The sequence below is a fragment of the Herpetosiphon giganteus genome (genome assembly GCF_016907925.1).
GTDB lineage: Bacteria > Chloroflexota > Chloroflexia > Chloroflexales > Herpetosiphonaceae > Herpetosiphon > Herpetosiphon giganteus.
Genome location: NZ_JAFBCZ010000010.1, coordinates 1 through 169,964, shown reverse-complemented (window position 1 = coordinate 169,964; position 169,964 = coordinate 1). Strand labels below are relative to the sequence as shown.

163 protein-coding genes and 5 tRNA genes are annotated in these 169,964 nt (G+C 51.2%); 100 read left to right on the top strand and 68 right to left on the bottom strand.

What is annotated here, in order from left to right:
- Positions 1-328: 328 nt before the first annotated feature.
- On the bottom strand, positions 329-1,315 hold the full coding sequence (locus tag JOD20_RS11545; protein WP_204755406.1) for a hypothetical protein: 987 nt from the start codon (positions 1,313-1,315) through the stop codon (positions 329-331).
- A gap of 113 nt (positions 1,316-1,428) precedes the next feature.
- On the opposite strand from JOD20_RS11545, the gene JOD20_RS11540 reads away from it, so the two are divergent.
- The 5 genes from JOD20_RS11540 to JOD20_RS11520 all read left to right on the top strand — a co-directional run bounded on the left by JOD20_RS11540 (position 1,429) and on the right by JOD20_RS11520 (position 6,856).
- Positions 1,429-3,690, top strand: coding sequence for a S8 family serine peptidase (locus JOD20_RS11540; RefSeq protein WP_204755405.1), 2,262 nt, complete (start codon positions 1,429-1,431; stop codon positions 3,688-3,690).
- 83 nt (positions 3,691-3,773) lie between these two features.
- On the top strand, positions 3,774-5,684 hold the full coding sequence (locus tag JOD20_RS11535) for a hypothetical protein (RefSeq protein ID WP_204755404.1): 1,911 nt from the start codon (positions 3,774-3,776) through the stop codon (positions 5,682-5,684).
- A gap of 241 nt (positions 5,685-5,925) precedes the next feature.
- Entirely contained in the window at positions 5,926-6,204 is a 279-nt protein-coding gene (locus JOD20_RS11530) for an Lrp/AsnC family transcriptional regulator (RefSeq protein ID WP_012190730.1), read from the top strand.
- Positions 6,205-6,216: 12 nt separating this feature from the next.
- Entirely contained in the window at positions 6,217-6,372 is a 156-nt protein-coding gene (locus JOD20_RS11525) for a hypothetical protein (RefSeq protein WP_204755403.1), read from the top strand.
- 4 nt (positions 6,373-6,376) lie between these two features.
- Positions 6,377-6,856 carry a CinA family protein gene (locus JOD20_RS11520; RefSeq protein WP_204755402.1) on the top strand — a complete coding sequence of 160 codons (480 nt, stop codon included), beginning with the start codon at positions 6,377-6,379 and terminating at the stop codon, positions 6,854-6,856.
- On the opposite strand, the gene JOD20_RS11515 is transcribed toward JOD20_RS11520, so the two are convergent.
- Positions 6,853-7,239 carry a thiol-disulfide oxidoreductase DCC family protein gene (locus JOD20_RS11515; RefSeq protein ID WP_204755401.1) on the bottom strand — a complete coding sequence of 129 codons (387 nt, stop codon included), beginning with the start codon at positions 7,237-7,239 and terminating at the stop codon, positions 6,853-6,855. The genes JOD20_RS11520 and JOD20_RS11515 overlap by 4 nt on opposite strands.
- Before the next feature lie 12 nt (positions 7,240-7,251).
- On the opposite strand from JOD20_RS11515, the gene JOD20_RS11510 reads away from it, so the two are divergent.
- Both JOD20_RS11510 and JOD20_RS11505 read left to right on the top strand, forming a co-directional pair.
- On the top strand, positions 7,252-8,028 hold the full coding sequence (locus JOD20_RS11510; protein WP_204755400.1) for a hypothetical protein: 777 nt from the start codon (positions 7,252-7,254) through the stop codon (positions 8,026-8,028).
- Between the two features lie 109 nt (positions 8,029-8,137).
- Positions 8,138-8,725 carry a VanZ family protein gene (locus JOD20_RS11505; protein ID WP_204755399.1) on the top strand — a complete coding sequence of 196 codons (588 nt, stop codon included), beginning with the start codon at positions 8,138-8,140 and terminating at the stop codon, positions 8,723-8,725.
- A 131-nt stretch (positions 8,726-8,856) separates the two neighbouring features.
- Here the strand turns inward: JOD20_RS11505 and lepA are convergent, their stop codons facing one another.
- The 3 genes from lepA to JOD20_RS11490 all read right to left on the bottom strand — a co-directional run bounded on the left by lepA (position 8,857) and on the right by JOD20_RS11490 (position 12,995).
- Positions 8,857-10,659: a translation elongation factor 4 gene (gene lepA, locus JOD20_RS11500; RefSeq protein WP_204755398.1), complete on the bottom strand. Its 1,803-nt coding sequence runs from the start codon at positions 10,657-10,659 to the stop codon at positions 8,857-8,859.
- A gap of 392 nt (positions 10,660-11,051) precedes the next feature.
- The gene (locus JOD20_RS11495; RefSeq protein WP_204755397.1) at positions 11,052-11,948 is read right to left on the bottom strand and encodes an HpcH/HpaI aldolase/citrate lyase family protein; all 897 of its coding nucleotides are present in this window, start codon (positions 11,946-11,948) and stop codon (positions 11,052-11,054) included.
- A gap of 90 nt (positions 11,949-12,038) precedes the next feature.
- Positions 12,039-12,995, bottom strand: coding sequence for an ROK family protein (locus JOD20_RS11490; protein ID WP_204755396.1), 957 nt, complete (start codon positions 12,993-12,995; stop codon positions 12,039-12,041).
- A 227-nt stretch (positions 12,996-13,222) separates the two neighbouring features.
- On the opposite strand from JOD20_RS11490, the gene JOD20_RS11485 reads away from it, so the two are divergent.
- On the top strand, positions 13,223-14,470 hold the full coding sequence (locus JOD20_RS11485) for a Stp1/IreP family PP2C-type Ser/Thr phosphatase (RefSeq protein ID WP_204755395.1): 1,248 nt from the start codon (positions 13,223-13,225) through the stop codon (positions 14,468-14,470).
- A gap of 97 nt (positions 14,471-14,567) precedes the next feature.
- Here the strand turns inward: JOD20_RS11485 and JOD20_RS11480 are convergent, their stop codons facing one another.
- The 9 genes from JOD20_RS11480 to JOD20_RS11440 all read right to left on the bottom strand — a co-directional run bounded on the left by JOD20_RS11480 (position 14,568) and on the right by JOD20_RS11440 (position 25,708).
- Complete coding sequence (locus JOD20_RS11480; protein WP_204755394.1) at positions 14,568-15,671, bottom strand: ABC transporter permease; 1,104 nt, start codon at positions 15,669-15,671, stop codon at positions 14,568-14,570.
- Positions 15,668-16,621, bottom strand: coding sequence for an ABC transporter ATP-binding protein (locus tag JOD20_RS11475; protein WP_204755393.1), 954 nt, complete (start codon positions 16,619-16,621; stop codon positions 15,668-15,670). The genes JOD20_RS11480 and JOD20_RS11475 overlap by 4 nt, the downstream gene beginning before the upstream one ends.
- Positions 16,618-18,930: a hypothetical protein gene (locus JOD20_RS11470; RefSeq protein WP_204755392.1), complete on the bottom strand. Its 2,313-nt coding sequence runs from the start codon at positions 18,928-18,930 to the stop codon at positions 16,618-16,620. Before JOD20_RS11470 ends, JOD20_RS11475 begins: the two co-directional genes overlap by 4 nt.
- Positions 18,931-19,065: 135 nt before the next feature.
- Positions 19,066-19,794 carry a hypothetical protein gene (locus JOD20_RS11465; RefSeq protein ID WP_204755391.1) on the bottom strand — a complete coding sequence of 243 codons (729 nt, stop codon included), beginning with the start codon at positions 19,792-19,794 and terminating at the stop codon, positions 19,066-19,068.
- Between the two features lie 36 nt (positions 19,795-19,830).
- Positions 19,831-20,322 (bottom strand): hypothetical protein, encoded by a 492-nt coding sequence (locus JOD20_RS11460; RefSeq protein ID WP_204755390.1) that lies wholly within the window; start codon positions 20,320-20,322, stop codon positions 19,831-19,833.
- Positions 20,323-20,341: 19 nt separating this feature from the next.
- Complete coding sequence (locus JOD20_RS11455; protein WP_204755389.1) at positions 20,342-20,824, bottom strand: hypothetical protein; 483 nt, start codon at positions 20,822-20,824, stop codon at positions 20,342-20,344.
- 22 nt (positions 20,825-20,846) lie between these two features.
- Positions 20,847-21,329, bottom strand: a complete 483-nt coding sequence (locus JOD20_RS11450; protein WP_204755388.1) for a hypothetical protein — start codon at positions 21,327-21,329, stop codon at positions 20,847-20,849.
- A gap of 21 nt (positions 21,330-21,350) precedes the next feature.
- The gene (locus tag JOD20_RS11445; RefSeq protein ID WP_204755387.1) at positions 21,351-22,421 is read right to left on the bottom strand and encodes a PQQ-dependent sugar dehydrogenase; all 1,071 of its coding nucleotides are present in this window, start codon (positions 22,419-22,421) and stop codon (positions 21,351-21,353) included.
- Positions 22,422-22,603: 182 nt separating this feature from the next.
- Positions 22,604-25,708: an ExeM/NucH family extracellular endonuclease gene (locus JOD20_RS11440; protein WP_204755386.1), complete on the bottom strand. Its 3,105-nt coding sequence runs from the start codon at positions 25,706-25,708 to the stop codon at positions 22,604-22,606.
- Between the two features lie 293 nt (positions 25,709-26,001).
- Here JOD20_RS11440 and JOD20_RS11435 point away from each other — a divergent pair, with 293 nt between their 5' ends.
- The 5 genes from JOD20_RS11435 (at position 26,002) to JOD20_RS11415 (ending at position 28,539) form a co-directional block, all read left to right on the top strand.
- The gene (locus tag JOD20_RS11435) at positions 26,002-27,642 is read left to right on the top strand and encodes a right-handed parallel beta-helix repeat-containing protein (protein WP_204755385.1); all 1,641 of its coding nucleotides are present in this window, start codon (positions 26,002-26,004) and stop codon (positions 27,640-27,642) included.
- Positions 27,643-27,708: 66 nt separating this feature from the next.
- Positions 27,709-28,134, top strand: coding sequence for a GNAT family N-acetyltransferase (locus tag JOD20_RS11430; protein WP_204755384.1), 426 nt, complete (start codon positions 27,709-27,711; stop codon positions 28,132-28,134).
- A gap of 145 nt (positions 28,135-28,279) precedes the next feature.
- Positions 28,280-28,366: transfer RNA gene (locus JOD20_RS11425), tRNA-Leu, on the top strand.
- A gap of 19 nt (positions 28,367-28,385) precedes the next feature.
- Positions 28,386-28,461: transfer RNA gene (locus JOD20_RS11420), tRNA-Val, on the top strand.
- 2 nt (positions 28,462-28,463) lie between these two features.
- Positions 28,464-28,539: transfer RNA gene (locus JOD20_RS11415), tRNA-Phe, on the top strand.
- Positions 28,540-28,580: 41 nt separating this feature from the next.
- Here the strand turns inward: JOD20_RS11415 and JOD20_RS11410 are convergent.
- The gene (locus JOD20_RS11410; RefSeq protein WP_204755383.1) at positions 28,581-29,993 is read right to left on the bottom strand and encodes a hypothetical protein; all 1,413 of its coding nucleotides are present in this window, start codon (positions 29,991-29,993) and stop codon (positions 28,581-28,583) included.
- 136 nt (positions 29,994-30,129) lie between these two features.
- Here JOD20_RS11410 and JOD20_RS11405 point away from each other — a divergent pair, with 136 nt between their 5' ends.
- From JOD20_RS11405 to JOD20_RS11350, 12 genes are all read left to right on the top strand, one after another.
- Positions 30,130-30,525 carry a hypothetical protein gene (locus JOD20_RS11405; RefSeq protein WP_204755382.1) on the top strand — a complete coding sequence of 132 codons (396 nt, stop codon included), beginning with the start codon at positions 30,130-30,132 and terminating at the stop codon, positions 30,523-30,525.
- Between the two features lie 232 nt (positions 30,526-30,757).
- The gene (locus tag JOD20_RS11400) at positions 30,758-31,420 is read left to right on the top strand and encodes a helix-turn-helix transcriptional regulator (protein ID WP_204755381.1); all 663 of its coding nucleotides are present in this window, start codon (positions 30,758-30,760) and stop codon (positions 31,418-31,420) included.
- A gap of 72 nt (positions 31,421-31,492) precedes the next feature.
- Complete coding sequence (gene sufC, locus JOD20_RS11395; protein ID WP_054537202.1) at positions 31,493-32,284, top strand: Fe-S cluster assembly ATPase SufC; 792 nt, start codon at positions 31,493-31,495, stop codon at positions 32,282-32,284.
- Complete coding sequence (gene sufD, locus JOD20_RS11390) at positions 32,274-33,464, top strand: Fe-S cluster assembly protein SufD (RefSeq protein WP_204755380.1); 1,191 nt, start codon at positions 32,274-32,276, stop codon at positions 33,462-33,464. The genes sufC and sufD overlap by 11 nt, the downstream gene beginning before the upstream one ends.
- A 163-nt stretch (positions 33,465-33,627) precedes the next feature.
- Positions 33,628-34,017, top strand: a complete 390-nt coding sequence (locus JOD20_RS11385) for a GxxExxY protein (RefSeq protein WP_204755379.1) — start codon at positions 33,628-33,630, stop codon at positions 34,015-34,017.
- A gap of 73 nt (positions 34,018-34,090) precedes the next feature.
- On the top strand, positions 34,091-35,329 hold the full coding sequence (locus JOD20_RS11380) for a cysteine desulfurase (protein WP_204755378.1): 1,239 nt from the start codon (positions 34,091-34,093) through the stop codon (positions 35,327-35,329).
- Positions 35,330-35,335: 6 nt separating this feature from the next.
- Positions 35,336-35,731: a Fe-S cluster assembly sulfur transfer protein SufU gene (sufU, locus tag JOD20_RS11375; RefSeq protein ID WP_110513240.1), complete on the top strand. Its 396-nt coding sequence runs from the start codon at positions 35,336-35,338 to the stop codon at positions 35,729-35,731.
- Positions 35,728-35,976: a hypothetical protein gene (locus tag JOD20_RS11370; RefSeq protein WP_204755377.1), complete on the top strand. Its 249-nt coding sequence runs from the start codon at positions 35,728-35,730 to the stop codon at positions 35,974-35,976. Before sufU ends, JOD20_RS11370 begins: the two co-directional genes overlap by 4 nt.
- Positions 35,973-36,461: a PIN domain-containing protein gene (locus JOD20_RS11365; RefSeq protein WP_204755376.1), complete on the top strand. Its 489-nt coding sequence runs from the start codon at positions 35,973-35,975 to the stop codon at positions 36,459-36,461. The genes JOD20_RS11370 and JOD20_RS11365 overlap by 4 nt, the downstream gene beginning before the upstream one ends.
- Before the next feature lie 45 nt (positions 36,462-36,506).
- Positions 36,507-37,925 carry a Fe-S cluster assembly protein SufB gene (gene sufB / locus JOD20_RS11360; RefSeq protein ID WP_054537198.1) on the top strand — a complete coding sequence of 473 codons (1,419 nt, stop codon included), beginning with the start codon at positions 36,507-36,509 and terminating at the stop codon, positions 37,923-37,925.
- A 100-nt stretch (positions 37,926-38,025) separates the two neighbouring features.
- Positions 38,026-38,337, top strand: a complete 312-nt coding sequence (locus JOD20_RS11355) for a Rieske (2Fe-2S) protein (RefSeq protein WP_204755375.1) — start codon at positions 38,026-38,028, stop codon at positions 38,335-38,337.
- 27 nt (positions 38,338-38,364) lie between these two features.
- On the top strand, positions 38,365-39,255 hold the full coding sequence (locus tag JOD20_RS11350; RefSeq protein WP_204755374.1) for a sulfurtransferase: 891 nt from the start codon (positions 38,365-38,367) through the stop codon (positions 39,253-39,255).
- A gap of 247 nt (positions 39,256-39,502) precedes the next feature.
- Here the strand turns inward: JOD20_RS11350 and JOD20_RS11345 are convergent, their stop codons facing one another.
- A complete protein-coding gene (locus JOD20_RS11345) occupies positions 39,503-40,387 on the bottom strand; it encodes an NmrA family NAD(P)-binding protein (RefSeq protein WP_204755373.1) in 885 nt (294 codons plus the stop codon).
- Positions 40,388-40,528: 141 nt separating this feature from the next.
- Between JOD20_RS11345 and JOD20_RS11340 the strand changes: the two genes are divergently transcribed.
- The 3 genes from JOD20_RS11340 (at position 40,529) to secA (ending at position 45,216) form a co-directional block, all read left to right on the top strand.
- Positions 40,529-41,116, top strand: coding sequence for a TetR/AcrR family transcriptional regulator (locus JOD20_RS11340; RefSeq protein WP_204755372.1), 588 nt, complete (start codon positions 40,529-40,531; stop codon positions 41,114-41,116).
- A gap of 321 nt (positions 41,117-41,437) precedes the next feature.
- Positions 41,438-42,013: an NUDIX hydrolase gene (locus tag JOD20_RS11335; protein ID WP_204755371.1), complete on the top strand. Its 576-nt coding sequence runs from the start codon at positions 41,438-41,440 to the stop codon at positions 42,011-42,013.
- 104 nt (positions 42,014-42,117) lie between these two features.
- On the top strand, positions 42,118-45,216 hold the full coding sequence (gene secA, locus JOD20_RS11330; protein WP_204755370.1) for a preprotein translocase subunit SecA: 3,099 nt from the start codon (positions 42,118-42,120) through the stop codon (positions 45,214-45,216).
- 123 nt (positions 45,217-45,339) lie between these two features.
- On the opposite strand, the gene JOD20_RS11325 is transcribed toward secA, so the two are convergent.
- Entirely contained in the window at positions 45,340-45,747 is a 408-nt protein-coding gene (locus JOD20_RS11325; protein ID WP_204755369.1) for a GxxExxY protein, read from the bottom strand.
- Between the two features lie 181 nt (positions 45,748-45,928).
- On the opposite strand from JOD20_RS11325, the gene proB reads away from it, so the two are divergent.
- The 3 genes from proB (at position 45,929) to JOD20_RS11310 (ending at position 49,267) form a co-directional block, all read left to right on the top strand.
- Positions 45,929-47,038 (top strand): glutamate 5-kinase, encoded by a 1,110-nt coding sequence (gene proB, locus JOD20_RS11320; RefSeq protein WP_204755368.1) that lies wholly within the window; start codon positions 45,929-45,931, stop codon positions 47,036-47,038.
- Positions 47,039-47,283: 245 nt separating this feature from the next.
- The gene (locus JOD20_RS11315; RefSeq protein WP_204755367.1) at positions 47,284-47,979 is read left to right on the top strand and encodes a histidine phosphatase family protein; all 696 of its coding nucleotides are present in this window, start codon (positions 47,284-47,286) and stop codon (positions 47,977-47,979) included.
- Between the two features lie 25 nt (positions 47,980-48,004).
- Positions 48,005-49,267 (top strand): glutamate-5-semialdehyde dehydrogenase, encoded by a 1,263-nt coding sequence (locus JOD20_RS11310; RefSeq protein ID WP_204755366.1) that lies wholly within the window; start codon positions 48,005-48,007, stop codon positions 49,265-49,267.
- A 5-nt stretch (positions 49,268-49,272) separates the two neighbouring features.
- Here JOD20_RS11310 and JOD20_RS11305 read toward each other — a convergent pair whose 3' ends face one another.
- Both JOD20_RS11305 and JOD20_RS11300 read right to left on the bottom strand, forming a co-directional pair.
- Positions 49,273-49,668 carry a hypothetical protein gene (locus tag JOD20_RS11305; RefSeq protein WP_204755365.1) on the bottom strand — a complete coding sequence of 132 codons (396 nt, stop codon included), beginning with the start codon at positions 49,666-49,668 and terminating at the stop codon, positions 49,273-49,275.
- Entirely contained in the window at positions 49,661-50,071 is a 411-nt protein-coding gene (locus JOD20_RS11300; RefSeq protein WP_204755364.1) for a heavy metal-responsive transcriptional regulator, read from the bottom strand. The genes JOD20_RS11305 and JOD20_RS11300 overlap by 8 nt, the downstream gene beginning before the upstream one ends.
- A 534-nt stretch (positions 50,072-50,605) precedes the next feature.
- Here JOD20_RS11300 and JOD20_RS11295 point away from each other — a divergent pair.
- Positions 50,606-51,283: a hypothetical protein gene (locus JOD20_RS11295; RefSeq protein WP_204755363.1), complete on the top strand. Its 678-nt coding sequence runs from the start codon at positions 50,606-50,608 to the stop codon at positions 51,281-51,283.
- Positions 51,284-51,316: 33 nt separating this feature from the next.
- Here JOD20_RS11295 and JOD20_RS11290 read toward each other — a convergent pair whose 3' ends face one another.
- Positions 51,317-51,808 (bottom strand): NUDIX hydrolase, encoded by a 492-nt coding sequence (locus JOD20_RS11290; RefSeq protein ID WP_204755362.1) that lies wholly within the window; start codon positions 51,806-51,808, stop codon positions 51,317-51,319.
- An 86-nt stretch (positions 51,809-51,894) separates the two neighbouring features.
- Between JOD20_RS11290 and JOD20_RS11285 the strand changes: the two genes are divergently transcribed.
- Together JOD20_RS11285 and JOD20_RS11280 are read left to right on the top strand one after the other, a co-directional pair.
- Positions 51,895-52,944 carry a WD40 repeat domain-containing protein gene (locus tag JOD20_RS11285; protein WP_204755361.1) on the top strand — a complete coding sequence of 350 codons (1,050 nt, stop codon included), beginning with the start codon at positions 51,895-51,897 and terminating at the stop codon, positions 52,942-52,944.
- A gap of 157 nt (positions 52,945-53,101) precedes the next feature.
- Positions 53,102-54,343 (top strand): hypothetical protein, encoded by a 1,242-nt coding sequence (locus JOD20_RS11280; protein WP_204755360.1) that lies wholly within the window; start codon positions 53,102-53,104, stop codon positions 54,341-54,343.
- Between the two features lie 149 nt (positions 54,344-54,492).
- Here the strand turns inward: JOD20_RS11280 and JOD20_RS11275 are convergent, their stop codons facing one another.
- The 3 genes from JOD20_RS11275 to JOD20_RS11265 all read right to left on the bottom strand — a co-directional run bounded on the left by JOD20_RS11275 (position 54,493) and on the right by JOD20_RS11265 (position 55,804).
- A complete protein-coding gene (locus JOD20_RS11275; RefSeq protein ID WP_204755359.1) occupies positions 54,493-55,410 on the bottom strand; it encodes a DMT family transporter in 918 nt (305 codons plus the stop codon).
- Positions 55,411-55,632: 222 nt separating this feature from the next.
- A tRNA-Asn gene (locus tag JOD20_RS11270) sits at positions 55,633-55,708 on the bottom strand.
- 20 nt (positions 55,709-55,728) lie between these two features.
- Positions 55,729-55,804: transfer RNA gene (locus JOD20_RS11265), tRNA-Asn, on the bottom strand.
- Positions 55,805-55,948: 144 nt separating this feature from the next.
- Between JOD20_RS11265 and zigA the strand changes: the two genes are divergently transcribed.
- The 7 genes from zigA (at position 55,949) to JOD20_RS11230 (ending at position 64,346) form a co-directional block, all read left to right on the top strand.
- On the top strand, positions 55,949-57,157 hold the full coding sequence (gene zigA, locus JOD20_RS11260; RefSeq protein WP_204755358.1) for a zinc metallochaperone GTPase ZigA: 1,209 nt from the start codon (positions 55,949-55,951) through the stop codon (positions 57,155-57,157).
- A gap of 492 nt (positions 57,158-57,649) precedes the next feature.
- Positions 57,650-58,156, top strand: a complete 507-nt coding sequence (nuoI, locus tag JOD20_RS11255; RefSeq protein WP_204755357.1) for an NADH-quinone oxidoreductase subunit NuoI — start codon at positions 57,650-57,652, stop codon at positions 58,154-58,156.
- A gap of 178 nt (positions 58,157-58,334) precedes the next feature.
- Positions 58,335-58,859, top strand: coding sequence for an NADH-quinone oxidoreductase subunit J family protein (locus JOD20_RS11250; protein WP_054537139.1), 525 nt, complete (start codon positions 58,335-58,337; stop codon positions 58,857-58,859).
- Positions 58,856-59,158 carry an NADH-quinone oxidoreductase subunit NuoK gene (gene nuoK, locus JOD20_RS11245; RefSeq protein WP_054537138.1) on the top strand — a complete coding sequence of 101 codons (303 nt, stop codon included), beginning with the start codon at positions 58,856-58,858 and terminating at the stop codon, positions 59,156-59,158. The genes JOD20_RS11250 and nuoK overlap by 4 nt, the downstream gene beginning before the upstream one ends.
- A gap of 42 nt (positions 59,159-59,200) precedes the next feature.
- Positions 59,201-61,252 carry an NADH-quinone oxidoreductase subunit L gene (nuoL, locus tag JOD20_RS11240; protein ID WP_204755356.1) on the top strand — a complete coding sequence of 684 codons (2,052 nt, stop codon included), beginning with the start codon at positions 59,201-59,203 and terminating at the stop codon, positions 61,250-61,252.
- A gap of 46 nt (positions 61,253-61,298) precedes the next feature.
- Complete coding sequence (locus JOD20_RS11235; protein WP_204755355.1) at positions 61,299-62,852, top strand: complex I subunit 4 family protein; 1,554 nt, start codon at positions 61,299-61,301, stop codon at positions 62,850-62,852.
- Between the two features lie 18 nt (positions 62,853-62,870).
- A complete protein-coding gene (locus tag JOD20_RS11230; protein ID WP_204755354.1) occupies positions 62,871-64,346 on the top strand; it encodes an NADH-quinone oxidoreductase subunit N in 1,476 nt (491 codons plus the stop codon).
- 658 nt (positions 64,347-65,004) lie between these two features.
- On the opposite strand, the gene lon is transcribed toward JOD20_RS11230, so the two are convergent.
- From lon to JOD20_RS11210, 4 genes are all read right to left on the bottom strand, one after another.
- The gene (gene lon, locus JOD20_RS11225) at positions 65,005-67,437 is read right to left on the bottom strand and encodes an endopeptidase La (protein ID WP_204755353.1); all 2,433 of its coding nucleotides are present in this window, start codon (positions 67,435-67,437) and stop codon (positions 65,005-65,007) included.
- 139 nt (positions 67,438-67,576) lie between these two features.
- Positions 67,577-69,373 (bottom strand): ABC transporter ATP-binding protein, encoded by a 1,797-nt coding sequence (locus JOD20_RS11220; RefSeq protein ID WP_204755352.1) that lies wholly within the window; start codon positions 69,371-69,373, stop codon positions 67,577-67,579.
- Positions 69,374-69,539: 166 nt separating this feature from the next.
- The gene (locus JOD20_RS11215; protein ID WP_204755351.1) at positions 69,540-71,054 is read right to left on the bottom strand and encodes a YifB family Mg chelatase-like AAA ATPase; all 1,515 of its coding nucleotides are present in this window, start codon (positions 71,052-71,054) and stop codon (positions 69,540-69,542) included.
- A 96-nt stretch (positions 71,055-71,150) separates the two neighbouring features.
- A complete protein-coding gene (locus tag JOD20_RS11210; RefSeq protein WP_204755350.1) occupies positions 71,151-71,459 on the bottom strand; it encodes a hypothetical protein in 309 nt (102 codons plus the stop codon).
- A 365-nt stretch (positions 71,460-71,824) separates the two neighbouring features.
- Here JOD20_RS11210 and JOD20_RS11205 point away from each other — a divergent pair, with 365 nt between their 5' ends.
- Positions 71,825-72,553 carry an SIR2 family NAD-dependent protein deacylase gene (locus JOD20_RS11205; RefSeq protein WP_204755349.1) on the top strand — a complete coding sequence of 243 codons (729 nt, stop codon included), beginning with the start codon at positions 71,825-71,827 and terminating at the stop codon, positions 72,551-72,553.
- Between the two features lie 627 nt (positions 72,554-73,180).
- Here the strand turns inward: JOD20_RS11205 and JOD20_RS11200 are convergent.
- A complete protein-coding gene (locus JOD20_RS11200; protein ID WP_204755348.1) occupies positions 73,181-73,957 on the bottom strand; it encodes a lysophospholipid acyltransferase family protein in 777 nt (258 codons plus the stop codon).
- A gap of 61 nt (positions 73,958-74,018) precedes the next feature.
- Between JOD20_RS11200 and JOD20_RS11195 the strand changes: the two genes are divergently transcribed.
- The 7 genes from JOD20_RS11195 to JOD20_RS11165 all read left to right on the top strand — a co-directional run bounded on the left by JOD20_RS11195 (position 74,019) and on the right by JOD20_RS11165 (position 82,307).
- Positions 74,019-75,368, top strand: a complete 1,350-nt coding sequence (locus JOD20_RS11195; protein WP_204755347.1) for a CoA-disulfide reductase — start codon at positions 74,019-74,021, stop codon at positions 75,366-75,368.
- A gap of 17 nt (positions 75,369-75,385) precedes the next feature.
- Entirely contained in the window at positions 75,386-76,111 is a 726-nt protein-coding gene (locus tag JOD20_RS11190) for a cyclic di-GMP-binding domain-containing protein, MshE-related (RefSeq protein ID WP_204755346.1), read from the top strand.
- A gap of 155 nt (positions 76,112-76,266) precedes the next feature.
- Positions 76,267-78,006, top strand: a complete 1,740-nt coding sequence (locus JOD20_RS11185; RefSeq protein WP_204755345.1) for a vWA domain-containing protein — start codon at positions 76,267-76,269, stop codon at positions 78,004-78,006.
- A 23-nt stretch (positions 78,007-78,029) separates the two neighbouring features.
- Positions 78,030-78,791 (top strand): class I SAM-dependent methyltransferase, encoded by a 762-nt coding sequence (locus tag JOD20_RS11180; RefSeq protein ID WP_204755344.1) that lies wholly within the window; start codon positions 78,030-78,032, stop codon positions 78,789-78,791.
- 104 nt (positions 78,792-78,895) lie between these two features.
- A complete protein-coding gene (locus JOD20_RS11175) occupies positions 78,896-80,467 on the top strand; it encodes a protein kinase domain-containing protein (protein ID WP_204755343.1) in 1,572 nt (523 codons plus the stop codon).
- A 2-nt stretch (positions 80,468-80,469) separates the two neighbouring features.
- The gene (locus JOD20_RS11170; protein WP_204755342.1) at positions 80,470-81,354 is read left to right on the top strand and encodes an alpha/beta hydrolase; all 885 of its coding nucleotides are present in this window, start codon (positions 80,470-80,472) and stop codon (positions 81,352-81,354) included.
- 167 nt (positions 81,355-81,521) lie between these two features.
- Entirely contained in the window at positions 81,522-82,307 is a 786-nt protein-coding gene (locus JOD20_RS11165) for a PhzF family phenazine biosynthesis protein (RefSeq protein ID WP_204755341.1), read from the top strand.
- Positions 82,308-82,408: 101 nt separating this feature from the next.
- Here JOD20_RS11165 and JOD20_RS11160 read toward each other — a convergent pair whose 3' ends face one another.
- Positions 82,409-84,934 (bottom strand): U32 family peptidase, encoded by a 2,526-nt coding sequence (locus tag JOD20_RS11160; RefSeq protein ID WP_204755340.1) that lies wholly within the window; start codon positions 84,932-84,934, stop codon positions 82,409-82,411.
- A 773-nt stretch (positions 84,935-85,707) separates the two neighbouring features.
- On the opposite strand from JOD20_RS11160, the gene JOD20_RS11155 reads away from it, so the two are divergent.
- The 3 genes from JOD20_RS11155 (at position 85,708) to JOD20_RS11145 (ending at position 87,493) form a co-directional block, all read left to right on the top strand.
- Positions 85,708-86,310: a superoxide dismutase gene (locus JOD20_RS11155; RefSeq protein WP_204755339.1), complete on the top strand. Its 603-nt coding sequence runs from the start codon at positions 85,708-85,710 to the stop codon at positions 86,308-86,310.
- A gap of 71 nt (positions 86,311-86,381) precedes the next feature.
- Positions 86,382-86,789, top strand: coding sequence for an EVE domain-containing protein (locus JOD20_RS11150; RefSeq protein WP_204755338.1), 408 nt, complete (start codon positions 86,382-86,384; stop codon positions 86,787-86,789).
- 110 nt (positions 86,790-86,899) lie between these two features.
- Positions 86,900-87,493: a DUF333 domain-containing protein gene (locus JOD20_RS11145; protein WP_204755337.1), complete on the top strand. Its 594-nt coding sequence runs from the start codon at positions 86,900-86,902 to the stop codon at positions 87,491-87,493.
- A gap of 36 nt (positions 87,494-87,529) precedes the next feature.
- Here the strand turns inward: JOD20_RS11145 and JOD20_RS11140 are convergent, their stop codons facing one another.
- The 8 genes from JOD20_RS11140 to JOD20_RS11105 all read right to left on the bottom strand — a co-directional run bounded on the left by JOD20_RS11140 (position 87,530) and on the right by JOD20_RS11105 (position 95,211).
- Positions 87,530-88,222, bottom strand: coding sequence for a zinc ribbon domain-containing protein (locus JOD20_RS11140; RefSeq protein ID WP_204755336.1), 693 nt, complete (start codon positions 88,220-88,222; stop codon positions 87,530-87,532).
- Positions 88,223-88,259: 37 nt separating this feature from the next.
- On the bottom strand, positions 88,260-89,168 hold the full coding sequence (locus JOD20_RS11135; RefSeq protein WP_204755335.1) for an undecaprenyl-diphosphate phosphatase: 909 nt from the start codon (positions 89,166-89,168) through the stop codon (positions 88,260-88,262).
- Positions 89,169-89,337: 169 nt separating this feature from the next.
- The gene (locus tag JOD20_RS11130; RefSeq protein ID WP_204755334.1) at positions 89,338-90,444 is read right to left on the bottom strand and encodes a DegT/DnrJ/EryC1/StrS family aminotransferase; all 1,107 of its coding nucleotides are present in this window, start codon (positions 90,442-90,444) and stop codon (positions 89,338-89,340) included.
- Positions 90,445-90,532: 88 nt separating this feature from the next.
- Entirely contained in the window at positions 90,533-91,246 is a 714-nt protein-coding gene (locus tag JOD20_RS11125; protein WP_054537053.1) for a response regulator, read from the bottom strand.
- 22 nt (positions 91,247-91,268) lie between these two features.
- Positions 91,269-92,282: a histidine kinase gene (locus JOD20_RS11120; RefSeq protein WP_204755333.1), complete on the bottom strand. Its 1,014-nt coding sequence runs from the start codon at positions 92,280-92,282 to the stop codon at positions 91,269-91,271.
- 385 nt (positions 92,283-92,667) lie between these two features.
- Positions 92,668-93,669 carry an NADP-dependent oxidoreductase gene (locus JOD20_RS11115; RefSeq protein WP_420828949.1) on the bottom strand — a complete coding sequence of 334 codons (1,002 nt, stop codon included), beginning with the start codon at positions 93,667-93,669 and terminating at the stop codon, positions 92,668-92,670.
- 88 nt (positions 93,670-93,757) lie between these two features.
- On the bottom strand, positions 93,758-94,567 hold the full coding sequence (locus JOD20_RS11110) for an SDR family NAD(P)-dependent oxidoreductase (protein ID WP_204755331.1): 810 nt from the start codon (positions 94,565-94,567) through the stop codon (positions 93,758-93,760).
- A gap of 62 nt (positions 94,568-94,629) precedes the next feature.
- Positions 94,630-95,211, bottom strand: coding sequence for a TetR/AcrR family transcriptional regulator (locus JOD20_RS11105; protein WP_239583820.1), 582 nt, complete (start codon positions 95,209-95,211; stop codon positions 94,630-94,632).
- Positions 95,212-95,545: 334 nt separating this feature from the next.
- On the opposite strand from JOD20_RS11105, the gene JOD20_RS11100 reads away from it, so the two are divergent.
- From JOD20_RS11100 to JOD20_RS11025, 16 genes are all read left to right on the top strand, one after another.
- Entirely contained in the window at positions 95,546-98,131 is a 2,586-nt protein-coding gene (locus JOD20_RS11100; RefSeq protein ID WP_204755329.1) for an SUMF1/EgtB/PvdO family nonheme iron enzyme, read from the top strand.
- A gap of 20 nt (positions 98,132-98,151) precedes the next feature.
- The gene (locus JOD20_RS11095) at positions 98,152-100,032 is read left to right on the top strand and encodes an ABC-F family ATP-binding cassette domain-containing protein (RefSeq protein WP_204755328.1); all 1,881 of its coding nucleotides are present in this window, start codon (positions 98,152-98,154) and stop codon (positions 100,030-100,032) included.
- A gap of 24 nt (positions 100,033-100,056) precedes the next feature.
- On the top strand, positions 100,057-101,652 hold the full coding sequence (locus JOD20_RS11090; RefSeq protein WP_204755327.1) for a hybrid sensor histidine kinase/response regulator: 1,596 nt from the start codon (positions 100,057-100,059) through the stop codon (positions 101,650-101,652).
- A 6-nt stretch (positions 101,653-101,658) separates the two neighbouring features.
- Positions 101,659-102,369, top strand: coding sequence for a response regulator transcription factor (locus JOD20_RS11085; protein WP_054537046.1), 711 nt, complete (start codon positions 101,659-101,661; stop codon positions 102,367-102,369).
- Between the two features lie 76 nt (positions 102,370-102,445).
- Entirely contained in the window at positions 102,446-102,763 is a 318-nt protein-coding gene (locus JOD20_RS11080; RefSeq protein WP_204755326.1) for a PleD family two-component system response regulator, read from the top strand.
- A gap of 491 nt (positions 102,764-103,254) precedes the next feature.
- Positions 103,255-103,689, top strand: coding sequence for a chemotaxis protein CheW (locus JOD20_RS11075; protein ID WP_204755325.1), 435 nt, complete (start codon positions 103,255-103,257; stop codon positions 103,687-103,689).
- On the top strand, positions 103,682-104,101 hold the full coding sequence (locus tag JOD20_RS11070; RefSeq protein ID WP_204755324.1) for a chemotaxis protein CheW: 420 nt from the start codon (positions 103,682-103,684) through the stop codon (positions 104,099-104,101). The genes JOD20_RS11075 and JOD20_RS11070 overlap by 8 nt, the downstream gene beginning before the upstream one ends.
- Positions 104,102-104,123: 22 nt before the next feature.
- Positions 104,124-105,626 (top strand): methyl-accepting chemotaxis protein, encoded by a 1,503-nt coding sequence (locus JOD20_RS11065; RefSeq protein WP_204755323.1) that lies wholly within the window; start codon positions 104,124-104,126, stop codon positions 105,624-105,626.
- 15 nt (positions 105,627-105,641) lie between these two features.
- A complete protein-coding gene (locus tag JOD20_RS11060) occupies positions 105,642-107,948 on the top strand; it encodes a hybrid sensor histidine kinase/response regulator (protein WP_204755322.1) in 2,307 nt (768 codons plus the stop codon).
- Positions 107,949-107,998: 50 nt separating this feature from the next.
- Positions 107,999-108,358 (top strand): response regulator transcription factor, encoded by a 360-nt coding sequence (locus JOD20_RS11055; RefSeq protein ID WP_012188282.1) that lies wholly within the window; start codon positions 107,999-108,001, stop codon positions 108,356-108,358.
- On the top strand, positions 108,358-109,440 hold the full coding sequence (cheB, locus tag JOD20_RS11050) for a chemotaxis-specific protein-glutamate methyltransferase CheB (protein WP_204755321.1): 1,083 nt from the start codon (positions 108,358-108,360) through the stop codon (positions 109,438-109,440). Before JOD20_RS11055 ends, cheB begins: the two co-directional genes overlap by 1 nt.
- On the top strand, positions 109,437-110,894 hold the full coding sequence (locus JOD20_RS11045) for a CheR family methyltransferase (protein ID WP_204755320.1): 1,458 nt from the start codon (positions 109,437-109,439) through the stop codon (positions 110,892-110,894). The genes cheB and JOD20_RS11045 overlap by 4 nt, the downstream gene beginning before the upstream one ends.
- A 4-nt stretch (positions 110,895-110,898) precedes the next feature.
- On the top strand, positions 110,899-111,996 hold the full coding sequence (locus JOD20_RS11040) for a PP2C family protein-serine/threonine phosphatase (protein WP_204755319.1): 1,098 nt from the start codon (positions 110,899-110,901) through the stop codon (positions 111,994-111,996).
- Positions 111,997-112,006: 10 nt separating this feature from the next.
- Positions 112,007-113,563, top strand: coding sequence for a tetratricopeptide repeat protein (locus JOD20_RS11035; RefSeq protein WP_110520274.1), 1,557 nt, complete (start codon positions 112,007-112,009; stop codon positions 113,561-113,563).
- Complete coding sequence (locus tag JOD20_RS11030) at positions 113,560-113,976, top strand: ATP-binding protein (RefSeq protein WP_204755318.1); 417 nt, start codon at positions 113,560-113,562, stop codon at positions 113,974-113,976. The genes JOD20_RS11035 and JOD20_RS11030 overlap by 4 nt, the downstream gene beginning before the upstream one ends.
- A 283-nt stretch (positions 113,977-114,259) precedes the next feature.
- Positions 114,260-114,625 carry an STAS domain-containing protein gene (locus tag JOD20_RS11025; protein ID WP_204755317.1) on the top strand — a complete coding sequence of 122 codons (366 nt, stop codon included), beginning with the start codon at positions 114,260-114,262 and terminating at the stop codon, positions 114,623-114,625.
- Positions 114,626-114,721: 96 nt separating this feature from the next.
- Here the strand turns inward: JOD20_RS11025 and JOD20_RS11020 are convergent, their stop codons facing one another.
- The 3 genes from JOD20_RS11020 to JOD20_RS11010 form a co-directional block, all read right to left on the bottom strand.
- A complete protein-coding gene (locus JOD20_RS11020) occupies positions 114,722-115,741 on the bottom strand; it encodes a ferritin family protein (RefSeq protein WP_204755316.1) in 1,020 nt (339 codons plus the stop codon).
- Between the two features lie 66 nt (positions 115,742-115,807).
- The gene (locus JOD20_RS11015) at positions 115,808-116,344 is read right to left on the bottom strand and encodes an HAAS signaling domain-containing protein (RefSeq protein WP_204755315.1); all 537 of its coding nucleotides are present in this window, start codon (positions 116,342-116,344) and stop codon (positions 115,808-115,810) included.
- Entirely contained in the window at positions 116,328-116,663 is a 336-nt protein-coding gene (locus JOD20_RS11010) for a PadR family transcriptional regulator (RefSeq protein WP_110514653.1), read from the bottom strand. Before JOD20_RS11010 ends, JOD20_RS11015 begins: the two co-directional genes overlap by 17 nt.
- Before the next feature lie 182 nt (positions 116,664-116,845).
- On the opposite strand from JOD20_RS11010, the gene JOD20_RS11005 reads away from it, so the two are divergent.
- The 19 genes from JOD20_RS11005 (at position 116,846) to tatC (ending at position 129,727) form a co-directional block, all read left to right on the top strand.
- Positions 116,846-117,202 carry a hypothetical protein gene (locus JOD20_RS11005; RefSeq protein WP_204755314.1) on the top strand — a complete coding sequence of 119 codons (357 nt, stop codon included), beginning with the start codon at positions 116,846-116,848 and terminating at the stop codon, positions 117,200-117,202.
- Positions 117,202-118,242, top strand: coding sequence for a Gfo/Idh/MocA family protein (locus JOD20_RS11000; RefSeq protein WP_204755313.1), 1,041 nt, complete (start codon positions 117,202-117,204; stop codon positions 118,240-118,242). Before JOD20_RS11005 ends, JOD20_RS11000 begins: the two co-directional genes overlap by 1 nt.
- A 23-nt stretch (positions 118,243-118,265) precedes the next feature.
- Positions 118,266-118,613, top strand: coding sequence for a hypothetical protein (locus tag JOD20_RS10995; RefSeq protein ID WP_054537029.1), 348 nt, complete (start codon positions 118,266-118,268; stop codon positions 118,611-118,613).
- Positions 118,614-118,779: 166 nt separating this feature from the next.
- Complete coding sequence (rsmD, locus tag JOD20_RS10990; RefSeq protein WP_054537028.1) at positions 118,780-119,355, top strand: 16S rRNA (guanine(966)-N(2))-methyltransferase RsmD; 576 nt, start codon at positions 118,780-118,782, stop codon at positions 119,353-119,355.
- Between the two features lie 6 nt (positions 119,356-119,361).
- Positions 119,362-119,859 carry a pantetheine-phosphate adenylyltransferase gene (gene coaD, locus JOD20_RS10985; RefSeq protein WP_204755312.1) on the top strand — a complete coding sequence of 166 codons (498 nt, stop codon included), beginning with the start codon at positions 119,362-119,364 and terminating at the stop codon, positions 119,857-119,859.
- The gene (locus tag JOD20_RS10980; RefSeq protein ID WP_204755311.1) at positions 119,856-120,368 is read left to right on the top strand and encodes a hypothetical protein; all 513 of its coding nucleotides are present in this window, start codon (positions 119,856-119,858) and stop codon (positions 120,366-120,368) included. Before coaD ends, JOD20_RS10980 begins: the two co-directional genes overlap by 4 nt.
- A 67-nt stretch (positions 120,369-120,435) precedes the next feature.
- Positions 120,436-120,972 carry a YceD family protein gene (locus JOD20_RS10975; protein WP_204755310.1) on the top strand — a complete coding sequence of 179 codons (537 nt, stop codon included), beginning with the start codon at positions 120,436-120,438 and terminating at the stop codon, positions 120,970-120,972.
- Positions 120,973-120,978: 6 nt separating this feature from the next.
- Entirely contained in the window at positions 120,979-121,170 is a 192-nt protein-coding gene (gene rpmF / locus JOD20_RS10970; protein ID WP_012188299.1) for a 50S ribosomal protein L32, read from the top strand.
- Positions 121,171-121,289: 119 nt separating this feature from the next.
- Complete coding sequence (locus JOD20_RS10965; protein ID WP_204755309.1) at positions 121,290-122,276, top strand: beta-ketoacyl-ACP synthase III; 987 nt, start codon at positions 121,290-121,292, stop codon at positions 122,274-122,276.
- A 371-nt stretch (positions 122,277-122,647) separates the two neighbouring features.
- On the top strand, positions 122,648-123,580 hold the full coding sequence (gene fabD, locus JOD20_RS10960) for an ACP S-malonyltransferase (RefSeq protein ID WP_204755308.1): 933 nt from the start codon (positions 122,648-122,650) through the stop codon (positions 123,578-123,580).
- A gap of 23 nt (positions 123,581-123,603) precedes the next feature.
- Positions 123,604-124,353 carry a 3-oxoacyl-ACP reductase family protein gene (locus tag JOD20_RS10955; RefSeq protein WP_110514725.1) on the top strand — a complete coding sequence of 250 codons (750 nt, stop codon included), beginning with the start codon at positions 123,604-123,606 and terminating at the stop codon, positions 124,351-124,353.
- 9 nt (positions 124,354-124,362) lie between these two features.
- Entirely contained in the window at positions 124,363-125,106 is a 744-nt protein-coding gene (locus JOD20_RS10950) for an SDR family oxidoreductase (RefSeq protein ID WP_054537022.1), read from the top strand.
- 16 nt (positions 125,107-125,122) lie between these two features.
- Positions 125,123-125,878, top strand: a complete 756-nt coding sequence (gene fabG / locus JOD20_RS10945; RefSeq protein ID WP_204755307.1) for a 3-oxoacyl-[acyl-carrier-protein] reductase — start codon at positions 125,123-125,125, stop codon at positions 125,876-125,878.
- A gap of 48 nt (positions 125,879-125,926) precedes the next feature.
- Positions 125,927-127,294 carry an acetyl-CoA carboxylase biotin carboxylase subunit gene (gene accC, locus JOD20_RS10940; protein WP_204755306.1) on the top strand — a complete coding sequence of 456 codons (1,368 nt, stop codon included), beginning with the start codon at positions 125,927-125,929 and terminating at the stop codon, positions 127,292-127,294.
- 19 nt (positions 127,295-127,313) lie between these two features.
- On the top strand, positions 127,314-127,664 hold the full coding sequence (locus tag JOD20_RS10935) for an Asp23/Gls24 family envelope stress response protein (protein ID WP_204755305.1): 351 nt from the start codon (positions 127,314-127,316) through the stop codon (positions 127,662-127,664).
- Positions 127,642-128,082, top strand: a complete 441-nt coding sequence (nusB, locus tag JOD20_RS10930) for a transcription antitermination factor NusB (protein WP_204755304.1) — start codon at positions 127,642-127,644, stop codon at positions 128,080-128,082. Before JOD20_RS10935 ends, nusB begins: the two co-directional genes overlap by 23 nt.
- 55 nt (positions 128,083-128,137) lie before the next feature.
- Positions 128,138-128,377, top strand: a complete 240-nt coding sequence (locus JOD20_RS10925) for an acyl carrier protein (protein WP_054537017.1) — start codon at positions 128,138-128,140, stop codon at positions 128,375-128,377.
- Positions 128,378-128,511: 134 nt separating this feature from the next.
- The gene (gene tatB / locus JOD20_RS10920; protein WP_204755303.1) at positions 128,512-128,982 is read left to right on the top strand and encodes a Sec-independent protein translocase protein TatB; all 471 of its coding nucleotides are present in this window, start codon (positions 128,512-128,514) and stop codon (positions 128,980-128,982) included.
- Complete coding sequence (gene tatC / locus JOD20_RS10915) at positions 128,975-129,727, top strand: twin-arginine translocase subunit TatC (RefSeq protein WP_204755302.1); 753 nt, start codon at positions 128,975-128,977, stop codon at positions 129,725-129,727. The genes tatB and tatC overlap by 8 nt, the downstream gene beginning before the upstream one ends.
- Before the next feature lie 192 nt (positions 129,728-129,919).
- On the opposite strand, the gene JOD20_RS10910 is transcribed toward tatC, so the two are convergent.
- The 4 genes from JOD20_RS10910 to JOD20_RS10895 form a co-directional block, all read right to left on the bottom strand.
- Positions 129,920-130,996 carry a hypothetical protein gene (locus tag JOD20_RS10910; RefSeq protein ID WP_204755301.1) on the bottom strand — a complete coding sequence of 359 codons (1,077 nt, stop codon included), beginning with the start codon at positions 130,994-130,996 and terminating at the stop codon, positions 129,920-129,922.
- Positions 130,997-131,066: 70 nt separating this feature from the next.
- Positions 131,067-131,321, bottom strand: coding sequence for a hypothetical protein (locus JOD20_RS10905; protein ID WP_204755300.1), 255 nt, complete (start codon positions 131,319-131,321; stop codon positions 131,067-131,069).
- 24 nt (positions 131,322-131,345) lie between these two features.
- Positions 131,346-132,833: a glutamate--tRNA ligase gene (gltX, locus tag JOD20_RS10900; RefSeq protein ID WP_204755299.1), complete on the bottom strand. Its 1,488-nt coding sequence runs from the start codon at positions 132,831-132,833 to the stop codon at positions 131,346-131,348.
- A gap of 142 nt (positions 132,834-132,975) precedes the next feature.
- On the bottom strand, positions 132,976-133,263 hold the full coding sequence (locus JOD20_RS10895; protein WP_054537011.1) for a hypothetical protein: 288 nt from the start codon (positions 133,261-133,263) through the stop codon (positions 132,976-132,978).
- Positions 133,264-133,619: 356 nt separating this feature from the next.
- On the opposite strand from JOD20_RS10895, the gene JOD20_RS10890 reads away from it, so the two are divergent.
- Positions 133,620-134,483, top strand: a complete 864-nt coding sequence (locus tag JOD20_RS10890) for a plastocyanin/azurin family copper-binding protein (protein WP_204755298.1) — start codon at positions 133,620-133,622, stop codon at positions 134,481-134,483.
- Between the two features lie 40 nt (positions 134,484-134,523).
- Here the strand turns inward: JOD20_RS10890 and JOD20_RS10885 are convergent, their stop codons facing one another.
- From JOD20_RS10885 to rpmH, 8 genes are all read right to left on the bottom strand, one after another.
- The gene (locus JOD20_RS10885; protein WP_204755297.1) at positions 134,524-135,765 is read right to left on the bottom strand and encodes an MATE family efflux transporter; all 1,242 of its coding nucleotides are present in this window, start codon (positions 135,763-135,765) and stop codon (positions 134,524-134,526) included.
- A 288-nt stretch (positions 135,766-136,053) separates the two neighbouring features.
- Positions 136,054-136,875 carry a dolichyl-phosphate beta-glucosyltransferase gene (locus tag JOD20_RS10880; protein WP_204755296.1) on the bottom strand — a complete coding sequence of 274 codons (822 nt, stop codon included), beginning with the start codon at positions 136,873-136,875 and terminating at the stop codon, positions 136,054-136,056.
- A 247-nt stretch (positions 136,876-137,122) separates the two neighbouring features.
- The gene (locus JOD20_RS10875; protein ID WP_204755409.1) at positions 137,123-138,106 is read right to left on the bottom strand and encodes a hydroxymethylglutaryl-CoA lyase; all 984 of its coding nucleotides are present in this window, start codon (positions 138,104-138,106) and stop codon (positions 137,123-137,125) included.
- A gap of 74 nt (positions 138,107-138,180) precedes the next feature.
- The gene (gene jag / locus JOD20_RS10870) at positions 138,181-138,903 is read right to left on the bottom strand and encodes an RNA-binding cell elongation regulator Jag/EloR (RefSeq protein WP_152976748.1); all 723 of its coding nucleotides are present in this window, start codon (positions 138,901-138,903) and stop codon (positions 138,181-138,183) included.
- Between the two features lie 33 nt (positions 138,904-138,936).
- Complete coding sequence (locus JOD20_RS10865; RefSeq protein WP_204755295.1) at positions 138,937-139,878, bottom strand: YidC/Oxa1 family membrane protein insertase; 942 nt, start codon at positions 139,876-139,878, stop codon at positions 138,937-138,939.
- Between the two features lie 45 nt (positions 139,879-139,923).
- Complete coding sequence (gene yidD, locus JOD20_RS10860; RefSeq protein WP_012188321.1) at positions 139,924-140,130, bottom strand: membrane protein insertion efficiency factor YidD; 207 nt, start codon at positions 140,128-140,130, stop codon at positions 139,924-139,926.
- Positions 140,123-140,494, bottom strand: a complete 372-nt coding sequence (gene rnpA / locus JOD20_RS10855) for a ribonuclease P protein component (protein ID WP_054537005.1) — start codon at positions 140,492-140,494, stop codon at positions 140,123-140,125. The genes yidD and rnpA overlap by 8 nt, the downstream gene beginning before the upstream one ends.
- Before the next feature lie 3 nt (positions 140,495-140,497).
- Complete coding sequence (gene rpmH, locus JOD20_RS10850; RefSeq protein ID WP_012188323.1) at positions 140,498-140,674, bottom strand: 50S ribosomal protein L34; 177 nt, start codon at positions 140,672-140,674, stop codon at positions 140,498-140,500.
- Between the two features lie 246 nt (positions 140,675-140,920).
- On the opposite strand from rpmH, the gene JOD20_RS10845 reads away from it, so the two are divergent.
- Entirely contained in the window at positions 140,921-141,844 is a 924-nt protein-coding gene (locus JOD20_RS10845) for an MBL fold metallo-hydrolase (RefSeq protein ID WP_204755294.1), read from the top strand.
- 42 nt (positions 141,845-141,886) lie between these two features.
- Here JOD20_RS10845 and JOD20_RS10840 read toward each other — a convergent pair whose 3' ends face one another.
- Positions 141,887-143,179 (bottom strand): 1-acyl-sn-glycerol-3-phosphate acyltransferase, encoded by a 1,293-nt coding sequence (locus JOD20_RS10840; RefSeq protein WP_204755293.1) that lies wholly within the window; start codon positions 143,177-143,179, stop codon positions 141,887-141,889.
- 48 nt (positions 143,180-143,227) lie between these two features.
- Between JOD20_RS10840 and JOD20_RS10835 the strand changes: the two genes are divergently transcribed.
- The 3 genes from JOD20_RS10835 to JOD20_RS10825 all read left to right on the top strand — a co-directional run bounded on the left by JOD20_RS10835 (position 143,228) and on the right by JOD20_RS10825 (position 145,682).
- Positions 143,228-143,848 (top strand): hypothetical protein, encoded by a 621-nt coding sequence (locus tag JOD20_RS10835; RefSeq protein ID WP_204755292.1) that lies wholly within the window; start codon positions 143,228-143,230, stop codon positions 143,846-143,848.
- Positions 143,849-144,013: 165 nt separating this feature from the next.
- Positions 144,014-144,226: a Nif11 family protein gene (locus JOD20_RS10830; protein ID WP_204755291.1), complete on the top strand. Its 213-nt coding sequence runs from the start codon at positions 144,014-144,016 to the stop codon at positions 144,224-144,226.
- Positions 144,227-144,734: 508 nt separating this feature from the next.
- Positions 144,735-145,682, top strand: a complete 948-nt coding sequence (locus JOD20_RS10825; protein WP_204755290.1) for a PP2C family protein-serine/threonine phosphatase — start codon at positions 144,735-144,737, stop codon at positions 145,680-145,682.
- Here JOD20_RS10825 and JOD20_RS10820 read toward each other — a convergent pair.
- The gene (locus JOD20_RS10820; RefSeq protein ID WP_204755289.1) at positions 145,618-146,985 is read right to left on the bottom strand and encodes a protein O-mannosyl-transferase family; all 1,368 of its coding nucleotides are present in this window, start codon (positions 146,983-146,985) and stop codon (positions 145,618-145,620) included. The two genes, JOD20_RS10825 and JOD20_RS10820, sit on opposite strands and share 65 nt — an antisense overlap.
- A 6-nt stretch (positions 146,986-146,991) precedes the next feature.
- On the opposite strand from JOD20_RS10820, the gene JOD20_RS10815 reads away from it, so the two are divergent.
- Positions 146,992-148,149: a glycosyltransferase gene (locus tag JOD20_RS10815; RefSeq protein ID WP_204755288.1), complete on the top strand. Its 1,158-nt coding sequence runs from the start codon at positions 146,992-146,994 to the stop codon at positions 148,147-148,149.
- Here JOD20_RS10815 and JOD20_RS10810 read toward each other — a convergent pair whose 3' ends face one another.
- The 5 genes from JOD20_RS10810 to JOD20_RS10790 all read right to left on the bottom strand — a co-directional run bounded on the left by JOD20_RS10810 (position 148,150) and on the right by JOD20_RS10790 (position 152,547).
- Positions 148,150-149,187, bottom strand: a complete 1,038-nt coding sequence (locus tag JOD20_RS10810; protein ID WP_204755287.1) for a glycosyltransferase family 4 protein — start codon at positions 149,185-149,187, stop codon at positions 148,150-148,152.
- A gap of 31 nt (positions 149,188-149,218) precedes the next feature.
- Positions 149,219-149,872: an NUDIX hydrolase gene (locus JOD20_RS10805; protein WP_204755286.1), complete on the bottom strand. Its 654-nt coding sequence runs from the start codon at positions 149,870-149,872 to the stop codon at positions 149,219-149,221.
- Between the two features lie 78 nt (positions 149,873-149,950).
- Positions 149,951-150,364 carry a hypothetical protein gene (locus JOD20_RS10800; RefSeq protein WP_204755285.1) on the bottom strand — a complete coding sequence of 138 codons (414 nt, stop codon included), beginning with the start codon at positions 150,362-150,364 and terminating at the stop codon, positions 149,951-149,953.
- A 166-nt stretch (positions 150,365-150,530) separates the two neighbouring features.
- The gene (locus JOD20_RS10795) at positions 150,531-151,634 is read right to left on the bottom strand and encodes an ABC transporter ATP-binding protein (RefSeq protein ID WP_204755284.1); all 1,104 of its coding nucleotides are present in this window, start codon (positions 151,632-151,634) and stop codon (positions 150,531-150,533) included.
- Positions 151,615-152,547 carry a LacI family DNA-binding transcriptional regulator gene (locus JOD20_RS10790; protein ID WP_204755283.1) on the bottom strand — a complete coding sequence of 311 codons (933 nt, stop codon included), beginning with the start codon at positions 152,545-152,547 and terminating at the stop codon, positions 151,615-151,617. The genes JOD20_RS10795 and JOD20_RS10790 overlap by 20 nt, the downstream gene beginning before the upstream one ends.
- Before the next feature lie 84 nt (positions 152,548-152,631).
- On the opposite strand from JOD20_RS10790, the gene JOD20_RS10785 reads away from it, so the two are divergent.
- The 3 genes from JOD20_RS10785 to JOD20_RS10775 all read left to right on the top strand — a co-directional run bounded on the left by JOD20_RS10785 (position 152,632) and on the right by JOD20_RS10775 (position 155,607).
- Entirely contained in the window at positions 152,632-153,573 is a 942-nt protein-coding gene (locus tag JOD20_RS10785) for a PAS domain-containing protein (RefSeq protein WP_204755282.1), read from the top strand.
- Between the two features lie 323 nt (positions 153,574-153,896).
- Complete coding sequence (locus JOD20_RS10780; RefSeq protein WP_204755281.1) at positions 153,897-154,694, top strand: alpha/beta hydrolase; 798 nt, start codon at positions 153,897-153,899, stop codon at positions 154,692-154,694.
- Positions 154,695-154,824: 130 nt separating this feature from the next.
- Complete coding sequence (locus JOD20_RS10775) at positions 154,825-155,607, top strand: GNAT family N-acetyltransferase (RefSeq protein WP_204755280.1); 783 nt, start codon at positions 154,825-154,827, stop codon at positions 155,605-155,607.
- Here the strand turns inward: JOD20_RS10775 and JOD20_RS10770 are convergent.
- The 7 genes from JOD20_RS10770 to JOD20_RS26875 all read right to left on the bottom strand — a co-directional run bounded on the left by JOD20_RS10770 (position 155,604) and on the right by JOD20_RS26875 (position 163,570).
- Positions 155,604-156,146: a redoxin domain-containing protein gene (locus JOD20_RS10770; protein ID WP_204755279.1), complete on the bottom strand. Its 543-nt coding sequence runs from the start codon at positions 156,144-156,146 to the stop codon at positions 155,604-155,606. The genes JOD20_RS10775 and JOD20_RS10770 overlap by 4 nt on opposite strands.
- A 73-nt stretch (positions 156,147-156,219) precedes the next feature.
- The gene (locus tag JOD20_RS10765; protein WP_204755278.1) at positions 156,220-156,774 is read right to left on the bottom strand and encodes an AhpC/TSA family protein; all 555 of its coding nucleotides are present in this window, start codon (positions 156,772-156,774) and stop codon (positions 156,220-156,222) included.
- 76 nt (positions 156,775-156,850) lie between these two features.
- On the bottom strand, positions 156,851-157,135 hold the full coding sequence (locus tag JOD20_RS10760; RefSeq protein ID WP_204755277.1) for a hypothetical protein: 285 nt from the start codon (positions 157,133-157,135) through the stop codon (positions 156,851-156,853).
- A 14-nt stretch (positions 157,136-157,149) separates the two neighbouring features.
- Positions 157,150-158,664 carry a hypothetical protein gene (locus JOD20_RS10755; protein WP_204755276.1) on the bottom strand — a complete coding sequence of 505 codons (1,515 nt, stop codon included), beginning with the start codon at positions 158,662-158,664 and terminating at the stop codon, positions 157,150-157,152.
- Between the two features lie 154 nt (positions 158,665-158,818).
- Positions 158,819-159,076 (bottom strand): hypothetical protein, encoded by a 258-nt coding sequence (locus JOD20_RS10750; RefSeq protein WP_110514699.1) that lies wholly within the window; start codon positions 159,074-159,076, stop codon positions 158,819-158,821.
- Positions 159,063-161,366, bottom strand: a complete 2,304-nt coding sequence (locus JOD20_RS10745) for a pseudouridine synthase (protein WP_204755275.1) — start codon at positions 161,364-161,366, stop codon at positions 159,063-159,065. The genes JOD20_RS10750 and JOD20_RS10745 overlap by 14 nt, the downstream gene beginning before the upstream one ends.
- A 266-nt stretch (positions 161,367-161,632) precedes the next feature.
- Positions 161,633-163,570 (bottom strand): LVIVD repeat-containing protein, encoded by a 1,938-nt coding sequence (locus JOD20_RS26875; RefSeq protein ID WP_204755274.1) that lies wholly within the window; start codon positions 163,568-163,570, stop codon positions 161,633-161,635.
- Positions 163,571-164,025: 455 nt separating this feature from the next.
- Between JOD20_RS26875 and JOD20_RS10735 the strand changes: the two genes are divergently transcribed.
- Entirely contained in the window at positions 164,026-165,102 is a 1,077-nt protein-coding gene (locus JOD20_RS10735) for a GNAT family N-acetyltransferase (RefSeq protein ID WP_204755273.1), read from the top strand.
- A gap of 3 nt (positions 165,103-165,105) precedes the next feature.
- Positions 165,106-166,140 carry a TolB family protein gene (locus tag JOD20_RS10730; protein ID WP_204755272.1) on the top strand — a complete coding sequence of 345 codons (1,035 nt, stop codon included), beginning with the start codon at positions 165,106-165,108 and terminating at the stop codon, positions 166,138-166,140.
- 404 nt (positions 166,141-166,544) lie between these two features.
- On the opposite strand, the gene holB is transcribed toward JOD20_RS10730, so the two are convergent.
- On the bottom strand, positions 166,545-167,615 hold the full coding sequence (holB, locus tag JOD20_RS10725) for a DNA polymerase III subunit delta' (RefSeq protein ID WP_239583818.1): 1,071 nt from the start codon (positions 167,613-167,615) through the stop codon (positions 166,545-166,547).
- A 50-nt stretch (positions 167,616-167,665) separates the two neighbouring features.
- On the opposite strand from holB, the gene JOD20_RS10720 reads away from it, so the two are divergent.
- Positions 167,666-168,550 carry a GNAT family N-acetyltransferase gene (locus tag JOD20_RS10720; RefSeq protein WP_204755271.1) on the top strand — a complete coding sequence of 295 codons (885 nt, stop codon included), beginning with the start codon at positions 167,666-167,668 and terminating at the stop codon, positions 168,548-168,550.
- Between the two features lie 259 nt (positions 168,551-168,809).
- The gene (locus JOD20_RS10715) at positions 168,810-169,340 is read left to right on the top strand and encodes a hypothetical protein (protein ID WP_204755270.1); all 531 of its coding nucleotides are present in this window, start codon (positions 168,810-168,812) and stop codon (positions 169,338-169,340) included.
- A gap of 189 nt (positions 169,341-169,529) precedes the next feature.
- Here JOD20_RS10715 and JOD20_RS26995 read toward each other — a convergent pair whose 3' ends face one another.
- Entirely contained in the window at positions 169,530-169,826 is a 297-nt protein-coding gene (locus JOD20_RS26995) for an RNA-binding domain-containing protein (RefSeq protein WP_420828948.1), read from the bottom strand.
- Between the last annotated feature and the right edge of the window lie 138 nt (positions 169,827-169,964).

Here is a 169,964-nt window from a genome sequence, read left to right as displayed (position 1 = left end):
CGGTTTTGCTCTGGGTTTGGTTTCGTCACCATCCAGTATACCAAACCGAGGTCGTGCTGTATCCCCTGGTTGAGCGTCCCTGTCCGCCCTTAAACTTTCAAGGGGAGGTAGTTAAGATCCCCTCACCCCAACCCCTCGCCCGTGGCGCGGGCGAGGGGCTTTAACGCCGTGGTTCTTGCAAAAATCCTTGGTAAAAACGGGTGTTCCCCCTCGCCCGCGTTTTCGTGGGCTGGGGGGTGAGGGAATATTTAACCACCACGCTTTTTTAACAACCGACCCTTGAAAGAGGTTGGGGGTGAGGAAACTAAAATTGGCTCAAAAAAAACCATTATTGCGCGAGCACTTGATGGCAAACATTGCAAACAAGTTGATTTTTGTGTTGCACTAAGCTTGCTTGCCGGCCACAGGCTTGGCAATGGGGCAATTGAATCATTGGCTCAAATAAGGGCGAGATCGCGATTAATTGGGCTTGTTGTTTGCTGCCAATGTGCAAAACTGGCACGTGGAGGGTCGCGACGCTCACCGTTTCGGCGGCCAGCGAAAGCGCGTAGCGATATTCTTGCTCATCAAGCAAGCGTTTGCGTTCTTCTTCGAGGGCGTATTGTTTGTTCGATTCGCCCTCTTTGGCCCCCAACGCTAAGCCTGAATCTTCCTCTAGTGCATCGTAGAAGGCGTTGATGCGCGCTTTTTCGACCGCCAGCAATTGGGCAAGTTGGGCTTCGTGCAGGGCTTTTTGCGGGTAGAGCAAGCGTTCGAGCCAGCGCCGAGCATGGTGCAAGGCGACATTCACGTGCTCCTCGGTTAGGCCGGTTGTGGGCAAGGGCGTTAATTGCTCACGCAAATTGGTGATGTCGGTAACCGTTGGCCAAACTTGGCCAGTTTCATAATCGACACAACAAGCTACCATTTTTTCTTCGATCACCTCGCGTTCAAAGCGAATGCGGAAGGTAATCCGCAGCACGATATGCTGTTGCAAGGCGCTAATCTGCAAGGCTGGGCCTTGAATCAGCTGTGCTTGCTGCACATCGGCCAACAAGCTAGCCTGATCAGGATACCATTCCAAGCGCGCGCGGTGGGTTGGCCGCCCACGCGAACGCAACTGCTCGGCGAGGCGCAAGGTTAACGATGAATTGGGCGAAAGCAATTGTAGATCAGGGTCGAGCGCCGCAACTTGTTTATCAGTTGTGACCAAGACTGTTTCTTTGCCAAAAACCCGAGCCAAGCTGCCAGGAATAGTTAATGTCCACGTGGTTGGGCTGGTTTGTTCAACCCCAATATGTAAATCCGCCGCTGCTCGGCGCAAAAAATCTTCCATAATCGTCCATTTCAAGCATGTCGCAATCTATCAGCATCATGCTATTTTACCATGCCCAAAAGTTTGCTATACTTGCAGCTAAGTTAATATCTTTTACCTGTTGTGGGGAGCCTATGCGTCTGTTCAAACCATTCATTCTCCTGATGGTGTTAGCGGGCTTTTGTCTGCCAAGCGCCGCCGCCAACACACCCGATCGCTTGGCCAACAAGGCCGATTCAGCCCTACTGGCCAAGCTGAATGCAGGTCAACAAGTGCCAACCTTGGTATTGTTGCAAAACCAAGTCGACACCAACTTCGCTGATCGCTTAGCAAGCAAAGAAGCCAAAGGTGCTGCCGTTGTCGCCGCCTTGCGCCAACAAGCCCAACGCGATCAAACCCCGCTCCTAAACGAACTCAGCAACCGTGGAATTCAATCAGAAGGCTTTCTTTCGGTCAACGCCGTGTATGCGACGCTTGATTTAGCCAGCGCTCAATGGTTGGCCGAACAAGCCAGCGTCAAGCAATTAATCGAAGATACGATTGTGGTCAAGGTTGAAAAGCCTGTTGCTGAAACTAGCCCAGCACCACAAGCAGTCAATACCACGACCTGGGGTGTTGATTATGTGAAAGCTCCTCAAGTTTGGGCCAAGGGTATTAATGGCCAAGGCATCGTGATTGCTGGCGAAGATACTGGCGTTCGCTGGACCCACGCTGCGATCAAGAACAAATATCGCGGCTGGGATGGGACAACTGCCAGCCACGATTACAACTGGTACGACGGCATTCGTACCTCGTTAGGTGGTGGCACCAACCCCTGTGGGATTGCGATTAACGCACCATGTGACGATAACTCACACGGGACGCACACCGTTGGGACGGTGGTTGGTGATAATGGCACCGGCGAACAAATTGGGGTTGCGCCTGGTGCGAAGTGGATTGCCTGCCGCAACATGGATGCTGGTGCTGGGACACCTGCAACCTACATTCGCTGTATCGACTGGATGCTTGCTCCATTCCCAAGCGCTGGCACCAGCGCTCAAGGCGACCCAAGCAAAGCCCCACACGTCATCAACAACTCATGGGGTTGTCCACCAGAAGAAGGCTGTAACAATACGCCTGCTGATGGTATTCAGACCTCAGTTCAAAACGTGACCAATGCTGGGATTATGTTTGTAGCTTCGGCTGGTAACGATGGCAGCAGCTGTGCCACAATTACCACGCCAGTAGCAATCTACCCAGAAAGCTTTACGGTTGGTTCACACACTTCAACTGGCGCGATCTCAAGTTTCAGCAGCCGTGGCCCTGCCACCAACAACGGTGTCAGCCGACTCGGCCCTGATATTTCAGCCCCAGGCTCGTCGGTTCGTTCAGCGACCAATGGCAGCGATACGAGCTATGGCTCAAGCTCAGGCACGAGTATGGCTAGCCCGCACGTGGTTGGCGTGGTTGCCTTGTTGTGGTCGGCTCGCCCAGAATTGCAAGGCCAAGTTGATCTGACTCGCGCAATCTTGCAAGAAACCGCAACCGCTGCGCCTTCAACCCAAACCTGTGGTGGCGTGCCTGGCTCAAGCATTCCAAACAACACCTTTGGCCATGGCTATGTCAATGCCTTGACTGCAATTGCCCCAACCTTGCAAGGCAGCATCACGGTTAATGGCACTGCCGCAACCTCAGCTACCGTACGCTTGGAAAACAGCGTTGGCGTGGTTGAATTTGGCAAAACCACTGGTGTCTATAGCACCAGCTTGCCATCAGGCGTGTATGCCGCCACCGTAACTGTGCCAGGCCAAGATCCAATTACCCGCCAAGTGACGATTGTCAAAGGCCAAGTTGCTACCGAAGATTTTGCGTTTGGTGGTGGCCCAACCGGTACGGCAACCGGCACAGTGACCCTCAACGGCACTGGCCGCGCTGGCGCGGTAATTACCGCTAACCCAGGCAACGTGACGACCGAAACCAATGCTCAAGGGGTCTATAGCTTGACCTTAGCGACAGGCACCTACACCATCGCGAGCGATTTGATGGCCTTGGAAACTCAAGTGGCAACAGTCACGGTTGCACTCAATCAGAGCGTAACTCAAAACTTTGCCTACACCGCAACCCAAACCGTCAACATTCAAAACTTCCGCTTTAGCCCAACGCCAATTACGGTTACCTTGGGCACGAGTGTGCTCTGGCGCAACCTTGATAGCGCTCCTCACAACACAACCCGCAGCCAAACTCCATTCACGTGGGGGTCGGGCAACCTGAGCCAAAACCAAGATTATGCAGTAACTTTTGATGAGGTTGGTAGCTTCAGCTATGTCTGTACGTTGCACAGCAATATGCAAGGTACGGTTATCGTGACCGCTCCAGCAGTTAGCTATAAAGTCTATCTGCCTTGGACGACCAAATAAACTGAACGTCATTCAATGGTACTATGGCACAGTCTGTAACAACAGGCTGTGTCATTGTTTTAGCACGCTTTTTGGATACCGCAATGCAGCAACAATTTCGCTTAAAGCTTGGTTTGGCGTGGCTGGGCCTCGTACTTCTCTATAGCCTAACGCTTACGCAAATTCATACCTTCGATGCCTATTCGTATGCCACGGCGGTGCAAGCCAAGCCTTGGCGCGAATCGTTTCATCCCCATCATTTGTTGTATGGGCCGCTTGGCGAAATTGTGTATGGATTCAGTCAGGTTGTAGGCTATCAGGGCATGGCATTTGGGCCGTTGCAAGTGCTCAACGTGTTGGCTGGCGCAAGCGGCGTAATCATTTGGTGGAGTTTGCTTTATCGCCTGACGAAGCGCACATGGTTGGCCACCATTGGCAGCGTGTTGGTTGGCGGCGCATACGCTTGGTGGTATTACGCGGTTGAGGTCGAAGTTTATACCTTGGCTGGTTTATTTTTGATTATGGCCACTGGTTTGTTGCTGCGCTTAGTGGAAACGCCCCAAAACGTGAAGCTATGGCGCTGGCTTGGCTTGGCGCATAGTGGCGCGATTCTCTTTCATCAAACCAATGTGTTGTGGTTGCTGCCAGTGCTGGCGGTTTGGCTGAGTGCCAATTGGCAATCCACGCCATGGGGCCAACGCTGGCGGGCATTCATCCACTATGCTTTGGTTGGCTTGTTGGTGGTTGGTGGCAGCTATGCGCTTGTGATGTTTGGCTTGAGCGGCTTTCGCAGCTGGCAGCAAATTCAACAATGGCTGTTTGAATATGCCAATACTGGTTTGTGGGGCGCTACGCCAAGCGCGACGAGCGTTGGCAATTTGCTCAGCGGTTGGCAGCATACGATTCACGGCTGGCTTGGTGGCGTGGTCTTGCTGGCCAGCCTTGGCCTGATTGGCTGGCGTTGGCGGCCCATGTGGCGGCAATCGCGCGCGCTGGTTTTGCTGGCCACAACGTGGTTGGTCAGCTACAGCCTCTTTTTTGGCTGGTGGGAGCCAGATAATATTGAGTTTTGGATTGCCTGCTTGCCGCCGTGGGCCTTGTTGATTACGCTGGCGCTGCATACGATCAGCTTGCAGCGTTGGCCTTGGTGGCAGCCAGCCCTCAGTGCAGCCTTAGTTGGCATGGCCTTAAGCAATGGCTGGCAGATTAAAGCCAACGGCGATGCTGCCAACGATCAAGATCGCATGATCATTACTGAATTGGCCCAAATTGGCAGCAGCAATGATTTTTATCTCGTGCCAAATGGCTTGCAAGCCTTGTATGCAGAATATGAATTTGCTCGCCCAAATAGTCTGCCACTCAGTGTTAGTCCTGGCGATTGGCAGCATGGCTGCTTGGAAATTAGCGCCAAAATTGTCGATACCACTAGCTCTGGCTATCCGGTTTGGCTCGATCAGCAGGCAGTTGCGCCTAGCCCAATTTTGCTCGAACGCTATGGCTTAGAGCCGCAGGCAGTGGCTGAATGCTTTGCGCCATTTTTGCACCAAGCGCAGCCAATTACCCTGACCCATGCCAGCTACTTCAAGCTCGATCCCATTCCTCAAGGTGCGCCCGATTGGCATTGGCAAGATTGGAGTTTGGGTTGGCGCGAGAATTTTATCGCTGGAACGACGTGGGTTGATGCTTGGCAATTTGTGCCCGAGCAAGACCCGCATTTGCTTAGCCCACGCATCACGCTTGATAGCGCTCAATGGCGCAAACTGGAAATCACTATGGCTACCAGCTTGCCCAATCAACACGGCCAACTGTATTGGATGGCTCCAGGCGAAGGCGCAACCGAAGATCATTCAGTTGCGTGGGATGTGATTGGTGATGGCGCGCTGCATACCTATACCCTCGATCTGAGCCAAATTCCAACTTGGCAAGGCCAAATTGGCATGCTGCGGCTTGATCCGGTGGTGGCGGGCGCTGAGCAACAAACAGTGACATTGCAACGCCTGCGCTTGTTACCCTAAGCTGCCCTCACCCCCCCAAGCCCCCTCGCCCACTGAACGCGGCGAGGGGGATCTAGATTATGAAAGACCATGTTTCCATGATAATTCATGGCAAAATCTAGGCAACGAAAAGCCCCTCGCCCGCGCCACGGGAGAGGGCTTGGGGGTGAGGAGATTGTATAATTAACCCTTGTACGCTTGGCGCATGGCAAATATGTTAAAATAAGCTGAATTTTTTGCATGCTATGGCGAGGAACCAGCGATGATCACCGCATTTGTGCATATTCAAACAGAACCAAGTGCCGCCAATGGGGTAGCAGCTGGTTTGACCGCGATTGAAGGTGTGGCCGAGGTTTACTCGGTTACAGGAGAATGGGATATTATCGCAATTGTGCGCTTGGCCGATTATGATCAACTGGCCAAAACCGTGCCCGACCAAATTGGCAGCCTGAAGGGGATTGTGCGCACCTCGACGGTTTTAGCCTTCCGTTCATTCACCAAAGAAGAAATCGCCGCCACGTGGGATATTGGCTTATCATAGAAGGAATCGATAATGAGTCGTAAACTTGTGCAAATTATTGTGGTCATTCTGGCCTTGTTGTTTGTTGGAATGCTGTTTAAGGGCCTAATCAAGCTCTTAATTATTGGTGCTATTATTTATTTGGGCTTTACGGCATTTCAATTACTTGGCAAACAGCGGGCGGGATAAAACGATGTCGCACGCCTTAGCCCAAGCAGTCATCACGGCCTTGGCCCAACGCCAATGGACGCTCGCCACCGCCGAATCGTGTACTGGCGGTTTGCTAGGCGATTGGCTGACCAACATTGCTGGCAGCTCTGTGGTCTATTTGGGCGGCATCATCGCCTATGCCAACAGTGCCAAACAGCAGCTTTTGCATGTGCCAGCTTCAACCCTTGCAACGGTTGGCGCGGTGAGTGCAGAAACGGCCTTAGCCATGGCGCAAGGCACAGCCCAAGCACTTGGCGCGACGGTTGGGCTAAGCACGACTGGCATTGCTGGGCCTGGTGGCGGCAGCACTGAAAAGCCAGTCGGCTTAGTGTATTTAGGCTTGGCTTTGCCGAATCAAGCCTTGGTCGAGCAGCAGATTTGGCCCTACGATCGGCTGGGAAATAAGCAGGCTTCGGCGCAGCGAGCACTCGAATGGCTGCTCGAACAGCTGAACGCTGCTTAGCGCGCGCAATCAGCCGGAAACTGTTGGCAATGCGGGGTATCGCCTGGAATCCGATGGCGATATTTGACAACCAGTTTGTAGACACTATCTTGAATCTGGCGGATACCCCAAAGTTGGTACAAGCTCAAGGGCAAACGCTTGCCAGTTGCAATGCTCAGCGCAGCATTAACCGACCCAGCTCCGCGCCATAATGTGCCATCACTGGTTTGCAGCCATGCTGCTTGCTCGCATTGAGCATAGGTTAAGCCAACCGATTCGGGAATGCCGGCTTTTTGAAACGGCTCAATCCGGATTTGTTGCTGGCGATCGAGTTTTTTGATCCAACGGGCGGCACGGGTGCAAAAATCGCAGGTTCCATCAAAAATCAATAATGCTTGCGACATAGGAGTCTCCTAATGACCTTTCGCTCGTTTTGGGGGCGGCGCTGGCATGCTTGGACACCCAATAATGCTGAGATTCAGCAGCTTGCTGCTGGAGTGCGCTTAGCCCTTACCAAGCATGATCGCATAGTTTATAGCGATGCGCAATTGGATGATTATGTTAATGCTGATTTACGTTGGCATGCGCCAGTTCGCTTGCAACTCGAAGCCCAGTTTTGTGGTGATCCTGAGCATTTTGTGGGGACAGCAGGCTTTGGTTGGTGGAATGATCCTGCTGGTACTGGCTTGCGGCGTTTGCGCTTGCCCCAAGCGTTGTGGTTTTTCTATGCAAGCGCGGCCAGCAAACTTGAATTAACTGCCAATGGTGCGAGCAATGGCTGGCTCGCGATGAGTTTTGTGCCGCGTTTGGCATTGTGTTTGGCTTTGTTGCCACTTGCTCCCTTGGCCGTTTTGCTCAGCCAAAATAGCTGGCTGCGCCAACGCTGTTGCTTGCCCTTGCTGCAATTGGCTTTGGGCGTGCGTAGCCAGCCGATTCAGCTCAAATGGAATACTTGGCAACACTATCAAATCGATTGGTATGCCGATCGGGTCGAATTTTGGCTTGATCAGCAATTGGTGCTCAAAACGCGCAATCTGCCAACCAGCAAATTAGGCTTGATTCTCTGGCTCGATAACCAATATGCTCAGGTTTCATCCCGCGGAATTGTGCGTGGCGGCGTGCTGGCGCACCAAGCCCAAGCCTTAGAAATTCGCAATTTAAGCATCAGCGAGCTTGCAACTGCCGCAATTTAGCCTTCTTCTCCCCATTCCTGCACGCATAGATTGCTCAACTCTACCCAGCCTCAATGATCTTGCACATAGTTATGAACTCGACTGTTTTAGCATGGATGATTGATACGGTATGCTACGCGAAACATTAGCATTTCTTGGCTATTCGCTGATTATCATTATTCCATTAGCATTATGGATGCTGAAAAACGATAAACCTAAATATAAAATAATCCTATATTGTCTTTTCATAGTCTATATCTTTGGCGTAATTGCCCAAATCTGTTTACCAATAAATTATCATGGCATAACGTTCTGGGATACTATCAAAAATTATCCTTATCGCGAAGCTATTTATCTGATTCCCTTTAAGCAACAATATTTTGCGATTGATGAACATGATGAAGTCTTGAGATTACTCAAATCGTATCTACTCAACATCATTCTTACCATTCCATTTGGGATATTTTTGCGCTTATTCAAAAAGCTCCGCATCCAAAGCGTGTTCGCTATTGCGCTGCTGGTTGGTTTCAGTACAGAAACAATTCAGTTAGTGACTGGTTTAATCTTTGGCTATCAATTTCGAATTACCCACATTGATGATGTGTTAATGAATGCAATTGGTGTTGTGCTTGGCTATGGGCTGATTAATTTTGCAATAGGTAAATACAAGCGCTTTGTAGCTCATACCGAATTACGCAGCGTAGTGATCGATGAATAGCGCTAGGCTCGCGCTAATCTGCGCCGTTAAGCTCAGCTGCAATCGCGTTCAACATGCCAAAGTATCACAGGCACAAAAAAACTCCACACTTATCAAAAAGTGTGGAGTTGCCGTAAAAGCGAGGTTTTGGTCTAGCTGTCGAGCTTCAAGACCGCCATAAAGGCATCTTGGGGAATTTCGACGTTGCCGACCATCTTCATGCGCTTCTTGCCTTCTTTTTGCTTTTCCAAGAGCTTGCGCTTACGGCTGATGTCGCCACCATAACATTTCGACAACACGTCTTTGCGCATTGCGCGAATGGTTTCGCGGGCGATGACCCGTGAGCCAACTGCTGCTTGAATTGGCACTTCAAACATTTGGCGTGGAATCAGCTTTTGCAGCTTTTCGACCAATTGGCGGCCTTGGCGATAGGCATTATCGCGGTGAGTAATCATCGAAAGCGCATCGACTGGCGTGCCATTGACCAATACGTCGAGCTTAACCAAATCTGAAGTGCGATAGCTGCTCAGATGATAATCCAGCGAGGCATAGCCTTGGGTGCGCGATTTGAGCGAATCGTAGAAATCGACCACAATTTCAGAAAGTGGAATTTCGTACTTCAGCACTACCCGCTCTTTATCGAGATAATCCATGCTTTGGAACACGCCACGCTTGCCAGTGACCAATTCCATCACCACGCCAATATAGCGGGTTGGCACGATAATGCTGATCGCCATCATTGGCTCTTCGATTTGATCAATCATGCCAACATCGGGCAATTCCGACGGATTATCGATGATCAAAATCTCGCCAGCATGGGTCAATACTTGATATTCCACGCTTGGCGCGGTAATCAACAAGTCGATGTTGTATTCGCGTTCCAAGCGTTCTTGGACAATTTCCATGTGCAGCAAGCCCAAGAAGCCAGCCCGAAAACCAAAGCCCAACGCGGCTGAGGTTTCTGGCTCGAAGGAAAGTGCTGCATCATTCAGGCGCAATTTATCGAGCGCATCGCGCAGCAAGGTGTAATCGCCTGAATCGACGGGATACAAGCCAGCAAACACCATTGGTTTGGCTGGTTCGTAGGGAGCCAAGGTTTCCGTTGCAGGGTTATCAATCAGGGTGATCGTATCGCCAACTTGGCAATCGCGCACCGACTTCAAGCCCGTCGCGATGTAGCCGACTTCGCCAGCGCTGAGTGATTGACCAGCAACCATGCCGGGCCGGAAGAAGCCAATTTCCATCGCTTCGGTCAGCACGTCAGTACCCATCAGGCGCAATTTATCGCCAGTGCGAATCGTGCCATCGACCACCCGAATATAGGCAATTACCCCTTTGTAGGCGTTATATTGCGAATCGAAGATCAGAGCGCGAGCTGGCGCTTCGTTTTTCCCTCTTGGTGGTGGAATGCGCGCGACAATCGCTTCGAGAATTTCGGGCACGCCGGTGCCTTCCTTGCCTGAAGCCAAAATAATCTCTTCGCGCGGCAAGCCCAGCACATGCTCGACTTCCTCGGAAACGCGCTCGACCTCGGCCCCAGGCAAATCGATTTTATTCAAGATTGGAATAATTTCGAGATTGTTTTCGAGAGCCAAGTAGACGTTGGCCAAGGTTTGGGCTTCGATGCCTTGCGAAGCATCAACGATCAACAATGCGCCTTCACAGGCTTGCAACGAGCGTGAAACTTCGTAGCTAAAGTCAACGTGACCAGGGCAGTCGATCATATGCAAGGCATATTGTTGACCATCCTTGGCAGTATATTCTAGCCGGACGGGGTGCATCTTGATTGTGATGCCCTTTTCGCGTTCCAAATCCATGGCATCAAGGGTTTGGGCACGCATCTCGCGTGATGAAAGGGTTTGGGTCACTTCCAACAGGCGATCCGAGAGGGTAGTTTTGCCATGATCGACGTGGGCGATAATGCTAAAGTTGCGAATGTGCGTCTGTTCAGCCATTGTGTTTTTTATGTCCTATGTGTGAGGGCTTGCAATGTCAGTCTGCTCACAGTATATCATGAGGCACGAAATTGATTGAGTTATGGCTAGTGAGATCCGTTCCCCTCACCCCAACCCCTCGCCCGTTGAATGGGCGAGGGGCTTTAATCCCGTAGTTTTGGCGCAATTTTTCGTTGGTATACAATGGTCGGCTCCTCCTCGCCCGCGTTCAGTGGGAGAGGGGGCTGACTTTCAAAGGTCGGTTGTTAAGATCCCCTCACCCCAACCCCTCTCCCGTTCAACGGGCGAGGGGCTTTTGATGGTGTGGTTCTTGGACAATTCGTTGGTATACAATGGTCGGCTCCTCCTCGCCCGCGTTCAGTGGGAGAGGGGGCTTCACCAGCATTCATCAACTATTCTAATAAGCCTGCGCGTTGGGCGAGCGCTAATTTTTTGGCATGCACCCGCAAGCTTGCCGCATCGATCATCTGATCATCAATTGCAATTGCGCCCAATCCTGCATCTTGATCGGCGGCGGCGTAGGCGTTGATTAAGCGTTGGGCCTCGGCGATTTCGGCGGCAGTTGGCAAAAAGGCTTGGTTGATGATTGGCACTTGGGCTGGATGAATTGCCCATTTGCCATCGAAACCCATCGCAGCGGCCAGCTCAGCATCGCGTTGGCAAGCTTCAGGGTCGCGGAAGGCAAACGTTACATTATCAATCGCCGCCAGCCCAGCCGCTTTGGCGGCAACCAGCATTTTGTGCTTGGGATAGGCAAATATGCCCCATTGATCGTCAGCGGAACGTGCGCCCAAATCACCTGCATAATCGGCCAAGCCGAAAATGAGGCTCTCCAACCGTGGCGAGGCGTTAGCAATCTGCTCAACTGCTTGCAACGCCCGCGTCCCTTCAATTAATACTTCAAGCTTAATCGAACCAACAGCGAGGCCAATGTTGGCTTCGATTTGGCTCAGCAAACGATCAACAAAGCGCACATCATCGCCAGTTTCGATTTTCGGAATCACCAGCACATCGATTTTGGCTCCAGCAGCCTCGACAATTTCGACCACATCGCGATAGTGATAATGAGTTTGGACAGCGTTTGGCCTCACCGCCACCAGCTTTTGGCCAAAATCAAGCGTTTGCAAGGCCTGAATAACCGTAGCGCGGGCAGCAATTTTTTGTGAAACTGCACACGCATCTTCCAAATCGATAATCACTTCATCGGCCTCAGAAACAGCTGCTTTGCTGATCATGGCGAGGCTATGCGCGGGGCAGGTCATTTCACTGCGGCGAATCCTAAGCGACATGCTGACATCCTTTGTGCTAAAAACGCCAAGCCGCCAAGACCCAAAGACGCGTTGGCGGGATACTTTGGAACCGAGCGGCTTGTCAGAGAACTAGGCGAATTCGACTGAGCTAAATGCATAGGCAGCTGCGCCGAGCACGCCAAGGTTATCGCCCATTTTGGTTTGATGAATTGGCACATTGCGATAGCCAGGCAAGGCGCGTTTGCTAATTTCGGCCCGCGCTGGGTTGAGCAGGCGATCGCCTAAGTTGGAGACCCCGCCACCCACGAAAATTGCCTCAGGGCTGAACATATGCAAGAGATTGACAAAGGCGATGCCCGACCAAAAACCAGCGTTTTCGATCAAGCGAATTGCCAACTCGTCGCCTTGTTGGGCCGCGAGATCCAAATGATGGGTCGTCACTGCATCGGGGGTTGTTAATTGATTAAGCACTGTTTCCGTGCCAGCGCGCATCGCTTCGGCGGCGTGGTAGGCCAAAAACGTGCCCGATGCCAAGGCTTCCCACGAGCCTGCTGGCGTAGGCGTAGCTGGAGCAAAGCCGTGAGGGTCGAGCACCATGTGGCCAACTTCGGCAGCAAAGCCATTGTAGCCAAGCAACAAACGGCCATCGCAAATAACGCCGCCGCCAACGCCAGTGCTAATTGTGACATAGATCATATTTTGCATGCCCCGCCCGCCACCGAACAACCATTCGCCAACTGCTGCAAGGTTGGCATCGTTGCCCAGCACAACGGGGAAGGGCACTTGAGCGGCGATTCGTTCGCGGATCGGAAAGTTCTCCCAGCCTGGCAAATTGGGCATAGTAATGACCGTGCCCGTAAAAGGGTTAAGCGGGCCTGGGGCGGCGATGCCAACGCCGACAATTGTTTCACCATTCGCCGCAGCGATCATGGCGTTAATTAATTGCGTAATCCGACCAACTACTGCTTCGGCACCTTCGTGGGCTTCGGTCCGAATCCGTTCATGGGCAAGAATTTCACCTTCTCGGTCTACTAAGGCAGCCCGTAAATGGGTACCACCGAGATCAATCCCGATTGCAAATGCCATACAAAAAACCAATACCTTTCATGCGGATCTTTAATTGCGCAATTATAGCACAGGGCTTTTTGGGCTTTCTGCCTATAGACATTCACCCAGATGATCAATACAATAACAAAAATAGCTCAAAATGTATTTTACGCCGTGAATCAATTGTTGCCGCATAGTACGGCCTATGCTATACTCGCGCCGATACACTCACGATGTAAATCGTCCCGGGATTGACAGGAGTATCGATGAAGCTACGCCACAGCGCACAAACCGACATTGGGCGTTCACGCGAAGTTAACCAAGATGCCTATGGCGTGGGCGACCCGCTACCAAACGGAATCCAACTTTTTGTTGTTTGCGATGGCATGGGCGGTCATTTAGCTGGCGAAGTCGCCAGTCAAACGGCTGTGCAAACCATGTTGGCAACATTTCCGAACGTTGTTCAAACCGATATTCCCAAGGCCCTCACTACGTCTATCGTGAGTGCGAATCAGGCTGTGTTTGACCGTGGCCGTGGCAATATGGGAACCACCTCGGTGGCCTTGCTGGTTTTCAAAAATGTAGCGTTTCTGGCCAATGTTGGCGATAGTCGAGCCTATTTAATTCGCAATAACTCGATGCGCCAAGTTACGGTTGATCACTCATTTGTTGAAGAGCAAGTTCGCGCAGGCTTAATGACCCGCGAACAAGCGTCACAATCGAAGATCAAAAACATCATTACCCGCGCCGTTGGGCATCAACGCGAGGTTCAAGTTGATGTGTTTCGCGAGCCTGTTCAGGTTGGCGATCGCTTTTTGATCTCGTCTGACGGCTTGCATGGCTTCGTTGATGAGGCAACCATTTTACGTACGATCAATACATTGCCATTCGATCAGATTGTGCCAAAGCTGATCGATCTGGCCAATGGGGTTGGTGGCTACGATAATATCACTGCCTTGTTGGTCGAAGTCGACGAGCTTGATGAGCTTGAAGCTAATGATCCATTATTGGAAACATTATTAAACCAGCCATTGACTACGCCAGCCCGCAGTGCCGACCCGATCACCGAGGAATTTGAGTTGCCTGCTGGACCAACTGGCACCAAGCCTATGGCGGTAGTTGGTATGCACGATGATGAAACCCTACAGCACGTGCCGCTGACTGCTTCAGGTCGTTTGACTCCAGCGATGGCCGAGGCTCATGCCCGCCCTGCTGCGTCTGCGCCTCGCGCTGCTGCCAAGGCCGAAGGCGGTGGTTTATCGGGGTGGGGCATTTTAGGTTCGTTGGTTGTGTTGGCGGCGCTCTTAGGGGTATTGTATTTCTTCAAGTTGCCCCCAATGAGCTTGCTGTTTCCTGATACGACGGCAACGCCAAGCCAAAATGTGGTGGCCGTGCCATCGTTGATGCCAACAACCCAGCCAACTACAACCTTAGCTCCATTAACTGCTGCGCCGTTGGCAACTGCAACCACGGGCATTACGCCAACCTTGCAACAACCAACCGCAACTCCCTAACCTGGTCTTTTCTTCCAATGCATCAACCCCGTGCCAATTGGCGCGGGGTTGATGTTTAATCGTGTATTTGAGCTATGGATTGGCGCTTGAACCTAGTCTAACGGAACCACCAGCCAATCCAAAAGCCTAAACCAAGCAAGCTGAGCGAGGTGACTGAGAGCATTGCTGCGTCGCCCCAGGTTGGCCACCAGCGGCGGCGTGGTTTGACGGCATGCAGCGCCATCCAAAAGAAGCCCAGACATGCCATAATCAAAATGATGATGGTAATGCGCCAAACCGAACGTGGCTCAGCAATAATTGGCATGCCATCAGGCCCAAATTGATCGGTTGCTGGGTAAATGCCAATCGAAAACGTTCGCCAACCAGGAAAATTGAGGCCCGTATTGCTGAAGGGGTTGCTGCCTGGCCACCAACCAGGCCCACCGCCAGCCGCCATTGGAATTGCTTCGAATGCGCGCATGGTGGTTATGCCGCCGCCGCTACCTGGCCCTGATAAGGTACCAAGGCTCGAAGCCAAGGCGCTAATCGGGTTGGGCGCTAATAACCCAGTTGGCACTGGATCGGTGGTGCGATTGGTCCAGATTTCGGCTCCAAACAAGAAGCCGCCAAGCACCAAGCCAATAATCACATAGCTGACGACCGCTGCCCGCCCGGTTTTGCCGGTCATGGCCGAGGCCCAAATGCCAAGCATGGCACTGGTGATTGCACTCAGCACAATAATGACTGCTGCTTGGATGACATGGCTCAACGTGATCCCACCAAAGAGAAAGACAATGCTGCCAAGCGGAATTGCCGCCAAAAGCAAGAGCGCAATGTACGATAGCGCTGAGATCAATTTGCCCCATAACAAGCGATGCGATGGCAAATTGGTGGCGATCAACATTTCGTAGGTAAGGCGTTCGCGCTCGCTGCTAATCGCGCCAACCGTTACTGCTGGCGCAATTAAAATCACCAAAAACAGCAACATAAAGGCTAAGCCTGCAAACAGGGTTTGGCCAACTTGGGCGCTAAAAATTGGTGCGCCGTTGTTTTGGCCGCTGGTGGCCCGCAGAAACAAGCCATAGCCAACCAAGCCCAAGCCCAGCAAAAAGCCAGTGAGCAAGATAAAGGCTCGACCACCGCGCATGCGCGAACGTAGCTCTTTGACCACAATTGGGTTTGGTTGCAAGCTCCAACGCCTGCTCGCCGCACGATTGCTCATAGCTGTTCCTCCGTAACATGGTCATTGACAAGCTGCAAAAAGAGCCGTTCGAGCGAATCGTCTTCGCGATGGAAATCGGCAATTGGCAACTCGGCGCGCGCTAAATTAAGCAGCAACTGTGATGCTTGCTGCTCATTGCCATCAAATTCGACTTCGATCAGGTTGGGCGTTTCTTCTGCTGGTTCAAGTACCCGCAACACGCCTGATTGAGCGCCAATCAAGCGCATCGCCCGCTCTAAATCATCAAGCACTTTGATTTGCAGGGCTGGGCGGCTGCGTTGGCGCAAGGTTTCAAGTGAGCCTTGGGCCAGTAATTGGCCACGCGCCATAATCCCGAAATTGGTACAAATATCTTCTAGCTCATTCAAAATATGCGAGCTAAGAATAATCGTTTTGCCCATATCGCGTAGGGTGCGCAGCAACTCGCGTAATTCGACTCGTGCTTGGGGGTCGAGGCCGCTTGCTGGTTCATCGAGCAACAAAATTTTGGGGTCGTGCACAAGCGCATGAGCCAAGCACAAGCGCTGTTGCATCCCACGGCTCAGGTGTTGCACAAAGGCATTGCGCTTGTCGCTCAGATCAACCAAATCAAGCAAGCCATCGACAGTGCTTTTGCGCTTGGCTGGCTCAATTCCATGGCAACGCGCATAGAAATCGAGATATTCCCAAACCCGCAGATCGTCGTAAACCCCAAAGAAATCGGGCATATAGCCAACGATGGCTGCCGCCGTGCTGGTTTTTTGAATCAGTTGGCCATGCAAAAAGACTTGGCCGCTGCTTGGCTCAAGCAAGCCTGCCAGCATGCGCAAGGTTGTGGTTTTGCCAGCGCCGTTTGGGCCGAGAAAGCCAAAAATACTGCCAGTCGCGATGGTTAAGTTAAGCTTATTGACAGCAGTATATTTGCCATAGCGGCGCAGTAAATCAACAGTTTGAATCGCTAATTCGCTCATTTGACCACTCCCGTAAGCACCGGCCCAACCGAGAAACAGCCCCACAACCCAGCAGTAGTGTCGATCGATGGATCGATGGTGTAGCGCATGCGCAAACTGCCTTGTTGTAAATAATCGCTTGGGTTGGTGGTGAGGTCAAGCGCGCCATTTTTGAAGCTTAGCCCATCCCATTGCCCAGTAACCCAATTATAAAGTTCGTAGGTAACTTTGTTGGGTGCGACCATGCCGCCATCGATCGTTGGCAAAAAGCGCAGCGATTGGGCTTCGATTGAACTAAGCGTTGCTGGTAAGTTAAGTTGGATGATGCCAGTTTTTTGCGAAATGCTTGTGCCTGAGCCTCGGGCACTGGTGGTACACGCCGAACCCATGCCCATATTGGGATCTTCTTCCATGGTATAGCTGAACCAGTTGTTGTTGAGTTCAACCACATTTTGGCTATAGCTTAATTGTGGATATTGCACTAACAAGCTGCGTTGGGTTGCTGCAAAGCGTTTTTCGGGCAAATCAACCACCGATTGATTGAAATCGACGAAGGCTACAAACACGGCGTTGCGGTCAATTGCGCTATAGGTGTTGGGCAGCGCAATATCAAGCGCTTGGGTTTTGGCCAACAGGTCACGCGGTGGGCCTGATGGCGTTTGATAGCCAGCATCAAGCTCTTTTTGAAACAGCAAATAGCTTGCGCCCGACATCGAAGGATTATTGTTAATTTGTAATTCAATCGATTTTTCAGCGCCTGGCTCGATTGTGCCAAACTTTTGGGCGTTACCTAACATAATAAATGCAGCTTCGTTGAGTTTATATTTGCTGGGATTGCGCACGGTGCCAATGATTTTCTTTTCTTGCATGCTGATTTCGATTTGCACATGTGGCGCATCGCTGATGCTTTGTTCATAAGCAAACATTTCCATCGACCATTGATTGATCGTCAAGTTGCGAATATCGCCTGGTTGATGGCTATAAAGTGCCCGCGTTGCATTGACCCCGCCATTATTGCCGCCCATATTCGGGTTGACCAACAGTGGCCGTGGGTAGGCCCCGTTTTTGATCGTTACTTGATATTCATCACGCACAGGCGAGAAAATCCCTGCATAGCCAAGCACGGTCGCATTGGCATCAGAATCGGGGTAGATTAAGGCCACATCATGAACCAAAATATCAGTTCCCCGTTGTTTTGAGCCAATTCCATAGGCCAGCACGGCAAAAATCAAGGTTAATGCGGGAATTGTCAGCCATGCGAGGGCCATGCGATCAAGCCGCCGCAACACGAGGTAGGTCACTGGCCCAGCCAACACAATATAAATCCCTAACAGAATTAACAAGGTTTTGAGTGGTGGCAGGTCAAGCGCTGGTAAATTGTTGAGCAAGGCTGGTGCATTGCTATCACGAATTGAGTTTTCGCTGCTGCCCATTCCCATCCAGCCAGTATTTTGCTGTTGCGGCAAGAGCGAAACCAGCATATTTTCGTAGCCACGCCAAGCGACAATTTCCTGTTGATCGAGATTAAACGCGATCGCGATGACAAAGCCTTTGCCAACTGGGCGTTTAACAAAAATCGGCGTTTGATCTTGCTTCAGGCTCGCAGCCGATTGATTATTTGGCTGAAGCAGGGCAATATTCAAGCTTGCTTCATTAAACGGCTGGAGAAATACTTGGCTCAAGGTTGTGGTAGCAATCGCTTGCTCGCCTGCAACTTGGGCTGGTTGGAGGTCGGCTGGCAAATCTTCAAGCAGATTTGGCTCGACCAACAACATCCCGCCATTATTGACCCATTGCTTGATTGCTTGGTGTTGTTCTGGCGATAGCTCGCCCCACGCCCGCTGATTGAGCGCAATGCCATTGAGCATATCGAGGCCAATCGCCGAATTCGGCAATTGCTTGCTATCAGTCGCAACCAGCACCACCTTGGTCAGTTGGGGCAACGGTTGCTCCAACAAGGTTGCCACCATCGGGCGATCGGTTGAGCGCAACTGAAGCGTGGCGGTTTCGCGTTTTTCGCCATTTAAATACAGCGCCATTGGCACGCGAAACGCTTGATCAAACTGACCATACATCAAAGTTTCTTTTTGGCTGCCGCCAGGTACATCAAGCTCAACATTGTAGTTGCCAACGTGAATTTCAACCGTGCGATCAACGCCAGTATTGCTCACCTTGACCCGCAAGGCCATCCACTCGCCAGGGCGATAGGTGGTGCCAAATACTGGCTCAACTTGCCAAACTAGCCCATTATTTGATTGCTCTTGGCCCGATGCTGCACTGATCGGTAGGGCTATCAGCAACAGCAGCCAACACCAGCGTATCCAGCGCATACCCAATACTCCACACACTAAAATCGTTTCGGCTGTCTTATCATAACGGATACGAGGCCAATTGTGTTCCCTTTTTCAAGTAACTCTCAGCATTTTCAGCAACATATCAGTTTTTGTCCGCAAACTGCCCCTACTTTAGGCTTTGAGAATCTTAACCAGCTGGCCAAAAATCAGCAGGTAAGGCTGATGCTGCTGGACGATAAGCGCTGGCCATTCCTGAATTCGCTGCTGGTGGTCAGTCCAGTAAGCAGTAATCGTCAGGCCTTCGCCGAGCTGCGGACTTGCAGTTGGCTCAAGCAGCAGTTGCTGATCAAGCATTGCTTGCAGCAGCTGTTTAATCGAAGGCTGATGGGTTGGCGCTTCTGCAAGAATTGCCTGCTGAAGCGCGTTGATATAGGTTTTTAGCCCCGTCATGGCTGGTGGAGCTTGCTTAAATTGGCTTGTCAGCAACCAAAGCAATTGCAGATCAGCATTTGTTGCCAGAGGAATGCTTGTCACGCTGCGAACATTAAATCCCGCTGCTTGCCAAACCGCATCCCAGCTGTGTTGGGGAATTAGCAACCCTTGCCCAAACTGGGCGTGATACACCCAAAAATCGTCAAGCTCTGTAGTGTGATCGATCAGCGGCACAAAAACAAGCCATTCGGTAAACCGCCTGAGGCGATAGGGTAGGATCAGCTTGCTATTACCAAAATTGAAATCTGCGCAACGTTCAGTTTGATCGTCATTAAATAGGCCACTGTGAGAGATTGAGCCGCTATAGAGCATGATTTGCTGCTGTGGTGTTTGATAGCGCAGGCTAAGCCAAGGGTCGTACTCATCTGGTTCAATTGAGGCTACAAGTGCATTATTCAGTAGAGTCATAATCAACACCCTTTTGGATCCGTGCGAACAATGGCATTAGCTCGTGAAGCTCAGCATTACCTGAATAACCAGAAAGAGCATAAGATTGGTTCCGAATCCAAGCACGATCGGTTGATACCAATGGCTTTGGGCTGGCTCAACCTGAAGTTGCTGATTTGGATCAACTCCGATGGTTTGGGCATAGCTTTGTTTGAGCCAATAGTTCACGATCAGCGTATCGTGAATACAGATTGCCCCAAGCAACACCAGTTGATAGGTGGGGATAAATCCAAGTCGATTGCTGAACATGGATGGGGCAAGAAAATAGATGCCGCTTAACACAAGCATGCTCACACTCGTCCCCGACATAAAAAGCAAAAAACTTTTAAGCATGGGCGCACGCCGCTGAATCCATTGGTTGCGCGGGAAAACCCACGCTTTCACTACAATAACAAGTGCTATCGTTAGCCAAAAACCAATAAACCAATAGAGCCAGCCAAATGATTGGGGCCATCCACCATAGCCACAAGCAAGGATTACTTGTTGCATTGCTGTTCCTCGTTATAAACTAATTGACTATCCAAACCAATAAGCCAATTAAGCCAAGGATTAATGTATTTGATAGGAGTGAAACAAGCCATGGCGATAGATAAGTACGCTGTGCTGGCGCAACCTGTAATTGTTGACTGTCGTCTAGCCTTATCGCTTGAAATTTGGTTTGAATTGACCAACGTTTGATAAAAAACGTATCGACGATGCAAAATAGTGCCCAAATAATGATTTGATAGGAAAATAAAAATCCAATTTCCGTCATAAATACAACATTCGGTAAAAGTGTCGCAGATAGAATAACCAAGCCGATTACAAAGCCTTCAATAAAAGTCAAACTCAAACTATCGATCATTAATGAACGACGTTTTGAACGATGTGTTTTTGCAAGTAAGAAATATTTAATTGTCATATTACTGATAAATAGCAGCATTGCTGCTCCAAAGATTAGAATAATTGGGGCCAATGGATTTATCCCACAAGCAAGGATAAGTTGTTGCATCGGTTCTCCATCTTCTCAATCATTAACGAGCAAAGAACGACATGAAAAATAATAAAAGGAATGTTCCAATTATTGCCGCAATCAGCGCAAACAGATTAATCATGATCACTATTTTGCTGAGCGCTTGATAGAGCATGGGCTGGTGCTCAACGACCTTAAGCTGGCCTAGCAAATCGTGATTAATTGCTTTGGCCTTGCGTTGGTGGATAAGCCACTTCAAGTTGGCATAATCCACGCCGACGAGGCTAACGACGCTGCTATAAATTGCGGTCGACGAGCGAAAAATAGTAAAGTTTAACCCAAGTACGAGCAGGCTTCCAACCATTAATCGTAAGCTATCGCGCCATGCCGAGCGATCGGCAAACCAATCGTAGTAGATTAATCCCATCGCTTTGGCCCAAACGGTTGTCGCGACGATCGTTCCGCTCCATAACCAAATAGTAGTTGGCTGGATCGCGAAGGCCCACGGGGTAACGCCACATTCAATGCTGATAAATTGAGGCATATTCGGCAACTTTCTCTGTGTTTAGGGTTTGGCTGCAATCATAACGATCATGCCACGGTCATAATCTGCCACTAGCAACTCGCCTTGTGGGCTAATAACCAAGCCAACTGGGCGCGCAAAGCCACTGGCAAATGGCACAATGCGCTGGTCTTCTGCATTCAGGCGCACAATGCTATGGCCGCGCAATTCTTGGCTATACCACGAACCCGATAAACCAATAAATCCATCACCGTGATAGCTGGCAGGAAACGTTGTGCCTTGATAGAAGACAATTCCGGTTACGCCGCTATGAGCTGGCAACAAGGCCACTGGCTCGCTGGTGGTTGCACAAACTGCTTGATCGCCGCCGCCATCGGCATCTGGTTTGCGCTGGCCCCAACATGCTGGCCAACCATAATTGGCTCCCGCCTCAATCCGATTAACCTCATCTGGCGGCAGATCATCGCCTAAGCCTTCGCGTCCGTTGTCGGTTGCATACAACTGCTGTTGGGCATTGAACGCCAAGCCAAACGGCATGCGCAAGCCAGTTGCATAAACGCTGGCTTCGCTGCCATCGGCTCGAAAACGTCGAATATAGCCCTCTTGAATTCCAGCGGTTGCAGCGTGATCTGCCTGAGTGCCAACCCCAAGGTAGAGCCAGCCTTGGGCATCGGAGACAAGGGTTGCTGCTTCAATCTGATCAGGCAGATCGCTTAATAAAATCGTTTGCTGATCGACTATTCCATCGCCATTGTTATCGCTCAAGCGCTGAATTTGGCCTTGCTCAACCACATATAAAGCTTGCTCAAACCAGTGCAAACTTAGCGGTTTATTGAAGCCTGTCGCATACTCACGCGGCGGATTAGCGCCCTCTTTGATCAGGACGCTGCCTGAGCGTTGCGCAATATACAAACGCCCTTGGGGATCAAAGGCTAGTCCAGTTGGCTGATCGAGGCCAGTAATCAGTGGGCTAATCGTAAAGCCTGCTTCGATTTGTAATTCGGCTGGTGGGCTGGTCGGTGGATTATCCGAGGAATAATTGCCAGGAATGGCGCATGCCGCCAAAGCCAAGCTTAAACAGACGATCAAACTCACACGTTTGAGGTGTTGCATCTCTCGCTCCAAATTGAGTAGCTGTGGTGCTGCTAGCTTACAACCTGCAATGCGCACATTCAAGCTCCAATTTGGCTTATTGATCGTTAGGCTATGGGAAATTAAGCTAGTAGCTTTGGGCTGATTAACCAAAAAAGCGCCCAGCACCGCAATTGGTGCTGGGCGCTTGGTCTCAGGCCAAATTAGTTTTTGTTTACGAATGGCAAGTAGACCGTAAAGCTTGGGTTTGAGGTCGCGGTAATCGTCACATCATCGGCAGTCAAATCAATATCGCTATTGAGCACAGCGGTGTTGCTGACCGTTCCAACGAAATTACCAACACTGCGCACTGCAATCGTGTAGGTTTTGATTGAGTTTGGTGCAAGGCTGCTGTTGGTGCTGACGGTTTGGCCACTGGTGGTCAAGCCAGCGCTGACGCTCACAATTTGCAAATTGCTATTGATCACGTCGCTCAAGCTGAAGCTGCCTTCAGCTGCGCCACTATTGCGAATCGTCAAGGTGTAGGTGAAGACTTCGCCTTGTTCAACGCTGGTGTCGCTGACCGTCTTGGTTGAGGTGCCGAAGTTGGCAGTTGGAGCTGCACCCAAGTTCAAGCCAACCACGATTGGGTCGTGGTCTGACGCACGGTAGGCGTTGTTGCTATACAAGCTGACGACTTGGCCAGGGCTCTTGAAATTGGTGTTGTAATCCAAGGCAATTGGTTCGTCGGCGTTGATGTGCAACTCTTGCACATCGGCAACTTGGCCGAACAACGAATTGCTTGCCAAGGCATGGTCGAGCGAGCCAGTTTGGCCGTCGAAAATGTATGAGTAAGCTTCGTCGCCAAGCAAGGCTTTTGGTACGTTGACATAGCCAGCGTTACGGATAACGGTGATTGGATCTTCCATGGCGTATGAATTCAAGTCGCCAATGATCAAATAATCGCTATCATCAACATTGGTTGGGTCGGTATTCAACCAGTTAACCAACTCTTGCGCGGCGGTTTTGCGGGTCAAGTTACAGTTGCCTTGGCCATCGCCCAAATCTGGGTCGCTTGGTACTGGGCTAATGTTATCGGCACACGCACTACCCTTCGACTTCAAGTGGTTGACCACAACGGTGAAGGTTTCACCGCTGCTGGTTTCGGTGAACGATTGAGTCAACGCTGGGCGGTTACGGCCAGTTGGGCCGCTGCCGGTGTTGAATTCACCGAATGCGCCAGTGTTGAGCACGGCGGTCGTGCCGGTCAAGCTTACTTTGGCTGGTTTGTAGAGCAACGCAACCTTGATTGCATCGGTGCCCAATGGATTGGTTTGGCCAGTCCGAGCATCGACATTAACCAATGCGTAGGTGCCTGGAGCGGTTGCAGCATTCAAGCCATTAACCAAATCTTGGATGGCGCTGTTGCTGCCAAAGCCGTCGTTTTCAATTTCCATCAAGCCAATCACATCGGCTTGGGTCATGATGATTGCGGCAATGGTTTTGTCTCGTTGGCGTGTGAATTCAGCGGCGTTTTCTGCCCCACGGCAATCGGTAGCAGCACCACCAACCCCGCCGGTACAAGCGTTCGTGCCAAAGGTGTTGAAGTAGTTCAACACGTTGACCCCAGCCACGCGCAATGAACCATCAAGCTCAAGCGAGGTTGGGCGTGGGTTTTCGGCCACGAAGTTTGGTGATTGGCTGACCCGTACGCGGTAGCTGTTGGGGCTTGCAGTTGCGCCACCCCACGTATAGGTCATTACGCCTTGCAAACCGGTGATGCTATCGCCAGCGCGCAAGGTGTTGGCGGCGCTCAAGCCGTTGCCACCACGACCGAACAGAATCGGATCAGCATTTTGGTTGTTGAATGGATCATCAAGGATGATTTTGTGCAAGTTGTTTTCAGCTTGCAAGGCCAACGCTGGCGCACCTGGCGAAACCACGTTGGTTGGTTGCATCAAGCGTTCGTTGAGCGACAAGGTAACTTGGCCGAAGCGAGCCAACAAGTAGTGCTCTGAAACAACCAATTTTTGGTTGAACTGCACAAGCATGCCTTCGTAGCGCTCGGCTTCGGTCGCTGAGGCGAATGGCAAGGTCACTTGAGCTGGGGTAACAACGTTAGTTGTGCCACAAAGCTCAACCGTCAAGCTGCCGCTCAACTGGGTTTGGCCTTGGTTTTCACCAGCAGTACCCGTGACACGCACGACTTGACCCAAGGCAACTTGGTCAGCGCCACCGTTGAACACGAAAATCCCATCCGAGGTGGCTGGGTTGCTATCGCCAGCATCTTGCAGGTAGAAACCGCGCAAGGCTGGTTGAGCACCTTCATAATCGGCAACCACGGTACCTTGAACAGTTACAACCGTACCATTCGCAGGGGTGGTTTCGCCTGTGCCTTGCACTTGGCCGATTGGCGTAACCGTGCCACCGACACAAGCAACACCGCTGGCAGTGTTGAAGCTGAAACTATAGTCTTGGGCCAGTTGATCTGGCGTGCCATCGCGATCGGTTACTTGGCTAGCAACAACCGTCACCGTACAAGCCTCGTTGGCAGCAAAATCGCTGCTTGGGTCAAGCACATAGCTGGTTGGGCCACCAGTAACGGTCGCAGTGCGGGTGCCACTGGTACAGCTGATGGTGTACCACGTGCCAGTTGTGGTAACTGGTTCGCTGAAGGTGATCGTCACGTTGGCGTTCAAAGCAACATTGTTAGTAGCATTAGCTGGCACAGTGCTGGCAACGGTTGGTGCGTTATCAACAGGTGAGCCACCACAGGTTGCGACTGGGCTGCTGCTATTGCGTGGTGCTGAAGGAGTTAACAAGCTGAAGTCAGCAGCGTTGTTATCGGTATCAGCACAGCTTGAATTGTTGCGTTGATAGCTGCTATTAGCCGCAGGAGCACCAGTAGCTGTGCCTTCAACAAAGGCATTCGTCGCATTCCCAAAGCCAACTGAATCAATTTTGGTAGTGCCATTAAAAATGGCAATTCCGCCGCCAGCGGCAGCTAAACCACTAGTAAATGAGCGATCAGCGGGAGCAATATCATCATAGCCGCTGTTTGTTAAGAGATAAAACCCACCAGCAGGAATCACAACCGAGGTTGACCAGTTGGTGATTGCAGTATCGGTCGTTCCCGATGTTGAACGATATACTACGCGATAACCATTCAGATCGATTGGGTTTGCACTAACATTATGCAGTTCGATGAATTCATCGCTAGCACTAACGCCAGCAGTTTGGAATTGACTAATAACCAGAGACGTAGAAACAGCACTGGTAGGCTTGGTGTAGGTCGCGGACAACGAAGTACCAATCAACGTGAACAGCATCGTTAACGCTGTTAGGAGTCGTAAACCCTTAAATTGCACAGAATCCTCCACGATTCATGTAGAAAGGCCGTTCACACCAACTGTGACGGCTAAACCAAAGCGGAACCTTCAGTTCTGGAATGTCATGCTGCATAAAGAAGATAAACCGCATGTCAATGCTGCTTTAACTGATGGTTAAATCTCGTAGAGACTGACTATACCATAGACATAATCAATGGGCAACTAAGTATAATTTCTTAACCAATCTTCATTGCACGATGGCTCAGGCTGTGCTACCATGGCGCACTATGGAGATGCAAAACCTGCCACCAAGTGGCCCACCAACTCAACGAGCGAAGTTGCTCAGCGCCCTGCGTTCAAGTCGTGCGATGCAAAAAATCCGCCAGTATCAGACAATTCTTATGGCTGGTACGTTTTTTGTGTTGGCTGCAATCTTTGGGCTTAATTCGCAATCGCCAATTGAAGCGCCTGCAACTGGGTCTAGCCCAACGACGTTGGCCCAAGCAACGCTGGCCCCTGCCGATGGCTCAATTACGCCAACGCTGATTAGCAGCACGGAAGTAGCCAGCGATCGCCCAACTGCAACTGATGTGGCAGGCGGCGGGCCTGTCGGGCCTCCAGCGCCAAATCGGGCAACCCCAACAATTGAAGGGGCCTATCCGCCGCCAATGGGCGATGGGCCAACCCCAACAATTGATCCTTTTCCAACCTTGCCAGTTGGTGGTACGTCAATGCCGCTCTTTCCAACCAGTAGCACGGGCAATCGGAGCACAACTGCCCCAACCCAAGGCTCTGGCAGCAATTATCCTACTCCCGATACCAAGAGCACTCCAGCCCCAACCAATATTCCTGTTCCAACCGATTCAATTCCGTTGCCAACCGATCAATTGCCTTTCCCAACTGAGGAAGACGATGACCCAAGGGCAACCGAAGATCCCTTGGAAACTCCCAGCAGCACTGAGGAGCCATTCGAAACGCCAACCGCTACTGCAACCGAAGGCCCAACCGCAACACCAACCAATACGCCAACTCCAACGCCATTGCCCTACGACCTGATTCGTGGCAATACTCGTTGGTCCATTGCTCAAAGTCCGGTCAAAGTTCGCCGCGATACCATTATTGCTAAAGGCGCAACCCTGACGATTGACGATGGCGTTGAAGTGCTGATGGATGCCAATACCTCGTTGGTCGTCGATGGCAGCTTGAATGCCAATGGCGCACGTTTCCGCAAAAGCGGCCAAAGCTTGTGGAAATCGATTGTGGTTAATAATGGTGGCCAAGCCAATTTGAACGGGGTCGATGTACGTGGTGGAGGGGCCGAAGGCGTACTAGTTTCAGCGCTCGGCGGCAATACGATCATTCAAGATAGCGTCTTTGAAGAAAACCAAGGCCGCATGTATATCAGCGGCGGCAACTTCGATATGCAACGTAGCCGCGTGGTTGGCTATGCGCCGATTAGCGCCGAGGTGCGCGGCGGCAAGAGCTTACGCCTATTCAGCAACGTGATTAACAACACAGCCAGCGATGGCGCAACTGGCGTGAGCCTCAGCGCAACCGCCGATGATGTTGAAATTGTGCTCGAGAAGAATAGCTTCCGTGGCAACAGCGGTACGAATGTTCGTGCTCAATTCAATCAATCGTTGAATGCAGTCTTCCAGTGCAATAGCTTCAGCGGCGGCGCATATGGCCTGCAAATCAAATCAACCGACCCAACCTTAGATGGCTCGCGCATTTTGATTAGTGCCAATAGTTTCCAAAGCCACAAAAATTATGGCTTAACTGGCGATGTAGGCTTTGATGCCCGCAACAACTGGTGGGGCGATGCCTCAGGCCCATATCACCCTGAGCAAAATGGCGCTGGCACTGGCGATGCAGTCGGTGTAAATTTGACCTTCAGTCCATGGCTGAATGCCAAACCAGGCTGCACCCCGTAGATCTTCGTTTTTGCAACAGCCTCAGTTCATGCAACTGGGGCTGTTGTTTTTTGTGGAGCACTGTTTATGCAATGGCAACGTGGCGACTATACAATCAGCACCGATCCTGCGCTGCTCGATTATGCAGCGATTGTTGCTGGGCTGCATCAGACCTATTGGGCCGCCGAACGTGATCCAGCAATCATTATTCGCTCGGTCGAGCATTCGTTGTGTTTCGGGGTCTATCACGGCCAGCAGCAAATTGGCTTGGCGCGAGTCATTACCGATTATGCAGTTTTTGCCTATATTGATGATGTCTATATTTTGGCTGAATATCGCGGCCAGGGGCTTGGCAAGTGGTTGGTGCAAAGCATGCTCGCGCACCCGGAGTTACAAGGCTTGCGACGTTGGCTGTTGGCTACCAGAAACGCCCAAGGCTTGTATGCCCAAGTTGGTTTTGGCCCACTCGCATCAGCCGAACCATGGATGGAAATCTTCAATCAGCAAAGCTAGAATTTAGCCCGTAAAACTGGCTCAATTCTGGCATTTTGGCGCAGCAAGCTAAAATTTGACAAGAATGCTAAAGCTGATTATAATACCACGGCACTAAACAATTGAATAACGAAATGCAACACAAACCAAATGTTGCAAACCACCTGCCCAGGTGGCGGAATTGGCAGACGCGCTACTTTGAGGGGGTAGTGGGAGCAATCTCGTGTGGGTTCAAGTCCCACTCTGGGCACCAATTCGTTCTTCATACATATGGGTGATTAGCTCAGTTGGTAGAGCGTCTCGTTTACACCGAGTAGGTCGGGGGTTCGAGTCCCTCATCACCCACCAATGCCACTTTAGCTCAGTTGGTAGAGCATACGACTGAAAATTGTAGGGTCTCCGGTTCGAGCCCGGAAGGTGGCACCAAATCAAACCACTGGTCATTCGACCAGTGGTTTTTTGTTGTTTTAGTTCATCTGAACCAATGGGCTGAATATTTCATGCATAACCGGGCTTAACCAGCGTTCAATCGCTGGGCGATCGCGCTCACGGCTGAAGATGGCAATGAATGGTTGAAAACAACGGGCCTCAGCACAGCCATTCAAGCTCGCGCCAGTCACACTCCAGCCAAGGTTGGTTGGGCCGAATACTTGGGTATCAAGTTGGCCAACCCATTGCTGTTGATTCGGTGTTGTGTTGCTGCTTTGGACGTTGTAATAGGCCCAGCCTGGGGGCGGCGCATTAAAATCATCAAAAATACTGCTCGAAAGCGTGGGATATTGCTCGGTGCTGCTATGGTAAAAACTCACCGCCACATCATCGCGGCCATTCACCGCAGCACTCGGCAGCGAAAAGCCATTTTGGGCATTGAAAATAAATGGTCGCGCTAAACTAAATGGCAATAAGCTCAGGTCACGCTCATAGACTCGCACTGCATCAATGTAGGGAAAGGTAATCGTATTGCTGGAAACAGCATTCCACATAAACCCGACCGTGCCTTTGGCGACCCAGCCAGCGCGAATTCGGCCATCATCATCGGCGCACCAATTCAATTGATCAGGTGTTGGGCAAATTCGCGCGCCTGCTGTCCACTCTGCTACCGTTATGTCGCTGCTTGTTGGAACAGGCTGGTTTTCATCCCAAGCGTAAATGCGCAACGTTGTTTGATTGATGTGAGTTGCAAAATACATCATGTCTTTTGCTCCCCGCACCAAGTGCCATGCCCGCTCCGTTGCTGATGAATAGCTGCGCATAAAGACCAGCTCATCTTCAAGCGTATCAGTTTGAATCTGACTGACCCAAGTGCTTTCGATTGCCCCGCCGATCGCTTGGCGATCCATTGCTAGCCAAATTTGGTTGGCGCTTAGCTCAAGCTGTGGCTCCACCCAAGTGTAGCCTTGGGCCGCTGGCACGTCATACCATTCCCATTCGTGTTCGGCCAAACCTGCGCTATCAGTGTAGGCAATGCGCACTAAGCCGCGTTGAGTATCAGGCGCATACTGCAACAACCAAATAAACAGATCACGGCCATAATCGTACGCAAAGGCTTGTTGGCAACATAAGCCACCAGCCGCTGCCGGAAACAGCGCTTGCGGATCAAGCTGTTGCCAGTGATTGCCTGCGTCGAGCGTCAAAAAGGTGTTTTGGCCAACCCCAACCAACCAACTATCACCACTGGCGACCCCACGCACAGCATCGCCAAAATTCATTGTTGTGGGAATAGAATGCAGCCGTAGCACCTGAAATGCGCCTGCTGGATCTCCCTCACCTTCGCCAAAAATTCGTTCTGTAGAGTCTGGGTTCGCAGCTTGGGTTTGCGGGATACTTCCCAGCAACACTGCTAGCATCAGCCCAACCAGGGCCACCCTCAACCAAACCATGTCTATCTTCCTTTCAACAGCAAGCCTTCAATAGAGCGCAACTATACCCCTGAATCGAAATTGTGACAAAACATTGTGACAGTTGTTGTCACAACGTGCTGCTATGCTCAAACCAACATTGTTTAGGAGGTCTGCAATGCATCCAGTAACGGGAATCGAAGCAGTATTGCAATGGTTTGCTGAACACTATTCCTCAAGCGAGGCCGACCAAATTCGCAGTGCGGTCAACGCTAATACCCGTTTGCTCAAAGCATGGCGGCATAATCCAGCCAATTTGCGCCCTTTGGCCAGCGATAAACATTTGTGGTGCTTAATTGGCGCGATGTATGGTAATCCTGTGCTTGTTCAAGCCCAAGCAGTCTATCGGCAGGCCACCGCTCACTATCAACGCTGGCTCAATCGGCGGCGCAATTTGCAAACGGTCGAGGTGCGTTTGCAAGGCGATCTTGCCCGTTTTGGCGAGCAACACCCGCGTACCCAACGCACAATTGCCCAACTTCAACGCTTGCACCAAGAATTATTGGCTGCTTAATCAACTTCTCATCAATATTTTTGCAGCCGCCTAGGCTGCCTTGAGCACTCATTGGTATGGTTATTGCCCCAAATCTGCCCTAGAATGGGCTTGTTTTGGTTTAAAACAGGCTGAAACTACGAATAAACACAGTTTTTTCCGATTTTATTGACAGAAAATGATTCTCGATTTATAATCATTCTCAATAACGAACCATGCAACGGTATGGTCAAAGGCAAAATGCGAGGTATCTATGACCGTGTTTGGTATCAGAGAAGGAACGCCCGCCGGCGATATTGTGAGCTACATTCAGCGTAAAGGTTCAGCGACTGTCAAGGAATTGGAAGATGCGCTGGCTGTGAGCACAACTGCGGTGCGCGAACAACTAACTCATCTCACCAACCAAGGCCTCATTAGTCCCAGCAAAATTCGCCAAGGACCAGGCCGTCCTTCCTATCGCTACACCCTGACTGCGAAGGCGCAATCGCTGTTTCCCAAGGGCTACGATGTGTTGCTCAATGTGTTGCTCGAAGAAATTTTGGCAACCGAAGGCCCAGAGGGCATGGCTCAATTGCTCAGTCGGGTTGGCACCCGCTTGGCAACGCTCTACACGGGCGATCATCCAGCCAATGTGGCCTTGCGTGAGCGTTTAATGCAGTTCGTCTACACGATGAACCGCAAAGGTATGTCGATTAATGTCGCCGAATCGCCTGGTGGTGGTTGGGTGGTGAGCGAGTATGCCTGCCCCTATTTTGAGGTCGCTCAAACCCACGATAGTTTATGTAGCATGGAACGCCAAATGATGGAAACTGCACTCGGCCATGAAGTTGAAATTCAACGCCGCATGGTCGAAGGTCATAACGGCTGTCACTTTGTGATTAAGGCCGATGAGATTGGGATCGAGAAGCATAACTAAGTTCTTTGGCGGCTGGCAATGCAAGGGCATGCCATGCTGTTGTCTTGAATAGCAATCTTGAATAGGAGTGTCATGAGCGCCAACAATTTGGTCATTCGCAACTTGCACGTTGCGGTCGATGGCAAAGAAATTCTCAAAGGTATTAATCTGACCATCGAAGAAGGCAAAATTCACGCCATCATGGGGCCAAATGGCTCAGGCAAGTCGACCTTGGCGTATACCCTCGCTGGTCACCCACGCTACGAAGTGACCGAAGGCGAAGTTTGGTACAAAGGCCAAGATGTGCTTGACCTCGAACCAAATGATCGTTCAAAATTGGGCTTGTTCCTTGCATTCCAATATCCAGTCGCCGTTGCTGGGGTAACCGTTGCCAACTTCTTGCGCGCAGCCTTGAACGCCCATCGCGCTCAAGAAGGCGTTGATCCAAAGTCGACCGCCATTCCAATGGCCGAATATCGCAAAGTGATCAAATCGCGCATGGATATGTTGGAAATGGCTCCTGATTTTGCCCGCCGCTATTTGAACGAAGGTTTCTCTGGTGGCGAAAAGAAACGGCTCGAAATTTTGCAAATGGCCATGTTGCAGCCTTCAATCTCCATCATGGACGAAACCGATTCAGGGCTTGACATCGACGCATTGAAAATTGTGGCCGAAGGTGTCAACAAAGTTAAAGCCGAAAAGCCTGAACTTGGCGTGTTGGTCATCACCCACTACCAACGCTTGCTCAACTACATCAAGCCCGATTATGTGCACGTTTTGATGAACGGCCAAATTGTGCGCGAAGGTGGCCCTGAAATGGCTTTGGAACTCGAAGAAAAAGGCTACGATTTCATTCGAGAGGAAGTGTTTGGCAATGCCAGCTAATTTGCAATCTACCTTTGATGTGGCGCAATTTGAGGCCTTGCTGGCCAGCCGCAACGAGCCAGAATGGCTCACGAGCCGCCGCCGTGAAGCGTGGCAAGCATTCGAAACTGCCGAGCAACCAGATTGGCGACGAACCAACCTCAAGGGTTTTAATCTGGCCGATTATAGCGTTGCTGAGGCCGAAGTTTCGGTTGAATTTGCTGGCGCTGAAGGCGTAACGATTTTGCCTTTGGCTGAAGCGATTCAAAGCCACGCCGAGTTGGTGCAACGGGTGCTTGGCAGCGCTGTGCAAACCAGCCGCGATCCTTATTCAGCGCTCAACAATGCCTTGGTCAACGGTGGGATTTTCATCCACGTTGCCAAAGATGTTGCGGTCGAAGAATTGGTTCGGATTCGCTATCACGTCGCTAATGCTGGCACAATTGTCGCGCCCCGCACGCTGATCGTGACTGAGCGCCATAGCTCGATCAATGTGATCGAAGAAATTAGCTCAGCTGATTTTGCGGCCAGCGCAGTGGTTTTGACCGGGGTTGAAATTGAGGTTGGCGATGGTGGCCAAGTTAATTTCAGCAGCGTGCAAACCTTGAATAACAATGTTTACGTGCTCGGTAGCCAACAAATCCGCATTAACCGCGATGCTCAAGCAGAATGGTTGAATGTGGTGGTTGGCAGCGCTGTGCAGCACGTTACCTTGGAAGCCAATTTGAGCGGCAACGGCTCAAGCGTCAATTGGAATGGTTTGTTGTATGGCAATGGCACGCAAAACTTGCTGGTTGCACCCAAACTCAACCACATTGGCTTGAACACCGAAGGCCAAATTAACTTCAAAACCGTGGTCGATGATGAAGCCTATGCTGTTTTCGATGGCATGGTCAAAATTCCCGCCACTGGCCAAGGTACCAACTCCGACTTGCGCGAAAATGCCTTGCACTTGAGCAAAACTTCACGCTCGGATTCAATTCCAGGCTTGGAGATTGATGCCAATGAAGTTAAGGCAGGCCACGGCTCGACCAGCGGCCAAATCGACGAAGAGCAGTTGTTCTATCTGCAATCACGCGGTTTGCCATTTGCCGAAGCCAAGCGCACAATCGTGTTGGGCTTTGTCGGCGAAATCATCGATATGATTCCTGACGAAGCTGTACGCGAACGCGTCGAAACCATCGTCGCCGAAAAAGTTTAAACAGCAAAAATCTTCGTGGTTTCAGTCAATATATTAAGATTGAAACCACGAAGAGCACGAAGAACGCTAAGGTTAATAATTAACAAAAATCGAGGTTGATTCGCCAAAAATGAACGATCAATGTATCTAGCAGTAGATATTGATTGATCTATTTTGGAGAACAATGATGACGTTATTATTAGCTGAGCAAGTGTTTGCTGTGGTTGGAGCGGCGATAGAGGTGCATCGCGAGTTGGGCAGTGGTTTCTTAGAGGCTGTTTACCAAGAAGCCTTTGAATTGGAATTGACTCAACGCCAGATTCCTTTTGTTCGTCAACAGCCATTGCCAATTCGCTATAAACAAACGATCTTAAATAAACTGTATATTGCCGATTTAGTTTGCTTTGACCAGATTATTGTTGAAATAAAGGCAATTCAACGACTAACATCGGTTGAACATGCCCAGTTATTAAATTATCTCAAAGCGACGCACAAACCGCTTGGGATTTTGGCCAATTTTCATAGTCGGCCAACCTTGGAATGGAAACGCTTAATCTTGAGTAACGATACTTAGCGTTCTTCGCGTCCTTCGCGGTTCCCATTCTTCGTGCTCTTCGTGTCCTTCGTGGATCGGATATTGGTGAGTTATGTCTGTACAAACAACCCTTGATGTTAACGCCATTCGCGAGCAATTTCCGCTCTTGGATCAATCGATTAACGGCCATCGCCTAGCCTACTTGGATAGCACTGCGACTGCGCAAAAACCGCTAGCTGTGCTCGATGCGATGGATCGCTACTATCGCACGATTAATGCGAATGTGCATCGGGGCGTGTATCAGATTAGCGAAGCGGCAACCGAAGCCTATGAAGGCACGCGCCGCACGATTGGCCGCTTTATCGGCGCAAAATCGACCAAAGAAATTATTTTTACCCGTAACGCTACCGAAGCAATCAACTTGGTTGCCCAAAGCTGGGGCCGCGCCAATCTGCAAGCTGGCGACCGAATTTTGCTCACCGTCAGCGAACATCACTCGAATTTGGTGCCATGGCAATTGCTAGCCGCCCAAATCGGTGTGGAGCTTGATTTTATCGAGCTTGATGATCAGGGCCGACTTGATTTGAGCAAGCTTGATCAACTATTGACCAAGCGTACCAAACTTGTAGCGCTGACGCATATGTCGAATGTGCTGGGCACGATCAATCCGGTTGAAACGGTGATTGCTGCCGCTAAGCAGGTTGGGGCTTTGGTTCTGCTTGATGGAGCGCAAAGCGTGCCGCATATTCCAGTCAATGTACAAGCGCTTGGCTGCGATTTCTTGGCCTTCTCGGGGCATAAAATGTGCGGCCCAACTGGCATTGGCGTGCTGTGGGCGCGGCGCGAATTACTCGAAGCGATGCCGCCGTTTATGGGTGGCGGCGATATGATTAAACGGGTCGGGCTACGCGAAAGCTCATGGAACGATCTCCCATGGAAATTCGAGGCAGGCACGCCAGCGATTGCCGAGGCGATTGGCCTTGGTGCGGCGATTGACTTCTTGAATGGGCTTGGGATGGAGGCGATTCACGAGCGCGAACGCCAGTTGACCCATTACGCTTGGGATAAACTCAGTACCATCGATGGGCTGACCATTTTTGGCCCGCCTGCTGCCGAGCGCGGTGGCTTGTTGAGTTTTACCTTGGCTGGCGTGCATGCCCATGATGTGGCGGCGATTCTCGATACACAAGGGATTGCAGTGCGGGCGGGGCATCATTGTACCCATCCATTGCACGATATTTTTGGCGTACCAGCAACGGTGCGCGCATCATTCTACCTATACACGCTTGAGGAAGAAATTGATCGGCTGGCCGAAGCCTTGGTTTTGGCGCGCGATACCTTCCAACTGTGAGGCATTGTGGACGATTTATATCGTGAAAATATATTAGATCACTATCGTCATCCGCGAAATTACGGCGAGCTTGAGCAAGCAACGATTGTGCAACACGAGCACAACCCGTTGTGCGGCGACCAACTTAGCATTTATTTGTTGGTCGAAAATGAGCGGATTGTTGATGTAAAATTTAAAGGCAAAGGCTGCGCAATCAGCCAAGCTTCAGCCTCGATGCTCAGCGAAGAACTGACTGGCAAAAGCGTCGATGAAGCCAAAGCCTTTGATAAACAAACCATCCTCGATTTATTGGGGATACCGATTGGGCCTGTGCGGCTGAAATGCGCCTTGCTCTCGCTCAAAACGCTCAAAGCCGGTCTCTACGGGGTCAATCTCGTAGACGACGATGAGGATAGCCTATGACAACGCTAACGATTGAATATCTTGCTGAACGGATTACTTTTTTAGAGCAAGAATTGACCAAACTAAAAGGTGCTACTCTGAATCAACCAAGAAGTATTCGCGAGCAGTGGAGCATCGCTTTACAACAAAGTGTTGAAGCGCCTCCAACAACTGAATATTCAATCGAGCAGTTGCAACAGGCTATGGCTCAGTCTTTATCACCTAATGAACTAACCAACGATTTATTGGAGCAGCGATTAAGGTGAGTGTATTTTTATTTTACGATGCAAGTGCTTTGATAAAACGTTATAGCATTGAAATTGGTACACCGGCTGTTAACGATCTTTTCGCCAATTTTTCTGCAAAACAACGAGGATGTTCTGTTATTGGAATTCTTGAGGTACTTTCGATACTTACAAGAAAACGTAATGATGGTCGGATCAATAATAACCTTTATCAGGCTGCTGTTTATCATCTCAATCAAGATTTTATTCAAAATCCTGAAGTAATGATTACATCAATTATTGATGATGATATTACACAATCATTAAAAATCATCCCTAACTATAATATTAATAGTAGTGATGCTTTGATCTTAGCTACCGCATTACGGCTTAAATTAACAATGGCTGCTACAAACACTAAACTAGTGTTATGTACATCAGATAAACGCTTGATTCGTGCTGGTTTACAAGAACAAGTAGTTGTTTTTGATCCTGAAGTTGATTCAGTTCAACAATTTATTAACTAACAATCTCATCACTTATTCGTGATCACACTATAGGAGGCTCAGGGCATGTCCAACCCTGCACAAAACGAGATCGAGTTTGATTACTCGAAGTACGGCTTTCGCGACGAAGAGAACTACACATTCAAATCTTCAAAAGGTCTGAATGCCGATATTGTGCGCACGATCTCGGAAATGAAGGGCGAACCTGAATGGATGTTGCAACGCCGCTTGAAGGCGCTGGAAATTTTCCATAAAAAACCACTGCCAGTCAGTGGCGTGTGGGCCAACCCACGCTTGGCTGAGTTGGATTTCCAAGATATTCACTACTATGTGCGGCCTGGCGAACGGGCCGAAAATAGCTGGGACGATGTGCCAGAAAATATCAAGAATACCTTTGAAAAATTGGGTATTCCTGAAGCCGAACGCAAGTTCTTGGCTGGCGTTGGCGCTCAATACGAATCAGAAGTTGTTTACCACTCGTTGCGCGAAGAGTGGGAAAAACTGGGCGTGATCTTCCTTGATACCGATACTGGCTTGAAAGAATATCCAGAGTTGTTCAAGGAATATTTCGGCACGATCATTCCTTCAGCAGATAACAAATTTGCTGCTTTGAACACCGCAGTTTGGTCTGGTGGCTCGTTCGTGTATGTGCCAAAAGGTGTCAAGGTCGATATTCCATTGCAAGCCTATTTCCGCATCAATGCTGAAAACATGGGCCAATTCGAACGCACCTTGATTATCGTTGACGAAGGCGCAGAAGTTCACTATATCGAAGGTTGTACCGCGCCAGTCTATAGCACCAACTCGCTGCACTCAGCAGTGGTTGAAATTATCATCAAAAAAGGTGGTAAATGCCGCTATACCACGATTCAAAACTGGGCTAACAACATTTTCAATTTGGTGACCAAACGCGCTGTTGCCTATGAAGATGCTTCAATGGAATGGGTCGATGGCAATATTGGCTCGAAGTTGACCATGAAGTATCCAGCGGTTTACATGATGGGTCGCGGCGCAAAGGGCGAGGTGCTCTCAGTTGCCTACGCTGGCGAAGGCCAACATCAAGACGCTGGGGCCAAAATGGTGCACGGCGCTCCCGACACCACCAGCCGCATTACCAACAAATCAGTTTCGAAGAACGGCGGTCGCACGACCTATCGTGGTTTGGCCAAAGTTCAACGCGGCGCACACAACGCCAAAATCAACGTGGTCTGTGATGCATTGATTCTCGACGATCGTTCGGCCTCAGATACGATTCCGTACATCGAGATCGAGGAAGATTCAGCAACCGTGGCCCACGAAGCAACCGTTGGCAAAATCGGCGAAGAGCAATTGTTCTATCTGATGAGCCGTGGCCTCGACGAAGCCGAAGCACTTTCAATGATTGTGTTGGGCTTTATGGAGCCATTCACCCGCGAATTGCCCATGGAATACGCTGTCGAATTGAACCGCTTGATCCAAATGGAAATGGAAGGTTCGGTCGGCTAGTGCTGGCCTACCAACGCCGAGGCGCAAACCCTGCGTCCTCGGCATTTTCTTTGCTCGATCATTGTTAATCAATTTAGTTAATAAATTAAGGAATAACGAGATGAGCTATCAAGTTGTTGCAACGCTGCACGATTTGGCCGACACGCCAGCGATTCAGGTGGATTTTGCTGGTGAGCAAGTGGGGATTTTTCGCTGTGGCAGCCAATATTTTGCCACCAGCAACATTTGCACCCATGCCTACGCCGAATTGCACGAAGGCGAGTTGGATGAGGATGATTGCACAATTGAATGCCCGTTGCATGGCGCACGCTTTGATTTGGCCAGTGGTCGCCCGCGCTCATTGCCAGCGACCGAGCCATTGAAAGTCTATAACCTTAAAATCGAGAACGATCAGATTTTGCTTGAAGCTTAATTATTAATTTCAATAAAGGAGCAATCGATGAGCGATTACGTGAATCCTGATGTGTTGGTCAGCACCGATTGGGTTGCTGAGCATTTGAACGATGCCGATGTACGTTTAGTTGAGTCGGATGAAGATATTTTGCTCTATGAAATGGGCCATATTGCCAACGCTGTCAAAATCAATTGGCAAGATGATTTAAACGATCTCCAGATTCGCGATTATATTGATGGCGATGATTTTGCTGCGCTGATGAGCCGTTTTGGCATTAGCAACGACACCACCATCGTTTTTTATGGCGATAAAAATAATTGGTGGGCCTGCTATGCCTATTGGGTTTTCCAATTGCTTGGCCACGAAAAACTTAAAATTATGAACGGCGGGCGCAAAAAATGGATCGACGAAGGCCGCGAATTGACGCGAGTTGTGCCAAGCTTTGAGCCAACCAAGTATGTCGTTGGCGAGCCAAAGCCTGAAATTCGCGCGTTCCGCGATGATGTATTGGCCCATATTGGCCGCCCAAATGCCCGCCAAACCGCAATTGAATTGCCAGCAGGCCATAGCTTGGTTGATGTGCGCTCGCCCGATGAATTTACTGGCAAAAAATTGCACATGCCCGAATATCCTCAAGAAGGCGCGGTGCGTGGCGGCCATATTCCTGGTGCAGTCAATGTGCCTTGGGCCAAAGCGGTCAACGACGATGGTACGTTCAAAAGCGCCGATGAAATTAGCCAATTGTATGGCGATGTTGGGGTTACGCCCGAAAGCGATACCGTGGTCTATTGCCGGATTGGCGAACGCTCATCGCTAACGTGGTTTGTGCTGCACGAACTCTTGGGCTATAAAAACGTGCGCAATTATGATGGCTCATGGACGGAATGGGGCAATGTAGTTGGCTTGCCAATTCATAACCCTACGACCAGCAAATAGTTAATTGCCTTTCAAAGGTAGGTTTTGTCAGACGAGTTTATCCGATTCTTGTAGTTTTCACCACCCTTCCGTCCCGCCTCAAGGCGGGAGACGCAGGGGGCTTTAATCCCCCTGCACCCCCTCAAGGGCGTTGACTGGGTGCTAATCGTTGAGTGCTAAACTAAAGATACATTGGTTCTTAGCAAAACATCATAAGAACAAAAACCCCTCTCCCGTTCAACGGGAGAGGGATTGCAATAAGCAAATTTTAGCTAAACAACGCGCGATTAGCATTAAGATATTCGGCCAACGATTGAGCTGGCTTGCCAGTCAAGCGCTCAACGTCGTTGCTTACAACATCCAATGCGCCTGAGCCGATCAAATCGTGATCGATGGCGACGACGAAACCGGCAACTGGCGCTGGCAGGCCATATTGCTCAAGTTGTTGTTGAGCGCTGGCGGCATCGATTGGCTGATACACCACATCGCGGCCTGCGAATTCGGCGACAGTTTCAGCAATTGCTTTGTGGGTTAAGCTCACTGGGCCAGTAATATTGTAAACTTCTGAAGCAGTGCTATCGCTGACCAAGGCAGCAGCGGCGGCAGCGGCACAATCGGCGCGGGCAACCAAGCCAGCAGCAGCGTCGCCAGCAGCGGCGGCAATTACGCCACTTGCCAAAGCGCCTTTTACCTTATCGGTGATCGTTTCAAAATAGAAGTTATTGCGCAAGAAGCTGTAGCTCAAACCACTGGCCTTGATTGCTTCTTCGGTCGCAGCGTGTTCGCGCACAAATTCCATTGGGGCTGCGGCAGGATTTGTTGCCGAGGTATAAACGATGTGTTTCACGCCAGCGTCAGCGATTGCTTGGACCGCACCAGTTTGCAAACGCACTCGTTCGCTGCCAACTACATCGATGCTGATCAGCAAAACCCGTTCGACCCCGGCCAAGGCAGCGGTCAAACTTGCTGGATCGTTGAAATCGCCAGCGACAACTTTTACGCCTTGAGCGGCAACATCGGCCAATTTGGCTGGATCACGGGTGATTGCCACAACTTGATTTGCCCCAACTTTTGCCAATACTTCTTGCAAAACCAAGCGGCCTAATTGACCTGCTGCACCGGTGATCGCGACCAAACCTTGAGTATGAGCCATGATTAAAAACCTCACTGATGAATTGAAAGCTAAACAACACCCGTTGTTTAATTGACATCTGTTGAATAGCATAGAGAACCCGTGCTATAGTGTCAACCAGCAAAAACGAAAATTTGTTGCTTAGGCAACAAAGGAGCCAAAATGTTGGGAAACGCTGTTAAAATTGACCCGCGCACCAAGCGCACGCGCAAATTAATTCTCGATGCCTTGATTCAGCTCTTGCGCACCCGTACCTTCGAGGAAGTGACAGTTAACGAGATTGCCGAAGCTGCGACGATTAATCGGGCAACCTTCTATGCGCATTTCAGCGATAAATATGCCTTAGTTGATGAACTGATTCGTGATGGGTTTATGATGTTTCTTGATCGGCGTATGCAGCATTATCCCGACACGCCAACCCGCTATATGCAAGCTTTGCTGTGGGCAATCGCCGACCATTGGACAATGATTCATGGCCAGTGCAATCAATATCATCGTTTTTTCGATTCGTTGGCGGAAAACCAGATCAAACGCATGTTAGAGCAACACATTCAAACATGGCTTGATCATTATTTGCCGTTACGCAACGTAGCAGCAATGCAACGCCAACTGTTGGCGACTATGCTCAGTTGGTCGGTATTTGCCTTGGCCGCCCGCTGGCTCTATAGCGACCGCTGCCAAAACCTCGAAAACTTTATTAACGATAGCGTACCCTTGCTGGTGGGCAGCATCGAAGCGTTAAAAGTATGAAGGATGAAGGATGAGGGGTGAAGTCAAGAACATAGAACATAGAGCATAGAGCATAAAGGCTTCCGGCTCTGGGCTATCGGAACATTATTCGTGCAATTCGTGGAATTCGTGGCTAAAAATATTGTAGTTTTTAACGCAGAGGCGCAGAGCAACCGAAGGATGAATGATGAAGGATGAGGGATGAAAGCGAAAGAACATAGAACATAAGTCTAAAAATCTGTGGCTAAAATAGCCTTCGCGCTCTTCGCGTTCTTCGTGGTTTCGTGGTTTCGTGCTTTTCGTGCTCTTCGTGGATCGGATTGAGGATTGTTGGAGGAATGTATGCGTTCAACTATTCGCAGCTTAATAACTCAGATCGCACCATTGGATTTACGTGAGCAAGCAGATTGTAACGAAACCGTGGCATGGATCGATAGCGATGCGCTGTTGTTTCGCACCGCCAAGCCTGCTACACCGCCGATGCACCTCGTTTCCTACATTGTGGTCTATGATCCAGCGACCGCCCAGATTTTATTGGTTGATCATCGTAATGCTCAGTTGTGGTTGCCTTGCGGTGGTCACGTCGAGCCAGATGAACATCCAGCCAGCACCGTCGCCCGTGAGATCGAGGAAGAATTGGGCATAGAAGCACAGTTTTATTGGCCAGAGCCATGCTTCATTACCGTAACTGAAACCGTTGGCCTCACCGCAGGCCATATTGATGTTTCGTTGTGGTATGTGGTGCAGGCCGATTCGCAGCAGCCATTGTGCTACGATCAGGCTGAATTTGCCCAAATTCGCTGGTTTGCGCTTGATGATGTGCCGTTGGAGCGTAGCGATCCTCAGCTCGGACGCTTTCTTGGCAAGTTTCAACAGCTGCTTAATCGCGAAGATCGACGATTATTGGCAGTGCGTTAACATTTCGTTTAAGCAGCTTTTAAGCCATTCAAAGCGCCAAAGCTGCGTGGTATAATCTAGCGATGCAGCCGTGCTGCCGATATTCAGACACCACGAGGTACCACATGTTTAAATGGCTTGGGAAACTACTGGGCGACCCCAACGCTAAGGTTGTGAAGAAAATGCAGCCAACCTTAGATGAAATTAACGCCCTTGAGCCAACATTCAAGGCTCTTAGCGATGAACAACTCCGTGAAAAAACGGCTGAATTACGCACACGGTTCGCAGAGCTTACCAAAGCGGATCGTGAAGCGCTCGACGACCGCTACGCCGACGAAAATCGCCACGATTCAACCGTCGAAAAAGAGTATCAAAAAGAATTACGAATTATCGAAGATTCAGCCCTTGATGAATTGTTGCCTGAAGCATTTGCCCTCGTGCGCGAAGCCTCAAGCAGGGTCATTGGCCAACGTCACTACGATGTCCAGATGATCGGCGGGATTGTGCTGCACGAAGGCCGCATTGCCGAAATGAAAACTGGTGAAGGTAAAACCCTTGTGGCTTCCTTGCCCTTGTTTCTCAACGCAATTGCAGGCCGTGGCGCACACTTGATTACCGTCAACGACTACCTCGCCAAAGTTGGTGGTGGTTGGATGGGGCCGATTTTTCATAGCCTTGGCATGAGTACTGGCTATATCGCCCACGATTATTCAGCAATTTATGACCCCAATTATATCGATTCCAACGCCAAGCAAGATGATAGCCGTTTGGTTCACTGGCGGCCTTGCTCACGCCGCGAAGCCTATATGGCCGATATGACCTACGGTACGAACAACGAATATGGCTTCGATTATCTGCGCGATAACATGGTGCAGCATAAAGATCAATGTGTGCAGCGTGAATTGCACTATGCGATTGTCGACGAAGTTGATAATATTTTGATCGACGAAGCCCGGACTCCGTTGATTATCTCAGGCCCAGCCCAAGAATCCAGCGATAACTATCGCCGTTTCTCAGCGTTGGTGCGTGGCCTCAAACGCTCAAGCATCTCGCCAGACGAAGTGCGCAAAGGTTTGAAAGACGATTTCGACGGCGATTACTGGATCGACGAAAAATCGCGCTCAATTACCTTGACCGAATCGGGCTTAGAGGTGATGGAAAAACGCCTCAACTTGCCCGAAGGCGAGAACATGTACGATGCCAAGAACTTCGAATTGACGCACTACTTGGAAAACGCGCTCAAAGCCGAATATGTTTTCCACCGTGATGTTGATTATGTGGTGCAAAATGGCGAAGTTGTGATCGTCGATGAGTTTACTGGCCGGACGATGCCTGGTCGACGCTGGTCGGATGGCTTGCACCAAGCGGTTGAAGCCAAAGAATCGGTTGAGGTACGCCGCGAAAACGTCACCTTGGCAACCATCACCTTCCAAAATTACTTCCGCATGTACAACAAACTTGGTGGGATGACGGGGACGGCAATCACCGAAGCAGAAGAATTTAGCAAAATCTACAATTTGGAAGTGGTGATTATTCCAACTAATCGCCAAGTGGTGCGCGAAGATTATCGCGACCATATTTATGCAACCCAAAAAGCTAAATACAACGCTGTGTTGCGCGAAATCAAAGAGATGCACGAAGTTGGCCGCCCAGTTTTGGTTGGTACAACCTCGGTTGAAAGCTCAGAAATTGTCAGCAATTTGCTGAATCAATCAGGGCTTGAACATTATCTCTTGAACGCTAAGCAACACGAACGTGAAGCCTATATTGTGGCCCAAGCTGGGCGCACTGGCGCAATTACGATTGCAACCAACATGGCTGGTCGTGGTACTGACATTTTGCTTGGCGGTAATCCCGATGGTTTGCTCGAGGAGCATCTTAAAGCGCTGGGCACAACCATCACCGAAGCCACACCTGAGCAATTGGCCGAAGCAACAGCCAAAGCCAAAGCCGATGTGGAAGCAGAACGCAAAGCGGTGATGGACGCTGGCGGCTTGCACATCATTGGCACTGAGCGCCACGAAGCCCGCCGGATCGACAATCAGTTGCGTGGTCGGGCTGGCCGTCAGGGCGACCCTGGTTCATCGCGCTTCTTCATCTCGCTGGAAGACGAATTGATGACCCGCTTCGGGCGCATCGACACAATCAAGCGCTTGATGGAACGGATGTCTGATGGCGAGGAAGAATTGCCACTCGAATCGGGCTTGCTCGATAAAGCCATCGAAAGCGCGCAAACGCGGGTTGAAGGCTATAACTTCGATGTGCGTAAACATGTGGTCGAATACGACGACGTGGTGAACAAACAACGCGAAGTTATCTACGCCGACCGCCATGCGATTCTTGGCGGCGAAGATATGGGCGACCGCATCCTTGAGATGGTGGTTGACGAAATTGAAGCCCATGTCGAAGATTTCCTCGATAACAAAGAGCTTGATCAGCCAGATATGGAAGGTTTCTTGCGCCAGTTGTATGCGATTGTGCCGCAACTCAAAGCCCAAGAAACTGAATTGGCTGCTCGTTTCAAAGGCCGCCAAGCTGATGAAATTGGCGAAATTGCGACCGATGTTGTCGAAGAAGCCTACAATCGCTTGGGCCAAGAGTTGGCAACCCAATACACTGGTTTGTTGCAACGTGGTGTGCAGCCAATTCCTGGTGTTAGCGGCCCCGAAGCCTTCTTTGCCCACTTCGAGCGCCAAGAAATGCTCGGCGCAATCGATCGCGAATGGATCGATTATCTGACGGCGGTTGATGAATTGCGCCAAGGGATTGGCAACGTGGCGATTGCTCAACAAGATCCGTTGGTGGCTTTCAAGCGCGAAGCCTATAAGATGTTCGATGAACTCAAAGGCAACATTCAAAACCGAATTGTCTACAACTTCTTCACCGATGCAGCCAACTGGCAAGTGCGCTTGCGCCAAGTTGAGCTAGAAATGGAAGCTCGTTTGGCAATGGCCCAAACCGCTGGTGGCTCAGAAAACGCTACTGAAGAAGCACCCAAGCCAGCCAAACGGGGGGTTGGTGGGGCTGCACGCCGCGTCAGCAATGCTGCTGGTCAAGCTGCTCCAGCCCGCCGCATTATTATCAAAATCGGACGCAATGACCCTTGCCCTTGCGATAGCGGCAAGAAGTTCAAAGCATGCCATGGCTTGCCAGGCAAAGAAGCCGAGCTTGAAGCAATTTTGGCGGTCAAACATACCCACGCGCAAGCTGTTGGCAAAAAATAAGCATTTGACATAACGAATGTATTCCTACAGGCCATGGAGTATTTTGCTCTGTGGCCTGTTTTTAACGCAGAGGCGCAGAGATTGAGAGATTAGGTTTATTAAAAAATTGAAATTAACGCTTTGCTACGATTTTTTTGATGATTGAGATAATGCTTTTTGATTAATTACTCGATGAATTCCATCACGCATATAACATTGACCAAAATTTAGAACTAAACCCAAGCGTAATTTACAAAGACGTAGATAAGTTAGAAGTTGGGCCGAATAAATGGCATTATATTCAGCAACAGCTTTAATTTCGATGATAATTAATGATTCAACGATTAGATCAAGGCGTAATGATGTGTTTAAATGCTTATCGCGATAGATAATTGGAATGCTCTTTTGTTGTTCAATCATTAAATTTCTTGATGTTAATTCGTAGATCAATGCTTCTTCATAGACCCGTTCTAGTAATCCAGGTCCGCCAAGTTCACGATGAACTGTGACCGCAGCATCAACAATTTGGGCACTAAGAAAGTTTTCATGCATATAAAACCCCTTGAATGAAATATGCTATCGTACGGAGCTAGATACATATTTGCTGCAAATTTGGCATGATAAACTCTGCGCCTCTGCGTTAAATGGTCTTTTTTGCTATGAACTATATTTGGCATCATAAACTCTGCGTTAAAATAGCTCTTGGTAATAATCTTGATGAATAGAGCTTGCTATGCGAATTGTAATTAAACTTGGCACCAGCGTTTTGACCGATGGCACTGACCGTTTACAGCGCCCACGCATGGTCGATTTGGCCCGTCAGATGGCCCACTTGCGCACTGCTGGTCATGAAGTCGTGTTGGTTTCCTCGGGGGCGGTATTAGCAGGTTGGGAGCGCTTGGGCTTTCCCAAACGGCGACGCGAATTGACCCACAAACAGGCCTTGGCGGCGGTTGGCCAAGGTCGATTAATGCATATCTATGGCCAATTATTTGAAATTTACGATGTGCCAGTTGCCCAAACCCTGCTGACCCGCGCCGATCTGCGCGATCGGGTGCGCTACCTCAATGCCCGCGCAACCTTATTAACCTGTTTGGAAATTGGCGTGCTGCCGATTATCAACGAAAACGATGCAGTGGCGGTTGATGAGATTCGGGTTGGCGATAACGATACGCTCTCGGCGTTGGTGGCAAATTTGGTCGATGCTCAGCTTTTGGTCATTTTGAGCGATATTGCTGGCTTGTATAGCGCCGATCCGCGCCATAACCCCGAAGCTCAGTTAATCGACGATGTGGCAATGGTAACCGAACAAGTCTATGCCTTGGCTGGGGCGGCTGGCTCGCATCGGGGCACTGGCGGGATGTTCACCAAAATTCAGGCTGCCGAATTAGCCACGCGGGCTGGCACAAGCATGATCATTGCTGCTGGCAACGAGCCTGATGTGCTGTTGCGTTTGGCCGCTGGCGAGAGTATTGGCACGCGCTTTCGACCAGTCAGTACCCGCTTGGAGAGCCGCAAGCGTTGGATTATGGCTGAGCGCGTGCGCCAAGCGCATATTGCGGTTGATGCTGGGGCGGTGCAAGCCCTCACTCAGCAAGGCCGTAGCCTGTTGCCAGCAGGAATTATAGCGGTCGAGGGTGATTGGCGACGCGGCCAAACCGTGGCGATTGTCTCACCTGATGGGCAGGCGATTGCCTGTGGCTTATGCCAATACGCTGCCCACGAAGTTGCCCAAATCAAAGGCTCGCGCACCAGCGACATCGAACATATCCTCGGCTATTCCTACGGCGATGAAGTCATTCACCGCGATGATATGGTAGCCTTTGTTAAGGATGAGGGATGAGGGATGAGGGATGAGGGATGAGGGATAGGATTTTTGTGGCTTTGAATTATTGCTTATTTCTAAAAAGGTGTGAATATGTGAGCAATGAAATTCATCCTTCATTCTTTAATAAATAGGGTGTGAATGGCTGAAAAAGTATTTCATCCCTCATAATTCATCCTTCATAATTCTATAAAGGGGTTTTATGGTTGAAGAAGTATTTCATCCCTCATAATTCATCCTTCATAATTCTATAAAGGGGTTTTATGGCTAAACTATATTTGATTCGCCACGGACAGGCTGTGGTGAATGTCGAGCCAATTATTGGTGGCATTAAAGGTGATCGCGGTTTAACCGATTTAGGCGTGCAACAAGCTGAACATTTGCGCGATCGGCTGATCGCAACCCGCGAAATCGTGCCCGATCTGTTTATTTGTAGTACGATGCCACGGGCGATGCAAACCGCCGAGATTATTGGGCCCGCTTTTGCCCAACCCTTGCTCTACGATGAGACATTTTGCGAGTTCAATGTTGGCGAGGCCGATGGCCTAAGCTGGAAAGAATATAATCAACGCTATGGCAAATTTGATTTTGATTTGCGCAAGCCCTTATCACCAGGTGGCGAAACGTGGCAAAGCTTCTGCCTGCGCACCCACACCAATTTTGAACGGGTGCTGAATGCCAATCCCGATGCAACGATTGTGATTGTTTGCCATGGTTGGGTGATAGAATCATCATTAAGCTATTTTTGGCCACATACCCGCAGCGAGCAACCGAATGTTGACCTAGAAGTGACCAATACATCCTTGACTCATTGGTATCAGCATCAGCGGGGTGGGCAGGTGCGCTGGTTTTTGGGCGGCTACAACGATGCTGTGCATTTGCATGCAGCAGTGCGCTGGCAACTCGAAGGCGATCTCGAAGGTGAAGATCATCCAGCAGCACCACTCGGCGAGTTATGATGGCTAGTCAATGAGGAGTCTCCAAATGCTTGAGGCAATGGGTCAGCGCGCAAAGCTGGCAGCCCGATTATTGGCCCGCACAACTACGGCGCAACGCAATGCAGCCGTTGAAGCGATGGCCGAAGAACTAAGCCTTGATCGTGAATCGATTCTTTCGGCTAATGCTGCTGATATGCGGCTTGGTCGCGAGGCTGGCTTAACTCCAGCTTTGCTTGACCGTTTACTGCTCAATGAGCAACGGCTCGAAGCAATTGCCAACGATGTGCGCACCGTGGCAGTGTTGCCCGATCCGGTTGGCGAGGTTTTTGAGCAAGGCGTGCTGCCCAATGGCTTGCGCATTGAAAAGCGGCGCGTGCCGTTGGGCGTGGTCGGCGTAATTTACGAGGCGCGGCCAAATGTCACCGCCGATGTGGCTGCTTTGTGCATCAAAGCTGGTAGCGCGGTGATTTTGCGTGGCGGCAAGGAGATTACCCGTTCGGCAGCAGCGTTAGTGCAGGCCTTGCGCCGCGCCTTAGAACGCGTCGATTTGCCCGCTGATGCCTTGCAATTGATCGATAATCCTGATCGTGAATTGGTTCGTGGCTTGCTGACATTGGATCGCTACGTCGATATGATTATTCCGCGTGGTGGCTCAGGCTTGCACGATTTTTGTCGCCAAACGGCCACGATTCCGGTAATTACTGGCGGAATTGGCGTTTGCCATGCCTATGTTGACCATACTGCGCCGCTCGATCAAGTTGTGCCGATCATTGTCAATGCCAAAGTGCAACGTCCAAGTGTCTGCAATTCGCTTGAAACCTTGTTGATTGAACGCAGCGCAGCCGCTAAAATCTTGCCACGTTTGGGTGCTGCCTTGCAAGAGCACAACGTCGAATTGCGCTGCGATCCTGAATCCTTGGCGATTTTGCGCGAGGCTGGTAGTAGCGATTGGCAGTTAGTCGCGGCCCAGCCTGATGATTTTGGCCAAGAATTTTCGGCATTAATCTTGGCAGTGCGGGTAGTTGATGGGCTTGATCAAGCGCTTGAGCACATCGATCAGCATGGAACCGACCATTCCGACACGATTTTGTCGCAAGACCCAACGGCAATCGAGCGCTTTTTGAATGAAGTTGATTCGGCGGTCGTGTATGCCAATTCTTCAACCCGTTTCACCGATGGCTCGCAATTGGGCTTGGGCGCTGAAATTGCGATCAGCACCCAAAAATTGCATGCTCGCGGCCCGATGGCCTTGCGCGAATTGACCTCGTATAAATGGATTGTGCGCGGCGCTGGCCACGTTCGCGATTAGCTTTTTTAGCGGGCAATTGCGCTAGTTTGGCGTGAATTGCCCGTTTGTTGATCAACCCGCAAGCCCCACAAGGTTGCCAGTGCCCCAACCACATCAGCGCCAGCAAAAAACAGCAATTGCCATGGCCCAAGCCCTCTGATGACCCACCAACCAAAGATCAATGGCACGCTGAGCCGCAACACCACCGTCGCTAAGGCATAGCGTTGCAGATTGATTGGGCTAACATTCATGTGCAATACGCCGATAAAGCCAATGAGCATGCCCGCCACCCGTGGCCAAACTTCGCTAGTTGCTGGCAAGCCAAAAAGCCCCAAAATAAGATTTGGCGCGAGCGCCGCCAACAGACCAGTGCTAAGCGCATACCAACCAAACCAGCGTAAACTTTGGGTTGTTCTAGGCATCAGAAACTCCTTGTACACAGGCCATCTCGGCCAAAGCATAAATAACTGGGCATTCGCGTGGGTCGTCGGCGGAACGAGCGGCAAATTCTTCGAGCGCCAAGCGCAAACGTTGAAACTGTTGAATCGTTTGCTCAATTTGCTGCACTTTTTGCTCAACGAATTGCTCAATCAACGCTTGCTCGGTGGTTTGCGGGCTGAGTTGCAGAAACATGCCCATTTCGCGCAAACTAAAGCCAAGTGCTTGACCTTGCTTGATTGCCAAAATGCGCGCAATCACAGTGCCCGCATAATCGCGATAGCCTGATTCGCGGCGTTGGGCGGTTTCGATCAGGCCCATGCGTTCATACAAACGGACAGTTTGGACACTTACGCCACAGCGGCGGGCTACTTGACCTATTTGCATCGCTCAAATCCTTTCTGATGCCTAGCATAAACCCTATACTATGCTATAGAGTCAAGGGGCAATTTTGAAAGGATGAAGGATGAGGGATGAAGGATGAAATGCCAAAGCAAAAGTCAAAAATCAGAAGGAAAAAGGGATCAGTCTATTGGCTATTGTCTATTGGCTTTGGGAAAGAATAATTTGAGCCACTCTGGGCCAATGCAAAAGATGAAGGATGAGGGAGGCAGCCAAAAATCAGAAGCAAAAGAGCATAGGCGTTAGATATAATAGTACATCACTTAACCACTGATTTCCTCTCACCCCCGTGCCTGTCGAACGGACGCAGGGGAACCACAATTCTGTGCTCCCCTCGCCCGCGTTCAGTGGGAGCGGGGCTGGGGGTGAGGGCATGCCACTGCTTGCCCATCCAATGTAACATTAGGGTTAGAATCTAGGTTTTGGGAATTTATGGAACCTTAAGCCACGCTGCACGTAGTAGCAGGGGTTTACTGAGAATATTATCCAACTAATCAGCTGATTTACTGAGGAGAACGTATGTTCAAGCGTTTAATTAACCAACCACGCCCGTACCTTTTCTTGATTCTATCCTTGCCATGTATCATCCTTGGGATGATTATGTTGCCGACTTCAATATTAGTAGCCTCAAATTGGGTATTATTTCTAAAGCTACTTATCTTTGCAGGAGTTATCTTTTTCGGCTATGGGCTTGATCATTTGCCAGAGATGATTGATACGATTGATTTTGATCGTAAAACGTATGGCTGGAGAAATTTATTTTTCTCACTGAGTTTACTAATACCATTTTATACATCGTCTATGTTTATTAATGCATCAACAACTGCAAGATTGTTACCTCTATTGATAACAATAATATTCGTAATCGTATCATCGTTTGGTTTTATCACAATTTTGTTTAAACATATTAGCCAATCGACATTACCACTTCAACCTGAATATATGCTGGTCAAAATGATAATGATTACAGTCGTATCGATTCCTTTATTGTACTGGTTATCAAAAGGATGGAATCTACTGCCAGTGCTTATGCTGCTAGGATTATTTAGCTATGGCTTTGGTTTAATCTATACTCGGAAAATTCAAGTATATGTGCTGTTTCGCTGTCTTACATTTATTGTAGTGAGCTTATTACTATCTCAATTGAATAATTTAATCGTCGTATGGGAGTTGAGTTTTAGTCGCTGGATGCGCTAAATTCGATGGCTAGTGCTGAGCGGAACACTTAATCTAATCGACTTCAATAAACAATGAGGCTACCTGCAATACATGGCGATATACTGGTAGATAGGCCTGTGGCAGGTAGCCCCAAATTTCGCTTAGAGCAATAATCCGGCGTTCAATCATTTCGAATTGTGGCTGCCATGCTTGGATTGTAACCTGGGCCAGCCAAAACGCTCGGACTAAAATGAGTCCTTGTTCTGTTCCAGCCAAACATTGGCTTTGGCAAAAGCCCAATAAGCTGGCGCTTTGAACCATCGCACATGCTTCTTCGGCCACTTCACGCTGCAAGGTTGCTGCCCACGATTCGCCCACTTCGCTGCGGCCTGCTGGCACATCCCAATCACGGCCATTTTGGCTCACCACTACAATTTGGCGTTCAGGCGTGAGGCAAATGCCAGCTGAGCCATGAGCGTTGCCTGCTGGCTCGCTATCGGCGGGTTGCCAACGCACATACCATGTTTGTTGATGCGTATTAATCTGCCACGTAGGGTGCTGCATTGATTTCCTCGCCTTATAATCAGCGCTACAACTACTCAATCTTCCTCACATTATAATCAAGGCTGCAAATTTTAAGGATTGCGATAATGATTAACTATCATCGGCAATGTGGTAAATGGGGCTATACGCCAAATCCAATCGCATGGCATCCCCATCAGGCGCTATTAGCAACTGGCTCAACCTTAGATTACAAAAAACGCCATGATGTGACAATTTGGAATGCTGATGGTCAATTGCAAACTAAATTAAAGTGCCAGAGCTATGTGGAGGAACTGCAATGGGTGCTGAATGGCACATTGCTAGCAGTGCGAACCAATGTTATTCAATTATGGAATCCACATGGTCGTTTGATCCGTCAAATACTAGGCTCGCGCATGGCCTGGAATCCAGTCTATCCCCAAGTAGTCAGCTATAGCGCCAAACAGAATTTTTGGCAAGTATGGGATTTAGCGAGTGCTACGAGTTATGGGCTTGGTCAGAATCTAGCGCCAGAAGAGTTTAAGGATAATCTAGCTTGGTCGGCGGATGGCGAATATCTGGTAGCTGCCTGGAACCAATCCACCTTAAATGTCATTGAGTTGCGTATTTGGCAGCGGAATGGCCAACTCGTGACGCAAACGAGCATCAAACCTCGCCAAAGTAGCAGGGTGCTTGAAATTGTTTGGCATCCTAGTTCGCGAATGTTTGCGCTTCGAACCCAATTCACAGTGCTCTTGATAGATCGCGCAGGCCAAATGCTTGATCAATGGGAACTGGACAGTGATCAACGGGAGTGGGAACATGGCCGCTGTTTTGGCTGGTCGCCAGATGGCACTGTTTTAGCCCAAGCCAATCAAACCAAACTCCAAATACGCAATTTGAATGGTCAGAGCATCGGCATTGAATTGAATGCGCTCGTAATGGCTTTCGCATGGCATCCAAGTGGCGATTTCTTGGCGATCGCAGCCTGGAATAATCAGATTCAATGTTGGGATCGCCATGGGAAACATCTCGCAACGGTTATAACTGACGTTGCGGACGTTGGCGGAAGAGCGATCATGATTCCATTCATCCTTGAATGGGATCCAAGCGGCAGCTATTTAGCGGCCTCGTTGCGTGGTTGTACGGTGCATCTATGGCGTTATAGCCCAATTTAATCTCAGTGAGAGCAGTCCAATTAGTTGGAATTGATGCCTCCTAGCAGGAGCTTATGGTCAATGCTGCGCGTATGCTATTGATTCTGTGGTCTCATCATTGCTAGTTAGCTAGCTGGCTTCGGCTGAAGCTAGGTACCATGCGATATAGGAGGTATCCATGAATCGAATCCATCGCCAGTTGGGAATTTTGAGTGCTGTTGGGTGTTTGTTAGCGCTGCTTGCCGGCTTGGCAGTTTCGCCAACGACAACCAGCGCTACTCGTCAGGCCCAAGGCTTGCCTGAAGTTGCGCCTGATACTGCATCAACTCAACTTAAACATGGCGGCTCGTTGCTGACGAGTGCTCGTCCGCCGCAGGCAGTTACGCCAATCTTCGATACTATTACTGGGGCTAATAATTTTATCGGTGCGGCGACTGCACCTCGCACCTATATCGGGCAAGCATTCAATTTGGCATCAGCAAGCGATATTACAGCACTCCAGTTTGGGCTGGTCTCGCTCTCAGCAACCACCTATACTAAAATTGAAGTTCGGATTCAATTTTGGGATAGTTTTAATGCTACCAATACACGGGTGTTTACAACCCCAGTTGGCGGTTTACTCAGTTTTGATCTTGGGGGCGGTAGCCTAGGTGCTAATCTTGTTTATGATGTCACTGTTCCATTGACTGATCCGCTGACCTTAAGTGGCATCAACAACCATGGTGTGACGATCAATATTCGTGGTGATAGCGGTGCGGGCCTTGTTGATACGACAAATCTGACCCCAGCAATTCGTGGTGGTGCAGGTGCTCCTGCCTTTGCCGCTGGTTCGGTACCGTTAGCTGCGCCAAACTATGGCTATTATCGCAACGTTAATGGGCAAACCGATTTCAATTTTCTGTCCAGTGATGCGCGCAATATAGGGGCAAATAGTGCCCTATACATAATCTTGTTTACTGGCTTTCCTGATCCAACAGCAACTGCTACGCTCGTTCCTACTTTTACCCCAACCGCAACCATCACGCCGACGGCAACGGTCACACCGACGGCAACCATCACGCCGACCGCGACCATCCTTCCAACCGCAACGGTTACGCCAACGGCAACCGTAACGCCGACGGCAACCATCATTCCAACCGCAACCGTAACGCCGACGGCAACGATTACTCCAACTGTAACGCCAACCGTAAGCATCACACCAATTGTCACGATTACGCCGACCTTAACCATCACGCCAACTGCAACCACTCCACCGAGCGTGACGGCAACCACTACTACGCCAACCAGCACTCCACCATCAACCACGCCAACCAGCACCACACCAACCAGCACTCCAACAACAACCGTCACCATCACATCGCCGACTATAACTCCGCTAAGTTGGAAATTGTATTTGCCATTTGTAGGCCGCTCTGAATAGTGGTCATCAAATTGGCCTAAACATTGATGGAGCATTGCGATCATGATGCTTCATTAATCAATAGAGCGATCGATGGTTCGCTATCGATCGCTCTGCGTTTAAACTAGCGCGAATAATGGTGCTTGGTTTTAGTTAGGCAGCAGATATGTCTACGAATTGCGTGCCAACAACACAACCGCAGTCAGAATCAGCAGGCCACCACCAAGTTGCCAGATGCTAATTGGCTCGTGGAGCACAACAACCGCTGCGCCAACCGAAACCAACGGCTCCAATGCAGAGATCGTTGAGGCGGCGGTTGGGCCAATCCGTTCAAGCCCAACAAAGAACATCACAATTGCCAGCACGGTGGCAACCAGCGCAATACCGACAATTGCCAGCCAGCCGTTGATACTTGCTGGCCAGACTGGGCCGCGAGCCAGCATAATGCCTGTATACACGACCGCCGCTGCGCTCATAATGACCGTCGATGCGGGAATAGCTCCAGCGCTGGCGGTAATTTGGCTGCCCACTGTGATATAGATGGCGTAGATCACCGCTGCAGCGATGCCAAGCATGATGCCAAGTGGCTTGCCGCCACCGATCGGGCCGATTGCCAACGCTGTGCCAGCCAAGGCAAGCGTCAAGGCTAGCAGTTTCCATGTAGTCAAGCGTTCCTTGAAGAACACCACGGCGAGCAGCGTAACCAGTCCAGGATAGAGGTAGAGCAATACGGCAACCAAGCCTGCCGAGGCCATGGTGAGCGCCACAAAATAGGCAAGCGACTGGCCTACATAACCAATCCCGCCCAACAAGATTAAGCCAATTAGCAGCTTGCCCCGTGGGAGCCGTTCACCGCGCAGGCGCAGCATGCCATGCATCACAATTGCAGCGATAGTGAATCGCAAACATAAGACCGTAATTGGCTCAGTGCCATCGTCGTAGGCTAGCCGCGCAAACACTCCCAGCCAACCAAAGGCCATTGCCGAGATGATCATGGCCGTAATTCCAAACCAGCGTTGGCGATTGGCCGCTGGATCGGGGTTATGGCTTGGCGAAGAAACCGCTGAATCTCCAACAGCCTGCTTCATAGTATCCTTTCATTAGTCCGAGCTAACGATTCACCCATTAAATGCTCGTCAGCGAAACCCCAAGAGTCTTTGATAATTGAGAATAATGCTGGGTTATAGTGTACCGCAATCGTCAGATGGCTGATTGTTGGGCATGAATTTGGCGAAGCTATTGCGTGATAAAGCGTGGATTTATTAAATGATAAACACCCATCTGAAATCTCAGATGGGTGTTTATGGTTGTGGCTCCCTGACTAGGACTCGAACCTAGGACATGCTGATTAACAGTCAACCGCTCTACCAACTGAGCTATCAGGGATTATCAATTGTCAAAAGAAGTGGCTCCCTGACTAGGACTCGAACCTAGGACCCATTGATTAACAGTCAATTGCTCTACCAACTGAGCTATCAGGGATTATTTGTTTGCTTTCGGCAATTTTGCCGTTCAACAGTGCTGAAGTATAGCCTAATTGGCGGGTTTTGTCAAATGTTGCTTGACGAATTCAAAAATCGATTATAATGATACTTGGTATCAATAAATAAACAAGGATTATACTTCATGTCGAAGTTGCCGCTTCCAGTAACTGTGCTTTCGGGCTTTCTCGGGGCAGGAAAAACCACCTTACTTAATCATATTTTGGCCAATCGCCAAGGGCTGCGGGTGGCCGTGATCGTTAATGATATGAGCGAAGTGAATATCGATGCGCGCTTGGTGGGCCATGGCGAGCTGGCGCTCAATCGGGTTGAAGAACAATTGGTCGAGCTTAGCAATGGTTGTATTTGCTGTACCTTGCGTGAAGATTTGCTGCTTGAAGTTGGTAAATTGGCTCGCGCTGGGCGTTTCGATTATCTGCTGATCGAATCAACAGGAATCTCCGAACCCTTGCCTGTGGCCGAAACCTTTACTTTCGAGGATGAATCGGGGGTGAGTTTGGCTGAAATTGCCAAACTCGATACGCTGGTGACGGTAGTTGATGCACTTAATTTTTTGCACGATTTCAATGCTGCTCACGATTTGCGCGACCGCGATTTGGCAATTGATGAGGCTGACGAACGCACCTTGGTTGATCTGTTGATCGATCAGGTTGAGTTTTGCAATGTGTTGGTGATTAACAAAACCGATTTGATTCGTGCTGAAGAGCTAACCCATTTGCACGAATTATTGAGCACGCTTAATCCGCAGGCTCAAATTGTGCATGCAACTCATGGCAATGTGCCGCTCGCCGCAATTCTCAATACTGGTTTGTTTGATTTTGATCAAGCGAGTGCTGCGCCTGGCTGGCTGGCCGAATTACGCGGTGAGCACACGCCCGAAACTGAGGAATATGGCATTCACAGTTGGGTTTATCGGGCACGCCGACCATTTTCGGCCCAACGCTTTTGGGACTTTGTGAATAGCGATTGGCATGGCGTGATTCGGGCCAAAGGTTTCTTTTGGGTGATTTCGCAGCCAACAACTGCTGGCCTGCTCTCGCAGGCTGGTCAAAATTGTCGCGTCGAGCCTGCTGGCGAATGGTGGGCCGATAGCGATCAAAGCGAGTGGCCGGAAACCGCCGAGGAACGAGCTGAAATTGAGGCCTTGTGGGATGAACACGTTGGCGATCGTCGCCAGGAATTAGTCTTTATTGGCCAAGATTTTGATCAGGCTTGGTTGCAACAGCAATTGGATGCTTGTTTACTGACAGATCAAGAATGGCAGCAACCAGCCAAATTTTGGCAAATCGATGATCCGTTTGCAGGTTGGAACGAGCAAGAAATCGTTGGCTAGGTTTTGATCCACGAAGGACACGAAGGGCCACGAAGTACGGAAACCGCGAAGGGCGCGAAGGGCCACGAAGGGCGATAGGCTAGAGGCTTTTGGCTATCGGAAGGTTTCTCGTATGAAATTCATTCGCGATAGCCAGTAGCCTTTTTTGATCGCGCTTTTGAGTTTTGACTTTTGACCTTTGATTTGGTATTTCATCCTTCATCCTTCATCCCTCATCCTTATCCTATGCTCTATGTTCTTCTTTTCCTCCCGCATAATTCATAATTCATCCTTAGCCCTATGTTCTCTGTTCTCTGCTCTATGTTCTTAATTTCCTCCCGCATAATTCGTCCTTCATCCTTTTCTCATCCTGTTTGGCTTATCAAGAGATTGTGATAAAATAAACACGCCCGCGACGGCACCGATTCGAAAAACATTGCACCGCCGCTTGACGCACAGTGGCGGTTTTGGCGTGAACGCCATGGGAGTCACGCACCGAGAAAGGAATCGCCAATGCTGAAAGGAACGATGGCCTATTTTAAGGGTCTCAAAACCACGGCGAAATATCTCTTCAAAAAGCCTGTGACCGTTGAATATCCTGAGGTCAAACGGCCTGTCCGCGAGCGCTTCCGGGGGCGGCATGAACTGAAGCGTTTTGCTAATGGTTTAGAGCGGTGTATTGGGTGTTCGCTGTGTGCTGCTGCTTGTCCTGCTGATGCAATTTATGTTGTGCCTGGCCAGAACGATCCGGCTAAGCCACGCTCTGCAGGCGAGCGTCATGCGGCGGTGTATGAAATTAATATGTTGCGTTGTATTTTTTGTGGCTATTGCGAAGATGCCTGCCCAACCAACGCAATTGTGCTTGAGCACCAATATGAATTAGCCTTCTACGATCGCCGCGCCTCGATTTACACCCAAGATATGTTGTTGGTGCCGGTCGATAAAGGCCACGGCGAAGTGCCACCAGTCTTGCAACAAACTGGCAAACAACTTAACCCACCGGCCCAAATAGACCTATAAAAGGTATGAAGTATGAAGGATGAAGTATGAAGGATGGGCTAATCGAGGCTAAATTTGCTTCCTCAGCGTCCAAGCTTCTACTTTATAGTTTAGGGTAGCCAACGGTTCAAAGTGTGAAGGGCGTGCCAACGGGGTTTGAATTCATCCCTCATCCTTCATCCTTTATCTGGGAGTGTCCATGGAAACATTTTTGTTTATCACCACGGCCATTGTGGCGGTGGGGGCAGCCTTGGCAATGGTGCTGAGCAGCAATGCAGTGCATAGTGCGCTGTTTTTGATTTTGAATTTCTGCTCGGTCGCCATTTTATATTTTTTGCTGCGCGCGCCGTTTCTCGGTGCAGTTCAAGTGACGGTTTATGCTGGCGCGATTATGGTGCTCTTCCTGTTCGTGATCATGCTTTTGGGCGCTGAAAATGCTGAGCTTGGCGAGGAGAAAATTGGTTGGCAAAAGCCGGCTGGCCTCATCCTTGGGGTGGCATTATTGGCCGAGATTGGCTATGTGGCCTATCGTGGCACTAAGCTGATCGACGCTCCCGTTGCTGATGCGACCAATATTGGCGCACCAACCACGATCAGCGCCAAATTGTTCAGCACCTATCTCTTGCCCTTTGAAGTCATTTCTATTCTGCTCTTGATTGCAGTAGTCGGGACAGTTGTGCTGACCCGTCGGCGGGTGGTTGCCCGCGAGGAGCGCCAATCGTGATTTCAACCAATGCTTATGTGTTGCTGAGTGCAATTCTGTTTACGATTGGGGTCGTTGGGGTCTTGGTGCGCCGTAACGTAATCATCATGTTTATGTCGGTTGAGTTGATGCTCAATTCGGCCAATTTGGCGTTAATTGCGTTTAGCCGCGCGCGTGCTGAGAGCGATGGCCAAATTATGACATTTTTTGTGATTGCAGTCGCTGCGGCAGAAGTCGCAGTTGGTTTGGCGCTGTTGGTGTCGATTTTCCGTGCCAAAAAGACCACCAACATCGATGATGTGAATACGCTCAAGGGCTAGGCAACGGCCTTGCACCTTGCCGAAGTGTCTACTGGAGAACTTATGGCGGAATTAATTTGGCTTGTGCCGTTGCTGCCACTGCTCGGTGTCGTGATCAATACCCTGTTGGGGTTGAACGATTTGCGGCGTAGCCGTGCCAACGCTCACCACGACCACGGGCATGATCACGGGCATGGCCACGCTGACGCGCACCACGGCCACGGCGATAACCCAACCTCAAAACGCTCTGGCTTGATTGCGAGCTTGATGGTTGGTTTGGGCTTTGTGCTGACCTTGGTAACCCTCGTTGAGTTGCTGGGCATGCCTGCCCCAACCACGTTGGGCGAAAATAACCGTTGGTTTGACGTAACCTATTGGAACTGGATGGCCTTTGGCGATTTGAAAATCCCCTTCGGCTTTTTGATCGACCAACTTTCAGTCACGATGATGCTCTTGGTCACTGGCGTAGGGACGTTGATTCACCTCTATGCGATTGGCTATATGAGCCACGACGAACGCCCGACCCGTTTCTTCGTCTACCTCAACCTGTTTATTGTGGCAATGTTGATGCTCGTGATGGGCAACAACTTTGTGATGCTGTTCTTAGGTTGGGAAGGCGTGGGCTTGTGTTCGTTCTTGCTGATTGGCTTCTGGTTTGAACAACGCGACCCACCATGGGCTTCGGTCAAAGCCTTTGTGACCAACCGCGTTGGCGACTTTGGCTTGTTGATGGCGATGTTTGCAATTTATGCCTTGGCGCGTAAGCCCGATGGCACCTTCTTGCATTCATTGATCTTCCGCGAAGTCTTGGATCAAGGCACGGTCTTCTCGCTGCAACAATACAGCACGTTCTTTATGGGCACGCAATACACGGCGGCTGGGGCAATTGCCTTTATGCTGTTGCTTGGTGTAACTGGGAAATCGGCGCAAATTCCGCTGTTTGTCTGGTTGCCCGATGCAATGGCTGGCCCAACCCCAGTTTCAGCTTTGATTCACGCCGCGACCATGGTTACTGCTGGCGTGTACTTGATGATCCGCACCCACCCAATCTTTGAATTAGCGCCATCTGTCCAAAGCACCGTAACCTTTATTGGGGTTGCAACGGCGTTGGTCGCGGCTTCGATTGCGCTCGGTCAATACGACATCAAGAAGGTGCTGGCCTTCTCGACTGTTTCGCAATTGGGCTTTATGGTGGCGGCTGTGGGCATGGGAGCATACGTTGCCGCGATGTTCCACCTGCTAACCCACGGGATTTTCAAGGCGCTCTTGTTCCTTGGCTCTGGCTCGGTAATTCACGGCTTTGGCAACGAACAAGATATGCGCAAAATGGGCGGGCTACGCAAGAAAATGCCCACTACCTTCTGGACCTATATTGTCGGGACGATGGGCTTGATTGGCTTCCCGTTGATTTCAGGTTTCTGGTCGAAAGACGAAATTATTGGCCATGCCTTCGATCACGATCATCGTACGGTTGGCATATTGTTGATTGTGGGCGCGGTGTTAACCTCGTTCTACATGGGTCGCCAAATCTCAATGGTCTTCTTTGGCGAACAACGCGATCAACACATTCACGCTCACGAGAGTAGCCGTTGGATGACTGCCCCGTTGATCGGCTTGGCCTTGTTGACCTTGGCAAGCGGTTTGATCAACGTGCCTGGCTGGCATCCATTAACCACGTGGCTTGAGCCAATCGTCGAAGAAGAAGCTGCCAAGTTTCACCTTAATATCGCTGCAATTGTGACGATCTTAGGCTTGCTTGCCTTTGCAGCTGGCTTCTACCTCTATAATTGGGCAGCCAAGCACAAGCGCATCAAGCCCAACCAACGCGACCTGTTGCACCACTGGGGCGGCGATTTCTACGCCATCCTTGAGGAAAAATGGGGCTTTGATGCCTTGTATAACGCTGTTTTAGTCAAGCCCTACAAGGCTTTGGCCAGCTTCTTTGGTAAGTTCTTCGATGTCAAAATTATTGATGGCATCGTTAATGGCACGGCAGAGCTTGTCGGCTTGTCGGGTCGCGGCTTGCGAACGTTCCAATCGGGCTATGTACGCTCGTATGCACTGATGTTTGTGATCGGTGTGGTGATCGTGCTTGGCTTCTTTGCGTTGCGCTAGGACGTGAAGCGCAGGCTCCGGCTTGTTTCTTCACAAGGAGTAACCCTTGACGAATACAAACGACTTAGGTTTTACGATCTTATCGCTGGTGGTGTTTTTACCTGCCGTCGGTGCGATCATCCTGGCGTTTATGCGCGGCCAACGCGGAGCAGCCCGAATTTTTGCCTTGGGCTGGAGCACACTCGTTTTCGCCGTGTCATTGCCAATTTTGTTCAATTTCAAGCACGATGCCGCTGGACTCCAGTTCTACGAATATTTCAGCTGGATTCCGGATTGGGGCGTGCGCTACGAGTTGGGTCTTGATGGTATTAGTTTGTGGTTGGTGCTGCTGACAACCTTCATCACTCCTTTGGCAATTTGGAGTGCCTGGAATGTTGAAGACAAAACCAACAACTTCTTGATGCTGATTCTGTTGCAAGAAACGGGCATGTTGGGCGTGTTTCTGGCCCAAGACCTGTTCTTGTTCTATATCTTCTGGGAATTCACCCTGATTCCAATGTATTTCTTGATTGGGATTTGGGGTGGCAAGCGCCGCATTTACGCCACAGTGAAGTTCTTCTTGTATACCTTCGCTGCCTCGGTGTTTATGTTGATTGGCATTATTGCCTTGGGCTTGCTCAATTATAAATATTTGGCGCAACAAGGCTTGCCAACCGATACAGCCTTCCAAGTGCAAACCTTGATGGCCAATATCAATCAATTTGGCTTGTCGGATACCGAATTGAAATTGCTGTTCCTCTCATTCTTCGTAGCGTTTGCGGTCAAAGTGCCATTGTGGCCTGTCCACACGTGGCTGCCTGATGCCCACGTTGAAGCACCAACTGCTGGTTCGGTGATTCTGGCGGCGGTGCTGCTGAAAATGGGTGGCTACGGCATGATTCGCTTCTGCGTGCAGTTGTTCCCGCAAGTTGCCCAAGAATGGGCACGCCCCATTGCCTTGCTGGCAGTGATTGGGATCATCTATGGCGCAGTGCTTTCGTATGCTCAAAGCGATATTAAGAAGCTGGTGGCTTATTCATCAGTCAGCCACATGGGCTTTATCGTGTTGGGGATTTTCGCGCTGAATGAAGTTGGTTTGCAAGGCGCTGTGTTGCAAATGATCAACCACGGGTTGAGCACTGGCGCATTATTCTTGCTGATTGGGATGGTTTACGAACGCACCCACACTCGCGAATTGGCCGATTACGGCGGTTTGTGGAAAGTTGTGCCTGTGTTCGTCTACTTCCTATTATTTGCCACGATGGCCTCTGTCGGCTTGCCCGGCTTGAATGGCTTCGTTGGTGAATTCCTAATTATGCTCGGCGCATTCGATTCGCCAATCGGCTGGACGTTTACCGCGTTTGCCGCAGTTGGCGTGATTTTGGCAGCGGTCTATTTGCTCAAAATGTTCCAAGGCATTGCTTCGGGGCCATTTAGCGAACGCCGCACGCCACACCTGAGCGATTTGACTCGCCGCGAAGTAGCGATTTTGTTGCCACTCTGTATCTTGATGTTGGTAATTGGTCTCTACTCGCCATACTTTACTCGCCCAATGGAAACAACGATCAAGGCGCTTGAAGCCTTCGTTGCCAATGCTGCGCCACTGATTGCTGGCCAATAAGACGGAGCGTGAGTTCGAATGAATGATTTAACATTTGTCACGCCGGAGATTAACTGGACAGTCTTAGGCATGCCAGCATTCCTGATGATTTGGGCGATGTTGGTCTTGATTGTCGATATGTTTACCTCGGATCGGCGGGTTTTGATCACGCTAAGCCTGATTGGGCTGGGCGTGACTGCGGCGCTTGGTGCGCTGGATTATGGCTCAACTGTCTCAGGCTTTTCAGACATGTTGGTGTTTGATAAGTTTGGGGTGTTAGTAAATTGGATTTTGCTGGCAGGTACAGCATTGACCTTGCTGATTGCCTTTGATTACATGCCACGCCAAAATCTCAACCAAGGCGAGTTTTATCCCTTAGTGTTGTTTGCAACTTCTGGGATGTTGTTCTTGGTTCAAGCAACCGACCTTGTAACGATCTTTATTGGGGTTGAAACGCTGTCGATTGCGCTGTATGTGCTGACCGGTTTTGCCGTGCCACAATTCAAATCGGGCGAAGCAGCGATTAAATATCTGTTGCTTGGCGGTTTTGCGGCGGGCTTTCTGGTCTATGGCATCGCCTTGATTTATGGCATGACTGGCAAAACCAATCTAGCCCAAATTGCCACCGAATTGAGCACTTGGCAAAGCACTGGTAAAGCACTTGATGATCCAATTTTGTTGGCTGGGGTTGGCTTTGTCTTGATTGCCTTGGGCTTTAAGGTTTCAATGTTCCCCTTCCACGCTTGGACTCCTGACGTGTACGAAGGCGCGCCCACGCCAGTAACCGCCTATATGTCGGTTGCGACCAAAGGTGCTGCGTTCGCCGCCATGTTGCGCTTCTTGAATGTGGCCTTCCCTGCGCTCAAGCCAGAGTGGCAATTGCTGTTTGGCCTGTTTGCAGCGGCAACCATGGTTTATGGCAATATCGTGGCAGTTGCCCAAAGCAACCTCAAGCGCATGTTGGCCTATTCGTCGATTGCGCACGCTGGCTATATGTTGCTCGGCGTGTTAGCTGCCAGCGAAAAAGGCATTAGCGCCTTCACGGTTTATCTTTTGGCCTACACCTTGACCAACCTTGGCGCGTTTGCCGTGCTGATTGCCTTGGAAAATCGCGGCATGCCCGTGTTTGAACTGAAGGATCTGCGTGGATTGGGCAAGCGTAGCCCACTCTTGGCACTGGCGATGACCGTGTTTATGTTCTCGTTGGCAGGCGTGCCACCAACAGCAGGCTTTGCCAGCAAGTTTGGCATTTTCCGCGCTGCCTGGGATGCCAACCTTGATTATTTGGCGATTATCGGCGTAATTACCAGCGTCGTTTCGGCCTTCTTCTACTTGCGGGTGATTGTGACGATGTGGATGCGCGATGCAGAAGCCACCGAGCCACAACCAACCTATGCCACGGCTTCGCTCTCGCTGGGCGTGCTCGTCGCAGTCATTGGGATTGTCGCGGTTGGGATTGCCCCAAACATCTTCACCGATTTGGCCAAAGCCTTGGTCTTGACTGTCGCCCAATAATTCACTGTTCTAACCCTTGCTTCCCTCATGAACCTACGGGTTTGTGGGGGAAGCGTTTTTTAAAGGATGAAATATGAGGGATGAAGGATGAAGAAGAACATAGAGTATAGCTGTACTGGTTCATTAGGTTGGCAACCAGGTGCATGCCCTCACCCCCAACCCCTCTCCCACTGAACGCGGGCGAGGGGGAGCACTGATTCAGCGGTTCCCCCTCGCCTGTTCGACGGGAGAGGGGGCTAGGGGGTGAGGGGGAATCGTCGTTAACGCAATGAACCAGTACACATAGAACATAGGGATGAGGTCAAAAATCAAAAGGCAGAAGGCAAAAAGGGATGAGGCTATGGGCTAATGGCTTTGGGCTTTGGGAAGCTAATCTAGCTAATCTGTGGAATCTGTGGCTAAAATAGAGATTAGGCTATGGGCTAATGGCTTTGGGCTATTGGGAACATCATTCGTGCTCTTTGTGCTCTTCGTGGATCAATAGTCTATAGTCCAATCCTCATAATCTGGGCAATCTGTGGCTAAAATGTACTTCGCGTTCTTCGCGCCCTTCGTGGTTTCCATTCTTCATCCTTCATCCCTCATCCTTCATCCTTTTATAAAAACACCCCTCTCCTCATGACAAGGAAAGGGGCGTTGAATGGAACGTCAGCCTGATTTAGCTGGCGATCACGTCTTGGCGAATAAAGGGCATTAGCGCAATTGTCAGCACTTCGTCCATGGTTTCGACCGGAATCAATTGCAGATCTTGGCGCACTTTTTCTGGCAGATCGACAATATCTTTGGCGTTTTCCTTGGGCAAAATGAAGGTTTTGATGCCTGCGCGATGAGCTGCCAAGGTTTTTTCTTTCAAGCCACCAATTGGCAGAACTCGCCCGCGCAGCGTCACTTCGCCAGTCATGGCAACGTCACGGCGCACGGCTCGTCCAGTCATGGCCGAAATCAATGCAATCGTTAAGGTGATGCCTGCTGAAGGGCCATCCTTGGGCACTGCGCCTTCGGGAACGTGAATGTGAATTGAGTGCTCGTCAAAGTAATTTGGCTCGATGCCCAATTCTTTGGCCCGATAGCGCACATACGACATTGCTGCTTGCGCCGATTCCTTCATCACATCGCCCAATTGACCAGTTAGGCGCAATTCGCCTTTGCCAGTCAATGGCAAGACTTCGAATGAGAGAATATCGCCGCCGGTTGGAGTCCAAGCAACGCCTGTTGCTACGCCAACTTGGTCGGCTACTTCGGCCATGCCAAAGCTGAAATGTTCTGGGCCAAGGTAGGTTGGCACATCATCAGCATCAATCAAGAATTTAATTGGCTCGGCTTTTTTAGCCTTCTTGCGCCGCTTCTTGCCTTCTTGTGGTGCTTCCTCATCTTGTGATTCAGCGACCTTGCGGGCAATTTTGCGACACAGAGCCGCTACTTCACGCTCAAGGTTGCGCACGCCAGCTTCGCGGGTATATTCGCGAATCAGCTTCAAGATTGCTGCATCAGTCACTTCTAATTGGCTGGTTTCGAGGCCATGGAACTCGCGTTGCTTGGGCAACAAGAAGCCTTGGGCAATCGCCAGTTTTTCATCCTCGGTGTAGCCGCCAATCTCGATAATTTCCATCCGGTCGCGTAGCGGCGCAGGAATTGGCTCAAGTTGGTTGGCGGTTGCCACAAACACGACTTGGCTCAAATCAAACGGAATTTCCAAATAGTGATCTGAGAAGGTGTTATTTTGCTCAGGATCAAGCACTTCCAACAGCGCCGAAGTTGGGTCACCACGGAAGTCATTGCCAATCTTGTCGATTTCGTCCAGCATAAAGACTGCTTGGCGCGACTTGGCGGTTTTCATGCCTTGAATAATTCGGCCTGGCATTGCACCGATGTAGGTACGGCGGTGGCCGCGAATTTCGGCTTCATCGTGCACGCCACCCAATGATTGGCGCACGAATGGCCGATCCAAGGCGCGGGCAATTGAGCGGCCAAGGCTGGTTTTACCAACGCCTGGAGGGCCAACGAAGCACAAGATTGGCGAACGCATTTTGCTGCCAGCGAGCTTGCGCACCGCCAGATATTCCAAAATCCGCTCTTTGACTTTTTCCAAGCCATAATGATCTTCGTCGAGCACTTGGCGCGATTGCACCAATGAAATTGCCGCAACTTGATCGGCATTCCATGGCAGGGCAATAATCCAATCGAGGTAGGTGCGAATCACGCCTGCTTCTGGCGAATTCATGCCTTGTTGGGCCAAGCGCTTAATTTCGTGCAAGGCTTGATCTTTGACATATTGCGGGGCATTCAGTTCATTGACTTTGCGGCGCAATTCATCAATTGGATCATCGCCATCGTCATCTTCGCCGAGTTCACGGCGGATAACACGCATTTGTTCGCGCAAGAAATACTCTTTTTGGCCTTGATCGAGCACTTCTTTGGTATCTGATTGAATTTTGGCCCGCAAACGCAACAGCTCTAATTGGCGAGCCAAAATGACTTGAACCCGATTCAAGCGAGCCAATGGTTCGGCCTCGTTCAACAATTCCAAGCGATCTTGGAACGAGAAGGCAGGGCCGTAGGTCACGAGGTCGGCCAAGTGGCCAGGCGTGTTAATTCGATGCACAAAAGCAACAGCTTCTTGGGGAATTTCGCCTAAATAATCGACAAATTCAGTAATTTGCTGTTTGACTGTATCCATTAATGCATCAACTTCGATGCCTTTTGGTTCTTGATCTGGCAAGTAGCGGCAGGCTACGCGATAGAAGGGATCGCTCTGAACACAATCAACAATCTCAGCGCGCGTAATCCCTTCGAGGACAATTTTTACCGTGCCATCGGGCAATTGGGAGAAATCTTCCAAGCGCGCGACCACGCCAACATTGGGTAATTGTTGGGGTTCGTGGCCTTTGTAGGCTTCAATTTCGGCCTCGGAAACAAAGATCAACAAAACATGTTGATCATCTTCCATCGCTTGTTCCATGGCCCGATAAGACTTGCCCTGCCCAACCTGGAGCGGCACAGTCATGTGCGGCATGATCACAATTTCGCCCAATACCACCAGTGGTAAAGTGCGCTCGGTTCCTGTACGAGGGCGGTCTTTTTCTCGGGTCATATCAAAAATCCCTCATTTCGCTGTGGCAGAATGGCCACACAGAGTGGGTTAAAAGCAGCATAATACGTCTTTATAGTATACGCTAACTTATCTTAACGGCAAGCCTCGATCGTCCTGTTTTGGTCTAATCCTTTTAATTTTAATACTCTGTTAGCACAGTTGCGGCTGCTTCGTTGGTTTCAAATTGTAAATGATACAAGCGAGCATACGTGCCTGCTTGAGCCAAAAGTTCGCTATGGCTGCCAAGTTCTGTTACGCGGCCATGCTCAATCACGGCAATTCTGGTAGCATTTTTGACGGTCGAAAGCCGATGGGCAATCACGAAGGTCGTGCGGCCTTGCATCAAGCGTTCTAAAGCCTCTTGCACCAAGCCTTCCGATTCGCTATCCATCGCCGAGGTCGCTTCATCCAAAATTAGGATGCGTGGGTTTTTGAGCAAAGCTCGGGCAATCGCGACGCGCTGGCGTTGACCACCAGAGAGTTTGATCCCCCGCTCGCCAACGATTGATTCGTAGCCACCCTCGAAATTGCTGATAAAGTCGTGAGCATTGGCTGCTTTGGCCGCTTCGATAACTGCTTCCATCGGCGCATCGAGGTTGCCATAGCGAATATTATCGGCAATCGTGCCGCTAAATAGCAAGGTTTCTTGCGGCACAATCCCAATTTGCGAGCGCAACGACGGCAAATCAACATCGCGAATATCAAAGCCATCAACCGTAATTCGCCCTTTGGTAACATCATAAAAACGCGGAATCAAGTTAACTAAGGTCGATTTGCCAGAGCCACTTGGCCCGACAATCGCCATCACTTCGCCTGGCTCGACCCGCAGATTAATATTGCTCAAAACGGGCATACTGCCTTCGCTATAATTGAACGAAACATCTTCAAGGTAAATTTCGCCTTCGATTGGTGGCAAGGTGATGGCGTTGGTTTTGCTAGCGATTGAAGGTGCGGTATCCAAAATGCCAAATACCCGTGCGGTTGAGCCAAGCGCCTCTTGCAATTGGCTATACAAGCTGGTAAATGTGCCAAGCGAGCCAGCAATTACCGCTGCATACAACAAGAAGGCGATCAAATCGCCAAGCTGCATCGTACCATTCAAAACTTGGCGGCCACCAAACCAAAGCACGAATACCAAGGCTCCAAAGCCCGAAAACGAAACGATTGGTACAAACTGGGCGCGGGTTTTGGTACGCCGCATCGAGGCCGAGAAGGCATGTTCAATTGCGCCGCTAAATCGCTCAACTTCATAGGGTTCGCGGGCAAATGATTGCACAATGCGCACGCCGGAGATGGTTTCTTCAAGTACTGACGAGGCTTCAGCCATACGATCCTGAACTTCAGTTGACATATTGCGAATCCGGCGGCCATAAATAATCGCCAGCACAATCATTAATGGAATCAGCAGCAGCGTAATTGCGGTCAGCTGCCAACTGAGATTGATCATCATAATGAAGCTGCCGATGAAGGTAATGCCATTTTGCAAAAAGGCTGCAACCGCATTCGTGCCAATGCCTTGAATGACCGTTACATCGTTGGTGACGCGCGAAGTTAATTCGCCGACGCGGCGTTCGCTAAAAAAGGCCAACGAAAGCCGCTGCAAATGCGAATAAACCTCAATCCGCAAATCGGCAACCGCGCGTTCGCCAACGTAGGTGAGAAAATAGCCTTGAATATAGTTAAACACCATTTGGGCGATAAACACACCCATTAAGCCCAGCGCAACCTTATCCAAGGCGCTGGTGCTTGAAGCATCTTTGACTGTTTCGACCAAATTGCGAATTGCCAGCGGCATGATTAGGCCGATGCCGCTTGAAATTGCCAAACACAGCAGCGCGATTGCTAAGCGCCAGCGATAGGGATATACATACTGAAACATGCGTCGCAGCTCTAAATGACGCAAATTACTTAATTGTTTCGGGGCTTGTGCCAGCATCGTGTCCATCCTTCAGCCAACAAATAGCATCATTGGCACGTATATACACGCTTGCCCAGCAACCAGCAAGCGCCGTATTGATCAATCGATCGGTTTCATGATGATTGTACGTGGCTGATGGGTGATGTCAATCGCTGTGTTGGTTAGCAGATGTTACCACCAGCCGTTATTCGGTTCGGCGGGGTCGATATTGGAGCGCTTCGGCCAAATGTGCTGGTTGAATTTGCTCAAGATTGGCCAAATCGGCAATTGTACGGGCCAATTTAAGCACCCGATGATAACTGCGGGCTGAAAGCTGTAATTGGCGCATAGCCGCTTTCATCAGGCTTTGGCTGGCGGCATCAAGCTCGCAGGCTTGGCGCAATTGGGCTGGCCCCATATCGCTATTGGTCAAGATTGACTGCTTGCAAAAGCGTTCTGCTTGGCGTTGGCGCGCTAACACGACGCGCTCGCGAATTTGCTCCGATGATTCGCTACTACGCACACTCGCAAGCTTTTCATATTCAAGCCGTGGAACTTCAATATGAATATCAATCCGATCGAGTAATGGCCCAGAGATGCGTTTTTGATAGCGAGCAATTGCGGCTGGTGGGCAGACGCATTGGCGGGTAGGGTCACTTAAGTAGCCACAAGGGCAAGGGTTCATGGCTCCTATTAGCACGAAGTTTGCCGGGAATGTGAGCGTGCCTGCGGCGCGACTGAGCACCACCGTATGATCTTCGAGTGGTTGGCGCAAGACTTCGAGCACTTGTTGGCTAAATTCGGGCATCTCGTCGAGAAAAAGCACGCCCCGATGGGCCAACGAAATCTCGCCTGGCTGCGGGGTGCGGCCACCACCGACGAGGCCAGCATTGGAAATTGTGTGATGCGGTGAGCGAAATGGGCGCGTGCGAATAAAGGGCAGATCGCTGGGCAACAGGCCTTTGACTGAATAAATTTTGGTCACATCCAAGGCTTCGTCAAGGCTTAGCGGCGGCAAAATTGAGGGTACGCAGCGGGCTAGTAAAGTTTTGCCAGAGCCAGGCGGGCCGCTCATCAAAACATTATGCCCACCAGCAGCAGCAACTTCTAAAGCCCGTTTGACGTGTTCTTGGCCTTTGACATCGGCAAAATCGACGCTATAGCTGAGGCTTTCTGGGGCTGGCGGTTGGCCTTCGTAGGCTGCGATATAGCGCTCGCCATTGAGATGAGCAGCAATCTCGACGATGGAGCGCACAGGAATAATCGTCATATCGCCAAGCAAAGCGGCTTCGGCGGCATCGCAATGTGGCACATAAACTGTTTGCAAGCCTTCGCGGCGGGCAATTGTGACCATTGGCAAGATGCCATCGGTATGGCGTAAAGCTCCATCAAGCGATAGCTCACCGACAAACATTGCCTGGCTGACATCGGCAGCGATTTGGCCTGAGGCCAGCAAAATGCCCACGGCAATGGGCAGATCGTAGGCTGGGCCTGCTTTACGTAAATCAGCAGGAGCCAAATTGACGGTTAGCCGTTTATCGGGGAAGGAACCGCCACTATTGCGCACGGCGGCGCGGACTCGCTCTTTGGCCTCTTGGACGGCAGTATCGGGCAAGCCTACAATCGTGAACGTCGGCAAACCACGACTGAGATCAACTTCGACTTCGACTAACGCGCCATCGAGGCCAACCACGGCGCAACTCCAAACTTTCGCCAACATGATGATACCTCCCGTAACATAACGCTATCGGGAACTAGAGCCGCATGTTGGCGATTTTTGGCATGGAGTTGGAGCAATTGAGGAAATTAGCCGAAGTTAGTTGACGGCAACCCAATCGAGTTTAACCAATTTATCGGCGACGGTATTCATATCGGCTCCGCGGCAACGGCAGCTTGGTTGATGTTGCACAACCACTTGCCAGGCGCGACAGACAACCTGAACCGGCCAGCAATCTTGGCTTGGCACTTGATGCGAGGCACTCACATGATCAATAATTTGTTCGGCAACCATGTAGGCATCGTTATCGTTGATACCTTCGGCTTCGCGGACAATGACGGCTAATTGGACTATATGGCTTGCTACTTTGAGCAAGACCCCACGGCTTTTAACGCGTTCGGTTTGCATGGTCTGCGATCCTTTGGCATGAAGGATTGATAGGACGTTTATCGGCAAATACCACAGTGGGTATTGGCAAAATCATAAAAATAGCGGCACGCAATCGCAATCACGTACAGCTAGGCACAAAATCCATTTGCTCAAGTAGTCGAATGCAAAAGTGAAGCGTTGCTAAAGAGCATCAACATCCCTAAATCTGTCTCTTAATGATAGTAAGACATTCGCAGCCGAATTTCAATAGATTTTGGCCTAAATTATTATGCAAATAATAAACTGTTAATAAAATTTGATTATCTAGCCACGATTTACTCTTACAATCTACCATAGTAAATAGCACAAGCGTGCTTTTAATTGAGTTGCAAGGATATTGATCAATGAGTGAATTTGCTGCTGATTTAATCCACCATTTGCGTCAAGCCCAATCAATGGTTGTATTAACTGGCTCTGGAATTTCAGCGCCGAGTGGAATTCCGACCTATCGTAGTGCTGCTGTCGATGCTCGTTGGACCGCCTATGATCCTGATAAGGTTGCAACCTTGGCTGGCTTCGAGCGCGATCCGTTTGGCGTTTTTCAGGTGTATCAAACGATGAAGCGTCAATGCGAAGCGGCTCAACCAAACGCTGGCCATTATGCAGTGGCCCAGCTTGAACAATTGATGCCAGAATTTAAGTTATTTACCCAAAATATTGATAGTTTGCATCAACGGGCTGGCTCAAGCAATGTTTTTGAGGTGCATGGCAGTTTAGCGCGCACAATTTGCGCGCGTGAACGGCGCTTGGTTGAAGATTGGGATGCCGAGCAGCCAATTTGCCCTACTTGTGGTGCGCCGTTGCGCCCCGATATTGTCTGGTTTGGCGAATTATTGGATGCGGCGATGCTGCAAGCGGCAAAAGATGCCTTTGATCGCAGCGATGTGGCCTTGGTGATTGGCACATCGGCGATTGTTGAGCCAATTGCTTCGTTGCCGCATCGGGCGTTGCGGCGCAAAAAGACGGTGATTGAAATTAACCCTGATATGCCATTGCGCGGGATTGCGAGCTATTCGTTGGCGGGCAGTGCCGATGTGGTGTTGCCTCGATTGATTGAGGCAGTTTGGATTTAATGAATCCACGAAGGTTTTTAGCCACGAATTGCACGAATTACACGAAGCATTATTTTTTAGCCACAGATTGGCACAGATTTTTAGGATTTGGTTTCTGCTAGTCCATAGCCAACAGCCAATAGCCAAATTCCTGTTTTAGCCACGAATTGCACGAATTACACGAAGCATTATTTTTTAGCCACAGATTGGCACAGATTTTTAGGATTTGGTTTCTGCTAGCCCATAGCCAACAGCCAATAACCACCTTTCCTCTGCGCCTCTGCGTTAAGCGATCTTGCTGAATTATTAATTTGTTTATCCTCAGCCTTCGCGTTCTTCGTGGTTGCTCATCACTGAATCCTGACCCCGTCACTTTTTTCGCCACCCTTCCGTCCCTCCGCCGGAGGGAAACGCAGGGGGTTTTCATCCCCCTGCACCCCCAAATATGTATGTATTGGATTGTTGTTATGCTTCGTTAACCCCAAATGTTGTGTGTTTCGCGTACTTCGCACTTTTCACGGTTGCTCGTTCCTGATCCCGATCCTCCATCCCTAACAACTGCTCCCCAACCCTTCGCGTTCTTCGCGTTCTTCGTGGTTGCTCGTCGCTGATCCCGATCCCCAGCCCCCAACAACCGACCCCCAATCCTTATCGTTGCCACCAGCGCACGATTGGCCCCAAAATTTGGTCGAAGCGGTGATTAACTGAGGCTGTGCCCTGCATAATTGATTGAAAATTGGCAAGATCTTGCTGCTTCCACTCGTCACGGAGTTGGTCGGCGGTGCTGGTCAAATTGCGCTCTAATTGAGGTTGCAGTTGCTCGCGGCTTGTGCCAGCATCGACCCAGGTTGGCTCGCCACAACGAATTAGGGCAACTGGGCGTTGTTCGCCACTAAATTCATAGCGTAGAGCAACTGGCAAACACCACAGATTGCCAGTGCGAGTAGCAATATCGGCAACCCCGCGGAACAATTGGAGCGGACGGCGATCTGGCGGTATAATTTGGCCCTGCGGAAAAACCCAAACTAAGGCGTGGCTGTGGTGTTGAAGCTGGGTGCTGGCGTAGCGTATTGAGCGCAGGGCCTCACGCGGTTCTTGGCGGTTAACCGAGAAGCAACCACACCAGCGGAAGAAGAAATAACGGGCGAGCTGCGCTTCTTCCATCATCAAAAAATGGCGGCGTGGGTAGACGTTGCGAAATAGCTCAAAGGCAAGATGCCCATCCCACCAGCTTGTATGGGTCACATAGCACAAAATTGGCTCGCGGCTGCGCAAAATGTCACTGGCTGACCCAACGTTGAGCAATACTTGATCGAAGGTTTTGCGCAAGGCTGGCCGAATGAGTGCCCGATAGACCAACCATGCGCCCAAACGATTGGGTTGAGCTGGCAAACGTGGTTGATTATTGGCTGAGCTTAGTGGCATAATCAAGGTCTCATGCTAGTGACAATCTGTCCAAATAGTAGCATAGCTAAAGGAGCCTGCAATGGCTAGCGAGCGCGTGATCGTGATTGGAGCCGTCGCCGCCGGAACGAGTGCTGCGGCCAAGGCCAAGCGCACCAATCCAGATTTGGATATTTGTGTGTATGGTCGTGAAGCGCATGTTTCCTATTCGGCGTGTGGCTTGCCCTACTTAATTAGTGGCGCAGTGAGCGATTATCAAGCCTTAATCGCCCGTACTCCAGCCCAATTTGCCCGCGATGGCGTAACCGTGAAAACCGAACATGAAGTGACTGATCTTGATGTGGCAGCTGGGCGAGTGACGGTGCGTAATTTGGCCACGAATACGACATTCCACGATCATTTTGATCGATTGGTGATTGCAACTGGCGCACGGGTCAATTGTCCACCAGTACGAGGGATTGAACTACAGGGTGTCTTTCGGTTACGCTCAATGCATGATGGTTTAGCAATTCAAGCTTATATCAACGAGCGACAGCCGAAGCATGCGGTGGTGGTTGGGGCTGGTTATATTGGGCTTGAAATGGCCGAGGCGTTGCTTGATTTGGGCATTAGCGTGACCTTAATCAACCGGAGCAAAACGGTTTTAAGCTCGCTTGATGACGATATGAGCAGCCAAATTATCGAACGGCTTGAGGCTGCGGGCGTACATTTAGCGCTTGGCGCGGCGCTCGAAGGTCTTGAAGGCAAGGCTGATACAGTGACCCATGTGGTTGCTGGCAAGGTCGATTATCCCGCCGAATTAGTGATTATCGCCACTGGCGTGCAGCCCAATAGCGAACTGGCTGAAAGCTGCGGCGCTGAGCTTGGCGAAGCTGGCGCGATCAAAATTGACCAAGTAGGGCGTACTACCGTCGATAGGGTGTTTGCCGCAGGCGATTGCTGTACCGTTGATCATCGAATCTTAAATAAACCAGTGTATATGCCGCTTGGCACCACTGCAAATAAACAAGGTCGAACCCTCGGAGCCTTTCTCGCAGGCCACGAGCGACCATTTCGCGGCGTTGTTGGCACATCGGTGACCAAATTTGCCGATTTACACATTGCCGCGACTGGATTAAGTGTTGAGCAAGCTCTCCACCATGGCTACCACGTTCGTAGCAAAATCATCCATTCGACCGATCATGCGGGGTATTACCCCAATGCTCGGCCCATTACGGTTAAGTTGGTTGCCGATGCAGCCGACGGCACATTGTTGGGTGGCCAAATTATTGGCTACGACGATGTGGCAAAGCGGGTTGATGTGGTAGCGGTGGCATTAGCGGGAAGAATGACGGTAGATGAGTTTGCTTGGCAAGACCTAAGTTATGCACCCCCATTTTCATCGGTGTGGGACCCACTCTTGGTTGCTGCCCAAGCATTGGCTAAAGGCTAAGCTTGAAAGGACATTCTGTGAGCATCGAAACGCTTTTTGCCCACGCCCGTGCTGCGATTAGCACTGGCCGGAAGGAGGAGGGGCGCAGCTTATTAATTTCAATTATTCATGACGATCCCGATTTTGCGCCAGCTTGGCTGTGGCTCAGCGGGGTTTTGGAGGAGCCAGAAAAACGCCGCGATTGTTTGCAACGGGTACTGGAGCTTGAGCCAACCAACGAAGCAGCGCTCATGGGCTTGGAATTCTTGCGCTTGCAAGTTGTCGTTGATCAAACGCCGCCTGCCGCACCCGTTGAAAAATCGGTTGCAGCGGTCAAACGTTTGGGCGAATATTTGGTTGAGCAAAAATTTATCAAGCAAATCCAGCTTGAGGCTGCCTTGAGCGAGCAAGCCCAAGAAGCCCGCTATGGCCGGATTGTGCCGCTAGGTGATATTTTGCTGCGCCGCCGCTGGCTGACCACCCAAGCGCTTGGCAAGGTCTTGGAAGTGCAAAAAATGGCTCGGGCCCAAGGTGGCCAAGCCAGCACAGTCAATCGCTTGGGTGAACATCTGATTGAACAAGGCCTGATTACGCGCACCCAACTGAATCAGGTGATTGCGCGCCAAGCAGATTTGAAAGTGCGCGGCCAGCATTTTCAGGTTGGCGAGTTGCTGGTGCTTTCGGGCATGCTTTCGCGCAATCAATTGCAACACGCAATCGATGAGCAACAACAAACCTTTATGCGCGAATTACCACAGCGCTAGCCTTGGGATTGCAGCATTCTTCTTCTGCATTACTTTCGCTGCGACCCAAAAGCTCGTTATAATACGACAGCATGGTGCAATCATCACCATGCTGTTTGTTCATTCAGCGCAATCATCTGGGCCTGCACCGAGATGCTTGTGAAGCATCGAGCCTTATGAATTTGCTTGTTCCCTTGGGCTTAATTGGCTTAATTTCGTTGCCAATCATTGCAATTTTGCATATGGTACGGCAGCGCCGTCAGCGCTTGCGCATTCCCACAATTCGGCTGTGGGCGGCGCTCAAACCACCACCTGAGCGCCAGCAACGCAAATTGCCATTAACCCTTTTGTTGGCGTTGCACCTCTTAGTTGCAGCATGTTTGGCCTTAGGCTTGACCCAACCAACATGGATTTTTGGAGTCAACGATCCGCGTCATGTGGTGATTATCCTCGATACCACCTCGAGCATGCTGGCCAATGGCACGTTTGCCCAAGCCCAACAACAAACCCAAGATCTGCTTGGTGATTTGGGCCGTGATGATAGTGTGGCTTTGGTTGAGCTGAACCGTGAAGCCCGCTTGTTGGGCTATGGCGGCTATGCAGAGCGCCAACAATTGCGCCAAATTGTGGCCGAGCTTGCGCCTGCTGGCAATAACGCCGATCTGGGCCAAGCGCTGAGCATTGCCAACGCCACTCTCGCTAATGATCGCCAAAATCAAATGCTGGTGTTGAGCGATGGAGCTTTGCCTGCCAGCAGCACGCCGCTCTCGGTTGCCGCCGACTTGGAATGGCGCACGCTGGGCGAAAGCACCGCCAACAACGGCATCGTGACCTTTGCCAGTCGTCGCTTGCCTAACCAACGTAATGCATTGTATGCTCGCGTGACCAATTTTAGCGATTTGCCCGCAGCCAGAACCTTGACCCTGTTGCTTGATGGCGAGCTGGAATCCGAGCAAAACATCGTGATTCAGCCTGGCGGCAGCGAGGAACGAACGTGGGAAGTGGGCGCAGGCGAGTTGGCCGAATTACAGCTTAGCCCCAACGATGATTATGCAGTTGATGATCGGGCGCTGGTGTCGCTGGATCGCTCTGGCTCATTGCGGGTGCATTTGGCAACATTAACCCCATCGCCGCTGGAACGGATGCTGCGGAGTTTACCCAATATCGAGCTAAGCGTGAGCACGGGGGTTAGCAATCAACGGGTTGATTTGACGGTGCTGAATGGCGTTTTGCCTGAGCAATTGCCCAGCAGTGCGCTGTTGATTGTCAATCCACCGCGCGACGAGCGTTTGCTCACCGAGGATAGCATTTTAGGCGAACAGGCGAGTAGCGCGGTGCTTGATGCCGATTTTGCTGGCATCGATCTGTCGAGTGTGCAATGGGGCGGTCGTCGCCCAATGACTCGCGAGAATATCCCAACTGGTTTGACCAGCGTGATTGAAACCGATACCCAACTGCCTTTGGTGCTGCGTGGCACGTGGCAAGAGCAAGCCGCCATCGTTTGGCTGTTTAATTTGGATAATGCTAATCTCAGCGCCAAATTGGCCTTCCCCTTGCTGACCGCCGCCAGCATTGACAACCTCACTGGCGGATCGTTGCCTGAACAGCTGGCAGCCGGCAGTTTTGCCCCGAATACGCCATTAACTCGCCCTGATGGCGAGGCTCAAGCGCTTGATCAACGGCTGAACCAAGCTGGTTTATATCGGGTGGTTGGCAGCAATCGCGGCGGCATTGCGGTCAATTTTGGCGATCCCCAGGAATCGAATCTACAGCAACAAAGCCAACCAACAATCAGTCAAATTGCTCAGCCAGAGGGCGACCGCTTAGCACCTCAAGGCACGCCATTATGGCCAATTTTGATTGGCTTGGCGTTGGCGTTGCTGGTAGTTGAATGGTGGTATAGCTTTCGCAGCTAAGCATCGTGTGAAGGAGACCGACAATGAGTGATAACCGTCAACGGTTTAGCAATCGAGTTGCCGATTATGTGCAATTTCGCCCAACCTATCCACGCGAAATTTTTGGGCCATTGCAACAGCAGCATGGCTTTGGCTCAAACTCGATCGTGGCCGATATTGGGGCTGGCACGGGCATTTGGAGCGAGCAATTATTGGAGCATGGCGCAACAGTTTATGCCATTGAGCCAAACGCACCAATGCGTGAAGCTAGTTTGCAACTTGGTGAGCGCTATCCCAATTTTCAAGTGGTTGATGGCAGCGCTGAAGCCACTGGTTTAGCCGATCAGAGCGTTAATTGGATTACGGCTGCCCAAGCTTTCCACTGGTTTGAGCCAAACGCTACGCGCCGCGAATGGCAGCGCATTTTGCGGCCTGATGGCTGGGTTGCGCTGATTTGGAACCAACGTTCGCTTGATGCTACGCCATTTTTGCGCCAATACGAAGCCCTATTGCACCGTTTTGGCACCGATTATTCGAGCGTCAAACATACCAACATCGACCCGCAACTAATTAGCGACTTTTTCGGCCAGCAACCAGCCTGCTACACCGCCCAAAATGCTCAATATTTTGACCAAGCTAGCTTGCTTGGCCGCGCATTTTCCTCGTCGTACACGCCCACGCCCGAGCAACCAAGCTACCAAGCCCTGCGTCAAGGCCTGATCGACGCATGGCAGGAGCATCAAGTTGATGGCAACATCGCCTTTTTATACACCACAACGGTCTATGTTGGGCGCTTTGCAACGTAGCGTAATGCTTAATTCTTGATTAATGGTTGCTACCACCCTTTGACTTTTGACGTATCAATCGTTGATAATACAAGCTACGCAATCATGTAGCGGCGGGAGAAACTGTGTTTGCTGATTTGCTGCCTGATGGCACGATACTTCAAGGACAACGTGATCAATATCGGATTCTCGGCCTCATCGGGCGTGGCGGCATGGGCGCGGTCTATCGCTGTGAACGCATGAGCGATGGCTCGACCTGGGCATTAAAAGAGATGCGCCCACCAGTTGAGGCTGCTCCCGAGGAGATTGCCGAAAATCGCAAGCTTTTCGACCAAGAATCGCAATTGTTGCAAACGCTCGATCATCCAAACTTGCCCAAAGTGATCGATTCTTTCGATCAGGCTGGTCGCCCGACGCTGGTGATGGAGTTTGTGCAAGGCAAAACGCTTGAAGATAAGCAGCGGGAAACGAATGCGCCATTTTTTCAACGCGATGTGGTCAATTGGGGAATTCAAATTGCGCGGGTGTTGAATTATTTGCACACCCAAAATCCGCCAATTATCTTCCGCGATATGAAGCCGCCAAATGTGATGCTTACGCCTGAGGGCATTATTAAGCTGATCGATTTTGGCGTGGCGCGTACCTACAAAACCAATAAAAGCAAAGATACGGTGGCGATGGGTTCGGCAGGCTATGCGCCGCCAGAGCAATATGGCAAGGGCCAAACTGATGCCCGCGCCGATATTTATGCTTTGGGCGCAACTTTGCTGCATATGCTCACCAATTTGCCGCCTGTGCCCTTGCAAACCCCCAAAGATGGCTCGTTGATTCGGCATAATCAATCGGTTACGCCGGAGATGGAACAGGTGATTATCAAGGCGATGGCGATGGATCGCGATAAGCGCTTTCAAACCATGGCTTCGTTTGAACAAGCTTTGTTGGCGGTCGATCGCGGCGTTATCGTGCCCGATAAGCTTGATGATCCGACGATGATGCCAACGCCAGCGCCAGTGTTTAACAATCCTGATCCTGCGTGGGGCAATCCGAATCCCAATCCAGCGCCAGCCTGGGGTAATCCAAACCCTGCGCCAGCGTGGGGCAATCCGAATCCAAACCCTGCGCCAGCGTGGGGCAATCCGAATCCAAACCCTGCGCCAGCCTGGGGTGCGCCGCAACAGCCCAATTATCAACAACCGATGGCGCAGCCTGTGCCGCAACCAGTGCCACAGCAAGCGGTGCCATCGTGGGCTCCACCAGTTCAGACTCCAGCGTGGTCGCCTCCACCGCAGGCCAATGGCCCAATTTGCGATCAATGTGGGCGCATGAATAAGCCCAATGCGCGATTTTGCGCTGGTTGTGGTGCGGCAATCAAGCGCGCTGTGCCAAAATTGGTGATTACCTCGCCGCGCGCGGTTTGGGAATTAGCATTAACCCATTTTCCTTGCCGCATTGGGCGGCGCGATCCAGCCCAAAATCATCATCCTGAGATCGATTTGGCTGAGCATGATCGTGGCGTAGCTTCCCGTCGCCACGCGGTGATTGAGCAACAGGGCGATCATCATTTATTAATTGATTTGGGCAGCATCAATGGCACCAGTATCAACGGCGTGCCGATGACCGCCTATCAACCGCACCATCTGCGGCCCGGCGACCGAATTCGGATTGGCGATGTTGAGATGGTCTTTAGTATCGAGTAGTTATGAAACGCAAATTGTTGGTTGGGGCGGGCCTAAGTGCCGCCGCTAGTACGCTCGCAGGCATTGCCGCCTATGCTGCTCATCGTTTGAGCGGCCCGACCGCCGCGCTCAAACGGGAAACCCTGTTTGCCTTCACGCCGTTTGAAACTGGCGTTGATTGGGAAGAAGTGCGCTTTAATTCGGTCGATGGCTTGCAAATTCGGGCTTGGTGGCTGGCGCGGCCTGAAAGTAAGCGGGTTGTGATTGGCTGCCATGGCCATCGTGGGCGCAAAGATGAGTTGCTGGGTATTGGCTCAGGCTTGTGGCGCGCTGGCATGAATGTATTAATTTTTGATTTTCGTGGGCGTGGCGATAGCGACGATTCAATTTGTTCGTTGGCCTACCACGAAGTTGGCGATTTGCACGGTGCAATCAACTATGTTCAAGAGCGCATGCCAGAGGCTCAAATTGGGGTGCTTGGCTATTCGATGGGCGCGGCGGTAAGCCTGTTGGGCAGCGCCGACCAACCAGCAGTCAAGGCGGTCGTTGCTGATAGCAGCTTTGCCGAAATGGCTAATTTGGTTGATTTTGCCTTTGCTAATCGGCGATTGCCGCAGCGTCCGTTGCGGGCGTTGGCCGACCAGATTACGGCCCGCCGCTATGGTTATCGCTTTGAAGCAGTGCGGCCAATTGAGGCCTTGATTCGCTATGGGCAACGGCCTTTGCTGGTGATTCATTGCACTGGCGATACCGTGATTCCGGTGATTGATGCCTACGATTTGCACGCTGCTGCCCAAGGCCCCAAAGAACTTTGGATTATCGAAGATATGCCGCATTGTGGCGCGTATTTCGCCGATCGGCCAGCCTATGTTAAACGAGTGGCCGAGTTTTTCGAGCGCTATTTGTAAGTTGGGGGTCGGGGGTTAGGGGTCGGGGATCAGGCTTGGCTGGCACAACTGTCGCCGATTTTCTGCTTCAATGACCGATTCCCAGCCCTCAATAACCAATCCCCAGATCCCAACAACAGATCCCCATTCCTTCGCTTCTGCCATCATTTTGCCCAAAGGATCTCATAATGCACGTGCCGATATTTCAAGTTGATGCGTTTACGACGCGGCGGTTTGCAGGCAACCCAGCGGCGGTTGTGCTGTTTGATGAATTTCCTGCTGATGCGGTGTTACACGCGATTGCCAGCGAAAATAATTTGGCCGAAACGGCCTTCATCGTGCCGACTGGCGAGCAATATGCAATTCGCTGGTTTACGCCAGTCACCGAGGTGGCGCTGTGTGGCCATGCGACCTTGGCAAGTGCCGCGGTGGTGATCGAGCGTTTAGAGCCAACTCGCAGCCAAGTCACCTTTTCATCTAAAAGTGGGCTATTGATGGTTCGCAAAAATGACGATGGCTATGTGCTGAATTTTCCAATTCGGCCATGGCAGCGGGTTGAGTTGCCAGCAGGTTTGGCCGAAGCCTTGGGGGTGATGCCAGTTGAAGTGCTGAGCGATGCAGTTAATTATACAGCGCTGCTTGAGCATGCCCAACTTGTGCGTGAGCTAAAACCAAATCTGGCGGCAATCGCCCAATTTGATCGCAGTGGGGTGGTGGTAACTGCGGCTGGTGATCAGGGCTATGATTTTGTCAGCCGCTATTTTGCACCCGCCAAGGGCATCCCTGAAGATCCGGTGACTGGTGCTGCCCACTGTGCATTAACCCCCTATTGGGCCGAGCGCTTGGCTAAAACCAGTTTCCGCGCCTATCAAGCCTCGCAGCGGGGCGGCGAAATTAATTGTCGGCTGGTTGGCGACCGCGTTGAATTGGCTGGCTCGTGTGTCTTTTATCTTGAAGGCAAGATTGAAATTTAAATCGCGAGAACAAAGAGTGCGGGACTAGCATTAGTGCTAGTCCCGCATTCCTGATTCCCGATCCCCAGCCCCTGATCCCTAATCCCTCGACCCCTCGCTAACTACTGCATCAACGGCACGCGCAGGTAATCGTTGGGAATAAACAAGCTGCCTTGGGTAATGCCTTGCGGCGCTGCTTTGCGCAATTGCTCGGCCAAGGCGGCGCTGGATTGCTGGCCTTGCAGCGTTCGATCGAAGGCGGCGATCACGCTTGCAACTTGTTCGGCGGTTTCGTGCACAAACTCCAAGCGATAATGCACAATTCCAGCGGCCTGCCATTCCTCAAGATGCTCCACCGCAGTTTGAGCCTCTGCCCCAAACACTGTATTGCGACAGCCAACATCGGCCATGACCGGATGCGCGCGGCCATTCAGATCGCGTAATTCGACCCGATGTTTCTCGCAAGGATGGCCGCAATCTTTGAAGCTGGTGCCATTCGAAAGGAAGCGGCAAAATACGCAGTGCTCGGTGTGGAAAACGGGCAAATGTTGATAGGCAATAACTTCGATTGCGGCACTGCCCAATTGTTGCGCCAAAGCCGTCACCTGCGCCGCGTTCAAATCGTGGGTTGGCGTGATGCGCTCCAAGCCTAATTCAAGCAACGTATTGGCGGTCACGCTATTAGCAGCATTCAAGCTGAAATCACCAATTAATGCTGGGTGTTGCTCGTGGCGCAGCGCTTCGAGCAAGCCCGTCGAACGCACCACGATTTCGCAGCCAAGTTTGAGCAAAAAGTGAATGATGCGCTGTTCGCTTGGTTTGAGCACCCGTGGGCTGGCCACGCGGGCTTGAATCCCATGCGATTGCACCAATTCAACTGCTGGCTTCAACCCATAGAGTTCCAAATAATCGAGCGTGATGCTGGCGGGCTTGGCGGCTATGGCTGCTTGCAATTGCTCAGGCGTGCGCACCAAAATATGCAATTGCGGCGTGCTGGTTGGGCTAGCTGCTGGTTGTACGGTTTGCTGGGCTTGCGCCAAAACATCGAGCGGCGCTTGAATCTGGCGAACTGGCGCGGCTGCTTGCAAGGCACTGAGTTGTTCGATTGCTTGGCGGCGCAAATTATTCAGCAATGAGCTTGGCACAAATGGCTGGCCGCTGCTATCAACCTGCATTTCGGCCAAACTATAGGCGGTGTTTCCCAAGCGGCTGGCTTGATCGTACAAAAATTCGTTGGTCAAGGCACGGTTTTGCGAGCGTGGTAATGGCTCTGGCGATTGGACCGTTACGCTCAATTGAGGCTGGTTGCTAAGCGTCCAGGTTAATTGCAAGGGCTGGCCTTCGTGGGCGACGACATGCAAGTGTAACGGTTGTTTGGCAACCGGCGCGGCGGCATCTAAAAATGGTTTGGCAGCGCGATCAAGCTCAGGGTCGTGGCTGCGCCAAATCAAATCGCCAACCCGAATCCGATTGGCTCTGATTGCTTGCGGGCCAAAGCGCAACTCAATTTCGCCAGTTGGCAATGCTTCGATGCCATAAATTCGCCCGCCTTCTTCGCGTTCTTCGGGGCTGCGCCAATTGGCTGCATCAAACACCACGCCATCGCCAGCCTTGAGCGGGGCAATTGTATGATTTTCATGCGGCTTGAGCACAATCCGTTCGCCATAAATATCGCTGACATAGCCCATCAACACGCCGCGATGGCGCGGTGCGCGACCGTTGACCACAGTTTGGTGATTGGTTCCGCCGATGAAAAACGTGCCCAAGCCACGCGAATAGACTTGCTCTAATTGCAATTCTTCGGCGGGCGTGATGCTCAAGGGCAAGCCGGCCCAGGCTTCATCAACCGCTTTGCGATAGGCGCTGGTGGTCAAGGCCACATAATCGGCATCTTTGTAGCGGCCTTCGATTTTCAGCGATGAAATGCCCAATTTGATAATATCGTGCATCAAGGGCACTGCGTATAAATCGCCTGGCGAAAGCAGATAGCGCGCATCGGCCAATGGTTTGTGCTTACCATCGACCAACATTTGGTAGGGCAAGCGGCAGGCTTGGGCGCACTGGCCACGATTGGCACTGCGTCCGCCCCACGCTTCCGAGGAGAAACATTGGCCAGAATACGAGACGCACAGCGCGCCATGGACGAACATTTCAAGCTCGCAATCGGTTGCTTGGCGAATTGCGGCAATCTCATCGAGCGATAATTCGCGCGCCAGCACAACCCGATTGGCCCCAAATTTACGGGCCAACTCAACGCCCTCGGCGCTGGTGATGCTCATCTGCGTGCTGCCATGCACCTCCATTTCGGGTGCGATTTGGCGCGCAAGTTGGGCGATGCCAATATCTTGCACAATCACCGCATCGGCTCCAGCTTCGGCGATGGCGGCCAATGAGCGGGTGGCTTCGCGCAATTCGTGCTCAAACACCAAGGTGTTGAAAGTCACAAAGCCGCGCACGCCCCGTTGATGCAATGTCCGCATCACGTCGGGCAATTCGCCGAGGGTAAAACCAACCTTGGCGCGGGCGGTAAAATGTTTCAAGCCCAAATAAACCGCATCTGCGCCTGCTTCGATTGCGGCGTGCAACTGCGGCCAATAGCCCGCTGGACTCATCACTTCGGGCTTGGGAAAACGGCGTTGTTCGCTCATGAAGTTCCTAAATCTATGGTGGTGGCAATCGTGATTGCCCATGATTAATCTTCGTTAGGATTAAGCTTAACACATTTTAGCCAATTGGGTGCTTGCGAACGAGGGATCGGGGCCAGGGGGCGGGGATCGGTTACTTGTTCAAGTTCCAGATTCTTCGCCAAACCTACGCATTTTTCGCTAGCCCAGAGCTGTAATGGTTGATTGGATTGACAATCAGAAGCATGCCCTCACCCCCAGCCCCTCTCCCACTGAACGCGGGCGAGGGGAGGATGCGTCCTGTGGTTACCTTCGCCGCGGATGAGTGGAAAACGTCGTTAACGAAATGAACCAGTACAAAAAGCACAAAGCCCAGAGCCTCATATGCTCTGCGCCGCTGCGTTAAAATCCCCCTTCGCGCCCTTTGCGCTCTTCGTGGTTTCGGCCTTGGGGATCGGGGCCAGGGGGCGGGGATCGGTTACTTGTTCAAGTTCCAGATTCTTCGCCAAACCCACGCATTTTTCGCTAGCCCAGAACCTCATTTTCTCTGCGCCGCTGCGCTAAAACCTCCCTTCGTGTTCTTCGCGCTCTTCGTGGTTCCGTTTCGTTGACCCCTGACCCCTCATCCCTTCGCGCTCTTCGCCGTTCCCGATCCCCGATCCCCAACAACCGATCCCCAATCGCAAATGTGCGCAAGATTGGCATCAAGCGTGGCCTAACTTCTGCTACAATAGATGTGGGAACCGTGTGTTGATGCGCCGACAGACGCATCATTGAGCTCAAAAGGAGTCCATACAATGGCTTTTGAACTGCCAGCGTTGCCGTATGCAACCGATGCCTTAGAAAAAGCAATCGATGCGCAAACCATGGAAATTCACCATGGCAAGCACCACGCTGCCTATGTGAACAACCTCAACGCTGCCTTGGAAAAGTATCCCGAATTGCAAAGCAAATCAGTGCACGAATTGATCAGCGATTTGAACAGCTTGCCAGAAGATATTCGTACCGCTGTGCGCAACAATGGTGGCGGTCACGCCAACCACAGCTTGTTCTGGAATATCCTCAGCCCCAACGGTGGCGGCGAACCAGCTGGCAAACTTGGCGAAGAAATCAACGCCACGTTTGGCTCGTTGGATGCTTTCAAGGAACAATTTGCTAAGGCTGCAACCACCCGCTTCGGCTCAGGCTGGGCTTGGTTGGTGCGCAATGCCGATGGAAAATTGGCCGTAACCAGCACTGCTAACCAAGACTCACCAGTCATGGAAGGTCAAACTCCATTGTTGGGCTTGGATGTTTGGGAACACGCATACTACTTGCGCTACCAAAATCGCCGCCCAGACTACATCAAAACTTGGTGGGACGTGCTGGATTGGAACAAGGTCGCTGAAAACGATAAGTAAGCTTGATTAAGCGTATGTTTCAGCACGGATGGCTCAAACCATCCGTGCTTTTGAGTTAAGGAGCCGCTGCCATGGCCTATTGGTTGCTCAAAACTGAGCCAAACGAGTTTAGTTGGGATGATTTGGTACGCGATGGTTCTACTGTTTGGAATGGTGTGACCAACGCCCAAGCCTTGATCAATTTGCGCGCCATGCAGCTTGACGATCAATGTTTGATCTATCATAGCGGCGATGTGCGAGCCGCAGTCGGGATCGCCCAAGTGAGCCGCAGCGCCTATCCCGATCCAACCAGCGAGAACCCAAAGCATGTGGTGGTCGAGATTGAGCCAGTGGTTGCGCTCAAACAAGCAGTTACGTTGGCCCAAATCAAAGCCGAGCCAAGCTTGGCCGATTGGATGTTGGTGCGCCAATCGCGGCTTTCGGTGGTGGCATGCAGCCCTGAACAATGGGCTTGGATTATCGATCAAGCTGCGCGCTAAGCTTGTGCTTGCTAGCCCAATGCGGAACAAGCTTGCTGGTAGCGGCGTTAATCTCGTGCAATTGCACACCATAAGGCTTAGCTGAAATTAATCGCAATGGAGCTATAGAGATGATTCGTCAATCAATGATGAGCTTGGGAGTTGGGCTAATCGCGAGTGTGCTGATTGCTTGTGGCGCAAATCGCGCAACGCCAGTGCTTGATCTGGCTAATCCAGCCTCAGTATTTTGTACTGAGAACGGTGGCACGCTGACGATTCGCCAAGATGCTGCTGGCAATCAAACTGGTTTTTGTGGCTTTCCTGATGGCAGCGAATGTGAAGAATGGGCTTTTCAGCGCGGCGAGTGTGGCCCAACGACCCAAAATCAAGCGAATATCCGCGTTTACGAACTGACGATGCAGGATAACAAGCGTACGCTGAAGCTCAGAAAAGGCGATCGGATTCAAATTGTGCTGGCTAGCAACCCAAGCACTGGCTATAGTTGGAGCATTGGCCCTGATGCTAGCAAATTGTTGGAGCAACAAGGTCAAGCCCAATATCAATCGACCGACCCGAATCCAAAGCCCGGCTCTGGTGGTACGGAAACCTTCTCATTCCAAGCAGCCGAAGTTGGTTCAGGCAGCTTTGAGTTGGTCTATCAACGTGGCTTCGAGGCTGGCGAACCAGATCAACGCTTTGTGCTTGAACTTGAAATTAGCGAGTAAGCAACGCAACCCTTGGCTCCACGCTGAGCAAGGGTTTTACTTTGGCTTGGTATTGATAATTGCGGCAACCCGCAACACTTGATTGCTGGCGCTGGTGTTGATAATTGCGATCTCTAGTTGCGGATTTGAGCGCAGCCGTTTGTCAATCTCTTGGTTGAGGGTTGAGCTAAGCATATTTTCGATAAACGAACCTGGAATGCCAAGCCCGCCATTTTTGCCCAAGCCAACGCTCTCGGTTGTGACCACGAGGTTGCCATCAATTGCGGCAATTTGAGTTCGGGCCTGAATCGTTTGCACGCCAACCAAGGGCAAACCATAGCCAAGCGTCACGGTCATGGCCACGCCGCCCTTGGGATGATTGCCCAATACCACCAGCGGATTGTGAAAATCAGGGTTGGTGGCAATTGCCTGTTCGATATAGCTATGATCAACATCAACGCTAATGTCTGGGCGCTGATCAGGCACTGCTGAAGGCGTGCGCGCTGGGTTCGTGCCACCAAAAATCCACAAGCCAATGATTGCGACCAGTGGCAAGATCACGCCCGTGCTCAACACGCCGAGCGTAAAGCTCCACCACGACTTAACCCAGCGCCGCCGTGGTTTGCTGGCTTTGGTTTGGGGCAATGGTCCAGTGGCTGGCGTTGCTGCTGCTTGAACGATTTTCGCTCCACAGGCCTGACAATGCTCAGCGCCATCGCGAACTTGGGCTTGGCACGCGCTACAAATCATGTGTGCTCCTGCAATCAATTCGGCCAGAACAACCAGCTTAGCGAGCTACATAGACGGCCACAATGACCGCTGCTAAGATCAGCCGATAAATGATGAACGGCAAAAACGAGTTGGTGCGAACATAGCGCAGCAAGAAGCCAACCGCCAACGCACCGACCACGAATGAGACGCTAATCCCAAGCCAAAAGGGTGCAGTCAATTGCGAGCTATCAATATCGCGCAGTTTGAGCACGCCCGCCCCAAAGGTAATCGGAATCGCCATCAAAAACGAGAAACGAGCCGCGGTTTCGCGGGTAAAGCCCAAAGCCCGACCCATCGTCATGGTGCTGCCAGAGCGCGAAACCCCAGGAATCAAAGCCAAGGCTTGGGCGCAACCAACTAGCAAGGCATGTTTCCACGTGAGGTCGCTTAGTTCATAGCGGCGCGGCGCAAAGCGATCGGCAATATACAGCACAACGCCCATAATGCTCATCGTGGCGGCAATCACCAAATATTTATCAATGAAATATTCTTCGGCCAAGCTATCGAGTAGCAAGCCGACAATCCCTGCTGGAATTGAGGCCAAAACGATAAACCAAAACATTTGGCCTTGTTGGCTGCGTGGTTGATGCATGTGTAAAATCAAATTCAGCCAATCGCGCCAAAAAAACAGCAAGAGCGCAATTAATGTGCCCATATGCAGCGCCACGTCGAAGGTTTGAGTTTGGAAAAAAGGATCATGCCAATCGAAAAACCATGGCACAACAATCAAATGCGCCGACGATGAAATTGGCAATGGCTCGCCTAAGCCTTGCACAATGCCCTTGCCAGCGGCAATTTGATATTGGCCAGTTAGAAAAAAGGCGGTGACAACGGTCAAAAACAGCACAATTCCCAAGGGAATCCACAGCTGTAAGGCCTCGCGCCGTGGCGAAAGGTCGGTTTGTTCGAGTGATGTTTGTGCCATAGCTCATCCTTGTGTTCAAATAAATAGCCATCGAGCCGATGGCCAGCGATTTGCATTATACGCAGGATAGGTGAGATGGCAATTTGACGCATGCGGTTGAACTGAGGTTTTAGCGGCAGCAGCACCCATAGCGAAGTGCTGGTTGGCTGCTGCCTGCCTAATGCTGATGTTATTTGGCAAAAAAGGCTTGAATGCAGCTAATAACCTGATCGACCTCTGCATCGCTGAGCTCTGGGTAGCAGGGCAACGACAGAATTTCGGCGCTGAGGGCTTCGGTTACGGGCAAATGTACATCCTGATAGCGCTCGGCCCAAGCTGGCTGCTGATGATCGGCAATTGGATAGTGAATATCGCTGCCAATGCCTGCTGCTTGTAAATGCTCGCGCAAGGCTTGACGCTGTTCGGCGGCAACCCGCACCACATACAAATGCTGCACATGCTGAGCATCATCGAGCTGTGGGCATTGGATTGGGGTGGCAGCGAGGCCTGCATTGTAGCGGGCTGCCAAGGCTTGGCGGCGTGCATTTTGAGCATCAAGATGGGCTAATTTGACCCGTAAAATTGCAGCTTGCAACTCATCGAGGCGGCTGTTGGTGCCATGTTCAAGCGTCACTTGATATTTGCTGGCCCAGCCATAAGTGCGCAATTGTTTGATTTTGGCAGCCAGGGCATCGTCGTTGGTGATAATAGCCCCGCCATCGCCCAACGCGCCTAAATTTTTGGTTGGGTAGAATGAGAATGTAGCTAAAGCGCCGAACGTGCCAACGTGCTGGCCTTGGTAGCGCGCCCCATGGGCTTGCGCACAATCTTCGATCACCGGCACCTGATGATCGGCGGCAACTGCCATAATTGCTTCGAGGTTGGCAACTTGACCATATAAGTGCACCGGCACAATCACTTTGGTGCGGGGCGTAATCGCAGCCGCCAATTGGCTTGGATCAAGCGTGTAGTGCTGTGGATCAACATCGACATAGCGTGGGGTTGCGCCAACTGTGTGGGTGGCAAAGGTTGTGTAGCTGCCTGCGTTGGCCACGGTCAATACTTCGTCGCCTGCTTGCAAGCCCAAGGCGCGTAGCCCCAAGATCAAGGCATCGGTGCCAGTGGCGAGGCTGATGCAATGGCGTGCGCCACAATAGGCTGCCCATTCTGCTTCAAAGGCGCGAACTTCTGGGCCAAGCACAAACCAGCCACTGCGCAACACCCGCAGACTGGCGGCCTCGATCTCTGCTTCCATTGTGGCTACATGCCGTCCAAGATCGTTAAATGCAATCGACATTAATCCCCCCAAAAAAGAACAGCCCCGCCGGAGCGAGGCTGCCAATTACCAGCGATGGGCCAACTTTAGCCGAGAGACGGTCTGTTCGTCAAGCGGTGCGACTGCGACTTTCATCATAGCCTAGTTTGATCCAACCTTGTTGAATAGCATGAATAACAGCCATCGTGCGGTCGTTGACTTGGAGCTTGCTGAGAATTGAGGTGATATGGTTTTTGACGGTTTGACCGCTAATTGAAAGTTGGTTGGCAATCTCTTTGTTGGAGAGGCCGCGGGCAATACAATCGAGAATTTCAATTTCGCGGCTGGTCAAGGGCGCAAACATCACCGAGGTATCTTCGCTGCTGTTGGCAACATTTGAAAGCTCGCGAAATTGGTTGAGCACGCGGGTGGCGACATGTGGCTTTGACATAACGCTTTCGTTGATCACATAGCGACCATGGGCCACATCGCGAATCATGCCCACGAGTTGGGTGGGATCGATTTCCTTGGACGCGTAGGCAGCAGCGCCAGCCTTGATGGCATTGAACAATTGCTCATCGTCGTCGTGAATGCTGAGCACAATAATGCCCATGCGTGGGGCGCGGCGTTTGAGCACGCGGGCAACTTCCAAGCCATTCAAGCCTGGTAAATTAATATCCAAGAGCACAACATTGGGGTTGAGCGTTTCGGTGAGCTTAATCGCCTCAGCGCCATTTTCTGCTTGGCCGATCACCTCAATATCTTTTTCTTGGCCGAGGCTCCAGCAGATGCCTTGGCGAAAAAGCGGGTGATCGTCAATAATAAGAACGCGAATTTGCTCCATGGGTATCTCCTTCTGGGTGAGCTTAGATGCTAATCCTGATGGTCACTTCAGTGCCAGCCCCTAGGCGTGAAGCAATGGCAAAATCTCCGCCAAGTAAGGCGACTCGTTCGCGCATACTGGTCAATCCCCAACTCTCTTTGCCAGAGCGCCGCACAACTTCACGTGGATCAAAGCCTGGGCCATCGTCGCGGATGGTGACGATCAGCAGGTTGCCTTGCAACACACTGCGGATCAAAACATTGGCATTGCGCGCATGTTTGTGAATATTCTGCAATGCTTCTTGTGTTACCCGATAGAGCACAATCTCAGCTTCAGCAGGAAGGCGGGTTGGCCAGTGGAGCAGGTCAATTGTGACTTTGACCTTGGTAATTTGTTGATATTTCTGGACATAATCGGCCAAGGCGGTGGGGAAACCTTGGTCGAGCGCACCTGGCCGCAAATCGGCGATAAAGCCGCGCACTTCGTGGAGTCCTTGGCGAGCAGCGCTGCGTAATTCGTTTAAAAATGGTTCAAGCTGGGCCGGATTACCCTGCTGCAAATTCATGGCATGTTCCAAGCCCATCAAGACGTTGGCTAAAACTTGGGCTGGCCCATCGTGGACTTCACGGGCCAGGCGTAAGCGCTCGTCTTCGCGGCCTTGGACAATCTGACCACGTAAGGCTAAGGCCCACGGATCATTTTGTTGGCCAATGCTGGTTGTGCCACTGAGGCTGGTGCTGCTCATCTCAATTTGGCGAATGAGCTGTTCGAGGCGTTTGAGTGCTTCAGCAGTGGCACTCGTTTCGGCATCGATCGCCGCCATTTTGCTGCGCAACTCTGCTTCTTGTTGGCGCAAACGGCCAACTGCTGGCGTGTTGAGTTGTTCGGCGAAGGTTCGTTGTACCGCAAGTTCATCGGCAGTGCGATACATTTTGCGTCCTTGTTGGGTGATTGCGGTATGTTGCTCGCGCAGTTGCGCCGCCTCACCTCGCAAGGCCTGCAAGGCATGCGCCAATTGGGTCTGTGCTTGGGTAAGTAACGCTGCTGCATCAGCCACAAGGACTTCCTTCCATCATGGTACTAGTTCTGAGATCTGAAGTATAGCACGCCATACGGGTGATGCAACAGCCGTTTGACCCCCACACGGGGGGATTTTAATTGTTGTAAATGTTTATCCAGGAGAGACACGCGATCAGGTGGTTTTCGCGTGGCCTACTAGTTAGCGCCAACCACCAATGGTTCAATCCGACGGAATAGCCTGCTTTTCGGGGCGCTCCAGAAGCTATTCCGTCGGATGCATACAATCTTGATCAGGGGACTAGATCGATTGATTGGGGTTTTAAAATCTATACTCCATCGAATGAAAATCCATGCTGATACCTTGACGGGCATCATTTAATAGATAAAGCATTCCCATCTCCCAAAACGTAATGAAGCGCAACTTAGCGCATCGTGATAACGACCTTGCCTTTTACGCGGCCTGTTTCTACGTAGTCCAAGGCCTCTTTGGTTGCTTCGAAAGCAAAACTTCGATCCACAATGGGGTTGATAGTTCCAGCGTCGATCAACGAACTAAGTTCGCTGAGCTGCTCGCCGTGTGCCCGCATAAACAGAAATGAATAGCGTACCTGCTGTTGTTGAGCTTTTTTGCGAATCCGAGAACTCAAAAAGCGCAAAAGCATGCGAACGGGCCACTTCGCGCCAATTTCTTGACCAAACGCGGGATCAGGTGGTCCCGAAATCGAGATCAGCGTTCCGCCAGGCTTTAGTACGCGAAGCGATTTTTCGACGATCGCTCCCTCTTGACTATTCAAGACCACATCATAGTCCTTCAGGATTGTTTCGAAATCCTCGGTCTTGTAATCAATCACAATATCGGCCCCAAGGCGCTTCACAAAATCGAAATTTGCCTTGCTCGTGGTTGTGGCGACAATCGCCCCCACATGTTTGGCTAGCTGAATTGCAATTGTCCCAACCCCGCCAGAACCGGCCTGAATGAAAACTTTTTGGCCTTTTTTGAGCTGTGCTTGTTCGATCAAGGCTTGCCAAGCGGTCAGGCCGACCAACGGAAAGGAAGCCGCTTCGGCCATGCTTAGCTTTTTGGGCTTGATCGCGACATCAGCTTCGCTGATAGCAATGAATTCGGCAAAGGTTCCAATCCGGTCGGCAGCTGGCCGAGCATAAACCTCATCGCCTAGCTTGAATCGCTGTACCTTTGATCCAACCTTAACCACAACTCCAGCGACATCATTGCCCAAAATAAGCGGGAAGCGATATGGCAAGATAGCTTTGAACGCGCCGTCCCTAATTTTGTTATCCAACGGGTTAACTCCAGCGGCGTGGATCTGAATCAATAGATCAGTATCCCGCAGTTCTGGAATTGGCAGATCGCCAGCCTGCACACGATCCTTGTTTCCATAGCGCTCGATGAAGAAGGCTTTCATCATAATGTGTTGCTCCTATCGTTGTATCTGGCGCTGCTGATGGGAATTTCGTTTTCCCATCAGCGTGCTGCCGTTCGTAGTTGATAGACTAGGCAGCGGTCTTGCCACCACTGAACAGGCGGCGTTTGAACGCCTCAAATACTGGCTCTGGAAGCACACGCTGGAGCATCAGGGCGATGGTTCCATCTACGCCAACGGGATAGCGCAGACGAGGCTTGCTCGTTGCGGCGCGAAGGATCACACGGGCTACTGCGCCAGGGTCCATGCCTTTCTTGGCATTCGTGACAAGGCTTTGCTGAGCACTTTGGCGACCTGGGGTATAGTCGTCAATCGCGGTGGTCGGCCATTGGGCAACGAACGGCGTATTCACGTAGCTTGGCTCGACCAGCGAGACGCTCACGCCGAACTGCCGAACCTCGGCACTAAGAGATTCGCTCAGGCCTTCCAAGGCAAATTTGCTTGCGCTATACAAGCCGCCATATGGCGGCGCAATATGCCCAACGATTGAGCTAACATTGATAATCTGTCCGCTTCCTTGCTGGCGCATAATCGGCATTACCGCCTTGATCATGCGGATAACACCGAACAGATTGGTGTCGAACTGAGCTTGCGCATCGGCAATGCTACTTTCCTCAACCGCACCAAACTGCACATAACCTGCATTATTGACGAGGATATCAAGCCGTCCAGTCTGGCCTAGTAGCGATTGAACCGCTGCATCTACCGAATCATCCGAGCGGACATCCAGTGGTAGCCAAGTAAATGAATGCTTGTGTGAAATTGGGTTGCGGCTCGTGCCGAAAACCCGAAATCCTTTGGCTGTCAAGAGTTCCGCAGTTGCTTGCCCAATCCCCGATGATGCGCCCGTGATGAGTACGACCTTTTGCTGCGATGTCATTAATCTGTTCCTTCATGAATAGCTATGTTTGAATAATCGTTCAAACATGAAGCCAAAAAAATTTAGTTGAAAATCGATAAAGCCGTTTTTACAATATCGTCGAGCATTCCCCGCTGCTGCTGGCTGCGCGCAAGCACGCGTAGGCTGATAAAGGTTCCTACCAAGAAATGCGCCAATTGATGGGGATCGTGTTGCCACGAAAGTTCCCCCGCAACCTGCGCTTTGATCAGCAGCCGATAGAGTGCTTCTTCGAACTCGTTTAATGCCGACTGGATGATCTCGTTAACGGCATGATCATGCGGAGCTATTTCTAATGATGCATTAACCAAAAAACAGCCACGCCGCGCTGGGTCGTGCAGCAAGGCATCAACCTGGGCTTGGAAAAGCTGGCCTAATACACCTTGGAGTGAGCCAGTTTGCGCCAAAATAGCCGTAGTTTGGGCTTTAATAGCGGTAGTATATTGATTAAGTGCCGCTAGGTACAGCGCATGTTTATCGCCAAACGTTCCATAGAGACTACCGCGCCCGATCCCCGTAACTTGGACGAGATCTTCGATTGATAGCCCTTCATAACCACGTTCCCAAAAGGCGTTCATGGCTTTTTCGAGAACCCGTTGAGGCTCAAATGCTTTCTTTCCTGCCATAAGTCGTCTCATACTCCTGCTTGTCGCGAAGTATAGCACATGTTGGAACGATAAGTCAATGATCGTAAATGGAAGTGCTAGACCAGATTGTGCTCATTCAATTGTGCTAAGCATTGAGACGCAGTAGTTTTAACCTCAAACGCTTGCGAGCAGCGATCAACAAAGACAAGTTTGTCTATTGGCTTGGGCTATCCAAGGCGAATCCCCCGCATTGCTTGGGTGTCAAGGGTTTTCAGTGTAGCAGGCTTGGTAAATAGCCGATTCTAACGATTGAGATGGCTTGATCGAGATGCTACAATAGGATGACACTGCTGCTGCACACGAGGCGTAATCCATGGTTTGTCCACGCTGTTCAACCGAATTGAAAACTGGGGCACGTTTTTGCCCTAAGTGTGGTGCTGGTCTGCCCCGTTGGACTGGCCGCCTTGCCAATGGCGATATTTTAATTGATCGCTATGTGGTGATTCGGCCCTTGGCCCGTGGTGGCATGGGCGCGGTCTATCTGGCGACCGATCGCCGCCTTGGTGATGCGCCTGTTGCGCTCAAAGAGATGACCGGCTTGCACCAACCAGGCGATACCGATGCTTGGGAGCGGGCGATTGGCGAGTTTCGGCGCGAGGCTGCCTTGTTGGCTCGCTTGAGCCACCCCAATTTACCGCGGGTTATCGACCAATTCCGCCATACTGAGAACGAGTTTTTGGTGATGGAATATGTCGAGGGCCAAACCCTGCGCGCCGAGTTGGAAGGCCGCATCGAGCCATTGGCCTTGGAAACGGTGATCGATTGGATGCGCCAATTAACCAACGTGCTGCAATATTTACATAATCAAAATCCGCCGATTATCTATCGCGATCTCAAGCCACCCAACATTATGCTCCGCCCTGATGGCCGCATTGCCTTGATCGATTTTGGGATTGCGCGCTTGTTTAAGCATGGCCAAGAAGGCGATACGGTGATTTATGGCACGCCTGGCTATGCACCGCCTGAGCAATATGGCTTTGGCCAAACCGACCAGCGCTCGGATATTTATAGCTTGGCGATGGTGATTCACGAACTGATCACCCGCTTTGAGCCTGCCAAACGCGAAAGTACCCGCCCGCCATTAGCCCATAATTTGCGCGAAACCGTGCCAACTGCCTTGAGCGATGTCCTGCATCGCGCGATGCATCCCGACCCTGATGATCGCTTTCAATCGATGCGCGATTTTCAAATTGCTGTCGATCAGGCATTAAATCCAATTCAGGTTGCTGCCCTGCCTGATGCCACCGTAATCCATCAAGCAATCACGCCCAAATCTAAAGCCTCAAATTGGTGGTGGCTGGCGTTGGCGTTGGTGAGCGTAGGGGTGATTGGCTTTTTGCTGGCCCGCAGTTTCGGCCTATTTGAAACCAAACTTGTGCCAACCAGCGTTGCCCAAAGCACGCCGAGCCTTGTAGCAGCAACCCCAACCGAGGCTCCAATTGTGCCAGTTGTGATTGGGCCAGCGCCACCAGGCATGGTTGCGATTCCGGCTGGGACGTTTGTGATTGGCAGCACTGATGGCCCGCCCAACGAGCGGCCAGTTGGCCGTGGCTACTTGCCAACCTTTTATATTGATCGCACCGAGATCAGCGTTGCCGCCTATCGCGAGTGTGTTGCTCAACAACGCTGTAGCGAGCCAGCAGATCGTAGCTCGTTGACCGTAACTGATTATTACGATAACCAAGCCTACAGCAATTACCCAATGATCAATGTGACTTGGCAGCAAGCAGCAACCTATTGCCAAGCCCAAAATAAGCGCCTGCCCAACGAGGCCGAGTGGGAGCGCGCTGCCCGTGGCACTGAAGGCCGCCGCTATCCGTGGGGCAACGAATGGGATGCGAGCCGTTTGAATGCGTGGGGCGCTGGCGTTGCTGGCGATACCCAAGCAGTTGGTAGCTATCCCACTGGTGCAACGCCCGAAGGTGTGCTCGATTTGGCGGGCAATGTGTGGGAATGGACAAGCAGCCTTGATTTTCCCTATCCCTACAATGCTGGCGATGGCCGCGAAGTGCCCACCCAACCTGGTGCGCGGATTCTGCGTGGCAGTTTTAGCGGCACCAACCCTGAGAATGCCCGCGCTGCTGTGCGCGAACGCCGCGACCCCGAATTGCCCTTGAATATTATTGGCTTTCGCTGCGTAACTACCAATTTTTATGTGCCCGAAGGCATGGATTTTATTGCTGGCGGGCGCTGGACGATGGGCGCGACAGCAGAAGATTTGGCGCATTACAAACAGGTTTATGGCTGGGAAGGCTTGCAGAACGAAGAACCATCAACGCCCATTTCAACGACTGCCTTTTACCTTGACCATACTGAAGTGACCAACCAAGCTTATACTGAATTTATCAGCGCCACCGCTCGTCCTGTACCAACCAACTCGTTCGATCCGGTTGGGCTTTCGTTGTGGCTACCTGAGCGCACCGTGCCAATTTCTTTAAGCCAACATCCAGTGGTCAATGTAACCTGGGATGATGCGCGCAGCTATTGCGACTGGCGAGGCAAGCGCTTGCCAACTGAGGCCGAGTGGGAGCGTGCTGCCCGTGGCGATCAACGCACGATTTTTCCGTGGGGCGACCAAGCTGATGCAAGTTTGCTCAATATCAAAGATTTTGGGCCAGGCCGCACTATGCCTGTTGGTTCATTGCCAAACGCTGGACCCTATGGCACACTAGATCTTGCAGGCAATGTCTGGGAATGGACGCAATCACTGTATATTCCCTATCCTTACCATCCCAATGATGGGCGAGAATTGCCTAGCGGTGATGGTTCGCGGGTGTTGCGTGGTGGCTCGTGGTTCGATGATTTGATGTCGGCGCATACGACAGGCCGCAATTCGTTCCGCCCCGAGCTTGCCAATATTAATGTTGGTTTTCGATGTGCGCAGGATGTCGCACCATAAATTAGTTGTGTTAGGAATCCATGAACATTATCAATTTAGAAACTGTTTCCAAAGCCTATGGCCCTAAAGTGTTGTTTGAAAATATTTCCTTGGGCTTAGCAAGTGGCGATCGGATTGGCTTAATCGGGGTCAATGGCAGCGGTAAATCAACGCTCTTGAAAATTGCGGCTGGCTTAGAACAACCAGATACTGGCCGCGTAACCTTGCGCAAAGATTGTCGGGTTGGCTATTTGGCTCAAGATCCGCCGATGGATGCCAACCAAACAGTGCTTGAATATGTCTATGCTGCGGCGGGTGAAGGCGCAACTTTGCTCAGCCAATATACACTCGCCAGCTTGCAACTTGAGCAAAACCCCAACGATGCTAAAGCGCTGGCTGCCGTTGCCGAACTCAGTGAACGCCTGACCACGCTCGATGCTTGGGATACCGAATTGAGCGCGCGCACGGTGCTTTCGCGGCTCGGCATTACCACGCTCGATGCCCAACTTGGCACGCTTTCTGGTGGCCAACGCAAGCGGGTGGCCATGGCGCGGGTGCTGATCGAAAAGCCCGATTTGTTGATTCTCGACGAACCCACCAACCACATCGACCCAACCACGGTCGCTTGGCTCGAAGGCTATTTGGCCAATTTGCAAGGCGCATTATTGATGATCACCCACGATCGCTACTTTTTGGATCGGGTGGTGACGGCAATTATCGAGCTTGAAGATCGCCAATTGCACTCCTATCCTGGCAATTACGAGCGCTTTGTAGCTGAGCGGATTGAGCGCGAACGCCAACGCGCCAAGGCCGAGCTTGATCATCGCAACGAAGTGCGCCGCGAATTGGCCTGGTTGCGTCAAGGCGCGCAAGCCCGCACCACCAAACAACAAGCCCGCGTCGATCGCGCCAATGCCTTGATCAACCAAGAGCGTCGCCAAGAACGCGGTACCTTGGAGCTTGAATCAACTGGGCGGCGGCTTGGCAAAAAGCTGATCGAAATGCATGGCCTGAATAAGCAAATTGCTGGTAAAACCTTATTGCAGAATTTTGAATATCAGCTCACTCGTGACGATCGTTTGGGCATTATCGGCCCCAACGGCGTTGGCAAATCGACCTTGCTTAACTTAATTGCTGGGCGTTTGCAGCCAGATAGCGGCGAATTGGTGGTTGGCGAAACCATCCACGTGGCCTATTACGATCAAAGCAGCAGCGATCTTAACCCCAACCAACGCCTGATCGATTATGTGAGCGATGGCGCAGAATTGGTGCAAACTGGCGAAGGGTTGCGCACCGCCAGCCAGATGCTTGAGCGCTTTTTGTTTCCAAATAGCCAGCACTGGGATTATATCCACAGCTTGTCTGGGGGCGAACGTCGGCGCTTGTATTTATTGCGCACCCTGATGCGTAACCCAAATGTGTTGCTGCTCGACGAACCAAGCAACGATCTCGATGTGCAGACGATTGCAATTTTGGAAGAATACATTGAGCAATTTAATGGTGCAGTGATTGTGGTTTCCCACGATCGCGCCTTTCTCGATAACACGGTTGATCATTTGCTGGTGTTCGAGGGCGATGGCAAGGTGCGCCACTTCCCAGGCGACTACAGCGCCTATCGCGAGGCCTCCGAATGCGAGCAAGCCAGCGCCAAGGCTGTAACCAAATCGTCAACTCAAGAGCGCCCTCGCGAAGAAAAACCGCGTAAACTAAGCTTTAAGCAACAACGCGAATTAAGCGAGCTGGAAAAAACCATTGCCAGCTTGGAAGCCCGCCAAACCGAAATCAACGAGGCATTGAATAATGCAGGCAGCGATTATCAGGCCTATAACCGCTTGAGCAGCGAGCTTGAGCAGGTTAGCCAAACCTTAGAACAAAGCTATGAACGCTGGATGGAGCTTTCGGAGCTAGCCGCAGCTTCGTAATGTTCAGAGATATGGAGCACAGGAATGCAAGCAACACCCGAGCTAATTTTGATTGTGGATGATCAAACCACCAATGTGATGGTGTTACAGCGTATGTTGGAACGCGCTGGCTATGCAACCGCCTGTGCTCGCAGCGGCTTCGAAGCCTTGGAAATGCTCGAACAGCAAGTGCCCGATTTGATTTTGCTTGACGTAATGATGCCTGAGATGGATGGCTATCAAACCCTGCAAGCAATTCGCGAGCGCAACCATCTGCCGTTTATCCCGATTATTTTTGTTTCGGCCAAGCAAACCACCGCCGACACAGTTACGGGCTTGGATCTTGGTGCTGACGATTATGTGACTAAGCCGGTGAATCGCGATGAATTGCTGGCGCGCATGCGCGTGCTGTTGCGCTTGAAGCATACCCGCCGCGCCTTGCACCGCGAACAAGAACGGCTGCGCTTTCTGTATCGGGTTTCGCAAACCTTGCACCGATCATTGGATATTGATCAGGTGTTGCCCGAAGCCTTGAATGCAATTAACGAACTGCTGGGAGCCAGCCGCGGCAGCGTTTTGCTGCTAGACGACCAAAATCGGGTTTGGCGGCGCATTCTGTTTCGGCCACATTTGCCGCCAGCAGAGGCCGAGCAAGCCATCGAAGCGGTGTTGCGCGAGGGCTTAGCCTCGTATGCATTGCGCACTGGCGAAGTGCAAATTGTCGAAGATGCCCAAAACGATCCACGCTGGAAACATTTTTATGATGATCGCGAGGAAATTGGCTCAGCGCTGGCCTTGCCATTGCATAATTATGCCCAAAATACAATTATCGGCGTGTTTATTTTGGTCCATCCACAGCGCAATTTCTTCAAGACCGAGCTAGAAACCTTGATCAAAGCCCTGACTGATCAATTGAGCGTTGCCCTGACCAACGCGGCAGTTTACACACGCCTGCGTGAGGCCGAAGATAGCCGCGATGGGTTTATTCAGATGTTGACTCACGACTTGCGTGCGCCATTGGCGGGCATGGTTGGTTGCTTCGATGCCTTGATGACGACCCAACTTGATGACGATGGCAAATTGTTTGTCGAGCTTGGATTTCGGGCAGGCGCAGCCCAACAACGCCTAATCGACGATTTGCTTGATGTCTACAAAGCTGAAGCTGGGCGCTTGGTGCTGAGCCAAGAAACCACCAGCCTTGAGCGAATTGGCGAATTGCTGAGCGAGCAAGTGCTGCCAATTACGGTTGAGCAACAGCTAACATTCGAGCTAAATCTGCCTGCTGCGCCATTGGTGGTGCTTGATGAGCATAAAATGGTGCGCGTTTTGGCCAATTTGGTCAGTAATGGTATCAAATGGACCAAGCCAGGCGGTACAATTCGCGTGATTGGCACGATTGATCAAGCGGACAAAATGATTACGCTGCTGGTTAGCGATACTGGGCAGGGCATTGCCGCCGAAGATATTCCGCATATTTTCGATAAATTTTACCAAGGCCGGACTGCTGCACAGTCGCGCGGCACAGGGCTGGGCTTGACCTTCTGTAATTTAGCAGTTGGTGCTCATGGCGGCACAATTGACGTTGATAGCCAAGTAGGCAAGGGGACGACCGTTACCCTGCAACTACCTTGGAAGGAGTAGGACTCAATGCCAGCACGATGGCGGATTCTGGTGGTTGATGATGATACGATTATTCGGCGGACTTTAGTGAGCAATTTGCTCAACGATGGCTTTGAAGTGATGGCCGCCGAATCAGGTCAATCGGCGCTGGCGATGGTCGAAAGTTCATGGCCCGATTTGGCGATTCTCGATTTGATGATGCCTGGCATGACCGGATTTGAATTGTCTGATCGTTTGCGCCGCTATGTTGAAATTCCAATCATCATGCTAACTTCGATTTCCGATGAAGCCACGACTGTGCGTGGGCTGGAGCAACACGCCGACGATTATATGACCAAGCCCTATCGCTACCCAGAACTGCGGGCGCGGGTTAACAAGCTGCTGACTAAATCGTATGAAGGTGGTTTACACCCAGGCGAGTTGATTGTGATAGACGAAGATTTATCGGTCAATTTCGGTCAACATATTCTGATGCGCAAGGGCGAAGCAATTCCTTTGGAGCCAATTGAGCTGCGGGTATTGTATTTACTGCTGCAAACCCCAACTGTGGCCGTGGCCACCACAACCTTGTTGCGCAAGGCCTGGGGTTTGGGCGAAGAAGGCGATCAATCATCGTTATGGGTGCGAATTCGCTCGTTGCGCACCAAACTTGAGGACAACCCATCCAAGCCAATCTACCTCAAAACCGTGCGTGGAGTGGGCTACGTCTTTGATGTCCAACCGCGGCGGGGCTTGTAATCTGACTCGTAAACTTGTGTGCTTATAGTGATGGTGATGGTTGTCCAATTGATCCATCACTATAAGGATGCTTTGTATGCGAATGACTGTTTTGCTCGTCGATCCTGATCAAATTACCCGAACACTCATGCGCTATCACCTTCGTCGAGCAGGGTACACAGTCTACGAAGCTGATAGTTCGCTGCTGGCTGAACAATTGAATCAGCAATATCAACCACGCTTTGTGATTCTTGACGAAGCGATTTCGAACGAACAGAGCAACACGCTGAACTGGGGCGATCATCAAAATTATATTCTGCTGACCGATTTGCCCCAACCGCAAACAACTGGCTGCCTAAGCCTTGCCAAGCCAATCACAGGCCAGCACTTGATCTCGCAATTACAAACGTTGTAATAAAAGTATGAATTATGAGGGATGGGGGATGTGATGGCGAAGTCAGAAGGCAAAAGCCATGCGTTAAATGCTGATCCACGAAGAGTACAAAGAGCACGAAGCTTGAAACCACGAAGGCCGCGAAGATCGCGAAGACCATTTTCGCCACAGATTGACACAGATGACCACAGATTATGTTCCCATAGCCAATAGCCACACGTTCTTAGCCACGAATTCCACGAATGACACGAATAATCTTCCGATAGCCAATAGCCTAGAGCCTGATCCATATGTTCTATGTTCTTTGTTCTTTGTTCTGTGGCTCTTCATCCCTCATCCTTCATAATTCATCCTTGAATTAGCTGGTTTAGTACGCTTGACAGTTGGGCTACCTTGCGACTATGCTAAGCTACGATTTGCTGCTTTAGAACGCGCCATTTGTGATGATTTGATCGTTGGTTGCTTGGCATGTGGCCAAGGATGCCAGCATTGAATCATGGGGAGAGCCTGCTGTGAGCCAAGTTGCGGATCAATTGGCGCAATTTGTGGTTTTTATCCTCGATCAAGAACGCTTTGCCTTGCCAGTCGAGCAAGCCCGTGGCATCGAGCGTTGGCGCACGCCAACCAGAATTCCCGGCACGGCGGCGGCGATTATGGGCATTATCAATCAGCGTGGCGTGTTGCTAACAGCGGTTGATATGCGGGTAATCTTGGGCATGAAGCCAATTACGCCAACCCGCCGCAGCCGCTTTTTGTTGGTTCACGAACAGATTGACTGTGCAATTGCGGTTGATCAGGTGCTTGATATGTTGCTGCTTGATTTAAGTTTGGCCGAGCCAACGCCGCATCGCGGCACGGTTGCCAGCAAAGGCTTGCTGCCAACGCCGTTTGGGTTTGCAACATGGCTTGATCTGGCGGCGCTGCTTGGGTCGATCAACAATGGTTAGTCCAGCAGTTGTCAGCGATTTGTATCCGCTGAGTGTTGGCGATCAAACGCTCTTAATTCGCCAAACCGCCTTGGTAGGCGTGGATTATGTTGCTAATAGCGGGCAGCCAATTCGCCGCGTGATTCAACACGGCAACCCAATCGACGTGATCGATTTAAATCAGTGGCTGCAACAGCCAATTGGCGAACAAGCCAATCGCTTAGCCTTATTTGTGGCTGGACAAGCAAGCTTGGCCATAGTCGTTGATCAATTGGGCGACCCGATTCGGGCCGCACTGACCGTGCAACCATTGCCAAGTTTAGTTTCCGATAGCTTGCTCGACCCCAGCATTTTGGGCATTATTATGCTCGATGAACGCCCATGCCTCATGCTTGATCTCGAACTGTTTGTGCTGGTACACGCAACGCGCTAGACCAGTGCCAAGGAGTCTGCTCATGGCGAATTTAGGTTCGCTTTTCTCACTCGATTTTACGAATTTAGCTGATCGCCGCCGCGTGATTATGCGGATTGTTGCCTTGGCTGCTTTGGTCGTGCCTTTGTTAGTCACCTTGGTAGCGTGGATCTACGAGCGCAATAATCCGCAATTGTGGAATGCCCTCGGAGTGCTGTTTGTTTCGATGGGCGCGATTTTGCTGATCGCCTTTTTTAGCCTGCGAATGATTCGCCAAGGCCAAGAACAAATTGCCACCTATGTGCTGATTGGCACGATTTCGCTGGCGGCTTTGGCATGTGCCGTGCGCTATGGCGGGATCGATCAAAGCCTGATCATTTCGTTGTTGCTGGTCATGCTGTTTATCGTTGGCTTGGTAGCAACCTGGCGCGAAATTGTGGCCTATGGCATTTCGATCACCTTTGCCTATGGCATGTTGCTGCTGCTCAAAGATAACCTTGGCTCCTTCAGGGTTGCCGAAGGCACGTTGACCGCTGGTGATGCAGGCGTGTATGGCGTTGGCGCGGTGCTGTTTTTTGTGGGTTTGGCGACAACGATTGTGCTGACCACGATTTTCAGCAAAGCTTTGGCCGAATATTCGCTCAAAAGCGAGCAATGGACTGCCGATTTGATGCGAGCCAACGAGCAGTTGATCGAGAAAAATATTCAGCAGATCGAGCTTGGCACCGATCTTTCGTTTGCTGCTACCGAATTGTCGGCAGCCTCGCAGCAACAAGCTTCGGGCGCAACTGAACAAGCTTCGGCAGTCGCCGAAGTTTCATCAACAATTGAAGAATTGGGCTTTACCGCGCGCCAAATTGCTAGCGCCTCTGATCAAGTGAGCATTGCCGCCCAACAAACCTTAACCTCGTTGGCAATGGGCCAGCAATCGGTTGATGAAGCGATTCAAGGCATGGAACGGATTAAGCAACGAGTGCAAGAGGTTTCATCGCGGGTCTTGAGCTTGGGCGAACGTTCGCATCACATTAGCGAAATTATCGCCTTGATTGATGATGTTTCCGATGAAACCCACCTGCTGGCTTTGAATGCGGCGATTGAAGCTGCTGGGGCTGGCGAGCATGGTCGGCGCTTTGCGGTAGTTGCCGCCGAAGTTAAAAGCTTGGCCAACCGTACCTTGGCCGCTTCACGCGAAGTCAAAGATGTGATTGCCGAAATTCAGGCTGCGACCAATGCCTCAGTGTTGGCAACCGAAGAAAGCGTCAAAGAAGTGGTCCAAGGGGTCAACTTGGCGCATCGGGCAGGCCAAGAGATGGATTCGATTGTGGTGTTGGGCGAACATACCGCCCAATTGGCCCAAGAAATTAGCCTAGCGACTGCTCAGCAACAAACTGCATCGGAGCAAGTTGTCGAAACCATGCGTGAAATTGCCGAAGTCTCACGTCAAACCGCTGCTGGTTCGCGCCAAACTGCCGATGCAGCATCCAAACTCACCGCGATTGCAAACCGTTTGCATTCGTTGGTCAACATCGAGGCCAATACACGCTAAGCGAGGAGCTATCGCATGGGCGGTTTTGATTTATCAGCATTTTTTGGCCAGTTTCGCGAAGAAACTGAAGAGAATGTGCGGGCCTTGACCACAGGCTTATTGGCCTTGGAGTCAAACCCAGGCGATCGCGAAGCGATTGATACGATCTTTCGGGCGGCGCATACGATCAAAGGCTCGGCCCGCATGCTTGGCCAAATCGATATGGGGCGTTTGGCGCATTCGATGGAAAGCTTGCTTTCGGCTTTGCGCAGTGGCATGCTGGCCATGAATGCGAGCATTAACGATGTGCTGCTGGCTAGTGTTGATGTTCTGTTGGCTTTGAATGCCAACGTCAATGAGCCGCCGCCGACTGATCCCAATGTCGATATGTTGGTCGAGCAACTGAATGCATTAGCAGCTGGCGAAAGCCTGCCAACTTCGCCACCAGCCAAAAAGCCAGCGCCGATTGTTGAGCCTGTGGCTGAGCCAGAACCCAAGCCAGTGCCAGTTGTGCTTGAGCAACCCAAGCCTGAGCCAGCCCCAGTTGTCGCGCCCCCAGCCCCGAAAAAAGCTAGACCTACGGGCGAAGCTCCAAAGCTGATCAATACCACGCGTTCGACAGTGCGCGTGCCAATTTCACGCTTGGATCGTTTATTGAATACGGCTGGTGAGTTGGTCGTTACCCGTCAGTTGCATCTTGAGCATGTGGCCGATCTTGAAGCCTTAGATAAATTGCTGAGCAAAAGCGAACGTCTGAGCCAACAACTGAGCGAGCGTTTAACTGGTCAGCGCGTGACCTTTCAGCAACGGCGTGAGGCTAGCGAACTCGCCAGCCAATTGCAAAATTTAGCTCAATCGACCCGCAACCAATTGCGCTTGCTCAGCGAGCGTTGGAGCAGCCATAGTGCCGCCAGTGAAGCCTTGGTCGATGAACTTGAGGCCGAGGTGATGGCGACCCGCTTGCAGCCAGTCGCTGGTTTGTTTGCGCCGATTCCGCGAGCAGTGCGCGAATTAGCCCGTTCGTTGGGCAAAGAAGTTAACTTAATCACCGAAGGCGAAACCACCGAGGCCGACCGCAAAGTGATCGAGTTGATGGCTGATCCGTTGCTGCATTTGGTGCGCAACGCGCTTGATCATGGGGTTGAAACGCCCGATGATCGAATTAAAACCAACAAGCCTGCTGAAGCGACCTTGCGCTTGCAAGCACGCTCGTTGGGTGGCACGATTGAAATTATCATCAGCGACGATGGCCGTGGCATTGATCCAGCGGTGATTCGGGCAACAGCCATTAAACGCGGCATTATCGATACTGAATCGGCTGCGCGGTTGCGCGATGAAGAAGCTTTGGAGTTAATCTGGCAGCCTGGTTTTTCCACCAGCGCAATCATCACCGATGTTTCTGGGCGTGGCGTGGGCATGGATGTGGTGCGCGCCGCTGTGAGTGAAGTTGGCGGACGGGTTGATGTGCATTCCGTGCTGGGCCAAGGCACGACTTTCACCCTGATTTTGCCAATTACCTTGCTAACCACGCGGGTGCTGTTGTTTGATGTGGCTGGAACCACCTATGCCTTGCCATCGACCGCCTGTTTGGGTGGGCGGCGGGTTTCGGGCGCGCAAATTCAAATGGTCGAAGGTCGCCCGAGCGTGCGGGTTGATGAACGGAGCGTGAGCATTGTGGCGCTGGCACCATTGCTTGAGCAGCGTGGACCGTTGCCGCAGCCATCGGATATTTCCAATCTGGTGGTTTTGGGGCCGGCCAATCGGCCTTTGGCCTTGCTCGTCGATAAATTGGTTGATGAACGCGAAGTTGTGGTCAAATCGCTGGGGGCCTTATTGAACGAACAGCGCTTATGCACTGGGGCCATTGCCCTGCCCGATGGGCGTTTGGTGCTAGTGCTCAATCCGTTGGCGATTGCGGCGCGGGCGCGCGAATGGGGCAAACCAGTGGCCTTGCCAGCGCCCAGCAAACGTCAGCCAGCCAAATTGCTGGTTGCCGAAGATTCGTTTACCACCCGCGAACTACTACGCTCGATGCTACAATCGGCGGGCTACATCGTCGAAACCGCGATTAACGGCCAAGATGCGCTTGACAAGCTCAACCTCAATTCCTACGATCTGCTGGTAAGCGATGTTGAAATGCCGTTGCTGACTGGCTTTGAGTTGACCCGTCGGGTGCGTGGCCATGAACGTTTGCGCCAACTGCCAATTATCATTATCACAAGCCTAGCCCGTGATAGCGATCGGCGTGAAGGCTTATTGGCTGGTGCACAAGCCTATATCGTCAAAAGCCAGTTTGATCAAAGCAACTTGCTCGAAACGATTCATCAATTACTTGGCCGCTAAAGTAGCCTGGCCTTGATTACTGCCAATCTTTCCCTGCGAGGAGTTTTTCAATGAGTGAACGAATCTTAGTTGTTGACGATAGCAAACTGGTTACCGATATTGTCAAAATGCGGCTCGAAATGTATGGCTATGCCGTCGATTTGGCCTATAGCGGCGAGGAAGCACTGCAAAAAATCGGCGATCTCACGCCTGATTTAGTGGTGTTGGATGTGCAAATGCCTGGAATTGATGGCTACGAGGTTTGCCGTCAGTTGCGCGCTAATCCCTTATTTGAAGAATTGCCAATTATCATGTTGACCTCAATGGATGATAAACGAGCTGGCTTTGAGGCCGGAGTCGATGATTATCTCAACAAAGACCTTGATTTGCTCGATTTGCCCAATCGGGTCAAACTGTTGTTGGGTATGTAATGATGACAGGGCCGCTTGCACCAATTCGCGTCTTAGTTGTCGATGATTCGGCGGTTTCGCGCCGAGTCATCAGCACTATTTTAGCCAGTGATTCGGCGATTCAAGTAGTTGGCGAGGCCCGTGATGGGCGTGAGGCGGTGCAACTGGCGGCAGCCTTGCAACCAGATATTATCACGATGGATGTGCGCATGCCAGTGATGGATGGTTTGCAGGCCACCGAAGAAATTATGGCCTATCATCCAACCCCAATTTTGGTGATTACCTCATCGCTGACCCGCCATGATCGCAATTTAACCTTTCAGATGCTCAACGCCGGAGCCTTGGAAGTGTGGGAAAAACCCACCGATTTAACTCTTGCCCAAGGTGAAGCAAATCGGATGCGACTATTGGAACGAGTTAAGGTACTTTCGCGGGTCAAAGTTGTAACCCACTTGCGCGGGCGACGGCGCAAATCGCCAACTACCGAGACCAATATTCCTTTATTGATGGCTTCAATTAGCCCGCCAAGCCAACGCTGGCTGATTGTGGTTGGCGCTTCGACGGGCGGCCCGCGTGTGTTATACAAACTCCTGCATAGCCTGCCTGCAAGCATCCCCGCAAGCATTATCATTGTGCAGCACATCGCCGAGGGATTTGTTGGTACAATGGTAGACTGGTTGGACAATCATTCGCCCTTGAAGGTGGAATTGGCGCAGCATCGCGGCAGTTTGAAAAACGGCCATGTCTATGTTGCTCCCGATACCCATCATTTGCGCATCGATGGCAACTGGACGGTTCATCTTGAATCGCAACCAGATAACTTGCTGTATCCATCGGTTGACGTAACCATGCAATCAGCGGCCAAGGTATTGCCCAAGCAAACGATTGGCGTGCTGTTAACTGGCATGGGCCGCGACGGCGCACAAGGGTTGTTGGCCTTGCGGCGGGCAGGCGCTCGCACAATTGCCCAAGATCGCACAACCAGCGCGATTTGGGGCATGCCGCGAGCCGCCGAGGAAGTTGGGGCGGCGATGGAATTTTTGGCTGCCGATTCGATTGCGCCGCGGTTGGTGGCGCTGCTCAGTGAAGCTGAACGTCGATGAGTGAGTTAAGCACTGAACAATGGACGATCATCCGCGATTATCTCGCTCGCCGAGCGGGCTTGTATCTCGATGATAGTCGCATGCGCCAAGGTCGCATGTTTGTTCAGGAGCGCTATCGCCAATTGCAAATTAGCCCAGCGGCCTATACGTTGCGCATTCAAGACCCGACCAATGCGAGCGAGGTACAGTGGTTGGCTGAGCGCTTGGCCAATCACGAAACTCAATTTTTTCGCAATCCAGCTCATTTTCGGGCTTTGCGCGAGCATATTTTCCCTGAACTTCAGCGTGTTCGTTCGCCGTTGCGTCCGCTGCGTTGCTGGAGCGCTGGCTGCTCAACTGGCGAGGAGCCGTATAGCATGGCCATGGTTGCCTTGCAGCAATGGGGCAATCCGCCAAGCCGCCCGATTTCAATTTGGGCCACCGATTTAAGCCATGTGCCGCTGGAGCGCGCGATTGCTGGCGAATATCGTGGGCGTTCGTTGGCCAATGTTCAAGCCGACTACAAACAATGGTTTGAGCAACAGCCCAATGGGTCGTTGCGCGTCAGCGAAGCAGCGCGATCCTTGGTACAATTCGAGCAGCACAATTTGCTTGATGCACTGCCGCATTGGGCCTATCAGCTTGATGTGGTGTTTTGCCAAAACGTCACAATCTATTTTCAGCTTGAAACATGTCGCCAATTGATCGAACGAATTTATGCGGCGATGGCGGTTGGTGGCTATTTGCTGTTGGGCTTTTCTGAATCGCTGTGGGGCATTTTTGATCGCTTTGAAACGGTCGAGGTGGCTGGCGCTTTCATTTATCGCAAAGGCGATGGTCAGCCTAAGCCACGCCCGACGGTCGAACGGCCCATTACTACGCCGCTCAACAAGCCAGTCGAGCCAACTCCAGCGCGCCCACGGCCAATTACGCGGCCTATCGTTACTGTTGATGTGCCGAAAGTGCCTGATGTGGCAAGTTTGTTGGCAGAAGCCCGTACTTTGCGGGCACAAGGCCAGCAACGGCGTGGATTAAGCCTTTTGGCAACTATTGCGCCTAATCAGCGTCAGCCAGCAATTTTGGCTTTGGCTGCTCAATTGCATGCCGACCTTGGCCAAAACGAGCAAGCTGCTGCCGAGGCCCGCCGCGCCTTAGAACTTGATGTCTTGCAAGATGCTGCCTATGTGGTGCTGGGTATGATCGAGCTCAACCAAGGTGCGTGGGATAAAGCGATTAATTATTTGGAGCGTGCCAGCTATTTGGTGCCCGAATCGCCGACAATCGCCTTTCATTTGGCCGAAAGCTATCGCCACCAAGGGCGGGAAACCGCAGCCTTACGCTATTATCAACATGCCTTACGCAAGTTGGCCCAACATTCAAGCAGCACCGTCATTGACGGCATCGCGGTCGGCTGGTTGCGTTCAGCCTGCGAACGCTGGATTGGCAGCTTAGAAGCCAGCCAAGGAACATTTTAATTTTATGCAAAAAGTACAGCCAGCAATCTATAGTTCACTGCTCAGTCATCGTGCTCATGGTCGGGTGGCGATTCCGCTTGAGCCTGCTTTGCCTGCGCCAGTGCCCGCAGCGCCAGTGCCCGACCAACGTCAAGCTGAGCTGGAACAAGATTTGCAATTGGCGCGTGATTTGCAGCAAGGCTTGATGCTCGAAACCGTGCCGCGCCTGCCGGGTTGGGAGCTGAGCGCAGTTTCGTTGCCAGCCCGCGAGCTTGGCGGCGACCTCTATGATTTTCTGGCGGTCAACGACTCGCAAGGAATTATGATTGGCGATGTTAGCGGCAAGGGCTTGCCTGCTGCTTTGCGGATGGCGGTGGCGCGCACGGTCTTTCGGGCCGAAGTGCGGCGTGGCCAATCGCCAGGCCACACTTTGGCCGCAGTTAATAATATTTTGATCGAAGAAATGCCGCAGGGCATGGTTACGATGCTCTATGCATTAATCAACCCGCAAACTGGCATGATGCAATTGGCAAATGCTGGGCACAATTATCTGATTGTGATCAATAATCAAGTTGTTGAAATCGAAACGTCAGGTGTGCCGCTCGGCGTGATGGAGATCGATTGCTATACTGAATCCATCTTGCAACTGAATTATGGCGATTCGGTCATGTTGTACACTGACGGGGTTGTTGAAGCGACCAATGAGCATCAAGTTTTATATGGCTACCCACGCTTTCAGAACCTTTTACAAACAGTTGGCCACCTTAAGCCACGGGCCTTGATGGCCCGCGTGCTCAGCGAAGTTCGCGCTTGGACCCAAGGCCAGCTCAAACACGATGATGTGACAATGGTGCTCGTGCGGCGGCGTTTGGCCAATTTGCTTGATGAAATGCATAGCATTGTGGCCGATGTAGTTGGGCCAATGACTGCTGATGAATGGTGGCAAAGCTTAGCGCTTGTTGGCGCAAGCCGCACGCCCGACCAATGCCTAGAGTTGTTGCGTCCGTTGAATGAAATGGTGGCCAGCCAATTTGGCCGTGGAATTGCCCGCGAGCTTCAAGCGCAACTGCGCCCAGTGATCGAAGAATATCGCTTGCTCCAATCCACCAAAGGATCGTCCTAAGGGAACTGTTATGACTACCAATGTTGACACGCTCAATGTAATGCCGCTGGACCTCGATACCTTTGCTGGGAGCGAGCGTTTTATGGCTGGGACGCGCTTGGGTGCTGCGTTTGGACGCGGGATCAAAGCCTATTTGGCCGCCAATTATCCTGATGCGATCGAGCATTTCAAAACTGCCTTGATCGCGGCCTATGTCGAAGGCGATGAGAAATCGCAAATTTACGATCGCGAGCGGGCGATTATTTATTTGTATATTGGCAATGCCTGCGCTTTTCAAGATGATTGGCCAACTGCCCAGCGCGAATATTTGGAATCGGTACAAACCGATCCGCAACTGGCCGAAGCGCACTATAACTTAGGCGTGGCTTTTGGGGCGATGCGCCAAATTGATCGCGCAATTGGCGCTTTCAAGGAAGCGCTTGAGCATAACAATGGCTTGTACGAGGCCCATTTTGCACTTGGTCGCGCCTATCAGATGCTCGACGACGCTGGCCGCGCCTATATTCACTTTACCTCGGCTCGCGAGTTGCGGCCCTACGCTGGCGAACCCTTGTATTACATGGGTTTGATGCACCAAGCCCATGGTGCTCACGAATTGGCTCAGCGCTGTTTTGCCGAGGCGTTGCGGGTTGAGCCAACCTTTATCTCGCCCAGCGTTGGCCCCGATGAAGTGCTGGTGAGCAAATCGGAGCAAGAGGTTGCCAATTGGTACTACCGTTTGAGCGACGACCTCAAGGCCCAAGGCTATGACGAAGATGCCAAGCGCATTTACGAAGCCCTGCTCAAATGGCGGCCAACCGAACATCGGGCGCGCTATTTGCTTGGTAATTTGTTGGCGCGGGCGCGCCGCTGGGAATTGGCGTTCCAAGAGTATGGCCAGATTCCGCCGCAAGATCGCTATTATGTTGATGCTCGGCTACGTATCAGCGCGATTTTGCGTTTTCAGGGCAAGCATCGCGAGGCCTACAACCATTTGTATAGCACTGCCAAATTGCGTCCCAACGATGGCCAAATTTTCTTGCAAATGGGCAAGCTGCTCTATGATTTAGAAAAACATCATGCCGCCATGCGTGCTTTTGAACGCGCGGTGCAGCTCTTGCCCAAAGATCCCAACGCCTACTATTTGTTGGGCTTTATGTATACCGTGTTGGGCCACGAAAGTTGGGCTTTGGCTGCTTGGCGCAAAGCGGTTGAATTAGCACCGCATGCCCATTCATTGCGCTACGATTTGGGCTATATGTACACGCGGCGGCGACGCTACGATTTGGCATCACGTGAATTTAGCCATGTGCTAATGCACTGGCCCGATGATATTGAAACCACCTTTATGCTGGGCACGTGTTATAAAGAAATGCTCGAACCAGCTCAAGCCATCCCGTTATTTGAAAAAGTGCTGCGGCGTAACCCACGCCATACCCAAGCACTCTATTATCTGGGGGCATGTTACCTGCAAGTTGGCAACAGCTCCTTGGGCAAAGCCTACCTTCGCCGCTATGAACATCTGATCAATCAACAAGAACAATTACCCCAAAAGGGCCGCGCAATGGCCCGTGGAGGTTCACGATGAATCGGATTCACCTCAACATTCCATCTGACCTGGTTTTTGAGCGGGTTGTGCGGGCCAGCGCCGCCGAGCTTGGCAGCACCATGGGCTTTCCGCGTGAGCGCGTCGAAGATCTCAAGCTGGCGGTGAGCGAAGCCGTAACCAACGCGATTGAGCATGGCGGTGGCGGCATGGTTGGCTCGGTCGAAGTCATCTTTTCGCTGCACGCCGATCAACTAGAAGTTGAAATTATCGATCACGGCAAAGGCATCGAGCACTTCAACACCGAGCGCCGCGTGGTCGAGGAAGATAATCTTGAATCAGGCATGTTGCGCGGCTTTGGCTCATATCTGATCAGCGAGTTGGTCGATCAATACGAGGTGCAAAGCTCTGGCACTGGCACCAGTTTGCGGCTGCGAATTTTCAAAGCAAAGTAGCGAGTGGGGGTCGGGGGCTGGGGATCAGGGGTCGGGGCTAGCGTTGATCCACGAAGGACACGAAGCGCACGAAGAATGGAACCGCAAAGATCGCGAAGAACGCGAAGGGCAATCGGTTTTAGGCTTCATCTCTCATCCCTCATCCTTCATCCTTCATCCTTATCAATGCTCTCTGTTCTTAAGATCTGTCATCAAAATTTCATGCAGCTTGGTTGCCAAAAATCGCTTGCTCAACTATGATCAAGGCAGAGTTGGCCGCGTTGACCAACCTAGGAGATCTATTATGAGCGACGTACAATCGGTAATTCGCCGAGAAGAGTGGGATGATGTCGTGCTGTTGCATATTTTGACCAACAGCGTCGATGCCGTTTCGGCGGCAGCGATCGAGCATGCTTGTACTCAAATGAAACCAATTACGGTTTTAGATTTTGCCGATGTGGCCTTTATCAACTCGGCTGGCATTTCGGTGCTGCTGAAGTTTGTGGTGGCTGCGCGCAAGAATGGCTATAAAGTCTTTTGTTTACACGTCAGCCCGCATCATCAAAAAATCTTCAAGATGGTCGAGATGACGCGCTTTATGCCGATGATCGAAGAACAAGATTTGGCGGCTTATACCAACACCCAACAATCATCAATCTCGAATTCTTAACGTTCTTCTTAACCATTTGTTGTTCGGTGAATGCTGGGTTAAACACCAAAGCGCAGGGATTCAATGCTTCCTGCGCTTTTGGCTTTAGGCAAAATCCTAGGCGGCTTCGACTTCTGCATCTGGCTGCATCGAAATCACAAACTCGCCATCGCGGCCAATGGCGACGTGTTCAGGGCCAAGGCCGGTTGGCAAAAGCTTGGCGTGTTGCACGGCCCGTTCGAGCGCACGTTTGTTGTTGAAGCCCATGGCATCGAGCACTGGGTTGGCGACAAAACGGCCATGCTTGAGTGGCGTATAGAGTTTGGTGCGTTCCAACGAGGCTTTCAATTCCTCTGCATTGGGCAAAATGTGTAATGCTGGCATGTTGAAGCCATTCAGCACCCGAAACACCATATCGAGCGTTTCATAGGGCAAATAGCGCTTGTAAATATCGATCACGCGCAAAAACATGCCGTGGTGGGCAATTTCATCAACGCCAACGATTTTGAAGGCTGCGGCTGCGCCAATTTGCTTGCCGCGTTTGCGTTCTTCTTCGGTGCTATGCTCGGGCAAGCCATATTCGCTGCGAATCCGTTTGCGCAATTCTTCATAATTGAAATAGGTGGCCCGTTCTTGGACCATGGCATAGGCGGCAACGCCCAAGGGCGTATCAAAGCCAGGGTGATTTTCATACATCGTCCAGCGATGCTCGGCGACTTGATCGCGATAGCTTTCTAATTGCTCTTTGGTGCGGCGGCCCGAGTGCAACAGCACCAATTCCCAGGCTTCTGCATGCTTCGATTCTTCAGCGCCCCATTGCAATTGAATATTGCGCCGTTCTCGTTTGCCATGCACAATGTTGATCGTATCCTCGACATAATCGCCAACGTAATCTTCAACGCCGAGGAAACTTTCGACCAAGGTTACGGTATCTTCGCTGAGCAGATGGCCATATTGCTCCATCTCATGCAAGGGCAAATCGTCCCATGGCAACCAATTGCGGGTTTTGACAGCTTTGCGAAAATATTCGATATAGGCTAATTTTACTTCTTCAGCAATGGCGCGTTCGCGGGCTTCGCGCGTCCATGGGCCATTGATAACTAAGGGGGTGATGGGGGTTTGTTGTTCGTGTAACACAGTGCTACTCCTTGTTTTAGGCACACTAAAGAAACCCCGCTCGAACGGGGCAGCCACATTAGCGGCTTAATACGTCCGTTGTAGTCGGGTTCCTGTCCACAACAACAAAGGGCCGAATATGAGATAGAAACTACTGAAACTAATTACCGATGGTAGGCCGATTAATGTCAGGCCAGTGCTGCCACTCCAAAAGAGCCATTGGCCGACCGTTTGTTTTGGCAGCCAAATTCCGACAACTGAGAGAATTGAGCAGACCACGGCTGTACCGCCAAGGATGAAGGCCAAAAGATTGCCATCGATCCATGGAAAGATAAACGAGAGCACAATTGCAATGCTGGCAATTACGGTTGCGACGATCATCATGGTGCGATGTTTAATGGCCTCACGTTTCGCCGAGCGATGAATACGCTTGAGCTTGCGCCCAATCTGATCGGCCTGAAACGGCAACCCTAAGCGTAATGTCTGATCATCAGCAGTGGGATCGGCAGCGGCATCGTCGTAGTGCGAACGAAGTTCGCGCAGAATGGCTTCACGTTCAGCCACACTGAGCGCTGCTAATTCATGTTCAAGTTCAGCAAAATAGCTATCATTGGGACGGTGCATCGGAGACCACCTTTGAAACTGCGGCACTAAATCGACTCCATTGGGCGCGACGTTCGTCTAAGACAGCTTGACCAGCTGCCGTTATCCGATAGTAGCGGCGGTCAACACCGTCTTCACGGCGTTGCCAGAAGCCTTCAATCATCCCTTCTTTTTCCAATCGATGAAGCGCAGGATACAACGAACCCTCTTTCAGATCAATTACGTCGTCGGTGAGGGAGCGGATTTCCTTGGCGATCAGGTAGCCATACATTGGGCCTTGCTCAATGAGTGCCATCAGCATCAAACCGAGGCTACCTTTAAGAAGTTCACGTTCAAACATAGGCTACCTTGTGATAAAGGATACTTTGTTATACAAGGTATAGAATAATAGATCTAAAGCCTGCTTGTCAAACATGCGATTATGGCCCATGATTAACCATAATCGATCGGATTGGTTCGGAAGGCATGGCCCATTGTGTGCTACAGTATTAACAGCCATGCTTTGACTTAGAGGAGCACGCTATGACTCGTGTTGATTGGTTCGTTTTCGGCTTTTTAGCGGTGTTTGCTGTTCTTGTGTTGTTTGTTTTTCGCAAGCGCTGGCAAGGTGCGTTGGGTTGGCTAACCCTCGCAACCGCCTTTGTGAGCGGCTTGGTGTACACCCGCAACGCTGAAGGCCTAGTTGGTTCGGTCATTATCGCGGTTGCCGCCGTGATTGGGGTTGGCTTAGTTGGCTTTGATTATTATCGCTTTGAACGCCCAAAGCGCCGCGCTCGCTTGGCTGCTGATGATCCATTAACTCCACCATCACCCTTCAAAATTCGCCGCCGCCCAACTCTCATGCAACGTCGCCGCTTCCAGCGCGAGGCTCGCCATTAATGAAAACAATCAGGTTAGGAGTGCTTGGAGCCGGTTTAGCGGTCAAGCATTTGCATCTGCCAGCGCTCAAAGCATTACCGAATTCCTTTCAAATTGTTAGCATTTGCGACCATAATCGGGCAAATGCTGAGGCGTTGGCAGGCCTGCTGGATGTCCACCCAACGATCACTGATTCGTGGGTGGATTTCTTTGCTGATTCTTCGATCGATGCAGTGTTAATTTCGTTGCCAATTCAGCGCAACGCCGAGGCAATTCAGGCGGCAGTGGCTGCTGGCAAACATGTGATTTGCGAAAAACCATTGGCCGCGAATTTGCCCCAAGCTGAAGCGTTGGTTGCAGCGTGCAAGCATGCTCCGGTCAAAATTCTCATTGCCGAGAATTTCCACTATCGCGATGATCTGAAACAAGCGCGAGCTTGGATGGATGCAGGGGCGATTGGCGATGTGGTGTTGATTGATCTGCGCGCAACCTTTTGGAGTGATCCAACGCAAGGCTTTGGCGCAACGCCTTGGCGGCACGATCATCAATATCGCGGCGCGGTGTTGGCCGATGCTGGCGTGCATCAAGCAGCCTTGTTGCGCGAAATTGGCGGGCCAATCGAAAGCGCTCATGCCTTCATTAAAGATGTGCATCCGGTGCTGCGCGGCCCTGACACCATGGTTTTGAACTTGCGCTTTGCCTCGGGCGTGCTTGGCTCGTTGTGTTTTTCGGGTGCAGTGAAAACCGAAAATCCCTCGTTTGATTGGACAGTTGTGCATGGCACGAGCGGTAGTATTACGATTCGTGGCGATCAGACGACATTATATCGGGCTGATGGTACAATAGAACACTACCAAGCTCGTGATTTGCGTGGTTACGAAAGCGAGTTTCGTAATTTTTACGCGGCGATTGTTGATGATGAGCCAATTGTGGCCACGTTGGCAAGCGCATTGGCCGATTGGCGCTTAATTATGCGAGCAATTGATGCTGCTGAAAGTAATAGCGTCCAGCAAATCGACCCAATTGTGCCCTTGGCGAGCTTGAACGATATTCAGAACTAAATCTACTGAAGGATTCTGCGAAAATGACAGAGCAATGGCCTGAAGATGCCGAGCAAATTGGCAATTTAGTATTTGTGCCCAACCGCGAATATCCCTATCCATTTAAAGTGGCAGTGCCACCACGCTTTTGGATGGAAGAACAAACTGGCGTTTTAGAGGCTGCCGTCGATGCTTATATGAACGGCGAGCGCTTGGATGAAGGCCAATTAGCGGCCTTGAAACTGTATTTGACCCAATATGTTGAGCGGGCGGTGATGGCCCACGATGCCAATCGCCAAAAATATACGGGGCTGATCAAAAAAATGCGCACCATCCACGATATTGAATCGATTGCCGACGAGCTAGCCGAATTCGGGGCAGAAGTCTTTTAGAAGGATGAAGGATGAGGGATGAATTATGAATGAGGATAAGTGGAAATTTATAGGTTATTGGGTTTATTGCCATTAATCTAGCCTAAAAATTGGCTTACTCATAATTCGCTGTGAATTTTCATCCTTCATCCTTCATCCTTCATCCTTATATTACGGGGTTACGCCAATGCGGGTGATTACTGGCAGTGCCAAGGGGCGACAATTAAAAGGCCCGCCAGATATTGGCACGCGCCCGATGCTTGATCGGGTCAAAGAATCGTTATTTGCTATTTTAGAGGGCTTTGATGCCTTTGAAGGCCGCGCCTTAGATTTATTTGCTGGCACCGGATCATTGGGCATTGAGTGCTTATCGCGCGGGGCTGAATGGGCCGATTTTGTCGAGGCACGCAGCCATGTTGCGGCGGTGACCAAAGACAACCTAAAAACGACCAAACTGGCTGAGCGAGCCAAAGTTTGGAACATTTCGGTCGATAAATTTCTGCAAATCATCGACGAAAAAACAAAATATGCTATAATCCTGCTCGATCCGCCATATGCTATGGAAGGCATTCCCGACCTTGTGGTGCGGGTTGCTGAACGCGGCATTTTAGATCCAAATGGCGTATTAGTTTTAGGCCATTGGCCAAAGCTGGTGATGCCGCCCCAACTTGGGCCACTGAGTTTACTCAAGCATCGGCGTATCGGCGATTCCTGTTTCTCAATGTATGAATTGAGCCCAGCGTTACCGCCGCAATCGGAGTAATCACCTGTGACTATTGCTGTCTACCCTGCAAGCTTCGACCCGATTACCAACGGACATCTTGATGTTGCCGAGCGCGCATCACGCTTGTTTGATGAGTTGGTCTTAGCGGTAGCTCATCGTCCGTACAAAAAGTTGCTATTTACCACCGAGCAACGGATTGCCATGATTCGCGAATCGGTAGCGCACCTGCCAAATGTGCGGGTGGATGCTTTTTCGAGTTTAGTTGTGGAGTATGCACTTGGGATTAATGCGACGGTGTTGGTGCGTGGCTTACGAGCCTCAACCGATTTCGAGCACGAATTTCAAATGGCGCATATCAATCATCACTTGGCTCCTACGCTAGATACGGTCTGTTTGATGGCTGACCAACGGTTTACGTTGCTTAGCTCAAGCGCGGTGCGCGAAATTGCGGCCTATGGCGGCGACGTTAGCTCGTTTGTGCCCGCCCATATTGCCCTTGCGCTCAAGCAAGCCTATCAAAAGCATGAGGAGTCACGCACATGAGCGAACAAGCCCAATGGGGAGAACAGCCCAGTGAACATCAGGAAGCAACCAGCGTGGAGCCAGTCGGGCAATACCAGCGCCCCCCAGAATATGCTGAGGCCGAGTTTGAGCGCCTGATTAACGAGTTGGAAGAGGTTTTAGCGAGTGGTGGCCGTGTGCCCCTAACCAGCCGATTAATGATCGACGAAAAGCAAGTCTTCGACATTATCGACCGGATGCGGGTTGCGGTTCCCAATGAATTACGCCAAGCACGCCAGATTGTGCGCGAACGCGACCAACTGATCGAGGCAACCAAAAAGAAAATTGCGATCACGCTTTCGGAACAGGGCATGCTTGAAATTGCCCAGCGCGAACGCACCAGAATGATTGCCGAAGCAGAATCAGAAGCTGCCAAAGTGCGCTCTGATGCCGATGAATATGCGCGTCAAGTGTTGCTCAACCTTGAAGAGCATATCGGCAAATCGCTGACAATTATTCAAAATGGCCTCGATGAACTGGGCGTAGTTTGACAGAGCGCGTTCTCGCGCCTATAATGTCACGTCGCTTGCGGGTTGAATTCCAGCAGGAGGTCACTGTATGTCATCCGAACTCCAATTCAATGTATCCCAACTGTTGCAAGAATACGTTGGGGCGACCCGCCAGTATACATATGAAAACGAACAACTAGATTTGGGTGATGGTAGTCGCCTGAGGATTACCGAAGGCGATGTTAAAATGACCCGCACCAAAAATGGGGTCTTAGTTGATGCCGCGATGAGCGGCAACGTCACCTTAGAATGTGTGCGATGCTTAAGCGATTTCAGCCAACCTGTTGAGTTCGATTTCGCTGAAGAATATTTTGCGACGGTTCATGCAACGACGGGCGCACCGTTGCCAGAACCAGAAGAGCCTGATGTGTTCAAAATTAACGGCAACCATTTGCTTGACCTTGGCGATGCTGCCCGTGAATACACGCTCATCAACTTACCAATCGCGCCGATTTGTCGCCCAGATTGTCGTGGATTGTCGTTGGATGGCCAAAACCGCAACGATAACCCAGCAGCCGACGATTTGGACGATCAAGTGATCGATGAGCGTTTAGCCGCGCTCAAACAATTGCTGAAAGGAGCCTAGTTTCTCATGGGCGCATTGCCACGACGTAAAATTACCCGCGAACAACGCGGGCACCGCCGCCAACACCTTGCTTTGACCGCACCTTCATTGTCGGCTTGTCCAAACTGTGGCGGCTATCGCCGTCCACATCGCGTTTGCTTGAATTGCGGTACCTACAAGGGTCGCCAATACCTCAAGAAGGACAATGCTGAAGCATAAGCCATGTTTGGCAGCAAAGCAGCGAAAGGGTCGAGAACATGGTTCTCGTCCCTTTCGCATTTTAGGCGGTTTATTGTGCAGTGCAGCATGAAACGGCTTCACCACGGGAGTGTTTTGCAATGAATGCAGCAATTACTGGCTGGGGGCGCTACGCTCCCGAACGGGTGCTTACGAACGAAGAGCTTGAACAGATTGTCGATACCAACGCCGAATGGATTCAATCGCGCACCGGCATTCAGCGCCGCCATATTGTGGCCGAAGGCCAAGCAACCTCGGATATGGCCACCCGCGCCGCGCGGATTGCGCTCGATAAGGCTGGTGTGCAGCCAGAAGAGCTTGATTTGATTGTGGTTGCTACCACCTCGCCCGATTTGCTTTTGCCCTCAACCGCCGCTTTGGTTCAAACCAAATTAGGCGCAATCAACGCTGGCGTGATGGATATGAACGCCGCTTGCTGTGGCTTTTTATATGCGCTCAGCGCAGTCACCGCCATGATTCGCGGTGGCGGTGTGCGTAAAGTATTACTCTGCGGTGCAGAAACGATCTCGCCATTCTTAAATTGGCACGATCGCAATACCTGCGTGATTTTCGGCGATGCTGCTGGCGCGGTTATTCTCGAAGCCACTGAGCAAGAGCGCGGGCTGCAAGCCTACAAATTGGGCGCAATTCCCGATACTGCCGAATTGCTGTGGATCAAGGCTGGAGCCACGCTCTACCCTGCAACTCACGAGCGGCTTGATCAGTCTGAACAATATATTCAGATGAATGGCGCTGAAGTGTTCAAGTATGCTGTGCGCGCCATGGTCGAAAGCTCAGTTCATGTGTTGCAGCAAGTTGGCAAAACGCCTGCCGATGTGCAATTAGTGGTTCCGCATCAAGCGAATCTGCGCATTATCGAGGCGGTTGCTAAGCGGCTCAACGTGTCAATGGAGCAGGTGTTTGTCAATATTCAAGAATATGGCAATACCTCAGCTGCTACCTTACCCGTAGCCTTGGCCGAAGCCGCCGATGCTGGGCGCATGCAGCCAGGCGATACGATTTTGCTGACCGCATTTGGCGGCGGCCTAACCTGGGCTTCGGGTGTGTTGGTGTGGGGAGGGAAATAGAGCATAGAACATAGAACATAGATGTAATGGTTTATGAGATTGGCAACCGTTCTTGTTCCCTCACCCCCTAGCCCCCTCTCCCGCATGCGAGGCGAGGGGGAACCGCGATCGGAGTGCTCCCCTCGCCCGCCGCCGTGGGAGAGGGGCTGGGGGTGAGGGAACGTTACAATTGGTTGTTAATGCAATGAACCATTACACATAGAACATAGAGCATAGAGCATAGAGGTTGGGGATTTGGAATTTGGATCTTGGGTATGAAGCCATAGCTTTACGATGCAAAGAAATAATTCGTGCAATTCGTGTAATTCGTGGCTAAAACCTGACCCCCAATCCCTAGCCCCTGACCCCTCTTAATAATAGAAAGATACCCAATGACAATCGGATTGCTTTTTCCTGGCCAAGGCTCGCAGAAAGTGGGCATGGGCCGTGAAGTCTACGAACAATCGGCGGCGGCTCAGGCAATTTTTGCCGAAGCCAACACAGTGCTGGGTTTTGATTTAGCGGCGTTGTGCTTTGATGGGCCAGAAGCTGATTTAACTGCCACTGAAAACACCCAACCAGCCTTGTTGACCGTGAGCGTGGCCTTGTTGGCGGCGCTTGCAGAGGCAGGCATTGAGCTGAAGCCAAGCGTGGTTGCGGGCCATTCGTTGGGCGAATATAGCGCCTTGGTTGCAGCCAAAGCCCTTGATTTTGCCACCGCGCTGCGTTTGGTGCGCCAACGTGGCGAATTAATGGCCCAAGCCAGCGAAGGTGCGATGGCCGCCGTGATTGGGCTGGATCTTGCGCCGCTCGAAGCTGTCTGTGCCAATGTGAGCGAGCTTGGCGCATGCGTTGTGGCCAACCAAAATGCCCATGGCCAATTGGTGATTAGTGGCAGCAGTGCGGCGGTTGCGGCAGCCAGCGAACAAGCCAAAGCTGCTGGGGCCAAAAAAATTATGCCCTTGAATGTGAGCGCCGCGTTTCACTCGCCCTTGATGGAAGCAACCGCTGCTGGCTTGGCTCCTGCAATTGCCGCAGCGACGATTAATGCCGCCCACGTGCCAGTGATTGCCAATAGCACCGCCCAAGCAATCAGTAGCGCCGCCGAGATTCGGGCTGAGTTGGTGGCTCAAATTACGGCTCCTGTGCGCTGGATTGCCACGATTGAACAAATGGCGGCCTTGGGTGTGCAAACTGTGCTTGAAATTGGCGCTGGCAACGTGCTGACTGGCTTGGTCAAGCGCATCGATCCCAGCTTGCAACGCCTGAATCTTGCCAGCTTTGATGACATAGCGAAGATTGGCGAGTACAATAACGCCCAGTAATGTACATGGGTGAGGCATTTGCTATGCGGGGAATGAAAGACCATGTTGCGATTGTGACCGGAGCATCGCGCGGAATTGGCCGAGCGATTGCTTTGGAGCTAGCCAGTTGGGGCGTTAAAGTCGTTGTCAATTATCAATCAAGTGCCGCTAAAGCTGAAGCAGTGGTTGGCGAAATTCAGGCTGCTGGTGGCACGGCCATGGCGATTCAAGCAGATGTGACCGATCAGCAGGCAGTTGAAACCATGGTGACCCAAACATTAACTGAATGGGGCATGATTCATATTTTGATCAACAATGCGGGTATTACCCGCGACAACCTGTTTCAGCGTTTGAAAGACGAGGAATGGGACGATGTGATCAAAGCTGATCTGACCTCGGCATTTTTATGCACTCAAGCGGTATTGCCAGCGATGCGGGCCAACAGCTATGGCCGAATCGTTAGCATTGCCTCTTTGGCGGGCTTGGCGGGCAATGTTGGCCAAACCAACTATGCTGCGGCCAAGATGGGCTTGGTTGGCTTTTCCAAGGCCGTGGCCCGCGAAGTAACCGCCGATGGAATTGTGGTCAACGTGGTCGCGCCTGGCTATATCGACACCGACTTTATCGACCATATTCCGCAATGGTTGCGAACCTGGGCGCTTGATGTGATTCCGCTCAAACGCTTTGGCAAAGTCGAAGAAGTTGCGCCAGCGGTGGCCTTTCTGGCCTCGCCTGCTGCATCGTATATTATTGGCCATGTGCTGACGATTGATGGCGGCTGGGTCATGCCATAGGGGTGCAGAATGAGTATCAATGATCAAGTGGCGATTGTCACAGGTGGCACTGGCGCGATTGGGCGCGAAGTTGTCTCAGGCCTCATTCAACGCGGCGCACGGGTGGTTTTTTGCTATCGCCAACGCGATGAGCTGGCCGAAGAAATGTGTGCCACGATTGCCGACGAACAACGCCTGATTGCAATCAAGGCCGATGTGCGCGATGCTGAAGCCATGAACAGCCTCGTTGAGGTGGCTGTGCGGCGCTGGGAGCGGCTCGATATGCTGATCACCGCCCATTCAGCAGTCAACAACGCGCCAGTTGCTGAGATGACGCTAGAGCAATGGAACGATGTGCTGGAGACGATGCTGCGTGGCGTAACCCGCATTACCCGCGCCGTGTTGCGGCCAATGCAAAAAGCCCGCTATGGGCGGATTATTACGATTACTGGCTATCAGCCTTTGGCTGGCGGCCTGACCCAAGCCAATTATGCTGCCGCGCTTGGCGGAATTATTGGCTTTTCGAAATCGCTGGCCCGCGAGGTAGCGCCGTGGGGCATTACGGTCAATAGTGTTGCCCCGGGCCTGATTTCGCGGCCCCATATGTCGAGTTTTGACCCAAGTTATATCCCATGGGCCACCAATATTGTGCCGCTCAAACGGTTGGGAGCGCCTGCCGAAATTACGCCAGCGATTTTTATGCTGGCCAATCCCGAGGCGGGCTATATTACCGGCCAAGTGCTGCCAGTCGATGGCGGTTGGCGCATGGTTTAGTGTTGAAGGAGCAAGCATGCAACTAGATTTAACCGGTCGTGTCGCAATTGTGACTGGAGCTTCGCGTGGCATCGGGCGTTCGATTGCCGAGGCCTTGGCTGCAAGCGGAGCCGCCGTGGTGGTCAATTATCGTGGCAGCGAGGCAGCAGCGGCTGAGGTCGTTGCGGCGATTTCGGCCAAGGGTGGCAAAGCGCTTGCTGTGCAAGCAGATGTGGCCGACCCTGCCAGCCACGAAACCTTGCTCAAAGCGACGACCGAAGCCTTTGGGCGGGTCGATATTCTGGTCAACAATGCTGGCATTACCCGTGATAACTTGTTGTTGCGCATGAAAGAGAGCGAAGTTGATGATGTATTGCAAACCAACTTGCGCGGCGTGATGTTGCTCACCAAGGCTGTGCTGCGCCCGATGATGAAAAATAAATGGGGCCGCGTAATTACGATTAGCTCAGTGATTGGTCTGACGGGCAATGCTGGCCAAGCTAATTATGCCGCCGCCAAAGCAGGCCTGATCGGCTTTAGCAAATCGGTGGCCCAAGAAATGGCTTCGCGCGGCATTACCGCCAACGCAATTTGCCCAGGCTTTATCGAAACCGATATGACCCGCAACGCCATGTCCGAAGATTTGATTAACAAAGCCTTGGATCGAATTCCCTTGGCGCGCATGGGTCAACCTGCCGAAATCGCCAATGCGGTGGTGTTCTTGGCTTCCGATGCTGCTGGCTACATCACTGGCCAAACCTTGGCCGTCGATGGCGGCATGACCATGTATTAGAGAGCAGCGTTGGGACGTTTGCTTGAACGCTTTAGCTGAGGAACCACCATGTTACGCAAAATTTTGGTTGCCAATCGTGGCGAAATTGCCGTGCGGATCATTCGCGCCTGCCATGAGTTGGGCATCAAAGCGGTTGCGGCCTATTCCGAGGCCGATCGCGATTCGCTGGCAGTGCGCATGGCCGATGAAGCAATTTGTATCGGCCCGCCAGCCCCCGCTAAATCTTACCTGAACGCGCCAGCCTTGATTAGCGCCGCGCTGATTAGCGATTGCGATGCGATTCACCCTGGCTATGGCTTTCTTTCGGAAAATCCCTATTTTGCTGAGAGCTGCCGTGAATGTGGCCTGACCTTCATTGGCCCTTCGGCAGATTCGATTCAGCGAATGGGCGATAAAGCCCTTGCCAAACAAGCCATGAAACTCGCTGGCCTGCCGCTTGTGCCTGGCACCGAAAACCCCTTGACCAGCGTTGAAGAAGCCCAAGGCCTTGCCGATAGCATTGGCTACCCGGTGCTCTTGAAGGCTGTCGCTGGCGGTGGCGGGCGCGGCATGCGCGTCGTCAACCAGCCTGACGAATTGGCGCGAGCCTTCAATACAGCACGCGCCGAAGCCGAAGCCGCCTTTGGCCGTGGCGATTTGTATATGGAAAAATACTTGCCTGTCGTGCGTCACGTTGAAATTCAGATTTTGGCCGACCAGCATGGCAATGCAATTCACCTTGGCGAGCGCGATTGCTCGTTGCAACGTCGCCACCAAAAAGTCGTCGAAGAAGGCCCATCGCCAGCCCTGACCCCAGAATTGCGCCAAAAAATGGGCGCAGCCGCCTTGCACGGCGTGCGCGAGATTGGCTACTACAACGCCGGCACCATGGAATTTTTGCTCGATCATCAGGGAAATTTCTATTTTATGGAAATGAATACCCGTTTGCAGGTTGAGCATCCAGTGACCGAATGGCTGACCGGCTTGGATTTAGTTAAGTGGCAAATTCGGATTGCTTCTGGCGAACGCTTGACGCTCACTCAGGATGACATTAAAATACGCGGGCATGCGATTGAATGTCGGATTAATGCCGAAGATGCTGACCGTGATTTTATGCCTGCTGGTGGGACTGTCGATCTCTATTTACCACCAGGTGGCCCAGGCGTGCGGGTCGATTCACATCTTTATTCAGGCTATCGTACCCCCACCAACTACGACTCGATGTTAGCCAAAGTGATCGTATGGGGCGAAACGCGGCTTGAGGCCATTGAACGGATGCGGCGGGCATTAAGCGAGTGTGTGATTAGTGGCATTACAACCACCTTGCCATTTCAACTGCGCATGATGAACGAACCAGCTTTTGTGAGCGGTGATGTTGCCACGCACACCTTGGCTGATATTTTAAATCAACAGACTGCCAAAGAAGCGACAGCCTAGGGCAGTCGTGGAGAAAACCGTGAATCAACCATTTGGAACTGTGACAATTGCTCCCGATGTGCTTTCAGCGATTGTCTCGCTGACGGCCCAAGATGTTGCTGGCGTTGCGCGTTTGGGCAGCGTGCCCGGCCAACAACGCATGGGCAGCATGCTGGGGAGCGGAAGTGCCAACGCCGATGGCGTGGCAATTCGGGTTGTCGATGATAGTGTCAGTGCCGATTGCTACCTGATCGCCCAACCCGACATCAACTTGCTTGATCTCGGTGCTCGTGTTCAATCGGCGGTAACCGAAGCGTTAAACGAAATGGTCGGGATGCCCGTCCGCGCCGTTAACGTCTATATTCAGGATGTCGAGCAGAACCGTGGGTAGCCTTCGCCACCGAGTGCGTGCTGCGGCACTTCAGGCACTCTTTGAACTTGATCAAACCACCCACGACCTTGATTCGGTTGTTGCACGCATCAGCGATGATGAAATGTTCAGCGCAGAAGGTCGTGATTTTTTTGCCCGTATTGTCAATGGTGCATGGCTCAATCGTCAAACAATTGACGATTTAATTACCAAAGTCGCACCATCTTGGCCCGTCCACCAAATGCCAGGCGTGGATATTGCGGTGCTGCGCATCGCCTTGTTTGAAATTCTTTACGATGCGGCAGCGGATAAAGCTCCGGTTAAAGCCGTGATTAATGAAGCGGTCGAACTCGCCAAACACTTCGGCAGTGATAATTCTGGTCGATTTGTCAATGGCGTGCTCAGTACCGTGGTCAATAAACCTGAATCCGAGGAATAACGCAGGAAGCATTTTTGCTAACCTCGGACTTATTTTCTATACGGAGATTCTACCAATGGCAGACTTAAACGAACGCTTGAAGAAATTGGTTGCTGAACAATTGGGCGTAGAAGAAGAAAAAATCGTCCCAAGCGCAACCTTCTTGGATGACCTCAACGCCGACTCACTCGATTTGGTCGAGTTGGTCATGTCGCTCGAAGAAGAATTCGGCGTAGAAATTACCGACGAAGAAGCTGAAAAATTGCGCACCGTCGGCGATGCCGAAGCATTTATCAAAGCACACATCCAAGAGTAATTTGTATGCGAACAGTGGACAATGCCACCCAAGGTTCAAACCTTGCGGCATTGTCCATTTGTTATTTGTTGGGCTTGAGGTTAATACTTGCTTAAAGCGTATCCCCAAAGCCTTTAGCTAGTGGTCAGACGCTTATGACAATTTTTGGGATTGGCCCGTTTGAATTTGTGATCATCTTGGTGATTGCCCTCGTGGTCGTCGGCCCTGAACGCTTGCCTGAAATGCTGTTTCAAATTGGCCAGTGGATCAGCAAAGGCCGCAAGATGATTACCGATCTGCGCAATCAGGCCCGCAACGAGTTGGGCGATGATTATGAATCGGTCGAGAAGATGGCCCGCCAGTTGCGCGACCTCGATCCGCGCCGCCAAATTCAGGAGCTTGGGCGCTCGATTCTCTCCGATGACGATCGGGCGATGATCGTCGACCTTGGCTTAGACCCCAAAACCACCGCCGCTGCCAATGTGATTGATCCAACCCCCAAACCACCCTTGGCCCGCCCAGAGATTGCCAACCAAGCTCGCATGATGCTCGATGACGATTTGCTCGACCAACCACTCGATCAGGCATTGCGTGCCTCAGCCGCCGAGGAGCAAACCAATGGCTAAAGCAACTACCGCCGTTGATGGCACCATGACCTTGCTCGACCACTTGCGCGAGTTGCGCTCACGCCTGACCAAAGTTTCGATTGCGGTCTTAATTGGCATGCTTGGTGGCTTTTACATCGTCAATAGCACTGGCTTTATCAAATATTTGATTTTGAGCTTTGCTGGCGAGCAGGGCGTGCAAACTACCGAAGTTACCGAAACGTTTACTACCTACCTCAGCACCGCGCTCACCTTGGGCATTGCTGCTGCGATGCCGATTATCATCTATCAACTGCTGGCCTTCTTAGCGCCCGGCCTAACCCGCACCGAACGCAAATGGATTTTTATTGGGCTGCCGTTGGTGATTTTTTGCTTTGTTGGCGGCATTGCGTTTGGCTGGTTTGTGACCGCACCTGCGGCCATTAAATTTTTGATCAATTTTGGCACTGAGAATGCTGGCAATTTGATTGAAAATAAGCCGCGGCTCGATGATTTTCTCTCGATTCTGACCCGCTTGCTGTTGATCAACGGGATTGTCTTTGAGTTGCCAATGATCATGTTTACCCTGACCAAAATTGGCATTCTCAACCCGCGTAAACTTGGGCGCTATCGCCGCTATGTGGTGCTGATTACCGTGGTGGCGGCTGCAATTCTGACCCCAACTGGCGACCCTGCTAACCTCGCATTTTTGGCAGTGCCGATGTATTTATTGTTTGAATTTGGCTTGTTGCTAGGCCGTTTTGCTCAACCCAAGAATGCTAATTAGCAATTCCCTCACCCCCCGCACCTCTCCCACTAAACGCGGGCGAGAGGATCGGAGACCATGCCCTCACCCCCCAACCCCCTCGCCCACTAAACGCGGGCGAGGGGGAGCAACGGAATTTGTGGCCGAACTACAACATGAAAAGTCCCTCGCCCGTTGGACGGGAGAGGGGTTGGGGTGAGGGGCTTTCAATCCCTAAACATGCACTATCAGCCGCCCAATTTCGCTGAGCAAGGTCAACAGCGCTATTGCCAAGGTCAAACGACAGACCTTGACGACAAAGCGCTCAAAACGGGTTATTTCTTCATCACGGGCCACTCCTTTGAGATTGACATCCTCGCGCAGTGCTTGCCAGATCCAGTTGGTAGGCATGCGCACGACCAATGGCGTAAGCGCCGACCAAACCACATAGCCCACCGCCAAAATTACCAACGGCTGCAAGTGCTCCAGGAACGAAACCAAAATAAACGAGAGCAAGGTCGTCCAAACAAACATCAACAAGGCTTTGATATAGCGCAACACCAAACGTCGTAGACATAACGCATAGCGCACTACCGAAATTTCAGTTCGTGCTACTTCTTCAATCAAGGTGCGATCGAGAAAGCCCGATAAGCCCAAGGCCGTGTTAAAACGCTCGGTTGCTTGCTGGCTGATTTGGCTTTGGTTGATGCCTTGGCTGGCTAGTTGGGCCGCATCACGGCTGGGCGGCACAATTAAGCCCTCGCTTTGCTGATAGACATGATCATAAAACGCTGCTTCGTGGCGCTCGAAGGGCAAAATAAACTCCAACAAATCGGAATTATATTGATGCTGAATCACGGCGCGCTTGACTGCTGGCGCTTCGTCGGTGGAAAACGCCAAGCCCGAAAGGATAAAACGCGGGTTAAACAATTTATGGGTGAAGCCAGGGCTTTGGTTGGCAAAATAAAAGTAGACAATATCTTTCAGCAACAGCAAAAATGCATACAGCGGAATGCCCAAGGTTGCGATAAACGGAATAAACAGCAGCGTGTAGAGGCCCAAATCGGCAACTGCCGACCACGAAAATTGGCCAGTTTGCCACAGCGTAAAGAGCTGGGCAATCTGGGTGAGCACAATCTCGTTGATGTCGCTAATTGCATCGCGAAAAAAGACTGGCAACAAAATCAATAAGCCTGCGCCATTCAAAAATACGCCTGCAATGCGGTGCATTGTCGAGATGCGCACCTCGGCGCGTTGCAGAAATGCGCGCATCGCTTGGCGTTCATCGCTGGTTGGTTGATAGGAATCCATGGCCTTTCCCTTTAATCAAAAGCAGCCCCTAGCATTGCTGCTAGAGGCCGTTGGCTCCGCTAGGTGCAGGTTACTCTGCGCCTTCTTCGGTTGGCAACGAGGTTGAAATATCGTAAATCAAAATCTGAACATCCAAATCGTGTTCGGTTAACAAGGCGATTGAACGTTCGCGGGTTGCTTCACGAATGGCATCCTCGTGGTCGGCTGGGGCATAAACCCGAATCGCCAACTCATCGCTGCCCCGTTTTTTATAGCGTAACACGGCATCGGGCGAAACTCCCAAGACCAAGTTGGTCAATTCGGTTTTGGCTTCGTCAAGCGTCATTGAACATCCTCCTGACTAATCGAACTATACAGAGGCAGAGGAAAGCGCCGCAGCAGCAGTGCTGATTCGCGCGAGCGTCACGGCCTTACCCAACACCGCCATGGTTTCAAACAGGCCTGGTGAGGTGGTTCGCCCAGTGAGCGCAACCCGAATAGGCATAAAAACTTGGGGAATTTTCAGCCCAAGTTGATTGACAAAATCGTGCAAAAGCTTATCTAAACTTGGGCTATCCCACGTTTCGAGAGCTTCCAAACTGGCCTTGACTTGACCAAGCACCTCGACAGTTTGGGCTGGGTCGCCCTTCTTTGGCACCAACAAGGCTGGGTCGTAGCCCTGTGGATCAACAAAGAAGAAATCTAGCAATTCTGGTGCTTCGCTGAGTAGCTTAATCCGTTCTTGCACTAATGGCAAGTATTCGGCCACCTTGGCCAATTCTGCCGCAGTTGGTTCAGCACTAATTAAGCCAGCTTTGCTCAAATAGGGGGCGATGCGTTGCGCTAAATCAGCAGCAGCCAAATTGCGCAAATAGACCCCGTTGAAGTGTAAAAGCTTATCGCGATCAAACACCCCGCCCGATGGGCGAATCCGATTCAGATCAAAGCGCTCGATCAACTCTTCAAGGGTCATAAACTCAGTTTTATCGTCGTATGACCAGCCAATTAAGGCCAAATAGTTGACGATTGCTTCAGGCAAAAAGCCAAGCTCAATATACTCGGTCACCGAGGTATCGCCATGGCGTTTGGAAAGCTTCTTGCCATCGCTGCCCAAAACTTGCGGCACATGCACCCAAACCGGTTGCTCCCAGCCAAAGGCCTCGTAGATTTGATGGTGAATCGGCCAGGTTGGCAGCCATTCATCAGCTCGCAGCACGTGGGTGATCCCCATTAAGTGATCATCGACCATGGCGGCGAGGGCATAGGTTGGGAAGCCATCGGTTTTCAACAGCACCGGATCGGGCATTTTCAAGGCTGCATTATCAAACTCAATTTGGCCGCGAACCAGATCATGCACGATCGTTTTGCCAGTCGTTTTGAGGCTCAGCCGCACGTTGTATGGCTCGCCAGCTGCTTCACGGGCTGCGTCGTCGATGCCGGGCAAATTGCGAAACACCAAGAGCTTTGGCTCGCCACGCGCCTCGCGTTTGGCGTTGAGGGCGGCAATTTCTTCGGCGGTGGCATACGAACGGTAAGCAACGCCTTTTTCGATCAAGCTTGCAGCGTGAGCCTGATAAATGTCCAAGCGTTCGGATTGTTTATAAGGTGCGTGAGGACCGCCAACAATTGGACCTTCATCCCACATGAGGCCGATCGCTTGCAGTGAACTGGTTAATTGTTCTTCTGCGCCTTCGACAAAGCGCTTGCGATCGGTATCTTCAATCCGTAATAAAAATTGACCGCCGGTGTGGCGTGCCCACAACCAGCTAAATAACACGGTACGTAAACTACCGATATGCAGATAGCCCGTCGGACTTGGCGCAAAGCGCGTGCGGGCTGGTGTTGGACGATCCGACATAATACCTCCTTGCGTCGCGATTATACCATAGCCGTTGCTGGCGGTGATATGCGCGCACGACCCTTCTCGCTTTAAACAGCTACGCCACGTCGACAAGTAGCTACTCGTCACGTGGCGCAACCTTGACCCTGGAGCAAATCCTTTAGCCAACAGCCTCGGCAATTTCATCGAAGGTAAATGGTGAGCCAGCTCGGCGAGCATCATCATTTAACATTGGCTCTAAGATCCGTTGCAATGCCATCACGTGTGAGCAGGTGTTCCAATGGGCAAAAAATTCACAATCACAGTGCCATTCACCGCTTGCCAACAGCTGGACTTCGTGGTTATTGCCACCACGGAAGGTCGCACTAAACTGTTGAATTGCAATCCGTTCTGGTTCTTGGGCGTACCGTTTGGCTTTGTCGATCTTGCTAATCATATCGGAGTACATTGGACGATCCTCCTTATATAGCGAAAAACGCCGTGAGCCGTTCCCACGCCGTAGCGTTGGTACAAAAAACGACACAGGCTGATGCCTCTGTCGTGCTATCGTTAACCCAATTGTCGAATTCAATTCGCATTGTGGGTGGGCCTTTCCAGTTACAGCAGCCTCTTGGTGTGTATTATAACAGTGCCTGTGAGTGCGTCAAGGAACTTTTGGTAAATCTTTGTGAGCATTTGGTGAGCAATTGACTACCAATTGGCCTATCCAAAACAATGCCGATTCTTTGAGACCAAGCCCAAGCCATTATGCTATAATTCAGTGTATACGTTTGCCAACAAACAGATGCTTTATGGAGGAAATCGATGCCTATTCGGCGCTGGACACGTCCGCTTGCGGGCGTTTTATTAGCAGGCACTTTGGTTGCTTGCGGTGGTACTGCTGACGACAACGTAGGGGTCTTTAAAGGTGTCCCCGATGTCGCGGTTGCTGGCTCAGTGAGCAATGATTTGACCATTGATAGTGCCGATGGTGCCACCTTGGCCTTTGCCAAAACCGAGTTAACCGCAGGTACCGGCGAAATTAAAGTAACCTTTAATAACAAAGGTGTTGTGCCTCACAACTGGGTGTTGGTCAACCCCGGCGAAGAAGATAAAACCGTGGCCGACGCAGCAACTGCCACCAATTTTGAAGCCGCTAACGCGCTGGCCCACACCAAGACCATTGATGGCGGGGCCAATGATACAGCCACCTTCAACATTGCTGAGCCAGGTACCTACAGCTATGTTTGTACCTACCCTGGCCACTATGCAGCTGGTATGAAGGGCACGTTCAAGGTTGTGGCTGCTGGTGGCGGTGGCGCTGCTCCTGCTGGCGGTGGCGCTGGCGTAACCGTCGATAGCGCTGCTGGAGCCGATTTGAAGTTTGCCCAAACCGAGCTTAGCGCAAGTGCAGGCAGCGTCAAAGTAACCTTCAATAATGTTGGCGCTGTGCCCCACAACGTTGTGATTGTCAAACCAGGCGAAGAGCAAAAAGCTGTTGATTCAGCAGTTGCTAACGCCCCTGACTTCACGCCAAGCGCCGATACGTCGCTTGCTCACACCAAAACGATCAATGCTGGCGAAACTGACAGTGTTGATGCTCAATTGGAGCCAGGTACCTACAGCTATATCTGTGCCTACCCTGGCCACTATGCAGCTGGTATGAAGGGTACGCTAACCGTTAAATAAGCTGATTGGCTGCAATCAAAACCGCGCTTGATCATCGCGATCAAGCGCGGTTTTTTGTGCGCTCCATCCATTCGCTCAAGCAAACTGTTGCCAACAACCCTAGCATAACCAGCGCTTGAACATTCAACACGTGGTTAATCGTTTGATGCGCTACGATCAAAAGCGCGACTTGGCCAATGCCCGCCCCAAGCGTCAGCCAAACCCCAGTCTGTCGCTGTTGGGCCGCTTGATAGCTAACGAGGAAATTTACCACTGCATAGCCACTGGCAATCGCAGCGTAGCGCCAAAGCACCCCAGCAATCGGCAGATAGGCTGAACCAAATAGCCCCTTAATGAGCAGCTGAGGCATGGCCCAGCAGGTTAGGCTAAATATGATTCCAATGCCAAGTATCATAGCCACGCTTTGCCAAAATGCTTGTTGCTGTTGGTGCCTCGATTGATCGGCCCGTACCAGCTTGGCAAAACCCAATGTTGCAACCGTGCTGCTGACGAAGAATCCAAGCCTGCCAATCAAGCCTAAAGCTGCATATTGGCCAGCAATATGCTGCGAAAACCACAACGTTACCAAGAGCAGATCGCTATTGAGGATAAAGCCTTGGCCTAGCATACGCAGCCCGATTGGTGTTAATGGTTGAAACTGATTGGTTGAACCAACATTCTCGGCTATGGCTGGTTTGGCGTAACTCAAACTCCACGCTGCGAGCAATGAACCAACAAAGACTGTACTGACTGCCGTTACGCCCAAACCCAATTTGAGCACGCTGATTGCTCCAGCGAGCCGAATCATGGTTTCCAGCAGTAAATTACCTGCAAGCCACCCAAACGCCGCTTGGCTTTGCATAATGCCACGCTCAACCCCAAGCGGATAGTAGCAGATCAAGCCCACTCCAAGCAGCAGCAATGGCGTTGAGCTTGTGCCAAACAGACTTGACCAAAATCCAGCCAAACCTGCGCAGAGCAGCGCATTGAACGCTCCAACAACCCAAGCTATTTGGCGAAGCTGCCTCAATTTGGCATGATTGTTGGGACTAAGGCTGGCCCGGGCAGCTTGAATTTGAAAAAAACTACTGCCCAAGGTTGCGAGGCCAAACAAGGTCATGATAACGTTGATTTGGGCATAGGCTGCTGGACCTAACCCACGGCCAAGCACGCTTGCAACGCCATAATTCGCCAGATTAACCAAGAGCATACTGCCCAGCAACCAGAACGTTGTTGATTGTTTGAGCCGCCGCAGGAGTGGAATGTGGGTGGTTGTGAAACCAGAACGTTGAAGGACACCCATAGAAGTAGGCTTTCGTGTAAAAATACCGCTAGCTTAACTATAGATTGGTTCAGGGCTGAAACCAATAAGCGAATAGTCACTCATCCGAGCGCTACTAAAGTGCCAAGGGGGGAAACAGAAAGGACTATCAACCCCAAGCTATTCGACTAGATCTTGTGCTTAGGGTTAGCAGCCTCGTCTATGCTAAAGCTGTTCATTGCAACGCGAAGCCCCTCGCCACGTAGCTGAGGGGCTGAGGAGCTATAAATGCTGAACAATCAGCTATTCAAGCTGCAAAATAGAGGTTTTTTAGGCAAACCACTGGCCTGATTGCTGCGATTTAGCTTTTGTTTTTTTTTGGCTTGAGCTTGGGTAGCGTCCACGCCAATGGTTAATTTGAATAATCATAATGTCGCGCAGAAACTGATAGGCATCACGAATGGGATGGACTTTCGAGCCAGCAACATCAACCCATTCGACGGGAATTTCATTGGTTTGATAGCCAAAAATATCGGCAATCACCAACAGCTCTAAATCGAAGGCAAAGCCATTGATCGTTTGCACTTGGGCCAGATGTTTGGCCACCGCCCGATGAAACAGTTTGAAGCCACATTGGCTATCGTGAATATTCAGTTTCAAGCCATGTTCAACAATCAGCCGCAGCCCAGCACTCATTACACAGCGGCTCAAACGCCGTTCTTTGGTTTGCAGCAGTTGTTTGGCTCGCGAGCCAATTGCCAAATCGTAGTTGCCTTGCTCTAACGAGGGCAATAATTTATTTAACTCAGTTATTGGCGTAGCATTATCTGCATCAGTAAACAGAATAAAATTGCCTTTGGCTGCAATAATTCCAGCTCGTACTGCATGACCTTTGCCATGGTTGCTTGAGCTTTTGATAATCGTCAGATTAGGATATTTTTGGGCTTCGATCAAGCTAACTGTTTGATCGGTTGAGCCATCGTCGCTAATAATTAACTCCCACGAACGGCCTCGCTCGTTGAGATACTGCACGATTGCGTCGATGCTGGGGATGATGCGTTTTTGTTCGTTGAAACAGGGAATGATAACCGAAAGTTCAGGGGCTTGCCCGACGACTGCTTGATTGGCGTGCTTGGCTGGTGGCTGAAACATAGTGGCAATCCCTTAATCCATGAATCATTTGCTTGCAAGCAGCATAGATCTGATAGCCTATGACGGGTATGGTCTATCGGTCCGCCCTGTTATAGGCCTTTTTGCACGCTGCTATAAGGCTTCGTAGCGGGGTTGTTCATGACTAATGGGGTACTGTAGTGGCAGCCAAACGAGGGAGCTGGCAAATTTTGGCAAGCAAAAACCCATCCAAGCGAACTATATGGTTTCCTGGATGGGTTAGTGATGCTTAAACGGTACGGCTGGTTGGCGCGTCGAGTACTGCTGCTTCGTCCCATGGGCGCATCTTGCCGCCAGGAATATGGCCACAAATGCCGCCTTTGATGACTTGACCAGGCACTTCGTGGCCAAGCAAACTTTCGATCAGTTTGGCACACGAAACCAACTTTGGAATATCGAGGCCGGTGTCGATGCCCATTTCGTGCAGCATATGCACGGTATCTTCGGTGCAGATATTGCCTGGTGCGCCTGGCGCGAAAGGACAACCGCCAATCCCCCCAATGCTCGCATCAATGCGATCGATGCCAACTTCGAGCGCAGCCAATACGTTGGCTAAGCCAGCGCCGCGTGCGCTATGCGGGTGCAAGCGCAAAGGCGCGTGCGGGAAGCGCTCGCGCAAGGCTAGCACCACCGCTTGCACCAAGCGTGGATGAGCCATGCCGGTTGTATCCCCAAGCGTAATTTGGCTAGCTCCAAGCGCGAGCAAGCGTTCAGTCATGCTCACGACGCGCTCGATTGGCACATCGTTTTCGAAGGGACAGCCAAAAACTACCGAAAGCACAGCTTCGAACTCGATTTGGGCATCCTTGAGCGCCAGCGCAATATCGGCGGCAGCAGCCAGCGATTCGTTGATGCTCATACGCACATTACTTTGATTATGGCTTTCGGATGCGCTCAAAAAGATTTGCACCGAATCGGCGCGGGCTTCGATGGCCCGTTGCGCTCCGCGTAAATTTGGCGCAATTGCGCTATAAATCACATCGGGGCGGCGTTCGATACGCGCAAAAACCTCAGCGGTATCGGCCATTTGGGGCACATAGCGCGGGTTGACGAACGAACCAACTTCGATTTGGCGCAAGCCAGAATTATTGAGGGCATTGATCAGCAGGATTTTTTGCTCGGTGGTGAGGATGCGATCCTCGTTTTGCAAGCCATCGCGGGGGCCAACTTCGCGGATGCTGACTGTGGCAGGCAAGTTAGTTAAGGGAATCATCATCGACTCCTTGGATACTGATTGGCGGGTGCTGAGAACAACACCCGCGCAACCACAGCGCTAATCGCCATTGACTAGCGTTTTGGATAAATAACGATTTTTCGATGCTCACCTTCGCCAGCGCTTTCGGTATAGACTGACGGATCTTCGCGCAGCGCCATATGGATGATGCGGCGTTCGAATGAACTCATTGGTTCAAGCGGCATTGGGCGGCCTGATTGGCGCACGCGTTCGGCCATGCGCAACGCCAAGCCCTCAAGTGAATCTTGGCGACGTTGGCGATATTGGCCAATGTCGATTACCACTTGCGACCAGCGCCCAGTTTGGCGATGAATTAAGACATTCAGCAGATATTGCAATGAGCGCAATGTTTCGCCACGGCGGCCAATCATCAGGCCGGTGGTTTCTTCATCGACACCCTCGATATGCAATGTCAGCGTATCTTCTTCATCATCGGAGCCTTTGGCCTTCTGTACAACCGGCGTTACAAAGGCATCGATGTTCATGCGAGTGAGCAAGGCCTCAAGCAACTGACGGGCGAGCGCCACGGTTTGCTCATCGGTGCTAGCGACGCGGCGGCGACGACGTTTGGGTTGCTCCTCATCGTCATCATCGCCATACTCAGCCAGCAACTCATCCTCATCATCATCGACGCTGACGCGGACAAGGGCTGAATCAGCGGTTTGCGCTAAAACCTCGATCAGAGCTTCATCTTCATCTTTGCCGAGTTGGGCGAGGGCTTGAGCCACGGCCTCGGCCACGCTTGCTGCGCGTACTTCAACTTTTTGCAACGCCATGTCCTACACGTTCCTCCGAATTATAAGCCGAGACTAGCGCCGTTTTTTCGGCTTGCCAAGCTGCGCCTTAACATCTTCAATTGCTTGTTCGGTTGCGATGTCGCTGCTACCACTTTCGGCGGCAGCACCAGCGGCGCTGACATCAGTAACCGGTTCTAATTTGCCAAGCGCAGTCCAAAAATCGCGGCGTTGGGGCTGATCACTTGGGCTTTCTGGTTCTTCAATCGTGATTGTAGCCGATTCTGGCAATGGTTGGTGCAAGAAGCCGGTTTTTTCGGGCAAAAATGGCAAATATTTCGAAAGCAAGCCAAAGCCTGAGGTGAAATATTGTTGCACCATTTGAATCAACGAACCAGTGACCGAATACAGGGTTGCGCCTGATGGGAACTGGAAGTAGATAAAGCCAAAGATAAATGGCATAAACATCATCACTTTGTTCATTGAGGCTTGCTGTGGGTCTGGGTTGCGTTGCATCGCCATCAAGGTTGTGATGAATTGGAAGCCAATTGCCAAGAGTGGCAAAATATAGTAGGGGTCTTTGGCACTGCCAGCAATTGCTTTGCCTGCATCGTCGACCAATGGGGTCAGGCGGGGCAACCACAAAAACTGTACTTCAGCAGCAGTTGTTTGCACTTGGCTGCCAAAGAGTTGAATTGCTTGCCATACGCCAAACAAAATTGGCAACGAAATCAACAGCGGCAAACACCCACCAACGGGGCTGGCTCCATGCTCACGATAGAGCTTCATGGTTTCTTGGGTCAGTTTTTCGCGATCTTTGCTATATTTACGTTGCAATTCGCGCAATTTTGGTTGGATGACCATAATTTTGCGTTGCGAACGTAATTGCTTTAGCGTTAGCGGCAACATGCCTAAACGAACTAAAATCGTAAAAGCGATAATTGCCCACCCCAAGTTGCCAAACAGATGGAACAGCCATTCGAGAAATGGTAAAAAGATTGGACCTAGAAAATTCATAGCCGTATATTCCTACGTTGTCATAGCAAAAAACCCTGTGCCAACTTATGGAACAGGGTCTTCACCACCCTGTGCCCATGGATGGCAACGGGCGATCCGTTTCAGTGTCAACCATGTACCTTTGAATGCCCCATATTTCGCGATAGCTTGATAGCCATAGTGGGAACAGGTTGGCGTATAGATACAACTTGGTGGTGTATATCGCGAAAAACGCTGGTACAAGCGAATAAGTGCCAATAAGATCTTACCCATGGCGATCTTCCTGTGATGGTTGTTCACGATCATGCCATAGCTGCGCTTGTTGCAGTAAACGCGAAACGGCCTGCTGAATCTGCTCCCAGGCCGCTGTGCGAAATCCCGCTCGTACAATAAAAATAACATCCCATCCTGGGCGAATCTGATCGTAGATCAAACGGATAGCTTCGCGCACTCGGCGTTTGTAACGATTGCGTTCGACGGCTGTGCCCAGCGCTTTGCGAACCACAATCCCACACCGAACGCGATTGGCCCGCGCTGGCGCGACGCTCAGCACCAAGAGTGGATGTGACCATGTACGACCGCCTTCGCGAACACGGCGAAAATCGCGTGGCGAGCGAAGGCGCTGTGAACGTTGCATTGTTTAGCGATGACCGCCTGGGCCTGCTGGTCGGCGTTTGTCGCTAACAGTTAACTTCCAGCGACCACGTTGGCGACGAGCTTTCAATACGGCGCGGCCTGTGCGAGTTTGCATGCGCTCCAAGAAACCGTGAACACGGCGGCGCTTGATGCGTTTTGGTTGCCAAGTTCGTTTTGGCATTGTGCGAATCCTCCGGTGTCAGACGAAACAAAAGCGCGTGCTCGCGCTTCTGTATAGATAAGACAAAATTGATAGCACGCCGCCATGGACGCGCTGTAGCTTATCTATTATAGCCTGACCGTCCGAACCATGTCAAATTGTATCATGCTTAGCCTAGCAAATGATTATATCCAATGCTGAGGTGCGATTCTCAACTGAATCAGGTAAAATAGCCATATCTTGATTTTGTAGTCGAAACGGAGTGCAATGATGCAAGTTCCGCTAACCCAACTGAGCGATCAGATTGCCATGATCGATAATGGCCTGCTGACAACCGATGGTTTTGGCGCAACCTATGTGGTACAAGGCGATCAGGTCGCCCTGATTGAAACTGGCACATCGTTAACCGCTGAAGCAACCTTGGCCGGTTTGCAGCAACTTGGAATCGACCCCGCCGCAGTTCAACATATTCTCTTAACCCACGTTCACATGGATCATAGCGGTGGAGCTGGGATTTTGGCTCAGCATTTGCCCAATGCCAAGGTTTATTTACACTCAATGACGGCGGCGCATTTGGCCGAGCCAAGCAAACTCATGCGTAGCGTGGAGCGGGCGGTTGGCCCAATGTGGCAGGTGTATGGCACGATGCAGCCTATTGCCGCCGAGCGAATTTTGCCCGCCGAACATTTGAGCTTGAATTTGGGCAAAGGGATTGTGCTTGAAGCGGTGCCAACGCCTGGCCACTCGCCCGATCATCTGGCGTTTTGGGAAGCCAATTCGGGCACAATGTGGGCTGGCGATTCGATTGGCATTTTGATGAGCACCTATAATCTCAATATGCCCGTCACCCCACCACCAGCCTTTAATTTGGCCGATCAGCTGCAAACCTTCCAGACCTTGGCGCAATACCCGATTCGCCAACTGTTGCCTTCGCACTTTGGCCCGACGGTTGCCCCGCCAGCCTTGGCCCTCGAAGAAATGCACGAGCGTTTGGTCAAGATCGTGCGCGATGTGCGTGATAACCTGCATGCTGCTGAATTGCCAGTTGAGGCAATTGTTGAACGGGCACTGCCAACCAAGGAGCCTGTTTCGCCAGCGCTCAATTTGGTGCTCTGGGGCAATTTGGCGATGAGCGTGCATGGCTTAAAACTCTTTTTCGATCGCAATCCACAGGCGGTTGAATTAATTTAAATTGGGGGGCGCAGGCTGAACTTCATCCTGCGCTCTGTTTAATTAATCGTTTAAGCTCAAAATGGTATTGGAAATTTGCTCGCCCAAGTCGCGGCGGCGTTGCAATAATTGGCTGGTAAGGTCTGGTTGGGTCAGCCGTAGCCACGAAGCGGCGGTTGCCTCGCGCACAGCCCGCCAGCGCTCGCTCCAGCGCAGGGCAATAAAGCCAAATAACGGGGCTAGTAGCAACACAATCAAGCCAGCTTGCCAAGTTGTCAATAACCCAATGATTAGGCTGGTTACAATCCAGCCAATTGGTTGCAAGACCATACCTGCAATCAATTTAATCGTGCTCAGTACTTCTAGCTCTTTGGTCATGCGGGTAGCGATTATGCCACTGAGCCGATACATCGGGTAGCTGAGCAAAATACCACATGCCGCCGGAATAAAAGCCAGCAATGTCCACAAAAATTTGCGCCAAAAGCGCCAACGAGTGGCTAAGGGCAATTGTGGTGCCCAAGGGTCGGCGATGCCCAAAAGCCGCAAGGTGCGGGCGTAGCGCTGGGCTTTGGCCGCCAAGGTTGCTAATTGCACTCGTTCGGTGGGGGTGAGCGAGGTATAGGCTTCGCGGCCACTCGGGCGTTTGCGCCGCAAGCGATCGACCGTCCAGCCAACCATCACTGGCAGGCCGCGCAATAACTCGGCGTTGCCAGCTTGGAACACCACGCCGCCCAAATGCTCAGCCATGCGCGTGGTCAAACTGGCAACTGCCTGTTCGCGCTCGGCCTCAGCATGCTGGAATTGATTAACGTTAATTGGTTTGCCAACTAATAAGAGCACTGAAGAACGAAAAATATGCTTATCTTCATACCACAAGCCAATTGGCACAATCTTCAAATCGAGTTGCCAATTGTGCTCGGCCTCTGCGCCAAGCGCAATGCGGGCCGCACCTGAACGCAACGGCAAGAGATAGGCTTCGGAGTGCGACGTTCCTTCGGGAAATAAGGCTAAATGGTGTTGATCGGCAAGTAATTGACGGCAGCGGGCAAACGTTTGTTCATTCAAATCGCGGGTATTGCTGCCTTCAGCGGCATCGCTTTGGCGATAAATTGGCAAAGCGCCAAACGCATGCATCATCCAACGGCCAATTGGGTTGTTGAAAAAGGTATTTTTGGCCAAAAACGCAACGGGCTGGCCGAGAATCAACATCAGCAACAATGGGTCGAGCAAACCATTGGGGTGATTGAGCACAAACATCACCCGCCCACGGGGCAATTGTTCTAAGCCTTCGACGGCGATGCGTGGGTAGTACAAACGTAAGAGGCGAAACACCAGCCAACGAACAAAACGACCCATGAATGTCCCCCAAACTTCTGTGATACGATAGCTGCAAAGGAGGCAGTTATGGATACCACCGAACTACGTGGCTTGCTTGCTAGTTTACCCCCAGCTGTGCTGCAAGCGCTAGAAAGCGGCGATAGCGTGGCGTTTGAAGCAGCTTTTGCCGCGATGCCGGTCGAACAACAAACCCTCGTTAGTCAACAGCTTGAGCAATTTCAGCAGCTTCAGATTGAGCAAGCGCTGGATAGCTATGCCGAAGCCCCAACCCTTGAGCAATTGATCGACCAACTCCCACCTGATTTACGCGAAGCAGTGTTGAATAACGATCAAGCCCAAATTCAGGTCTTGTATGATCGCTTAGAGCGCCATGAGCAAGACCAAATTGGTGAGTTATTGCTGAGCATTCAAATGCTGGTTGCCAAACAGAGTGATGCTGGCGGCGGAATGGATCTCGAAGATTTTACAAGTTTGCTTGATGCTATTGTAGCAGCAACTCACGATCCTGCGCTACCACGGGCCGAATTACGCTTGACCTTGGCCGACCTTGAGAGCCTTGGTTGGCAACTGAGCAACCCAGTTGAACAAATTTGGGCTGGCGAACGCGACCAGCAACGCCTACTCCATGGCCTTGATGATCGCGACCGCGACCTGATTAACTATATTCTCGCGACACTCAAGCACTAATATACTTACCATAACCAACAGCCGATTGTACCCAAAGATACATTGGCTGATGTAGACGAGACGTGGCTTGAACTGTAAGAATGGTTTGAACTGATAACCTATTGCTAATATCCAAGATCTTCATATAATGATGGTCATCCAACATCCTACCCTGGAGGAACCCGTATGAGTTCAAAGCATAGCGATGAATTTCAACGCCTGATCGATCAAGCCACCTCGGACGAAGCCTTCCGTCAAGAACTGTTGGATAGTAGCGATATTGCCGAAACGATTAAAAATCATGGTTTTAACTTAACTGATGATGAATTAAAGCAAGTCGCAGAATCGGCCACTAATTTCCAAGGGATTCAGACTGCTGCTAAAAGTGGCTGGCTATAAATCGGTGAAATCTTTTGAAGCTGTTTTTATTGAGCCACAATCCTAATTGTGGCTCTTTTGCCTTATGATCTTTCAACCAAACAACGATCTTAGCTCACAGAACCTAGAAACTCAGACAGATTCTCAACGAAAATCTGTTTTTCTTAAGAACCTGATTAAAACGATTATTGGAGTTCATTTCTTCTTTGGTTTATTAATTGTAATCGTTTTTTTGTTGAACCCCGATCGTAATATTATTCCTGCAATTTTATCATTAGCAATTAATGCTGGATCTTTTTACTTAATATCTATTGTATTGAAGAAAAAGAATTCTTTATTTGTGTATTATTTTTTCTGTAGTTATACCAACCTTCTATTTATTATGTTGGTTTTGACAAATTCTGAAAATAGCATAAACCAAACGTTATTTTCGTATATGCTTGGCGTTTGTATTATGTTTTTTGTGTTTTTTACAACACGCAAAGCATCAGCAATTTCTGTTGTAGTTAATACGGCTGTTGTGCTTTATATGGGCTATAAGCCTAGTTTGCAGTGGATTGCTGATACAATTCCAATCTTAAGCTTTTTTATTATTATTACTGCCGTAGCTTGGATTTACCAACGCACACTTGATAATTCGATGCTCTCACTGCAAGCAGCGCGTCAGCAATTAATGCAAGATACGCTGATTCGCCAGGAGTTGGCGATTGCGCGCAATTTGCAACAAGACCTCTATCCCAAGCCACAACGCTATAGCGAATGTCTCGATATTGGCGCTTCGGTGCAGCCAGCGCTCGAAACCAGCGGCGATTTGTATGATCTGATTCGTTTGAATGACGATGAAATTGCAATTATTGTCGGCGATGCAACTGGCAAGAGCGTTGCTGCCGCCATGGTGATGGCCATGACGCGCTCAATTATTCGGAGCGAGGCTCGTCGTTCGCGCAACCCGGGCCATGTGTTGCGCCATGTCAACGCGATTTTGCACGCCGACGATGCGGTTAATCAGATGATGACAGTTTGGTATGGGGTGCTCAATTTGCGCAATCATCAATTGCGCTTTGCCAATGCAGGCCACCCGTTTCCGCTCTTGCGGCGCAATGGCGCGATTCAGGAATTAGAGGCCTTTGGCACGCCGCTACGCTCAATTCGCAACTTTCCCTATGCTGAGCAAACCATCCAATTGCAAGCCAATGATCGCTTAGTGGTCTATACCGATGGCGTAATTGAAACCATGAACGAGCAACGCGAGTTGTATAGCTTTGATCGTTGGTGCTTGGCGGTGCGTGAGCTGGAAGCAGAAAATACTGCTGGCTTGATTGATGCCTATTGTGCCGATGTTGATCGCTTCCGTGGCGCTGCCCGCCAAGCAGACGACCTGACCTTGGTGATCGTTGATATTATTAAAGATCCTAGCGAGTTGATAACCCTTCCCGTCGCTGATACCACAACTGTTGTTGTAGGCGCTGATCAATAATTTGCACATCAGGCCGCACTCCCAACACCGATTGCACATACCAGGCACTAAATGTTGTTTGATCGTCGTTGCTCAGCAATTGGCCATTGGCTGGTTGTTGGTGCAGCAGCGCGATTGCTTGATCGCGGCTTTGGGTTTGGTTACGCAGCGAAAATTGCCAACCCAAGGGCAAGCAGATTAATATCAACATTGGCGCGAGCCAAATCCAACCTGCCAGCCTTGGCTTTTGTGCCAACCACACTACGCCCATGCCAAGCAGCCAAGCGGCCAAGCCATGAATTGGCAAGAGATAGACTTGGGCATCAGCGCCACCATAACTGATAGCCCAAAGCAGGGTTACGCCAGCCCAAGCAACCAGCAGCCAGCGTTGCGCCAGCGTGATTTTTTGCCAACCACAGCCAATGAGCAACGGGCCGACGATCCACCAATAGCTAGCGAGCAAATCGCGAATTGCTAAAATGCAGCGTTGAATTTGCTCGCTCAGTGGCACAGCGCCAACTAAATAGCGATATTCGCTAGCGCTGATGTGACTGATTGCGCCAGCAACACTGCTCCAATCGCCCCAACTTGCTTGTGGAACCACCGCGCCCCGCCACGGCAATATGAGATAGCTACTTAGGCCAAGCAGCAGCATAAGCAAAAATAGCCCAATTTGCGGCCATTTAATCGCCCACTTGGCCTTAAACCACCACACCCCAAAGCCGACCAACCACGCAGCAACTGGTAGTTGCACGCCTAAGCCCAAGCCGCAGACCAAGCCAAGTGCCGCCAGGGTACGCGCTTGTTGCCAGCGCTGCCAACGCAGGCTGAGCCACAGCAAAAGCAGCTGAAACACATTCGCCAAGGCATAGACTTCGACGACTAGGGCTTGTTGCCAAATTCGTTGGCTCAAGCCAAAGCCCAAGCCTGCGGCCAACATTGCGCTCCAGCGGATCGAGCGTAGCTGGTCGCTGGCGCTTAATCCAACACAGGCTGCGACGATGCCTGCACTCAAGGCCGTTGCTAAGCCACTCAACAATGCTAAGCGTTGGGCTAGCTCGCCGCCAAACCAGTGGAGCGCAACTTGCCCAATCAGCAAATAGGTTGGCGAGCCTGGTGGATGCGGCACTGCGCCAAACCAGAGCGCGGTGGCTAACTCGCCGCTGTCGCTGCTGCCATAGGCTGTGCTAATAGTTGGGCTACTCATCAGCCAGTAGAGTGGCAAAAGTAGGCCGACGATCAACCACGGCACGGCCTGATCCATCCATTGGCGCGGCGGCTGCGTGATATAGTGTGCTGATTGTTTTGCAGTTTGAGGATTCATCGATCTATGCTTCCTGTTGTGATTGGGCTAGGCTTAGGCTTGGCTTCGTTGATTTTATTGGTGCGTGATGCGCTGTTGCTCAAAAAAATTCCCCAAATTGAGCCACGTCCAGCGCCTGAGCCACTGCCAAGCATCGCTGTGTTGGTGCCAGCGCGTAATGAAGCGCATAATATTGGCCATGTGTTGCGTGGGATGGCGCAGCAAACCAGCAGTGATTGGCAACTGACCATTCTTGATGATCATTCGACCGACCAAACTAGCGCGATTGTAGCCGAAGTTGCAGTCCACGATCAACGGGTGCGCTTGTTGCACGGCCAACCATTACCTGCTGGCTGGACTGGCAAATGCTGGGCTTGTTGGCAATTGGCCGAGGCCAGTTCGAGCGAATGGTTGTTATTTCTTGATGCTGATACCAAGCCGCAGCCTGCGATGTTGGCCCAAGCGTTGGCCTATGCTGAAGCAGAAAAGCTCGATTTGCTAACGTTTTTGCCATTTTCAGAGCTTGGCAGTTTTTGGGAAAAAACCTTGTTGCCAGCGTTTTTCTCAATTATTCAGGCAGCCTATCCGGTGAGCAAAGTTAATACGCCTGGCTCTGGTGTGGTTTTGGCGAATGGCCAGTTTATTTTAGTGCGGCGCAGCGCCTACCTGCGCGCTGGCGGCCATGCAGCAGTGCGCGATCGGGTGCTTGAGGATGTTGAATTAGCCCAAGCAATTGTGCGCGCTGGCGGCCTCATGAAGGCGGTGTATGCTGGCGAGTTGCTGCGAGTGCGGATGTACACCAATGGCAGCGAGGTACGCGAGGGCTTGGTTAAAAATGCGATTGCTGGCTTGCGTAATGGTGGCGCACGCTCTTCGTGGGCTGGTTTTCGCCAGATTTTGGTTGGGGTTGTGCCATTTGGCTTGGCTTTGCTGAGCATGTGGGCTTGGCTGCGCCGCTGGACATTCTGGCCAAAACTTTTGTTGAGTGGCATGGCTACGCTGTTAAATGGCTTTGCATTCTGGAGTTGGGGCCGCTTTATGCAGCAATTATATGGCTTGTCGCGTCGCTATGCACTGCTTTTTCCTTTGGGCATTGTCTGCTATATGCTGTTGGCGGCAGAAGCAGCGTGGCGCATTTGGTCGGGGCGCGGCGTAACCTGGAAAGGCCGCACCTACAAAGAATAATTAAGCTAAAACCAGCTGCTTGACGACATGCTCCCAGCGAATATTGGCAACCATAGCTGGGCCATTGCTACCAAGTTGGGCTGCCAAGGCTGGCGACTGCCAAAGCGTATCAAGCCGCGCGGCCATGGCCCGAGGTTCGGCGGGAGCTACAAAGCCGGTTTTTCCATCGTGGATAAATTCTAAAACGGTGCCAGAATCTTGGGCGGTCAGCACTGGCTTGGCGGCCTCAAGCGCTTCGATCGTAGCAAAGCCAAAATCCTCGTCAATGGGCGCATAAAAAACGGCGCGGGCATCAGCATACAAATCAATTAATGTTTGATCGTCCATCCAGCCGCGAAACTCAACCCGTTGTTCAAGCCCCAATTGCTTGCTCAAGGCTTGGAGTTCGGCCATGGCTGGGCCGCGGCCACCGATAATCGCTTTAACTGGTTGCTCAGTGTAGGTCAGCGCATGCAGCAATAAATCAAGCCGTTTGGCCTGATCAAGCCGCGAAATGCTCAAAATATAAGGTTCGTAGCGGCCTTGGCGCAAGCGCCCACTATAAATCGAGGGTGGATAGAGTGGCGTGCTGGCGAGATCGTTGAAGCGTTGCAAGCGCTGGCTCACAATTTTGGAGATGCTAAAACGGCGTTTGGCTTCAGCTAAGGCTTGGTGATCAAGCTTGGTTAATGTTCGGGCCAGATGATCATCGTCAGGTTGACTGCCCCAATCGCTCCAGTTTGTGCCGCGCCAATCGTAGAGTTGGCGATGTTGATGTACCAACCAAACCACTTTTTTGGGGTGCGCAACCGCATATGAAGGAAATTTGGTACAGATCACTTGATCGACAGGCCGATCTTCAACGTGACTCAGATCGAGCATGCGCCAGGCTAGCGCGCTATTGAGCAACTCGCGATGCGGCGTGCGCGTGAAGGGTAGTGCCACCAAATCGGCCTCGTGGCCAGCGTGACGCAAGGCAGTTACCAGCCCTTCGGCGAGCAATTCGGCCCCACCACGGGCAAAAGGCACTTGGGCTGTACAAACAAGAATCCGTTTCATTGGCTCTCAACGCTAAGTGATTAGGTCGCCATTATACTATTTGTTGCAGCGCAGCTTGGGCGCGTAAGGCTAGTTGGGTCAGAATAATTGAGGTTGCGCCCCAAATTTTGTGCTCGCCATAGGGATAATGTGGCACTTGCAAGGCTACACCGCGGATCATTCGCTCTTCGGTTTGTACTGCATCAGCGGCCCAAAGATGGTGTAATGGCAAATGCAGCACAGCGGCAACCTCACTGGGATTTGGCGCTAAATCGGGAGCATGATCAAGCCATGCCACAATTGGCGTGATCAGAAAATTACTGACTGGCACATACAACTCGCTGAGCCGCCCAATAATTGTGGGCTGATCGATGTGTAGGCCAATTTCCTCGTGGGCTTCGCGCAGGGCAGCGGCCTCAGGGCTGGCATCGCTTGAGTCAATCGAGCCGCCAGGCAGCGAGATCTCGCCAGTATGGCTGCGCAAGTTGCCGCTACGCACCGTTAATGGCACAAACAAGTTCTCTGCCTCTGGATAAAGCAAGGCTAGAACAGCGCCATGGCGTGGCTGAATATTGGCTGGCGGCAATAAATTGCGGCTCGGGTTGCCATTATCGAAGGTTGGCAACAGCCGTGCGCGCGCTTCATCATCGTGGTTTAAATTGGCGAGTTGCGCTTGGAGCGCCGCAACGAAGGCTTGGTTTGGCATAGATTTGATTCCACTAAAATGAAAACTGATGGATTGCAACATCCACCAGTTTTTATTATACCGTTGATAGGGCTGAAATTAATCGGCTAATTTGCCAAAAACCATATAACTGCTATTCGAGCCAGGCATGCCATTTGATGAACCTTTATGCAGCTCAATCACTTCGTAGCGTTCGCCAGCCTCGAAAATACTGCCCTCGTGGACAATAATGTTTGTGGCCCGATACGCTGGATCGCGCTGGGTTTCATCGGCGACCGCAATGCGGGCAAAGAGGCCTTGTTGGGTTTGGCCTTGCTCATCGGTATATTCACCATTTTCAACAAACTCTAGGCCAATGCCAAATTGGTTATCGGTATGATGCATTGTGCCATGCTTGACTGACATTTGCTGAATAAAGCGTGTTGCTTGGGCGGTCATGGTTGCTTGCTCCTGTTGGGTAGTACCACAGGCAGTTAAGCAGCATATTCCAAGGATTAACCATATTCGGAGCATTGTATCCTCTCATCAAGAAGCGCCAAGTGATTCATACCCAACATCTCAGGTTGGATTGAGCTAGTATTTCAAGAATTATGGGTGGTGTCAAGGGTGAATTTAAACGCAAATCAGCGCAGCAAGAATTATGCTGCGCTGCTGTTTAGGCTTCGCTGAAGCCAAATTTTTAGACTAAAGCTTTTTCGGTGGCGATGTCGAAGATATGCATTTTTTCCATATCGTAGACTGCGCGAATTGGCTGGCCTGGGCGGGCTGACGTTCGGGGGTCGAAGCGCCCGATGATCGAGTGTTGGCCGCTTTGCAGGTAGGCGTAGATTTCGCTACCCATTGGTTCGGTCACATCGACCGTGGTTTCGACGACTGCATCGCCGTTAATGCCTGGTGGCAAGAGCGCTGCATCGTGCACGTCTTCTGGGCGCACGCCAAGCTCAACTTCTTTGCCAATGTGCGATTCGATGTGGGCGCGGCGGCTATTGGGAATTGGAACTGCGAAGCTGCCGCCATCGAAGAACAAGCGGCCATCGCCTTTGGTCAAGGTACCTTTGATGAAGTTCATCGAAGGCGAACCAATGAAGCCTGCCACGAATTTGTTGACTGGATGATCGTACAAGGTTTGTGGGCTATCGAGCTGTTGCAACAAGCCATCACGCATAACCGCAATCCGCGAACCCATGGTCATGGCTTCGGTTTGGTCGTGGGTCACGTAGATGAAGGTGGTTTTGAGCCGTTGGTGCAGCTTGCTAATTTCAGCCCGCGTTTGCACCCGCAACTTGGCTTCCAAGTTCGAGAGTGGTTCGTCCATCAAGAAGACGGCTGGGTCGCGGACGATTGCACGGCCCAAGGCAACCCGTTGGCGTTGACCGCCCGAAAGTTGGCGTGGTTTGCGATCAAGCAAGTGGCCGATCGCCATCATTTCGGCAGCTTCTTCGACGCGGCGTTTAATTTCTGGCTTGGGCACTTTGCGCAGTTTCAAGCCAAAAGCCATGTTATCAAACACGGTCATGTGGGGATACAAGGCATAGCTTTGGAACACCATGGCAATATCGCGATCTTTGGGCGCAACATTGTTGACCACGCGATCCCCGATCATAATTTGGCCGCCGGTGATTTCTTCGAGGCCAGCCAAACAGCGCAAGGCGGTTGATTTACCACAGCCTGAAGGGCCAACCAGCACCAAAAATTCTTGGTCGGGAATATCAATGTTGAGATCTTTGAGCACATGGACATCGCCAAAGACTTTATCAACGTGATCAAACGTAATTGAAGCCATCGAGATCCTCCTTGAAACCTAATGAACCAATGACCAAGCTTGGGTTAAGCCATGTGCGGTGGGCAATGGCAGCTCCATCAAGCTGTTGTAGGAGTTTGCGAACCAAGGTGTGCGCCCAGAGTTCGGTTGGCCAGCGAAAGCCGGAGATGCCGCGTTGGCTGCTGCTATGGCTTACAATCACTGGCACTTTGGCGTGATCGACCATCACAACTCCGGTTGCTAATTGGTGACCACAGACAATCAAGCCATCGTAGTCGTTTTCGCTGGCGGCAAGGGTTTCGTAGGCCGCTACGCCATCGTGAAAACGATTGGCTGCTGGCTCAACCACCAAGCCTGGGTCGAAGCCAAGGCCTGCCCGCCGTAACGCGCGCCGATAGCCAAGATACCAACGGGCCGAGCCTGGAATGCTACGCGGCAGCGTAATCAGGCCAATCCGCCGCATGCCCGAATGGGTCAAGGTTTCGACCGCGCGCTGGGCTGCAAACGCTGCGTCACATAAGACAGCTGGTTGATCACACGGCGGCGCGAGTGCCCAAACCTGAGGCAATTGGGGATCGAGCGGCGTACCAAAGCTAATCCATCCATCAGCCAAATCACCGCGAGCTTGACTATCTGCTGGTTGCAGCAGCAAACTATAGCCTGCGCTGGTCGCAGCATTGGTTGCTTCAAGCAGCCAAGTCGCTAAATCAACTTCACATAAGAGATTGGCTTGGGGTAGGAGCACACCGATAGTTAAGGTGCGTTGACGTTGTAGATTGCGGCCTTGACGATGAGGTTGATAGCCGAGCTTTGTGACTGCGGCTAGCACTTTGTTGCGCGTGGCTTCGCTCACCGGCATGCTGTCGTTCAAGACATACGATACCGTGGCAAATGAAACCCCTGCTAATTGCGCAACATCCTTAATCGTTGCCATCGTTGGCCTCATCTATTTAAACGTTTAAATAAAGTATACTGTAGTTGCTTGAACTTGACAAGTTGGCTTTATCAGGGAGGGTCTATGGCGCTTGGGCAACAACTGGTGCATCCCGATTGTCTGGCCTTTGTCGGGGTAGTTGAAGAATTGTTAGCGCGTCGCCAGCAAGGCAACGTGCCCCAAAATCGTTGGCAACACGACGACCCATGGGGGCCGCGCACTTGGAATCGCACTGAACTCGAAGATATGGTCTATAGCAGCTACAAGCAGATGCGCAAAGGCCGCATTACGCGCCCGCCCCGCCGCGAGGTGGTGATGGATATTGGCGATTATCTGAATTGTACGATCGAGGAGCGCAATCGCTTATTGATTGCCGCTGATAGCTCGCCAATTATGCCGTATCTGACCGATGCGGCGCTCAACCCAATTCTTGAAATTACGATTGAAATTGTGCAGCAACTGAGCATGCCCGCCTTTGTGATCAATCGCGATTGGCAGATGCACTATTTCAATCAGCATTTACTCAATTTATTTGGCATTACGCCGGCAATGCTGGCAGCGATTGATCCAAGCCAGTTGAATGTGTTGGGCCTCTTATGCGACCCCACGTTGCCGCTCTACCAGCAGTTGATTCAAAATCGCGCTTCGTGGCAGCATATGCTGCGCAAAACGATCTATGGCTTTAAACAGGCCAATCTGTTGTGTCAATATGAGCCGTGGTATCAACAGTTGGTTGCCCGTTTGTTGCAATTGCCAGAATTTGCCATCCACTGGCCAACCGTCAGCCTTGATAAACCGATTGTGCCTCCAAGCGGCGGCTTTGAATCGCCAACGATTGTGCTTGAAGCGCTAATTCCGCATACTCAGCCAACGCCCAAGCGGGCTTGGTTGCGGCCTTTGTTGATGTCGGCGGGCTATTTTCAATTTGATTTTCCGCAGATTGTGGCCTTTTTGCCAGCCAACGCCGAGAGCCAAGCAATTTATGCAGAAATTGGCCTGCCGCTTGGCCTCAAGCATAGCAACTAACAGTACAAGAATGAAGGATGAAAAACGTGGGGGTCGGGTTTTAACGCAGAGGCGCGGAGAACCGATGTCTATAAGCTTTGGGCTATAGGCTATCGGACATGGGTTGGAATAGCAAAAGCCAAAAGCCTATAGCCTCATTCCCTTGGTGCTCTTCGTGCCCTTCGTGGATCAATACTGCAATCCCCATGCCCTATGTTCTATGCCCTCTGTTCTATGTTCTTTAACACATGGCCAAAGGACATTTTGTCCCTTGACGTTGGACTAGAATCCATTCAGCTATCGCGTTGCGACCAACGTCGCTTTGTAGAAATGGATGGATTCACATGGCAAATTCAACAATTGTGTTAATTCATGGTTTATTTGTTACCAAGCACTCATGGCAACCCTGGGTCGACCACTACCAAGCTAAGGGCTATACAGTCTTAGCGCCTGCTTGGCCAGGCCGCGATCATAGCGTAGCTGCATTGCAGCAACGGGCCAATGACCCCGCCTTGGCACAGCACGATTTGCGCGAAAGTATTGATGTTCATGCGCAATTTGTGCAAAATTTGCCCGAAAAACCAATTGTCATTGGCCATTCGATGGGCGGCCTGATTACCCAAATTCTGGCGAATCGCCAATTAATTAGGGCTGGCGTGGCGATCGATTCTGCACCGCCGCAGGGTGTAATCAGCACCAAATGGTCGTTTATCAAATCTGCCTTGCCAATGATCAACCCCTTGCGTTCAGCAAGCAAGCCCTACACGATGCCATTCGCGCATTTTCAATATAGCTTTGTGAATGGCATGCCGCTGGCCGAGCAACAGGCAATTTATCAAAGCCAAGTTGTGCCCGAATCGCTGAAAAACTTGCGTCAATCGTTGACCAGCGTGAGCAAAGTTGATTTCAAGGCCGAGCATGCGCCGCTGCTGTTGATTGCTGGCGAAATTGACCAGATTATTCCTGCCTCGCTGAATTACAGCAACTATCGCAAATATCGCCACAGCCCAAGTTTGACCGATTTCAAGCAATTTGCTGGGCGCAACCACTATATTGTGGGCCAGCCAAACTGGCAAGAAGTCGCCGATTATGCGCTCGATTGGGTTGAAACCAAGGCCTTGGCTCTGCAAGCAGTTGCCTAATAACAAGCAGCGAAGCGTGGCTTGATCGAAGCAGGCCAATTAGCTGATTCTGCTGAAACGGAGCGTGGATCTCAATCGAAAAGACATAATGGTGGTAAGCTAAGGGTTAATCAATCGAGATGAGGTTGCGATGATTGAACAACGACCCTTAGCCGAACTTGCCAACGATCGTCGTTTTCCGCCTGATCCCCAATTTGGCTTGATCTATGCCGCGCTGGCTGCTGGCAATTCGCAAGGCTGCTACTGGCACGCCGCCACGTGGAGCAGTTGTTGGGATCAAGCTAACAATGTGCTGTATTTGGCGGGCGAGCGTGCGCTCGATCAAGCTGAATTTAATCAACACTGGCTGCAAACAGTCGTTCCCGCCATGCCAGCACGCCATGTGATCAAATTGCGGTTGCTGCGCAATAGTCAACTAGAATTGAGTGATTTGCTTAGCCCCTACCAAGCCCAGCCAAGCAGCAGCTATTTTTTTCGCGATCAAGAGCAAGCCCTAGTCAATAGCCCATTGGCCAGCCAATTTGCACTGCACCAGCTCGATGCTGAACTCTTGCAACTGCCAAGTGCGCAGCCAATTATCCAAGAAATTAGCTGGATGTGGCCAAGCCTTGAGCGATTTTTAGCCAATGGCTTGGGCTTGGCAATCTGTGTTGAGCAAACAATTGTTGCTTGGTGCACCGCCGAATATCTGAGCGCGCAACGCTGCGGCTTAGGCATCGAAACCTTGGAAGCCTATCAAAAGCAAGGCTTGGGCTTTCATTTGGCAAGCGCTATGCTTGCTGCCTGCCGTCAGCGAGGGCTGCAAGCCCATTGGGAATGTTCGAGCAAAAATCTCGCTTCATATCGGCTGGCCCAAAAGCTGGGTTTGCAGCAACAACCTGGCTTAATTAGCTATGGCTTGGTTTGGCTTTAGCTAGCCTTTGGCAAGGCTTGCAAGACACTTGACCATTCTGGGTAGCGATAAATTGGGTTGGCGACATGGTGATAGACGACTTCGCCTGCCCGATTGATCGCGACCGTGCCACCGAGGCGGCGCATTGAGCCAGAGCCATTCAACAACTCCATGCCACCAACTAACAGCCGTGCTTGGCGAATCAGCACTTGTGGCGAGAGCACTTCAAACCACGAACCCTCGCCAATATCGAAATAATCGTACACTTGCAAGCTTTGGTCGATATAAATTGGGAAGGGAATGTTATACATCGAACGGAATCGCGAAACTAATTCGGCGTTGCCCATCATCAGCACCGCTACTTGCCACCCAGCCTTTTCGAAGTCAGCAGCATGATCGCGCAGCTTCAAGAGCGTTTGGCGGCAAATGCCACAGCCAATATTGCGCATAAAAAAGATCAAAACTGGTTTATCGTGCCAGAGTTGTTCAAACTCTACTCGTTCGCCTGTTTCATCTAAGATCCATAAATTAACCATTGATGTTGTTGCTATTGCTGTCATAATCGTATCCTAGCGCTCCACATATTCACTATCTAAGCCTACGTGTAGTGAGCGCTAAAAGGATGTATGCAGCTTAAGCAGCCCGTTGCTGTGGTTGTTCCAATAGCTGTAAAACGTCTTCCCAAGGCGGGTAGCGATGAATTGGGTTAGCAACATGGTGAAAGGCAATTTCTGCTTGCGGATTGAGCAGCACAATTCCCCCAAGGCGGCGAATTGATTCAGCTGCGAGATTGACTGATGAAGGAATGCCTTTGAAGGCCAGCAGCATTTGGCGGGCTAAAACATGCGGCCCTGCGACCGTCCAGAGCGAACCTTGGCCAATTTCAAACGCCTCGTAGACCTGTTGCTTGGGGTCGGAATAGACGGCAAATGGCAGTTGGTTGAGCTGGCGAAAGCCCTTGGCCATTGCTGCATCGCCCATCGTAATGATTGCAATTTCGCAATCGGCGTTTGCAAAGCGCTGTTGATAGTCGCGCAAGCGATAGAGCTGTTGGCGGCAGAGGCCGCAGCCAAGATGGCGCATCAGCATTAACAACATTGAACGGTTCTGATAGCGTTGCAGCAAATCCAGCTGCTGATCAGTTTCATCAATGACCAACAAACTGCGCTCGACCGATTGTCCTAGCATAAGCCACCCAATTCTAAAAAGAAAACTGCATCGCCTTCTATTCGTTGAAATCGAGCAAGGCAGATGCAGTTTTAGTTTAGTTATTGGATGTTGATTCGTTTTGCAGCCGTTGTTCGGCGATTTTGCGCAGCCCGCTTGCAGCCCGCCAGATAACCGCCACTAATGCAATTGTGATCAGCAACCAGACGGCCCAAATCACCACGCCATACTTACTTTGACCTGCGGTAAAAGCCAATAATGGCAAGACACACATTGTTGGCGAAAAAAGCATTGCCAAAGCGATCGAACGGCGCAATTTGCGCTCTTCGGGGCTTAAGTTGGCACGATTGAGCGAACGTGGCTGCTGGTCAGACGGTTGCATGCGATTTCCTTGTACTAATTGGTTGCAGGACAGCTAATTGGCTGATTGGATGGTTGGGCAATGTGCGAATCGCGCTCGTAAATCAAGGTTTGTTGATCGGCGTAAACCTCTTGCCACGCGGGGTTGGCTTGGACTGCGCTAACCAGATCTTTGCCGATTTCGCGATCAACCATAATGGTATTCATCGCATATTTCGCTAAGAGGCGTTCCCAATCATTGCCCGCCATAATGCACTTATATTCATTCCATTGGGCAATTGGGTACAACTCAACCCGCGTATCAACAAACACTGGTAATTGTTCGCCAGCCTGCCAGATTAAATAGCTGCTATAGCGCATTTCGTGATAATAGGCTTGGCTTGGTGGGTTGGCTTGCAGAAAGGCTACTGCTTGAATTGGCGTTGCGGCGGTGGCTAATTCAGCATGAGGCAAATCGCCGCTTGCCCCATTTAATGCAGCAGGCATTGGCAACCAAATCCGAATGATTGGCTGCACCAGCAAGCCAACGACCGCCAGCGCAATCGTTAACCAGGCAATTGCTTTGGGTGCAGGGGGATTGCGCTTGATCAATTTCAAGCGTCCGCGCTGGACCAAGGCTTCGGCGATAATTGGGCCTGCGACCATGCCAAACCACAGCTGATAGCGAATGCCAGTCAGGGTTAACCCAATCATTGTGCCGATGATCAAGAGATCAGCAGTGCGCATTTTTTTCCAAACCACCACGATCATGATCACCGCAATAAAGACGACTGCAAGCAAAAACTGCGAAACGGGGTTGCTCAGGGTGGATAAAGGCGAAGCCCATTCGCTGATAAGTTCTTGGCTCGATGGATCGGTTAACAGCTTCCAGACATAGACTAAAACTCCCCAGCCCCGAGGATTGATCAGGGTTGCTGCAAGCATTGCTGCAAAGGCCAGCCAGAGTGCCCGCATTGTTGCGTAAATTGGCGCTTCAGGATGATCGCGTCGCCGATCGATGATTGCGCCAACTGCTGCTGCGCCGACCAGAATTGGCCCAAGCGTAAACGCGCCATGCAGGTTGACCCATGCTATTTCAATGATTGGCAGCAGCCATAAGGCTTTCGTCGACCAGCGTTCAGTGGCAACTTCGCTGACAATCACAAAGGTTGCGGCAAAAAGCAGCCAGGAAAACATTTGTGGCCGAACATTCCAATTATTGAATGCGACGATTACCATAAATACGAGGCCAAGCATGGCAGCGCGACCATTGCCTTTTGCTCGGCGAAGGCCATGCCAGAGTAATAATCCGTAGGTTGCAATTAATAACATATTGCGCAATTGTAAAATTGCGACTAATCCACCAAGCTGATATGTCCACGAAAACAGAACTTCAGCCAACCAGCTTTGATAGAAAAATGGGGTATTGGCTTGGGTTGCAGAAAAAAGCCCAAGCTCAGGAATCGTGCCTGTTTCGCGAATGAGATCGCCAATTTTGAGATGCCACCAGAAATCTTCAGGATTGACCAGCCATAAACTGCCGCCAGCCATCGCGAGAGCGAAAAAGAGCAATGGCCACCAATAAGCTGAAGACCAAGATATGCGTCGGATAGGTTGCTCCTTCCTCTAAGGATGCTGAATGCTGGCTGAATTTTAGCATAGTTTGTTAAATGCCAAACACTGCTTGAACTTCAAGCAGTGTTTGGTGCTTTGGAACAATGATGAATTAAGCTTGGAGACTGGCTGCCAATTGATCGAAGAGCACGTCTTGGCGTGCTAATTCAGTTCGCAGTTGAATTTCGGCTTGGGCGGTTTGCAATGCGCGTTCGCGAGCTTGACGGGCCAATTCTGGCTCATCACAGCGTTTTGCGAGCGCAATTCGTTCCAGCCAACGTTGCGATTCAGCGGCGTAGCGTTGCGCTTGCCGCCGCGTGCGATCTCGTTCAACTGCTAATTGGAGATAGGCCTGTTTAAGCTTGTTCATCACCGCCTGCCTTTTTCAAACGCCGAACGACGCGCATGCGGCGTGCTGGTTGAGCCGATTGTTCAGTGCTTGGCGCTGGCGTAGGTGCTGGGTTATTACGCGCAGTAATTGGCCCACGATCAGCGATATTTTCGCGTGGCGCTTGATCACGGCGTGGAGCTTGATCGCGGCGTGGATCTGAGCGATCATCAAAGCCACGGCGATCGTCGCGGCCACGGTTATCAAAGCCACGGCGATCATCGCGGCCACGATTGTCGAAGCCACGGCGTTCAAACGAGCCTTGATTATTTGAGCGTCGGCCACCACCAAAGGTATTTTTAGGCCGATCATCACCACGATGGGCACGATCAAGGGCTAAGCCGCGCTCGCCACGGGGTCGATCATCGAAAAATTCTTCGCGCCGATTGGTGCGATCAAAGCCACTTGCATCACGACGAGGGCCGCGTTCGCCAAAGCCGCCGCCTTCACGGCGTGGACCGCGTTCGCCAAAACCACCACCTTCACGACGAGGGCCACGTTCGCCAAAACCACCGCCTTCACGACGAGGGCCACGGTCACCGAAGCCACCGCCTTCACGGCGCGGGCCGCGTTCGCCAAAACCGCCGCCTTCACGGCGTGGGCCGCGCTCGCCAAAGCCGCCACCTTCACGACGAGGACCACGTTCGCCAAAGCCGCCGCCTTCACGGCGAGGGCCTCGTTCGCCAAAGCCGCCTTCACGGCGTGGGCCACGCTCGCCAAAACCACCGCCTTCACGGCGTGGGCCTCGTTCGCCAAAGCCGCCACCTTCACGACGCGGGCCACGGTCACCGAAATCGCCGCCTTCACGGCGTGGGCCACGGTCACTGAAGCCGCCACCTTCACGGCGTGGGCCACGGTCACCGAAATCGCCACCTTCGCGGCGCGGACCGCGTTCGCCAAAGCCGCCTTCACGGCGTGGGCCACGGTCACCGAAATCGCCGCCTTCGCGGCGAGGACCGCGTTCGCCAAAGCCGCCTTCACGACGAGGACCGCGTTCGCCAAAGCCGCCGCCTTCGCGGCGAGGACCGCGTTCGCCAAAACCGCCGCCTTCACGACGAGGACCGCGTTCGCTAAATCCGCCTTCACGGCGAGGGCCACGGTCGCCAAAATCGCCGCCTTCACGGCGAGGGCCACGGTCGCTAAATCCGCCTTCACGGCGTGGACCGCGTTCGCCAAAGCCGCCGCCTTCACGGCGAGGGCCACGGTCGCCAAAGCCACCTTCACGGCGCGGGCCACGGTCACCAAAATCACGTCGGGGGCCACGGTCGCTGGGGCTGCCACCATCACGGCGGGGGCCACGGTCGCTAAATCCACCTTCGCGGCGAGGTTCTGGGCGACGGCTTGGGCGATCGGCGTTAGCGCGTTCTTCTTCGATTGAGAAATCTTCAAATGACATTGTATTTTCCTGTGAAGTAAAGTGAGGCGCTCGTTGTAAGCGCGGTTCAACATCAGCCCGACGTTCTACCAACTGTCCAGACCGATCAATGCGGCGCACTTGGCGGCGCTGTTTGCCACCCTCGGCGTTCTCTTGTGGGCGGACTGGAGTCCAAGCTTTGCTTTGCTTGCCGTGCATGCGCAAGCGGTCGATTTCGGTTGGCGTTAATGCACGCCATTCACCTGGTTTTAATTCACCTAAACTGAGCGGGCCTTCGCGCAAACGGATCAAGCGGCGGACTTCGAGGCCAAGGGCTTCGGCCACGCGGCGAATTTGACGGTTGCGGCCTTCGTGAATAACCACCCGAACCCATGTCCCATCGGGTGTTTCATTCAACATTTCGATCCAAGCGGGTGCGGTTTTGCCATCGTCAAGCTCAACCCCATTGCGCCACTCGCGCAACTGCTCGACTGATGGAGTCTGGTTCAACAAGGCCTGATATTCTTTTTCGACTTCAAACGATGGGTGGGTTAAACGAAAGGTCAGATCGCCATCATCGGTCATCAACAATAGCCCTTCGCTATCGTAATCGAGGCGACCTACGGGAAACAAACGATTGTGCGATTTAACCAAATCGGCGACTGTTTGGCGGCCTTCAGGGTCACTGAGCGTGGTCATGACGCTGCTTGGCTTGTTCAATAAGACGTAATGAAGCTCGGTTGGCGGGGTAATTCGTTCGCCATCAACTCGAATGTCATCTTTATCGGGGTCGATCTGGGTTCCTAATTCGCGTTGAACGCGCCCATTAACCGATACGCGTCCAGCCAACATCAAATCTTCGCAAGCCCGACGTGAATCTACGCCGGCCCGCGCCAAAAACTTATGTAAACGTTCCATTATTACTCCACAGGTCGTGGTTCTTACTGTTGGGGTCGTCAGTGCATGCTTGAATGATCGGGAGTACAGCGGACATCCGAACGATAATACGTGCATCAAGCGACGAGGTTCTTCACAGTGGTAGTGCCTCCTAACGGCACCTTTGGGCCATTATAACATAGCTTCATGCAAAATACGCAAGTTTTTTGTTAAATGCTTAAAAGCAGCAACTGTTGGCCCAATCTCTAGCAGATTGTGCGCCAACAGTTGCTTATTCGCTGGTTAATTTAGTTTTTGCTTACAACAGGCAGAAAGAGTTGATGTTGTTCACGAATCACAAACATACCACCACCATGATAGCTTAGCGCTACAATCGCCTCATCATGCAACGCTGGCAGAATCCATGAATCGCGGGCGAGTAGCAAATTGGCAACAATTTGTGGGTTGCTTGGCTGGCGAATATCGATTTGCTGAATGCCCCCATCTACGCCAATATACAGTTGATCAGCGGCGACGACTACTCCATCAACCAAGCTACTTTCTAAACGACTCACTGAGGTTGGCGCACTCGAATTGCTAATATCGACAATTTCGAGGCCTGCGGTGGTTGCTACAAAGGCAAGGTTATCCTGGATTGCCACATCCATCGCAAACCAGTTATCGGCATATTGGCCGAGCATTTGAATATTGTCTGGGTTGCGCACATCGAGAATCCGCAAGCCGCCCTCGTTATCTGCCACATACAGGGTTTGATCAACCACGGCGAGTTGGGCAACTTTGCTGGTGTAAAACTGGCTGTGCTCAACCGGATTAGCCAAATCAGTCAGATCAAAAATTCGCACGCTGCCACCAACCCCTTGATCGTTGATCGATTCGCCAACATAGACCATTGGGCCGTTGACCGCAATTGCCGCTGGAAAGCCAGCAGTTGCGAAGAAACTGACTTGGGTTGGTGCGGTCGGGTCGCTGACATCGATCACATAAATGCCATGGCTCCAATCGACCATATAGACCAACGAGCCTTGGACGGCAATATCGCTGACTGCATTGCGCTCGGTTGTGAGGTCGAAGCGCCCGACAACAGTTGGCTGATTGGGGTTGCGCAAATCGACAATACACAAACCACGACCCCAATCGGCAACATAGGCATAATCGCCGACAACTTGCAAGGCCACATTTTCTTTACAGCCTGGGGTTTCAGTCGTATCGATGCGAGTGGGCGCTTGGCGATTGCTCCAATCAAAGACATTGAGTTGACCAGAACGGGTCAGTACATAGCCACGGTGTTGTTTGGCAATTAAGTTGGTTGGCCATCCAAGAATCGTTTCGCTGCTGGCGGCGATTTCGGTCGGCGTGATCGGATTGGTAATATCCCAGGTATGTAAGGCAAAATCCAGCCCAATCATGGCGAGGGTATTATCGCTTACTGCGAGTTGCAGGCCAGCAACAGCATCGGTTTGGTTGATGATGCTTGGGTTGCTCGCATCGCGAATATCAACCACCCGCAGGCCTAGTTGGGTATTGACATAGGCAACATCGTTGGCAATTTCAATATCTAAAATATCGCCCAGCGTGGTTGAACTTTTGAGCGTTGGGGTCATTGGCTCGCTCAAATCGAGAATATCGAGGCTATCGAATCCAGCAAGCCACGATTGAATGTTCAAAAATGCCTGATTGCCTTGAATCGTGACGTTGGCAATCCCATACTGATTGAGTTGATTAACCAGCTGTGGTTGGCGCGGATTCGTGAGGTCAAAAACCTTCAAGCCATCATCAACTTGCACATAGACATAATTTTGATAGCTGAAAACTGTCATGGCCGATAATTCGAGTTGATAAAAGCTGACCAAGGTTGGGGTGAGCGGCGTGGCTAATGAAAATGTTGCTAAGCCATGCTCGCGGCCATAGCCCAAGGCAGCGTACAAATACCCATCGCCAAGCGCTAAATCTTGCACTGTGGCTGGTAAGATGTCGCTTTGATTGTGCAGGCTTGGCTGATCGGGGTTGCTAAGATCATAGGTGGCGATTCGGGGGCCGATGCCAACATAGGCTGCGTTGGCGGCAACGATCATGGTGGAGCTATCACCGCCAACTTGGCCAGTAATTGCCAATTGGCTGGGGCTAGACTGTGGGCTTTGGGCGGCCAGCGGAGTGGCATGATGGCTGGCGATAGCTCCAACGACAAGCGTAAGGAGCAGGCTACAACGAAGCAAACGATGAACCACTAATACCTCCAAAGGCAGTATGTCCCGAATACTGCTGCAAGAATCTGGGCCTGGTGTTGGCCATGATCAACCTCCATTCCCCTCGTTGCTCCCAAAACTTGGGCAAATTTAAGGCATATCAATAAAATCGCATATGCCTATGCAGGAATAACGTCAATGATTGAAATAAGTTCCCACCACCATGATGGTAATGCTGATTTTCTGAGGAATAGGGTGATTTAGCCAATGATTCTCCTCCCTTCCGTCCCTCCGCTGGAGGGAAACACAGGGGGTTTTCATCCCCCTGTACCCCCTAAAATTTGCGTTGTGGATTGTCGTTGAGCTGTGGATTAATCCAACAATGGAATGTTTGGCAAAGCCTCGAAATCCTTGCGCTATCGGCTGTAGTGGACAAGCGGCGAGGCCTAGAGTATGATGCGACCAACAGACGAGCTATCGAGCTTGGAGGGTCGCTGATGTACGAAGAAGTTGCGCGGATTGCTCTGGGTGCAGGAACTGAGGCAGTCCTCTCGCGCATCCAACCGCTTGCTTCTGAATTTGCCCAACCGCTTGAGGAGCTTTATCACCGATGGGGTGAAGATCCGGCGGTGGCATGGCGTTGGTCATTTGATATGCACCTGCGCCTTGTTGGGCTGCGCTTTAGCCAAGATGTATGGTATTTGGCCCAAGTGCAGGGACGGCCTGTGAGCGCTATGCTGCTGTGTCGTTCAAAATTCTGTCCACAATTGGGTTCGATTCATCGGGTGTATACAGCTGAGCCGTATCGTCGCCGAGGCTTGGCTAGTAAGTTGTTGAAGTTGGCGATTAACGATTTTGAGGCAAGTGGCGGTCAAGCGCTCATTATTAGCACTGAACATAATGATAGTGCCATGTCGTTTTATGAGCAGTATCATTTTGTGACGATTAATGAAAGCGAAAGTAGCCGCACAGGCAATCGCATTGCATGGCGCATTAGCGATGGCGATTCGCCCGAAAACTTCCTCAAGCATTTATTTGCGCCCAGTACCGCGGTCTTTATGCGATCATCGGATCGGGCCGATGTGCCATTGTTATTATCGTTGTTCAATGCGCCAGATAATCGGATTGTGCGCCATTACGGCTTGCAAATGCTTGGTGATGCCAATATTGGAGCCGACGATTTCTTTCCAGCCTTCGAGCAACAAGAGGGCGATGTGGCGGTATTAACGGGCCTGACCGCTGCCAGCGGGGCGATTGTTGGCTGGGGCAGCATTATGCCACCAGTTTATCCATGGCCAAACCCCTATTACCAGCAACATCAACTTTTGGTTGATTGTTATTTGGCAGCAGGCCATATCGAGCAAGCGCCGATCTTGTTGAATGAGATGCTGCGCCAATTACCAGCCAACCATTTTGCCAACCAGTTGCTTGGGCATGTGCCGCTTGATCATCCGGCGTTGCCTGCGGCCTACGAGCAAGCAGGTTTCGAGCGAGTTGGATTTATTCCCAAGGCCTATATCGATCCGCGCAATAATCAGGGCACTGATATCGCGCTCTATCTCCGCGAGCGATAATTCATGCGATTCATGATTTGTGTTCTTGTTTGTATTCTCTTGTCGAGTTGTGGGGCTGCTAGCTCGCCGACGGTCACGCCGCCAGCTGCCGCTGCTCCCACGCTTGGCACTATTTCGCTGATTATCTCGCGCGGTGGCGATTTGTGGCGCTTCGATTTGCCCGCCAAACAGTGGACGCAATTAACCAACGAAGCGCCCAATGCCTATTCAACCTTCCCCAGCATTGCCCCCGATGGCAAAAGTGTAGTCTATTCGTATCGGCCTCCTGTGCCAACCCCAAGCGCAGAACAGCCATTTGTGGTTCCAGTCAATCACGCCAACCAACTTTCGGTTGATGGTGGAGCCAGCAAAGCGTTGTTTGTGCCCGAGGCTGGCAAACGCGATGGCCAGCAAATTTATGATTCACTCGATACGCCGGTTTGGTCGCCAGATGGCAAAACCTTGTATGGGGTCTATCAGACTTTGCGCTTTGATAACGATGGGGTCTTTTTGCAATCTGGTAGCTCAATCGTTGCGATTGATGTTGCTAGCGGCACGCAACAAACCATCGTTATGACCGGAACCTTTCCTTCGATTTCGCCAGATGGCAGGCAAATGGCGTTTGTGCGTACCCGTGATGGCATTTATCCAACCCTCTATCTCTACGATCTCCAAACCAAGCAAGAACGGGTGTTGTTCGACCAACCAGAATTGGTCAGTGCCTTGGAAGCGCCGATTTGGTCGCCAGATGGCAAAACGATTTATCTGGCCGCAAGCCCCTTGACGCTTAGCCAACGCGAGCCAAGTTGGGTCGATTGGTTCGTCAAGCCTGCGGCGGCGCATGGTTTGGGTTGGCAAGTCTGGTCGGTCGATGTCGCAACTGGCCAAGGTAAAGCAGTCAATCGCGAAATCTTCGAAGATCCTCGGATTGTGCTCGATGGTTCGCTGTTGTACGTTTGGACGTTCTCCGGCCTTTGGCAGATGGATTTGGCGGGCAATCCACCAGTGTTAATCGAAGAGCCAGGCGACATCGGCGGCATGACGCGGGTTCCCCAATAAGAACATAGAACATAGAGCATAGAACATAGGGGTCAGAGAGAGCGATGAAGGCCAAAGTCAAACATCAAAAGTCAGAGGGCAAAAAGGCTCTTGGCTGAAGGCTCTAGGCTATCGGAACATGCTTCGTGCAATTCGTGTAATTCGTGGCGAAAAAACTGAACCTTCGTGTTCTTCGTGGATCACCATTTAACGCAGAGGCGCAGAGAGAAGTAGGGCTATGGGCTATCGGAATAATCTGTGCAATCTGTGGCCAAAAACGTTCTTCTTAACGCAGAGGCGCAGAGAAAGGATGAAAGATGAGGGATGCAGCCTAGAGCCAAAAGCCAATAGCCCCATCTTCGTGTCCTTCGCGCTCTTCGTGGTTTCCGTCCTTCGTGCGCTTCGTGCCCTTCGTGGATCAAACGCTACCCCTTCGCCCCAGCTAAATTGAGCAAAACGCCTTCGAGCGCCAATTGAGGACTGACATTCTCGCGAATTTGAGTCACCGCATCGTTGATGCCTTTGAGCGTTTTATGAATTGCTGGCAAGGGCAGGCGAGCGAGCGCTTGCAAATCCTCAACCCGATCGATATTAATCAGGCCTTGTTGCGTGCCAGCGGCGGTCAATAGCACATCGCGCCACCACACTTGCCATAATTCGAGCATCGCAAAAAGTTCATCGCGCTCGCGATTGGCTTTGCTCCAGCTTTCGGCCCATTTGAAGCGCTCGACCAACGGCTTACTTGGCAATTCGATCAAACTCTCAAGTTGTTCGGCGCGGGCTTGCAGTAGGTCGGGCGATTGGGCTACCGTCGCGGCCCAGCCAATGCGGCCTGCGCTCCAAGCGGCCACAATCGCCGCATCGGCGGGGGCAATTTGCCAGCGTTCGATTAATGCTTTGGTCACTTGTTGGCGCGGCACTGGGCGCAGTTTCAGCACATGGCAGCGCGACGTGATCGTTGGCAACAAATCGCCAGCGCTATTGGCAACCAAAATCAAGGTAGCAAACGGTGGTGGTTCTTCAAGCGTTTTGAGCAAGGCATTGGCTGCTTGTTCGGTCATGGTTTCTGCGTCGTGCATAATAAAAACCCGCCGTCGCCCTTCGTATGGCCGTAGGGCAATATCAGCCTGCCATTCGCGCACGGTGTCAATGCCCAAGCGGGTTTTGACGCTTTCGCTGGCTTTTTGTTGGGCTGCTTGTTCGGCCAAGCCAACAATCCGCACATCGGGGAAATTGCCTTTGGCAATCCGCTTGCAGGCGCGACATTCGCCACAAACATCGCCATTGTTGTGCTCGCAATTGAGCGCTTGGGCGATGTGCAAAGCCAAGGTTGCTTTGCCAATATTGGGCAAACCGGTGAGTAAATAGGCATGGCTGGCCGAATTACGGGCAATTGCCAAGCGTAATAATTCAACTGCCCACTCATTTCCGATGATATTCCATGCTCCCACCGCTGTACGCTCCAATCCATCCAACGAATGATCTCGTTTTGCCATGATACCAAGAAAATAGCTCAGTACCAAATAGCCGAATGTGAGGTAGATAGATGCCAACGATTAACCGTATGCAACCAGACCAGATTGACCAAGCAGCCGCGTTTATGGCCCAATTTCAGCACGAACCAAGCACCCATTTGGGCTTTGCTGGCGCGCAAGCTGATCAAATTGCCCAAACATGGCGTGAGCTTGAGTTTCCAATCGAACAACAATTTGCCTTAGCTAGCGCCGATGACCAATTGCAAGGCTTGATTGGCCTAGAGCAAATTTCGGATACTGGCCGCGCTTTCTTATGGGGGCCAATTGCCTTAGGCGACCAGCGCTTTGAGCTTGCCGATAGCTTGCTGGCTGAATTATTGCCCGAGCTAAAGCCACATGTCACCATGATTGATATTTTTTGCAATTTGCAAAATCAATTTGTGCGTGATTGGGCTGCGCGCCAGCAATTTTACCAGCGCAATACCCACGCAATTCTCGCCTACAAACGTTCACAATTAACTGACCATGCAACCAAGAGTGATGTTGAAGCGTTGCCAGCAGAATTACACGCAGCCTTCTGCGAATTGCATGATCAATTATTCCCCCAAACTTACTATAGCGGCAGCCAAATTCTCGAACGAATTAATCAGGATCGTCAAGTATTTATTATGCGTGACGGTGAACAATTGTTGGGCTACATTTATACCGAACGCCAACCAGAATTTGCCGAAGCAGGGATTGAATTTGTTGGGGTTGCGCCGATTGCTCGTGGCCGTGGAATTGCCACCAAGATTATGCAGCATTGTTTGACATGGATTTTTAGTGCGCCTGAAATTCAGGAACTTGAATTAGTTGTTGACCAAGATAATCCAACGGCGCGGGGTTTATACGAAAAAGTTGGCTTTCGTTTATCTCATGAAATGGTTAGCTTACGTCGCGATGTCGTAGCGCAATAAATACATAATCAAATATTAATAAGCAAATAACGTGGTACGCCACGTTATTTGCTTTTAAGCGCCACTTCTTGCTATTTATGCGTCAAATATATATCAAATTAGGCATATTAACGTCACCGATGAATGTTGCTGTAGCGAGCTATATACATAACGATCTATTAATTATTTTTATAACTTGGGTTATAATACAGCACGCATTGCGAGAAACATCCAAAATAACGTTGATTCTCCTTTCTCAACGATGCGCAGAGGAGTCTATATGGAACGCCGGATGTTGTTACATCATCCAACCAGCGACCAATGGTTGGTGATTGCGGCGACCGATTCGCAAGTCTGTACCGCCGTATCAGAACCGCTCCACCCCGATCAGCTTGGCTTCCCGTTGGCTACGTTTCCACTGCACCCGGTTGCAGAGCATGGCGAGCCGGTCGATTTGGCCGAATATGTGTGTGTTCGCACCAATCGCGAGGAAAGTAGCGCCCACGAAATTGCCGATATGCTGAATAGCGCAATTATGCTGGAGCTTGATCACAAGGCGGCAAGCCTTGGTTTGGGCGAAGGCGATGCACTTTTTGCCCAGCAGCCTCAACGCTACATCCAAGAAATTGAGCAATGGCTCAATAATCCGCATTCAAATTTAAACCTCGAATTTTTGTTGATCGATCAAACCGAAACCCAAGCTCTTTTTCAAATTACCGATCCCACCACCCGTCAAGTTTGGCGCTTGACCCGCACCATGCCTAGTGCCGATGCCAAGCCCGATGGCGTTGGCTGGGGTTGGTCGGCCTAAATTAAATCCACCGTGGATCAGCGCTTGAGCCACGGTGGATTTAATTTTTTAACCACGAAGAATGCGAAGGGAACGAAGGTTAAGTTTTTGAGCCACAGATTGCACAGATTTGTGTGATTATTCTGGTTTGATATAAGTTTAATAATATTTTTAAGATATAACCTACTAGCTAGCATTATTCTTTTGCTGTCAAGATGCAATTAGATTATCTATGTCCGCCTGATCTGATAGATAATATGATGATTCTCCACTTCTAATTGGTACTTTACCGTTGATATAACATATATTTCTTGCAGTATAAATATTAATTATTGCAATTATTTTATCTTCATCTTCAATGAAATTTATATGATAATAGGGTTTTGGTTTTACATAAGATATAACTATCTCACTTATTTCGCGTAAGAAATTTCTCTGATCATCAGGATTTGATATATTTTCTATGCCTATTATTTCGTTACTTTCGTTATCTTCTACCCCAATTATAAGTATTCCACCTCATTTTTATGATTTACGAGATAGTGGTATTTAACCACTGTTGCTAGTTCAAATCACGAAATCGAGGAACGATAGTGTTCCATTTGTTATCTGTAACAAACAATTAAAACATGCGGCGACAAAGCC

Coding starts and splice junctions, on each gene's coding strand:
- JOD20_RS11545 (WP_204755406.1), bottom strand. CDS start 1,315: ATGGAAGATTTTTTGCGCCGAGCAGCGGCGGATTTACATATTGGGGTT.
- JOD20_RS11540 (WP_204755405.1), top strand. CDS start 1,429: ATGCGTCTGTTCAAACCATTCATTCTCCTGATGGTGTTAGCGGGCTTT.
- JOD20_RS11535 (WP_204755404.1), top strand. CDS start 3,774: ATGCAGCAACAATTTCGCTTAAAGCTTGGTTTGGCGTGGCTGGGCCTC.
- JOD20_RS11530 (WP_012190730.1), top strand. CDS start 5,926: ATGATCACCGCATTTGTGCATATTCAAACAGAACCAAGTGCCGCCAAT.
- JOD20_RS11525 (WP_204755403.1), top strand. CDS start 6,217: ATGAGTCGTAAACTTGTGCAAATTATTGTGGTCATTCTGGCCTTGTTG.
- JOD20_RS11520 (WP_204755402.1), top strand. CDS start 6,377: ATGTCGCACGCCTTAGCCCAAGCAGTCATCACGGCCTTGGCCCAACGC.
- JOD20_RS11515 (WP_204755401.1), bottom strand. CDS start 7,239: ATGTCGCAAGCATTATTGATTTTTGATGGAACCTGCGATTTTTGCACC.
- JOD20_RS11510 (WP_204755400.1), top strand. CDS start 7,252: ATGACCTTTCGCTCGTTTTGGGGGCGGCGCTGGCATGCTTGGACACCC.
- JOD20_RS11505 (WP_204755399.1), top strand. CDS start 8,138: ATGCTACGCGAAACATTAGCATTTCTTGGCTATTCGCTGATTATCATT.
- lepA (WP_204755398.1), bottom strand. CDS start 10,659: ATGGCTGAACAGACGCACATTCGCAACTTTAGCATTATCGCCCACGTC.
- JOD20_RS11495 (WP_204755397.1), bottom strand. CDS start 11,948: ATGTCGCTTAGGATTCGCCGCAGTGAAATGACCTGCCCCGCGCATAGC.
- JOD20_RS11490 (WP_204755396.1), bottom strand. CDS start 12,995: ATGGCATTTGCAATCGGGATTGATCTCGGTGGTACCCATTTACGGGCT.
- JOD20_RS11485 (WP_204755395.1), top strand. CDS start 13,223: ATGAAGCTACGCCACAGCGCACAAACCGACATTGGGCGTTCACGCGAA.
- JOD20_RS11480 (WP_204755394.1), bottom strand. CDS start 15,671: ATGAGCAATCGTGCGGCGAGCAGGCGTTGGAGCTTGCAACCAAACCCA.
- JOD20_RS11475 (WP_204755393.1), bottom strand. CDS start 16,621: ATGAGCGAATTAGCGATTCAAACTGTTGATTTACTGCGCCGCTATGGC.
- JOD20_RS11470 (WP_204755392.1), bottom strand. CDS start 18,930: ATGCGCTGGATACGCTGGTGTTGGCTGCTGTTGCTGATAGCCCTACCG.
- JOD20_RS11465 (WP_204755391.1), bottom strand. CDS start 19,794: ATGACTCTACTGAATAATGCACTTGTAGCCTCAATTGAACCAGATGAG.
- JOD20_RS11460 (WP_204755390.1), bottom strand. CDS start 20,322: ATGCAACAAGTAATCCTTGCTTGTGGCTATGGTGGATGGCCCCAATCA.
- JOD20_RS11455 (WP_204755389.1), bottom strand. CDS start 20,824: ATGCAACAACTTATCCTTGCTTGTGGGATAAATCCATTGGCCCCAATT.
- JOD20_RS11450 (WP_204755388.1), bottom strand. CDS start 21,329: ATGCCTCAATTTATCAGCATTGAATGTGGCGTTACCCCGTGGGCCTTC.
- JOD20_RS11445 (WP_204755387.1), bottom strand. CDS start 22,421: ATGCAACACCTCAAACGTGTGAGTTTGATCGTCTGTTTAAGCTTGGCT.
- JOD20_RS11440 (WP_204755386.1), bottom strand. CDS start 25,708: ATGCTGTTCACGTTGATTGGTACTTCGTTGTCCGCGACCTACACCAAG.
- JOD20_RS11435 (WP_204755385.1), top strand. CDS start 26,002: ATGCAAAACCTGCCACCAAGTGGCCCACCAACTCAACGAGCGAAGTTG.
- JOD20_RS11430 (WP_204755384.1), top strand. CDS start 27,709: ATGCAATGGCAACGTGGCGACTATACAATCAGCACCGATCCTGCGCTG.
- JOD20_RS11410 (WP_204755383.1), bottom strand. CDS start 29,993: ATGGTTTGGTTGAGGGTGGCCCTGGTTGGGCTGATGCTAGCAGTGTTG.
- JOD20_RS11405 (WP_204755382.1), top strand. CDS start 30,130: ATGCATCCAGTAACGGGAATCGAAGCAGTATTGCAATGGTTTGCTGAA.
- JOD20_RS11400 (WP_204755381.1), top strand. CDS start 30,758: ATGACCGTGTTTGGTATCAGAGAAGGAACGCCCGCCGGCGATATTGTG.
- sufC (WP_054537202.1), top strand. CDS start 31,493: ATGAGCGCCAACAATTTGGTCATTCGCAACTTGCACGTTGCGGTCGAT.
- sufD (WP_204755380.1), top strand. CDS start 32,274: ATGCCAGCTAATTTGCAATCTACCTTTGATGTGGCGCAATTTGAGGCC.
- JOD20_RS11385 (WP_204755379.1), top strand. CDS start 33,628: ATGATGACGTTATTATTAGCTGAGCAAGTGTTTGCTGTGGTTGGAGCG.
- JOD20_RS11380 (WP_204755378.1), top strand. CDS start 34,091: ATGTCTGTACAAACAACCCTTGATGTTAACGCCATTCGCGAGCAATTT.
- JOD20_RS11370 (WP_204755377.1), top strand. CDS start 35,728: ATGACAACGCTAACGATTGAATATCTTGCTGAACGGATTACTTTTTTA.
- sufB (WP_054537198.1), top strand. CDS start 36,507: ATGTCCAACCCTGCACAAAACGAGATCGAGTTTGATTACTCGAAGTAC.
- JOD20_RS11355 (WP_204755375.1), top strand. CDS start 38,026: ATGAGCTATCAAGTTGTTGCAACGCTGCACGATTTGGCCGACACGCCA.
- JOD20_RS11350 (WP_204755374.1), top strand. CDS start 38,365: ATGAGCGATTACGTGAATCCTGATGTGTTGGTCAGCACCGATTGGGTT.
- JOD20_RS11345 (WP_204755373.1), bottom strand. CDS start 40,387: ATGGCTCATACTCAAGGTTTGGTCGCGATCACCGGTGCAGCAGGTCAA.
- JOD20_RS11340 (WP_204755372.1), top strand. CDS start 40,529: ATGTTGGGAAACGCTGTTAAAATTGACCCGCGCACCAAGCGCACGCGC.
- JOD20_RS11335 (WP_204755371.1), top strand. CDS start 41,438: ATGCGTTCAACTATTCGCAGCTTAATAACTCAGATCGCACCATTGGAT.
- secA (WP_204755370.1), top strand. CDS start 42,118: ATGTTTAAATGGCTTGGGAAACTACTGGGCGACCCCAACGCTAAGGTT.
- JOD20_RS11325 (WP_204755369.1), bottom strand. CDS start 45,747: ATGCATGAAAACTTTCTTAGTGCCCAAATTGTTGATGCTGCGGTCACA.
- proB (WP_204755368.1), top strand. CDS start 45,929: ATGCGAATTGTAATTAAACTTGGCACCAGCGTTTTGACCGATGGCACT.
- JOD20_RS11315 (WP_204755367.1), top strand. CDS start 47,284: ATGGCTAAACTATATTTGATTCGCCACGGACAGGCTGTGGTGAATGTC.
- JOD20_RS11310 (WP_204755366.1), top strand. CDS start 48,005: ATGCTTGAGGCAATGGGTCAGCGCGCAAAGCTGGCAGCCCGATTATTG.
- JOD20_RS11305 (WP_204755365.1), bottom strand. CDS start 49,668: ATGCCTAGAACAACCCAAAGTTTACGCTGGTTTGGTTGGTATGCGCTT.
- JOD20_RS11300 (WP_204755364.1), bottom strand. CDS start 50,071: ATGCAAATAGGTCAAGTAGCCCGCCGCTGTGGCGTAAGTGTCCAAACT.
- JOD20_RS11295 (WP_204755363.1), top strand. CDS start 50,606: ATGTTCAAGCGTTTAATTAACCAACCACGCCCGTACCTTTTCTTGATT.
- JOD20_RS11290 (WP_204755362.1), bottom strand. CDS start 51,808: ATGCAGCACCCTACGTGGCAGATTAATACGCATCAACAAACATGGTAT.
- JOD20_RS11285 (WP_204755361.1), top strand. CDS start 51,895: ATGATTAACTATCATCGGCAATGTGGTAAATGGGGCTATACGCCAAAT.
- JOD20_RS11280 (WP_204755360.1), top strand. CDS start 53,102: ATGAATCGAATCCATCGCCAGTTGGGAATTTTGAGTGCTGTTGGGTGT.
- JOD20_RS11275 (WP_204755359.1), bottom strand. CDS start 55,410: ATGAAGCAGGCTGTTGGAGATTCAGCGGTTTCTTCGCCAAGCCATAAC.
- zigA (WP_204755358.1), top strand. CDS start 55,949: ATGTCGAAGTTGCCGCTTCCAGTAACTGTGCTTTCGGGCTTTCTCGGG.
- nuoI (WP_204755357.1), top strand. CDS start 57,650: ATGCTGAAAGGAACGATGGCCTATTTTAAGGGTCTCAAAACCACGGCG.
- JOD20_RS11250 (WP_054537139.1), top strand. CDS start 58,335: ATGGAAACATTTTTGTTTATCACCACGGCCATTGTGGCGGTGGGGGCA.
- nuoL (WP_204755356.1), top strand. CDS start 59,201: ATGGCGGAATTAATTTGGCTTGTGCCGTTGCTGCCACTGCTCGGTGTC.
- JOD20_RS11230 (WP_204755354.1), top strand. CDS start 62,871: ATGAATGATTTAACATTTGTCACGCCGGAGATTAACTGGACAGTCTTA.
- lon (WP_204755353.1), bottom strand. CDS start 67,437: ATGACCCGAGAAAAAGACCGCCCTCGTACAGGAACCGAGCGCACTTTA.
- JOD20_RS11220 (WP_204755352.1), bottom strand. CDS start 69,373: ATGCTGGCACAAGCCCCGAAACAATTAAGTAATTTGCGTCATTTAGAG.
- JOD20_RS11215 (WP_204755351.1), bottom strand. CDS start 71,054: ATGTTGGCGAAAGTTTGGAGTTGCGCCGTGGTTGGCCTCGATGGCGCG.
- JOD20_RS11210 (WP_204755350.1), bottom strand. CDS start 71,459: ATGCAAACCGAACGCGTTAAAAGCCGTGGGGTCTTGCTCAAAGTAGCA.
- JOD20_RS11205 (WP_204755349.1), top strand. CDS start 71,825: ATGAGTGAATTTGCTGCTGATTTAATCCACCATTTGCGTCAAGCCCAA.
- JOD20_RS11200 (WP_204755348.1), bottom strand. CDS start 73,957: ATGCCACTAAGCTCAGCCAATAATCAACCACGTTTGCCAGCTCAACCC.
- JOD20_RS11195 (WP_204755347.1), top strand. CDS start 74,019: ATGGCTAGCGAGCGCGTGATCGTGATTGGAGCCGTCGCCGCCGGAACG.
- JOD20_RS11185 (WP_204755345.1), top strand. CDS start 76,267: ATGAATTTGCTTGTTCCCTTGGGCTTAATTGGCTTAATTTCGTTGCCA.
- JOD20_RS11180 (WP_204755344.1), top strand. CDS start 78,030: ATGAGTGATAACCGTCAACGGTTTAGCAATCGAGTTGCCGATTATGTG.
- JOD20_RS11170 (WP_204755342.1), top strand. CDS start 80,470: ATGAAACGCAAATTGTTGGTTGGGGCGGGCCTAAGTGCCGCCGCTAGT.
- JOD20_RS11165 (WP_204755341.1), top strand. CDS start 81,522: ATGCACGTGCCGATATTTCAAGTTGATGCGTTTACGACGCGGCGGTTT.
- JOD20_RS11160 (WP_204755340.1), bottom strand. CDS start 84,934: ATGAGCGAACAACGCCGTTTTCCCAAGCCCGAAGTGATGAGTCCAGCG.
- JOD20_RS11155 (WP_204755339.1), top strand. CDS start 85,708: ATGGCTTTTGAACTGCCAGCGTTGCCGTATGCAACCGATGCCTTAGAA.
- JOD20_RS11150 (WP_204755338.1), top strand. CDS start 86,382: ATGGCCTATTGGTTGCTCAAAACTGAGCCAAACGAGTTTAGTTGGGAT.
- JOD20_RS11145 (WP_204755337.1), top strand. CDS start 86,900: ATGATTCGTCAATCAATGATGAGCTTGGGAGTTGGGCTAATCGCGAGT.
- JOD20_RS11140 (WP_204755336.1), bottom strand. CDS start 88,222: ATGATTTGTAGCGCGTGCCAAGCCCAAGTTCGCGATGGCGCTGAGCAT.
- JOD20_RS11135 (WP_204755335.1), bottom strand. CDS start 89,168: ATGGCACAAACATCACTCGAACAAACCGACCTTTCGCCACGGCGCGAG.
- JOD20_RS11130 (WP_204755334.1), bottom strand. CDS start 90,444: ATGTCGATTGCATTTAACGATCTTGGACGGCATGTAGCCACAATGGAA.
- JOD20_RS11125 (WP_054537053.1), bottom strand. CDS start 91,246: ATGGAGCAAATTCGCGTTCTTATTATTGACGATCACCCGCTTTTTCGC.
- JOD20_RS11115 (WP_420828949.1), bottom strand. CDS start 93,669: ATGAAAGCCTTCTTCATCGAGCGCTATGGAAACAAGGATCGTGTGCAG.
- JOD20_RS11110 (WP_204755331.1), bottom strand. CDS start 94,567: ATGACATCGCAGCAAAAGGTCGTACTCATCACGGGCGCATCATCGGGG.
- JOD20_RS11105 (WP_239583820.1), bottom strand. CDS start 95,211: ATGGCAGGAAAGAAAGCATTTGAGCCTCAACGGGTTCTCGAAAAAGCC.
- JOD20_RS11100 (WP_204755329.1), top strand. CDS start 95,546: ATGGTTTGTCCACGCTGTTCAACCGAATTGAAAACTGGGGCACGTTTT.
- JOD20_RS11095 (WP_204755328.1), top strand. CDS start 98,152: ATGAACATTATCAATTTAGAAACTGTTTCCAAAGCCTATGGCCCTAAA.
- JOD20_RS11090 (WP_204755327.1), top strand. CDS start 100,057: ATGCAAGCAACACCCGAGCTAATTTTGATTGTGGATGATCAAACCACC.
- JOD20_RS11085 (WP_054537046.1), top strand. CDS start 101,659: ATGCCAGCACGATGGCGGATTCTGGTGGTTGATGATGATACGATTATT.
- JOD20_RS11080 (WP_204755326.1), top strand. CDS start 102,446: ATGCGAATGACTGTTTTGCTCGTCGATCCTGATCAAATTACCCGAACA.
- JOD20_RS11070 (WP_204755324.1), top strand. CDS start 103,682: ATGGTTAGTCCAGCAGTTGTCAGCGATTTGTATCCGCTGAGTGTTGGC.
- JOD20_RS11065 (WP_204755323.1), top strand. CDS start 104,124: ATGGCGAATTTAGGTTCGCTTTTCTCACTCGATTTTACGAATTTAGCT.
- JOD20_RS11060 (WP_204755322.1), top strand. CDS start 105,642: ATGGGCGGTTTTGATTTATCAGCATTTTTTGGCCAGTTTCGCGAAGAA.
- JOD20_RS11055 (WP_012188282.1), top strand. CDS start 107,999: ATGAGTGAACGAATCTTAGTTGTTGACGATAGCAAACTGGTTACCGAT.
- cheB (WP_204755321.1), top strand. CDS start 108,358: ATGATGACAGGGCCGCTTGCACCAATTCGCGTCTTAGTTGTCGATGAT.
- JOD20_RS11045 (WP_204755320.1), top strand. CDS start 109,437: ATGAGTGAGTTAAGCACTGAACAATGGACGATCATCCGCGATTATCTC.
- JOD20_RS11040 (WP_204755319.1), top strand. CDS start 110,899: ATGCAAAAAGTACAGCCAGCAATCTATAGTTCACTGCTCAGTCATCGT.
- JOD20_RS11035 (WP_110520274.1), top strand. CDS start 112,007: ATGACTACCAATGTTGACACGCTCAATGTAATGCCGCTGGACCTCGAT.
- JOD20_RS11030 (WP_204755318.1), top strand. CDS start 113,560: ATGAATCGGATTCACCTCAACATTCCATCTGACCTGGTTTTTGAGCGG.
- JOD20_RS11025 (WP_204755317.1), top strand. CDS start 114,260: ATGAGCGACGTACAATCGGTAATTCGCCGAGAAGAGTGGGATGATGTC.
- JOD20_RS11015 (WP_204755315.1), bottom strand. CDS start 116,344: ATGCACCGTCCCAATGATAGCTATTTTGCTGAACTTGAACATGAATTA.
- JOD20_RS11010 (WP_110514653.1), bottom strand. CDS start 116,663: ATGTTTGAACGTGAACTTCTTAAAGGTAGCCTCGGTTTGATGCTGATG.
- JOD20_RS11005 (WP_204755314.1), top strand. CDS start 116,846: ATGACTCGTGTTGATTGGTTCGTTTTCGGCTTTTTAGCGGTGTTTGCT.
- JOD20_RS11000 (WP_204755313.1), top strand. CDS start 117,202: ATGAAAACAATCAGGTTAGGAGTGCTTGGAGCCGGTTTAGCGGTCAAG.
- JOD20_RS10995 (WP_054537029.1), top strand. CDS start 118,266: ATGACAGAGCAATGGCCTGAAGATGCCGAGCAAATTGGCAATTTAGTA.
- rsmD (WP_054537028.1), top strand. CDS start 118,780: ATGCGGGTGATTACTGGCAGTGCCAAGGGGCGACAATTAAAAGGCCCG.
- JOD20_RS10980 (WP_204755311.1), top strand. CDS start 119,856: ATGAGCGAACAAGCCCAATGGGGAGAACAGCCCAGTGAACATCAGGAA.
- JOD20_RS10975 (WP_204755310.1), top strand. CDS start 120,436: ATGTCATCCGAACTCCAATTCAATGTATCCCAACTGTTGCAAGAATAC.
- rpmF (WP_012188299.1), top strand. CDS start 120,979: ATGGGCGCATTGCCACGACGTAAAATTACCCGCGAACAACGCGGGCAC.
- JOD20_RS10965 (WP_204755309.1), top strand. CDS start 121,290: ATGAATGCAGCAATTACTGGCTGGGGGCGCTACGCTCCCGAACGGGTG.
- fabD (WP_204755308.1), top strand. CDS start 122,648: ATGACAATCGGATTGCTTTTTCCTGGCCAAGGCTCGCAGAAAGTGGGC.
- JOD20_RS10955 (WP_110514725.1), top strand. CDS start 123,604: ATGCGGGGAATGAAAGACCATGTTGCGATTGTGACCGGAGCATCGCGC.
- JOD20_RS10950 (WP_054537022.1), top strand. CDS start 124,363: ATGAGTATCAATGATCAAGTGGCGATTGTCACAGGTGGCACTGGCGCG.
- fabG (WP_204755307.1), top strand. CDS start 125,123: ATGCAACTAGATTTAACCGGTCGTGTCGCAATTGTGACTGGAGCTTCG.
- accC (WP_204755306.1), top strand. CDS start 125,927: ATGTTACGCAAAATTTTGGTTGCCAATCGTGGCGAAATTGCCGTGCGG.
- nusB (WP_204755304.1), top strand. CDS start 127,642: ATGTCGAGCAGAACCGTGGGTAGCCTTCGCCACCGAGTGCGTGCTGCG.
- JOD20_RS10925 (WP_054537017.1), top strand. CDS start 128,138: ATGGCAGACTTAAACGAACGCTTGAAGAAATTGGTTGCTGAACAATTG.
- tatB (WP_204755303.1), top strand. CDS start 128,512: ATGACAATTTTTGGGATTGGCCCGTTTGAATTTGTGATCATCTTGGTG.
- tatC (WP_204755302.1), top strand. CDS start 128,975: ATGGCTAAAGCAACTACCGCCGTTGATGGCACCATGACCTTGCTCGAC.
- JOD20_RS10910 (WP_204755301.1), bottom strand. CDS start 130,996: ATGGATTCCTATCAACCAACCAGCGATGAACGCCAAGCGATGCGCGCA.
- JOD20_RS10905 (WP_204755300.1), bottom strand. CDS start 131,321: ATGACGCTTGACGAAGCCAAAACCGAATTGACCAACTTGGTCTTGGGA.
- gltX (WP_204755299.1), bottom strand. CDS start 132,833: ATGTCGGATCGTCCAACACCAGCCCGCACGCGCTTTGCGCCAAGTCCG.
- JOD20_RS10895 (WP_054537011.1), bottom strand. CDS start 133,263: ATGTACTCCGATATGATTAGCAAGATCGACAAAGCCAAACGGTACGCC.
- JOD20_RS10890 (WP_204755298.1), top strand. CDS start 133,620: ATGCCTATTCGGCGCTGGACACGTCCGCTTGCGGGCGTTTTATTAGCA.
- JOD20_RS10885 (WP_204755297.1), bottom strand. CDS start 135,765: ATGGGTGTCCTTCAACGTTCTGGTTTCACAACCACCCACATTCCACTC.
- JOD20_RS10880 (WP_204755296.1), bottom strand. CDS start 136,875: ATGTTTCAGCCACCAGCCAAGCACGCCAATCAAGCAGTCGTCGGGCAA.
- JOD20_RS10875 (WP_204755409.1), bottom strand. CDS start 138,106: ATGATTCCCTTAACTAACTTGCCTGCCACAGTCAGCATCCGCGAAGTT.
- jag (WP_152976748.1), bottom strand. CDS start 138,903: ATGGCGTTGCAAAAAGTTGAAGTACGCGCAGCAAGCGTGGCCGAGGCC.
- JOD20_RS10865 (WP_204755295.1), bottom strand. CDS start 139,878: ATGAATTTTCTAGGTCCAATCTTTTTACCATTTCTCGAATGGCTGTTC.
- yidD (WP_012188321.1), bottom strand. CDS start 140,130: ATGGGTAAGATCTTATTGGCACTTATTCGCTTGTACCAGCGTTTTTCG.
- rnpA (WP_054537005.1), bottom strand. CDS start 140,494: ATGCAACGTTCACAGCGCCTTCGCTCGCCACGCGATTTTCGCCGTGTT.
- rpmH (WP_012188323.1), bottom strand. CDS start 140,674: ATGCCAAAACGAACTTGGCAACCAAAACGCATCAAGCGCCGCCGTGTT.
- JOD20_RS10845 (WP_204755294.1), top strand. CDS start 140,921: ATGATGCAAGTTCCGCTAACCCAACTGAGCGATCAGATTGCCATGATC.
- JOD20_RS10840 (WP_204755293.1), bottom strand. CDS start 143,179: ATGGGTCGTTTTGTTCGTTGGCTGGTGTTTCGCCTCTTACGTTTGTAC.
- JOD20_RS10835 (WP_204755292.1), top strand. CDS start 143,228: ATGGATACCACCGAACTACGTGGCTTGCTTGCTAGTTTACCCCCAGCT.
- JOD20_RS10830 (WP_204755291.1), top strand. CDS start 144,014: ATGAGTTCAAAGCATAGCGATGAATTTCAACGCCTGATCGATCAAGCC.
- JOD20_RS10825 (WP_204755290.1), top strand. CDS start 144,735: ATGGGCTATAAGCCTAGTTTGCAGTGGATTGCTGATACAATTCCAATC.
- JOD20_RS10820 (WP_204755289.1), bottom strand. CDS start 146,985: ATGAATCCTCAAACTGCAAAACAATCAGCACACTATATCACGCAGCCG.
- JOD20_RS10815 (WP_204755288.1), top strand. CDS start 146,992: ATGCTTCCTGTTGTGATTGGGCTAGGCTTAGGCTTGGCTTCGTTGATT.
- JOD20_RS10810 (WP_204755287.1), bottom strand. CDS start 149,187: ATGAAACGGATTCTTGTTTGTACAGCCCAAGTGCCTTTTGCCCGTGGT.
- JOD20_RS10805 (WP_204755286.1), bottom strand. CDS start 149,872: ATGCCAAACCAAGCCTTCGTTGCGGCGCTCCAAGCGCAACTCGCCAAT.
- JOD20_RS10800 (WP_204755285.1), bottom strand. CDS start 150,364: ATGCTCCGAATATGGTTAATCCTTGGAATATGCTGCTTAACTGCCTGT.
- JOD20_RS10795 (WP_204755284.1), bottom strand. CDS start 151,634: ATGGCTTCAATTACGTTTGATCACGTTGATAAAGTCTTTGGCGATGTC.
- JOD20_RS10790 (WP_204755283.1), bottom strand. CDS start 152,547: ATGGCAACGATTAAGGATGTTGCGCAATTAGCAGGGGTTTCATTTGCC.
- JOD20_RS10785 (WP_204755282.1), top strand. CDS start 152,632: ATGGCGCTTGGGCAACAACTGGTGCATCCCGATTGTCTGGCCTTTGTC.
- JOD20_RS10780 (WP_204755281.1), top strand. CDS start 153,897: ATGGCAAATTCAACAATTGTGTTAATTCATGGTTTATTTGTTACCAAG.
- JOD20_RS10775 (WP_204755280.1), top strand. CDS start 154,825: ATGATTGAACAACGACCCTTAGCCGAACTTGCCAACGATCGTCGTTTT.
- JOD20_RS10770 (WP_204755279.1), bottom strand. CDS start 156,146: ATGACAGCAATAGCAACAACATCAATGGTTAATTTATGGATCTTAGAT.
- JOD20_RS10765 (WP_204755278.1), bottom strand. CDS start 156,774: ATGCTAGGACAATCGGTCGAGCGCAGTTTGTTGGTCATTGATGAAACT.
- JOD20_RS10760 (WP_204755277.1), bottom strand. CDS start 157,135: ATGCAACCGTCTGACCAGCAGCCACGTTCGCTCAATCGTGCCAACTTA.
- JOD20_RS10750 (WP_110514699.1), bottom strand. CDS start 159,076: ATGAACAAGCTTAAACAGGCCTATCTCCAATTAGCAGTTGAACGAGAT.
- JOD20_RS10745 (WP_204755275.1), bottom strand. CDS start 161,366: ATGGAACGTTTACATAAGTTTTTGGCGCGGGCCGGCGTAGATTCACGT.
- JOD20_RS10735 (WP_204755273.1), top strand. CDS start 164,026: ATGTACGAAGAAGTTGCGCGGATTGCTCTGGGTGCAGGAACTGAGGCA.
- JOD20_RS10730 (WP_204755272.1), top strand. CDS start 165,106: ATGCGATTCATGATTTGTGTTCTTGTTTGTATTCTCTTGTCGAGTTGT.
- holB (WP_239583818.1), bottom strand. CDS start 167,615: ATGGCAAAACGAGATCATTCGTTGGATGGATTGGAGCGTACAGCGGTG.
- JOD20_RS10720 (WP_204755271.1), top strand. CDS start 167,666: ATGCCAACGATTAACCGTATGCAACCAGACCAGATTGACCAAGCAGCC.
- JOD20_RS10715 (WP_204755270.1), top strand. CDS start 168,810: ATGGAACGCCGGATGTTGTTACATCATCCAACCAGCGACCAATGGTTG.